Source organism: Paenibacillus sp. FSL R7-0652, from assembly GCF_038595045.1.
Lineage (GTDB): Bacteria > Bacillota > Bacilli > Paenibacillales > Paenibacillaceae > Paenibacillus.
This window is the reverse complement of the sequence record NZ_CP152001.1, coordinates 990001-1220686: the sequence shown is the minus strand read 5'-3', so window position 1 is coordinate 1220686 and position 230686 is coordinate 990001. Positions and strand designations below refer to the sequence as shown.

186 protein-coding genes, 2 rRNA genes and 1 riboswitch (2 of these 189 running past the window's edge) are annotated in these 230686 nt (G+C 46.4%); of the genes, 53 read left to right on the top strand and 135 right to left on the bottom strand.

The window, feature by feature from the left end; genetic code table 11:
- The 14 genes from MKY97_RS05410 to MKY97_RS05345 all read right to left on the bottom strand — a co-directional run.
- A protein-coding gene (locus tag MKY97_RS05410; protein WP_342554480.1) for a hypothetical protein crosses the window boundary here: on the bottom strand, positions 1 to 514 show its 5' portion. It extends 230 nt beyond the left edge of the window; the window shows 514 of its 744 coding nt (coding positions 1-514); the start codon lies at positions 512 to 514; its stop codon lies beyond the left edge, outside the window.
- A 27-nt stretch (positions 515 to 541) separates the two neighbouring features.
- The gene (locus tag MKY97_RS05405; protein ID WP_342554479.1) at positions 542 to 1291 is read right to left on the bottom strand and encodes a hypothetical protein; all 750 of its coding nucleotides are present in this window, start codon (positions 1289 to 1291) and stop codon (positions 542 to 544) included.
- A 313-nt stretch (positions 1292 to 1604) separates the two neighbouring features.
- Positions 1605 to 2369, bottom strand: a complete 765-nt coding sequence (locus MKY97_RS05400; RefSeq protein WP_342554478.1) for an amino acid ABC transporter ATP-binding protein — start codon at positions 2367 to 2369, stop codon at positions 1605 to 1607.
- 33 nt (positions 2370 to 2402) lie between these two features.
- Positions 2403 to 3062 carry an amino acid ABC transporter permease gene (locus tag MKY97_RS05395; protein WP_342554477.1) on the bottom strand — a complete coding sequence of 220 codons (660 nt, stop codon included), beginning with the start codon at positions 3060 to 3062 and terminating at the stop codon, positions 2403 to 2405.
- 111 nt (positions 3063 to 3173) lie between these two features.
- On the bottom strand, positions 3174 to 3944 hold the full coding sequence (locus MKY97_RS05390) for an amino acid ABC transporter substrate-binding protein (protein WP_342554476.1): 771 nt from the start codon (positions 3942 to 3944) through the stop codon (positions 3174 to 3176).
- Positions 3945 to 4072: 128 nt separating this feature from the next.
- Positions 4073 to 4633, bottom strand: coding sequence for a DUF4825 domain-containing protein (locus MKY97_RS05385; RefSeq protein ID WP_342554475.1), 561 nt, complete (start codon positions 4631 to 4633; stop codon positions 4073 to 4075).
- Entirely contained in the window at positions 4630 to 5325 is a 696-nt protein-coding gene (locus MKY97_RS05380; RefSeq protein WP_342554474.1) for a permease prefix domain 1-containing protein, read from the bottom strand. Before MKY97_RS05380 ends, MKY97_RS05385 begins: the two co-directional genes overlap by 4 nt.
- Entirely contained in the window at positions 5322 to 5681 is a 360-nt protein-coding gene (locus tag MKY97_RS05375) for a PadR family transcriptional regulator (RefSeq protein ID WP_342554473.1), read from the bottom strand. Before MKY97_RS05375 ends, MKY97_RS05380 begins: the two co-directional genes overlap by 4 nt.
- A 433-nt stretch (positions 5682 to 6114) precedes the next feature.
- Positions 6115 to 7620, bottom strand: a complete 1506-nt coding sequence (locus MKY97_RS05370) for an alpha-glucosidase/alpha-galactosidase (RefSeq protein WP_342554472.1) — start codon at positions 7618 to 7620, stop codon at positions 6115 to 6117.
- A gap of 189 nt (positions 7621 to 7809) precedes the next feature.
- Positions 7810 to 8574, bottom strand: a complete 765-nt coding sequence (locus tag MKY97_RS05365; protein ID WP_342554471.1) for a ChbG/HpnK family deacetylase — start codon at positions 8572 to 8574, stop codon at positions 7810 to 7812.
- 27 nt (positions 8575 to 8601) lie between these two features.
- Positions 8602 to 10470 (bottom strand): beta-glucoside-specific PTS transporter subunit IIABC, encoded by a 1869-nt coding sequence (locus tag MKY97_RS05360; RefSeq protein ID WP_342554470.1) that lies wholly within the window; start codon positions 10468 to 10470, stop codon positions 8602 to 8604.
- Positions 10471 to 10686: 216 nt separating this feature from the next.
- Positions 10687 to 11538: a PRD domain-containing protein gene (locus tag MKY97_RS05355; protein WP_342554469.1), complete on the bottom strand. Its 852-nt coding sequence runs from the start codon at positions 11536 to 11538 to the stop codon at positions 10687 to 10689.
- A gap of 260 nt (positions 11539 to 11798) precedes the next feature.
- Complete coding sequence (locus MKY97_RS05350) at positions 11799 to 12845, bottom strand: AraC family transcriptional regulator (RefSeq protein ID WP_342554468.1); 1047 nt, start codon at positions 12843 to 12845, stop codon at positions 11799 to 11801.
- An 80-nt stretch (positions 12846 to 12925) separates the two neighbouring features.
- Positions 12926 to 13543 (bottom strand): Type 1 glutamine amidotransferase-like domain-containing protein, encoded by a 618-nt coding sequence (locus MKY97_RS05345; RefSeq protein ID WP_342554467.1) that lies wholly within the window; start codon positions 13541 to 13543, stop codon positions 12926 to 12928.
- A gap of 264 nt (positions 13544 to 13807) precedes the next feature.
- Between MKY97_RS05345 and MKY97_RS05340 the strand changes: the two genes are divergently transcribed.
- Positions 13808 to 14431, top strand: a complete 624-nt coding sequence (locus tag MKY97_RS05340) for a histidine phosphatase family protein (RefSeq protein ID WP_342554466.1) — start codon at positions 13808 to 13810, stop codon at positions 14429 to 14431.
- A gap of 121 nt (positions 14432 to 14552) precedes the next feature.
- Here the strand turns inward: MKY97_RS05340 and MKY97_RS05335 are convergent, their stop codons facing one another.
- Positions 14553 to 16988 carry a rhamnogalacturonan lyase gene (locus tag MKY97_RS05335; RefSeq protein WP_342554465.1) on the bottom strand — a complete coding sequence of 812 codons (2436 nt, stop codon included), beginning with the start codon at positions 16986 to 16988 and terminating at the stop codon, positions 14553 to 14555.
- A 260-nt stretch (positions 16989 to 17248) separates the two neighbouring features.
- On the bottom strand, positions 17249 to 18232 hold the full coding sequence (locus MKY97_RS05330; protein WP_342554464.1) for a LacI family DNA-binding transcriptional regulator: 984 nt from the start codon (positions 18230 to 18232) through the stop codon (positions 17249 to 17251).
- A gap of 88 nt (positions 18233 to 18320) precedes the next feature.
- On the opposite strand from MKY97_RS05330, the gene MKY97_RS05325 reads away from it, so the two are divergent.
- Positions 18321 to 19157, top strand: coding sequence for an HAD-IIB family hydrolase (locus MKY97_RS05325; RefSeq protein ID WP_342554463.1), 837 nt, complete (start codon positions 18321 to 18323; stop codon positions 19155 to 19157).
- A 189-nt stretch (positions 19158 to 19346) separates the two neighbouring features.
- On the opposite strand, the gene MKY97_RS05320 is transcribed toward MKY97_RS05325, so the two are convergent.
- The 7 genes from MKY97_RS05320 to MKY97_RS05290 all read right to left on the bottom strand — a co-directional run bounded on the left by MKY97_RS05320 (position 19347) and on the right by MKY97_RS05290 (position 29203).
- Complete coding sequence (locus MKY97_RS05320) at positions 19347 to 21779, bottom strand: glycoside hydrolase family 6 protein (protein ID WP_342556240.1); 2433 nt, start codon at positions 21777 to 21779, stop codon at positions 19347 to 19349.
- A gap of 586 nt (positions 21780 to 22365) precedes the next feature.
- On the bottom strand, positions 22366 to 23442 hold the full coding sequence (locus MKY97_RS05315) for an efflux RND transporter periplasmic adaptor subunit (protein WP_342554462.1): 1077 nt from the start codon (positions 23440 to 23442) through the stop codon (positions 22366 to 22368).
- A gap of 80 nt (positions 23443 to 23522) precedes the next feature.
- Positions 23523 to 24890: an ABC transporter permease gene (locus MKY97_RS05310; RefSeq protein ID WP_342554461.1), complete on the bottom strand. Its 1368-nt coding sequence runs from the start codon at positions 24888 to 24890 to the stop codon at positions 23523 to 23525.
- Between the two features lie 23 nt (positions 24891 to 24913).
- On the bottom strand, positions 24914 to 25603 hold the full coding sequence (locus tag MKY97_RS05305) for an ABC transporter ATP-binding protein (protein ID WP_342554460.1): 690 nt from the start codon (positions 25601 to 25603) through the stop codon (positions 24914 to 24916).
- A gap of 269 nt (positions 25604 to 25872) precedes the next feature.
- A complete protein-coding gene (locus MKY97_RS05300; protein ID WP_342554459.1) occupies positions 25873 to 27030 on the bottom strand; it encodes a hypothetical protein in 1158 nt (385 codons plus the stop codon).
- Complete coding sequence (locus tag MKY97_RS05295; RefSeq protein ID WP_342554458.1) at positions 27027 to 28493, bottom strand: HAMP domain-containing sensor histidine kinase; 1467 nt, start codon at positions 28491 to 28493, stop codon at positions 27027 to 27029. Before MKY97_RS05295 ends, MKY97_RS05300 begins: the two co-directional genes overlap by 4 nt.
- Positions 28490 to 29203, bottom strand: coding sequence for a response regulator transcription factor (locus tag MKY97_RS05290; RefSeq protein WP_342554457.1), 714 nt, complete (start codon positions 29201 to 29203; stop codon positions 28490 to 28492). The genes MKY97_RS05295 and MKY97_RS05290 overlap by 4 nt, the downstream gene beginning before the upstream one ends.
- Before the next feature lie 210 nt (positions 29204 to 29413).
- Between MKY97_RS05290 and MKY97_RS05285 the strand changes: the two genes are divergently transcribed.
- A complete protein-coding gene (locus tag MKY97_RS05285) occupies positions 29414 to 29890 on the top strand; it encodes an RNA polymerase sigma factor (protein WP_342554456.1) in 477 nt (158 codons plus the stop codon).
- Positions 29891 to 30174: 284 nt separating this feature from the next.
- Positions 30175 to 32925 (top strand): DUF5689 domain-containing protein, encoded by a 2751-nt coding sequence (locus MKY97_RS05280; RefSeq protein ID WP_342556239.1) that lies wholly within the window; start codon positions 30175 to 30177, stop codon positions 32923 to 32925.
- A gap of 1110 nt (positions 32926 to 34035) precedes the next feature.
- Here MKY97_RS05280 and MKY97_RS05275 read toward each other — a convergent pair.
- From MKY97_RS05275 to MKY97_RS05255, 5 genes are all read right to left on the bottom strand, one after another.
- A complete protein-coding gene (locus MKY97_RS05275; RefSeq protein WP_342554455.1) occupies positions 34036 to 34296 on the bottom strand; it encodes a hypothetical protein in 261 nt (86 codons plus the stop codon).
- Between the two features lie 421 nt (positions 34297 to 34717).
- A complete protein-coding gene (gene phnE / locus MKY97_RS05270) occupies positions 34718 to 35527 on the bottom strand; it encodes a phosphonate ABC transporter, permease protein PhnE (protein ID WP_342556238.1) in 810 nt (269 codons plus the stop codon).
- Positions 35527 to 36384, bottom strand: coding sequence for a phosphonate ABC transporter, permease protein PhnE (gene phnE, locus MKY97_RS05265; RefSeq protein WP_342554454.1), 858 nt, complete (start codon positions 36382 to 36384; stop codon positions 35527 to 35529). The genes phnE (MKY97_RS05270) and phnE (MKY97_RS05265) overlap by 1 nt, the downstream gene beginning before the upstream one ends.
- Entirely contained in the window at positions 36381 to 37178 is a 798-nt protein-coding gene (phnC, locus tag MKY97_RS05260; protein WP_342554453.1) for a phosphonate ABC transporter ATP-binding protein, read from the bottom strand. Before phnC ends, phnE (MKY97_RS05265) begins: the two co-directional genes overlap by 4 nt.
- A gap of 152 nt (positions 37179 to 37330) precedes the next feature.
- On the bottom strand, positions 37331 to 38317 hold the full coding sequence (locus tag MKY97_RS05255; protein ID WP_342554452.1) for a phosphate/phosphite/phosphonate ABC transporter substrate-binding protein: 987 nt from the start codon (positions 38315 to 38317) through the stop codon (positions 37331 to 37333).
- A 276-nt stretch (positions 38318 to 38593) separates the two neighbouring features.
- Between MKY97_RS05255 and MKY97_RS05250 the strand changes: the two genes are divergently transcribed.
- Positions 38594 to 40216 (top strand): bifunctional UDP-sugar hydrolase/5'-nucleotidase, encoded by a 1623-nt coding sequence (locus MKY97_RS05250; RefSeq protein ID WP_342554451.1) that lies wholly within the window; start codon positions 38594 to 38596, stop codon positions 40214 to 40216.
- A gap of 140 nt (positions 40217 to 40356) precedes the next feature.
- On the opposite strand, the gene MKY97_RS05245 is transcribed toward MKY97_RS05250, so the two are convergent.
- The 6 genes from MKY97_RS05245 to MKY97_RS05220 all read right to left on the bottom strand — a co-directional run bounded on the left by MKY97_RS05245 (position 40357) and on the right by MKY97_RS05220 (position 48009).
- Positions 40357 to 40674: a hypothetical protein gene (locus MKY97_RS05245; protein WP_342554450.1), complete on the bottom strand. Its 318-nt coding sequence runs from the start codon at positions 40672 to 40674 to the stop codon at positions 40357 to 40359.
- A gap of 116 nt (positions 40675 to 40790) precedes the next feature.
- On the bottom strand, positions 40791 to 42152 hold the full coding sequence (locus MKY97_RS05240) for an MATE family efflux transporter (RefSeq protein ID WP_342554449.1): 1362 nt from the start codon (positions 42150 to 42152) through the stop codon (positions 40791 to 40793).
- Between the two features lie 231 nt (positions 42153 to 42383).
- Entirely contained in the window at positions 42384 to 42806 is a 423-nt protein-coding gene (locus MKY97_RS05235) for a MarR family transcriptional regulator (RefSeq protein ID WP_342554448.1), read from the bottom strand.
- A gap of 269 nt (positions 42807 to 43075) precedes the next feature.
- A complete protein-coding gene (locus MKY97_RS05230) occupies positions 43076 to 44917 on the bottom strand; it encodes an ABC transporter ATP-binding protein (RefSeq protein ID WP_342554447.1) in 1842 nt (613 codons plus the stop codon).
- Positions 44898 to 46691 (bottom strand): ABC transporter ATP-binding protein, encoded by a 1794-nt coding sequence (locus MKY97_RS05225; protein ID WP_342554446.1) that lies wholly within the window; start codon positions 46689 to 46691, stop codon positions 44898 to 44900. The genes MKY97_RS05230 and MKY97_RS05225 overlap by 20 nt, the downstream gene beginning before the upstream one ends.
- Before the next feature lie 265 nt (positions 46692 to 46956).
- Positions 46957 to 48009 carry a CotH kinase family protein gene (locus MKY97_RS05220; protein WP_342554445.1) on the bottom strand — a complete coding sequence of 351 codons (1053 nt, stop codon included), beginning with the start codon at positions 48007 to 48009 and terminating at the stop codon, positions 46957 to 46959.
- 343 nt (positions 48010 to 48352) lie between these two features.
- On the opposite strand from MKY97_RS05220, the gene MKY97_RS05215 reads away from it, so the two are divergent.
- The 4 genes from MKY97_RS05215 (at position 48353) to MKY97_RS05200 (ending at position 51256) form a co-directional block, all read left to right on the top strand.
- Positions 48353 to 49018, top strand: coding sequence for a hypothetical protein (locus MKY97_RS05215; RefSeq protein ID WP_342554444.1), 666 nt, complete (start codon positions 48353 to 48355; stop codon positions 49016 to 49018).
- Between the two features lie 65 nt (positions 49019 to 49083).
- Positions 49084 to 49221: a hypothetical protein gene (locus tag MKY97_RS05210; protein ID WP_342554443.1), complete on the top strand. Its 138-nt coding sequence runs from the start codon at positions 49084 to 49086 to the stop codon at positions 49219 to 49221.
- The gene (locus MKY97_RS05205) at positions 49222 to 50577 is read left to right on the top strand and encodes an arsenic transporter (protein WP_342554442.1); all 1356 of its coding nucleotides are present in this window, start codon (positions 49222 to 49224) and stop codon (positions 50575 to 50577) included. It begins immediately after the preceding gene.
- 13 nt (positions 50578 to 50590) lie between these two features.
- Complete coding sequence (locus MKY97_RS05200) at positions 50591 to 51256, top strand: DUF2642 domain-containing protein (RefSeq protein WP_342554441.1); 666 nt, start codon at positions 50591 to 50593, stop codon at positions 51254 to 51256.
- Between the two features lie 112 nt (positions 51257 to 51368).
- Here the strand turns inward: MKY97_RS05200 and MKY97_RS05195 are convergent, their stop codons facing one another.
- Together MKY97_RS05195 and MKY97_RS05190 are read right to left on the bottom strand one after the other, a co-directional pair.
- A complete protein-coding gene (locus MKY97_RS05195; protein WP_342554440.1) occupies positions 51369 to 52109 on the bottom strand; it encodes a nuclease-related domain-containing protein in 741 nt (246 codons plus the stop codon).
- A 242-nt stretch (positions 52110 to 52351) separates the two neighbouring features.
- A complete protein-coding gene (locus MKY97_RS05190; protein ID WP_342554439.1) occupies positions 52352 to 53245 on the bottom strand; it encodes an NAD(P)-dependent oxidoreductase in 894 nt (297 codons plus the stop codon).
- Positions 53246 to 53522: 277 nt separating this feature from the next.
- On the opposite strand from MKY97_RS05190, the gene MKY97_RS05185 reads away from it, so the two are divergent.
- The 3 genes from MKY97_RS05185 to MKY97_RS05175 are packed head-to-tail and all read left to right on the top strand — an operon-like array spanning position 53523 to position 57281.
- On the top strand, positions 53523 to 54659 hold the full coding sequence (locus MKY97_RS05185; RefSeq protein WP_342554438.1) for an endospore germination permease: 1137 nt from the start codon (positions 53523 to 53525) through the stop codon (positions 54657 to 54659).
- Positions 54616 to 56121: a spore germination protein gene (locus tag MKY97_RS05180; protein ID WP_342554437.1), complete on the top strand. Its 1506-nt coding sequence runs from the start codon at positions 54616 to 54618 to the stop codon at positions 56119 to 56121. Before MKY97_RS05185 ends, MKY97_RS05180 begins: the two co-directional genes overlap by 44 nt.
- Positions 56118 to 57281 carry a Ger(x)C family spore germination C-terminal domain-containing protein gene (locus tag MKY97_RS05175; RefSeq protein WP_342554436.1) on the top strand — a complete coding sequence of 388 codons (1164 nt, stop codon included), beginning with the start codon at positions 56118 to 56120 and terminating at the stop codon, positions 57279 to 57281. The genes MKY97_RS05180 and MKY97_RS05175 overlap by 4 nt, the downstream gene beginning before the upstream one ends.
- Positions 57282 to 57541: 260 nt before the next feature.
- Here the strand turns inward: MKY97_RS05175 and MKY97_RS05170 are convergent, their stop codons facing one another.
- From MKY97_RS05170 to MKY97_RS05160, 3 genes are all read right to left on the bottom strand, one after another.
- A complete protein-coding gene (locus tag MKY97_RS05170; RefSeq protein WP_342554435.1) occupies positions 57542 to 58045 on the bottom strand; it encodes a hypothetical protein in 504 nt (167 codons plus the stop codon).
- Between the two features lie 60 nt (positions 58046 to 58105).
- Positions 58106 to 58411 carry a hypothetical protein gene (locus MKY97_RS05165; RefSeq protein WP_342554434.1) on the bottom strand — a complete coding sequence of 102 codons (306 nt, stop codon included), beginning with the start codon at positions 58409 to 58411 and terminating at the stop codon, positions 58106 to 58108.
- Positions 58412 to 58526: 115 nt separating this feature from the next.
- Positions 58527 to 58889 (bottom strand): hypothetical protein, encoded by a 363-nt coding sequence (locus MKY97_RS05160; protein ID WP_342554433.1) that lies wholly within the window; start codon positions 58887 to 58889, stop codon positions 58527 to 58529.
- 128 nt (positions 58890 to 59017) lie between these two features.
- Between MKY97_RS05160 and MKY97_RS05155 the strand changes: the two genes are divergently transcribed.
- Positions 59018 to 59551, top strand: coding sequence for a hypothetical protein (locus tag MKY97_RS05155; protein ID WP_342554432.1), 534 nt, complete (start codon positions 59018 to 59020; stop codon positions 59549 to 59551).
- Positions 59552 to 59741: 190 nt separating this feature from the next.
- Here the strand turns inward: MKY97_RS05155 and MKY97_RS05150 are convergent, their stop codons facing one another.
- A complete protein-coding gene (locus MKY97_RS05150; RefSeq protein WP_342554431.1) occupies positions 59742 to 60026 on the bottom strand; it encodes a hypothetical protein in 285 nt (94 codons plus the stop codon).
- Positions 60027 to 60268: 242 nt separating this feature from the next.
- On the opposite strand from MKY97_RS05150, the gene MKY97_RS05145 reads away from it, so the two are divergent.
- The 3 genes from MKY97_RS05145 (at position 60269) to MKY97_RS05135 (ending at position 63438) form a co-directional block, all read left to right on the top strand.
- Positions 60269 to 61588, top strand: a complete 1320-nt coding sequence (locus MKY97_RS05145; protein WP_342554430.1) for an MFS transporter — start codon at positions 60269 to 60271, stop codon at positions 61586 to 61588.
- Positions 61589 to 61742: 154 nt separating this feature from the next.
- Positions 61743 to 62669 (top strand): DUF2268 domain-containing protein, encoded by a 927-nt coding sequence (locus MKY97_RS05140; RefSeq protein ID WP_342556237.1) that lies wholly within the window; start codon positions 61743 to 61745, stop codon positions 62667 to 62669.
- On the top strand, positions 62644 to 63438 hold the full coding sequence (locus MKY97_RS05135; RefSeq protein ID WP_342554429.1) for a MerR family transcriptional regulator: 795 nt from the start codon (positions 62644 to 62646) through the stop codon (positions 63436 to 63438). Before MKY97_RS05140 ends, MKY97_RS05135 begins: the two co-directional genes overlap by 26 nt.
- Before the next feature lie 100 nt (positions 63439 to 63538).
- On the opposite strand, the gene MKY97_RS05130 is transcribed toward MKY97_RS05135, so the two are convergent.
- The 6 genes from MKY97_RS05130 to MKY97_RS05105 all read right to left on the bottom strand — a co-directional run bounded on the left by MKY97_RS05130 (position 63539) and on the right by MKY97_RS05105 (position 67723).
- On the bottom strand, positions 63539 to 64834 hold the full coding sequence (locus MKY97_RS05130; RefSeq protein ID WP_342554428.1) for a galactokinase family protein: 1296 nt from the start codon (positions 64832 to 64834) through the stop codon (positions 63539 to 63541).
- 274 nt (positions 64835 to 65108) lie between these two features.
- Entirely contained in the window at positions 65109 to 65591 is a 483-nt protein-coding gene (locus MKY97_RS05125; RefSeq protein ID WP_342554427.1) for a copper amine oxidase N-terminal domain-containing protein, read from the bottom strand.
- A gap of 73 nt (positions 65592 to 65664) precedes the next feature.
- The gene (locus MKY97_RS05120; protein WP_342554426.1) at positions 65665 to 65919 is read right to left on the bottom strand and encodes a helix-turn-helix domain-containing protein; all 255 of its coding nucleotides are present in this window, start codon (positions 65917 to 65919) and stop codon (positions 65665 to 65667) included.
- The gene (locus tag MKY97_RS05115) at positions 65900 to 66079 is read right to left on the bottom strand and encodes a YvrJ family protein (RefSeq protein ID WP_342554425.1); all 180 of its coding nucleotides are present in this window, start codon (positions 66077 to 66079) and stop codon (positions 65900 to 65902) included. Before MKY97_RS05115 ends, MKY97_RS05120 begins: the two co-directional genes overlap by 20 nt.
- Positions 66080 to 66709 (bottom strand): sigma-70 family RNA polymerase sigma factor, encoded by a 630-nt coding sequence (locus MKY97_RS05110; protein WP_342554424.1) that lies wholly within the window; start codon positions 66707 to 66709, stop codon positions 66080 to 66082. It lies immediately after the preceding gene.
- Positions 66710 to 66952: 243 nt separating this feature from the next.
- Entirely contained in the window at positions 66953 to 67723 is a 771-nt protein-coding gene (locus MKY97_RS05105) for a hypothetical protein (RefSeq protein ID WP_342554423.1), read from the bottom strand.
- 255 nt (positions 67724 to 67978) lie between these two features.
- Between MKY97_RS05105 and MKY97_RS05100 the strand changes: the two genes are divergently transcribed.
- The 3 genes from MKY97_RS05100 to MKY97_RS05090 all read left to right on the top strand — a co-directional run bounded on the left by MKY97_RS05100 (position 67979) and on the right by MKY97_RS05090 (position 70702).
- The gene (locus MKY97_RS05100; protein WP_342554422.1) at positions 67979 to 68578 is read left to right on the top strand and encodes a sigma-70 family RNA polymerase sigma factor; all 600 of its coding nucleotides are present in this window, start codon (positions 67979 to 67981) and stop codon (positions 68576 to 68578) included.
- Positions 68526 to 69500, top strand: coding sequence for a DUF4367 domain-containing protein (locus MKY97_RS05095; protein WP_342554421.1), 975 nt, complete (start codon positions 68526 to 68528; stop codon positions 69498 to 69500). The genes MKY97_RS05100 and MKY97_RS05095 overlap by 53 nt, the downstream gene beginning before the upstream one ends.
- Before the next feature lie 356 nt (positions 69501 to 69856).
- Positions 69857 to 70702 carry a DUF4367 domain-containing protein gene (locus MKY97_RS05090; protein WP_342554420.1) on the top strand — a complete coding sequence of 282 codons (846 nt, stop codon included), beginning with the start codon at positions 69857 to 69859 and terminating at the stop codon, positions 70700 to 70702.
- 161 nt (positions 70703 to 70863) lie between these two features.
- Here MKY97_RS05090 and MKY97_RS05085 read toward each other — a convergent pair whose 3' ends face one another.
- The 5 genes from MKY97_RS05085 to MKY97_RS05065 all read right to left on the bottom strand — a co-directional run bounded on the left by MKY97_RS05085 (position 70864) and on the right by MKY97_RS05065 (position 73590).
- Entirely contained in the window at positions 70864 to 71241 is a 378-nt protein-coding gene (locus MKY97_RS05085) for a hypothetical protein (RefSeq protein WP_342554419.1), read from the bottom strand.
- A gap of 88 nt (positions 71242 to 71329) precedes the next feature.
- The gene (locus MKY97_RS05080; protein WP_342554418.1) at positions 71330 to 71692 is read right to left on the bottom strand and encodes a hypothetical protein; all 363 of its coding nucleotides are present in this window, start codon (positions 71690 to 71692) and stop codon (positions 71330 to 71332) included.
- Positions 71693 to 71854: 162 nt separating this feature from the next.
- Positions 71855 to 72493 (bottom strand): hypothetical protein, encoded by a 639-nt coding sequence (locus tag MKY97_RS05075; RefSeq protein WP_342554417.1) that lies wholly within the window; start codon positions 72491 to 72493, stop codon positions 71855 to 71857.
- A 14-nt stretch (positions 72494 to 72507) separates the two neighbouring features.
- Positions 72508 to 72822 (bottom strand): hypothetical protein, encoded by a 315-nt coding sequence (locus MKY97_RS05070; protein WP_342554416.1) that lies wholly within the window; start codon positions 72820 to 72822, stop codon positions 72508 to 72510.
- Between the two features lie 315 nt (positions 72823 to 73137).
- Positions 73138 to 73590 carry a hypothetical protein gene (locus tag MKY97_RS05065; protein ID WP_342554415.1) on the bottom strand — a complete coding sequence of 151 codons (453 nt, stop codon included), beginning with the start codon at positions 73588 to 73590 and terminating at the stop codon, positions 73138 to 73140.
- Between the two features lie 193 nt (positions 73591 to 73783).
- Here MKY97_RS05065 and MKY97_RS05060 point away from each other — a divergent pair, with 193 nt between their 5' ends.
- The 6 genes from MKY97_RS05060 to MKY97_RS05035 all read left to right on the top strand — a co-directional run bounded on the left by MKY97_RS05060 (position 73784) and on the right by MKY97_RS05035 (position 80450).
- Entirely contained in the window at positions 73784 to 74131 is a 348-nt protein-coding gene (locus tag MKY97_RS05060) for a helix-turn-helix transcriptional regulator (protein ID WP_342554414.1), read from the top strand.
- A gap of 189 nt (positions 74132 to 74320) precedes the next feature.
- A complete protein-coding gene (gene dndB / locus MKY97_RS05055; protein ID WP_342554413.1) occupies positions 74321 to 75415 on the top strand; it encodes a DNA sulfur modification protein DndB in 1095 nt (364 codons plus the stop codon).
- Positions 75408 to 76910, top strand: coding sequence for a DNA phosphorothioation system sulfurtransferase DndC (dndC, locus tag MKY97_RS05050; RefSeq protein WP_342554412.1), 1503 nt, complete (start codon positions 75408 to 75410; stop codon positions 76908 to 76910). Before dndB ends, dndC begins: the two co-directional genes overlap by 8 nt.
- Before the next feature lie 17 nt (positions 76911 to 76927).
- On the top strand, positions 76928 to 78928 hold the full coding sequence (gene dndD / locus MKY97_RS05045) for a DNA sulfur modification protein DndD (protein WP_342554411.1): 2001 nt from the start codon (positions 76928 to 76930) through the stop codon (positions 78926 to 78928).
- 2 nt (positions 78929 to 78930) lie between these two features.
- Entirely contained in the window at positions 78931 to 79299 is a 369-nt protein-coding gene (gene dndE / locus MKY97_RS05040) for a DNA sulfur modification protein DndE (RefSeq protein WP_342554410.1), read from the top strand.
- A 17-nt stretch (positions 79300 to 79316) separates the two neighbouring features.
- A complete protein-coding gene (locus tag MKY97_RS05035; RefSeq protein WP_342554409.1) occupies positions 79317 to 80450 on the top strand; it encodes an aminotransferase class V-fold PLP-dependent enzyme in 1134 nt (377 codons plus the stop codon).
- Between the two features lie 56 nt (positions 80451 to 80506).
- Here MKY97_RS05035 and MKY97_RS05030 read toward each other — a convergent pair whose 3' ends face one another.
- From MKY97_RS05030 to MKY97_RS04950, 17 genes are all read right to left on the bottom strand, one after another.
- Positions 80507 to 81820: a hypothetical protein gene (locus MKY97_RS05030; protein WP_342554408.1), complete on the bottom strand. Its 1314-nt coding sequence runs from the start codon at positions 81818 to 81820 to the stop codon at positions 80507 to 80509.
- Position 81821: 1 nt separating this feature from the next.
- Entirely contained in the window at positions 81822 to 83096 is a 1275-nt protein-coding gene (locus MKY97_RS05025; RefSeq protein ID WP_342554407.1) for a DNA sulfur modification protein DndB, read from the bottom strand.
- A gap of 67 nt (positions 83097 to 83163) precedes the next feature.
- Positions 83164 to 88389 carry a DNA phosphorothioation-dependent restriction protein DptH gene (gene dptH / locus MKY97_RS05020; RefSeq protein WP_342554406.1) on the bottom strand — a complete coding sequence of 1742 codons (5226 nt, stop codon included), beginning with the start codon at positions 88387 to 88389 and terminating at the stop codon, positions 83164 to 83166.
- Positions 88370 to 89758 (bottom strand): DNA phosphorothioation-dependent restriction protein DptG, encoded by a 1389-nt coding sequence (gene dptG / locus MKY97_RS05015; protein ID WP_342554405.1) that lies wholly within the window; start codon positions 89756 to 89758, stop codon positions 88370 to 88372. Before dptG ends, dptH begins: the two co-directional genes overlap by 20 nt.
- Before the next feature lie 4 nt (positions 89759 to 89762).
- Complete coding sequence (gene dptF / locus MKY97_RS05010) at positions 89763 to 91544, bottom strand: DNA phosphorothioation-dependent restriction protein DptF (protein WP_342554404.1); 1782 nt, start codon at positions 91542 to 91544, stop codon at positions 89763 to 89765.
- Between the two features lie 1727 nt (positions 91545 to 93271).
- Positions 93272 to 93802: a hypothetical protein gene (locus MKY97_RS05005; protein ID WP_342554403.1), complete on the bottom strand. Its 531-nt coding sequence runs from the start codon at positions 93800 to 93802 to the stop codon at positions 93272 to 93274.
- Positions 93780 to 95027, bottom strand: a complete 1248-nt coding sequence (locus MKY97_RS05000) for a hypothetical protein (protein ID WP_342554402.1) — start codon at positions 95025 to 95027, stop codon at positions 93780 to 93782. Before MKY97_RS05000 ends, MKY97_RS05005 begins: the two co-directional genes overlap by 23 nt.
- A gap of 380 nt (positions 95028 to 95407) precedes the next feature.
- Positions 95408 to 95692, bottom strand: a complete 285-nt coding sequence (locus MKY97_RS04995; RefSeq protein WP_253496935.1) for a DUF4183 domain-containing protein — start codon at positions 95690 to 95692, stop codon at positions 95408 to 95410.
- An 82-nt stretch (positions 95693 to 95774) separates the two neighbouring features.
- Complete coding sequence (locus MKY97_RS04990; protein ID WP_342554401.1) at positions 95775 to 96890, bottom strand: DUF4183 domain-containing protein; 1116 nt, start codon at positions 96888 to 96890, stop codon at positions 95775 to 95777.
- A 223-nt stretch (positions 96891 to 97113) separates the two neighbouring features.
- Complete coding sequence (locus MKY97_RS04985) at positions 97114 to 97776, bottom strand: hypothetical protein (protein ID WP_342554400.1); 663 nt, start codon at positions 97774 to 97776, stop codon at positions 97114 to 97116.
- 534 nt (positions 97777 to 98310) lie between these two features.
- Positions 98311 to 98784, bottom strand: coding sequence for a hypothetical protein (locus tag MKY97_RS04980; protein ID WP_342554399.1), 474 nt, complete (start codon positions 98782 to 98784; stop codon positions 98311 to 98313).
- Between the two features lie 6 nt (positions 98785 to 98790).
- Positions 98791 to 99960 (bottom strand): hypothetical protein, encoded by a 1170-nt coding sequence (locus MKY97_RS04975; protein WP_342554398.1) that lies wholly within the window; start codon positions 99958 to 99960, stop codon positions 98791 to 98793.
- Positions 99961 to 100338: 378 nt separating this feature from the next.
- Positions 100339 to 100740 carry an Imm7 family immunity protein gene (locus MKY97_RS04970; RefSeq protein ID WP_342554397.1) on the bottom strand — a complete coding sequence of 134 codons (402 nt, stop codon included), beginning with the start codon at positions 100738 to 100740 and terminating at the stop codon, positions 100339 to 100341.
- A 12-nt stretch (positions 100741 to 100752) separates the two neighbouring features.
- Positions 100753 to 101868: a restriction endonuclease fold toxin gene (locus tag MKY97_RS04965; protein ID WP_342554396.1), complete on the bottom strand. Its 1116-nt coding sequence runs from the start codon at positions 101866 to 101868 to the stop codon at positions 100753 to 100755.
- A gap of 174 nt (positions 101869 to 102042) precedes the next feature.
- Positions 102043 to 102432, bottom strand: a complete 390-nt coding sequence (locus MKY97_RS04960; protein WP_342554395.1) for a hypothetical protein — start codon at positions 102430 to 102432, stop codon at positions 102043 to 102045.
- 218 nt (positions 102433 to 102650) lie between these two features.
- Positions 102651 to 104138 (bottom strand): hypothetical protein, encoded by a 1488-nt coding sequence (locus tag MKY97_RS04955; protein ID WP_342554394.1) that lies wholly within the window; start codon positions 104136 to 104138, stop codon positions 102651 to 102653.
- Between the two features lie 149 nt (positions 104139 to 104287).
- Positions 104288 to 104764, bottom strand: coding sequence for a DUF4362 domain-containing protein (locus MKY97_RS04950; protein WP_342554393.1), 477 nt, complete (start codon positions 104762 to 104764; stop codon positions 104288 to 104290).
- A gap of 196 nt (positions 104765 to 104960) precedes the next feature.
- Between MKY97_RS04950 and MKY97_RS04945 the strand changes: the two genes are divergently transcribed.
- Positions 104961 to 106592 (top strand): hypothetical protein, encoded by a 1632-nt coding sequence (locus tag MKY97_RS04945; RefSeq protein ID WP_342554392.1) that lies wholly within the window; start codon positions 104961 to 104963, stop codon positions 106590 to 106592.
- 150 nt (positions 106593 to 106742) lie between these two features.
- Here MKY97_RS04945 and MKY97_RS04940 read toward each other — a convergent pair whose 3' ends face one another.
- The 13 genes from MKY97_RS04940 to MKY97_RS04880 all read right to left on the bottom strand — a co-directional run bounded on the left by MKY97_RS04940 (position 106743) and on the right by MKY97_RS04880 (position 126817).
- A complete protein-coding gene (locus MKY97_RS04940; RefSeq protein WP_342554391.1) occupies positions 106743 to 110300 on the bottom strand; it encodes a glycoside hydrolase family 2 TIM barrel-domain containing protein in 3558 nt (1185 codons plus the stop codon).
- Positions 110301 to 110602: 302 nt separating this feature from the next.
- Positions 110603 to 112483: an IucA/IucC family protein gene (locus MKY97_RS04935; protein ID WP_342554390.1), complete on the bottom strand. Its 1881-nt coding sequence runs from the start codon at positions 112481 to 112483 to the stop codon at positions 110603 to 110605.
- A complete protein-coding gene (locus tag MKY97_RS04930) occupies positions 112440 to 113768 on the bottom strand; it encodes a siderophore biosynthesis PLP-dependent protein (RefSeq protein ID WP_342554389.1) in 1329 nt (442 codons plus the stop codon). Before MKY97_RS04930 ends, MKY97_RS04935 begins: the two co-directional genes overlap by 44 nt.
- Positions 113765 to 114541, bottom strand: coding sequence for an aldolase/citrate lyase family protein (locus tag MKY97_RS04925; RefSeq protein WP_342554388.1), 777 nt, complete (start codon positions 114539 to 114541; stop codon positions 113765 to 113767). The genes MKY97_RS04930 and MKY97_RS04925 overlap by 4 nt, the downstream gene beginning before the upstream one ends.
- Entirely contained in the window at positions 114538 to 116568 is a 2031-nt protein-coding gene (locus tag MKY97_RS04920) for an IucA/IucC family protein (RefSeq protein WP_342554387.1), read from the bottom strand. The genes MKY97_RS04925 and MKY97_RS04920 overlap by 4 nt, the downstream gene beginning before the upstream one ends.
- The gene (locus MKY97_RS04915; protein WP_342556236.1) at positions 116543 to 118618 is read right to left on the bottom strand and encodes an IucA/IucC family protein; all 2076 of its coding nucleotides are present in this window, start codon (positions 118616 to 118618) and stop codon (positions 116543 to 116545) included. Before MKY97_RS04915 ends, MKY97_RS04920 begins: the two co-directional genes overlap by 26 nt.
- Positions 118575 to 120029: an MFS transporter gene (locus tag MKY97_RS04910; protein WP_342554386.1), complete on the bottom strand. Its 1455-nt coding sequence runs from the start codon at positions 120027 to 120029 to the stop codon at positions 118575 to 118577. The genes MKY97_RS04915 and MKY97_RS04910 overlap by 44 nt, the downstream gene beginning before the upstream one ends.
- Positions 120023 to 121378, bottom strand: coding sequence for a diaminobutyrate--2-oxoglutarate transaminase (locus MKY97_RS04905; RefSeq protein ID WP_342554385.1), 1356 nt, complete (start codon positions 121376 to 121378; stop codon positions 120023 to 120025). The genes MKY97_RS04910 and MKY97_RS04905 overlap by 7 nt, the downstream gene beginning before the upstream one ends.
- A gap of 111 nt (positions 121379 to 121489) precedes the next feature.
- Positions 121490 to 122512 (bottom strand): hypothetical protein, encoded by a 1023-nt coding sequence (locus MKY97_RS04900; RefSeq protein WP_342554384.1) that lies wholly within the window; start codon positions 122510 to 122512, stop codon positions 121490 to 121492.
- Between the two features lie 300 nt (positions 122513 to 122812).
- On the bottom strand, positions 122813 to 123637 hold the full coding sequence (locus tag MKY97_RS04895; protein WP_342554383.1) for an ABC transporter ATP-binding protein: 825 nt from the start codon (positions 123635 to 123637) through the stop codon (positions 122813 to 122815).
- A gap of 13 nt (positions 123638 to 123650) precedes the next feature.
- Complete coding sequence (locus MKY97_RS04890; RefSeq protein WP_342554382.1) at positions 123651 to 124694, bottom strand: iron ABC transporter permease; 1044 nt, start codon at positions 124692 to 124694, stop codon at positions 123651 to 123653.
- Entirely contained in the window at positions 124691 to 125704 is a 1014-nt protein-coding gene (locus MKY97_RS04885) for an iron ABC transporter permease (protein ID WP_342554381.1), read from the bottom strand. The genes MKY97_RS04890 and MKY97_RS04885 overlap by 4 nt, the downstream gene beginning before the upstream one ends.
- Positions 125705 to 125797: 93 nt before the next feature.
- Positions 125798 to 126817, bottom strand: a complete 1020-nt coding sequence (locus MKY97_RS04880; protein ID WP_342554380.1) for an iron-siderophore ABC transporter substrate-binding protein — start codon at positions 126815 to 126817, stop codon at positions 125798 to 125800.
- Positions 126818 to 127272: 455 nt separating this feature from the next.
- Between MKY97_RS04880 and MKY97_RS04875 the strand changes: the two genes are divergently transcribed.
- The gene (locus tag MKY97_RS04875; RefSeq protein ID WP_342554379.1) at positions 127273 to 127851 is read left to right on the top strand and encodes a hypothetical protein; all 579 of its coding nucleotides are present in this window, start codon (positions 127273 to 127275) and stop codon (positions 127849 to 127851) included.
- A gap of 210 nt (positions 127852 to 128061) precedes the next feature.
- Positions 128062 to 129834 carry an alpha-glycosidase gene (locus MKY97_RS04870; RefSeq protein ID WP_342554378.1) on the top strand — a complete coding sequence of 591 codons (1773 nt, stop codon included), beginning with the start codon at positions 128062 to 128064 and terminating at the stop codon, positions 129832 to 129834.
- Positions 129835 to 130785: 951 nt separating this feature from the next.
- Here the strand turns inward: MKY97_RS04870 and MKY97_RS04865 are convergent.
- Genes MKY97_RS04865 through MKY97_RS04855 form a run of 3 tightly spaced genes read right to left on the bottom strand, consistent with a single transcriptional unit; the run spans position 130786 to position 135022 of the window.
- Positions 130786 to 132186 (bottom strand): fatty acid--CoA ligase family protein, encoded by a 1401-nt coding sequence (locus MKY97_RS04865; protein WP_342554377.1) that lies wholly within the window; start codon positions 132184 to 132186, stop codon positions 130786 to 130788.
- Positions 132150 to 133634 (bottom strand): hypothetical protein, encoded by a 1485-nt coding sequence (locus MKY97_RS04860; RefSeq protein WP_342554376.1) that lies wholly within the window; start codon positions 133632 to 133634, stop codon positions 132150 to 132152. Before MKY97_RS04860 ends, MKY97_RS04865 begins: the two co-directional genes overlap by 37 nt.
- Complete coding sequence (locus tag MKY97_RS04855; RefSeq protein ID WP_342554375.1) at positions 133631 to 135022, bottom strand: alpha/beta hydrolase-fold protein; 1392 nt, start codon at positions 135020 to 135022, stop codon at positions 133631 to 133633. The genes MKY97_RS04860 and MKY97_RS04855 overlap by 4 nt, the downstream gene beginning before the upstream one ends.
- A 503-nt stretch (positions 135023 to 135525) precedes the next feature.
- On the opposite strand from MKY97_RS04855, the gene MKY97_RS04850 reads away from it, so the two are divergent.
- The gene (locus MKY97_RS04850) at positions 135526 to 137682 is read left to right on the top strand and encodes an alpha-amylase family glycosyl hydrolase (RefSeq protein ID WP_342554374.1); all 2157 of its coding nucleotides are present in this window, start codon (positions 135526 to 135528) and stop codon (positions 137680 to 137682) included.
- 148 nt (positions 137683 to 137830) lie between these two features.
- Here MKY97_RS04850 and MKY97_RS04845 read toward each other — a convergent pair whose 3' ends face one another.
- The 4 genes from MKY97_RS04845 to MKY97_RS04830 form a co-directional block, all read right to left on the bottom strand.
- Positions 137831 to 139117 (bottom strand): MFS transporter, encoded by a 1287-nt coding sequence (locus MKY97_RS04845; protein ID WP_342554373.1) that lies wholly within the window; start codon positions 139115 to 139117, stop codon positions 137831 to 137833.
- Positions 139118 to 139325: 208 nt separating this feature from the next.
- The gene (locus MKY97_RS04840) at positions 139326 to 140162 is read right to left on the bottom strand and encodes a sugar ABC transporter permease (protein ID WP_342554372.1); all 837 of its coding nucleotides are present in this window, start codon (positions 140160 to 140162) and stop codon (positions 139326 to 139328) included.
- Positions 140159 to 141514, bottom strand: a complete 1356-nt coding sequence (locus tag MKY97_RS04835) for a sugar ABC transporter permease (protein WP_342554371.1) — start codon at positions 141512 to 141514, stop codon at positions 140159 to 140161. The genes MKY97_RS04840 and MKY97_RS04835 overlap by 4 nt, the downstream gene beginning before the upstream one ends.
- A 68-nt stretch (positions 141515 to 141582) precedes the next feature.
- Positions 141583 to 142872, bottom strand: coding sequence for a maltose ABC transporter substrate-binding protein (locus MKY97_RS04830; protein ID WP_342554370.1), 1290 nt, complete (start codon positions 142870 to 142872; stop codon positions 141583 to 141585).
- A 450-nt stretch (positions 142873 to 143322) separates the two neighbouring features.
- On the opposite strand from MKY97_RS04830, the gene MKY97_RS04825 reads away from it, so the two are divergent.
- Positions 143323 to 144357: a LacI family DNA-binding transcriptional regulator gene (locus MKY97_RS04825; protein ID WP_342556235.1), complete on the top strand. Its 1035-nt coding sequence runs from the start codon at positions 143323 to 143325 to the stop codon at positions 144355 to 144357.
- 237 nt (positions 144358 to 144594) lie between these two features.
- Here MKY97_RS04825 and MKY97_RS04820 read toward each other — a convergent pair whose 3' ends face one another.
- A complete protein-coding gene (locus MKY97_RS04820; RefSeq protein WP_342554369.1) occupies positions 144595 to 145353 on the bottom strand; it encodes an SDR family oxidoreductase in 759 nt (252 codons plus the stop codon).
- Between the two features lie 192 nt (positions 145354 to 145545).
- Here MKY97_RS04820 and MKY97_RS04815 point away from each other — a divergent pair, with 192 nt between their 5' ends.
- From MKY97_RS04815 to MKY97_RS04800, 4 genes are all read left to right on the top strand, one after another.
- Positions 145546 to 146139: a TetR/AcrR family transcriptional regulator gene (locus tag MKY97_RS04815; RefSeq protein WP_342554368.1), complete on the top strand. Its 594-nt coding sequence runs from the start codon at positions 145546 to 145548 to the stop codon at positions 146137 to 146139.
- An 83-nt stretch (positions 146140 to 146222) separates the two neighbouring features.
- A complete protein-coding gene (locus MKY97_RS04810; RefSeq protein ID WP_342554367.1) occupies positions 146223 to 147266 on the top strand; it encodes a cupin domain-containing protein in 1044 nt (347 codons plus the stop codon).
- Between the two features lie 129 nt (positions 147267 to 147395).
- Positions 147396 to 148115, top strand: coding sequence for a YoaK family protein (locus MKY97_RS04805; protein ID WP_342554366.1), 720 nt, complete (start codon positions 147396 to 147398; stop codon positions 148113 to 148115).
- A 194-nt stretch (positions 148116 to 148309) separates the two neighbouring features.
- Complete coding sequence (locus tag MKY97_RS04800) at positions 148310 to 148924, top strand: hypothetical protein (protein WP_342554365.1); 615 nt, start codon at positions 148310 to 148312, stop codon at positions 148922 to 148924.
- A 94-nt stretch (positions 148925 to 149018) separates the two neighbouring features.
- Here MKY97_RS04800 and MKY97_RS04795 read toward each other — a convergent pair whose 3' ends face one another.
- The 4 genes from MKY97_RS04795 to MKY97_RS04780 form a co-directional block, all read right to left on the bottom strand.
- Positions 149019 to 150158: a toxic anion resistance protein gene (locus MKY97_RS04795; protein WP_342554364.1), complete on the bottom strand. Its 1140-nt coding sequence runs from the start codon at positions 150156 to 150158 to the stop codon at positions 149019 to 149021.
- A 35-nt stretch (positions 150159 to 150193) separates the two neighbouring features.
- Complete coding sequence (locus MKY97_RS04790; protein ID WP_342554363.1) at positions 150194 to 151882, bottom strand: substrate-binding and VWA domain-containing protein; 1689 nt, start codon at positions 151880 to 151882, stop codon at positions 150194 to 150196.
- Positions 151883 to 151894: 12 nt separating this feature from the next.
- Entirely contained in the window at positions 151895 to 152626 is a 732-nt protein-coding gene (locus MKY97_RS04785) for a hypothetical protein (RefSeq protein WP_342556234.1), read from the bottom strand.
- An 895-nt stretch (positions 152627 to 153521) separates the two neighbouring features.
- Entirely contained in the window at positions 153522 to 155858 is a 2337-nt protein-coding gene (locus tag MKY97_RS04780; RefSeq protein ID WP_342554362.1) for a beta-L-arabinofuranosidase domain-containing protein, read from the bottom strand.
- 205 nt (positions 155859 to 156063) lie between these two features.
- Between MKY97_RS04780 and MKY97_RS04775 the strand changes: the two genes are divergently transcribed.
- Together MKY97_RS04775 and MKY97_RS04770 are read left to right on the top strand one after the other, a co-directional pair.
- On the top strand, positions 156064 to 156831 hold the full coding sequence (locus MKY97_RS04775) for an AraC family transcriptional regulator (protein WP_342554361.1): 768 nt from the start codon (positions 156064 to 156066) through the stop codon (positions 156829 to 156831).
- 145 nt (positions 156832 to 156976) lie between these two features.
- The gene (locus tag MKY97_RS04770; protein WP_342554360.1) at positions 156977 to 157489 is read left to right on the top strand and encodes a GNAT family N-acetyltransferase; all 513 of its coding nucleotides are present in this window, start codon (positions 156977 to 156979) and stop codon (positions 157487 to 157489) included.
- Positions 157490 to 157704: 215 nt separating this feature from the next.
- On the opposite strand, the gene MKY97_RS04765 is transcribed toward MKY97_RS04770, so the two are convergent.
- The gene (locus MKY97_RS04765) at positions 157705 to 158748 is read right to left on the bottom strand and encodes a 2,3-butanediol dehydrogenase (protein WP_342554359.1); all 1044 of its coding nucleotides are present in this window, start codon (positions 158746 to 158748) and stop codon (positions 157705 to 157707) included.
- Positions 158749 to 159098: 350 nt separating this feature from the next.
- Here MKY97_RS04765 and MKY97_RS04760 point away from each other — a divergent pair, with 350 nt between their 5' ends.
- Positions 159099 to 160004: a LysR family transcriptional regulator gene (locus tag MKY97_RS04760; RefSeq protein WP_342554358.1), complete on the top strand. Its 906-nt coding sequence runs from the start codon at positions 159099 to 159101 to the stop codon at positions 160002 to 160004.
- A gap of 237 nt (positions 160005 to 160241) precedes the next feature.
- On the opposite strand, the gene MKY97_RS04755 is transcribed toward MKY97_RS04760, so the two are convergent.
- The 14 genes from MKY97_RS04755 to MKY97_RS04690 all read right to left on the bottom strand — a co-directional run bounded on the left by MKY97_RS04755 (position 160242) and on the right by MKY97_RS04690 (position 177646).
- Entirely contained in the window at positions 160242 to 161996 is a 1755-nt protein-coding gene (locus MKY97_RS04755) for a methyl-accepting chemotaxis protein (protein ID WP_342554357.1), read from the bottom strand.
- A gap of 304 nt (positions 161997 to 162300) precedes the next feature.
- A complete protein-coding gene (locus MKY97_RS04750; RefSeq protein ID WP_342554356.1) occupies positions 162301 to 162801 on the bottom strand; it encodes a hypothetical protein in 501 nt (166 codons plus the stop codon).
- A 15-nt stretch (positions 162802 to 162816) separates the two neighbouring features.
- A complete protein-coding gene (locus MKY97_RS04745; RefSeq protein ID WP_342554355.1) occupies positions 162817 to 163131 on the bottom strand; it encodes a hypothetical protein in 315 nt (104 codons plus the stop codon).
- A gap of 221 nt (positions 163132 to 163352) precedes the next feature.
- Positions 163353 to 163622: a hypothetical protein gene (locus MKY97_RS04740; protein ID WP_342554354.1), complete on the bottom strand. Its 270-nt coding sequence runs from the start codon at positions 163620 to 163622 to the stop codon at positions 163353 to 163355.
- 15 nt (positions 163623 to 163637) lie between these two features.
- Positions 163638 to 164810, bottom strand: coding sequence for a hypothetical protein (locus tag MKY97_RS04735; protein ID WP_342554353.1), 1173 nt, complete (start codon positions 164808 to 164810; stop codon positions 163638 to 163640).
- 91 nt (positions 164811 to 164901) lie between these two features.
- A complete protein-coding gene (locus MKY97_RS04730; protein WP_342554352.1) occupies positions 164902 to 165621 on the bottom strand; it encodes a YiiX/YebB-like N1pC/P60 family cysteine hydrolase in 720 nt (239 codons plus the stop codon).
- 356 nt (positions 165622 to 165977) lie between these two features.
- Positions 165978 to 167342: an amino acid permease gene (locus MKY97_RS04725; RefSeq protein ID WP_342554351.1), complete on the bottom strand. Its 1365-nt coding sequence runs from the start codon at positions 167340 to 167342 to the stop codon at positions 165978 to 165980.
- Between the two features lie 134 nt (positions 167343 to 167476).
- Positions 167477 to 167758 (bottom strand): hypothetical protein, encoded by a 282-nt coding sequence (locus MKY97_RS04720; RefSeq protein ID WP_342554350.1) that lies wholly within the window; start codon positions 167756 to 167758, stop codon positions 167477 to 167479.
- A gap of 164 nt (positions 167759 to 167922) precedes the next feature.
- Complete coding sequence (locus tag MKY97_RS04715; protein WP_342554349.1) at positions 167923 to 168381, bottom strand: GNAT family N-acetyltransferase; 459 nt, start codon at positions 168379 to 168381, stop codon at positions 167923 to 167925.
- Between the two features lie 671 nt (positions 168382 to 169052).
- Entirely contained in the window at positions 169053 to 170516 is a 1464-nt protein-coding gene (locus MKY97_RS04710; protein WP_342554348.1) for a DUF1963 domain-containing protein, read from the bottom strand.
- Between the two features lie 19 nt (positions 170517 to 170535).
- The gene (locus tag MKY97_RS04705; protein WP_342554347.1) at positions 170536 to 171717 is read right to left on the bottom strand and encodes an alanyl-tRNA editing protein; all 1182 of its coding nucleotides are present in this window, start codon (positions 171715 to 171717) and stop codon (positions 170536 to 170538) included.
- Between the two features lie 377 nt (positions 171718 to 172094).
- Positions 172095 to 174242 carry a hypothetical protein gene (locus MKY97_RS04700; RefSeq protein WP_342554346.1) on the bottom strand — a complete coding sequence of 716 codons (2148 nt, stop codon included), beginning with the start codon at positions 174240 to 174242 and terminating at the stop codon, positions 172095 to 172097.
- Between the two features lie 494 nt (positions 174243 to 174736).
- Complete coding sequence (gene dhaK, locus MKY97_RS04695) at positions 174737 to 176506, bottom strand: dihydroxyacetone kinase subunit DhaK (protein ID WP_342554345.1); 1770 nt, start codon at positions 176504 to 176506, stop codon at positions 174737 to 174739.
- Positions 176507 to 177646 carry a glycerol dehydrogenase gene (locus MKY97_RS04690; protein ID WP_090917434.1) on the bottom strand — a complete coding sequence of 380 codons (1140 nt, stop codon included), beginning with the start codon at positions 177644 to 177646 and terminating at the stop codon, positions 176507 to 176509.
- Positions 177647 to 178012: 366 nt separating this feature from the next.
- On the opposite strand from MKY97_RS04690, the gene MKY97_RS04685 reads away from it, so the two are divergent.
- Together MKY97_RS04685 and MKY97_RS04680 are read left to right on the top strand one after the other, a co-directional pair.
- Complete coding sequence (locus tag MKY97_RS04685; RefSeq protein WP_342554344.1) at positions 178013 to 179044, top strand: PocR ligand-binding domain-containing protein; 1032 nt, start codon at positions 178013 to 178015, stop codon at positions 179042 to 179044.
- A gap of 106 nt (positions 179045 to 179150) precedes the next feature.
- Positions 179151 to 180140, top strand: a complete 990-nt coding sequence (locus MKY97_RS04680) for an aldo/keto reductase family protein (RefSeq protein WP_342554343.1) — start codon at positions 179151 to 179153, stop codon at positions 180138 to 180140.
- A gap of 6 nt (positions 180141 to 180146) precedes the next feature.
- On the opposite strand, the gene MKY97_RS04675 is transcribed toward MKY97_RS04680, so the two are convergent.
- The 4 genes from MKY97_RS04675 to MKY97_RS04660 are packed head-to-tail and all read right to left on the bottom strand — an operon-like array spanning position 180147 to position 183529.
- The gene (locus tag MKY97_RS04675) at positions 180147 to 181022 is read right to left on the bottom strand and encodes a LysR family transcriptional regulator (protein WP_342554342.1); all 876 of its coding nucleotides are present in this window, start codon (positions 181020 to 181022) and stop codon (positions 180147 to 180149) included.
- Between the two features lie 28 nt (positions 181023 to 181050).
- Positions 181051 to 181524 carry an SMI1/KNR4 family protein gene (locus MKY97_RS04670; protein WP_342554341.1) on the bottom strand — a complete coding sequence of 158 codons (474 nt, stop codon included), beginning with the start codon at positions 181522 to 181524 and terminating at the stop codon, positions 181051 to 181053.
- The gene (locus MKY97_RS04665; protein ID WP_342554340.1) at positions 181521 to 182654 is read right to left on the bottom strand and encodes a beta-eliminating lyase-related protein; all 1134 of its coding nucleotides are present in this window, start codon (positions 182652 to 182654) and stop codon (positions 181521 to 181523) included. The genes MKY97_RS04670 and MKY97_RS04665 overlap by 4 nt, the downstream gene beginning before the upstream one ends.
- 14 nt (positions 182655 to 182668) lie before the next feature.
- Positions 182669 to 183529 (bottom strand): LysR family transcriptional regulator, encoded by an 861-nt coding sequence (locus tag MKY97_RS04660; RefSeq protein WP_342554339.1) that lies wholly within the window; start codon positions 183527 to 183529, stop codon positions 182669 to 182671.
- Positions 183530 to 183784: 255 nt separating this feature from the next.
- Here MKY97_RS04660 and MKY97_RS04655 point away from each other — a divergent pair, with 255 nt between their 5' ends.
- The 5 genes from MKY97_RS04655 (at position 183785) to MKY97_RS04635 (ending at position 187234) form a co-directional block, all read left to right on the top strand.
- Positions 183785 to 184777: a zinc-binding dehydrogenase gene (locus tag MKY97_RS04655; RefSeq protein WP_342556233.1), complete on the top strand. Its 993-nt coding sequence runs from the start codon at positions 183785 to 183787 to the stop codon at positions 184775 to 184777.
- Between the two features lie 264 nt (positions 184778 to 185041).
- Positions 185042 to 185260, top strand: a complete 219-nt coding sequence (locus MKY97_RS04650) for a hypothetical protein (RefSeq protein ID WP_342554338.1) — start codon at positions 185042 to 185044, stop codon at positions 185258 to 185260.
- A 25-nt stretch (positions 185261 to 185285) separates the two neighbouring features.
- On the top strand, positions 185286 to 185804 hold the full coding sequence (locus MKY97_RS04645; protein WP_342554337.1) for a HEAT repeat domain-containing protein: 519 nt from the start codon (positions 185286 to 185288) through the stop codon (positions 185802 to 185804).
- Positions 185801 to 186214 carry a hypothetical protein gene (locus MKY97_RS04640; protein ID WP_342554336.1) on the top strand — a complete coding sequence of 138 codons (414 nt, stop codon included), beginning with the start codon at positions 185801 to 185803 and terminating at the stop codon, positions 186212 to 186214. The genes MKY97_RS04645 and MKY97_RS04640 overlap by 4 nt, the downstream gene beginning before the upstream one ends.
- A gap of 231 nt (positions 186215 to 186445) precedes the next feature.
- Positions 186446 to 187234, top strand: a complete 789-nt coding sequence (locus MKY97_RS04635) for a formate/nitrite transporter family protein (protein ID WP_342554335.1) — start codon at positions 186446 to 186448, stop codon at positions 187232 to 187234.
- 227 nt (positions 187235 to 187461) lie between these two features.
- Here MKY97_RS04635 and MKY97_RS04630 read toward each other — a convergent pair whose 3' ends face one another.
- From MKY97_RS04630 to MKY97_RS04610, 5 genes are all read right to left on the bottom strand, one after another.
- A complete protein-coding gene (locus MKY97_RS04630) occupies positions 187462 to 187920 on the bottom strand; it encodes a GNAT family N-acetyltransferase (RefSeq protein WP_342556232.1) in 459 nt (152 codons plus the stop codon).
- Positions 187921 to 188163: 243 nt separating this feature from the next.
- Positions 188164 to 193140 (bottom strand): DUF4132 domain-containing protein, encoded by a 4977-nt coding sequence (locus tag MKY97_RS04625; RefSeq protein ID WP_342554334.1) that lies wholly within the window; start codon positions 193138 to 193140, stop codon positions 188164 to 188166.
- A 31-nt stretch (positions 193141 to 193171) separates the two neighbouring features.
- Positions 193172 to 193591: a hypothetical protein gene (locus MKY97_RS04620; RefSeq protein WP_342554333.1), complete on the bottom strand. Its 420-nt coding sequence runs from the start codon at positions 193589 to 193591 to the stop codon at positions 193172 to 193174.
- A 329-nt stretch (positions 193592 to 193920) separates the two neighbouring features.
- Complete coding sequence (locus tag MKY97_RS04615) at positions 193921 to 196050, bottom strand: molybdopterin oxidoreductase family protein (protein ID WP_342554332.1); 2130 nt, start codon at positions 196048 to 196050, stop codon at positions 193921 to 193923.
- A 38-nt stretch (positions 196051 to 196088) separates the two neighbouring features.
- Complete coding sequence (locus tag MKY97_RS04610; RefSeq protein ID WP_342554331.1) at positions 196089 to 198341, bottom strand: FAD-dependent oxidoreductase; 2253 nt, start codon at positions 198339 to 198341, stop codon at positions 196089 to 196091.
- 506 nt (positions 198342 to 198847) lie between these two features.
- On the opposite strand from MKY97_RS04610, the gene MKY97_RS04605 reads away from it, so the two are divergent.
- Positions 198848 to 200080: a nitrate/nitrite transporter gene (locus MKY97_RS04605; RefSeq protein ID WP_342554330.1), complete on the top strand. Its 1233-nt coding sequence runs from the start codon at positions 198848 to 198850 to the stop codon at positions 200078 to 200080.
- A gap of 89 nt (positions 200081 to 200169) precedes the next feature.
- Here the strand turns inward: MKY97_RS04605 and fabF are convergent, their stop codons facing one another.
- On the bottom strand, positions 200170 to 201408 hold the full coding sequence (gene fabF / locus MKY97_RS04600) for a beta-ketoacyl-ACP synthase II (protein ID WP_342556231.1): 1239 nt from the start codon (positions 201406 to 201408) through the stop codon (positions 200170 to 200172).
- Between the two features lie 144 nt (positions 201409 to 201552).
- Here fabF and MKY97_RS04595 point away from each other — a divergent pair, with 144 nt between their 5' ends.
- Together MKY97_RS04595 and MKY97_RS04590 are read left to right on the top strand one after the other, a co-directional pair.
- Positions 201553 to 202401 carry a helix-turn-helix transcriptional regulator gene (locus MKY97_RS04595; protein WP_342554329.1) on the top strand — a complete coding sequence of 283 codons (849 nt, stop codon included), beginning with the start codon at positions 201553 to 201555 and terminating at the stop codon, positions 202399 to 202401.
- A 76-nt stretch (positions 202402 to 202477) separates the two neighbouring features.
- Positions 202478 to 203152, top strand: coding sequence for a response regulator transcription factor (locus MKY97_RS04590; protein WP_342554328.1), 675 nt, complete (start codon positions 202478 to 202480; stop codon positions 203150 to 203152).
- Between the two features lie 32 nt (positions 203153 to 203184).
- Here MKY97_RS04590 and MKY97_RS04585 read toward each other — a convergent pair whose 3' ends face one another.
- The 5 genes from MKY97_RS04585 to MKY97_RS04565 form a co-directional block, all read right to left on the bottom strand.
- Complete coding sequence (locus MKY97_RS04585) at positions 203185 to 206409, bottom strand: response regulator (RefSeq protein ID WP_342554327.1); 3225 nt, start codon at positions 206407 to 206409, stop codon at positions 203185 to 203187.
- Positions 206410 to 206713: 304 nt separating this feature from the next.
- Complete coding sequence (locus MKY97_RS04580; protein WP_342554326.1) at positions 206714 to 207550, bottom strand: MetQ/NlpA family ABC transporter substrate-binding protein; 837 nt, start codon at positions 207548 to 207550, stop codon at positions 206714 to 206716.
- Between the two features lie 68 nt (positions 207551 to 207618).
- Positions 207619 to 208290: a methionine ABC transporter permease gene (locus tag MKY97_RS04575; protein WP_342554325.1), complete on the bottom strand. Its 672-nt coding sequence runs from the start codon at positions 208288 to 208290 to the stop codon at positions 207619 to 207621.
- Positions 208287 to 209096, bottom strand: coding sequence for an ATP-binding cassette domain-containing protein (locus MKY97_RS04570; protein ID WP_342554324.1), 810 nt, complete (start codon positions 209094 to 209096; stop codon positions 208287 to 208289). The genes MKY97_RS04575 and MKY97_RS04570 overlap by 4 nt, the downstream gene beginning before the upstream one ends.
- Before the next feature lie 133 nt (positions 209097 to 209229).
- Positions 209230 to 211668: a PQQ-binding-like beta-propeller repeat protein gene (locus MKY97_RS04565; protein ID WP_342554323.1), complete on the bottom strand. Its 2439-nt coding sequence runs from the start codon at positions 211666 to 211668 to the stop codon at positions 209230 to 209232.
- 275 nt (positions 211669 to 211943) lie between these two features.
- Between MKY97_RS04565 and MKY97_RS04560 the strand changes: the two genes are divergently transcribed.
- Positions 211944 to 212906 (top strand): copper amine oxidase N-terminal domain-containing protein, encoded by a 963-nt coding sequence (locus MKY97_RS04560; RefSeq protein WP_342554322.1) that lies wholly within the window; start codon positions 211944 to 211946, stop codon positions 212904 to 212906.
- 127 nt (positions 212907 to 213033) lie between these two features.
- Here the strand turns inward: MKY97_RS04560 and MKY97_RS04555 are convergent, their stop codons facing one another.
- From MKY97_RS04555 to MKY97_RS04530, 6 genes are all read right to left on the bottom strand, one after another.
- Complete coding sequence (locus MKY97_RS04555) at positions 213034 to 213735, bottom strand: ankyrin repeat domain-containing protein (RefSeq protein ID WP_342554321.1); 702 nt, start codon at positions 213733 to 213735, stop codon at positions 213034 to 213036.
- Between the two features lie 9 nt (positions 213736 to 213744).
- Positions 213745 to 215253 carry an S-layer homology domain-containing protein gene (locus MKY97_RS04550; RefSeq protein WP_342554320.1) on the bottom strand — a complete coding sequence of 503 codons (1509 nt, stop codon included), beginning with the start codon at positions 215251 to 215253 and terminating at the stop codon, positions 213745 to 213747.
- Positions 215254 to 215377: 124 nt separating this feature from the next.
- Complete coding sequence (locus tag MKY97_RS04545; protein WP_342554319.1) at positions 215378 to 216070, bottom strand: response regulator transcription factor; 693 nt, start codon at positions 216068 to 216070, stop codon at positions 215378 to 215380.
- Positions 216067 to 217545 carry a HAMP domain-containing sensor histidine kinase gene (locus tag MKY97_RS04540; protein WP_342554318.1) on the bottom strand — a complete coding sequence of 493 codons (1479 nt, stop codon included), beginning with the start codon at positions 217543 to 217545 and terminating at the stop codon, positions 216067 to 216069. The genes MKY97_RS04545 and MKY97_RS04540 overlap by 4 nt, the downstream gene beginning before the upstream one ends.
- 332 nt (positions 217546 to 217877) lie before the next feature.
- Complete coding sequence (locus MKY97_RS04535; protein ID WP_342556230.1) at positions 217878 to 218546, bottom strand: pectate lyase; 669 nt, start codon at positions 218544 to 218546, stop codon at positions 217878 to 217880.
- Positions 218547 to 218926: 380 nt separating this feature from the next.
- On the bottom strand, positions 218927 to 219808 hold the full coding sequence (locus MKY97_RS04530) for a radical SAM/SPASM domain-containing protein (RefSeq protein WP_342554317.1): 882 nt from the start codon (positions 219806 to 219808) through the stop codon (positions 218927 to 218929).
- A gap of 247 nt (positions 219809 to 220055) precedes the next feature.
- Positions 220056 to 220158, top strand: a riboswitch (TPP riboswitch).
- 205 nt (positions 220159 to 220363) lie between these two features.
- On the opposite strand from MKY97_RS04530, the gene thiM reads away from it, so the two are divergent.
- The 4 genes from thiM to MKY97_RS04510 all read left to right on the top strand — a co-directional run bounded on the left by thiM (position 220364) and on the right by MKY97_RS04510 (position 223494).
- Entirely contained in the window at positions 220364 to 221176 is an 813-nt protein-coding gene (gene thiM / locus MKY97_RS04525; protein ID WP_342554316.1) for a hydroxyethylthiazole kinase, read from the top strand.
- On the top strand, positions 221173 to 221985 hold the full coding sequence (thiD, locus tag MKY97_RS04520) for a bifunctional hydroxymethylpyrimidine kinase/phosphomethylpyrimidine kinase (RefSeq protein ID WP_342554315.1): 813 nt from the start codon (positions 221173 to 221175) through the stop codon (positions 221983 to 221985). Before thiM ends, thiD begins: the two co-directional genes overlap by 4 nt.
- The gene (thiE, locus tag MKY97_RS04515; protein ID WP_342554314.1) at positions 221985 to 222650 is read left to right on the top strand and encodes a thiamine phosphate synthase; all 666 of its coding nucleotides are present in this window, start codon (positions 221985 to 221987) and stop codon (positions 222648 to 222650) included. Before thiD ends, thiE begins: the two co-directional genes overlap by 1 nt.
- Positions 222651 to 223038: 388 nt before the next feature.
- Positions 223039 to 223494: a winged helix-turn-helix transcriptional regulator gene (locus MKY97_RS04510; protein WP_342554313.1), complete on the top strand. Its 456-nt coding sequence runs from the start codon at positions 223039 to 223041 to the stop codon at positions 223492 to 223494.
- A gap of 34 nt (positions 223495 to 223528) precedes the next feature.
- Here MKY97_RS04510 and MKY97_RS04505 read toward each other — a convergent pair whose 3' ends face one another.
- Positions 223529 to 224716, bottom strand: coding sequence for an MFS transporter (locus MKY97_RS04505; protein WP_342556229.1), 1188 nt, complete (start codon positions 224714 to 224716; stop codon positions 223529 to 223531).
- A gap of 338 nt (positions 224717 to 225054) precedes the next feature.
- Between MKY97_RS04505 and MKY97_RS04500 the strand changes: the two genes are divergently transcribed.
- Positions 225055 to 225804 carry a MerR family transcriptional regulator gene (locus tag MKY97_RS04500; protein ID WP_342554312.1) on the top strand — a complete coding sequence of 250 codons (750 nt, stop codon included), beginning with the start codon at positions 225055 to 225057 and terminating at the stop codon, positions 225802 to 225804.
- A 201-nt stretch (positions 225805 to 226005) separates the two neighbouring features.
- Here MKY97_RS04500 and MKY97_RS04495 read toward each other — a convergent pair whose 3' ends face one another.
- The 5 genes from MKY97_RS04495 to MKY97_RS04475 all read right to left on the bottom strand — a co-directional run.
- Positions 226006 to 226488 carry a hypothetical protein gene (locus MKY97_RS04495; protein WP_342554311.1) on the bottom strand — a complete coding sequence of 161 codons (483 nt, stop codon included), beginning with the start codon at positions 226486 to 226488 and terminating at the stop codon, positions 226006 to 226008.
- Positions 226489 to 226746: 258 nt separating this feature from the next.
- The gene (locus MKY97_RS04490; RefSeq protein WP_342554310.1) at positions 226747 to 227403 is read right to left on the bottom strand and encodes a deoxynucleoside kinase; all 657 of its coding nucleotides are present in this window, start codon (positions 227401 to 227403) and stop codon (positions 226747 to 226749) included.
- A complete protein-coding gene (locus MKY97_RS04485; protein WP_342554309.1) occupies positions 227400 to 228023 on the bottom strand; it encodes a deoxynucleoside kinase in 624 nt (207 codons plus the stop codon). Before MKY97_RS04485 ends, MKY97_RS04490 begins: the two co-directional genes overlap by 4 nt.
- 232 nt (positions 228024 to 228255) lie before the next feature.
- Positions 228256 to 228372, bottom strand: a 5S ribosomal RNA gene (rrf, locus tag MKY97_RS04480).
- 150 nt (positions 228373 to 228522) lie between these two features.
- Positions 228523 to 230686 (bottom strand): 23S ribosomal RNA (locus tag MKY97_RS04475); it runs 761 nt beyond the window's last position.

The window sequence follows — 230686 nt, the reverse complement described above, 5'->3', positions numbered from 1 at the left end:
CAGTTACTTTGTACAATGAGTCCTTAATTTCTAATCGATAATCGATTTTATTTATGTTTATATAACTAAATCCAGGGTCATCTAAATGAACAGTATAATAAATTGTTTCATAAAAAGTCATACCATTATTTGAGTCAGATTTATTACCTTTTGTTTGATGCTCTGATGCTGCTCTAATTTCAGTTTTGTACTGAACTGCTTCTTCTCCAGTTTTTTTATCAATGAGGTCATACAGTTTTTTGGTTTGTAATTCTTCTACAGACCCTATTATTTTCTCACCAGTTACATCGTTATCTATTGCTATCTCTATTTGAGATGTATGCTCAAGAAGACTTGACTCTAACTCTTTTTCATTTAATATACTCTGTTTATGAGTGTCAGCATAAATTCTTTTAATAGTATACTTTTCAGTATCAAATGAATGTTCGTTTTCCTGTGCAAAAACAGAAGTATTCCACAATGAAATGAATAATAGAACGGATAATATTATTCTTGAAAATCTCGGTTTTCTCAAAATTACTCCACCTTTCATTATTTTTTCTTACCTCGGATTCATACTAAATGAGAATTCCCACGAATTCGACCCTCTTGTAACTAAAGCAGTTGTTTTAGTTCCTAATCTAGTTATTCGATGATCAAATCGGGCAGCGACCCATCCGAAATCTCTAACCAATATCGTTCCTGAGCTATTTAAATCAACTGTAACAAATTGATTTTTGTACTTATTTTCGTTAATATCTGCCCCCCTTTGACTGATAAGCATTTTCTTTTGAGTTACTACATACTGAGGATCTTGTCTTTCAAATCTATAATCAATTTTATTAATATTTATATAATCGACAACATTTGTTGTTGCCGTATAATAAATTGTTTGAAAGAATTTTAATCCTCCAGATTTATCAATTCCATCATCACTTGCTTGATTTTCTGTTGAAGCCCTAATTTCTGCTTTGTAATGTACAGCTGCCTCACCAGTTTGTTTATCTACAAGGTCATAGAGTTTCTCAATTTCTGCATTTTCAATTAACCCAAGACTTGTTTCACCAGTTTCTGTATTAGTTAACTTAACTTCTCCCAGAGATACATGACTATTAGAGAATATGCTTGTTGCAAAATTTTTATTAGCTTCATCATTCTCTTGGAGCAGCTTAGAAGATCCTCTGACAATCTCGTATTTTTCCTCATCGTAGGTCACATCATCAAGTAGAGCTGAAGAAGACGAGCCAAAGGCAAAAGATGTAATAAAAATAATAGAAGCCATACATAGTTTTAATAATGAACTGTATTTCATAATATTCCTCCTCTTATAAATAATTCTTAAATCATATCATAAATATTTATAAAAAGTAGCAAATAATGGTTTTTATTCTAGATAACATACTTTATACCTACATAATTAGGAGGTTTCAACTATAAAATTAATTGTTAATCAATCAATTCGGCTGATTAATACCAAATTTAATTACTTCACTTTTTGTAATTATGAAGATTAAGATCGAATTCATTAATTTTTTTCACTAAAAAACGCGATGAACACACCACCCTGGGATGTATTCGTCGCGCACAGGTTAATTTTTACATATAACACATTTTTTTAAATCAATTCAACGAGACTCCCCTTGCATGTCCACCCGCTGCAAAAACGTCCGTGTACGTGCAAGCTTCGGATTGCCGAAAATCTGTTCTGGTGGCCCTTCCTCTGCAATTTCCCCGTTATCCATGAAGAAGACACGATCTGCGACATCACGGGCGAAGCCCATCTCATGCGTGACAATCATCATGGTCATGTTCTCCTGCGCTAACTGTTTAATGACACGCAGTACTTCTCCCGTCAGTTCAGGATCAAGTGCTGATGTCGGCTCATCGAACAGCAGAATGTCAGGCTGCATCATGAGTGCGCGAGCAATAGCTACACGCTGTTTCTGTCCACCAGACAGATTACCAGGGTAGACATCGGCCTTGTCCGACAACCCTACTTTGCCGAGTAGTTCCAGACTTCGCTTTCGGATGATTGCCAAGCTTTCTTTTTTCAACGTCTTTGGTGCGAGTTCTAGGTTCTCCCTTACAGTCAGATGCGGGAAGAGGTTGAAATGCTGAAACACCATCCCCATGCGATCCGTAATCTTGCGAATACCCGCGGAACCAGCGTAACGACCATTATCGACCAACGTCTGGTCCTGAATGCGAATCGTTCCGCCCGAAATATCCTCCAGATGAATCAGGCTGCGCAGCATCGTACTTTTTCCCGAACCCGAAGGCCCAATCACAGCAATCACTTCGCCTGGTTCCACGTTAAAAGATACCTGTTTCAGCACATCAAGTGTACCGAATGATTTTCTCAACTGATTTACTTCTATTATATGTGTCATATGCAGACAGTCCTTTGATTGATCAGATTTAATTTATTCAAATGAAAACCGCTTCTCCAATCCTTTAAACAACAAAGTAAGTACCAAAGTCATCAATAGGTACATGATCGCAGCGATGAAAAAAGCAATCAACTGCCCATCCCGATTTACTGCCGCTTGAGCATAATACAACAACTCATGCACAGAAACAGCATATAACAATGCCGTATCCTTAATCAGTGTAATAGACTCATTGGCTGTTGCAGGCAATACCACGCGGATCATCTGCGGAATAATGACCTTCATCATCGTTTGCCGTCTCGTTAAACCCAGCACTTTCGCTGCCTCATGCTGCCCCTTGTCTACAGAGAGCAATCCACCTCGGAAGATTTCGGCAAAATATGCCGCATAATTTAGTATAAACGCAATCGCTGCCGCAACAAACCGATCAAACACCAAATATTCGCCGATTACAGGCAGCAGTGGCAGACCGAAGCAGAAGAAGAAAATTTGCAGCAATAGCGGCGTGCCGCGCATAACATAGACGTACATATGAGCGATCCATGCAAGGGGCTTGAAACGACTTCGCATAATTAACGTTATCGCAAAACCAAACGGCACAGAGAGTATGATAGCGACCAAAAACATGAAAATCGTCATCTGAGCCCCTTCCAGCATTGGCTTCATCACGGTAAAAATATAATCCCAACTCATTATTATGTCTCCTCTAATCTGTTAACCCCGCATTCCTCTGCAGCTTCATGGGCTCCATCGTGGAATACGGGGTCATTTTGTTTTAACTCATATTTCAGGTGTCACACCAGTCTATTTCAGAACTTTATCTTCACCCAACCATTTGGTGGAGATTTTAGCTGCTGTTCCATCTGCATTAAGTTCATCCAGTGCTTTTTGCAACTGATTCAGCAGTTCTTCATTGCCTTTTTTGATCCCAATGCCATACTGCTCCGGAGCAAGGGCTTCATCCAACAGCTTGTACTTCCCCTCTTCCTTGGACATGTAATATCTCGCGACCACTTCATCAATAATGACTGCATCCAGCCGCTTCGTTTTTAAATCGGTCAGTGCAAGTACATTATCCTTAAATTCCGATGTTTTCACCTTGTCGTTCAAAGGACTTGCCGCGAGGGCGTCTGCCGCCGAGGACAGAGCCTGCAATCCTACATTTTTCCCGTTCAGTTCATCCAGCTTCGTAATTGGAGAATCGGCGAGTGTAAGTGCAACCTGACTGTTTTCCAGGTACGGCTTCGTAAAGAGCACTTTCTCTTTACGCTCATCTGTAATGGTGTACCCGTTCCAGATCATGTCGATCCGACCACTATTCAGCTCCAACTCTTTGGAAGACCAGTCGATCGGCTGGAATGATGCCTTTTTCCCCATTTTCTCAACAGCTGCACGGGCGTAATCGATGTCAAAGCCTACAATCTCATTCTGCTCATCGCGGAATCCCATCGGGGCGAATTTGTCATCGATCCCGATCACAATCGTATTCTCGTCCTTGTTAGCCGAGCTGGTACAGCCCGCCATAATGATCATACATATGCTGATAAATAATAGTAGAATCGCTCTTTTTCTCATCTTTCATACCCCTCCATGTCTATAACCAAGCCCAAACGCTTTAGTTCGTTACCACGTTATCAGAGCCTTATAATAACATAGCATGGAAGAAGAGTCGAGTATCTTGCCCATTTTCCAGTAAATCAACCCTAAGAGTTGTCAACAATTTGTGAAAATGCAGCTTGTACCTGAGCGGGTTCCACCAGTTTCTTTTGCACATCAGCATCCCAACGCTCCGGCTTTTGCAGCGCTCCAAGCTCCGTTCCCGCCCATTGCTGTGCACGGTTACGATCAAGCTCAATCTGCTTATCCTTGAATTGGTAAACTATCCGCTCCAAATTATCGATCAGCACAAAGTTCGCAACCGCATTATACACGAGGATCCGCTCCAGCTCCACGGAGTTCATCTCATCTGTATTCAGGCTGTAATTGATTTGAGCCGTGAATGTCTCTGGAAACAGCTGATAGCCGTCTAACTGCTCATGAAGAGGCAGACTTTGATTCAGATGGCTGAGATTCGAAAAATTACCCATATAGGCATTCCGGTATTTAGCCAAGGCGGTAAAATCATGGGTCAACGGACTCTTTTGCTCCGTTTCATACCGCTTCTGGTCTGCAGCAAGCTTGGGATTGATAAAACCTTCCACCACGACAAGACTAATCAATCCGATCATAAACAGGGAAATAATCAACAGATTCTTAGCTTTCATATCTCATCACCCACTTCATATTTGCTAACGTTCCGGTATGCCCGGTGTACAACCAAAGGAATCATGATACTGAGGAGCGGAACGGCAAAAGCAAACAGAAGAACAGCCAGCTGGTAAGGTCCATCCACCTGAATCGGCCGACTAAACCAGACATTGCTGCCGAATCGTAAAGCTGCCTGTGTACCCCAAATTGCTAGCACTGCAGCTGCCCACAGCCACCAGGCTCTGCGCTGCCACTGCCTTAGAAGCGGCATATGAATGCGTATCGTACTTTGCTCGTTGGAAACTTCACGCTGCCTGCTGCTCAACAAATAAAAACCATAAACAGCTCCTACAATCAAACTCACAAGCAAAAAAGTATTGTTCAGAGCAGCTCCTTCCAGCATCATTCGCATAGGAATCGTAACGATCCAGGCTGCAAGGCTGTAGATCAAAGTAGATTGCAGCAGCGCTGTCCAGTAAGGGACGCGTTTCACGCTCCGGTAGTCACTCATGAATTGTTCCATACCGTCCATATGCTGCACGGCCGTCTGAAACGCCTGTTCCTCATCCATTCCTTTCTCCAGATAATCCTCTATTCGTGCAGTAAGGTTACTGCGAATTTCTTCCTTCAATTCCTGATGTTCACGCGTATGCTGTGTACCAGCAAACAAGCTGTCCAAATGCCGGTTAATTCGTTTTTCCATTTTCATAGCTGCTCATCCCCTCGTTCACCCGACGCAATCATGCAATCGATTAATGTTTTGGCTGCATGCCAGGCTTGAACCTGCAGGTGATACACTTCATTGCCCTGGCTGGTGATCCGGTAATATTTCCGCCTTCCGCCCTGCGTCTCTTCTCCCCAATAGGACTCAACATAACCGCTCTTTTCCAGCCGTTTCAGACTGGAATACAGCGTAGGCTCTTTCAGTTCAAACTGCTCTCCGCTTTTGCGGTAGATTTCTTTAATGATGCCGTATCCGTAATTATCTTCTGGAATCAGTACACTTAATATGATGGGGTCAATATTACCTCGGATCAGATCACTATTAATTACTTGTATATCCATCGCTGTACTTCACCGACTTTCCTTCTCACATTCGTTTGTTCAATTCTGTCCTTTTACTTCCAAGTATACTATAAGACATATTACTATGTCTGTAAAGGTAATGTGTTATGTATAGTACATTGCTTCTTACTCTCTTTTACGCCTTGTTATCTATGAAAAGGAGAAAGGAGAAGACTATCCATGAACAAAACAAAAGACGAAGCAGCGCTATCGCTGTTTCGCCTTTTGTTTTCGTTCATTGTTCGTTATACGACAACGCTGTATTGCGAATCCCTGTTCAGACAGAATCATTATGCTGAACCGCCAAACATGCTAACAGGACACTGGCCGAGCTTCTTGCGAATGTCCAATAGCTGTACTGCTTTTAGCGGTAATCCAACATTTTACCTCCTCTGTCCTGCAGCTTTCTACTGTTTCTTTTTACTGTTTCTTGTTACTGCTGTATCTTCTCACGATCCTTGCCTTTGTCGGACTCACCTGCATTTTTGTTGGCGGCATCCCGATCCTGCTGCATTTCTTCCACGGTTTTCACCTTCAGACGTGCGGCACCTTCATATGCCTTGGTCGGAATAAGATTGCCCGCTGCAAGTCTTGCCTTCGCTGCCGCAATCGCCTCACCGTACTGAGGCAGCCACTGTGCTTGTGCCACCAGCATCTCGTCCACCATCTGCCAGATTTCCTTCGGATTGCAGACCGCACCAACCAGCGGGTCCATCATAAAAGCCTGCCGCAGCAGCGTGTCGTCTCCATGCACTGCCGCTTCAACCGCAAGGCGCTGTACCGAAATACTCACATTACACACCGCCGCAGGACCCAGCGGCAGATCACCCACATGAGGCATCGAGATGCCGCTGCGATCCACATAACCGGGGGCCTCGATAATGGCATCATTCGGCAGGTTGGAGATAATTCCGTTATTTACAGTGTTGAAGTGACCACGGTACACACGCCCTGTCTCCAGCCCTTCAATAATGTAAGACCCGTGCTCTTCACCACGTTTCTCCGGGATATACTGCATCGGGTCATCCTTCATCCAGTTCGGGAAATCCGTCTCAAACCAGTTCCGCCCCTCCGTGCACACACGCAGGTACCCACCTGTCTCACCGTTAATCCAGCTTCCCATATCAATCCAGTCATTGATTTCTTCAGCACGTTTGCGATACCATGGCACATATTCACTCAGATGGCCGTTAGACTCTGTACTGTAGTACCCAAACCGGCGCAGCATATCGATCCGAACCTTCTCGGTACGGCTGTACTCCGGATGCTTCTCGAAAGCTTCAAGCAAACCGCCCGTAAGGTCCCGACCTTCATGCGACGCCTGAATATACCACGTTTGATGGTTGATGCCTGCACAGATAATATCGACTTCACTCTTCTGCAGCCCGTACACTTCCGCAATCTGGTGATGTCCATGCTGCACGCCGTGACACAGACCGATCGTCCGTACACCACCGTATTGGCTGCAGGCCCATGTCAGCATCGCCATTGGATTAGAGTAGTTCAGCAACAGCACATCCGGCGCACTCTGCTCCCGAATATCTTTGCAGATCTCCAGCATCTCGGCGATCCCGCGCTGTCCATACATAATACCGCCTGCACACAGCGTGTCCCCAACACATTGATCTACCCCGTATTTAAGCGGAATGTCCACATCGGTCGCAAAAGCTTCCAGTCCTCCGACACGAATCGTACACAGCACATACTTCGCGTCTTTCAGTGCTTCTCTCCGATTGGTTGTCGGCTGAATCTGAATCTTCAATCCGTTCTCACGTATGTCCCGCTGACACAGCTCGGTCACCATGTCCAGATTATGCTGGTTAATATCGCAAAATGCGATCTCAATATTGTTGAATTCCGGTACAGTCAGCAGGTCACGCAGCAATCCCCGTGTAAATCCAATACTTCCCGCTCCGATAAATGCCACTTTAAACGACATGTACATGTCCTCCCGTAATCCGAACCTTCCGGCTTCGGTTAATGACTTGCTCCATGTGTTCATTGTAGCAATGGAGATGCAGAGAGCGTTATCAAAATCATGACCTGTTCACGGATATATTGTCAAAAATCCTAACCTTTCTTCACAGCTCTGCACTGCTCTTGCAGCACTATACGAGGCACCCCACTGTCATAGCTGGCTGTAGCTGATCAGTGTAATGCCGTGTTCCTCTATATAATCCCGCAGCGCTGGATTCAACAATAATGCGAGGTCATGTTCACGCTCATCCACCAGAGATGAGATGCTGCGCAGTTCCTCGTCCGCATACCCCGGATGTCCGGCAATTTCAACGATGCAGTCAGTATCTTTATACTCATCCAGGATGCCGCGCAACCACGGTTCCTGAAGAGAAGGTACAGCTGGATCACCACACAGCTTATCGGTAGACCGGATTCCAGCTTCTGCGATCTTCCCGCTCAGCTCGGGAGACAGGAGGTCGTCTCTTCTCATCGGAACGTTATACTCCCGAGCCAGTTCCATAACCAAATCCAGCATTTTTGTATCTTTAAGACTTACACCATGATGAGTGTCCAGATGATTTAACGTCAGCCCCGAATCCAGAAACGCCTCAATCTGCGCTTTCAGCTCAGCCCGGACTTCCCCGGCATCATAGGACAACGGTATTAGCCCCGGCTTCCGATAGAAGCGGCCTGACGCATCTACGATACTTTGTACAGCCGAAGCCTGCAGCATAGGCGCCATGAACGTCAGATTGAGATGTACACCCATAGCTGTAATTCCTGCTTCAAGAGCCATGACACTGCTTTTTTCAAAATGTTTCGAATTCACCAGCGCTGAAGTATCTGTAATCAGCCCCTGTTTCATACCATGAATAATGCCTTCGCTTACTTTCGTAGTAATGCCAAAATCGTCTGCATTAATAATCAGCTTCATCCTACTCCGCCCCTCTTCTGTGCTAACTTACGATCGAACAGACAGCAGTTTCTCCGTTACGGCAACCTTTCCTTCTGACAGCAGGGGTGTAATCGTACGGTATTGATCAGAGTTTGTCACAACAATCGGAGTTGTCAATTTGAATCCCTCGTCCTGAATACGCTGCATATCGAATTCAATCAGCACATCACCCTGTCTGATCCGGTCACCCTGCTGCACCTTCTGGGTAAAATACTGCCCTTTTAATTTCACCGTATCGATTCCGATATGCATGAGAATTTCGACACCTTCATTGGAAGTGACTGCGATTGCATGTGCACTTTTCATCGTTACAGAAACGACGCCGTCTACCGGGGACACCAATTGACCTTTGGACGGAATAACAGCAGCTCCTTGGCCCATCGATTCTGAGGAAAATACGACGTCTTCCACTTCACGAAGGGGAATAACCGTGCCTTCAAGCGGACTTCTAATCAAGCTTTCTACCGCTCCGTTCATATCGATCGCAGCTTCATTCTGTTCCTTTTCTACCGTAGAACCTTCAGTCCCCCGCTCATTGTCCTTGCTCTCATAACCGAACAGAACAACGCACAACGCTCCACCTGCAATCGCTGTTAATATACCAATAATGTAGAACAGCACCGGACTCTGGGCGGGCAGCGTAAACACATTGAGGAAGAAGTTGAACACAATCAGCTTCACCCCGAGATATCCTATAACTCCACCGCCGATGGCGCCCGCTGCGACGAGATAAATGAGTGTTTTGCGATAACGCAGAATAATACCGTACAGAATAGGTTCGGTAACCCCCGACAAAATCGCGGACAGGAATGCGGAACCACTTAATGCTTTGAGATCTTTATCCTTCGTTTTCAGGAATACACCGAGACCAATCCCCATTGAAGCCGCAACCGAGGCTGCCGCAAGTGGAACGATCAGATCTCCACCCGCACTCAAATTATTCATAATAATGGGCACCGTCGCCCAATGTAACCCAAGCAGCACCAGGAAAGACCACGTACCCCCAAGAATAATTCCAGCGATAACCGAATTACTGTTGATCAGGAAATTAACAAGATCCCCCACCCATTGGCCCACATACTGCCCGAATGGACCAATCAGCATTGCCGTCAGCGGTACCATGATGACAAGGGATAGAAAAGGCACCGCGAACAGCTGTACATTTTTGTGCATGATTTTTTTCAGGAATTTCTCCAACACCGCATATATGCTGACCGCAATGAACATCGGAAACACCGATGAAGCATAGTTCATTAACGATACAGGAATGCCGAGAAAATGGGTCGTACCTCCTGCTGCTGTCAGCGCCGTAAAATTAGGCTCCATTAATGCAGCTCCGATCGCTGCAGCCACATAAGAGTTCACATTCAAAACTTTAGCAATCGTGATCCCGAGCAGAATGGGCAGGAAATAAAAGATCGAGTTGCCCGCCGCAGCCAATATAGCATATGTTCCACTGTCTACAGCAATCCAGCCTGCTCGCTCAAGAACAATAAGCAGCGCCTTGACCAGACCGGCCCCGGCAAATACAGGGATTAGAGGCGTCAAACTGCCTGATATCAAGCCAAAGATGGCTGAACGAATTCCCTTCTTTTCTTTGGCTGCGCCCTCACCAGACCCCGCTCCATCGAATTCTCCTTCGGCAGCGATATGTTTGTATACCTCAGAAACGTCATTGCCCACAACGACCTGAAATTGACCGCCGCTCTCAACCACCTTCAATATGCCTGCTGTGTTCTCCAACGTGTTTGCATCCGCTTTACGATTATCGTTTAAGACAAATCTTAAACGGGTAGCGCAGTGAGTCAGCGATTGAATATTGTCCCTTCCTCCAACGTGGTCTACAATGCGCTCAGCCAATTTGTGATGATCCATGCTGTTCCCCCCATACTTTTGTGTAATTACTCCAATTCAGACTTCCGCTATATTAGCTGTGATAAAAATAAAAACCTGAACTGAAGCTCGTCTACTGACCTTAAGTCAATACACCAGCCTCAGTTCAGGTTTCGCCTGCCGAACAGTCACAATCCCTAGATCTATTCTCTTTCTTGTTCATTCCTCATTTGTCTGTCAGGGTTTCATCGCTGTTCTTCATTCTTCCGTCAGCTCATGCTCCCGGTGGGTGACCCGATGAATATGGATCATGAAATAAACCATTTCCTCATTCGTTGTTTTCTTTTCGTAATTAATCTTCAGGTAATTCCTAATCTTTTTGGCACATGCATACGATTCAGGGTACTTGTCCTTCACATGATCGTACAAAGAATCCCTCTCCTCGGGAATCAGCTCATCATGTAAAATCCTGTATGCAAAATACCGCAGATGTGTAAGAAAACGACTGTAATTAATCGAACTTTCATCCAGTTTAATTCCAAAATGATATTTCACGATGTTTGCCAGATCGTTAACAATCTTTGTCATCTGATAGGTTTGCTTCATATCCTGTCCACGCTGCTGCGCATTAACAAAATGAAGGGCAATGGAACCAGCCTCATCCTCCGGCAGCCTCACACCTGTTTTCTGTTCAACAATGTTCAGGGCGTTCAGAGCGACCTCGTATTCGGAAGCATAAAATTTTTTGATCTCCCACAGCAGGGCATTTTTTACGATGATGCCTTCAGGAAATCTTCTGATCGCAAAGCTGATGTGATCTGTCAGGGTAATGTAGATGTTGTCACTGAATTTAAGAGCAAGCTGCTGTTCGGCATATTCAATAATTTCATTGGACAGCTCCAGATGTTCTGTTGGAATTTCGCCAATCAGACCCATCAGTTTGTCAGACGTCGCTTTCTCGACCACAAACTTCTTCTCCACCTGAGAGAAGTCAATGTCGTCTTGGTTATGTTTGTTGTATCCTATCCCTTTTCCCATCACAATCATTTCGTCCCCGTTGTCGTCGGTCAGTAAAATCACATTGTTGTTAAATATTTTTCTAATCTTCATCTGCATCACCCCCGTCTCATCATTTTTTTGTCTCGGTACTACTCCATAAAAAAAACCTAAATTGAAGCAGCAGCATGTACAGCTCATGTCTACTACGAACAATTTAGGTATCGCCTGCCGAACAGTCACAATCCTGAATATATGATTATCATAACCTTAACTTATAAATGAATCGTTACTCTGAACACAGAATAGCATGAATACCCTTTCGATTCAACACTTACTTTCTGTCAGGCTTTATGTTAAATGAACTGCCGCTTTTATTCCAATTCCTCCGGGTACCTCCATTGTGTCCGCTCGATCGAACCTCGGAATTGAACAGGTGTCATCCCGGTGTACTTCTTGAACAACATATGAAAATACTGCCGGCTTCCCACACCAACGTAGTCCGAAATTTCGGAGATCGGGATATCGGTTTGCTGCAGCAGCATCTTCGCTTTTTCCATCCGCAGCATCGTCAGGTAATCGGTCGGAGTCCGCTGGGTGTAGTTACGGAAAAGGCGGTGCAGATAACCGGGGTGCAGATTAACCGCGGCGGCTATATGCTTCATCTGAATACTGCGATCCATATTCTGATACATGAATTCAACTGCCCGTTTCACATACACTTCTGTCTGGTCCAGCGTGCTTCGCTCCATTTCTCCCCGCAGTCTTGCCATGCGAACGAGCAGTTGAATAAATAGAGTCCGCACCAGTGTTCCCTGATCGGGAGTTGTCAGGTTTCGAGCCTCACGATGAAGCGTGCGCTCGTGCGGGGGAATAACACCCGGATTTACAGCAGCGGGAATGTCCGTTTCCTTCTGCTTCTCTCCCTTTCGCCGTTCCATCATCCCGCGCTGATCCAGTTCCAGCACCAGGCTTTTCATTGTGTAATACACCTCTTCCGGGTCAGGCAGTACGAGATAAGGAGCGGTATGGGTCAGAAAAGTATGCACTGCTTCTTCCTCCAGTGCAAGCCGTCTGATGGAAGGTTGTCCGGGTGCAGCAGGGGTAAATCCAAACTCGACATTCAGCATCCGGCACGGCACGCCGTCCTGCACCAGCAGTCGATGGGGAACGCCTGCATCCAGCAGGATAAACTGCCCTTTTTTCAACACGGCCTGTTCCGAACTTCCATCAGCCATCATCACATCTACCCGGCATATCCCTGAAATGATGTACATAATTTCCGTAGAATTATGGGTGTGATAGGACATCTGATAGTCATCCCACTGCTTGTAATAGTACGCGAAAAATTGCGGCCCCCAGTCTTCTGTTCGAAGTGGTTCTCGAAAAAGACTTCCTGAAAAGGATTCGGTTCGATTCATCCCCTCCTGACTCCTCCCTTCATGCGCAGTAATGGAAAACGGTGCCGGGATTCCCTTCCTTATAATTCAGGAAATTGACGTTAAATACCAACGATCCGGTGCTGCTCTCCATCCACAACAATAACCTGGGAGTTCGTAATCGGGACAAGAGGCAGTGCAGACTCATAGGCTGCAATGACTTGTGCCGCCGATTCGACAAACGGGAAACAGCCTACATGCGGAACAGGATAAAAATCAATGGCATGCAGTCCTTCATAACTGGATAAATCCGGTGCTGCAGCACAATCATCCATGGCCTTTACATATGCAATATCGGGGGCAAGTACAATGGAACCCGCCGACTCTCCTATATATATTTTCCCCTCCCGAATATGAGCTTGAATCCACTGTTCTGCTCCGCTTCTACGAAGTTCCTGCAGCAGAAAAAACGTATTCCCGCCTGATACGTAGATCAGATCACTTCGCTGCAGCTTGTCTGCTGTTTCTTCAACCGATGCAGTGGATACTTCCAGCTCTTCTACGATAAGCCCACGCTTCTCAAGGGCCTGTCTGCCTGCATGTACATAAGCATCGTATGGCTCATGAACAGCAGCTGTCGGGATAAAGGTCACCGTTCTCCCGGATAACTCCTCTTCCAATGTGTCTAACAAACCTGCAGTCTCTTCAAAGGAAGCGGATAAAAACAATTTTTTCATCATGATAGACCTCCGTGCTCTACTGTATTGAATTTCATCATATGAATTCATTATATACCTTACAAAACGTTTTAAATATGATTCCATTGAATCATCCGCTGGCCGCCTTTGAATAGTTGATCGATTGGAAATTATTGAATTGGGATCGGAGTCCATTTACACTGTTTATATCTAATGAAAGATGGGAAGTTCTCTCCAAGCATCTGCTGGGTCCTGATATCATTAATCGTTTCTTCCTAAAATACAGTAAGAAGGAGATTTCATACGATGAGTACAACCTTTTATCTGGTGAGGCATGGTATCAAAAAAAGGGATATCGGGGACGTACCGCTTACCCCGGAAGGCAGCCGACAAGCCGAATTAACCGCCCGGCACTTTGCAAGCGCTTCATATGATATCCACCGCATTGTAGCGAGTCCTCTTCGCAGAGCACAAGAAACCGCTCAGGCTATCGCTTCCCTCACCCAATCCGATGTAACGGAAGATGCACGCCTGCGGGAGCGCGCGAATTGGGGCGATGTTCCTGAGCAGACCTTTGAACAATTTGTTGACTTGTGGAACCAGTGTACAGCAGACCCCGAGTTCGTTCCCCCCGTCGGCGATTCGGCCAAGCAGGCAGGGACACGACTGGCGTCCTTGCTCAATGAGCTGGCGGCACAGGAGCCGCCCGGAAGTCATATTGTTTTGGCAACACACGGCGGGCTGATTACCGATTTTCTGGTGCAAACCTTCTCCGAGGAAGAGTTAAACCGTTGGCACCCTAATTTTCTGGTGATGCAGAATCGTCTTGTTCCCGAATGTTCGATCACCAAACTGATCTATCACGATGGTCAATATACGCTGGAATCTTTCGCTTCTGCGGCTCACTTAACCGAAAATAACGAAAAGTAATATCCAGCCATCAGATCAAAAAAAGCTCTGGAATGTCCCTGAGTTATCATTACACAGGATAGAATTCCAGAGCTTTTCCGGCTGCTGCGATTGTCATTTGCCTTCAATTCACCTAAGCTGCTTACTTATCCCCCTTGCCTTTTCCCGGGGTATAGAAGTTCGGCAGCGTCACCTTTGACCAATCGATATCGGATGCCATGTAGAAGGACGGGTAGGATGGCTGATTATAGCCGCTGTTCTGTCCGGCAATGCCCACGCGGTACATCGCATCATGCATCAGCGTGTACAGCTTGCGATCCGTCTTTTCGGTGCTTAGATAGATACGTATAGCAGAACTGTCGGCCGTGCGCACAAGCATCTCTTCACGCCAGTCACCGAATATATCTGCGACCAGCGAAGGTGTACCTTTGGTATGGTTATTGGTTAAGGTTCCCGCTGCGGTCAGCAGCGTGCCGCGTTTCCAATCCTTGATTGTAGGCGTAACATCGATGGCACCGTCCACAATCTGGGTGGTCATGTCTGCAGCCCAGCGAATGCTCATATTGGTTCCGGGCGCCTGATCACTTACTTTTTCACCCTGTGCTGTCCATAATCCGACAGCCCATGTCTCCAGCCCACGCCGGGTTGGGTCAACATCCCCGACCATGCCGCGACCGGTATCTTTGCCCGTATACCCGCCATAGATCACTTCTCCGGTTTTCGCATCACGCAGGGAGTATCCGTACGGTGCCCAAGGTCCACCCTCATGCACCATGAATATTTCCAGCCCCGGGCGATCCGGGTCGATGTCTGCGACATGCAGCGCATCACCGTGTCCGAGACGGGCCGTGGTCCCCGGTGCAGCACTTTCAGGCGGCATGACATCGGTGGAGCTGTACAAGACACTGCCATCATGGTCAATCGTGGCCGAACCATAGATAATCTCCTGTTTGCCGTCCCCATCCACATCAGCCACACTGAAATAGTGTGCTCCCTGCGTCGTAATGGAGCCGTACCGCGGATCTGTTCCATCTATACCATGCGGCCCGTCATTAAACGGGTTCTTCATCGGTGTCCAGCCGCTGTCTACCATCCACTCTTTTTTCAGTTTCCTGCCATCCCAATTGTAGGCAGCTATGGTGGAGCGAGTGTAATATCCACGCGCAAAAATCGCAGACGGTTTCCTGCCATCCAGATAGGCAGCTCCCGCCAGGAAACGGTCCACCCGGTTGGCCGGTTCAATGCGCGCCATCGCATAATCACCCCACATCAGGCCGTCATCATGGCGTCCCGGTTCATACGGGACGGTTTGTAATTCTTTTCCCGACTTCCCTTCAAATACGGTAATATACTCCGGCCCATCGACAATAAATCCTTCGAACTTGCGCAGTTCATTGCGAGCGCTCCGCTGCGGTGCGTACACATCCATGAAATAGTCGGCCAGACTTTCCGCATCCTGCCGGGATAACGGATAGCTGTACTTTTTCTCCATACCAAACGCTTCTTCCAGCGTCGCAGGCCAGTTTCCTTTGACTACCTCTTCGTGTTTATGCCAGTTTCGGAACATCTCGACAACATGATCATAGTACCCCTCAGCACTCAGGCGATAGTCATCCTCATTTGTAACCCCAGCTTTACGATCTTCCTTCGGCAGTGTGATGTACTTCTGTGAAGTTGGTTTTCCCTTTTTGTTGTATTTAATAATTTGTGTGCCCGGAGCAGTTTTGAACATCAGTTCGGCCTTACCGTCTCCGTCAAAATCATAAACAAGCATCTGCGTATAATGCGCACCCGAACGAATGTTAACTCCCAGATCAATCCGGTACAGCAGCTGTCCGTCCAGCGTGTAACAGTCTACGTAGGTGTTTCCGGTATAACCTTTTTGCGATACGTCCTTGGCGTTGGACGGCTCCCATTTGACAAAAAACTCGTACTGTCCATCTCCATCCACATCGCCGACACTCATGTCATTGGCGCTGTAGGTGTAAGCTTCACCTGCTGGTGTTACACCATCAGCCGGCTTTTGCAGTGGAATATCAACATACCCGTTCGCCCAAGGTTTGACGGATGCGCTGCGTTTGCTTTCTTTCCCCTTGCTGTTCACCGCAGCAACTTCATAACGAGAAGAAGTATTGCCCGTGCTGTCGACATAGTTGGTGCTGTCTGTAACTGCTGCAATCTTTATGCCATCCCGATAAACATTGAAATCCGTACCTGTTAGCCCCTTGTCACTGTACCCTGTCGCCTCGTCGCCAAGTAATCTCCAGCTTAGAAAAACGCCTTCGGACGTCGAAGCCGCCACCAGCCCTCGATCCAGCTTCTCCAGCTGTATGCCTTTCCCACGGCTGCCACCTTTGTCTTTGGCATTCATGTCTGCCTCCAAGGCACCACCTCCCTGAAATTGTGAAGTATCCGCTCCGGTGATCCCGGCGGTTCCACCAAGGACCAAAGCCAAACTGAGTGCAGATGAGAGCACTTTGGCTGCAAGGGGTAATCGTGAGCCGCTTATCCTTCTTTTTCTGGAATACTGCCCACTAATGCTCCCTGCATCTACCGGCGTAGTTGTTTTCACATTCATCCAGCTTCACGCTCCTTCAGCATAATGTTTGCGCTTACATAAATGAAAAGAGAAACCTTGATCTGCAGGCGGCTCTGGCCGTTCTTCTTTTCATCCTCTTCGATCCACACTATGCGATCTATCCTGTTCGAATGAAATGCAGAACAAACTTTACCGCCTACCCGGTACTATTATAGACATCCTTATCTCCTGACCATAGGCAAATATCCGTCTAAAATAATTAATATTCAGTGTATCTGCTCAGCTGGGAAATCACGATATTACCCTGACCCACGAATAATCAGCGAAGTTTGGTATGTACGCAGCACAGGAGCAGACCGCATGCCTTCCAGACGTTGAATCAGACATTCGGTAACATCTCTTACCATCTCCGGAATCCGGTTGGGTAATGTGGTCAGTTCCGGAGTGGTCATCAGACTTACTGGATGATTATCGAAGCCGATTACAGATACCTGCTCAGGGATCAAAACTCCGTATTTCTGCGCTGCCTTCAGCAATCCTGCAGCTGCGTAATCACTGCCTGTTATGATACCGTCCGGCCATGATGCCGCAGTGAATATACGTTCACCCCACGCATACCCATCCTGCATTGTAATCAGTCCTGAATGACACTGTGAACGTAAGCATACCTTGCCAGATTCTTGATGGGCCTGCTGGAATCCAGCCCACCTTTTCTGCTGCAGTGGCGTCTCATGATCCATTCCGAAAAGCAGCTGCTCCCGCCCTCTGGAGAGCAGGTAGGACGCTGCTTGGTACACTGCATCCTGCTCATCCAGCCGGAAGACATCCAGAAACTCTCCCTCCATAGCTTCATTGCAGATGATGCCAACGCCTGTGCCTATACATTCTTTAATCTCTTTCTCCGTGTAATTTGAATGCGCAATAATGACGGCATCCATCTCACGGCGCAGCAGGCGTTCGTAGACTTCCTTTTCCAGCGTTCGTGAGAACTCCGTTTGATAAATCACAACCCGATATGCTCTTGAACCCAAAGAACGACTGAGCTCACTAACAAGCTGACTGAAAAAAGGATGCTCCACATCCGGGACAATGACCCCGATATGACGACTTTCCTGAAGGCGAAGCTGTACTCCATGTGTGTTCCGAACATATCCAAGCTTCTGAACGGCTTCCTTCACCTTCGCCCTGCTTTCATCAGACACATGTGGATGATTGTTCAATACCCGGGATACGGTGGATTTGGACAGACCGCTTGCACGGGAGATATCAATAATGGTTGGCAACAAAAAACACCTCGTCATAAAGAATTGACCTGGGAACGTTCCCAGCTTCTAAGATACAAGTAACTAAACTTAGGAGGTATTACACCGCTTGGATACAATACACATTCCGGTTAAAACCCAGTATCTGATCCTGTTTGATTTTGACGAAACCTACTTCCCTCATGAATGTCTGCCAGAACAGCTGGAGAGGGTATATGAACTCGAACGTTATATGAATAAGCTGACCTTCAGTCATCAAGTAAAAACGGCCTGGATTACCGGCAGCAGCATGAAACAGATTCAGCTCAAAATGAAAATGGCAGGCATGACACAGCTTCCTCATTATATCGCCAGCAATCTGGGAACAGATCTATGGGAACTGTGTTCCGATGGGACATGGACCGCTATCCCTTCCTGGCAAAAGAAAATCCAACGCTCGGGCTTTTCCCGTGGAGACGTCGAGGACCTTATCGCCGAATTGAAGCATACCTACAATATTGTTCTTCATGAACAGACGCAGTTTGGCCAATCGGGATACAAAATGAACTATTACTATTATGAAGCATCCTCAGTTAAAACCCAATATGATCTGTCAGTGATCAAACACTTGGCTTCCTGCGCCGGTATTGGAATCAATATCAATCAATGCAACCCCAAGGCTGGCGATCCGGAAGATGCTTACGATGTTGATTTTATCCCGCTTGGAACGGGAAAAAAAGCTGCGCTTCAGTTTCTGATCGAGTATACTCAGGTTCCTCTATCGAATACACTCGCTTTTGGTGACAGCGGAAATGATATTGAGATGCTGCAGACGGCTGCTCACGGATATCTTCTCCAGAATGCTACAGCCGAAGCCAAAGCCTATCATAAATCTATTGCACCCTATCCCTATGCCGAAGGAATTTTGCATGTATGCCGACAACTCTTCGAAGCACAGCACCTCTAAGAAGCAGTACCTGTCAGCTGTGATCGACCTGCAAACGTTCCAGGGCAGCTCTACAACCCAAATACCGCCGCTTTCCCTGACGGGAAAGGGCGGTATTCAGGTTTGAACAGCGAATTGTTAAGCCTCGGCTGCTTAATCTTGACCTGTTCAATCATCGCTAGGAACAAGAAGTACTACAGCCAGACAGCATTACGGCTCAATTCCCCATACGAGATTGCCGTCTTGGTAGAGCGTAACTTTGTCCCAATCCGCATAAGACGTTTTGGTTGGATCATAGGAATAGTCATCACTCTCGTCAAAGTTCGACCAGTCCGTTTTGAACATGCGAAGCTGAATATCACCGGATTGTCCGCCAGCAGCAATGCTTCCGGCGCCGGAGGTGAAGCTCAGCTCAACATATCCCTCTCCGAAGGTACGTTCAATGTTAGCCGCACCAACTACAGCATAGTCAATAGCGGAATCCATTGCCGCTGTGCCTTCTTTGGTGAAGTAATAACGGAGTTTCAAGTCACTCAGTTCTACTGCAGTACTGCCCAGATTTTTGATGTTGAACAAAGGTCTGATCTGGTTATCCAATGCATTGGTATCTCCTACACGATACTGCACCACCAGATCACTTGTCGGTACGACCACACCACCTGCTGGTGTTGCAGAAGCGACAGCAGAATTTGCACTTTGTCCCGCTGCATTCACCGCACTTACCACGTAATAATAGGTTGTGCCATTCGTCAGATCAGTGTTGGTATACGACGCTGCTGTTACATTGGAAGCAATCGTTGTGAATGGACCTGCAGCAGTCAGCGCACGTTTCACGTTATAGCTGGTCGCACCTGCGGAAGCTGTCCAGGACAGGCTCACCTGTGCGTTTCCAGCGGTTGCAGTCAGAGCCGTTGGTGCCGCAGGAGCTGTTACAGCTGCCGCTGGCGTTGCCATTGCAGCTGCCGAATTGACGCTTTCGCCTGCCGCATTGCTTGCTGTCACTACATAATAGTACGTTGTGCCGTTGGTCAGACCTGTATTGGTGTATGTTGTTCCGCTGACATTCGCAGCAACCGTCACAAACGGTCCGGATGCGCTGAGCGCACGTTTCACGCTGTAACTCGTCGCACCTGCGGAAGCCGACCATGTTAAGGTCACTTGAGCATTGCCCGCGGCGGCTGTTACGGAAGCAGGTGCTGCCGGAGCTGTGTTTCCGCCCGGAGGATTGCCTCCGCTGCTCTCTGGCAGTACTGGGAAGGAGTTCTTCACCAGCTGCACAAATTGTTCATGGAACCAGTGGCCTGATACCGGCGCGTTAGGCATTGCACCTGTCAGCACTCCATCCTTCGTTGTATACGTTGGATCACACATCCGGTCGAAGCCTTTGCCTTCATTGTTCGGAATTTCAGAACTGGAGCCATCCGATTCACCTGGAGGTTTTACCCATACATAGGCATCCAGATGTGCAGGTCCTGGAGCTGCCTTTGGCGCTTCTCCGATCCCAGCTCCGCTTGCATTACACCAGTTGCCCCGGTGCTCCCGTCGATCCACACGACCGGAATTGACGTAATCATTGATGTTGCTGCCCACAGCTGCAGCGGGACGATTCTCCCCGCCCCATCCGTTACGACTTGTATCAATCAGGAAACCGGTGCTCGCCGGCCATCCTGCTTGTACAAAATCCGCATACAGCTTCGCTGTGAAATCGGTTTCGTCAAAATACGGATTCCATTCATAGAACTTCGCGGAACGAATTGGTTGTCCACCAATGTTCAAGTCAGGATTCGAAAGGTTCGGTTCAGCCAGCGGTGTTGTGTTGGCTGTATTAGTAATGAAGCCATCCGCACTGCTCAGTCCACCGAGCGTATCGCCTACCACATCGGTATAGAGCGCTACTGCTTCAGTTCGGTTGTTATCCCATCCGAGCCAGCCCGAGTGACCGATATCGAGATAGTTGTACACATTAGGAATCGCATGCAGCTTGTCCAAAGCATATTTTACCCCAGCCTCATAAATGCCTGTTGACGCCGCTTGACCACAAGCAGGTGTGCTGAGGTTGGTTACCAGGTTCGGCAGACTGTCCGGTTCAATAATGGCAATGATACGGATATCCTGATATTTCGGATCGGCGAAAATATCTGCGATCACGTCAATGTAATCCGTTTTATACGTCTGCAAAGCCGCCTGGGTTAAAGGAAGCTCTCCGTTCGACGCAAGGGCATGACAGTCCCGGCCCGGCAGGTTATAGATAACAAAGGACGCCGTAATAGGTACGCCCGGCTTCTTCTGAGCGAGCACTGCGTCCAGATGTTCCTCTACGCTCTTGCGGCCAGCATTATCTGCCCCGCCGTAGATCGCTGCAATACGGTCAATCCATACCGCTGTAGGATAGGATTTCACCGTTTCCATCTTGGCCTTCAGCGAAGCATCATTGGTAAGTGCAATAGAGGTATCCACTAGTGCAGAATAGTCCTCATTGAGATATGCCGTCGCACCGACAAAAGGATTATTCACATGCGCCTCAGCCGCCTGAGCCACGCCTGAAGACATGCCCGGGAAGATTCCTGCTGCAAGCAGCGCAGCTGCCATCATGTGTTTTACACCTTTGTGCAGTATCTTCCGGCCTCTTGATTTTGTTTTCATTGTTTTCTTCATAGTTCCACCTTTCCCTTAGATCGATTGGATTGAACTTATGTCTGCTGTTCCTCTGTGTATAAGCAGGATGCATGGCACAAAGTGCATGAGAGTGAGTAGTGTTTCGATCGCCTCCATCATCGATAAAATGAGGTTAAGCAAAATAAACGTCGGGTGTATTCGGGTAGAGATGCTTTGTGAGTGTGTGTGAGGGGTCAAATCCATGAGAGTATACCGTGGTAGTCCAGCTGATCCATATCCTGGGACGATTCGGTTGAAGAACAGAGAAGTTGGAATGCATAACCGTAAATCTCGTAAGCGCTTACCTTTTGAACTTTTAGAAAAGGCTTCAACCTTTGATGACTGCCTGTTCACCTCCTTATAGTGTGATTATACGACATGTAAATATTACTGTAAATTGAATTATATAAATTTAATTATATTTTTTTCCACATAAAAAGGAGGATTTCTCTTCTCCACCGTCCCCAAAGCGAAAAGGCCCATTACGGCATGCCTCCCCCGCAATGAACCTTTTACAAGTCAGGTCGACTATTTACCCAATTCTGGCTTTTGGCTGACATCCCCAGCCTCAACTTTATTGAATAACAACAGCATCTCCCGGCTTCAAACCGCTGATCACCTCCGTTTTATCCCCTGACTCCATTCCGGTTTTAATCGAAACCTGCTCCAACTTTCCGTTTCCTTTATCCAGCAGCACATAAGGGTCCGGCTGATCTCGCATAATGGCAAGGCTGGATACGGCAGTCACCTTGTCTTTGCGCATCGTTTCAATATCTCCCTCAAGGCTGACACCACCATACATACGGGCATCCGGCTTCAGATCAATGACAACATCGAACTGTGAAGCTTGTTTCAGATCGGTATCCGAGCTTTTTCGGGCAAATTTGGACACTTTGCTTACGGTTCCGGTAAATTTCAAGTCCTTCTGTGCACTCATTCGCACCTGTACCGGCATGCCTGCCTTAAGCCTGAACATCTCTTCTTCACCCACAATGGTCATGAATTTCATTTTGCCAGTATTCGTAATTGAGCCGATCAGCTGCCCTTCCGTAACTGCCCGTGTTTTGCTCTCTTGATCGTTCAACTGAAAAATACCTGTGGCTGCCGCATACACCACCGCCCTGCTCATCACGTCCTGTTTCTTGCGTATTTCCTGCTCTTTAAGAACCAGGGCTTTCTGGTTCAATTCATTCGCGAGACGTTTGCTCTCCCGATCTGCAAAAGCTTTTTTGCGTTCCTCCTCCGTCACACCTAACGTTTCGGTCATGCCGGCCTGATTGATGCTGATCTGATTCATCTCCACATCTAACCGGGCTTTGTCCAGATCACTCTGCATCTGACTGACCTCTGTCTGCAGTGCTGAGGTATCCAGCGTGAACAGAACATCTCCCTTTTTCACCTGCTCCCCGTTCTTGACATGCCACTGCTTGATGTTGGAAGTATACGGAGCAAATACGTCCGTCTGCTCGGTATACACCGATTTACCCTTGACCTGTATCGTTTGCGTCATTGTTTCCTGTGTCACATCAAAGGTAATCGGTGGTGGTGCTTCGACAGGCGCTTCGGGCTGGGGTTTGTATTTCTCGTACACCCAATATCCCGCACCTGCCATAAGTACAATGGTAATGATGATGCTGATCCATTTCTTCATGCGTTATATTCCCTTTCACTGATAAGTTTGAGTCTTGAAAATAGTTCCCGGATTCCGCTCGTACTTCTCTCGCCGAGCGATCACATCGATTTAATGACACTCAGCGCGTTAGTTCGGGATGCACTAATTGCTGGATAAATACCCGATACCACACCGACAAGTACGGCAAAAACAATCCCCATCGGCAGTGCCGACTGCTGAATAACCACCGTCATCGGTCCACCCGCCTGATCAGCCATCTGACTCGCGAGCAGCTGGTTCACCCCTCCAAGCGCAGCAAACGCAATGCCTACACCCGCCACGCCACCAATGAATCCCAGCATGGCTGCCTCCGCTATAAACATCTGACGGATCTGCCACAGGTTGGCACCAAGCACCTTCATAACGCCAATCTGCTTGCGCCGCTGATGAGTAGACATGATCATTGCTACAATAATAGACAGCGAAGCCAGAACCATAATGAAACCGCCAATGCCGATGGCTGCTTTCTGATACATCGCAAGCTGTCCAGCCATAGCCTCTTCCTGAAAGAGATTGCTTTGTGTGTTTAACGTCAGCTTCTTGATCTGCTCCTCAACCTGGGCGACATGCCGCTTGTTATCCACTTTCACCAAAGCCGAATTAAGACGTTTAAGCGCCGGGCTGTCCGTCTGCTGCAGTCCCAGCTCATCCTGCAGGGCACGTGCCGTATCGAGCGGCACATATACTTTTTTGTCATTCTGTGCGCTCATATCATCCATATTGGATGGTTTGACCAGTTCACCCGATACACGTATCGTGCCGCTCATCTTGGTCTTTCTGCCATTCATAAAGTCCTCATACCTAAATTGAACACGTTGCTGCATCAGTTGATCCTGTTTCATCATCATCTCATTGTACTGCTGCAGAAGATCATTGTTATAAGGATCGGAATTCAACTGCTCAAACAGCTTCTGGGTCACTTTGGCATCAATAAAACCATAGGTCGCTCCATAGTTCACTACGGCAGTTCGTCCATTTTCAGCCCCGCTGCCTTGTGAAAACTTGTATCCGAAACCGCCCAGTGTCCCCATTTCCGTTCCGATGACTTCCACATAGGAGCTGCGTCCATCGGGAAGCACCATATCCAGTGCATCCAGCTTTAACATCGGAGCTACAGCAGTGACATGCGGAAGCCGCTGTATAATTCGAATTTTCTCCATGGTCAGCGCGCCGCGTTCAAACTTGCTTTTCGTTCCTCCGCTGCCATTCCCCGTTTTGATCCCCTCGTTCGGACTAATCGTAATTTCGTCCATCTTGTAGTTATCGTTCAACGTTTTCTCGCTGTATGTCTGCACCGACTGACCCACACTCAGGGCAATAATCATCGCTGCCGATCCAATCGACAAGCCGATCATACAGAGCAATGTGACCACTTTGCGCCGGATGATCTGCCCCCAGGCCATGCGCACTACGTCCCGTATTCTCACTGTTCCTCTCCTTTTGCCTTATCTCATACGCTCTGCAGCTGGGCAGACTGTTCGACCAGTTTCCCCTGCTGCAAAGTCAGTACGACCTGCATCTGTTCCGCTACCTCGGCTTCGTGTGTCACAATGACAAAGGTTGTTTTCATCTCTCTGTTCAGCTGCTGCAGAATGGAAAGGATCTCTTCCTCGGTCTCTGTATCCAGGTTGCCCGTTGGTTCATCGGCGAAGATGACCGAAGGCTCTGTAATAAGCGAACGGGCGATACTAACCCGCTGCTGCTGACCGCCCGATAACTGGGAAGGAAAGAGATTGGACTTCTCGCCCAGTCCCACCTGCTCCAGCAGGCGCAGCGCCTTTTCTTTGCGTTTGGATGGTCTCACGCCCATAAACACCAAAGGCAGCTCTACATTTTCCCGAATAGTCAGGTTGGACAGCAGCTCATAGGATTGAAAAATAAAACCGATATGGCTCCGGCGAAACTCCGCCAGGCGATTCTCGCTGAAGCGTACAATGTCCTGACCCGCAATCCAAATCTTGCCCTGCGTTGGCTTCATTAAGCCAGCCATCAGATTCAGCAGCGTGGATTTGCCCGAACCTGAACTGCCCAGCAGAGCAACCATCTGCCCCTCTTGGATTGTCAGGTTAATATCCTGCAGCACCGGAACATCGACTTGTGCATTGCGAAAGGCATGGGATACATGTTCAACTTGAAGCATTTGCGCATGTCTTCCTTTCTTTTTCCTGATTATGTATTTCTGTCTATCACTCACTTTATTATAGGGTGCAGATGTATCGGGACAGGACGGAGTTGTATCCAACTTGTAACATGTCAGCACAAAAAGCCCTGCAGCAGAGCGTACAACGCCTGCATGCAGGGGGCTTATTTTCATCTATAATGGGGGGCTTAGGCAGTTGTGCATTCCTTACCTTACCTTACCTTGCCTTACCTTCTGTAAGTTCTGTCTCTATGCTCGTTGGAAACGCCTCACCACGCCTTGAAGCTAAAACGATACAGCTCACTCTTGCTGGTGGAGCTGCTCGCCAAGAACAGTTCCTCCTCAAACCATTTTAGTTTAATAAAATGGTTGATATTGCGGTAGATCACTGTATCAGAGGACAAGCTCTGATCGTTCAGGAAGGCGATATGAAGTTCATTCTTCTGGTTCTCTAGTGTATTCACATAGGCTATTCTGGATTCGTCCGCACTCAGGTCAAAATTCCAGAATGTGCCCTCCACCAGCAGGTTCAGCTTCTTCTTTTCTGCCTGATATCGGTAAAGCCCTTGAACCTGATCCACTTCTCCCTGAAAGATCATATCCCCGTTTTTCAACAAGTGATACTGCTGAATATCCTTCAATTGCAAATAAAGAGACACATCAGGGTTCTTCTCGATCGACACACGATAAACAGCATAGTTATCCTTGTGCATCACCAGAACATAAGCCTGCTTCAAATTCGGACTGATCTCGAAACTATCGATGACGATGTAGTTCTTGCCTGATTTATCCTCGTGTGTGTCAATGCCCACTTTCTTCATCATGGTTTCATCGGAGAACAACACCTGCTCCTGACCAGTCTTCAGATCGGTCTGAATGAAACCCCGCTCATCGTGACTTATTGAAGTGTCGTTATTGAGGAACTCCCTGAAATAGGATTGTTCTTTCCCCAATTTGGTGCGTTCACCACTTTTCATGTCATACATAAAGGCAGCGCGTTGAGCTTGTCCCGAACGGTACTGAGCATACATCAGCTTGGTTCGATCCGGGCTCAGCACAACGCCAAAATCGGTGTTGCTGCTGATCTCCTCTACCTGATTATCATCCAGATACAGCTTCAGCAGCCGCAGTCCCGAATAGGAACGTTCTGTGCTGTTGACAACGATTGTATTCCGATCTCCGATATCAAAATCATAGATTACGAAATCATTTGGAATCTTTGTCGCCGACTCAATCTGGATCGTACTGCTTGCCGGAGGAGCGAGACGGCTGTCGAACTGTGCTCCGGGCAAAATCACAGTACGCGGTTTAAGCTGGCCAATGCTGAACAGGCTGCCAATCCCGAATATGCCGCCTACAAAGGCAATGAGCAGACCGGACAGCATCAGCTTGTCGCGATGTTTGTGCCAAAAGCCGGTATGTTTCATTGATTTCTTTCCCCCGGCAGGCGGATCATCACTTGAGTCCCTTCCCGTATAATGCTTTTCATTTCCACTGTTCCTCCATGACGCTCCACAATGTTCTTTACAATCGACAAGCCCAAACCGGCGCTGCCTTTCTCGATTCGGTTCATGCCCTTATCCTGATAGAAGGGTTCAAATACATGGTTCAGCGCTTCAGCGCCAATGCCCTCTCCCTGATCTTGAATCAGGATGGCAATGGTCTGTTCTTCCCGCGTGGACTGTACTTCAATGATGGAGTTCACATCACTGTACTTGACGGAATTATCCAGCAAGTTCAGGAATACTTCCTTCAGCTTGTCCCGATCTCCCCTCACATACAGTTCTTCCTCAAGCTCATAATGAATGCCGATATTGTATTTGCCTGCCTTGATGGACATATCTTCACACGCTTCCCGAATAATATCCGAGACATCAACTCGTTCAAAGCGATAGTTTTCAATGACTGCCGAGGATACCGAAACTTCCAGAATGTCCGCAACCATCGAATTCAGCCGGCGGCTTTCCTTGATGATATAATTCATGCCTTTGTCGAAAAAATCCGGGTCGGTGAACCCGTTATCCCGCAAAATCTGCGCATAGCCCAGAATGGTCGTCAGGGGTGTTTTTAGTTCATGTGTCACATTGTCAAAAAAAACTTTGCTTCGCGCCTGGACTTGTTTCACTTCGTCCCGCTCCCGCTCAATCACATCGATCTGCTCCCGCACCCGGTCAATCATGACCGTGAAGCTTGCTGCCAGCTCGCCGATCTCATCCTTCGTAGCAATCTGAATATCGGCATTCAGACTGCCTTGGGCCACTTCGGCAGAACGTTTAGTGAGTACACGAATCGGCTGTGTAATTTTCCGGGAAATAAAAATCGAAGCAATGAAAACAAACACAAATATCGTCGCTGCAAACAGCTTGATCGTATCCTGAAAACGCATATTGCGCTGATACAGGTCGGTGTAATCCTTCTCAAGCTGCACTATACCAACAAGCTGCTGGTCACTTTGTACCGGGAAAGACAGGCTCGCCATAACCCGTCCTTGATCGACTTTTGTCGTATAGGCAATTTTAGACTGCATCGCTTCTCTCAAATCTGCTATGTCTGTGTGTTTGACAAGTTTTTCCCCGCCGGTACTCGAGCCGTATGGAGAAGCATCGGGACGATAAAGCGTAATTTTACCGCCAACCGCAGAACCGATCTGCTCCTCCAGTTCCCGACTGCCCGCCTCCAGCGAACTTTTGCTGATGCGTTTATTATGGATGAGAAAGTACTGATTCAGAGCGATATCCAGATTTTTTTTGGACTGCACCATATCCTCATGCACTTCACGGTACATATTCTCTTGAGCAACCTTGTTAGACAGAATCAGCAGTGCCGAGAAACCGATAAAAACGATAACGGAGAACAGCACAACCATCTTGAACTGGATGGTCCATTTCATGTTTGCACCTGAATATTCAGCTTGTATCCTACGCCAAATACCGTTTCAATCATCGATATGCCCTGATCTCCGCTGTCCAGTTTTTTGCGTATACGCTGCACATGAATATCCACTGTACGAGTATCCCCTGCAAAATCAAATCCCCACACCTTGTCCAGCAGTTCTGAACGTGTATGTACTTTTCGATGGTGGTTCACGAGAAATAGCAGCAGGTCATACTCCTTGTTGGTAAGTCCTGCCCGTTCTCCATCCTTCCACACTTCGCGTTCATCCTTGCGAATCTCAATATGTTTACCCAGCCTGACTACTTCGTAAGACTGGTTCTCCAGCGTCTCGCTGATAAGGTCAATGCGGCGGAAAATAGCCCGGATACGTGCCACCACTTCGCGAATATCAAAAGGTTTTGTAATGTAGTCGTCCGCACCCAACTCCATGCCAAGCACTTTATCCAGCATATCCGACTTTGCCGTAATCATGATTACGGGAATTTTTGAATTTACAGACAGCTGCCTGCACACATCAAACCCGCTCATATCCGGCAGCATCAGATCCAGCAAAATCAGATCAGGCTTGGACTCCCGCAGCAGACTGAGTCCTTCTCTACCTGAAGCTGCCTCCTTGATCTCAAACCCTTCCTTGCGAAGGGAATAGGACAAAATATCGCGAATGGACTCTTCATCCTCGATGATTAATATCTCTTTTGGTCTCATAATACATTCGTAATCTCCCTGCTCTATGAATTTCATCTGCCTATATTTTGTATCCCAATCTATCTGCTTGAACAGAGGTAATCAAGAAATGTTACAACTCCGATACAACTCTGAACCTTTTGGAAACAACCTCTCGTTATACTTGCATTACAGAACAACAAACAGACCGGAATCAAGGCTTGATCCATTTCCAAGGGGGATTCACATCTTATGAACTACTCACAGATCAATGATGCTTACACCAACTATAAATCAGAAATCACCAGGTATCTATCCCAAATCCTCAAACAGCCGCAGGATGCAGAGGATCTAACACAGGATTGTTTTATTCGTCTGATGAACGTAACAACACCAATTCCCGAAGACCGGGTCCTCTATTATCTCAAGCGTATTGCTCGCAATCTGGCCATGGACAGCTTCCGTAGACGTACCCGGACCCTGCGGCGCGACAGCCGTCTTGAAGTACAGACATACCATGTCGATACACATCCGATGGAGATTAACGAAGGCGTTAACGAAATCGTCTCCCATATTAACAATACCGAGCATCGCAAAATTCTGGAACTTCGCCTGATCCATGGATATTCCATCAAAGAAACAGCCGAAATGGTCGACCGCAGTGAGGGGATGATCAAATCCTCTGTTTTTCACGCAGTCAATCGAATCCGTGCCAAAGTCATCTCGTAGAGATGGCTTTTTCCATTCTAGACATGACTTTTTTTCATTCAAGTCCCCTCTCCACTTCTGCTGAACCTCAATAATCCAAATGACCTATTCACATAACTTAACACGACGAAATACCTAATTTTACAAATTTCGATCTAATTTTTACATTTTGTTATGACTATGTGAGATTTTCACGTGGTAGAATATGGACGAAGTTATGAATCAACTAATTTTTGGGAGGGATTTGGTTGGGTAAATTGACACGTTTGCGGGGAGTCTGGTTAAAATCACTCCTGGCATTGTCTATGGCTTTGCCGCTTCAGATCGGATTGTGGAACGGAGATGCTTCGGTTCATGCGGAAGGACCGACAGACCCGGCACCATTCATTCAAGCCAAGGTTGTTAATGAGAATGCCGGCAAAAAAGTATTGTTCGACAATTCACACGGCCAGACAGCCGGAGCGGCAGATTGGGTCATCGATGGCGGATTCTCCGATTTTGCCAATGCTTTGGCGAACGACGGCTATTATGTGAAAGAACTGCGCAAAACGTCTCCTTTTACCTATGATGATCTGAAAGAGTACAACGTATTCGTTATTGCAGAACCTCAGATTCCTTTCAAAACGTCCGAACAGGCCGCTTTGAAACAATATGTTGAATCCGGCGGCAGTATTTTCTTCATTGGAGATCATTATAACGCCGACCGTAACAAAAACCGGTGGGATGGTTCCGAGGTCATCAACGGGTATCGCCGCGGCGCATATGAAGACCCGACCAAAGGCATGAGTGCTGACGAGCGCAGCTCCGAAGCGATGCAGGATGTAACCAGCACGGACTGGTTGTCTGATAACTTTGGCGTACGTTTCCGTTATAACGCACTCGGCGACATTAACGCCAATATCATCGTGCCGGCTGATCAAGCCTTCGGCATTACCGAAGGGGTATCTGCTGTAGCGATGCATGCAGGTTCTACGCTGGCAATCACAGATCCTGAGAAAGCCAAAGGCATCGTGTACCTGCCAAAAACAAACGCCAAATGGAATAATGCTGTAGATCAGGGCGTGTACAATGGTGGCGGCATTGAAGAAGGACCTTATGTGGCTGTATCCAAACTGGGTTCAGGCAAAGCAGCCTTCATAGGTGATTCCTCCCCGGTGGAAGACGCATCCCCGAAATATTTGCGTGAAGAGACCGGCACACGTAAAACAACGTATGACGGCTTCAAAGAAGCCGATGATGCCGCACTGCTCGTCAATACGGTAAACTGGCTGGCTGAGCAGGAAAACTACACCAAGCTGTCCGAAGTGAACGGCCTTACACTGGATACGGCTACAGCGCTGCTGCCATTTGAGGAGCCTGCCGCTTCGACGGAGCCGCAAGCTGAACCTTGGGCTGCTCCTGCAGCCGGATACAAGTGGTATGACCGTTCCACGTTCAAACCAGGCTCTTACGGCGGTCCTGCATCCAGCGCTAATGCAGCGTACAGCTTCGTGAAGCAGGATACCCTGCCTAACGCGGAAGATTTCCAAATCCGCGTAGTAGTTGAGAATATGCCGCCAAACACAACGGTTACCGGCTACAGCGCCGGAATCTATCTAACAGGCGGAACACAGGTAGCCATGATTCAGAATGACAGTGGAACATGGCCAACTTCGTACGGATACAGCTCTGCATTCAGCGTAACATCAGATAGCAAAGGCCGCGCAGTTAAAGACCTGAATGTACGCATTAAACCAGGCACGAATGGTAATGCCAGCTTGCGTCTTCGCCTGAACGGCAGCAACCTGATTACCAATGCGGTAAGCATCGCCAATGTACCTGCACAGCCGCTGCCGGAAGAAGAGGGTCCGATTCCAGCAGCGATCTCTGTTGCGGAAGCACGCACCAAAGCGGTTGGCACTACAGTAACCGTTGAAGGTGTTGTGACCACCAAACCGGGTTCTTTTGGCGGACAATCCTTCTATCTTCAGGATGAAACAGCCGGAATCTATGTTTTCCAGCACACGAGCGGATTCGATGTAGGTGACAAAGTGAAAGTGACTGCACCAACAACGATCTACAATAGTGAGTTCGAGTTAACCGACGTGGTTGCGATTGAGAAAACAGGAACAGCTGCTGTTCCTGCTCCGACTCTCGTTACTGCGATTAATGATGCCAACCAAGGGCAGCTCGTCCAGTTGAAAAACGTAACGATCCAAAACATCATCAGCGCCACGCCTGCCGGTTCATTTGAATTTGATGCGACAGCTTCTGACGGGACAAGCACACATGTGCGTGTGGATACACGTACTGGTGTAAGTGAAACGACTTTCCCTTATACGGCTGGTGACAAGATTGATATCACAGGCATTTCAGCTATTTTCAAAGACGTATTTCAATTGAAACCGAGAAGCTCGAATGACATTGAAGCTGCGGAAGAACAAGGTGGAGGCGAAGGACCTTCCACTCCAGCTGAAGGAGCGCCGGGCAAACCGGTACTTTCTTCCGATAACGGATATGCGAGCGGCTTGTCCGACGGTTCATACAACGTTAGCATGAATCTGTGGTGGGGCGAAAACGCAGCCGAGTACAAGCTCTACGAGAACGGTGTGCTGGTGGATACGCAAAAATTAACGGCTGCTTCACCTGCTGCACAGTTTGCTAAAACGGCGATTACAGGTAAAGCCAACGGGACTTACACCTATGTTGCTGAGCTGATCAACGATAAAGGTACAACCCGCAGTGACGAGCTGACGGTTCGGATCGCGCATGCAGCTCCCGGTAAAGCCGTATTGTCTCAGAACAACTGGGATGGTGATGGCGAATATACGGTTACCATGAACCTCTGGTGGGGTACCAATGCATCCGAATACCGTCTCTATGAAAATGATGTACTCATTGATACCCAAACGTTGAATGCTGCATCACCGTCTGCTCAAACGGCCAAGACGGATCTAAGCGGTCGTGCGAACGGAACGTATACGTACCGTGCCGAGTTGATCAACGCCGCAGGTATGACCAGTACCGAAACGGTTACTGTTCAGGTGAACAAAGCAGTTTTGCCTTTGGCAAGCTAGTTTAGAAATAACAGCAAGATGACGAGTAGAATAGGAGCAGTATTAGACAGTATGAGGATTAGGTATAGGGATGGGAATGTACGCAGAGACGTCAGCAGTAATGAACCAAGCAGCAAATCCAGTAACAAGTTTAGTAATGAGTAAAGTAACAAAGACTGTTACCAATAGTGACAAATAAACTAAAGAAACGATACGAAGACATTAAGGTAGATCGTAAGGTAAACAGTAAAAAAAAGCATCAACAAAAACCGTAACGTAAAAAAACGAAACTACACAGTCCGTGAAAAAGGCAGTGTTGGTTTCGTTTTTTTCGTTACACATCTAATGCTGGTGCTGCAAATTTTATGATAGTTTTACGAATTCAGCGCTAGCGTCGCGAAATCAGTGAGAGTGCTGCGAGTTCAGCGCTTGTATCACATAATCAGTGATACACATCTTTATAATCTTTTCGCAACCGCTTGAAGAATCGTTTAGTATTTATTTGCAAACGTCAACAGACGCTGAGTCATTGAGAAGAAGCGAATCACCATCTAAACAGGCTCCCTCCGCGCTAACGATTCTGAAAGACCTTATTTGCTCGTTTTTGCCACATTTCAAATCCTAACGATCTTCAGCGACGCAATTTGGTTGTTTTTCAGCTCCTGGAGGGTGAAAATGGGCTAAATGCAGCAAATAGCGTCACTACGAATCGTTAGAATATTAAAGAGAGCTTTTTGGGCTAAATAAGGCTCCTGGAGATCGTTAGCGGTCACCTAGGTATTAAAATAGACCACACCCTCCTCCTCCTCAAAGGCTAGCTCACCAACTAGTTTCATACTCCCCTCATCCTCAAACACTGACTCATCTGGTACTCCGCACCCGCAATCCATCTACTCTGACATTCTAGCTGGGAGCACAATTAGACTTCGAACCATACTTTAGCTCACCCTAACTCACCTTAACTCACCTTACTTTTTGCAATTTTCTTCGTTACTTCACTTCACTTAACCTCACGTCACACACCTTGCCTTTTTTACTAACCGATTGCTTCGATCTGTCTATAAAGTTACTCCTTACGTTTCACTGCTAAACGCGCTGCACAGGATTCTCTTTCATCCGAGTATTAAAAAGTCATTTCAGGCGCAGTTTCTCATCACTTTGCCTTACAAATAGGATGCTGTTCCATACTGCACAATAAGCAGCTAAAGCCATCACACCAATGACAAAAAACAGGTTCATCTGCGTGAACGAATAGCTGCTCCCGGTAAAAACAATGAGAACGGCACTAATTCCGATGTTCTCTCGATTATATTTTTGAAACTTCTGAAAGATCATTCTGTAGAGCAGTAAAAGTGCCATAAACATGATCCATATCAAATAAAATATCCCCATATGCCGGGCCACCTTCTCTCAAACAACTTGGGTCTTTAAAACCTAAAACCTTATAATCAACAGCTCCATATGTACGTTTCAACCAGCTCTATGCTAAAATCATCTGACCTCGCCATTCTGACCTTTTTTCTCATCTTTCCCCTCCTCTATCAAAAATGTATAACTCTACCGTATCATAATTTCAATGTACTTCTAAACTATAATTCCGAAAAAGTTTTTAAATAAATCGTTATTTTACAAATGAGCAGAGCTGTTCGAGTCGTGCGCACTCATATCCTCTCCCATAATTAAATGACATCATCAAAGAAGCAGCTCCATGCCGATGCATGGGCTGCTTCTCATCATAGACTGCGGAATGAACCTGCTCAATCAGCCTTCTTCTTACTTTGAATTTCGGATGCCAGAATAGCTGCATGTTCTACTAAACCAGCTTCTTACGAATATATCCCGAGATCAGGTCAATGATGGTGATCATCACAATAATGCCGAGCAGGATGATGCCGACACGCGGCCAGTTACGTGTGCTGAGCGCAAAGATCAGCGGAGTTCCGATCCCGCCTGCACCGATTACACCGAGGATGGTGGCAGAACGCACATTGATCTCAAACCGATACAGCGTATAGTTCAGAAATCCCGGGATGACCTGCGGCAGAATGGCGAACCAGAGCTGCTGCATACGCGTTGCTCCGGAAGCCAGCAAAGCTTCAGACGGGCCGTAGTCCATATTTTCAACCTCATCTGAGTACAGTTTACCGAGCATCCCGATCGAGTGCAGTCCAAGGGCTAACACCCCGGCGAATGATCCGGGACCTACGGCCTTGATGAACAATAGAGCCATAATAATCTCGGGAAATGTACGGATAAAACTCAGCATCATTTTTCCCGCACCCGAGATCGCCCGATGACCGCTCATATTCCGTGCGGACCAGAAGGCAAACGGGATACACAGCACAGCGGAGATCACGGTGCCAAGTACAGAGATCGCGAGCGTATCCAGCAATCCTCGCAGCAGATCCTCTCCTTCAGGCAAATAGACAAAATTCCAATCGGGCGAGAAAATGCCCGCGATAATGGCTTTCATAATCTGCCCGGCTGTTTCCTTGAAACCGGTAAACGGCACGCCCGCAAGAGCCCACGCATAGACCAGAATTAACAGCAGCATGATAAGCCAGCGCAGCGGATTTTTCCGCGGCTTGGATCTTGGCCGAATACGGCTCACTTCATTATTCATCATAACAATTTCTCCCGCAGCTTAGTGCTCACATAGTCGATAATCAGAACGATAGCTAGTGTGAAAATAATAATGGTATTCGTCTTGTCGTACTCCAGGAATCCGAGCGTCGCTTCATAATAAAGCCCAATCCCGCCCGCACCGACCAAGCCAAGAATAGCCGCGGCACGTACATTAATCTCGAAGGCATACAGCACATAGGACGTGAACTGAGCAGCGAGTTGAGGAACGACACCGTACACGATGAGCTGGATCCGGTTCATACCCACAGCAGTCATCGCTTCAAGCGGCCCTTTGTCAATCGTCTCCAGTGTTTCATACGTGAGCTTGGCGATCAGACCCAGCGAGAATACAGCCAGCGCGAGGATACCCGGAACCGGGCCCAAACCAAATACAGCGACGAACAAAGCGGCCAGCAGCAGGTCCGGGATCGTACGAATCAGATTCAGCAGCAAACGGGCCGGATAATAGATCCAGCGGCTTGGCGCCAGATTCCCCGCACAGAGGATCGAGATGGGAATTGCAAAAATCGCACCGATGGTTGTTCCCAGCAGTGCCATACGGATCGTTTCCAGCATCCCCTGCACGATATTGTCAAAATAACTCCAGCGCGGCGGAAACATCTCCTTCAGCAGCTTCCACATCTCCGGAAATCCCGTGAACAGCTCTGTAACCCCGGCACCTGTCTGCTTCGCACTTGCCCACAAGAGCAGCAAGATGATGACCAGCGTCAGCAGATGTTTTGTTTTCCCCGGTGGTTTGGGGCGATTCACAATCTGTCCTAGGCGGGACCCAGGTTCCTTACCTGCACCTGCGCGCCCTTCATGTTCAAGTGAAACGTTGGTTTGTCCCTTCATACCAGCACTTCTCCCTGCTCATGCACGGTCTGCTTGTCCAACAATTCATCGGCGAGGATCGGTCTGCCATAAATTTCAGCAAAGCGCTCATCCGTTGCTTCTTCCACCGGACCGTCAAAAACGACTTCCCCTGCACGCAAACCGACAATACGTGTTGCATACTCTCTCGCCAGATCAATAAAATGCAGGTTAACAATCGTTGTAATCCCGAGATCCTGATTGATCCGTTTCAGGTCATCCATGACCTGTTTCGTCGTCAGCGGATCAAGGGATGCAACCGGTTCATCGGCCAAAATAATTTTTGCTTCCTGAGCCAGCACACGAGCAATGGCCACACGCTGCTGCTGTCCGCCAGACAATTGATCTGCACGGGAATACGCTTTCTCGGAAATATTCACCCGATCCAAAGCGTCAAAGGCCAGTTCAACATCTTCTTTTGGAAAACGTCCCAAAATGGTACGAAGTGTAGAATGATACCCTACCCGACCAGCCAGTACATTACGCAGCACGCTGGATCGTTTCACCAGATTGAAGCTTTGGAAGATCATGCCGATATCCCGCCGGATCATGCGCAGGCGCTTGCCCTGCGCCTTGGTGATGGAGCTTCCGTTGATCAGAATTTCACCTTCACTGATATCATGCAGCCGGTTAATGGATCGCAGCAGCGTGGATTTGCCTGCACCAGACAACCCGACCACGGCGATAAATTCTCCCTGCTTCAATTCCAAATTTATGTTGTTCAGGCCTTTCGTGCCGTTTGCATACGTTTTGGTCACATTGTGAAGCTCAATCATCCCGTTACTCCTTCTTTCATCCATAATATTTATATCGTTTCCGTTGTTCCCAGCAGAAACTTGTAATAACGGCACAAGCCAGAACAGCGTCAATTACGCTGAACTGGCCTGTTCACTGTGCAAAAGTCACGAATGGCTTGTTGGATCGAAAACTACTCGGTTTTCACTTTCTCGTTATACTGGCGCACGATATCAAACTTGCTGTCATCGGACTCCACATAACCTTCGTGCGTGTAGATTTCTTTGATGATCTGGTGACCTTCTGTATCTTTGCCGATATCGATGAAGGCTTGTTTGATCTTCGCTGTCCAATCTGCGTTCATGTCGGTACGAACGGCGATCGTATCGTTAGGAATAGGCTCAGTGAAAGCAAGAACACGTGTGTCTTTGAATACATTCGGGTAGTCTTTGGACACCGTGTTACGGGCATCCTGGAAAATCGCTGCTGCATCTACATCCCCGTTCAACACGGCAAGAACAGCTTGGTCATGGCCTTTAACGGTTACAGGCTGTACGTCTTTCAAAGGATCAATGCCGCGATCCAGCAGCAGGGCTGCCGGCCATACATAACCAGCGGAAGACGTCACGTTCTGGTACGCCATTTTTTTGCCTTTCAGATCCTCAACCGACTGGATCGGGGAGTCTTTTTTCACAATAATCATGGATTTATACGAATCGGCCAGCTGCTCTGTCGGAGCACCCGTCTCATCATTAACGCCATAACGCTGTGCCTGCAGAATAACTTGTGCTGCCCCTTTTTCCTTCGCTAGCACATAAGCCGTTGGAGGCAGGAAACCTACATCTACTTTTTTGGAAGCCATAGCCTCAATGATCGTGTTGTAATCTGTCGATACGCTGACTTTCACCGGGATACCCAGCTTGTCTCCAAGCAATTTTTCCAGCGGTTTAGCCTTCGCTTCAAGGGTGTCTGCATTCTGGGAAGGAACGAATTGCACCGTCAGTTCCGTAGGTACATAACCTTCAGCGGTCTTGTCTTTCTCTGCCGTTTCGGTTGATGTGCCGGACGCGCTTGAATTGGCTTCCGCGCCGTTTGACGAATTGGATGCAGCGTTAGACCCACATGCACTCAGGAACAGTACCAAAATCAACAATGGTAAAAATAAAGCAGACTTCTTCAATCGAACACCCTCCAAAAGTTTTTCTGATTTTCATTACTTGTCTACTATAATTGGCAAATATTTGCGTGATGTGAAACGGAATTTGGAGTTTTGTAAAGTTTCCTGTCAGGCTGTCAGCGGGACATTCTTCTGTTAAAATAGGCTCATTATGGTCGATCATCAAGGACGAAACACGTATAAAATAAGGCCTGCTGCCTGTCGTTCAGGCTGTTTCTCTTTGCTGTATCTGCTGTTTGAACCATATATCTAAACTTATATATTAGAGGAGATTGTAAAATGACACGCATTCCCCCTACAGCCAGCCTGGATATTCTGTTCACCAGTGACCTTCACGGGGCGATTCGCCCGATCCATTACAATACCAACGCATATCGTCATACCGGTCTTGCCCTGCTGGCTTCTCTGATTCGCCGGGAACGCGACCGCTCGCCTGAACTGCTGCTCATCGATAACGGAGACCTGCTTCAAGGGGCTCCTCTGGCTTCTTATGCAGCCTCCCACACACCTAAAACCCAGATTCATCCTTTCATTAATGTGTTAAACGAGCTGGGTTACGATGCCGCAGTACCGGGCAATCATGAGTTCAACTACGGGCAGGAAATGCTGCGCCGAGCGATGGCAGACTCCTCGTTTCCATGGCTTTCTGCCAATATTGTTGAAGAATCTGCAATTGCCCCTAATGGGAAGGATATTCCTGCTTTTGGACATCCATATGTCATCAAGATACTCTCTTCGGGAGTTAAGATCGCACTTCTCGGTGCCACCACACATTATATCCCTAACTGGGAGCATCCGAAAAATATTGAAGGGCTGCACTTCCTGGACGCACTGGAAACCATTCGTACGTGGGTGAAGTATATTCGTGAATATGAACAGCCCGACGTACTGGTGGTCAGTTATCATGGAGGTTTTGAATGTGATCTGGAGACAGGTGAACCTGCAGAGCGCTTAACCGGGGAAAATCAGGCATACGCCATCTGCCGGGAGATCGAAGGGATCGACATGCTCCTGACGGGTCATCAGCACCGCCAGTTAACAACCGAAATCCATGGGGTAACAGTCATTCAGCCCGGATTTAATGGCAGCGGAGCAGGTCATGTATCTGTACAGCTTCAGCAGTCTCCAGACGGCAGGTGGGAAGTTACGGGCAAAACAGCACGGCTGCTGCTGCTGGAAGAGCATCCTGATCTACAACCTGATCCGGTCGTTATGAAGCTGACGGATGATCTGGAAGCGATGGCACAGACATGGCTGGATCAGCCCATCGGCGAAGCAGCTGCGAATGAGGATTTATCGATATCCAGTGCCGCACAGCTCCGGCTTGAAGCACACCCCTTTATTGATTTTGTACATCAGGTACAGCTGGAGGCGACAGGGGCTCAGCTTTCCAACACCGCTATGCTTAGCGAAGAAGCCCGAGGATTCGGTAATCAAATTACGGTACGCGACGTGTTATCCAACTTCATCTACCCCAACACGCTGACTGTGCTTGAACTTAGGGGACGGGATATTCGGGAGGCTTTGGAGCAGACTGCACGTTATTTCGAACTGGACACTTCCGGGAAGGTGATCGTAAACCCGGCATATTTGCAGCCCAAACCGCAGCACTATAACTATGACATGTGGGCTGGCATCGAATACGAGCTGGATATTTCCAAGCCTGCAGGCAGCCGTGTCGTGAAGCTGGAGCGTGGAGGCAAACCGCTGGAGATGGATGGCACGTATTCTGTGGTGATGAACAGCTATCGTGCGGCAGGCGGAGGAGATTATGCAATGTATCCGGGGAAAAAAGTACTGCATGAAGGTGCCGCAGATATGGCTGCACTGGTGGAGGATTATATTCGCAGACATCAGCCTCTTGAGGTCAGATCCAATCATAATTGGAAAGTGATCTGCTGAAATTTGGCGGAGAGTAACGTAGGCAGTTATGAAGAAAGGACAGAACCGTAGTTTACCAGGTTCTGTCCTTTCTTACTTGCATAAGCAATTTAATTAACGAGGGCTAAGCCTATGTTTAGACGGGTTAGAGCAGCATGTGTTTACTGAAACATCGTATCCGAGATCAAGACCACAATGAGAAAAGCAGCTGCCCAGACCAGCATCAGATTCGCTGTTGCTGTTGCCCATTTGCTTTTGCCAGCATGATAGAATACCCAGCATATCAGTGAGAATAACACACCAAAGGGATATGTGGCCATCAGGATGGCTGCTGTGGTATCCAAGAATGGATGTGTACCGGACTCCCGAAAGGCATACAAGTACAAGCTCATCATCAGCACGAAGGGATAGGCAAACAGGGTTAGACCGTAAATAATATTGAGTAATATAAGTCGATATGCCAGTTTAGGATTTTTCAATTGAGATACAGCCCTCCTTGTGAACTCCGAGCTCATACCAGTATATCACTTGTTCACACCAAGTCATGGTATACTTTTCCATTTTACGATTAATATTTATCCCTATACATCTTCTTTCAAACAGCGGCCCGTTCCTGCAGCCTATCAATCCGTTTGTAATGATAAGCGAACAGGATGAGGCCCAGCACACTCGTAATGACCTCCGTTACTGTCATAGACCAGATGATGCCTGTAAGACCGAAGGATTGGTGGAAAATGATAATGACCGGGATAAACAGCGTGCCCTGACACACAGCCATGATATTCGTTGGAATCCCTTCCCCTACTGCTTTGAAGATGCCGGTAAACAGTCCTGTTAATCCGGTGAACAGAGCAGAGATCAGCATTGCCACCAGAATCGAACCTCCGGCCTCCAGTACTGCGGCATCCGTAGAGAATAACCGGATTATAGATTCTTTGAATACATAAACGACACCTATAAAAAGAACAGCAATTCCGATGATATACAGCGCGGCCTGCTTATATGCAGCTTTCAAACGGTCGAACTTCTGACTCGCGAAACTGTGTGCGACCAGCGGAATAATCCCCATAAAGATTCCCATCGTAATAAACTCGGGAAGCTGTACAATCCGTAAAGCAATGCCAAATCCAGCTACAATGCCATCTCCATAGATCATTGCGTAGTGGTTGAGCAGCAGCGTAGATACGATAAGAAAAGAGGTCTGCAGCAGTTCAGATACACCGATCTTGAATACTTCCATTTGATCTTTAACTTGAAGTTTCCAATGTCCCAGAAATCCTCTTAAATTCTCGCTGCGGCGGGATAAAAACCAAACATAATAGGCTGCGGAACAAGCATTCGCTAATACAATGGATAAGGCGGCTCCAATCACATGCCAGTTCAATATCAGAATAAACAGGACATCCAGAACGATGCTGGCTGCAATGCTGATGAACATGCCTATCATGGATTCTTTTGAAGCACCCTCCGACCGAACCAGCTGCTCCAGTGTGAAATTGAGAATAACGATAGCTCCGCCTGCCAGAAGTGTAATGGCATATTGACTTGTGTACTCATACACAGCTTGATCTGCACCTAGTCCATGGACAATGGGAGAGGTAAACAGCCAGGCAATCAGCGCAATCAGCAGTCCAATACCCACGCTGGAATAAAAGGAATACCCTGCGACCCGCTTCGCTTTTTCCTTCTCTCCCATCGCTGCCAGTCTTGTAATGAATGTGCCCCCGCCCACGCCGAACATATTGCCAACAGCCATTAATACCGTAAAGATCGGCAATCCGAGGGTAATTGCGCTAAACATGCCCGTATCATGCACCAGACCGATAAAGAACGCGTTGATAAGGTTATATAACGTTCCCGCAGACATGCCAAGCATCATCGGGATGGACAGATGCATAATCGACTTGTGTACAGGCGCTTTGTCCAGATAATAAGAGTTTGAATGTTTTTCTTTCATTAGTAACTCTCCACCTTTCTTAACTCTTTAACAATTAGAATTCTAAGTATTAATTCAAAAAAACGTACCACATCAATATCTTTTCACTTCAGCGTATAAAAAAACTACAGATCACAGGGCATCTCCTTACATCCACAACAGATTAGTAGAATGTTAATAGTTTGAATTCTAAGCTTTTGGTTGTGAGCAGTTCACCTGCTCTGTTCGTACCTTGATCATCTTTGACCGAACTTATAAATTCTGATTAACCTTAGTCAGCAAACGCATTAATAGTGCCTGTTCTTCATCCGTCAAACTTTTCACAATCTCACTCTCTACGGCAGCAAACATCCGCTCAACGTCATGGATCACCTGCTCGCCCTTGGGCAGTACGTACAGATTTTTCTGCCGTTCATTATCAGCAGGAATTTTACGAACGATATAACCGTTCTTCTCCAGTCCTTTTAACATACTTGTAATCGTTGCATCTCTGCGGTTAAATACGTCAGCTAATTTCTTCTGGATTAATCCTTCGTCCTGATGTTCATAGATATAGCCAATAACTCTTCCCTGCTGCGCATTTAATCCCAGTTCGTTGACCTGATCATCAGCTTTGCGTTTGATCTTCATACCAATGGTTTGAAACAAGTCCGAATACGGTGTGTTTTTACGCATGCATCTTCCCCCTGTTCTTCTTATGTTTACGTTTAAAATATCACATCCCAATCGGGTTCAATCCCTAAATATTAGATATCTAAGTGTTTACGAACTAAATATACAGCGCCATTTCCTCTCTGTCAAGCAGCACCGCTCTCTTTTTCTTTCCTGCACAATAAAAAAAGGATTGAAGCCCCTTTCGGTCTTCAATCCTTCTGTTGTTAAACTCCCCGTTCTGTCTGCGCTTCAGTCCTGCATCGGGAGAACAAGCAGCGCTCTCGGGCCGCCTATTGCGCCTTCTTCCGCAGCTGGCTGTGATACAGCTCACTATAAAATCCACCCTGCTGAAGCAGCTCCTCATGTGATCCCTGCTCCAGCAATCGTCCGTCCTTCAGCACCAGAATCCGGTCTGCTTGACGGATCGTGTTCAGCCTGTGAGCAATGACAAAACTGGTGCGGCCCTGCATCAGACGCTCCAGCCCTTCCTGAATTTTGATCTCGGTCACGGTATCAATGCTGCTGGTTGCCTCGTCCAGTACCAGAATGGACGGATCAGCAAGAATAGCGCGGGCGATGGCAAGCAGCTGCTTTTGCCCCTGGCTAATACCGCTTCCATCGGCCTGAAGCACCCGATCATAACCATTCTTCATCCGCATAATAAAGGAGTGCGCATTCGCCAGCTTGGAGGCAGCTTCCACCTCTTCATCGGTTGCATCCAGGCGCCCGAATCGGATATTTTCCCGAATCGTTCCCTGAAACAAAAATGAGTCCTGCAGTACAAATGCCATATGAGAGCGTAAACTTTCACGCCGAATGGTCGTCATATCGTGTCCGTCAACCGTAATTGTGCCGCTGGTTGGATCATAGAAACGGGATAGAAGCTGGATCAGCGTTGTTTTCCCTGCCCCTGTTGGGCCGACCAGCGCGATCATCTCGCCCGGCTTCGCTTCAAAGCTGATACCGCGCAGAATATCACGCCCTTCATCATATCCGAATGACACCTGATCAAACCGGACACTGCCCTCCATGTTATCCAAGGCTGTGGCCGCCCCTTCATCCTTCGTTTCCTCATCCTCATCCAGCACTTCGAACACCCGCTCCGCCCCTGCAATCGCAGACAGCAGCGTGTTCCACTGATTCGCCAGATCATTTAACGGGCGTGTGAATTGACGCGCATATTCTACAAAGATAATAATGACCCCTACCGTTACGGAGCCTTGAATTGCCAATATCCCCCCAATCCCCGCTACTATGGCAAAGCTCAGGTTATTGAGTCCATTCATCAGTTTTGGAATAAAACCGGATATCGTCTGTGCCCAGAATGCGGAGATCCGGATGCGCATATTCCGTTCCTCAAAACCGCGAACGACGCGTTCTTCCTGTGAGAAGGCTTTAATAATGCGCTGCCCGGATAACGTTTCCTCGATATACCCGTTGAGTTCCCCAAGATTGCGCTGCCGCTCTTTGAAAAGCGGACCTGTTCTGCGCGTAATCCAGCGCATACCGAGAGCCATAAGCGGCACAACGATGAAGGTGAGCAGTGTCAGCAGCGGGCTGAGCCACAGCATCACACCTAATGTGCCGACCAGCGTTAGCACACTTGAAAAAATCTGAATGGCCGAGCTGTTCAGCGTGCTGCTGACATTCTCGATATCATTGGTAACCCGGCTCATAATCTCGCCCTGCTGACGTCTGCCAAAGAACGGAATCGGCAGTTTATGCAGATGAGCAAACAGATCAAAGCGCATACGGAATACCGTCTCCTGAGCAATCTCGATCATCCATATATTCTGCAGCCAGGATGTAAGGGAAAAGAGTATATACACCGCTGCCAGACCCAGAAGAAACCAGGTCCAACTGGAGCTGTTCGCCTCACCAGCGATGAATTGGTCAACTGCTGCGCCGACCATATAAGGTCCGAGCAGAGCCAAAGCGGAGCTGGCAAACACCATCAGCAGTACAAGCGAAAGCTTGACCTTGCGGCGAGAGAGGTAACCCCAGATGCGTCCAAGTGTGCCCGACCAGTTTTTGGCTCGCGCCTTCGGTTTGCGCTGGCCTCCTGAACGGAGTGACTCCGAATCAAGTGCAGGCCGAGGCTGGCGGAACGGCTCAATGAGTGCTTTGAACATACTGTGCGCCCTCCCCGTATTGTGATTCATGAATTCGGCGGTACAGCTCCGACGATTCCATCAAGTCTTCGTGTTTACCCTGCCCGATCAGCCGTCCGTCATCCAGCAGCAGAATGAGATCTGCCGAGGTGGTCGAACTGATCTTCTGCGTAATAATAAACGTGGTACATGAAAGCTCCTCCAGTGCGTTCAGCAGTCGCCCTTCGGTAGCTACATCCAGTGCGCTTGTGCTGTCATCAAGTATAAGAATGCTTGGGCGGCGCACCAAAGCTCTCGCAATGGATAAACGCTGTTTTTGGCCACCCGACAGGTTGACTCCACGCTGACCAAGCTGTGTATCGTATCCATTCGGCAGCTGCTCAATAGTCTCATGAATCTGAGCCCGCTTTGCGGCTTCCACAATCTCTTCCATTGTGGCATCTTCTCGTCCCCAAGCAATATTGTCTCGTACAGAACCAGTGAACAGAACAACTTCTTGCGGAACATAACCGATGGACTTGCGAAGCGTCGGAAGATCCAGCTCTGACGCATCCACAGCATCAATACGAATTTCACCCTGTTCTTCCGTATACAGTCGTGGAATCAGCTGTACCAGAGAGGATTTCCCTGATCCAGTTGCCCCCATAATGGCAATTCGCTCCCCTGCTTTGGCTGAGAACGAGATGTCTTCCAGTACTTGGATCTCACTATTCGGATAACTGAAGCCCACTCCGCGGAACTCAACTGCTCCTTGTACAGTGCGCGGCTCTTGGCTATTTCGTGCAGAGCCGTCGCTGTCCGAATAACGAAAAGAGTTTGTGGAACCCGTACGCTCCGTCTCTGACGTATCCTCCGTTTCAAACACTTCATTCAGACGCTGTGCTGAAGCGCTCGCCCGTGAAAATGTTACCAAAATCCAGGAAAGCATCGATAACGCTCCAATCGTACGCAGCAGATAATTAATGACCGCGACAACTTCACCAACGGTAGCCGAATTCGAAACAATATCCTTGCGTCCAAACCATAACACGGCGATGATACAGCCATTCATCATCAGCAGCATGAACGGCATCGTTGTCTCCGTGAGACGCAGCGCGGAGATTGTGCCTTTCATCAGCTTGCCGCTGTATCCGGCAAATCGTTCAATCTCGTGGCCCATCCGCACGAACACACGGATCAGCCGAATGCCTGTCAGATTCTCCTGGATGATGCTGTTCACGGCATCCAGTCTGCGCTGCACATTGCGGAACAGCAGCGCTGCCTTTTTAATCATCCAGATGACAACCACGAGCAGCACCGGCACCATGACAACGAGCAGCAGGCCCAGTCTCGGATTCACCACTATAGCCATAATCATACTTCCGATTACTACGAGCGGAACACGGGTCATGAAACGCAGACTCATGAAGATCGTATCCTGCACCTGAGTCACATCCCCGGTTAAGCGGGTGATTAGCGATGATGTGGCAAATCGGTTGAACACCGCATAGGAAAACGTTTGCATCTTGTCATACAGCTTCTCTCTTAGGTCATACCCAAACCCCAGACTGGCATGGGAGGCAAAAAATGAGCTTGCAATCCCGGCGGCAAACGCGATGACCGCACTGCCAACCAATACACCACCCCACATCCAAACGACGCCCAAGTCTCCCTGCTGGATGCCGCTATCAATGATTTTGGAGATCAGATACGGCTGCGCCAGCTCCACCGTTAATTCAATCAGCATCATGACTAACGCTGCAATGGCGGCGACCCGGTACTTTTTCAAGTGAACAAACAGCTTGAGCATTCCCATTCCTCCGGCCCGGAGCACGTTACATGGCGATACTGCATCATATTTACACCATAAGCTCCGTTATTCTCTTTCTTTAAAGCTATGTAAAATTTCACGTAACCCATACGACTATTATATCGCATTTTCCAGCTGTACATCGTTACGTTCTTCTCATTTTTAGTATTAACCTTAATTTTTAACCTGAAATCGACTGCACATTATAACATGCTGACTATAAACCAAACAAAATACCCAAGTCAGCGCTGCCCGCTGCCTGGGTATCTTTTTAGAGCTGATTCAACGCAGTGCCCACATGCTCCCGGCGATCCTTCACATACGTACGAATCTTCTCGGGTTCATTCAGAAAGACGTTCATCGGCCATTTCATGTAAGGGTCATTCTTCACATCTTCCTTGATCTCATCGTGCAGACGGTATACCAGCGGCATGACCTTCTTCTCCGTAAATGCATTCTCCAGAAGCTGATGCATCAGCTTCTTATACTGCCCACGATACACACGGAATGCCAGCAGCCTGCCCGTCAGTTTGTTGTATCCCTGAATGCGAACCAAATTCGGATTGACCTTTACACCGTAACAATTTCTTCCCCAAGTCCCTTCGTAGTCCCAAGGCAGAATGCCGTATTTTCGATTCCTGGCTTGTTCATACCATGTATAGTTCTGATGAAATCCGTCAAAGTTGCCTGTCAGCACAGCCCCGCTTAACCAGCGCATATAGTTGTCAATATCCACTCTCGATTGCAAAAAACGAAACAAATCCATTTTCGACTTGGCATTTAATTGTTGTATAAATCTGCGCAGCCTTCTGCGATCCTCCATACTGCCCCGAATCAGGCTGTATCCCGACAGCACGTTTGTTCCCGATTCAGATGAACTGGAGGAGTTTGCAAAGTCGGCACGGTCGTTGACGGCATAGAAAATACTCCGGACCGGCATTCTCCTTTGACGAAAAAAAGAGGACTTCACCCCTTCGATTCGTAAATACACCCCTTCAAGCTGGCCATTGAGATATAGTACACAGTGGCGCGAAGCAGGGGCTGGTACACGAATCGATTCAAAAAATTGGAACGAAAGGGCGTTCCGCAGCAGTGACGGGTCATCGTATTCTGCATTGAAGTGGTACGTGCGGCTGGATGTACGAACCTCGAATGATTTTTTGACATAAGCACGTGTATGTCCTCCCCGGTACCGAATTCGAATGGGAAGCTGCTTACCATCTATATGCATCGTTCCATTTACAAACGTTTCTGACCATATATTCGATGTTAACTGCTGGTATTCGTTCGCAGAGACATGGATGTGGTAGACAGGTAGAGTCATTTCCATCCGCCTTTCGATCACTTGTGGTATTAGCCCGTAGACTGTTACACCATCCTATGCACATACATATCAGGACGGAAGGGCGATTGTACAGCCTATTTTAGGAACCATATGCAAATTCATATGTAAAATTAGCTGATAAAACGTAACAGCAATCTATAAATTACCATTTCTTTCATAGATTCCTGCCAATTTACTATATAAATAGTGTTCTGCTGGTTCCTCCGATGTTACGTACACATATGATTAAACTACAGACAGACTCCAATGACGAGTGGAAGGGATTCATATAACAACCGTCATCGGCCTATCTGAACTTATATCAGGGAAGGGGCAATATACAATGTCTATGAACGGTCATGGATTGAGAGGTTTAGTCGGAAGAGAAGTCAAGGTCAATCGTGGAGGACCCGATTCGGTACAAGGTACGCTGATGGATGTGCGCTGGGACTATATGGCAGTGAGCTGCAAAGAAGGTATCGTGTATGTAAATGAATCTCATGTCAAAAGCATTACGGACACAGGCCGTTCCGGCGGAGTTAGAGGACCCATGGGGAATCCGATTCCTTCCAACACATTCCTTGGAGTTATGCAGGCACTTCGCTTCCGCCAAGTACAGATCAACCGTGGAGGCCCGGAAAAAGTGGAAGGTATCCTGGCCGATGCCAACCAAAGCCAATTAATTCTGACTTTAAAAAATCAGGAGATCATTCGTATTCCGCTGCAGCACGTAAAATCTGTCTCTCTGGTTCGCGGAAGCAGCAATAATAACAGTAACAACACAAGCCAAGGAAACAAAACACAAAATACGCAATCCGGCGGCAATCGTTCCCAAGGGAACCGCAGTACGGGCAGCCAAGCTTGCGGAAACAAATCTCAAGGGAACAAAAATCAGGGGAATAAATCCAACAACAAGTCACGGGGAAACCAGTCTCACGGAAATAAGTCTGGTGGCAGCAGATCACGTGGAAATCAATCTCGTGGAAACAAATCTGGTGGCAAACGTTAATTCAGCAAGGTAGTTCAACGATAATGAGGAGTTAATTTACTGCCAGTTTAAAGGGGGGAATGATCATGCTGATCTTTATCGCAATCGTCTTGACAGGTGTGCCTTTGTACTGGATCGTTATGCCGGGAAGGCCCGCCCCGACTCACGAACATCTGATTCCATCTTCACAAGGACTTCTCCCCCTGGGAGGTGAATCACAGTAAATGCCAGATTACCAGTTGTGGTTAACCTTCGGGGTATTCATCATCACGGTTATTTTCCTCATGTGGCGGCCGGGCGGATTAAATGAATCTATACCCACTTCGCTTGGTGCGCTGCTTCTTGTTATAACCGGTGTGAGCAGTCTAACTCATATCCTGGGTATTTTCGAAATTGTATCTGGTGCAGCAATCACGATTCTCTCTACCATTGTTATGTCCATCATTCTGGATAGTATCGGCTTTTTTCGCTGGATTGCTGTCAATATGATTGAAAAGGCACGCGGCTCCGGCTTCCGATTATTCTGGCTCATTCTATTACTCTGTTTTCTCATGACCATCTTCTTTAACAACGACGGCAGCATTCTGATCACTACCCCCATTATCATTCGAATTTGTGTCATGCTGCGTCTGAAAATGCATCAGCAGCTGCCCTACCTCATCTCCGGTGCACTCATCGCTACAGCTTCCAGTGCCCCCATCGGACTAAGCAACCTTGCTAACCTGATCGCCTTGAAGATGGTGGGATTAAATCTGAACACCTATACTCAGATGATGTTTATACCATCCATGCTCGGGATTACCGCCATGACTCTCCTGCTGCTCTACTATTTTCGCAAAAGTATACCCAGAACTATTCACCATTTTCCGATAACTATGCAAAACGCATCCGGTTCAGGTTATCATCCGCTTCAGACGACTGAATCCGACAACTCCAAAAATAATGTAGACTGGTGGTTGTTCCGTGTCTGTATCGGAATTGTAGTGTTCATCCGGGCAGGTTATTTTCTGGCGGAACAATTCGGTATACACATGGAGATCGTCGCCATCACCGGTGTGGTTCTCATGCTTGCTGTACGATGGTACCGTACACGCTCCGGACTGAAGGACGTCGTCACGCAGACGCCATGGCATATTCTTCTCTTTGCCTTCAGTATCTATATTATCGTGGATAGTCTTCACCGAGCCGGAATGACAACATGGATTACTGAATTCACAGGTCCCATTGCAGCGAATGGAAATGCCAGTCTTATTGCTGTATCCGGTTTACTGCTGACGGTGCTGTCTAATTTGTTCAATAATCTTCCCTCGGTCATGATCGGAACATTTGCTGTTACTGACCTTCATTTGAGTGATGCCCAGCTGCATCTGGCGTACCTTGCCAATATATTAGGCAGTGACATTGGAGCATTACTGACCCCTATAGGCACACTAGCTACCTTAATTTGGATGTATATATTACGGACTCACCATATTCGAGTTTCATGGAAACAGTATATGAAGGTGACCTTCATTGTGATACCCATCAGTTTAATAATCAGCCTGTTTTCCTTATATATTTGGGTGGCTGTACTGTTTTGAGAGGAGGTATACTGTGAAACTTGCAGCGATGTTAGGTAAAAACATTGAATTTGAGCTATCCGGCTGTAGGCTGCTTATCCAGGGTGAGGTCATAGATGCAGGTGAAGATATCATGGTCGTGTATGGTAATCAACGCTACATTTATGTGCCGCTCCATCACCTTCAAACGATGCGTTTTATGAAATCAGAAGAAAATTCAAATCATATGGACATGCCCGCACCAGATCCTGAAATGGATCATGACAATATCTCTTATCGAAAAGTGCTCATGAATGCTCGCGGAAAATTTAGTGAAATCTCCATCGGTGGACGAACGCTGCACGGCTATATTACCAGCATCATGAACGATTATTTCATTTTCTATTCTCCTTTGCACCAATCCGTCTATGTGTCTATCCATCACTTGAAATACATTATCCCTTCTCCTGCCAACAGCAGACCTTATGCAATGGATTATCAGCATTTCCCGATACAGCCCTCTTCGATCTCGCTGTCTCGCACCCTCGATCAACAGCTGCAAAAAATGACAGGAGAACTTGTCATCCTGAACCTGGGTTACAAACCCGAACAGACAGGATTGCTGAAAAGTATAAGCAATAGAATGCTTGAAGTCATTGATGCCGAGGGTTCCGCACGCTTCATGCATACCAGCCATGTTCAAACCCTTCATCTACCTTGATGGGAATTAGAATACCAACAGGGATATTCCGGAGATTGGCATTATGCCCCGGAATATCCCTGTTATATATTTGCTGAATCCGAAATCGAGACTCCTGTCATCTGACTGCTGATTACTTGATCCCTTTCGCCTTCGCCATGTGCTCGGCCCGAATCAGATGATCCGTTGAATTCGCTGTGTTCAGTATGTTCCAGATCGCCTGAATATCCTGCTCTGGGTACAAAGTTTCAGGGAGCTCTGTCTCCAGCCGTTCTGTCTTGCGCTGAATCGTCTCCACCAATTCATGATCGTAGATTACCATTTCATCGGAATTGACATACCTTACGGCTGGATCAACGCTGATCCGGCAGCGATTCGTGAATGTCACCATGGAGACAAGTCTCACACGCTTGTACTCTCCAAGATGTGCTTGAATGGCTTCAACATGAGCACGGTGCTGCATCAGCGGATTGTACATTTTGACACGACTGCTGCTCACCGACCAATTCGCTTCCCGGCGGCCGCCGCGAATCTCTCCGGTTGTCAGGTTCCGGGTTTCGATGACAAAGATTGCCCGCGGCCCAATGACCACATGATCAATCTGTGAATACCCCGAACGCGACTTCGGGTTGGTAACCAGAAGATCATTCAACACTTTATATTCACTGGGCAGACCAAGAAGAAGCTCGGAGGTCGTAGGTTCTTGCGGCACACTGATCCAATCCATATCCGACTTTTTCTTCTTGCGCCGACTGCGTACAAGACGTGGAGGAACAGCAGCTGCGGTTGACAGAGCTGAAGCTGTAACAGCATCGGTAAGTGGGCTCACAAGCTCTGGCTGCGTCTTGAACAGAGAACGAATTTTTTTGAACATGGGCAGACTCCATTCGATTTAGAGTGGCACATCCATTATGTAAACTTCTATTTCTTATGTCGGATTAAGTCGAACGAAAGTAAAGATGTTTTCCCTAAATTCATTTATTACTTAAAAGTGCACGATATGATATACCCAAATCTGTGACTTTAGACACAGGTATATGTTGAAAATATAAAAAAAAGGCAGCATTCCCTTTTCCCTAAGCAAAAGAGTCCGCTGCCGTCTTCACATGTTGGCTTCTAGGCCTGGAGATAATACGTGTACAGCACTTGTGTACCTTTCTCATCCAAGCCGTTCTTCGATATTTCCTGATAGAGCGATTCCGCCAGAGCCAGTCCCGGTGTTTTCATGCCCATCGCTTGAGCAGACTCCAGTGCAATCCCCATGTCCTTGATAAAATGTTTCACATAGAATCCAGGCTCATAGTCGCCTGCGATCATACGCGGACCGAGGTTGCTGAGGGACCAGCTTCCGGCCGCGCCCGTCGCAATACTTTTCAGCACATTCTCCGCGTCCAGTCCCGACGTCTTGGCATAGGCGAGTGCTTCGCATACGCCGAGCATGCCAGAGGCGATCGCAATCTGGTTGCACATCTTGGTGTGCTGTCCGGCGCCCGCCTTGCCCTGCAGCACAATATTGGTGCCCATCTGCTCAAAGAGCGGACGCACTGCTTCAAAAGCTTCTGCGTCACCACCCACCATAATGGACAGCCTGCCGTCCCGTGCGCCGATATCACCGCCGGATACAGGCGCGTCCAGTGCATGCAGCCCTTTGGCGTTCGCGGCTTCGGCAATACGTGCAGCCAGCAGCGGGCTGGATGTGGTCATATCAATCAGATATGAACCCGGTCTGGCATGGGCAATCAGCCCTCCTTCTCCGAGGTATATCTCTTCCACATCTTTCGGATAACCTACCATCGTAATGACGACATCACACGCTGCAGCCAGTGCGGCAGGCGTTTGATGCCAAACAGCTCCCTCATTGACCAGGGCTTCGGCCTTGGCGGCAGTACGCGTGTATACATGGAGCGGATATCCCGCACGCTGAATATGACCCGCCATACTTTTGCCCATAACGCCTGTTCCGATAAACCCTACTCTAATCTCTTGAGGTGATTTTGTTGATTGTGTCATCGCAAGTTTCCTCCCTGTTCCTTGAGTAGTCCAAATGCTGCAGAAGCTTGTCTGCAGTTCAGTTAGTATCCAGCATAAGCTAAACCAATCGTAAAACAATGAGTATCCAGCAAGATGAGCTAAGCCCGAGTCTGGCTCTTATACCGTATATGTTATAGCTTTCTTTCCACTACGTCCATCTCGGGCTGCTTTTTCTGTGAAAAAAATTGAAAAACGAATCATTATCTCATAGACTGTACAACCTAACGCAAACAGTTTGAAACGGAAGGGGATTGACATGAGTCAGGATAAAGGACAGATTACCATCTGGTTATCCATCTCCATCATTTTGCTCAGTGCCGGACTTGTCTGCCATGTCTTGTCGGTCCCGGCAATTCTGGATGCGGCCGGAAGGGATGGATGGCTCTCTGTTCTCGCAGCTGCACCACTGTTCCTGCTGTTCCTGGGGATGATGTACATCATTATCCGGCGGATCCGTGGACAGCGGTTGACCGATTGGATTGCCCGTGAGTTTGGCGTGGTGCCTTCGTGGATCTTTCGCATTACTGCGGCCTTATTATTGTTCTCGCTAGGCACACACACCTTATATGAAACCACGAACTGGACGGTATCCACTTACCTGCCCTTTACCCCAACCTATGTGCTGGCTGGTGGAGGCGCTTTGGTTGCTGCATGGTCCGCAGCCAAAGGCATCCGCTCGATTGCGATGACTTCCAGCATCCTGCTGCCTTTGGTGATTCTGCTTGGTTACTTTGTCATGTCTGCCAATATGAAATACAAGGACTACAGCGAGCTTTTCCCCATCATGGAACACGGCTGGACTCCTGTTATACGAGGTATGGTTTACTCCCTAGCGGGACTCATGGAGATCTGGGTGCTGATGCTCTTTCAACATGATATCAAAGGCAAGCTGCGCTGGTGGCATGTGCTGCTGCTTGGCCTCTTTATGATCAGTATGGCCATGGGGCCTACAATGGGAGCTATTGTCGAATTCGGACCGGATGAAGCTGCAAAACAGCGAAATAGTCCCTATGAACAGTGGAAGCTCGTCAATATCGGCAAGCTCTTTCAGCACGTTGATTTTCTTTCGATTTACCAGTGGCTCAGCGGCTCTTTTGCCCGTGTTGCCATCTCTATGTATCTGATTGTTGATCTGCTGGATATCCGCAGACCCAAAAAACGCTATACTGCCATTGTCTGTCTCACACTGATTATGTGTGCCCTGGCCATCCAGTGGTGGCGGATTGATTATGTCGATTATTATGTCGATCACATCCAATTTCCAGCCATGCTCTACTACGTGGCAGCAATCACCATTATTTTGACACTAGCCGCTCTGATTCATAAAAAGGACAAGGAGGCCCCTGCTCATGGCACAGCCGCCGCGAACAACACCAATCCGTCCGGAGACTGAACCGTTCCGTATCGATCAGCATTATTTGACGACCTATTTTGCAGGATCCGATGACGTCATCATCGACAACCACTGGCTGGGTGACGGTCAGATGAAACTGGTTGTCGCTTACTGCAGCGGCATGGTCGATACTCAGATTATTCATGACATCATCCTGCCTGAGATGAAACGCACTTACGAAATCACACGTTTCATTCGCGTATCTGACATTGAAAAAAATATTAATCTGCAGTGGAACATCGTTGACCTTCACGATCCGCAGTACGGAACGGAACTTGTATCCCTTCGTGTTTTTGAAGGACACCTGCTTCTGTGTCTTCCTTCCCTGCAGGTTATGTGGAGCATTGATATTTCCAACATGCCTGCACGAACACCGGAAGAATCTACCACAGAAGTGTCAATCCGCGGAGCGAGGGATGGTTTTATTGAACCTCTTGCAGTGAATGTCGCTTTGATTCGGAGCAGACTGCGTACCGCCGAACTTGCCTGCAGCATCGAACTTATCGGATCGCGGTCAGCAACCAAAGTCGCTTTGATGTACATGAAGAACATCGCCAACCCGGAATTAATCAAGGATGTAAAACACCGTCTCAGCGCAATTCAGACCGAACGACTCATGACAGCAAATGAACTGGAGGAGCTGCTGTCGCCCGCCAAAATCACCCTGTTTCCACTTACTCATTACACCGGGAGACCGGATTTCGCAGCGGAATGCCTGCTGAATGGCCGCTTTGTTCTGATCGTGGACGGTAATCCCAGCGTAGTGATCGGACCCGTGAATCTGTTTTTGCTGCTCAAATCACCAGAGGATGCCAACTTTCCTTTTCTCCCAGTAAATATGGGACGGATGCTTCGGTTCATCGGTTTGTTCGTGACGATATTTTTGCCCGGTTTCTATATCGCCCTGACTTCTTTTCATATGGATCAAATTCCGTTTCCGCTTGTCGCTACGATATCCGTCGGTCGTATGGGACTGCCCATGGAATCTGGCATCGAGATGTTTCTCATCATGCTGCTGATGGAGCTGTTCCGGGAGGCAGGCGTGCGCCTGCCCAGTGCAATCGGACAGACGCTGACCGTGGTTGGCGGCCTGATCATTGGAGATGCTTCCATCCGGGCCGGTATGGTTTCTCCGCTTATGATTGTGGTCATTGCGGTCACAGTTGTGGCCGGTGCGACTATTGTCAATCAAGTCATGACCAGCTCTATTCTCATTTTGCGCTTTCTATGCTTTATCTTGGGGGCATCACTTGGGATCTACGGATTCATCTTGTCGATGATCCTGTTTTTAATCTACCTGACTGATCTCAAATCGTTCGGCATCCCATATCTGACTCCCGTAACACCGCTCAATATCAGACAAGCCATTACCTCCCTGTTCAAAGTCCCGACAGGCATCAGGAAACGCAGACCCGTCTACCTTGAAACGCAGAAACCGCGCAAGGACGGCAAAGGCCGATGAGCCGCATGCTGCGCCGCTGTCTGCTGGGTATATTGAGTCTGTCACTCTGTCTCATGAGCACGGGATGCTGGAGCGCATACGAGATTCAGCAGGTAGACTATGCGAAAGCAATCGGTATTGAATTTAAAGACGGGATGTACCACGTCTATGTACAGACTCTTGACTTTTCGAGTATCGCCAAAAGCGACAATTCTAGTAAAACGGCTGAATCTCCTCCAATCTGGGTTGGACACGCACAGGGAAAAACGATGAGTCTCGCCATGAACGAATTATGGCGGGCTTCCCAGCTTCACATCGCCTGGGGACATGTTACAGCGATTGTAATGGCAGAAAGTGTGCTGAACAATCGGCACATTAAGGATGTATTCGATATGCTCGGGCGATTTCCAGAAGCGCGGTACACAACCTGGGTATACGGTACACGGGAGCCTTTGCTGGATATTTTGAGCACCGCATCAATCTATAACATGTCTCCACTGGACAGTATCCTGCATAATCCGATGCCCAGCTATTTGGAGAATTCGTTATTTGCCCCTGTACTCAGCTTCGAACTGATTGCCAAGCATAATGATCCGGCAACGACAACATACTTGCCTGCCATTGCTTTGAACAAGGAGCTTTGGCTGCAGAACAAGAAGGAGCATGAATTGTTTATTATTGAAGGCGCCTATTTCGAGAGGATGGGAGAACGATTTCGGTTTCTGCCGCGAAGCGAACTGCCCGGATATCACTGGCTGATCAAAGGAATGCGCCGAGCTCCGCTGCTGATCCAGAAAGGTGATGTGATCTATGGAGCACTCAGCGTTGGCCTGCCTACGATCAAGATTGAACCCATTATTCGCGGGGAACAGGTCACCTTCCGAATCGATGCTAAATATCTGACCGCGCTGTATGAATATCTCATCCCCATGACATACGACGAGATGACCCGGGTAAGTGAAGCCGCACTTAAGGAACAGATCATGGAAACCTATCGGAATGGCTTGAAACAGGGAGTGGATGTATATGGACTGCAGGAAAAACTGTATCGCAAAAACCCCAAGCTGTGGCATAAGTTATCCGGTAACGGGGAGAATTTGATTCTCACGGAGGATTCGATTGAAACGTTAAACATTCACCTTACGGTCCCTTATACAGGGAAATACAAAAGGAAAGTGTAACTAGAGAAGCCCTCCTGCTGATGACGAGACATGTGCAGCAGAAGGGCTATTCAGCCGCTATATCTTTCAATGCAGACTAGGGCGTGTCTTGAAACCTACTGAAGTGCATCTTTTACCCCCTTTCCGCCCCCTGCTGCGTCACTTCCCCTTGACGTGCCCCGGCACGCCTGCGGGAAACTTCCTTGCTTGGAACGAAAATTCGGCAAAATCTGCTTCTTCAGCGTTTTCAGACACGCCCTAGTGAATAATATATTTCACCATCACGACTTAGAGCGTGAATGCTGCACCTGTTCCAGCACCCAGCCTACGATTACAGAAAACGATACGCCAAACAGCAAAATGGGAAAGTTATAGTACAGTGTATTAGTATATTGATTCAGCCAGCCAAAGCGGTATACCGCTGATTCCGGATCATGTGTATAACCGTTAAGCTGCACACGCAAGTCCTCAAAAAAATGGATCTCCCAGAAGACGGACAGCACACATAATGCCAAGGCTGCAGTACAGATCACTGCATTGCCCCATCTCCCCCAGTACTCACGTTGATCACACATCCACCATTTGGTCAGATATGCAGTCCAGTAACATAAAATCAGAAAGGTAATCAGCGCCGGAACCAAAGCCAGAATGCCCAGATTACCATTACCGGATACCCCTTTACCCGCCTCATGCTGAATCGTCATTCCATGGACTGCGAAGACCATAAATATATTCCATAATAAAAAGATAAGATAGCGTTTATTAATCCGTTTAATTATCTTCATCTGTCCCCTCCCGTCTCTCCTGGTTCAGAGAGGAATAGACTACGCTGCCTGCCAAATGATTTATTGTAAAAAAGGTACTTTTGAAATATCCGTTCCCAGGTAATCAACCGCGATCCAGGCAAGGATCCATAACAAGGGCAGCTGCATGATCCAGTAAGGAAAGATATACCTCTTGATATAATAAGAGTACCAGCCTGATAGCAAGGCTGCAATAACAGCGATGGGATACGACATGAGAAGTTCCCCCATCAAACGACCTGCGACTTCAAACTCTGGAGGGGTCGGTGCAGCAAGGGACATTCCCATGGCAAATGCGATGAATGGCCACATTAGTAAGGTTAATCCGTAGATCAGCGTGAACATCATAATGTATATAAAACTTCTCTCTTTACTTCTGTTTATGGATTCATCAGGCAAATCATAGTCCCCAATTCGTCATAGTAATTTTTTTTATAAAACAACTGTGCTTCTTTTCTCCAGCTCACTTCCCATAATAATGCATTACTCTTATTCGTGTAATGAGAATCAGCAGTTGCGGGATACACACAAAGATGATATACATCAGCACGATCAACCACAGATGGGCGATAAAATTTTCTGCGCCGAAGGAAGGTTTGGGACGTTCGATAAAGTACCACCACGCCGGAATGGCGGCGACCCACGTCATTGTTGTTGAAGCCAGCATGTCTTTCACATCACTCCACAAGAAACAAAACAAGGCGGCAAAAAATACAGGAAAAATCCATGAATCCAAAATAGGTCCCCAGGTTTGGAACATGAAAATGATCGCAGGATACATAAGTATAATCGCCCAGCGCCAGTATGGATTTTTATAAATCGTCATGTTTCCTCCCTTTTCCAATCATTTTATTAATTATATAAAAAGTTGTTTAGAAAGCTGCCTGAGATAGGCATGTTTTGGGAAGTATTAGCTCATACTACCTTCAGGAAAATACGGAAGGAGTGGACTGCATGAATTTAAAACGCACAGCAGTCATTGGTACCATCCTCGCTTGCACCTCCTTAATATGGGGATGCGGCAATGGTAACAATAATACAAACCATTCGGCAGTGAGTGAGTCTCGCCAGACGGAACAGGCCCAAAGCTGGGGAGACCCCAAACGTCTGGAAGCCTCTCATCTTGAAGCTCTCGAACGCATGGAGAAAGATCACATTCATCGCATGGTTTCCCTGAGCGCAAGTACCGATGGAGACCAGGTCATGACGACACTGGAACGTTCAAGCCAAAAACTTGAAGAGATGAGACCTCTCGCCGAGATGCTTCAATATGAAGGCCACCCTACGCTGCTTCAGCGTATTCAAGATATGTCAGGAGATATCGAAGGCTCCAAAAACGCTCTTACCCAGATGAAAAGCACGATAAAGACGGGAAAAATCAAAATTCAATCCGCGAAGACGGACGCTCTTCAGCATATCAACAGTTTTCGCGACTACCATGAATATGTAGAAGGTCAAGCCGTCAAGATCATGAGTCAAGATCAATAAAAAGTAAAGCCGGGCTTGTACCCCTCTCATGGCCAAAACAAACAGTTAGACTCGGAGATTTACATCTGCCGGTTCTAACTTTTTTTTATTTCTTATGCCTAGATAACAACATGAATGATAAAGGAATATTATTACAAATATAGGATGATGAAGGATATGTTGCCCTGATCGCTTTTGCTCTCACCTTGCCTTACTCCACCCAAAGGGATACCCAGATAAATGCACAGAAAAATACAACAGGCGCAAGTGCTCCAGTGGCGATCCATATCCAGAGTTTCCCCGGTTTAGCACTGCTCCATGAGTTCCTGATCGGGTTCAAACACTCTCTACACCACTTGGCAAACTTCAACTGACGGATCATACGGCTCATCACCCGCTCCCGCTCTTTCCCTTCGGGTACGTCCTCTAAAATACCGCGCAGTTCCTTATATAAACGAGCCTCTTCCTGACGGATCTTTACATGCGGCGTGCTCATGTCAATCCTCCTCATAATTAGAATGCTTAATTCCTTATCGTGGCTAATACCTCAATTAAATATAACACGGCAAAATGCAAAAAGTTTGATCTTAAGAAAATGGAGATCATATATCGATTAGGCTTACAAAATCAGGATTGAAATCCATTTTACAATAACATACATTGGTATTATAGCAAATTCACAGCCCTATCCTGCCTCATAAAAAGAAATCGACCTGCATCTACGAAACGGAGGAAGTAATGAAGATTGAATCCAACGCTGCGAAACATAATTACGCCAAGCTGTTCGGCGCATTTTCTCTTACTTTTCTAGGAGATGGATTAACTCTGGCCGCTGTACCTTGGCTTGTCTCTACTCTTACAGCAGATACGTTATATGCATCCCTTACGATGACCGCTTTACGGCTGCCCTGGCTCATTTTCAGCCTTCCGGTAGGAGTGCTTATTGACCGGTATTCACGCAAACATATGCTGGTTGGAGCCAGTTTTACCCGCATGATGTTTTTATTGATGTTAACGATATGTATCTGGGGAGGCTGGATCAGCATACCGCTGCTTGCCTTATTTATGTTCGGTATCGGTCTGAGCCGGGTTGTCTTTGACAGCACGGTACAGACCATTATTCCTCAGATGGTGGAAGAGAAAAAGCTGGAAAAGGCCAATGGCCAATTCACAGCAGGACAGCTGATCACCAGCGATATATTGGGCGTAGCCCTCGGAGGATTTATTATTACGATGCATATCGTCTATCCTTTTGCCATCGACACGGTAACGGCTGTCATCTCCCTGCTCTTATTAATGGGTATACGCGGCAGCTTCCGGCCTGCGAACTCGAAAGCTTCCCAGGCTCAGGAAAAAGCAGCGGAAGCTTCTAAGCAAACAACCGAAGATGAGTCAGAGCACCAAGCTCGTCCAATGAAAAACTGGAGACGTGAGATGTGGTCGGGCATCCAATATGTGTTTCAAGACCGTTTTCTACGGGGTCTGGCCATTTTGTCGGTTACGATTACACTGATGTTTTCGATGATTCTGGTGACTCAGATTTTCTTTGTACGCGAGGTGCTGAAACTTGAAGCTTATGCCTTCGGCATCCTGATCTCGATTGCAACGATCGGCAGCATACTCGGCAGTCAGGCTGTGGCTTACATGCGGAAACGCTGGAGTTCCAAGCAGCTCATTCTGTTATCCATTCTGTCGATGGGGCTGATGTATGGAGCAGTGGGTCTAACCTCCAATGCTTACATTGTCGGCGGTCTATACTTCTGTGCGGCCTTTTTCATCGTTGTTTACAACGTGACCCGTTCATCCATCCTGCAGCGCTCCGTCCCTAATGAACTGCTTGGGCGTGTAGGCAGCGTGTTTCGATTTCTGTCCTTTGGCATCAGTGCCATCGGCACCTTGCTGGGTGGATTACTCGTTCGGATGAGCGAAACATTTTTTGATCGTCTCTTCTCTCTGCAGCTGCCCTATCTGCTACTCAGTGCCGTTTACATCGCGGCCTGCTTCCTGTTTGCATCCAAAATGCGCAATGTGCCTGAAAAACAGCATCCATCGATATAAGTATGAGGTTCGCCCTGTAACCCCTCAGATAAAACCAACCCATCCGGAACCCACAGCGGTTTCGGATTTTTATTACGCAGACATCCTTGACTGTCACGTAACGTTATCCCGGATAATGTGCTTAATCAAGTACAAAGGAGCAGATTAAATGTCTATAAAAATAACGGCGTTACGTTCAAATCAGGTCTACCGCAGCATCATACGAGCTGAACCGGCGGAAAAAGTGGAATTGTACCGTCAGGAGATGCTTCGTCCTTTTATGGGAAAATGGAATACACAGCACATCCCTTTCCACGCTCAGGAACCTGGCGGATTCGATGTGCTCACCATGAACAACTGGATGAATATCGCCCCTGAGGCGATCACATCTGACATAAACGAATCTTTGACGGCCATCTCTTCCGAGGCATTCTGGAAGCAGTGTCATGAGGCGGTTGAGGCAAGTCTGGGTGCATTTATGAAGGATGGCATCCCCCTTAACGTGTCCAATTATTTATACACCATTTTATTAGGCAATCCGGAGAGCCCGATGCTCGCAATGAATGAACGTATTAGCGGAGATGGCGGCATCCCCGGTTATATTATTGCGACTCTCGTCCCAAACGCGTATACTCTACCTCGCATTCCATCCGTGCTTGCTCATGAGTGCAATCATAATGTGAGATACCAGCATATCCAGTGGAATCAGGCAATTACGCTTGGAGAGATGATTGTCAGCGAAGGTCTTGCAGAGAATTTTGCCGCTTTCCTGTACGGGGAGGAGCTGCTTGGGCCATGGGTTACCAAGACAGATATGAACATGTTAAACACCATTATTAAACCGAAGATCAAAGATCAGTTACATGTGACCGGATTTGATCAGATTCATCCGTATCTTTACGGCGACGAGCTTGCAAGTCTGCAGCACTTTACACCTGTGGGCATGCCGTATGCGGCTGGATACGCCTGCGGGTATCACTTGATTCGATATTATCTGAACAAAACGGGCCAGCCGATTACGGAAGCCACCATTACACCGGCAAGTGCAATCCTTGCTGAGATCGAGGACTTTTGGCATGAAGAAACGATATTTCACCATTAAAGAAATCATGCAGATTACGGGAGTTACCAAGCGCACCCTGCATTATTATGATCAGACCAACCTGCTCAAACCGAGTAAAGTCGAAGCGAGCGGTTATCGGCTATATGATCAGGAAGCCATCGGCAGGCTGCAGACCATTCTGCTGTTCAAAGAAATGAATTTCTCACTGCAGGATATTGCGTCCGCGCTGAAACGATCCATCGATGAACAAAGGGAAATGCTGCGGACACATCGGGCTGCACTAGTTGAACGCAAAGTAAAGCTTGAAGCCACCATACGTCAACTCGACAATTATGTGGATGGGACAGATATTACTCAATTGGAGCTGTTCAGCGACTCGCCTATTCAGTCCATCCAAACACAGTATGAATCCGAAGCGAAGCTGATCTATGGAGAAACACAGAGGTTTCAGGAATATGAAGCCAATACAGCCAAACTTTCTGCAGTAGAAAAAGAACAAGCGTATCAGCAATTTGGTGCAGATCTGGAAAAAGTATTTCAAAAGCTGGCAGCACATCAAAGCTTCCCTCCTGATGCGAAAGAAGTACAAGAGGTTGTTCAGCAGTGGGCAAGTGCTCTCTCCCGCTTCATGACCTGTGATGCCGAGATACTGCGCTGCATTGCAGCGGTTTATACGACGGATTCACGGTACATCACTTATTTCCGCCAATTTGGCGATGAGAGTTTTTTACATTTTCTGGTTGAGTCCATCACAGCATTTTCAGCAGCACCCAATGATACCCTGGACCTGCCGGAATTCCAGAAGTAAATAAACAGCTGTGTGTATTTCTGGGTCAAATGAATTAAAAATGAGCAAAAAGGCGGTCAAGAAGGAATTCCCTCTTAACCGCCTTTAGCTGTATTTACTTTTATGCCTGTTTCAGAACGGCATTCAAGCAGATTGAACCGTGCTGACGCACGTTAACGACAATAACTGGAGTATCCAGCATACCGCGCATCCAGTTCATATATTCATCTGCTTTTTCATTGGGTACAATGGCCAGAATAACTCCTGCAAATCCACCACCATGTACACGACATGCGCCATCGCCAAGATTGCTCAGGTAGTTCTCCGTCAATGCGAGTGCCACAGAAATTTCCTGCTCACGAACTGCCCCGCTTTGATACACGTTCTGCAGCCATTTCCAAGACGAGTTACCGGATGCAGTGATCAAGGACAAGAAGTCATTAAAACGTCCTTCGCGCAGCGCAGACACCTGTCCGTCCACGCGTTTATTTTCTTCCAGGAAGTGCAGTGCACGCAGTACCGCCCGGTCTCCAGCATCCTCACGAATCGCAGGCAGCTTCGCATAGATGTTCTCCTCTGTAATTTCGCGAACATATTCAGCACCCAGTGCCTTCGCAACGGCTCTCATCTCGTTTGGAACAGCCGCATAATCTTCTGTCAGATCGGCATGGTTGCCGCCTGTATTCACGATGACCAAGGAATATCCGTTCTCTTGGAAATTCCATTCCACAGGTTCAATCACAGGTTCAGCCGCATTGGCAAAATCGATCGAGATCAGGCCGCCATACGCACAAGCCATCTGATCCAGAAGGCCGGATGGTTTGTTCCAGTAATGATTCTCGGCATACTGTCCAATCTTCGCCAGCGTAACCACATCCAGCTTGGCATCATTGTAGAAGTGATTCAGGATCGTGCAGATCAGCATTTCGAAGGAAGCAGAAGAACTTACACCGGAAGCAGCAAATACGTTGCTGGAGATATCTGCCTTGAATCCGCCGATCTGATATCCCATCTCTACAAATCCCGCAGCCATACCACGAATCAATCCGGTTGTACCGTCATCATTGTTGTTTGGTTTTAAATCTGCCAGATCGATAACGTACTTTTTATCATATCCCTCGGAGTAAAACGTAATTACGGAATCGTCTGTCGCCGCTGCCACTGCAATCGTATCCAGTGTAATGCTGCCGGCCAGGACTTTACCATGGTTATGGTCCGTATGATTGCCGCCAATCTCGCTGCGTCCCGGAGAACTGAACAAATGCACCTGCTCCTGCTCACCAAAATGCTCACGGAATGAAGCATCCAGTTTCACGTATCGTGCGCCCTGTTCCTCGGCATGCTGTGGTCCATACATTTGCGCAAGCAAAGCCTGTCCCTGTTTCGACTGAATGAGTTCTGTTACCTGTGTGGTCATCTCTATTCCTCCCATTTCATATGCAAGCGGGTTGTAACCGCTATCTCTTATATCGTCTAAAATCCCGGTTCGGGATTAGCCATCCCCATTATCTCAGCTTCCGGGCCGAAAAGGTAGGGCAGAATTGAAATTTTGTAAGCGTTTTTTGAAACATGTGTCTATTTGGAAAAATAAGTGATCCCTAACTCCCTAAAAAAGAAAAAACCTTCTAGACAGACTGCTGCTCCATTAAACAGGGACGTCTTCAAAGGTCTGGCTTGGAGCAGCATCATGCTTATTGAATGCTGGACATTTGCGCGGATATGGAAATATTCCCTTCTTTTATAACAACCTCATTGAAGAAAGGTTCAAAGAAGGCAGTAGGCACATACATTATGCCTTTCCTAGATTGAACGGGTACAGGCAGCTCTACATCCTGGTTCAGATTGATGACTTTTAACTTGCCCGTAAACTTGGCCTGTGTACTGCCCTGCTTCAATAAAACAGACTGTATGCGATCTTCAACACGCACGGCCTTCTCCGCTGCGATCCAGCTCACCTCATACCCAAGCGATTCAGCTGTCGCTCGCAAAGGTACCATAACCGTGCCTTTATGCTCAAAAGGCATCTGCTCTGCGGTATTAACCTGAACTGCTCTTCCATTTACAGTTAACGTGTACTCTTGAGCTCCGGCTGCGCTAACTTTCGTGGATGTGTACAAAGCTCCGGCTGCCGTTACAACGCATAATGCAGCGATGAAGATCATTATCTTTTTCATAGAAGCCCTTCCTTTCTTGTTTCGCAGCATGGTTTAAGCTTTAGACGTTAAATGCGGTCCATTTGTTTCATATCTATCTATTATTATCCATTATTTGTCTGCAAAACTCTGCATATGTAGGAACATTGTCTAAATTATAGTTTTTAATTTTTATCATTAGTCCCTCTACAATGCTCTGAGACAAATCATCACGTTCTTGTGGACGAACCTGATATCTCAACCGCTGAATTATTGGCTCGAATGCATCAATGATCTGCTGCATACTTTCTTGATCCCCATTCTGTGCTTTCCGAACTGCTTCATAAAAATCAATACTGTCTTTGTTCATCTTTAATCACCACGTTGAAACCTTCTGTTAACTTGCCCAACTTAACGAACAACTCGTCCAGCTTTTTCTCAAAACGGATAAATAAATACAATGTCATCATAACCGGACTTCCGACTTGACTAAGTCTAGCTCGAAAAGCTTCAGTTAGGCTGCTCTCCATCTACGACCCCTCCCCTACTAACATCGTTCTCATCTTTTTCAAAGCGTTACCCCTTGTCTTGGCTACAGCCTGCTGGCTGACCTGAAGCTCCGCTGCAATTTCATGATCATGGTAACCTTGCCCATAATATAACGTTGTTACATGCTTTTGTTTATCTGTTAATTTCTCATAGGCGGACTCCAACCGATCATCTGTCAATTGTTCCTTCAGAGGCAGCACGCTGCTGTTCGAATGGGCAGAATCAAGGGAAGTCTGATAAGTACTCCTTGCTTCACCGATAGACATACTCGACTCATCAGAGGATGGCTTATCATAGATCAGTACATTTCGGGCAGCATAACGCTGATTACGCCGCATCTGATCAATGCTCATAAACTGCAGCAAAGAAGTGACATAGGCAACAAAACGAATGTGAAAATAAAACGTGCGGAAAGACTCATTGAGTGCTCTTTCCTTGTCGTACTCTCCATTGATGAAACCCAGCAGCAATTGCCGATTACTCTCCTGTTTGAAAAAATTGATGATAACCGGATCACGAAACAAATCGGGGTGTTTCTCCCGGTAATCCTCAAATGTTAATTGCACTCGATCGATCACATAATCATACGTCGCTTTCTCCAGGGTACTCATCTTGTGCCCCTCCTTTTTCTCTTGTTATATGAGAAAGCGTCGTTTGTGTTAGAAAAAACAACCCAAACAGGAACATTTGTTCTTATTTATTATACTACATTTATTTCCATTGCGTACATTTGTTTTAAACAAGAGAAACGTTTTTTTGAATTAGAATAGCAAAAAGACATCAACACTTGGCTGATGTCTCATCTCATCTACTAAAGAACGTCCACATTGTCTCTGATACATTAACCTTAGCTTTTACTCAAAGCTTTGTGACCCTGCTCCAGAATATTTATTCAGTCGCTTGGATGCATCGATCTTGATCGTTATTTTCTTGGTATTTCGATCTTCAGATGAAAACCATCTTTCTAAAGCAGTGTATTCATTCGTTTCTAATGCCGCAGTTTCAATAATGAAATGGTTATTATCTTTCCAATAATACGAAATGATCGGCCAGGTTGGTGTTAGCATAAACTGCTCTTCGAGTTTGGAAGAAGAGGATCCTATCCATTGAAATGATTGTAGATCAATTGCTGCAGCAAGTTGTTTATAGACTTGTGAACCTTCACTGTATGCGTAACGAATCAATACCTTTGTATGATCAGGAGAAAGTTTATAATCTTGAAATATGCCAGCGGGCAAATTCAAACTTTTATTTTTTTTCCCGTCTGATTTCACCAAAATGGTTGAACAGTCTTTATTTCCGCAATTATACTTCAACAAATTAATCTTTTCCGCGATGGAAGGTACGTCCAAGGTTACGAATTGAGTGCGATCAATCTCCGATTGGATATCTTCTTCATGAAGTAAATAATTCTTGTATTCAGGAATATCCTCAAGAGGCAGTTTTAATGTCTTACCCTCACTGTAAAGTTCGATTTCACTAGGCAGAGCAGATAAATCTGTCTTCCCCTGTCCAAGTGCTGCGTTATGAATTGTCTGGCCCGAAGCATCATGTAATTCGTACCAGACTATACTTCCTGATCCAAAGATCAGCAGGATTAATACGAGGGTTAAATATTTTCTCATAATGTATTTCCTCACTTCAGGTTGTTATACAGCCTGCTTAATATCGTAAAATGCCCACCCATTAGTTGGATTATTTTTCAAGTTATATGCATTATATCTTGATTATCCGTTATATGTTGTTTCAGTTTGGTATCAAAATGGGATGTAAGAGAAGCAGTATTGTAACAAAAAAGATCATTCCTTAACTTTTCCTTATCCCACCTGTCACATTTCTCCCCTCTCGTTCCGTCATACTATATGTGAGGGGGGAATCACTTGGAAGAACCAATTCATCAGATCATCACGGATGTGCTGCAGGGGGATAAAGATAGATATGCCCTGATTGTCATCCGCTGTGAGAAATTCATTTTCAATTACTGTTATCACATGCTGGGGGACTACGGAGAGGCGGAGGACTGCAGCCAAGAGGTATTTCTGAAAGCCTATCGCGGACTGCACACCTATCAGCCTGACCGGCCTTTTGAAGCCTGGCTGTATCGCATTGCCTATAATCATTCCATTGATATGCTTCGCAAGCGCAAGGTCACGAGATTACTGCCTTTTCTGTACAAAAATGACCGGGAGAACAATCATGTCGATCAAGCGATTGATCACAAATATTATAATCCGGCTGTCCTACACGCCCTTGCCGCGCTGTCCGCAGAAGAACGAAGTCTGCTGATTCTGCGCTGTGTCGAGGACAAAAGTTACAACGATATCAGCCTTATTCTTAACCAGAATGCCGCCTACCTTCGTAAAAAATTTCAACGAGCTGCTGCTAAATTCAGAAAGAACTACGTCAGTCAAGAGGAGGAAAAGCCAAATGAGTCACAACGATCCCGGACAAGACCTGAAAGCACTATTTCAAAAGGTTGAACCGCTTGACCAGACCCTGCAAAAGCGGATCATGCACAAGATTAACCAGGAATTTGTCCCAAAAGAACGGTTCTTCGTTAAACATCGTGTCGGTGTGCTTCTCCTCGTTGGGCTGCTGCTGACCGTATCCACCGGATTTGCGGCAATAAAGTATCAGTCGTTATTTAACGACAATGGGGATGTGCTTTTCGAGGAAAAACCGCTGTCTGCTGATCATATATATGAGCTTGATGCAGAAGAGCAGGAACGTATTCATCGCATGAATGAAATCTGGGTGAATGAGATTGAACCGGGGCAAGCCGCACTGATCTATGTCGTACCGAATAATCCACATCATCAGTTTGATATCAAGTCAAACCCGTTCATGATCGATAGCTTTGAGGAATTAAACCAGATGGTTCATGTCCCGGGCATACCACTGTATCAAGAGCTCTCGGGAGCTTCACGTACCTATGCTTTCCAGAAAGCCAGCGTGTATATGGAATATGAGCAGGATCTATATGAGCTTTCGGATGAGAAAAAGGATGCCTTGGTCCGCAAGCTGCGCCTTCAAGCTGAAACTGCCGGGAAAGATTATGCGCTCATGCCGGTTGCATTCACCGATGAATTCCAGCTATCTTCCATCACTTATACCAACGGTAAAAATGAGATTTCACTAAGCGTGATGAACAGCAAGGATACCGGACCACTGATCGCTTCTTATGACGATAATCTGAATACCACCAGCCGTAAAATCAAGATACACGGACAGGACGTGATTGCGAGAACATACGGGGGGGATGTTACAGAATTAATGTGGGTGTATCAGGAGCCTGAAACCAAGTATGCATACCACTACACGCTCGGTGTTCGTGAAGGTGTCATTCCTCCGGAAGAATTAATCCATATTGCCGAGACTCTTATTCCAGCATCCAGGAATTAATTTTCTTCATCCACGTTATATGAAAAATAAGGCTTATCCACTTCAATCCTTTGAAGCGTGATAAGCCTTTCTTCTATTCTTTTTCAATTTAAATAAAACCATAAATTACAATATTTATTTATTGAATTGTCACATCTCCAGCACAACGTTCCGTTATACCAAGTGTAAGAAGGGGGGAAGGACAAGATGTTATCTGATCCTGAGTTAGGAGGGAAAGACCATTGGAGCACTTGGACCCTGGGCACGACCTGAAATCCCGATTTCAAAGAGTCGAACCCGTAGATACTGCACTGCATCACCGAGTAATGAGCCAAATTTATCTTGAAGTAGAGCCAAAACCAAAGGAGAGATTTTTCGTGAAATACAAAGTCAGTTTACTGCTTGCTCTAGGTTTATTGTTGACCGCGTCAACCGGATTTGCTGCCGTGAAATACCAGTCTCTGACCAACGGTAGCGGAGATGTGCTTTTTCAAGAAAAACCAATGACCCACACCGTCTCTGAACGTACCGAAGACGATGACAAAAGAATCCGTCTCATGAATAACATCTGGGTGGATCAGATTAAACCAGGTGAAGCAGCGATCATCTACATCGTGCCTAATAATCCGAATCAGGAACTCTACCTGAAAGCAAATTCTCATATTATTAAAAGTTTCACCACCCTGCAAAAGATGGTTAAAGTTCCGGGCCAACCTCTAGCTAAAGAGATTGCTGGCAAAGGAAAAGAAAACTATACGTTCAAAAAGGCAAAGGTGCACATGGAACACGGTATGGACCTCAACAAGCTCTCGGAGACGGAAAAACAAGACATCGCCGCCAAGCTTCTTCTGGAAGCTCAGGCTTCAGGAAAAGACTACGCCTTGATGCCTGTTCCTTTTACAGACGAGTTCTGGCTCACCACCCTGACTTACACCAGCGGTAAAAAGGAAGTTGCTCTGGACATTCTGAACAGTCAGGACACCGGTACAGTCACTGCCTCGTATCAAGAAAGCCTGGAAGTCACTAGTCATAAGATTAAAATTAACGGGCGGGATGTCATCCAGCGGAAGTATGGCGGCGAGTCATCAGAGTTCATATGGGTATATGAAGATCCTAAAACCAAGTATGCTTATCATTACATGCTGAGAGACGCTAAAGGTAACATTTCTGATGAAGAGCTGCTTCGCATTGCTAAAACGCTGGTTCCGGCTGCGAAGAAGTAGAGATTGATTTACTCGAAATGCACTTAAAGAAAGCTTATCTGCTTCGCCAAGACGAAGTTAGATAAGCTTTTCTTTGTTAGTCTTATGTTTATTACCTATCCGCGCACACAGTCCATAACTCCTCTAATAGAAGTTGAGGCGGGCCTTTGATTTAAACTTATTTATTTGTTAAATACGATATTCTGCTGTTCACTCTCAACAATCTTATTCTCATATATCTGCCAGCACAGATGATAATCTCCATCATGATCATCGATTAAAAAATATCCTGTTACATCTCGAATGTTAGCCATCTCAGAAAGCTGTTTCCTCATAAAATCAAGATGATACTCTCTGACATCTGCCCCATAAAATACATAAGCTGTCCAATTAATTTGCTTCTCCGGGAATGTCCAGCCCAACTGATACAGCGCTAATTTATCTTCATCTAGTAAACCTTCATTAGAACTCGCTGTGAAGTCATCCCTTATCTTTTTCACCTCGTTAACTGTGTGCTCATCACACTCCAGCCAACCTCTAACAGATACATACTTTCCCATGTCCAAAACTCCTTTGGTCAGTATAAATGCAGTGAAAATCATAGCGTCCAGAATGAATCTAGGTGACAAACGAATCTCCCCCTACTCACTAATTCGGTATGGTAGGTGGATAGAGTTGTTTATGCTCCAGCTCAAACCATTGCTCAATATGGTTGCATAATAGAGGAATATCTTGAATTGCCAGTTCACAGATGTCCTCATACGACGCTTGAAGCACATCCCGCAGCTCCATATTAACCTGATATGTCTCGGCTTGTTTCGCATAATATACATCAGCAGGTTCAACAACATAATTTTGATGTCTGGTTACAGGACTTACATGAATTATCCATTTCAAGTTACCTTTGAACTCCTCAATACATGGCTTTAATTGTTCGTAAACCTGATCGGCATCGTGAAATCTGAAATAAAAACCAGCAGGACGCTCATATATCCGATTGGGTTTGTACATCTCTGTCCTACTCCATGCGTAAGATCCTAATTTGGCCAATGTATAAGCCATAAGTTCCTGTGGCAGTAACTCTTCTTTGTTCTTTAGATAAATACTCTTTGACATCCTCTCCACCAACCTCTAGCAGATTCCCACTTCCCCTATATCTACTTTCCATTTATTTTACGAAGCAAAGTAACTACTCACAATTTGGGTTAGTTTATCATTTCCAAGCTCAATATTGGTTAAGTAGTCTATAAAAAATGCGTGGATATATTCTTCTTTGAATAAACTCAAATACTCGAATGCAGTTATTAACAAATCATCCTCTGAATAGATCTGCTCTACCAGCCTTGTTTTGGCAAACTGAATTACTTGGTATATGAACGTGTCACACTTCGCGCGTATTAACATATTAAAAACAAAGTCAATCTCATCTTCGTTGTTACTCTCCAGAATATTTTTAATTTCGAATGCTTCTAATTCTGCGAGATAATATCTGGCCTTAACTTCTCTAAAAGCGCGTAGAGCCTTTGGATCATCACTATAAAACTCTTCCCAAAATGGGGTATAAGCGAACTCTCCGGGAACTCTGGCAGATGATTGATTAGACTTGTTTAAGACCGTCCAGTCACCATATAGTTTATCTGAAACTACATCAAATAACATCGAATCATACGGAACAACCTGCTTCGCATCATTTTCAATTCTATAGTACGTATTTCCTGAAGCCGTAGATTCTATTTCATAAACGATGTAGCTTCGATCCAATGATAAATTGGTTTGTAATGTTACTGTATCTTTAAGCTGAACTCTCATCATCTCACTCCAATCCGTTATTCTTCTATGGATTGAATCGCGTACTCGATATCTTGCTTCATATCCAGGTCGGGATATTTCTTTTGCAGCTCTAGAAGACAATGTATAAATGCTCGACTCTGAAATTCGGCAGACAAATCCTCAAATATCTCACATAACCAATACAATTCCGTTTCCTTACTTCTTTGCTCTAAAAATGCTATCGCACTTTCCTCATTGCTCTTTAGCAAATTCACCAAGTCATGCCATATTAACTGAATTGCTGGATCATCAGGATGTAAGTTCTCCCTCTTCTGTACTAACGAATTTACTTCTCTAACGAAATCTGCCATGTTGCACTCTCCTTAATGGTTGCCTAGAGTTATTGGAGCAATTGTTCAGATATTGACTTGACCATCGTTGTTGATTACCCTCATATGCATGTAGTAGTTGCTATGGTCTATTCAATTTCACTCCCTGGAATTTTCAATAAAGTAAACAAGATTTTAACATGTTAGAAGAAGCATTTCATATATGGTCAGCCCAATATTCTAATTTTATTCCCCAAAAAAATTATCTTTAAGTACATTTAGCGAACCCTTTTCAAAAGAAACCTAGTCATCCTAAACGTACATTGGATCTCTAGATTATGCTAGCTCTGATGTTTCTTAATTTGATCGGTTTTCTAACTCTTTCAATATTTCTTCTGTTCGTTGAAGTAGCTTCTTAATGTAATTTGGTTTTATTGTCTGCCCTTGATCAAACTTCTCTAAGGAAGATATATGTTGAATCGTACCAATAAACAAAGCAATATCGAGCCCGGTCTCAGTATCCGTATGCACTAAAGGCAAAATCTCATTCATGGTGAGCTCCTTCGGTGGATGTACTGCATGATACTTTTGGATATATAATGCCTTGACCCTGCAAGCTAGTGCCCAATCGCAGAGGATGAGACAAGCTTGGAATTGATTGTGACTATGCATAATGTTGGCAAGTTTGATGTGATGATTAGAAAGTTTCTGATATTCAATTGCCTCAGTCTTTAAGAGAGATGAACTATCATTCAGGCCAATAGCAGATTCTTCATTCTGCCGATTCGTGTAGGAGTAAACGTGATTCATATCAATCAACTCCTCAATATATTAGTTTAGAAATCACAATACATTGAACACCCTGTTATGATTTTTTGTTATTTTGGACAAGATATAACTGAAATATTACTACATAGTAGTTTTTATTACAAATAACTTATTTTCTATTGGTTAAATAACCATGGTTCTTTCTCTACACTTCTAATTAAAGAGAGGTGTTCATATGTCTGAACTTTTGGAACTGGTGGGCGCGAGGATCAGAGATCTAAGAAAGTCTAAAGGTCTTTCTCAAGAGGTATTAGCTGAAAATGCGGGATTTAATCCGAGTTACATTGGTTTTATCGAAAGAGCAGAACGAAACATATCATTGAAAAATCTAGAGAAGATTGCTGCTGCCCTAGATGTCGGCGTATACGAACTATTTACATATGTTAAAGAGCGTGAAGAGCTTTCACAATATGATGAAAATATTGTTAAGATTATTTCTCTTCTAAGAACCCACGAACCTAAGCACACTCTGATGGTGCTTAATGTCATTACGGAAATCTTCGATACTTACGATAAAAACTAAAATAACGAGGTACATCGATCTAAGAAGATCGAATGTACCTCGTTATTTCATTATGTCTTCATCTTTTATTCACGTAATTACGTACTATATTTACTTTATTATGTAATTTAGACATTGAACATTCGTTCGTATTACGATAAAATCAATATACATTCTACGTTATTACGTACGTAAAATAGGAGGATGCCTATGAATTTTAGTTATAGTTTTCCAGCAATTCGCGGGATTCAAGCTGGAAGAGATTTCTATACAGTAATGTGTCCATTGAAGTTAATACCCAGGATATTCCTTTTTGATGAGGAGGAAATTCCGGCCGACCACCGTGCACAACGCTTAATGAATAAATCAAGAATTCCGGATATTACAAACTATATTCTTGAGAATCCTAAAGATTATATTTTCTCTTCGTTAACTGCATCAGTAAACGGCGAGCTAATTTTCCAGTCACAATCGGAAGAGTTTAAGGATCTTGGTTATTTAAATATTTCTTTAGATGCTCAATTTCTCATTAATGACGGTCAACATAGACGAGCAGCTATTGAAGAAGCTCTCAAAATCTCACCTGAACTTGGTGATGAGACAATTTCTGTAGTTTTCTTTCACGATCTCGGACTGGTGCGCTCCCAGCAAATGTTTTCGGATCTGAACCGTCATGCGGTAAACACTACGTCTTCGATCGGAATTTTATATGATCATCGAGATCAACTATCCTTGATTACCAAAAGTCTAATTAATGAAATCCCATTGTTAGAACGTTATACAGATCGTGAAAAAGTTTCTTTGTCTAAAAATTCTCCAAAATTATTTGCACTGAATCACATATTTAATACAATATGTAGGCTTTTAGGAAAACGTAAAGGTGAGTTGATTTCGGAACCGGAGAAGAAATTCGTATCCGATTTTTGGGCTCTTCTTTGTGTTTCTATTAATGAATGGCAAGATGTATTTAATAAACGAACCTCTCCAAGAGATCTTCGTATTGGCTCCGTTGTCGCTCATGGTGTATTTCTAGAAGCTGTTGGTATAGTCGGTCACTATCTTTATCGTTATCATGCAGATGAATGGGATTCATATGTTAAAAAGTTCTCAAAAATTGACTGGAGTCGAGATAATAAAACGGATTGGCTAGGGCGAGCTTACGGACAAACTGGACGTATCAATAAGACTAATGAGACCATTCAATTGACTGCTAATCTTATAAAAATCAAACTTGGTCTCCCCCTCACAGAAGCCGAGCAGAAAATTGAAAATAAAATAAAAGAAGGTATATCTGCTGATGTTTAATATATTTGATACAGGAACAAAGTTTATAGAAGCCAAAGAGCTTGTTAAAGAAGTCTATTTATCTGATGAGCGGCCGTGGGTCGTCGGATTCAGTGGAGGAAAAGATTCCACAGCAGTTGTACAGCTGGTTTTCCAAGCCTTGACCGAATTGGAACCTTCTCTTCTGAAGAAAAAGGTATACGTAATTTCATCCGATACGCAAGTAGAAACACCACTAATTATTGACAAAATCACTAGAACTCTTGGACGCATACAAAACAAAGCACTTGCAATAGGTTTGCCTATCGAAACTCACAAAGTACGTCCAAAAGTTGAACAAACATTTTGGGCCTCTATTATTGGAAAAGGGTACCCTACTCCTCGTCAAAAATTCAGATGGTGCACAGATCGCTTGAAAATCGAACCTGCAAACCGTTTTATTTTGGATAAGGTAGATCAGTTTGGTGAAGTCGTTATGCTACTAGGAGTTCGCGATTCAGAAAGTTCTACAAGAGCAGGAGTAATGCAATCTCATACTATAGAAGGATCAAATTTAATGCGTCATTCTACTCTTCGTAATGCATTTGTTTTTGCACCGATCCGCTCCTACAATCTAGATGATGTATGGGAATTTTTATTGCAACATGAATCGCCCTGGGGCGATGATAATAATGAGTTACTTCAACTCTATCAAGATTCAAGTAGTGAATGCCCTCTCATCGTAGATAAAGAGGTAAAAGAAAGTGCAGGATCTTGCGGCAATAGCCGTTTCGGTTGTTGGACTTGTACAGTTGTTAGTGAAGATAAGGCTTTAAGTGGGTTTATTAACAATGGCGTGGACTGGTTACGACCTTTATATGATTTCAGAAACTTCCTAGTTCAAATCAGAGAGGATCGTACCAAAAGACAAAAACATCGTATGAATGGCGAAGTCTATTTAACGAACAATTTAGGCGGTATAGATCCTGAAGATCTGAGTAATCCAAGAATCTACAAATCTGAAATCAAACATTTCATTGAAGAAAACAATATCGATCTTGCCTCAGTTGAAGAATTGGATGTTTTAATTTTTGATGATTCAAATCCAGATGCTCCTCCAAAACGCTTTGGTGTTGGTCCGTTTACAATGAAAGCACGTGAAGAAATCCTGAGAAAGCTATTGCAAACTCAGGAAGAAATACGCCGCTTGCATGATCCTAATGTCGAACTGATTACATTTGAAGAACTTAAGGCGATTCGTAAATACTGGCATGATGACTTACAGTGGGAAGATCGACTTCCACTAATTGTTGAAGAAGAAACAGGCATTTCCTACGACTGGCATCAAAATGATCGTCCTGTTTTCAAAGAAGATCAGGTTACTGATCTTGAATCTCTCTGTCAAGAAGAAGGGGTCAATCTTAATTTGCTTAAAGAGTTAATATCTGTTGAAAAAGAATATTCAGGTGTAAAGGTTAGAAGAGGTTTATTCCAGGCATTTGATAAAACACTCAGACAAGATTTCTTACATTTATAAAGGTGGATTAAAAATCAATGCACATTCAAAAACTGGCTCTTCGAAATATAGGAGCTTACCATGGAGAGCTTAATAAATTTGATTTTCGTACAACAACTAACCGTAATGTAATTCTACTTGGCGGTAAAAATGGCGCTGGTAAAACAACAATATTAGAATCTTTAAGAATCGTTTTATTTGGTTCAATGGCATATGGTTTTGTAACAGAAAATGAACCCTACTATCGTAAAATTAGAACATTGCTCAATCGTAAAGCAATTAATGAAAATGTAAATGATGAATTTCAGATTACTCTCGATTACAGTTCAACTGAGGATTTCGAATTGCATGAATATTCATTAGTAAGAAGCTGGCGAATAAAGAATGATCGTATTCGTGAGAGTTTTTCAGTAAAAAGAGACAATCAATTTTTAACAGCACAACAGACTTCTGATTTTCAGAGTCGTTTAAGGGAAGAAATGCCTCCAAAATTGTTCGAACTTTGTCTTTTTGATGGTGAAGAGATATCACGGATCGTTTCAGAAGAAAAAATTCCAGAATACTTGAAAGAGTCAGGTAAAATTCTTTTCAATCTTGATCTCTTTGTGAATCTTGAAAAAGATCTGAACACATATCGAATGCAATATGCTCAGCAAAATGCTAATGCAGCGGAAGAAGTTGCTCAGTATGAGAAACTTGAGAATGAAATTAGGCAGCTCCAAGAGACCATTGAAGAAAAGCAGCTACTTTCAATTTCATATGAAGATGAGATCAACAATCTGAATCATGTAATTAAACAAGATAAAAAAGATTTTGAGACTCACGGAGGCTTATTACAAGAAAAAAGACAAGAAATTGTTTCACGGATCAATGTGATTGAAAACAAACGCAAAGCAAATTCAGAACATGTTCGCCATTTCGTTTCTTCCCTTCTTCCCTTTTTTATAGCAAGAAAACAGCTCCAACAAGTGGATCATCAGTTAAATGCAGAAAAACAATATGAGTCATATGAGTATGCTGCGAATACGCTTAAACAAGACAAACTAACTTCACTTCTGACTAGTACTCTTGGACAAACTAAAGAAATTGAAAGTTCCGAAATGAAGTCCATTTTTGAAGGTATCCTGGATTTAATCAAACCGAATCAAACGGAATTAATACATCGTGCATCTTTTGAGCAACGTAGCGAGATTCATAATTTGAATAAACAACTTGAATCTCTTAATATTACAGATTACATTAACCGCTTTGATGAGAATGCTCTGCTATTAAAAGAATCTCAAGAACTAAGGACTAAATTGGAAACCAATGATCAGGCCAGTGAGTTTAAGGAACTTCTTGAACGTATCGAGCAAAAAACAAAACTATCTGAACAACACAAGATATTAATTGAACAGCTTGGATCGGAAATTAATAATCTTACAGAAGCCTTGCACACTAAGCTGTCTCAAAAAGATAAAGTAGAAGAAAAAATTAGAGAATATCATAAATCAGAAAAGTCATATGAAATGACTGAGAAATTACTGACAGTTAGTCAACGTTTCAGAGAACGGCAATGGCGTAAAAAACTTGATGATGTAGCTAATGAAACAGTACGTATGATTGACGTACTCTTCCGAAAGAAAGGTTTAATAAAAAGAATTCACATCGACCACACTTCTTTCGAATTAAAGCTGTACAACTTAATGAATCAAGAAATTTCAAAAGAGCGCTTATCTGCTGGAGAAAAAGAAATGCTCATGCTCACTGTCATATTGGCAATGTTTCGAGTATCCGGTTGGAAGCTGCCTTTTGTATTTGATACACTCATGGGGAGATTGGATCAAGACCACAAAAAATCACTTATTCAACATTTTATTCCTCGTTGTGGAGAACAAGTCCTTATGTTTACAACGGACTCTGAAATAACTTCAGAGCAGTTTCCTTTGATTGAAGAAATTACGGCACGTTGTTACACCTTAGAATATGATGCCTCTAAAGAAAGTGCAGTTATCATGAAAGACCGCTACTTTGATATTATTAGAGAGGCGGTAAAATAATTATGAATTTCACTTTAAAAACATCAAAATACGCTAAAGAAATTCTTACGCAGCTTCATGCCTCTACTGGAATCACACCTAATATCCTGATCCGGTATGCTGTTGCTTTATCCCTAAGAAACACTACTGAGATTGTGCCTATTACAAAGGATTTTACAGATGGTTTAGTGTTGAATCGAAGTACTGTTACTGGTGAATATGACTATGCCTTCCGTGCGATGATTACTCAGGCTGCAGGCTGCGATTTGACAGATGAGGAGTTTTTCCCCGCTTATTTTAATGCTCATTTGGAACGTGGTATACGAATGTTGGCTTCAGAGTATAAAACGGCAGGAAATTATGAGAAATTCATTCGTAATTTGTTATCTTAACGAAAGTAGTGATCCTAATGCTATATCTCGACAATAGCGCTACAACAAAGATCCATCCTGAGGTTTTGGAAGCAATGCTCCCTTATCTCCAAGAGGAGTTTGGTAATCCCTCCAGCAAGTTTTACTCCTTGGCGGAGAATGCTAAAAAAGCGGTGGCTACTGCAAGAGAACAAGTTGGTCAACTTTTAGGGTGTGACCCAGACGAGGTTGTATTCACAAGTGGGGCTACTGAAAGTAACAATATGATTATTAAGGGTGTAGCTGATTATTATAGTCATAAAAACAATTCTTCTAAATATTTGTTAACCTCTGCTACTGAGCATCCTTCTGTACTTGAAACAGTAGAGTTTCTCGGTGAACGTGGTTACCAAACGAAATTCCTTGAAGTGGATAGTTTTGCAAGAGTTAATGTTCAGAATGTTACTGAAACTGTTACCAAGATCAAACCTTTGCTTACTTCATTTATGTGGGGAAATAATGAGATTGGGTCGTTAAATCCGATTAGCGCACTTTCCGAATTTTTCGAAGCGAGTAATTTTTTCTTCCATACTGATGCGACTCAGGTCATAGGTAAAGTACCTGTTAATTTGCGGAAGCATAGTGGAATTCGTTTCCTTTCTATGTCAGCACATAAAATAGGCGGCCCCAAAGGAATAGGAGCCGCCATCATACGGAAACAGTCGAAAGAGATTTTCACTCGTCTTACCCCTCTTTTACACGGGGGGGGACAGGAGAATAACTATCGAAGTGGAACTCTTGCTGTTCACAACATTGTTGGACTAGGCAAAGCTGCTGAACTTTCTTCACTTAGTCTAGAAAAAAACATCAAGCGTCTGACTCAATTGGAGAATTATCTAGTTGATATATTAAAGACTAATCTTGGAGACAAAATTATTTTCAATAGTGATGATCACGACAAAATTCCGGGATTAATTAGTCTTCAATTCATAGGTGTGAACAATGAGTTGTTGCTGAAAAAACTCTCTGGTCTCATTGCGCTCTCTTCAGGTTCTGCTTGCAGTTCTAGTAAGCCAAGTCATGTTCTAATCGCCGCGGGGAAAACATTGGAAGAGGTTCGTCAGACGATTAGAATTACTTTGAGTGCTGATATAAGCGAAGCTGAGTTGGACTTGTTTAGTAAGATAAATTGAATTTAATTCTGGTCACGATTTAGATAAAACTGAAACTTCATCTGACTCGTGGCCTGTCAGTTTTGTTTAAAAATTTTATTCAAAAGTTGGTCAACATCATTTTTCATCGTAAACATCGCGCCTTCTAACTTCTTCAGTTCATATTTCTCATCAAATTCACTTAATAACCCTTCTAATTCTATGAGATTACTATCTAACTTTGATAACAACTCTTCATTACAAAAAAGTTTATTACCGTATTCCTCTATTTTATTTAGAATAAAAGGATTCATCCTAAGATGGTCCAAATTCAGGTTATAATTAAATCCAGCAAATCTCGATAATATTCCAATAATTTCAAAAAACTCTACATAAGTTGCCTCATGAACTTCTAATATATGCTGAGTTCCTTTACTGTTAAACTCCAGCTTCATTCTACAGAATGAAGTTCCTAAACTTGGAAAATGGGCAATTGAGAGCTTTAACTTCTCTCTACCCAACACGAACTCTTTTCCTGAATTTAATAAACTTAACAGGGTTATTTCTGTTCTAATTTTCTTTAATACCGAAGAGGCTAACTCCTCATACTTTATAAGATCACTTTTTGTCATTAAGCAATGATTGTGTGCCCAAGGGTTTCTAAAATTATACAATTCCCCCCATTCTTTTGCTAAATCTGAAGTGATATGTTTATATAATTCTGAAACTTTTAGTTCTGTTTTTTTAGAGTGTGTATGTTCTTTAATTTTACTCAATTCAACTAACATAAGTTCTAAGTCATCCCTTGTGCCGCCTACAGTAGTATTCGAGGTCAATAAATCTTCAATTATATTCAATCTGTCGGAAATGCTAGAGCTAGAAAATCGTATCCTTTCTTCCACAAAATTTTTCAGATGGACAAAATCTAAATTATCCAGTGGATTATCAATTAATTCTAAGATGTTGTCTCGATTAATCGTTCTTTTCTTTTCATTATCTTTATTGTGAAAATAATCTTTAAACCAGTTTGCCCCTTTTTCCTTTAAGAAAATAATTTCTATTAAAGTACGAAACTCACGTTCTAATACATATACACTCTCTGAAATTTTTCTCATGTAATCAATAGTTTGATTATCATAAATGATTGAAATATAATCACAAACTGGTTTAATTTTCTCTAAATATCTTTTTTTATTTGTATCAAACTTTCTTTCTTTATTATCTATAGGGTACATTGTGATAAATATTATCTTACCCTCCTTATTAAGTAGAACTTCAAGTTCTTCATGAAAATTTCCTGTCTCAAATATATCGTGTAATGTTTTCTCACTATAACCTGGTTTGCACGAAACAATCAGACTTGTCTGAAATTCTCTATATCCCGTTAGGAAACTATTCTTAGTCTTTGACATATCACAATTCCTTTCTTCTCAAGCTTAAAATTTCATCCATTATTGTTTGTTTAGTAGCTGCAATTTCTTTTACTGCGCTAACATTATACTCAAGGAACTCTTCTTTATTTGATATTATTTTAGTAATATACTCCTCGAAAATTTGTCCGTCGGTTGCATGTCCTGTTGTAGATAACGTTAAAAGTTTCCTCTCATCATAAAATGCTTCAAATATTTTTTCCAAAATCTGTTGTATGATGATATTATTGATTATCTGCTCTGTATATGATTGAAGAAGGCTATTAAAATAAAGATAGTTCCTTAATGATTTATATACATCTTTTCGGACATTCTCCATCCCTGTATACCTAATTGGCATCTTATTAATCATTTCATTTAATGAATCTGTAATAACCTGTTTTATCTGATCTATAAGGATTTCTTTATCTTCTGCTTTTGCTTGTAATTCTTCCTGTCGCTCTCTTATCCTAATGGATAAATTTTCAATCAATGCTCTTAAAGTGATTTTTTTCCTGAAAAAACCTTGCTCTTCTTGACCAAGAGTATCAATTAATTCAAAGTAACGGAGCCAGTATCCTTCGATTATTCCATAGTATTCTGTCTCTTGATAAATTAGGTCCCTCTCACAATCAAACCAATCTTTTATTAACGGATATATGATAAGATTTAACTCTCGAATGCAGTCGGTCATATGTAAATAAACTATCTTCTCCCTAGACTGCTTATCATTCCATTCTATGCTATTAAGAAACATTTTATTATTTGAGATGAATTTTAAACCCAACAGATTTTCTAATTTGGGAGCAAATCGTTCTGAGACATTACTCTCTACATTTTTAGGAGTTTCATTAATCATGTAGAACAGGTCTCTATGCTGATAATCTTCTAATCCTTCAACAATAAAAATTGGAAGTTCCATTCTATTTAGTAAATCTCTTTGCTCACTTCCAGATTCATTCATAAGTGAAATGATGGCTTTTATCCTATGTTGTCCATCAATAACAGTAAAACATCCACGCTTCACTTCCAGAACATTTTGATCTTTATATGAGATTTCAGCTTTGCTATTAAGTATAGTAGGTGGAAAAAATGTAGCTGGTATATCATTTAAAATATACTGTTTTATTTTATCCACTCGTCTTTCATCTATCTTTCTATTCATTGAAATATCTGATCGAATATCTACTATACTTTCAAGTTCCTTGTATCTAACTTTACCTATATAACACATATGATCATTCCATTTATAAGGCACAACATCTAGCTTTACTCCCATGTAACTCCCTCTTTTCATACTCTTTTTTGGGTTATGCTTAGATAGCATAACCCAGTATTATTAATTATTATAATTCCCAAAAAGCCATATCTCGCATCCAAATGGGTTGACTCGAACCAGCCTTCACAATGCTATAATGCTTTTGTAACGATTTAATTCTGCTCATGATATTATCTTCTTCTGATTTACTCTGCGTGCTGAAAACCATTCTAATCTCCTTGGCAGACATTTCAGACACATTATGCACAATCCAAGTCAAGATGTAATTAGCGTAATCGTTATCTGATGTTGAGAAATGACTTAGAAACTGTGTAGATAAAATCGTACCTACACCATACTCTCTTCCTTCTTTTAAAATCTTCTTGATCGAAGTGAAGTCTTTACTGAGGAAATTATCCGCCTCATCAACCAAGATCATTCGCGTAATTTCACGATAAGCTCCATTAATTGCACTGTGTCCAAACATCTGCATTTGGTTGTAGAAGACATCGAGTGTAATGGATACTACGAGGTTTTGAATACTCTCACTGTATCCAGACAAATTAATTACTGTGATTCCATCAATCATATCGAACAACGAAATGGTTTTAGAGGAATCTGTTTCAAACACTTCAGTTTCATATAACTCTTTAAGTGCAGCATATAGAGAATCAATTTTGGAATTTTCTTTCCCAGCATAAAGTTCATATATATCACTCATCGTTGGAGCAGGTAAGTTCCAGGTAGACGAGTCCCCCTTCAAAATCCCTTTATTAGCGTATGCCTCCATCATTAAATCTTTCAACGTAATCGCTTGAACTTGTCCAAGATTGAAAGACCTTACAATTGTGTCTGTTAGAGAGTTACTTGTATGAAGAGGCAGCAACGGTTTAATAGGCTCTGCCATGTACAAAGACAAGGGATTGAATGGTAAATGGAATAGATTATATACCTTCGCATTTGTTTTCTCAGTAAAATCAGGCTTTATATAATCGCCTTTATAGTCAAAAATCAAAATACCTATAGGAGTCCCTTTCACGTTGTCATAGCTATTACGACTTAACTGCGTAATCAATGATTTCGTGAATTGAGTTTTGCCTGTTCCCATCGTCCCAATAATTCCTGTATTAGTGTGCATAATTTTATCCGTTGAAGTAGGGAACCATTTCACTTCTTCTTTAGAAGTTGCATTATGTCCAAACAAGACTTCTAGTGGTTTTGTCGGTGCTTGTAAATCTACAGTTCTCTGAGATTTTATATCATTTATTTCTATATCTATTGAATTTTCATCAGATTTAAGCATAGTTGCTGCTACTTCATCCATCCCCACTTCATAATGCTCATTATTATCAGCAACAAGTAATGTCGATTCCTCACTATCTTGTGCTATTTCAAAACGTTTAGAAGGATCATATAAATTGCTCAGCAATTGCTCAGGAGACAAATCCCCTTGTTCGCTCTGTATATATTCCTTCATCTCTTCAACACTTTTGAGTATGAATTCATATCCACTTTGTTCAGGGTAGTCATAAATCATTACATCATCATTCATTTTGATATCAGTGAACACAACATCCTTCTTAAATGAAATGACTGCACCTTGACCAATATACTGATTCAACGTATTTACAATTGTGTATTTATCATTGAGAAGACGCTCGCGAACACTATTTTCTGTAATTTGACTCCATGATTGTTCAGGCCACACCGAATAAAGCTTCATTTTCTCCGCACTTGCAATTGCTAATTGCATAAAGAAATTACGATATAATACAGCTTGGAAACTCTTTTCACCACCAGTTAAAAACTCCATTAATAACTGCTTGGTTTCTTTTACTTGTTTTACCGCTTTCTCTTGCACGTTAGCACTGTTATGTCCTATCTTAACCTCAATAGGGTAAAAGTGAACAAACATCTCCTGATCAGAAGGTTCAATCCCAATTAATAACAGATCATCACTGTATGAACCAAATTTCCCTAGTTTTTTAGCAGAAAACAAACCTTCAGATTGTCTTAATCCAGTCCCACCTGAGATTCTAAGAATTTCTTCCATTGAGATAGGAATCCATATAATATTGCTGTGTGAATAAGCAGCAAGGGATAGTTTTACTGCTGAAAGAATACTAATCTTTTCCTTTGGAAAATAGTTCTTCTGAGCCAACAATCGAAGCAACCAATTCCCATTAATAGCATTGAAAAAATTAATGATTGGAGGTAACACATAATCGTCTACATACAACCTCTGATGACCAAGGAATTCTTTAATTAAGCGTTGATATTGTTTTGATCGTCTGGTCACCGTGATCGCATCAAACCCACTCGAGGATGTATATTGATCACTGTAATGAATAACAAGTAGCTCTTTTTGAGCATCACTGTTCTTGAAGAAACTCAGATCTACTTTAGGCTCAATAAAAGTAACCCAATGGGCTGAATCGTAGACTTGATCTAATTGCTGCTTATGATCAGCAGAGATTGCAGTAACAATATTTATATCCTCTTGATAATTATCAAGAGTTCGGGCAACCCTCAGCAATGAATTCAACTTCGGTACCATTTTCAATAGCGGAGCTTCTTGTATTGGATAATATCTCGTTCCGAATCCCGTTTTATAATCTTCGTTGATGAATACAGAAGGAACACCTGAAACAAGACCGAATAATGAAACTCCAGTAATAATTTCCGCAGCATTGCTAGTAGCAATCTGTTCAATTTTATTCATCTGATAGAAAGTAACGTGACTGTACTCGTAATGATTAGTGTCCGAACTTTTAGAATAAAACTTCACTTTATCTCGGAAAACATTTAATAATTCTTCAGCATGATATCCATCCAATTCCAATCGAAGATTGAACTGTTTGGCAATCTCTTCTGCATCTGTATATTGTGACATCTCCTCAAATACATTGTTGATACCTTTTTCAGCATAGATGTGAATTTCAATAGGTAGAAGATTCCCTTTTTCCAAATTATCTTTAAGTTGCTTCTTGTAGTATTCAAAAAGACCTTGAAGAATTTCCTGACAGTCCCCCATATTAATCGTATTAATTTTGAGGGGAGCACGACGATCTAATTCAAAAAGATAACCGAAATGGCCAGTAAACTCTTCGATTTTTTCTTGAACCAATTTACTTACAAATGTTTTGGATGACTCGAATCTTGGTAAACTTTGATCCAAGTAAGAAGCCCACTCATATGAATCCATCATTTCAATTGCCTTGTATAGTTTCGAATTGAAATTAACATAAGGCAATAAATTCGTAGGTCTCATGGAATGCAGCAATTCATCATTTATTAACTCATCACCCACCACTTCATTTAATTGTAATTGGTACGCCAAATGAAGAGGATGTAATGGTGTAAGCAGCCACTCTGGATTTATATGACTTTTCTGAATAGTTCCAATTAAAACAAGGTCTCTTTGGATCTGGTTTAATGACTGGCCGTTTTGCAATTGTTCAAGCTCCTGTAAATACACATCTATATAGTTACGGGCTAGTGCAGTATAATCTGCATCAAAATAAGCTAAACTCGGGAGTAAACCGTTAGTCCTGAAGTATCGTAATAAATCGCAGTATGCCTCTTTTAACGGTTCAGAAACTGAGATCGATTGAGGAACAATCTCTCCTAAGCTATCTTCTAGAAAAAACAAATGATTGGTTTCTAAAAGTTTTCGTTCCCTCTCTAAATTACGCTTGAATTCTCCTTGAGCATAAGTCTCCCTCGTTCCTTGTACAATCTTCATCTTCTCATTCTCTATGCGATAAATGAAGTGTTCCTGCTTTTCACGCTTTAGCTTCCACACACTAAAACCACCAATGGGAACAGGACGTTCAACTAAATCCTGCACAGCAAATGGAATACCTGTGTGAGGAAGTTGAATATTAAAATAAATCATTTCTTCATCACTATTATTTTCATCATTACGAGATACTTCTAATTCTTGATCCTCAGTAATGTCAAATGTGCTATGAGATTCTGTTAAATTAACTTTGGTGATTTCTGATGCGTCTTTATTGAAAAACCAACGTTCCGCATCTGAATTAATTAAAAGATACGAACTTTTGGATTTTGATAACGTAATGGCATAGGCCGTTTGTATCGACTGAAGAAACTTGGGCTGAGTCTCAACCACTGTAATTCTAAATTCATAAGCTGGAGATACCTCTGTTTTGTATTTCACACCATAAAATGTAGTTTGTCCAACTTCATGCTTTAAACGTACGCGAATCTTTTTACCTGCTTGTTCCGCCAGTATTGAATGTTTAATTTTAGTTTCATTGATATACTGATTTTTGATAAAATCATTAAATGTAAATTCTAAGGTGATATCTTCTTCTTGATCAGGATTGAACACGATAATGTTTCGTTTACGTTGCTTACTCTTGGTTTCGCCATCGGCTCTCTCCCAATACTCTAATCCTTCCAAAGTCAATTTCTTACCAGCCTCTACATACTCTAGACCTTTTCCTTCTAATTTCTTTTGATTAGATCTTCGTACTGAACCAAAATCAACATCCTGCCACGTCTCAGACTCCGATAAAATCTTAACCCCTTGATCATCAAAGTGCCGCTCCAGACTGACCTCAGCAGCCCCATATTGATGGGCTATTTCAACGTCACTATAAAGTGAATGATTTTCCTTTAGTCTTTCTTTAATTTCCTTAGGAGTTCTAGGCGTATTAAAAAGTTCGGCATCATAAAAAAGTCCAAAGTTTTTATATTCATGCTTTTCTAACTTCTCATTGTTCAGCACAGTAAGTATATTTTCGTAGTCAAATAAGTTTACTCTCTCATGAAGTCCCTGTTGAGCTTTCATGGACTCTATCGAGAAATTAAGAATTTGTTTCTCTTCAGAGGATAGGTTTGATTGCTTCATCATTTCATGCAAATCTTTTTCAATTGAATCAATATGAAAAGGCATACCTTCTTTTGCAAACGAAGTCATTCCCTGAACCAAACTATCTAAGTTTGAATTGTGGATTAAAAGCATAGCCAGATCTTCAAAAGGTTCTTCATGTGTGCCAACTTTATTCCGTAATGTTGTAAGAAAGTCGGGAGTTGTATCCTCAATATTTGATGCGATTAATACCTTGGTTTGATCATAATCTAAAGTCTGAGATTGATAGAATCCATCCTCCGTGGGCATTAAGAACGGACTAACTCGATTCATACCCTTAATTTGATTTACTAGATTTACTACTTGTTCTTCACGTTCAAATTGAATATGATATTTTTCTCCTGACTGAATATTAACCTCGTTCAAAAAACGTTCCACGAGTTGAGCAAGATAACTATAAAAATGCTTTGACATAAATAGCATCCCCACTATCACTTTTTTTCTCTAGCAAATTCAACTTCTCGAAATACTCAATGATTGAAATCTGAGTATCTCTATCATAGATAATCCCTCTTACTTCGAATTGTTCAAATAGCTTCTTCAATCTGATCTTATGCTCATCTTTAATGATAACTTTAGTGAGGAATAATAAATAATCTGTATCCAGAATTAACATTTTTCCAGATCTCCCCCTAGATTTGAGGAATGTTCTCTGACAAAAATGTGTAAACCACATCTTATATTCGTTATACGGTTTGGACCGAAATGAATTATTGAACTGGTATTCAATCATTTGAAATAATATAGATAATTTATTTAACACAGGTAGGTCATACGTTTCGGGATTTAAGCTCATTTGACTCCACTTCACATCAGATAGACCCTCACGATATTGCTCTATCACCTTGTCTACAGCTTTTTCGATTGCAAGAATTTCTTCATTTGTTCCTGTACGAAGTACTTCAGCAATTTCTTGATAAGAAAGTACCTCCTCTACTCCCTCCACTGAAATATTAAGCATTTTAAGAAAATTTACATGTGTAAACATTCGATTAATCGATCTTTCAATGTTTTTCCATCCGTATTCGTAACTAACTCTGGTTTTCGATAATCTTTCTTCTTCTTCGAATGTAAAATAAATAGGCACTATACTCTTCTCGTATTTGGCAAACAAAGTTTCATTTCTACGTGTCATTTGAGTAATATAGAAAAAATAATAGTAAGATAAAAGTTTCTCAAATTGTTGAGTAAACAAATCCTGTTTCGTAGAAAGCCATTCAAAATCAACAGCAAATAATTCCGATATTTCTGGTAATAGCACCGCATACTTAGGGGGTTGTAACTCCTCACTTTTCAACTCTGGTAAAGCTTTGAATATTAACGAACTCATCAAATCATCCGTCTGATGTTCTTCATTACTAATTTCCCATGCAGCTTTTCCATTCCATAAAACCGCAAAGAGAAACTCAGCCAACTTTCTGTTCTCGTTCTCAACAGTATTGATGTAATAAAGCGTCTGAGGATGGAATAAGAATAGTTGGTTGTTTTCGTCAATGAATAAAGTTCTAATCATCTGCTTGAATTCGTTTTTTTGATTTATATCTTTGAAATCAATAGATTTTAATACGGCTTCAACTAGTTGTTCTGGATTCGCTTCTGAGGACATTTTTTTTTGCCCCAACAGACGCAAAAACTCGCCTACAACTTCCTTAAGGTTAAATTGCATATCTTTAAATTTTGTATTGTAAGGTAAGAGTTCAACAGAAATTTTAGGATTATGCCTGATGGAAGAATCGAATTTGAACTTGTCAATAATGGTTTCTAAATCCAACTTATACTCCATGTTTTCACATCTCCGCATATGAATATTGGTCGAATAAATCATCGTAAGTCAGTCTATAACGCTGAGACTTACCGAACTTCTTACTTTCAAAAATAAGCTCATTCTTGTCGTTCCCTTTACTACTCAACTGATCTATGAATTCAACAAACTTGATATATTGGAATTTGTCCTTTTTATTCGGTCGATAACCGTTTTTGATTCGAATTAATAAAGAATATAATGAGAAATCGATGTCTATTTCAACGGGTGCTCCACCCTTAGGTCTGAAGGCAATCGTTAACATCGGCAAAAACTTCATTAAGACATCTTCTGCTCTAGCCTCTACTCGTTCAAGCGCAGGTTCAATCTCAAGTTTTTGCAAAGCATAATAGTGCGTCTGCGGTTGTCCAATCTGAACATAAATAAGTCCGCCGTGGCCTTCACCATTCCATTTATAGATCGCATCACGAACGTCCTCTCTGTAAAGCTTGGATAACATACTCCATGATCTTCTATTCCAATGAAACAAGTAATTCATATATTGATCATAGTCCTGATCTTTGAACGAATCGTGTTGTTCCCTGGGAACCAAATAGTATAAATATACAAATAACTTAACTAACTCATTTCTGAAAGAAACGCTCTTTTTGTCCTCATCTTTCCATGGAGAATGCGGAACAAGAGATTTCGCAAAATATGGTGCTCTATTTACATCAATATATTGACTAAATAAATATGCCCCGTCCTTTCTAGACTTAAAATCAATTAGGTGCTGGTCAAGCAACTCTGTGCGATATTGCGTAGGATTTATATGATTTATAGCTTGATGTATAGCAGATGCATCCTCACGATCAAATAATTGGAAAGGCAGTAAACATGTCGTGTAAGATTGAAAATCTTGATTTATGATTAATTCCATCAATTTCTCATGCTCCATGTTATCCATTGAAGAAGGAACTATTATATTGTAGATAAAATCAAGCAGTGCCCGAGTAGAAATAATAAGTTTTTCTTTTACCATCGCTTGAATCAATAAATCAATGATTTTGTCCTGAATATCATCATATTGTAACATCTCATAATTTTGAAGAATTGGATTTTTTAAAGCTAGTTCGGGATAATTATCTTTTTCTCTGAGATAAGCCTTGTAGAAAGGGTTTTGTTCTGTATTCTGAGTAATTCTTTGTAGAATTCCCTTAATGTAACTAGAGCGAGGACCATGTTCTGTTAGCTCATACATGTGATAATCACTGAAATTCACATATTTGAAAATGTGATCATCCTGAGACACTTCCTCTGTAATCACAGACTCCATAATTCTCTTTGCATGTACAAATTCTCTGAGCCGAGTGAACTCCCCCCCTTCCTCTGCATCAATAAAGTTATTAAGAGCACCTAGATTGATGGCTAAGACAATGGTTATATTTGAACCCTTTCCAATTTCATGATCTGAAAATGGCTTTAATATCTCAGCCAACGTTTCAATTGAAGTTTTCCGAGGAGAAAAACTCTCTGTTGCATCATTATGTAAATAAAATCGTTCTGGATCTGCTAAAAAATCATACTTATCTTTTAAGTAAGATAAAATATGTGATTTACCATCGCCCACTCCGCCACATACCAATATTAACTGTGGTTCTTTTGTTTGTTTAGCTTCTAAAATATAGTTTTCAAGTTCTTTTTCAACTGGCCTCTGAACATGCATATATTGTTTAAATTCGCTGAATCCTTCAAGATTCTCTACAGCTTCCTTCGAAGACTGTTTACAGCGCTTAAGAACATCAATGAATTGAGTATTTGTAGACATGCCCCATCCTCCAAAACACTTAATATATTTCACAACAAAAAAAGACACAGTTCTCCTATTGGAACCATGTCTGTCATCATACGCTGTTTACTGTGTAATAGACCATGCTTTGGTCCCGCATACATAAAGTTAAAAACCAAATAATTTATTACGTGCAATAATGCGAAGTACTAATCTACAATAAATGACTATTTATAGGATAAATATACCACACTTATGGTTCTTAAGGTACAAAATTAAGATTTATAGGTATTATTTCCAAACTGCAATTATGTCTATGAATGTAACCTAGAACGAAATAGCCTGCTAACATAACAGGTTCCTAATACCGCTTTATCAAGTAATACACTTATTTGCCACCGCTATCATCTTTGCAGGCATCTCTTCCCGCAGTCGCGTAAAAAGCTCATCGTTTTGTTTCCCCCCATGACTCACGTAATACGGCTGCTTGTCTGCGATGATTAATATATCGCTAAGCAGTATCGGTGCGCTCCGATCCCCTACTCTCTCTATGAGCCGAAGGCGGAGCATTTAATCGATATATTACAGTGGATATCTAGTGGACAAGTGTACGGGAACGAATTGCTTTTATCCACAAATCGCAGATGAGCCAGATTGTATTTGAAAACATCCACAAGCTCGGCCCGGAATGCTGCTCAAGACAGGACGCGTACCCCCTTCTTGGGAGCTGATTAGCCTCGACTTCTCTCCGGGTACCAAATACTGAAGTGTATTACCTAATACCTGATGGGTATATGAAAACACTATGCAGGCATTTAAAACTGGAAGTAAGATTATCAGTTGAATCTGAGACTTGAATGGGTGAAAACACCAGTTAACAGAGAAATAGATGTTTTTGCATAGTGGCATTGACCTCGGTTAGTACAAACAGGTACTCAAGATAACCTGATCTTTACTGAAAAATATAATTATGTGACAGCCGGACAACCCATCAAAGAAACTAATATTATTCCCATTAGCAAAAAGACAGATAGTGGCGGAAGCTTTGAAGCTTTTCAGCTGGTTCAAAGTTTCTTTGCAAACTCCCTTGCTGCATATAGAGGATATTCAAATCACCAATTATATTAAACCACCGACGATTTAACTGCTGGTACTCCTGTATTCTGATCTTTAATTTAGGGGATAGAGTATGATTAATTTGGTCTAACGGATGAATGTCATCTGCATTCATTGAAGCGTACGTGGCCATATGTCATCTAGTCCCAAATAGTTGATGAATCGTGGTGCAGGTTTCACGAAGCCAACTGGTTTCCTGACTGAAACTGATATTCATCAAATTAACTTATCAATAATCTGCGACATATCACCGAGGTTATAATGAAGCTGCCTTGCCTGCTCTTCGTCCGCAACCCTCTCGTTTATGATTTTTCCACTCTCTAATATTTGGTTAAAATACGATCATTAGTGTTGATTGTATTTTTCATATCAACGATATCTTGACGAATATTCATAGTCAGGTACAGTTCGTATATCCTTTTCTCTTTATACAAAATGTAAGTTAGAACGAGCAAGATCACAGCATCCGATATGCAGATTCGTTTTTTAAGGATCATGGTATAGTGTTTTCCTTAAAATTTATAGTAAGAAGCACCCCTACGTTTACGTTTGTAGAAGTGCCTTCAGTTTTTGTTTTTCATAGTTTTAGTTGTGAAATTTCATCTTTATATAGCTATAAGAATCGTGAATTCCAATTAAATTTCAAACATTTATAATTCACTGATATTGCAAGGATCGGTGGTTAAAAATCTATCATACCATCCGCTTAATGGTATATACTCTACTTTTTGTATCTCTAGTTCTTGTGGCCTAAGAACAAAAAATCCGCCTCTTTCCAATATTCTGATTAATGGTTCATATACATTTAAATACTCAGTATATTTTTGTTCTTTTTCAACAAATATCGATAATTGTATATAAAACTCAAAGATTTTTTTTAAATACTGGTAATCAGAAACAAATTCCAAAACCCTTGGATTGCAATACATCGAGATAGGAAATTCATTCTCAGTATCACCAAGTAATTTGGCTATGTTAGTAAACATCGGCGGTTGTGGTCTCAGACCCTCATTTTTATAAAATAAAGCCAGCCTTCTTAAAAATTCACACCCTAAATCTGCATCTTCATTAGAAACAATAGTACCGACTTTTTCCCAATTAATTTCGTTTATTCTACATACCGTATCATCTAGGTACATTTCTTTTTCACCTCTAAATTTAATAGTCAAGTTCCTTGTCAATGTTCTTCTCATATTCCTTATACTTATCATAACCCGGGAAATCACGTGTTGGTTGTTTATCAGTTAAATTCGCCTTATCATGTGCATTTTTCTCAGGTTGTATATCATACCCTCTTCCATTCCAAGTGGATGGGTCTCTTAAAGGCATACCTCCTTCCATTAATTCTTTTTCTTTTAATTCATGATTCGCAAGCTCTCTAAACCAAGTTTTCTGTTTGTCATTGAGTTCTCCCTTTTGAGCCAACTGCCATGCATGTGCAACATCAGGATCTGCTTGGAAATATAAATTTTCATAAGGCTTACCACCTACAGATAAATCCTTTGTATCTAAAAACAAATGCATCTTCATGTTCAAGATCTGTTCGTCTGCCAATCCCGTGTTCTTAGCTACTGTGCTAATATCTTCAACCCCTGATTTTCGTATATCAATATACTTCCTCTCAAGAAATGCTTGAAATCCATCTTCTGGTACGATGATATGCTTTTTCATTTCAGAAGGATCTGTTATATAACTTGATTTACCAGTCCCCTCTTTCCCACTCCCCTTCTCCGGCTCCTTCTTACCTTCCCCTGACCCACTTGATCCACCCGATCCGTGATGATCTTTCGAATGCAAAGCCTTGCCAAAGAGAAAATACGAAAGTGCTTGGCCTACTACCGCTCCTTTATAGTACCCTGACTCATCCTCACTCAGCTGTTTTTTCTGCTCGTTTACAAACTGCTCGATGTCGGATCTTGCTGTACCTGTGCCCCATGCGGTGTCCCAGGCAAATCCTATTCCGCGTCCAACGTCGACGAATTTACCAACCGTCAGATCATAGGCCAGAGTGCCCAATGTACTGAATGGATTATAGATGAATGCCTCTATGGTCTCGCCAATGCCTGTAACCGTATCGCCGATGGCTTTATCAATCAATCCCGTAGCAAAATTGGGCTCCAGTTTATCCGGGATTTGCAGCATTCCACCGCCTGAATTGTCTGCTGTTTTGAATGCGCTTAATGTCCCCGTTATCTTATTCTGAAATTTATCCAACAGCCCAAGTGCAGAGGGGAACACACTCTCTTTGATATTCATAAAATCCCAAAAAAACTTCTCGCTGGTCACACCCGACCATTCGGATTGTAACAAATACATCGTCTTGTCCAATTCATAGACAATTTTGCCGAGCTGCTGTTTACTCTGCTGTAGCAGACGGGCGTTTTTTTCCAGTTCATCCGGGTGCACCTGAATCCGTGTCATGCCATCTCACCGCCAACCTGATCATAGTCGTTATCCCTAAATTTTAACAAACCCAATTTCACATTGGAATTGAACAGAAGAAGCATTTTTCGCTTCATTCATTCGGTATTTAGGTAACTACTTCAGTCAGCCAAGCTTGCACATGTGCGCATACTATACTCTACTTGCTTCAAGAATAAACTATAAACTCCTTATCAGAAAATAGAGCCTTAGTATCGTTATCGCCCATTAAATGTTTCTCACACGGATCACTCAATAATAGAATAACTTTTCAATTGCAAGTTGAATTATTATAGGCAAAAAAACGGCTCCTATCACAGATAGAAGCCGTACAATGCTTTTTTTTTAATCGTTTCACCCAATCCTTATGACACTACAAATTGTACAACAATGGGAGTGCCATCATTTAATGCATCTCCACCGGGGATTGTAAGTGTAGTGGTGGTAACCGAGGATGTGTCTGCTGTCTGCATAAGGCCATTAATGTAGAGATTATAGTAATTGAACGTGCCTGGAAAAGCTGTTGCGGCCGTACCTGCATCGTCTGTAAAAGCTGTCGCAGCAATGGCAAACGTTGCTCCGGTTCCTGTTCCATCACCAATAGTCGCAGCAAATCTCAAACTGTTCTGAAATGGTGTAACAAGCGGCATGTTTCTCACCTCCTACCTGACGTAGTATATGTAGTAGATTTGAGAGTAGTGAAGGCAGAGGTAAGAGGTAATATAACCATTTTCAATTGTTAAGGATCACCGCCGTTAATTGAACAATTTCAATAATGACAGGTGTTTCAGCAAACAGGACACCGCTTTGAGATGGAATGAATAAACCATCCGCAGTTAACACATACGAATTGCCAGGCTGTACGATCCCATTTATATAAAGATTGTAGTAACTGGTCATGCCTATTCCTGCAAATTGGGGTATGCTTCCACCCTCATCGTTAACAAATTCACCAGCAGAAACCGTAATCGAGTTCGATAAATCCAAATCAGTGTCAGGGAAATAAAAGTAGCGGTCTGACGTAGGAATGATCTGAATCCCGGGGATACTGCCCGGCGGGCCTTGCTCACCCGGAGGCCCTGCTGGCCCCTGCACTCCGGGGGGTCCCTGCTCGCCAGGCACACCTTGAGGGCCAACCGGACCTTGAACTCCCGGACTTCCTGACTCACCTTGTTCACCCGGAGGCCCTGTTGGCCCCGGCACTCCGGGAGGTCCCTGCTCACCAGGCACACCTTGAGGACCAATCGGACCTTGAACTCCGGGACTTCCTGACTCACCTTGTTCACCCCGAGGGCCAGCAGGCCCTTGCACTCCGGGAGGTCCCTGCTCACCAGGCACACCTTGAGGGCCAACCGGTCCTTGGGCTCCCGGACTTCCCTGCTCGCCAGGTACACCCTGAGGGCCAATCAAGCCCTGGGCCCCTGAACTCCCCGGTTCACCGCGTTCGCCGCGAGGACCAGCGATACCTTGTATTCCTGAACTGCCTGCTTCACCCTGTTCACCCCGAGGTCCTGCCAGACCTTGGGGTCCTTGTTGTATGATCAGCCCCTGCGCTGCAGGCAGACTAACTGTTTTTGCTTCCTCGATTTTAGCTGGGCCAGATTCAAAACCAAGCTCAGGACAAGTCGGATGAACACCGCTTCTTCTAGGGAAGGTAGTAATTTTGCGGCTGCGGCATGCTTTCTTTTGTCTCACGCGCTGCTTGGAAGCTCTTCGCTTTCCTCCCAAAGCTTTACGTATCGCATACCGTTTCTTACGTTTTCTCGGGTTATTGTTACAGCGTTTCGTGGAGGAATGTCTCCTTCTTAATGAGTGAAGAGTCGTTTTTGCTTTGTTCGTATGCTTCAAAGTCGCCACTCTCCTTAGGCCAGCAAACACAGTATATATGCCCTATACTATGTCTTTTGCACATGTGGAGAGTGTGCGAATAACTATGACCACCGCCCAATAAAAAAACTACAGCTTCTGCTGCAGTCCCCCTCTTACCTGCTTTACTTCGTCAGTTACCGATATCCCTGCATATCTCGCATCGATCCTCTCGTTCCGTTTCATATCCATATCCTTATTTTCTTCAATTATACCTGGGATTCAGCGCATCTCTCCAAATGTCATCCTCTACAAAATCAACTTTTTTCTCCTTAAAATAAGCACGTGTCGCCTGCTCCATATCATTTAAGATTCGAGGCCAGTCCTTCTCTTCGATCACTGTCGATTCAAAATCTCCGACGATATTCAACCACCGCTGATTTAACTGCTGGTACTCCTGTATTCTGGCTTTTAGTTCAGCGGATACCGTACGATTGGTATGATCCACCGGATCAAACGTCATATGCATTCGGTGAAGTGTACGTGGCCATATGTTCTCTAATCCTAAATCGTTTATGAATAGTGGTGCGGGTTTCACGAGCCAACTGCTTTCCTGACTAAAACTGAGATTCATCAAGCTATACTTATCAATAATCTGTGACATAGCTCTGAGGTTATAATGAAGCTGCCTTGCCTGCTCCCCGTCCTCTACCGTCTCATTTATGATTTTGTCATTCTCCAATATACGATTGAAAATAACGTCATTATTGATAATTGCACTTTTCAGATCAACGATATCTTGACGGATATTCGAGGTTAGATATTGTTCATACATTCTTTTTTCTTTGTAGAAACTGTAAGTCAGAAGAAGCAGCATCACAAATGCAAGGCAGCAGCCGATCAAGACAAGTCGCTTCTTTAAGATCAAGGCAAGATGTCCCCCTTTCTTTTATAGTCAGAGGCACCTCTACGTTTACAATCCTGGATCAAGTATATATCTTTTCTTTGATTTATTTTGTTCATCTAAACGCATAGAGGGTTTCACAATTAGGGAATCAAATGGCTCATTGCACACACTAAAGCTGATCGTTCATAAACAACCTTTTATGACATTTCGCTGCTCAGCAATTCTCAACAACTTTATTTTATGTTAAACGTAAGATACCTGATCTCATCTTCATCTTCAGTATTCAATAAGGTTTCTTCGTCTACCTCGGATCGTGTGCCTTCTGCAGATAGAAAGTTGTTATGTGTATCAAGTCCAACCGTAAGGTGAAAACAATACATATTCGCTCTTTGCGCCGCACTCTTCAAGTTCTCTAGAGTCTGCTCTGACTGAGCTGATGTACTTACACTCCTTTACCTTAAAGCAAATTTGGTATCCGTCACCGATAATACTCGGTGCTCCTCATTTACCAGACATTCTGGACTGAGTCTCCACAGATTGGTTCATATTTACACCTTAGTTTGACAACTCCTTTTCAATGTAAGGACGTTCAAGTAGATTAAGCAGACTTGTGGTTAAATATTTCCTCTGATACTGGTCTAAAACGTCATTGACCATCAGCTGACCATTCTCCATTCTAAGTAATTGAGCTGAACCATCTTCCAGAAATAATAGATTTCCATCAATATGATTGATAAGCCTTCCCATAATTTTAAACAACAGCTCTAGTCCTTGATAAAACGTATTACCGAACAATTGAATCCTGATGCAGATGTTAACATCTAAGTTGTAATGACTTCTAACAAAAGCAATATCAGAAATATCTTCAATTTCAAGAGCTAATGAAAATAGCTCAGTTCCAATAACTATTTCTTTATCGTTACAACTCACTGATGCCTTACTATTCGTATACTCACTCGTAAATCTTTCCAGCATCTCACCCAGTAAATTAATATCTACGTTTGATAGTAAAAATAATTCATAATCCATGGACTTCTATCCTCCAAATAATCGTTCAATTTGTCCATCCTTTACAATCAATAGTTCTTTTAAGTTCTTCAAGTCACCGTTTGGATTTGCTTTTCTTGAAATCCCTTGATAAATTTCAGTGACTTTGTCAGAAGGGAACTGATCTAAATTTAGAACTATTCTTTCTGCTTGTGTTTTAGTCTTTTTAGTTATGTTTCTAACAAGATTATCTACATTTGTTTCTACTGTTGGTGCATAACAATCAAATACTTCACCTTCAATTAAGAAATCTGGGTTTGACGACTTGATTATTCCGTATCCATTACCCCCGTTTACTTCATCCAGCATTTCAATGTCATATCCTCGATCTGCCATTAGATCAGCTGTTTCACTCTCTTTTTTAATACCGTGCGACTCACCTTTTGTATAGTTCCCTTTAGGTTTACTCCCCTTTGGCAAAGATGGTTCGGTTAATTTAATCTTTGCTGTTTCCCCTTTCCCCTCTTTCCCACTCCCCTTCTCCGGCTCCTTCTTACCATCTCCTGACCCATTTGATCCACCCGATCCATGATTATCCTTCGAATGCAAAGCCTTGCCAAAAAGAAAATAAGAGAGGGCTTGGCCTACTACTGCCCCTTTATAGTACCCTGACTCGTCCTCACTCAGCTGTTTTTTCTGCTCGTTTACAAACTGCTCGATGTCGGACCTTGCTGTTCCTGTGCCCCATGCGGTGTCCCAGGCAAATCCTATTCCGCGTCCAACGTCGATGATTTTACCAACCGTCAAATTATAGCCCAGGCTGCCCAATGTACTGAATGGATTATAGAGGAATGCCTCTATTGTCTCGCCAATGCCTGTAACCGTATCGCCGATGGCTTTATCAATCAATCCCGCAGCAAAATTGGGCTCCAGCTTATCCGGGATTTGCAGCATTTCCCCTTCTGAATGGTCAGCTGTTTTGAATGCGCTTAATGTCTGCTTTATCTTATTCTGAAATATATCCAGCAGCCCAAGTGTAGAGGGGAATACATGCTCTTTAATATTCATAAAATCCCAAAAAAACTTCTCGCTGGTCACACCCGTCCATTCGGATTGTAACAAATACATCGTCTTGTCCAATTCATAGACAATTTTGCCGAGCTGCTGTTTACTCTGCTGCAGCAGACGGGCGTTTTTTTCCAGCTCATCCGGGTGCACCTGAATCCGTGTCATGCCATCTCACCGCCAACCTGATCATAGTCATTATCCCTAAATTTTAACAAATAAAATTCACATTGGAATTGAACAGAAGAAGCATTTTTCGCTTCATTCATTCGGTATTTAGGTAACTACTTCAGGCAGCCAAGCTTGCACATGTACGCATACTATACTCTATTTGTTTCAAGAATAAACTATAGATTAAAACTAAATACGTACTCTAACCAGATACCATCCAGCTGCATTGAATAAAAGAAAAACAGGTAAGAAAGGTGGTATCTCACCATAATCAACCTGTTTTTGAATCGGATTTATCATTTAGTTTTTTCCACCGAAAAGAAGATAAACATTTAATTATTTTCTAAAATGAGTTTAATACTAAAATTCGGAATCATCGGTTACAACGGGTATTAATGGAGACAAAAATGGGTCATGTTTTTCTTCGACATTACCTCTTTTAAGAACATATACATTAAACTCATTAAAATGTATTGGGTGTTCATCATTGTACACATAGAGCATACCATATGATCCAGGGGCTTGGATTCCTACATTCTTCATTATTTCCACCGGATGAAATTTGGATGAAGGCTCATGATTCCATAGTCCGCTCATCCAAAGATGGTATTGTCCATTGATCACCTTTATGTCTAAAACATCTACATTCGGCTGTAAATCCTTAATATACTTTTCAACTGTTTCAAAAATAACTTCTTCTTCATAACACGTCTCATCACCAGTACTTGCTAAAACAACTGCCCAACCATGGTATTGATACATACTTTCACCTCTTTAATTCTTATTGAATGGTGAGATATCAATTATAATCTCAACGTTGTATCTCTTCTCATATTCTCTTAATTGTCTAATTACTTTATCAGCTGGAGCTGTCTCAAAATGAAAGTATGCCTTTCTACCTGTTTCCACAGCAGCCTCAATAGTGGCCTTTGCCTGTTCCCTAAATTGAGAGCTTAGATTATTCATTGACGTTTTAGTCTGACCGATGTATTGGTCAGAAACTGTATCAAATTCTCGATTTTTGGGGTCATTATTAAATATCATACGCGACTGTCCACCAAGTTTTTCTGCAAGCAAATCGGCTCCAGCATCTTCTTTAGACGCCTGCTTTAGTCCACCTGAATACTGCGTATAGACACCTGAACCCGTAACTAATCTTGAAGCAACGTCACCCGCCCCCTCTTTCCCACTCCCCTTCTCCGGCTCCTTCTTACCATCTCCTGACCCATTTGATCCACCCGATCCATGATGATCCTTCGAATGCAAAGCCTTGCCAAAAAGAAAATAGGAGAGGGCTTGGCCTACTACCGCTCCTTTATAGTACCCTGACTCGTCCTCACTCAGCTGTTTTTTCTGCTCGTTTACAAACTGCTCGATGTCGGATCTTGCTGTTCCTGTGCCCCATGCGGTATCCCAGGCAAATCCTATTCCGCGTCCAACGTCGATGATTTTGCCAACCGTCAGATCATAGCCCAGGCTGCCCAATGTACTGAATGGATTATAGATGAATGCCTCTATGGTCTCGCCAATGCCTGTAACCGTATCGCCGATGGCTTTATCAATCAATCCCGCAGCAAAATTGGGCTCCAGCTTATCCGGGATTTGCATCATTTCCCCTTCTGAATGGTCTGCTTTTTTGAATGCGCTTAATGTCCCCGTTATCTTATTCTGAAATTTATCCAACAGCCCAAGTGCAGAGGGGAACACACTCTCTTTGATATTCATAAAATCCCAAAAAAACTTCTCGCTCGTCACACCCGACCATTCCGATTGTAACAAATACATCGTCTTGTCCAATTCATAGACAATCTTGCCGAGCTGCTGTTTACTCTGCTGCAGCAGACGGGCGTTTTTTTCCAGCTCATCCGGGTGCACCTGAATCCGTGTCATGCCGTCTCACCGCCAACCTGATCATAGTCGTTATACCTAAATTTTAACAAATAAAATTCACATTGGAATTGAACAGAAGAAGCATTTTTCGCTTCATCTAATCGGTATTTAGGTAACTACTTCAGGCAGCCAAGCTTGCACATGTGCGCATATTACATCCAATAGATATAGCTTCTAATTCTTCTGTTTTTGTTTAAAATACTGCATGATCTCTTCGGGCCGCTGCGTCTCTAAAGTGATCTGACCGTTCTCAAACAGGATCATGTACGGATACGTGTGCAGATCAAAAATGTCCTCATAATCAAATGGATGTTTGTCTCTAACATTATAAAAGTTAACGTTGGTAATAGGTCCCTCGGCTCTCCAATGGTTGTTGTTCACTTCATTCAGCTGCGTTTGTAAATCCACGATAAACGGCCGTTCTGCTGTCTGATCGGTAAATACAGCCAACGAAGCACCACTGCTCTCATGTTGAGTCAGCTGCTCAATTGCTTTCTCTCTATTGTGCTGCCCGCATCCTGTGATTACGAGAATAAACGTACATAACAGTACTAACTTCTTCATTAATAGGAACCTCCACAATATGGTACAATACCTCACTAGGCATATCCTGATTTTTATTTTCTATGATTCTCCACAATCTTCTATCTGAAAGGAGCATCCGTCTTGAACAAAAAAGGAATCATTATCATTATGGCTATCCTGCTTGGCATGATCATTTTTGCACTTCCAATTATTCTCTATCTCACTGTCGCCATGAGTACATGAATTGCTGCATACCTTCAATCTCCGCCGCCGCCCGAGTCCCCGCCACCGCTTGAATCTCCACTATCTGATCCGTGATGGTGGCTGCCTGAACTATCGTAATCGTGTGAATGCTTGCGGTCGCTTCCACTATAACTATCCGTATAGACCGGAGAGCCCCCGCTTCCTCCCGATCCCGGGAAAACCGTTCCAAAAATATAATTGTAACGATCGTACGGAAACTCTGCCGCAGACATTGCCCGGTATATCCCTCTCAGGTGCAGAGCAAGCACCAATAAAGGGGTCTGCTTCAGCGCTGTTGATCCAGGCAAACTGTCTGCCCTCGCGGGCTCACGATCTGCCAGACGTCTAAGCTCGGGATCAGGGTGCTGCTGAAGCACGGACCAATCCGTCTTACGCACACATCGTGAGCCGATTCCCAGCACCAGCGCAGTTTGAATGATCTGCTCCAGTGTCTCTGCCGAATCACTCAGCCTTCCGGCTGGAATGCCTTTTTTATAGCGTCTGCGCCAGCGAAGCATAGAGGCTTCCCAATCTTTGAAAGATGGAGCGACTTCCCTTGCAGGCAGCAGGAGCCTGACAAACAGTGACATAAAAATGATCGTGTAGAGCCATGAAGTGTACTCGGAATTACCAGAGATCGCCAAGCTTAAGCTGATGATTAGTCCAACACAGGCGATTTGGTAGAGCAGGCGTACATGAATTTTGCGAATAACAAATAACCAGATTACTGCCGTAACGGTCAAACCGATTACTCCCGGTACTGAGACACGTTCTGCAAAGCATACGATACCTGTCAGCAGCATCATCATAGGGAACATTACATATACAAGCCACCTCAGAAGCAGCGGCGTTCGAATCAACGGCTCCCAGCTTCTCGTCTCTACTACTCGTTCTTTCCACGACTGTATGTCTTCGAGCTGCTTCTTTTCCTTGGCACGGTAGTATTTCATATCTTCTGGCCGTTCACTTTCCTCTGAGCTGGGTCCAGCCAAAGCATCCAGCCTGAGCCGTTGTTTACCGAAACCGTATTGGGAGAACAACCACTGCATGAAGTGCTGCTCATCCGGCGATCCGGCAGCACCCGCAGATTGAACGCTGTACTCCAGCGTTGTGTTCGGTGCAGAGGAAGCATTCGACTGTCCTCGGTCCTTCCGATAACGCCCTTTGGATTTCACAATTCGCATCGACAAAATGCCTTGACGAGTCAGATGGAACAGGGACGCCTGGGTATCCTTCAGCTTCAGCTGTCCCTTACTGCGCAGATAAGCCAGTAACAAAGGATCTGCCTGCTCTACTTCTTCGTCTGTATAAGGTCCCTTCACCAAGCGAACCCACACCCGGAGCAGCAGTTGAATCACAACTATACCGAGAAGCACCCACATCACCAGCTCTTCCAGCTGTTTCAGCCACTCCTCCTGCAAGATTGGAGCCTGCTGTCTCTGGATAAGGAATGAAGGATAAATCTGAGATGCAGCATGCCATTCGGTTAGTACATTTCTCATATGTTGACCCCTTTCTTCGTTGTTCGTCAAGCTTCAAAAAATGCGATATACCTACCTTATACAAACCTGTTCACGGGATAAAAGAACCCATGAGGAGCATGCGCCTTTGTAACGCATCATGCTCCTCATTCATAACAACACTCACTCCCCTAGCTGCTGGGGATGGAGAATATATTTTCTTTTTCGCAGCCAGTCAGGATATAGAATGCGCGCCAAGGTTTATCTTTCGTTGTGCCGATCCCTTTACAGGTATTCGTCGTTTCTACCTCGCTGGAGCCATACATATCTCTTGAGTTGTCGTACGTGGTCTGAATCACCCTGCCGTCATAGATCAGCTCATGAATAATCGGTCCACCCTCGATGGTATATGTCGTTACACGAACTTGATCCGGTTGATGTCTTTTCACATTTTTCATGAAATTCTTCCATGTATCGCGATTTCGCATTTCACCCAACAGAACGACGACATCTCCACTGTCTTCGGCCTGCTCCGGGTTGTGCGGCTCGATCACAGCCGGAAAAGGACTGCTGTTCTCACCCGATTCAGCGATTTGCTGCGGAGTATTCGAACTACAGCCTGCCATGAGTACAGCCGCCAGACACAACATAGGTATGTATTTATTCAAAGAAATCACCTCAATATGTACAACGTAAAGATTACTGGATAGGTTACGTTTTACCAAGAGATTACCCGCTTATGAATGATTGACCTTGAAATTTTTTTATGGACTTTCCTGCCTTCTGTGTAACCTTCGTCCCTTTTCCTGCGTTTATTTAACAGTACTTCCATATTTCCTATCACTTCAAAAAAGAGGCGATTTCATGTATTCAAATGTCCCGGCCAATCATGTAACAACAGAAAAAAGTTCCTCCTCTTCATATCCCCAGCCAATGAACACGCCAAAGAGCAAATCGTTCCGCCGTCTTACCAAGGCAGTAGTATCTGCTGGAGCTGTATCCTGTCTGCTGTTAAGCCTGCTGTCTTCGGTGACCAGTACGGATGCATCAGCTGCAGCCGTTGAAGGGCAGCCTTTCACAGGGAATGCTTCGGACCGCCCGGTCTCGGCACCCGCTGTATCTCCTGTATCCTCCAATACAGAGCAAAAGCTTCATTATACAGCTGTAGAAGGAGGTTACTATTACACTGTGGCGTTAAGAAGTGACGGATCGGTGTGGTCCTGGGGTCGTAATCTGTTAGGGGAACTCGGGATCAGTGAAACGATACGGTATCGTCACACATTTAGTCCCGTACGTATTCCGCATCTATCTGACGTTACAGCCATCTCCACCTCCGGCGGGGGTTACAGTGCAGCGGTTCAAGCGGATGGATCGGTCTGGCACTGGGGAGCTGGCAGAACTCCACGCGCGGTCCCCGGGATTACCAATGCCGCTGGTGTTACCGCAGGATCTTCTACAAGTCTGGTTCTGCTGCGAGATGGGACCGTTCAATCCTGGCATAATCCAACTGACAAGTTACCGGGTACTTCAAGCCATGAGGCTGAACGGGAGCCTGTACTCCACCCGATTCGTGGATTGAATCATGTTGTTCAAACTGCGCTTGCAGGTATGGATGGGTACGCATTGAAGAAGGACGGCTCGGTGTGGACGTGGAAGGAAGCAGATAAAACAAACGCCGGTCCATCCAAGCCAAAACAGATCAAAGGACTGACCCGTATCTCATACATCACCGATCAAAGCGGAGATCTGCTGGTGCTCGACGCTAAAGGAAAAGTGTGGAGAGTAGATTCAAAAGGGAAACGAACTCCCTATCATCATGAACTCACCGTGAAAAAGATGGATGCCAGCTCGAATTACGTCCTTCTGGTGACTGCAAAAGGTGAGGTATACAGCTATGGGAACACCGTAACGGGCAAACAAGGGAAAATAAAGCAGTTATCGGACATTACGGATGTCTCAGCCGGTTACTACCACAGTCTTGCACGTTCCTCCAATGGAACCGTCTGGGGATGGGGCGGAGACAAATATCAGGAGGCAGGTGCACCGGCAACGTCTTCGGGAGGTATGGTGTACACTCCTGTCCAGGCCAAACTGGGTACAGATCTGATTGTAAATGGCAAACTGCTCCCTTCCATGTATCCTGCTGTTGAAACATCGGCCGCACTCCAGCTTCCCATCAAGGTCATTGCGACAGCACTTGGAGCACAATTTCAAGTGCATACGACGGAAGGACAACAAAGCCACTATACGTTAACCTATAATGATCGGATCATCACAGTCAGACCAAACGAATCCCAGTATACGGTAAGCAGCAGGAATCAGAATAAACTTAAGGAAGCGCAGGTTATAACGTTGAGCGAGCCTATAGGCAATTATTCGGGAGCGGTCACAGCGCCTTATGAAATGTTCCGAGGACTCGGCTTGAATGTAACCTGGGATCGCAGCAGGGCTGCATTGAACATGGATGACACGAAGCAGGCTGCATCAGCACATTAATTACACCTGAAGAACATCTGGGACATTCCGGAAGCTTAACCTAACCAGAACAAAAGAAAAATCCTCTTCAAATCACAGCGGTTCTGAATAAACAACTGTGATTGGAGGAGGATTTGTTTAACTCATTTTGATTTGTGCTGCAGCTGTATATTATTTCTCGAACCGGAACCAGTCAAAATCAAACTGACTGCCTGGCAGGAAGATAAAAGTCACTTTTTGCTCCCCGCATACGCGCTCCAGTTCAAATGTACGTTCCTCATATCCTGCGGATTGGGTGAACTCCACGAGCTGATTATGCTGTCCGTCCGCACCCGAGAAGCGGATATGAATGGTGTTTTTATCAATCGGCGAAGCCCCGCAGATCACCAGCTTTGACGCGCCTTCACTCGCAAAATCCATCTGCTCGAACTCCAGGGATACGTTGTTCCCGATGCCTTCCACGCGATCTTCTTTTACCGTGAACGAATCCCCATACAGATGATCACAGGAGGCTGCCGTATTTTGTTCAAAGGCCCGACTTTGGCGTTCAAACGAAAAACCTTTAATATGAATCTTCTGTTTCACTACAAAGCAGATTGACGTAATGCCCTTCAGACGTTTGGATAGACGATACGTCTCCTCCTGATACACATTCCATATGGATTCCTTGTCATACACGACATCAGCCACCATGGTACTTCCCTCTTCATCCGGCATGCCCTCCCAGATCTGAATGAAGTATTCTTCAGTCGACAGGGCGAAAATCGGGATCGTAATCGTATCCGAACCGTACGGTCCGAAGTCGATGCTGCGGAAACCCACATGAGTCTCGCCATCCCGGCTCGTGGCTGCACCTCGCTCATTGCCATTGCCGACGTCACCTTTGCTGTAATCATACAGGCCGCCAGTGATAAATGAGTACGGGTCTTTATAGGCTGTCCCTAGACCTTCCGCTTTAAATTCCAGCTGGGAGATCAGTTTGATTTTGTCTGTACCATTTTTGCTGGCAGCACGCAAACGGAACGTCCCGTCGCCCATGGCAGCTATTTTTACGATATGCTGATGTTCGTTTATGCTCCGTGCACCTGTGCCCTCTCCCGGAAGGGCATCTACAGCCTGCACTTTGGCGATGTTCGACACGATGCCGGCATCATTTACTGCAGACCATTCGATATCCCGGTAAGAGGTATTCTCCGGATACAGTTTGGCTGTAACGATCAGTTCCGGGGTGGACGGATCGAGCAGCTGGCCTGATTCACTGATGATCTCGATTTTCCGCAAAGGAATCTCCTGAGCGCTGCCTGTCAGCACCGGACGCTCCTCATTTTTCATAAAGACCGGTTGTTGGTGGTTTCGGACAGGAGCGGCATCCGTTTGAACACGGCTCCCTCTTCCTTCCCGATTCACACTTGCTGTTATGGATTCTCGCCCCTCATCCGCGGCCTTAGATTCAAATGAAGCTGTCTCTCCCTGCAATCCTGCTGAGGTCACCTCAATCTGAATGGTCCCCGCTTCCTGCGTAGAACCAATAATCGCCATCAGTTTGCCGCTGAACAGTCTGCGGCTGAGCCCTTTATATGGGTCATAGTCCGTGCTGTCCCCGTTATCCAGACCCAACAGACGCCCGGCACCCGACACCTTCACCTGCACTCGGTTGTTTGCATTCTGCACCGGATTTCCCGCATCATCTTCCACTGTAATTTCTACAAAAGTGAGATCTTTACCGTCCGCCCGCAGCTGCTGCCGATCCGGCTGTAAACGAATCCTGCTCGCGTCGGTAAAGGAACGCTGGACATCGGTGGCAATAACCGTACCGTGCTCATCATAAGCGATCGCTTTCAGCTCGCCCTCTTCGAACGGCACTTTCCACCAGCCCGACAGCTGTGTTCCATGAGCATGATCAATTTCGTACGTTCCGATGCTCCTGCCATTCAGCTGCAGCTCAATCTTGGGTGCATTGCTGCATACACGCACATCAATAATCTGACCCGGGCTGAAGTCCCAGTAAGGGAATAGGTGCACCATCGGGCTTTTCTTATAATCCGTCCATGCCGCCTGGTAGATATAATAGGAGTCTTTGGGGAACGTGGCCGTGTCCAGCTGTCCAAAATACGAGTTTTTCGTATGATACGGTGTCGGCTCCCCGATATAATCAAATCCGGTCCAAAGGAATTGTCCCAGGGAATACGGATGATCGCGTTCAGCCAAAATGCAGTATTCCGGCGACTTGGCTCCCCAACTCGTTGTACTGTTCCCCAGTGCCGAGCACTGCTCATCATCGTCGTCGAGTACAGGCTGTTCATACGGGAAATGATAGATGCCCCGGCTCTGAACAACGGAGGACGTTTCGCTGCCATAGATAATCCAGTCCGGATGCTCTGCGTGGTGCTGGTCATAATATTTCTCGGCATAGTTATATCCGGCCAGCTTCACAATATCTGCGCATTTCTGGGCATTCTCCCAAGGCATGTAGTTGGAACCGATGGTTACGCGTGCATTGCCTTTCGGATCAAATTGCTGCACGTACTCCATCAGCATTCGAGTCACTTCCTGTCCGCGCTCGTCCGCATGGGTATCATAGATTTCATTCCCGATACTCCACATAACCAGGCTGACATGATTTCGGTCCCGCCTCACCCAGCTGCGAACATCCCGATATGCCCACTCAGAGAAAAATCGTGCATAGTCGTACGGTGTTTTGGCTCGTTCCCACATATCAAACGCCTCGGACACCACCAGCATGCCCATCTCATCGGCAAGTTCCATGAACTCTTTCGCTGGCATGTTGTGCGCCGTCCGAATGGCATTAACGCCCATCTCCTTCAGCAAAACAAATCTTCTTCTAAGCGCCGCCACGTTAAAAGCGGACCCTAACGCCCCGAGATCATGGTGTTCGCAGACACCGTTCATTTTCATTTTGACCCCGTTCAGATGGAAGCCTTCAGCGGCATCCAGTCTGACATGTTTAAAGCCGATTCGTTGTGATACAGACTCAATCACCTGTTCCCGCTGATGATCCGTGATCAGCCGCAGTTCCGTTACGAGATCATATAACTGTGGTGTATCCGGGCTCCACAATTCGGGATTCTGCATTTGCAGCTGCTGACTGTTGATGAAAACATCGTTAGGTGCATTTGCCTGAACCTCCGCCTGAGACGAAGCCGCAACTTGGCCCTTATACAGCACTGTATGCACCAATTGTGCACGCTGATGCTGTTCCAGATGCAGCTCCGTATCTACCTCTACCTGCCAGCCATCCGCCTGCTGCTGTACGGATACGTAGATGCCATCCGAGACAATGTGGCTGCGGTCCCGCGTTTTCAACCACACATTACGATAGATGCCCGCGCCGGAATACCATCTGCTGTTCGGGCTTTGATGCACGACTTTGACCAGAATTTCATTATCGCCTTCCACCAAAGCATTCGTAATTTCATGCTCAAACGCAGCATATCCATACTTCCACTCGCCAACAAACTGCCCATTCACATATACGGACGAATCCATATATACCCCGTCAAAACACAAAAGTACCTGCTGCTCATTTTTCGTATATGGATACGTCCTGCGGTACCAACCTATGCTGTTCTCGTATAGATCAAGTGTATTGTAGACCAGCCAGTCGTGGGGAAGCTCAACCGGTTCAAAACTCAGATCTCCCGGCTCCGTAACACCGAGTCCGCTTTTGGCAAACTGCCATCCGTCATTAAAAAGTCTCTTCTCATTCATGTCGTCTCTCACTCTCTTCTGGTTGAATATTCATTGTATTGAACAGTCCCATTTTCCCTGTATACCGAAAACCTTTTCGAAATAAACCAAAAATGATCTATTACAGCAGTAACAATACACCGATTATACCATTTGTCTCTCTTTTGTAACGTCATTTCACACAATTAATTAAGCAATAAAGTGAACGTTTTCATTAACACTGCTAATCTCTACTCGCAGTATCCTAATAACACCCGACACAGACCAAACGTCAAATAAAGGCAGCCCGACACTCGGGCCACCTTCTCATTTATACACTCCACCTATCCCTTATAAAAAGGGTTCCCCCCTTGGCCTTTGCCCGACGGCATCGCACCAGGCACACCATCCGCCTCAAGCAGCGGACGGACAACCAACTTCACAGGCCATGTCTCGCTCTCGAAAATGACGCGAGCAAGCGCGGCCTTGTCCGCCTCGGGAAGCTGCACCTGCTGCAGCGCTTCCCGCCAGGCCTGCTCCGTGATCGCCCAGAACTTCGTTTCCGGGATGCCGTACACTTCGCTCAAGGACTCCATGACCGCAGCCAGATTCACCTGCGTCCCGAGAGACTGCACATAAAAGATCAGCTTCTCGATCGTTTCGTTATACAAGCTGTTTGAATAACCCGGCCGAATGTGATACGCCGGATCGGCAATTCCGTGCTGGTCCAGATACGGCTGATGCAGACGGACCGAATCATGATCCCGGAATAACAATCCTTTTACCTGATTATTCTGTAAGACAAGGCAGCAGTTCTGACCATGAATCTCTGGTACAACACCTACCTTGAACAGCCGCATGACGATATCATAGAAGGCGGCAGTCATCTGGCTGTAGAACTCCAGCACGTCTTCGGCACCTATACCTCTACCTATGATTTGACTTAACAGATGATGACCGTTTAGATTCACACCCAATGCAGCCATCGGAATGACTTTATAAGCATCATCCAGCAGTTCTGCGGGATAGACACGAATCTGTGCCGCCAGATGCCGCGGGTGATCATCATACAGTCCCATCGCCTCGGGCATATAACCCCACCAGTTCCGCTCTTCACACAGATATACCTTGTCTTTCAACGACTCGTCACAAGCCACCGCGTGCCTTAACATATGCTCGCCTGCAAGTCCGTTGAGCAGCTTAACCACTGGAAGATAACGCGCCGCACCCAGCGACAGCACACTGACAGGCAGCTTGAGCATCAGAGCTGATTCGGCGTTTTGAGCCATCGACCGCAGGGAAGAGGTGGCGAAGACATCTCCAATCTGTACATCCAGCACAACGATGGTACCTTCTACGATTTCTTTGGTGAACCGGGGCAGGAGCACATGCTCCAGCTGCCACGGATGAACGGGCATCGGCAAATATGCATCCATGGATAAACCTCTGCGAAGATACTCATGCTGCATCTCTTCACGCTGCGAATCGTACAATACATCCATGATACCCAATCCGTCTTCGCAGCCCTGCTGCACCATATCCCGCTTGATCGCCACCCAGCGCAGCCGAATCGCCTTCCCGAACTCGGCTGCGTACTGAGTGACATCACTCGCGCTAAACCCTATTTTCGCTTTGGAAGATGGATGAAACGGCCGATCCCGGAGTGCGGCAATACGTTCACTGTGGACAAACCATTCATATGCAGACTTCGGAGTATGGGTGGATAACTGCTCTACTTGATCCCATCCGAGCGCATACTGCTGCACAGCGATATCCAGACCTGCCAGAAAATCCGCTGCTCCTGGCTGTGCATAGGCATGCTCGGATAGCGCGTGCTGCAGCACCGCGCGCCCCACTTCTGCCGGAGTAAGAAGCCGCGCCCGGATGCCATCCGGCTTCATCTCATAGATTGGTGATCCGTGTACCCACTGAATCGCCTGCCTTACGCCTTTTTCCACCAGGCACAATACACCTTCGATATGCAGTCTGTAACGGGATACTGCAGCAGCAGGCTGATCCTTCGTCGAATCCGATCCGCTGCTGTCCCCTTCTGCTTCGTATCCTTTATACAGCTGCCGAAGCAGTGCCGGGGACGCAGCTAAATCCACAAACGAATCATCGTTCAGCGGAAGCAGCTGCTCCGCCAGCAGGCTGTTCATCAGATCGGACATCACCCGTTGTTCAGCGGCCTGCCGACTGGAATACTGCATGAGTAGTGTTGACATGTTCATCTTCCTCCGTCACATAGTGGAATGCCGGATGCGGATGTCCCAGAAAATCATGATGCGAAATCGTCCAGGAGTACGCACCGGATTTTACAAACACAATGATATCGCCCACTCGTAACAGCTCGACTGCTGCATCTGAATGCATGCGATCCTTTGGTGTACATAACTCACCTGCCATGTGGACTCGTTCTTCCCTTATTTCGGGCCTACCGAATGCATGCTTCCATCGATCCGTGTGCACAATCTGAAATGGATGATTATGCCCCCAGGATGCAGGCAGGCGATGATGATGGGTACCTCCTCGCAAAATGGCAAACATCTGTCCGTGCGAGCGTTTGATGTCCGTCACCTCGGCTGCATAGTACCCGTGATCTGCCACTAACAAGCGGCCTGATTCGAAGAACAGCTCTCCCCCGCTTGAAGCTAAACGCTGCCTTCGCTCGCTCTGGTGCAGAAGGGCCGTGAACAAAGGCCAGTCGAACCCTGGACTGCCGTCGTACGTTACACCGAATCCGCCGCCCGCATTTACAACTTCAATATGCAGGTTATACTGCTGCTGCCAGTGCTCTACTTTTTGCAAATACAGGTCGATCATCTCGGCATGCAGCCTGGCATCCATATTGTTGGACAAGGAATGGAAATGGAATCCGCACAGTTTAACTGCGCCCGTGCCTTCAAGGCGAATCAGTTCAATCGCTTCCTCCACATCCTGCTCATCGATACCAAACGGACTTGGCCCCCCGCCCATCACAATCTTCGTATGAGGCAGCGTACTGCTGCGCAGGTTGATGCGAAGCAGCACACGAACCTCTGGCAGCTGTACTTCTCCTTCTCCTTCTCCCCCTTGCTCTGACTCTCTTCCGAGCTCTATTCCTTGTTCCTGCACTCGCTCTTTCGCAATCAGCAGGATGCGCCGCAGCTCCAGCAAGCTCTCCACATGAATAAAGCTCACCCCGTGTTCTACTGCCAGCCTCAGCTCGCTTTCTTTCTTGCCCGGGCCGCCAAACAGAATCGGAACCTCGCGGTTTACCGCCCGAACTTTGAGCAGTTCGCCAATGGAAGCTACCTCAAAGCCCTTCACCAATGGAAGCAGCGCTTCAATGATTCGCGGATCGGGGTTTGCTTTGATCGCATAGAATAACTTCGTATTTGCCGGCATCGTGTGCAGCATGCCGCGCACCTGCTCCCGAATACCAGCCAGGTCATAGAGATATGCGCAGACCGGTTCGTCCGTTTTTTCACAACATAGTGCATGCAGCGCCTGCTGTATACTCGGTTTCATGCTGATCCACCTGCACTTCCGTAGTCATTCCGCTTCTGGGCGTAAGCTCGAAATGCCGTATTGCGGTCATCTCCAAGCACGTAAATGTGTACGCCCCGCTCACGCCATAACGTCATGTCTTCTATTCCTCTCGTTACCGTGGCATAGGGTACCCCTACCTGCTGCGCAGTCTCATGCAGTGCTTTCAGCGCTTCCCTTACATCCGGGTGATCCGTCTGCCAAGGCACACCGAGTGATTGCGACAAATCTGCCGCCCCTTCCAGCACAAAGCTCACCTGTGGATGAGACAAAATCTCCGAGCTCTGCCGCACACCCTTCATACTTTCGATCATCGGCACAATCATCACCTGCGCATTCGCTTCCTCGATGTAATCTGTCAGCGGAAACTTCCCGAATACTCCTGGACGCCCGCTGTTTAGACTGCGCATCCCCAGCGGATGATAAAACGCATGATGTGCGGCTTCCTTCACTTGAGCCAGCGTTTCCACATGCGGAATGACGATCCCCTGTGCCCCGCAGTCCAGCACTTTCAGAATCTCGGCCCGCTCCACCTTCGAAATTCGTACCAGAGGTGTAAGCTCTGCCAGTTCGGCAGTCCGAATCAACTCTTCTACGGATTCCATAGACGTCGCAGCATGTTCCAGATCAATAATGACAAAGTCATATCCCGCATGACCGATCATCTCGAGGATGACAGGATGCGGTATGGAGACGAATAGGCCAAATACGTCCTGTTTTCGCGCAATCTTGTCTTTAAGTGTGTTAACTCTCATTGCATGCCTGCTCTCTGTTCAAGCATGTCCTTAGCCAGCTTGAGCGGATTGCTTGTCCTGCGGAAATGCAGCTCGCTGTCGCCATACAGCCTGCGCTTCGTCATCTCTTCGATCAGCGCATCGGCTGCCAGAAGATCATACATCTTAAACCGCTCTGCATACTCGGGATGCTGCCGCTGATAGTCCAGAATCACACCTGTACACAGCTGCCAGAATCGTTCCTCCGATAGGCCGAATCTCTCCAGCGCCAGTGCAGTATCCGTCATACAGATGAAAAAAAATGCATCATACGTATAGTCGCGAACCTCCGATACATCCTCCGCGTAGATGAACGAATACCGATTGAATTTACGGTGAGTTTCCGGTTCAGGATGCAGCTTCGGTGCCCGTTCCGGGTGCATAAGCCGATCCGGGACATAACGGACGCCATCGTGCAGGTCCTTGATGATGATCCGTTTCGGCAGATGATCCTCCAGCACCAGAATGATATTCTGCGCATGGGATTCAAGCGCAATCCCGTGTGCATACAGCAGATGAATAATCGGCAGGGTGAGCGTACGAACTAGTGCCTCTCCCCACTTCTGTACACCATGCTGCTGGATAGCCTCCTGTATAAAGGGAATCCCGTTTCGCTGCACCAGCATGAGTGCGTTCAGCGGCCAGGCCGTTTCACCTTCGTTCAGGTGAACGGACACATTTTCGCGCCAGATCGCACCTAGAGTCCCATAGGCACGCCCGTACTGGGTTACAGGTAGTTGTTCGTAACGGAACGAACAGCCCATAATTTCTTTTAAAATGGCAAACTGCTCCTGCTGCAGCAGCTCATCTTCCTGTACCAGCTGAGCCAGCCAATCGCTGATCAGGGGTGCATTTTGCGTGGTATGCTGGGCAAGTATTCGCGTGCTTGACGTGTTCGTAATACTTAATGCCAGTTTGATATAAGGTGCCTGTGAATCGTTCCGGTTGGAGAGCGAGCGAATCGACTGCTGCGCACGATATGTATAGGCCGAGGCACCGAGATAGACGATGTCCCCATCCATCAGCTGCTTGGCGAATATCGACTCCACTGCATGCTCCCACTGCCATGGATGAACCGGCATCAACACATAAGAACTGCTATCCCATGAGCCGCCCTCTTCCTCCAGATCATACGATTTATCGCTCTCCGTCACGGTATCTGTATCCAGTGCTAACGCCTGCTCAACGCAAGCACTCTCTGAATGATGCTGCTGAAGTGAATGCAAAACCTGACGGAACTGCTGCAGATCCTCCTCGGTCAGCTGCTGTTCCAACAGGGTAGAAGAGTCATATCCGCGGGATACAGCCGTTTGGGCCAGTTCTTTTCTCACCGCAATCCAGATGAGCGGCACGTCTGCATTAAACTCGGGACCGTAGGCCCGGTTGTCTCTGAGTGAAAACCCCAGCCTTGACTTGTAGCTCGGATGGTATAGATGACCGTCGGTCATGTGACTTTCGAGTGCATCATAATACCGATCCTGAAGCGGAATGCTCTGAGGCAGCGCTGCACAGCACTGGCTGTCCTTTGCCATCGTTTCCTGCAGCTCCTGAATGAAGGCCGACACATGTGCACCCTGCAGGCGGTTGAGTACCGTTTCCTCCAGAAACCGGTCCAGATCGGTGCAGACGCTGCCTTCCCGTTTAATGGAGCCTTTTCTCACCTTCACCCGGCCAAACGAAAACTTGCGCTCCGCTTCACAGGAGTACACCACAGGTTCGCCCGATGCTGTAACTCCGCTGGTGCACCATTTCCCGCCACTGACCTGATTGTCCAGAATGCCCTCATACCACATTGCCTCCAGCGTCTGCCGCATAATTCGCTCCTGAACTTCCACATATACCGGGTCCGTGCGGTCACTCTGGTTCTTGTTTACTTTAGCTGCTGAAGTTGTTCTGGTTGCTGTATGATCTGCTGCTTGTGCCGCTGAATCCCCTGTAGTGGCTGTGTGATCTGCTGCTTCTGCTGCCTTCTTCCCGTCTGACTCAGTTCCGAATTCCACGAATCTCACCCGCTTCACTCCCTAAACATTTCATGACGTTACTTACCGGCACGTAAGCCGGAGTCTGACTAATGCCCGTAAGACAGCTCACCAGATTTTGTTTGGCCAGAAAAGCGTCTGCGGTCAGCAAATGCTCCACATAAACGTTACCGGTTCGTGTCAGTTCTGCCTCCAGCACCTCACGTACCAGCATCCAGAAATACTCCTCCGGCACATCCAGATCCCGGGCCAGCACATGGATTAATGAACCCAGATGGTTCACGATAAAATAATACGATGTCCGCGCCCATGCTTGCTCACGTGCATAAAACAGAAGCCCGGACGGTTCCCTTTTTGGACCCGGATTTGAATGCAGACCATGCCATTCATACTGATCCTGTAATTCATACTGATCCTGCAGTTGGTCCAAACCACCGTTTCCCTTATGCTTTTGCTCGGATATTGGTCCAAGTTTCTGGTCGGCCTGCCGCCCTGTTCCCGAGCTTCGAACCGCTCTCTGTTCCACAGACAGTTCATTGATTAATTCCCGGTCGACACTGACCCCTTCCAGATCGCGCACGATAAAAGCCACCGGCATGCCCTGCTCCAGCGTCACCAATGTATTCTGCAAATGGGCTTCAAAATGAATGCCTTTTTCCCCGGCCGCCCGTACAAGCGGCAGCAGCGAGCAGGCCAAGTATTGTGACAACCACTGCTCGACCTTGTCACGATTGGCAGCATTATGTTTGGCAGTGCCAGCAGAATGTACTGCCCTCCACTGCCCATCAGCTGCACTCTGGATATATTCATGATTGGCGTATTCAAGTTCGCTCGGTTCATGTCGGGCAGGTTGTTTAGATTCCGTTTTGCCGTAAGTGACGTGATCCCGTCTATCTCCGAGCATAATCGCTAACCGGGACGGTGCTCCGTGCCATGGCGACTCGACCAGACTGGACAATACGTATGTATTGGCAGGATCAAATTCGATTGGACGAAAGGCCACGGTGAACAGACTTGTCAGCTTTTCATCTTCAAACCTACATGTCGCTGCTCCTGTCTCATACGCGATGTGGGTCTGCGGCTCGGCATCAAAACATGCCTGCTGCCGTACATATCTGGACGCATCCAGGGTTCGCCGCATCTGCTCGGCACTGTTCGTCCGGATCATATTGGTAATCTGCATATTCAGCGACAGCTTAATGCTGCAGTTCCAGGCTGGAACATACACTGTACGTACAGAAGAGGTCGGGTAGGCCAGCGGGCCTGCAGTGCCCAGCAGCAGCAGCTTCTCTTCACGGATATAGGACTGCACCTCATCCAGATGCAGGATGTGTGCATACTGCCATGGATGAACGGGCAGCAGCTCGTACAAACCCAGTTTTCCTTTTGACACAGGCCATTCCTGGCTTGCCAGAAGCTGTTTCAGGTCTATTTTATCCGCATGCTCTACCCATTCCGCTGCATACACATCCTGTCTCACGGCGATATAACAGAGCTGGAACGAGGTTCGCAGTTCCGGACTGTACCGCTGCACATCCTGTGCGGTGAAACCTTTGGAGTTTTTCGGAAACGGGTGAAACGGATGACCATACAGCACAGATTGTTCGGATGTGGTGTAGTCCTGCGCCCCGAAGCCGGATGCCTGTTCGATGTACATCGTCAGGTTGGCTGCGCTGTTTTCAACCTTTTCCATAAAATCGGTGAGTCGATCTGTGGCTTGTTTTGCTTTCGTTCCGATGTCATGTTCCTCTTCAACTGCTTCACGCTGTACATTGTCTGGACTGCCGTCTCCAATCATCTCACATGAAATCCAGCGCACCAGATCACGGTAATGCACGGTTTGTCCGTTACTGTTCATACTGAGATATTCATGCTCACCCATAGCGGAGTAATAGGACAGCAATCCCATCACACGAACACCGCTGGTTGGGAATGTGATCGAATACGTCAGCGTTTCCGGGTTAAGCTGCATATAATCTGCTCTTTCCGGCCCTAGTTCACGGATATAACAGTTCAGCAGCAGCTTGCAGGAATGTTCATCGGCCCGCTGCTCCGCCTTGGACCGGAGTTTGTTTTCCATTTTGAACAATGAAGCCAACCTTCTTTCGGGTTATAAGTAAAACCAGAGGTAATGTCAGCAGAATGGCACAGCCCAGACCTGTGCAGATCTCTTGGAGTGCTGCCCATTTGGCCATTTCAACCGTTCTGCCAGTTCCGGCAAGATCCTGCCAGCGCATGTCGTAATACAGCGTCATACCCATGACTGCAAACGAGGAAGCGAGTCGTTCAATCATGGTGGACAGTACCGAACCCTCATGCATATCATCATCAGGCAGCGCCTGCAGCCCAATAGCAGAGATGCTCATACCGGATAGCCCTACGCCAATGCCCCGGCATACCATCAGCACTCCGATGATCCAGATGGACGCCCCCATAGGCAGCCATGCAAACGACAGGATGGATACCGACACCAGCAGCGTCCCCCAGATGATGAATCGCAGCGAACGGCCGCGATCCAGCAGCTTGCCCCCGATCCACATGAACAGGCTGGTTGAGACTGAGAGTGGTATGAACAGTGCACCGGAAAGCGCTGGTGACAGCTGAAACACTTCCTGAAAAAGCAGCGGCAGTGCGAAAATCACCCCAAACATCACGCAGTCCTGAAGGGTTGAGATCAGAACCGTAAGCGGAAAAACCCCCTTGCTGCGCAGCAGCGTATATCGGATCAGCGGCTCCTCACGTCCATTCTCCACGTGTATGAAACGCATAAGCAGCAGCACCCCAAGTGCAATCAGTGTCCATGGTATCCACGGAGCTGCTGCCGGACTGGCATATATCTGTACGCCCAAACTGAGCGCACCCACGGCACTAACAAGCCGAAACACACTGGACGGATGCCACGTTTTCCTACGAGCTGGCGTGTAAGCTTGAATCACTTTGCCGCACCCGATGAATGAAAAAACAGCCAAGGGCACATTGATCCAGAACAGCATCTCCAGCCGCCCATACTGAATGATGAACCCGCCCAGCGTGGGTCCGGCAGCAGGAGCCAGCATCAGCAGCAGACCCCACGCTCCCGTAATGCGTCCTCTAACCTCCGGGCCGTAGACATCAAACAGCAGCACAAGAGATAACGGGATCATCAGACCAGCGGCTGCTCCATGCATGAATCGCACAAGCAGCAGCATTTCAATCGAAGCATGAAACACGGCCCCTATCACAGAAAATACGCCATAGATGCAGATGCCCAGCATATATGTCCGTTTGCGCCCCAGCCGGTCTACAATCAGCGAAGCCAGCGGCATCGTTAATGTCATAGCAAGCATGTATACAGCGATGATCCAGCCGCCCGCTGTAGTGGAAATATCATAATATTGGATGAAATAAGGCAGCAGCAGGTTAAACGCGCTATTGGTAAGCACAAGTGTGAAAGCACCCAGCAGAATGGCAAGTAAAACCGTATGCCGCCGAAGCAGCGATAGACCTAACATGCTGCTGTCGTTAACGCAGCCGCTTCCGATAGCGATTGTTCAAAGATCGCCAGCACCTCGTCTGCTTCCTTCTCTGTAATATTTAGCGGTGGCAGAAAACGTACAACTGCTGAATGGCGTCCCCCAAGCTCCACAATCAGCCCGTTACGGAAACACTGCTGCTGAATGACAGACGCCAGTTCGCCATGCTGCAGATAGTGTCCGAGTCGATCCCTGCCTCCTGACGGGTTCACCACTTCAACCCCAATCATCAACCCACGTCCGCGAACATCGCCAATCTCGGCAAAACGTTCTTTCAGCCCGTTCAATCGTGTCATGAACTGCTCACCGCGCAGATGCACGTTGTGCAGCACATCATGCTCGCGGATGTAGCGAATCGTGGCGAGACCCGCAGCCATAGCCAGCTGATTGCCGCGGAATGTACCTGTATGTGCTCCCGGCTTCCACTGGTCCAGCTCTTCCTTGTAAATCACTACAGACATAGGCAGGCTGCCTCCTACAGCTTTGGAACAAATAATGACATCCGGCACTATACCGGCATGTTCGAACGAAAACATACATCCCGTCCGTCCAATCCCCGTCTGCACTTCGTCAATAATAAGCGGAATACCGCGTTCAGCCGTGATACGCCGCAGCTCCTGCAGCCAGTGAATATCTGCCGGGATGGCTCCTCCCTCGCCCTGAACCGTTTCCACAATCACACCGCATGGCGCAGCTATGCCGCTCTCACAATCATCGAGCAGGTTCTCGATGTACTGTGAACTTAAACGGGCAGTCATGCCTTCTCCAACTCCGAACGGACAGCGATATTCATACGGAAAAGGCAGGAAATGCACATCTGGCAGGAGGCTCTGCAGCTGTTCCTTTTTACTCAGATTGCCGCTCATGGACATCGTCGCCTGGGTTGAACCGTGATATCCGCCTTGAAAAGCCAGGATGGATTTCCCTCCTGTCGCATGCTTCACCAGCTTGATCGCTGCTTCCACCGCATCTGCCCCCGTTGGACCGCAGAACTGAATTCTGGATGTATCCCGCATCTCTTCAGGCAGCATCGAAAACAGCTCCTGCATAAACGAAAGCTTCAGCGGTGTGGCCAAATCCAGTGTATGTAATGGAATCTGCTGATCCAGCACATTACGAATGGCGCTGACGACCGTCTCATGGTTATGCCCCAGTGCCAATGTTCCTGCACCTGCCAGACAGTCGTAGAACTCACGGCCTTCCGTATCCGTAAGTTTGATGCCTTGGGCCTTACTGATGACGAGCGGAAAATGCCGGGGGTAAGCTCGTGCATTGGACTCCTTCTCCTGCTGCAGCTTCAGGTATTCCGTCTGTACCTCTACTGACATAACTGTCTAACGCCCCTTATCATCGATTCAGGCATAGAACTGCCTGTACACTCGTTATTTGAATGTTCCATTCTCCGATGCAGCATGTGCCATGTACGCTCCGACCAACCGCTAACCCTGACATAGATATTCCAGATACTGCCGCACAACATCCCTGGTTGTCCCGCCATGAGGATAAACGTGGTGAGTCAGATCTGGCAGTGCGTTGACTTCCAGAATGCCTCCTTGTGCCGCTGTAATCGGTACTCGAATATCCTTACAGCGAACGTCCACACCTGCAACATCGATCTGAAGTGTCCTGGCGGCCTGAATCAACATGCGGGCATTGTCAGCATGAATGTCATCTGTGCAATCCCTGTAAAACTCGCTAATCTTCCCGGCTGCTGAATTCTGCAGGTCATACAGCTCAATCTCTATCCCCGCAGGCGGCACATCATTTAAGCCAGTACCTTGTTTGCGCAGCGTTTCCTGCAGACGCATATCATTGGCATCAATTTCGGGAAAAGCTTCATACACCCCTATGGCCGTTTGCTCTATTCGGCTGTAGTTCAGCCTCTCAATGAGTTGAATTACAGACGAGCTGCCGTCGCCAATAATATATACGGGGCGGTATTCATTGACCGCCGCTACCTGATCATCAATAATCAGCACCCGATAGTCGGTCCCGATTACATACCGCTGCAGCAGTATGCTGCTGCCGTACTTGGCCGCGAGGTGAATTGCAGTTTCCAACTCGGCACTGGTTCGTACATCGAGCGTAACCCCCCGGCTGCTGCTGGCATCAAGCGGTTTGACCACGATCGAGTGATGCTGCTTAAGAAAAGCTTCAGCTTCCTTCCCTATGCCATCGACTACAACATGTGAAGGGACCGGCATGCCCCGCTCCTCCAAAAGCAGATTGCACACCTGCTTGTTTTTGGCGAGCAGTCCGGCAATCAGCGGCAGCCGGTGGGTCCTTGTTTTATTAATGATGATCTGCTTATGTTCCAGGGACAGCTTCAGAAAATCCTCACATCCATCTACAAGCGGCTCGCAAGCAATGCCCATTTCTCTTGCTTTATTCAGAATCAGCCGATTCTGCAAATTTTCAATACCCTTCGGAAATATGGAACCTTCTGGACCGTGTAATCTCATATCCAACCTTCCTATCGGTTAATTTATTGATAATGATTATCAATATCATACAAAACCTATTTTAGGGTACCTGTTTGTCTTATGTCAATATAAAACTTTAAAGGAAAAAAAAGTTTTAATCGAGGGGTGTTTTATTGGGCACATGAGTAGAGAAAAAAAGGGCATAACAAACGGGCAAGCAGCGCCATTTGCACTCTTCTGCTTGCCTGTTCAGTTATAAATCATGGGGGAAAGTGCAGTAGGTGTAGGACGTAAATGAGCTCCGGTATCCAGCAGCACGTGTGTATGAATCTCCGTTCCTCAGGCCAACTGTGTATATCGCTTCTGTTCCTCGTTCAGCTTCCTGCCTCTTCCATGCGGGATACAGGTTGGCGTGCCAAATAGCGGGTCTACAGCGATATCACATTCCATCTGAAAAACGCTGCGCACGAGGTCACGAGTAATAATGTCCTCTGGTTTACCTTCTGCATAGATCGACCTGTTATGTACGGCCACAATATGATGTGCGTAGCGGCAGGCCAGATTCAGGTCGTGAAGTACCATCACGATGGTACGGCCTTCCTGTTCATTCAACTCAAACAGCAGATCCAGAATATCAATCTGATGTGTCATATCCAGATAGGTTGTAGGCTCGTCCAGCAGCAGCGTTTCTGTCCCCTGCGCCAGCGTCATGGCAATCCACGCACGCTGACGCTGACCGCCGGACAGAGCATCCACGGGCCGATCAGCCAGTGCAGTCAGATGGGTGGATTCCAGAGCCATCTTAACCATGCGCTCATCCTCACGTGACCACTGTTTAAGCCATGTCTGGTGAGGGTAACGTCCCTGACGAACCAGCTGGTTTACCGTTAGGCCCTCCGGCGCGGTTGGGCCCTGCGGCAGAATGGACATGCGTCTTGAGATTTCTTTGGTAGGCAGCTTGGCAATCTCCTCACCATCCAGCAGCACGGTTCCCGAGCTGGGCTTCAACAGTCTTGCCATCGTCCGAAGCAGTGTCGATTTACCGCAGCCATTGCTGCCAATCAGGACCGTAATCTCTCCTTTGGGGATGGTCAAATTCAGGTTTTCTATAATGGGATCGGCTCCATAGGAGATGGTAAGCTCCTTTGCTTCCAGAATACTCACGACGTTCTCCTCCTTAATAGTGGTTTCGATTTTTGAACAGCAGATACAGGAAAAACGGTGCACCTATCCCCGCGGTAAAAACGCCGGCAGGCACATCGAGCGGTAGAAATGCGGTGCGGGCAGCAAGATCAGCAGCACATACCAGCAGCGCACCAACGAATCCGGACACCAGCAGCAGACTGCCAAACATCCGTCCTACCAGCTTTCTTGCGATATGCGGTGCAATCAGACCGACAAAACCAATCGTGCCGGCTGCTGACACCGCAGTTCCGGCCAGCAGCACACTGCATAACAGGAGAACTGTTCGATGCCGCTGCACTGTAACGCCGAGGCCGGCAGCAAGATCATCTCCAAATTCCTGTGCATTCAGGCTGCGCGCAAACCAAAGAGCTATAGGTACAACAATCACAATGACGGGTAGTATGGTCTGAATGTCTGTCCAGGCTGCTCCATAGATGCTGCCTGTCAGCCAGATATAAGCCTGACTTGCCGTATAGAACGGGCTTAGAATCAGCATAAAGGTCGTGCCAGCCCCCGTTACAGCCGATACACCTATTCCGATCAGCACAAGCCGGATCGGACTGATTCCTTTTTTCCATGCAAGAATATAAATGATGAATGCCGTTACCATCGCCCCAAGAACAGCAAACAGCGGCAGCAGCTTGATACTCACGGTTCCGCCCAGCAGGGTTACAAACCCTACAGCAGCTGCTGCAGCACCACCAGTTATACCGATGACATCTGGTGAAGCAAGCGGATTACGAATAATCCCCTGCAGCAGTGCACCCGACATTCCCAGTGCAGCACCTACCAGCAGTGAGAGCAGTACACGCGGCAGCCGCAGTGTCAGCACGACAAAGTCATGCTCCCCTGCGTTCAGTCCAAAGATCGTTCGAACCACATCCAGTGGGGAGATAAAGTCACTGCCTAGACTTGTACCGATCACTCCGGCTGCCAGGAACAGAATGATGCATATGGAGATGACAGTCACAGACCTGCGCTCCACCTGCATGGAGACAGTATCTTTTTTATTCCGATACACCAGCGGTTTCCTCATATCTTTGTCACCCCCTTGCGAGCGATATATATGAAGAAGGGGCCGCCAATCAAAGCGGTCATTACACCAAGCGGAACTTCCTGCGGCATAATCACCAACCTTGCCACCACATCGGCTGACATCAACAGGATTGCTCCACCTAAGAAGCAGTAAGGTATAAGCCAGCGATAGTCATTGCCGACAAAAATACGCATGATATGGGGTACAATGAGCCCCACCAGACCGATGGAACCAGCTACTGCGACAGAACCGCCAGCAAGAAGTACCGTTACGACCCCCATCATCACTTTGACCAGAAGCACATTCTGTCCCATACCTCTGGCAATGTCATCCCCTGTTAATAACAGATTGATTGGCCGGCCCATGAACAGCGCCACCAGCGCAGCTGCAGCCATGTATGGCAGCACCGGATACAGCATCTCCAATGTCCGTCCGCTTACCGAGCCGGCGAGCCAGAACAATACATCCTGCAGTCCTGTACCGTCGAGCACCAGAATCGCCTGTGTAAAGGAGGCAAACAAAGCAGAAATCGCAGTGCCCGCAAGTACAATTTTAATCGGCGTCAATCCGTCACGGCCCAGAGAGCCCAGCATATACACAACGGCTGCAGCAATCGCCGCTCCCGCAAATCCAAACCACATCATCGTTGTCAGGGACGAAACGGATAATACCACGACCGCAATAACAATAAAAAATATGGCACCGGAATTAATTCCGAACACACTTGGGGATGCCAGTGGGTTACGCGTCAGTGCCTGCATTAGTCCACCTGCTGCAGCCAGACTTGCACCTACAACGGCTGCAATAATGGTGCGCGGCAGTCGTTCCGTCAAAAGCACGACATGTTCTACCGAAGTTTCATCATAGGACCGATACGCATCCCACAGCATGTGAAACGTAATAGGTGTGCGTCCTAAAATCATGCTGGCAGCTGCGGCGGTAATCATAAGAACCACCAGTCCAAGCAGCCCGTATAGTTTGGCACTTGCCTTGTTAAAAAGGGGAAACATACACTCACTCTTTCATCGATAAAGTGAAACAGGACCTGCCTGCCCATACACTTCGCTAACGAATGTTCTGGTGCATGACAGATCCTGCTCCTATTATTTAGTCAGGTTAAACTGTTTGTATAGATCGTCCAGCATCATGTTAGCCGATGTGTATCCGCCCGCCATGTTCCAGGCCACTTCATCGACCTGAACGAGTTGGTTATTTTTCACGGCGTCTAGGTTTTTCCACAGAGGACTGCTTGTCCAATCTTTATAGTTTTTCTCGATTGCAGCTGCATCCGTACCTGAATTGAAGTTGAAGATCATGTCTGCATTCATATCCGGAATAGCTTCTTTGGATGTCAGTTCAACGCCCCATGTATCTGCATCATGTCCTGCCGGTCTTGTAAAACCAAGCTCCTTCAGGATTTTACCTGCATAACCCATGTAGAAAATGCGAACCTGATCCGCTCTGAAGTTTGTAATTGTCGCTTCGATCGGCAGACGGTCACCCATCTTCTCTTTGAAATCCGCTACGCGCGTCTCCCAATTCGCGAGCATTTTGCCCGACTCCTCTGTTTTGTTCATCGCCTCACCAACCAGCTTTAACGTTTCTTTCCAGTCAAACAGTGTCTCGGTGACTACCGTTGGGGCGATCTGGGACAGCTGACTATAGATTTCTTCGTGTCTGATTTTGGTTGCGATAATGAGATCAGGCTTAAGCTTGTTGATCTCTTCCAGGTTAGGCTGGGATTCCTGTCCCACTTGAGGTACGCCGTCCAGATCTTTACGCAAATATTCATAGACCGGCTGCTGTACCCAGGATTCGACGACACCTACCGGTTTTACGCCAAGAGCTGCGACCACATCATTCGCACCTTGGAATAAGGTTACGATTCTCTGCGGCGCTCCCGTGATTTCCGTTTCTCCCATGGCATGTTTGATTACCCGAGTTTCATCTGCTGCTTTGGCAGTTGAATCCCCTTCCGTGCCGCCCTCAGTACTCTTGGCGCTTGCTGCAGGACTTGCTGTATTTGTCGTGCCTGAGCTTCCTCCCGAAGCACAGCCAGCCAGCAGCGAAATCATCAGGATCAGCGCTGCATAAATATATAACTTTTTGTTCAATCGGAACATGGAACAAGTCTCCCCTTTTCTTGTAAATGATATTGAATCTCATTATCAATTGTATTGTAATCGAGTTGGGTATTTTATACAAGCATTTATTTAGAGGAAAATTCATCTTTTTGAAGCAGCTGATCTCACTCAAAAACAGCTATGCCAAGCGTGTTTAGGATGAATCCATATCATATAAATAAATACCATTTCGTTTCCCACAACTACGTATGTGGAGGAGTTACTTTACTTTCTATTGTTGAGGGAGCCTCCCGTATCCATCTCCGTTGTTCAAAGTTTCATATGCATATAAACGTATAATTATTCGCACTATAGAATATCTGTTTATCCATATGGTCCTCTTAAAACTTGTACCGAAATAATATTACTAAATTATTCCTGTATCTTAACGTCCTCTTATGTTAGATTATCCCTTGGAATAAAATCACATATATAGAGACAGGGGACAGGATAACATGAGAAAAAATTGGGTTCTATCTATTTTAATGAGTATCATTTTGCTTGGCGGAACACTGCTCCCGGCAGGAGCTTATGTTTCAGCAGCCGACAGCACTACAACGACGACTTCAGATGAGTCTGTTACAGAAGATAACAGCACAAGCGAAGAAGCAGCGCTTTCTGCGGATGAACAAGATTTCCTTGATTATCTGGAAGCAATCGAAGCTCTGGCCGTTTATGAAAGCAAGGCGTTGGATGCCGCCGGAGGCAACAATTATATTACTTCCTCCAATCGCAAATCATTCTTTTTGAGATTGAACAACACGGTTATCCCGAATTACACCAAATATGTTTCCATGCTGAAGCAAGTCAAGCCAGCGAATCCCGAGCTGAAAAAAATCCATGACAAATTGATTAAAGGCAGCTATGCCCAGCTGGAAGGATATCAGTTGTTTAAACAATCTGTATCGAAAACCAAAATCAATAAAACGTTCTTGAAACAAGGCAACGACAAAATTGCAGCCGGAATCAAGAATATCAAGAAGTATCAGGAAGAAATCAGTGTTTATGCTGAAAAACTCGGATACGAATTGTAATTGGTGCTGTATATAAGCAGCAAAATTGATATTTAAGGAAAAAAAGTATTTTCTTTCGCCAAAATACTTCGTATAATATCGATATAATCAAAAGGCTATGCTGCCGAAAGGTACAACCTCGTGAACTTGAGAGGTTGTACCTTTTTTGCGTTTTCACGGCACTAATTGGCCTTATCCTGTATCTATTAATCAAGCCAAGGAGTGATTACCATGATTTTGGAAGCCATCTATCATCGTCCCAAACTGAACTGGTCCTATGCTTACAATCGCACAACCATGCATCTCCGCTTGCGTTCCAAACGAGGGGATTTGGACGCCGTCATCGCGATCACAGGAGACAAATATGCCTGGGATCGAACCATCACACACATTCCGATGCGTATTTTCGCCAGAGATGAAATGTTTGACTATTGGGAAGCGGAGACGTCTCCGCCCTATCGCAGACTGCGCTACAGCTTCCAGCTTATTCAAGGGGAAGAATCTGTCTGGATGACCGAGCGCGGATTCGTGCAGGCGCTGCCGGAACACCCGCTGGAAATGTTTGATTTTCCATTCATGAATCCCGTGGATATTTTTGAACCGCCGGCTTGGGTGAAGGACGCCGTATTCTATCAGATCTTCCCCGAACGTTTTGCGAATGGTGACCCCTCTTTGACTCCAGCTGGTGCCGAGCCGTGGGGCGGTGTGCCGACACCGGTGAATTTCTTCGGCGGCGATCTGCAGGGTGTGATGAACCATCTCGACCATCTCAGTGAACTGGGTATCACAGCCATCTACTTCTGTCCGCTGTTCGAAGCAACAACCAATCATAAATACAATACAGCCGATTATTTGAAGATTGACCCTCAGTTTGGTACGAACGAACAGTTGAAATTACTTGTGGATGCGTGCCATGCTCGTGGTATACGGGTCGTGCTGGATGCTGTATTTAATCACTCTGGAAGAGAGTTTCCTCCGTTTGTCGATGTGATGAAGAACGGGGCTGCTTCCCCTTATGCTGACTGGTTTTATATCAAGGATTGGCCGCCGCGTGTCGAGGATGGAATTCCAACGTACGAAACGTTTGCCTTTGAACCACTCATGCCAAAGCTCAACACAGAACATCCCGATGTAAAAGCCTATCTGCTGGAAGTCGCCCGTTTCTGGATTGAGGAGATGGATATTGACGGCTGGCGTCTCGACGTAGCCAATGAGGTGGATCACCAGTTCTGGCGTGAATTCAGGCAGACGGTGAAAGCGATCAAGCCCGATGCCTATCTGCTCGGAGAGATCTGGCATGATTCTTTGATGTGGCTGCAGGGAGACCAGTTCGATGCGGTCATGAACTATCCGTTTACCAACTCGGTGCTGGATTATACTGTACATGGCAAACTGGATGGTCTGGGCTTCGCCAACGAGATCGGCAAACTGCTGGCGTCCTATTCTCAGCCTGTCACCGAAGCTGCATTCAACCTGCTGGGCAGCCACGACACCCCGCGCTTGCTGACTTTATGTGATGGCGATGTGCGTAAAATGAAATTGGCTGTTATGCTTCTGTTCTCCTACCCGGGTGCGCCGTGCATCTACTACGGGGATGAGATCGGGCTGGATGGCGGATACGATCCGGGCTGCCGGAAATGCATGGAATGGGATGTGACCAAGCAGAACCGCGAACTGCTTCATTTCTTCACCCGCACTATTGAGTTACGCAAGCAGCATCCTGCGCTGCGCAGTGCGGATCTCAAGATTGTTTATGCCAAAGCTGGCGATCCATGCCTTGCTGTAGAGCGCGTGGATTCGGAGACGGGTGAGCGTGTACTGCTGGTGCTTAATGCGAGTGATGAGCCCTGTTCGCTTGAACTGGCGTGGGGAGATCGCGGCATCTGGCGGGACCTGTTCACCTCCGCCCCTGTTGAAGCTGGGCTGAACAAGTTGACCCTGAACCTTGCAGCCTATGGTTTTTCCCTGCTGCAGCTTGAGGTTAAACAGCCAGCAGAAGCTTGATTTTTTCAGAAAATGAGTCTCTGGCTTGCAGCATTCATTTTGCCTTTGTTCAATAAGGCGGCCTTCCAGCTAATATGTGTTCGTCCCATTCTGCGGCATCTTTGTAAGGTGGAACTTGATATGTTTGACATTGATGGGTTAAATCTTGAGAGGTTTGAGCTTGATGGGGTGATTTCGATGGCGGTACCTTGATGGTATTGTTTTGATTGTGCTTGATTGCTTTTTCTTGAATAATGTATCTTGATCACCATTGCCCTATCTTGATTGCAATAGCCTTGTTACATCTCTTAGGTGCAGTAACTTAGTTACATCTCTTGAGTGCAGCAGCTTGGTTAATCTCGTGCCGCATTCATCTTGTGCGCGCAGTGTAACGAGTTTGGTGCATCATGATGCTCAGCCGTGCGGTCAGGTTTTGGTTAGAGCAGCTTATTGAATCTGAAAGGGCTAAACGTAGATCACGTTCAGCCCTTTTTACCTAGAGAAAAATTTCGTTAGAACAATGCCATGTATTGTGGCCCCTGTTCCAACCACGCTCCTAACTCTAACGATCACAGATGACCTTATTTCCTCCCATCCAGCACTGTTGGGATTCTAACGATCCCGAGAAACCTTATTTCACCGAATAACTTTAACATTGGTGCTTTTCTCAGTGAAATCTGCCAATTAACGTTCCTGGTGATCGTTAGAATTTGAAAAGCCATCTTTTGCTCCAAATAAGGTGTCTGGAGATCGTTAGAATTGGAGCGCGTGTTTGGACTCAACTCCCACCTACATTAACCCGAAAAAACGCAAATCCATTGGGATTATGCGTTCGGGAGATTAACGTCACTGTTTTTTTCAAATTATGCTCTTTGAATGGTCTCTGAGCGGTGATTAAATCAAGAGTGAACCAAACATATTGCTCAGTATGCCGGGACTGAGAATTTGCCTATGAAGCTGCTGTACTATCCTTTAATCCGGTGAGGATATCGGCTTTCTAACCTTTTTCATTCGCGGGCTGACCAATGCTTCCTCTGTAATGACGATCTTCTGCGGAATCTTATATGCAGGCAGTTTGTCCCGGCAGTAGGCCCAGATGGCCCGGCGCAGCTCTGCCAACGGACAGGCGGACGCCAATCGAACGACTGCCTTCACCTGCTGACCTGTAATCCCGCTTGCTTCGCCGGTTACTACTGCCGCTTCGATGCAGTCCATTTCCTCAAGCACACTCTCCACTTCAGCGGGATACACCTTCCAGCCGCCCACATTAATGATTTCGGAACGGCGACCCAATATACGGATGTATCCCTGCTCTACTAAGGCCTCATCCCCCGTTCGCAGCCATCCGTCCTCTGTGAACGGGGAAGGTGCATTCAAATAACCCATCATCGCCGTTTCCGTGTAAATCTGCAGTTCGCCATCCACAACCCGACATTTCACTCCTTCATCCTGAATCGAAAACAATAAAGATCCGGGCTCTTTGGAGCGTGTTGGCAAAATACCCAGTTCGGACATGCCATAAGCTTGGATCGTTCTGATTTTCGGAAACCGCTGGACCCAGGCATCCAGAACAGAATCGGGCATCACTTCCGAACCATAGGAGACCACCTCAAGACTGGAAAGGTCGTAAACTTCGTCACACTGCGACAGCAGCAGCAAATTCATAAAAGTTGGGGAGACCGGCAGTGCCTGTACACGATGCCTTTCAATCGTTCGGCATACTTCCTCCGGGCTGCGATTCTCCAGAATGCACAGACAGCCCCCGCTGGATAAGGATTGAAACATCGTGTTCAATCCACCGATATGATCAAACATCATAAAGGGGATCGTTCTCAAAGGACGTACCTGCCGTTGAAAAGATTGCAGAAGCCGCTCCGCCCGATGAACGGTCGCCTTACTCACCCCGGTAGAACCTGAAGAGAAAAGAACCAGCCCGCCACCCCCTTCCTGCTCAAGCTTAGTTAGAATAGGAGGTACCGTGCCTTTTTCCCGTCGATCATATGTCTGCCTTATTACCAACCGACCTGCTTCTCCCTCCAGACGCACAGCCGCATGTGCCAGCCGCACGTACTCCTGACGTTTAGCTTCGACCAAGTTCCGATCCATCGGGAGCACAATGCATTCTTCCCCGAGCAGCCCGAGCAGTGCCGATGCTGCATACGGGGAATAGTCTTCTTCCAGCGTTACAATCTGCCCGGAAAGTCCCTCTGTCCTGATCCAGTTCCTCATATGATGAACTTGACTCAGCAGCCAGTCGAAGCTGTACTCCTGATCCTGCCAGATCAATGCAGGCTGCTGTCCATAGGTTGCAAACCGCTCCAGCATAAAGTCTATGGTCACCTCGCAGCCTCCCCGTGTCCACCGATGGCCCATGAATCCGAACCACCTGCACGGTTCGTTGAAACAGCCGCATTATCCTCGAAACCATCCACGGTCCACTGCTTTGCAAGATAATCCACCAGCGAACCTACCGTCTGATATGGACTTTCGTGCAGGGAAGCAGCTGCAATCTCGGCTAGAGCACTTCCCGCACCTGTACCCCAATGCTCTTCCATACTTTGCTCCACCACAGCCAGCAAAGACACCAGTTCCAGTGAATTCAGTCGTCCATCCCGCCCATAAAGCGGAGCGTTTCCGCCCTCATCCAGTGGAATGAATGTGTTATGAAATGCATTCAATTCCTGACAGCTGTCCAGTACGATGCGCAGCAGGGCTGACCTGTGATCCTGCTCGGCGACCGTTTGGGTTTGCCGCGGATAGATGGATGCTTGAGGCAGTGCTTGTCTGAAGGATTCATACCAACGCCATTCATCTGCGGCCAGCTCTTGTACTACTCCTGACAGCTGTACTTGCCATCCTTCGCGCTGCTTCATCTGTCCTACCTGAAGCAGGTTATTTGCCTTTTCCCAGCGATGAATAATGCTCTCATATTCCCTGGCATACTGATCGAGCGGCGCGCCCAAACATTGAGCGGATTCCTTGAGCAGATCCCGGAAATAATATCGGCTCCACCGCATATCAAAAACCAGGCTCGAAATCCGTGTTTTGCTCGCTGCATCTCCTCTTATATTTGCTTCCAGCGCCTCTATCACATTCGCAGATACGGCATGTCCAAAATGAAAACGCCGCTCCCCCTCCGTGATTGTTCTGCCTGTCAGAAATTCATGCACCTGGGTAGTCAGTGCTTGAGCCAGCATCTCCCGGTACCCCTGCGAATCCAGCAGGACGTTTGCCTGAATGTCCGTCATTCCGTAGGTTCGCAGCATCTCCCTCTGTTTAACACCCGTAAGTTCAGGTATTGCCGGATGTCCCTTCCAAAATTCATGAAAAGCAGCATGTTCTACCTTGCCCTTAAACTTGTAAAACACAGGGTCGTAGACATACATATGCTCTTCATCCATGCCATACACGGCAAGCCAATGATCCACCAGATAATGTCGTGAGCCTTCTTTGACATGTTTGTTAATATACTCGGGATTATGGTAATCGTCGCAATAAGGCAGATGATAGCTGGTGCCTGTCGCCAAAAAAAGTCTGCCCGCTTCAAGATGCCGCCGTATCTGTGCTTTTCCTTCCTCGAAGCTGCTCAGTTCCCGCTCGTCATTCATCTTCCAGACCGGTTCTTCATAATCCAGCTTGTGAAAATAAGTCCTGACCAAGCCGTTATCTTCGCAAGACGGCAGCGTATATAAACGGCTGGCAGCCAGCATGGCAAGACTCGACATGGAGCCCTGCCGCTGCAGCACTTCATGAATCAGAGGAAAGCTGCATGGATAATAATAGGGGATGTCCAGTATTGGATCGAAGGATTGGATTATCATTTGGGGGAGCCTCCTATTTTTGCTTTGGCAGACGTACTGCCCCAAGCCTGGATATTATAGTGGAGAGACATGCTTTCGGCTGCACGAAAAACTCGATTGGCTATGGGATTGCCATCCCGATCGGTCTCGAACTGCCGGAATCCACGCGTAAAACGGAAGGAAAAACCGCTGTCCCTCGGAATACGGTAACAGCCCTCGTAGTGACCATCGCCTGTATGCATGAGCTTCATGCCCATCCCACCGTAGATGGATTCTTCCCGCTGCTCCGTTGACGCGAATGATGACGCGAATTCGGCCTGCATACAGACTTGTACAACGGGGGTAAGTTCAGGGATGACCCTGTAACTCCGTGCAGCCGTCAGTGCACCGAATTGCATTGTGATCACTGCACTCCCTGCGGCATGGGGAATCAGCATACCATCTGCAAGTACCTGAAGAACTTCAGGATGACTTGAAACATACGCTCCGCTCAGCAATGTCAGACTCAGACCATGATCATAACGGAGTCTGGCCTGAACCCTTACCTGCATCCCTCCTTTCAGCCCGATGACATCTCTGCCATACAGCTCCAGTGAAACAGGCTGACCTGCCTGGCCAAACATATACAACAGGGGCAGATACACACGTGCTCCCCAATCCGCTTCCTGGTGGCAGGCGCCCGGCTGTTCGAAGTAAGCCAGCTTTTTCACATCCGCCCCCCGATGCAGCATCTCCTGCACGACCCTCCTCACCTGTTCAGGCAGAAACAATCCTTCGGTGTCTCCGATATCCACCCACATCTGCACATCTGGAATGGTATCCGGCAGACGGTACATGTCTTTCTCCCGCAGTCCATTGGATGCTTGTTCATCCAGCTGCGCATCCACAAAGTATGGAGACATCATGATCAGCTTGCCAAACACATCCGGATGACGCATTCCGATATGCAGGGTGCATAATGCAGCCGCTGAGGAACCAAGTAATCCCGTGTTATCTCTGTCCCTCTGTGTCCGGTACTGCCGATCAATCATCGGTTTAAGCTCGTGGACAATAAAATGCTCATATTCAATTCCTGAGCCTCCTATGCCGAGTGCTTCCTGCTCAGCGTCAACGTAGTGGTAGAATTCATTGCGAGTAACCGGACGAACGTGTGCAATGGCAACGATGATGATCGGTTCAATCCGGCCAGCAGAGATAAGTTCATCCGCTGCCAGATCAAGCTGCCACGTTTCGTTCCCGGGGCTGGATGGGCCAAAAGCCCGCTGTCCTGCATGAACGTACAGCACCGGGTAATACCGGTCTATCTGCTCCGCGTAACCTGCCGGAAGATATACGTAGATGCTGCGCCTGCTGCCAAGCTGCGATGCCTGAATGTTTTCCAGACATTCTATAACTGAACCTGTACTCATGGCCATCAACCCCTTTCTTTTCCTTTTCCCTCAGGACAAACTAAATAAGCAAGCCTGAAGAATCCTGCTGCAGGACGCAGGTGACAACAAACAACCCCGCCTCAGAAGAGACGGGGTTGTTCCGGATAGGTCGCCGATCTTGCAAGCTGATCCGGAATGCATAGCCCTTAATTTGGTTGATTCTGCGAATAGTTTAAATCGAGCGGGATACTTTTGTAAATATAAAAATAGAAAAAAAATGCTCATAAAAAAGTTATTGACATAAAACCCAATTTTTCTTACGATAGCGATGTGATCATAACTCGAGGGCTATGCTTTTAAACCCCAGCGGTTTAGGACAACCCCGGTAACTCCCCAAGGAGATACCGGGGTTGCCTGCGTTTACGCCTGAAAGGAGGAATCAAATCATTTTAGTAGAGAAAACCGCACTATTGTAAGCGCTGCAATTCAAAGCCAATTGGTTGTTTATCAAAAACTACTACAATCACGAAGGGTGGATTACCATGTTTCAAATGGCCAAACGCGCAATCCTCAGCACCACACTGACCCTCGGTTTGCTTGCCGGCAGCGCCCTGCCGTTCCTGCCAGCTTCTGCTGTCTATGCCGATCCAGACACCGCTGTAACCAACAAGCAGAGCTTCAGTACAGATGTGATCTACCAAGTGTTTACGGATCGCTTTTTGGACGGCAATCCCTCCAACAACCCTACCGGAGCCGCATATGATGCCACATGCAGCAATTTGAAGCTGTACTGCGGCGGAGATTGGCAGGGGTTAATCAATAAAATCGATGATAACTATTTCAGTGATCTGGGTGTCACAGCTCTGTGGATCTCCCAGCCTGTCGAAAATATCTTTGCAACGATCAACTACAGCGGGGTAACCAATACCGCCTATCACGGCTACTGGGCTCGGGATTTCAAAAAGACAAATCCATACTTCGGTTCGATGGCCGATTTCCAAAATCTGATTACGACGGCTCATGCCAAAGGCATCAAAATTGTCATTGACTTTGCGCCAAACCACACCTCTCCTGCGATGGAAACTGACACGTCTTTTGCCGAGAATGGCAGATTATACGATAATGGTACACTGGTAGGCGGATACACCAATGATACCAACGGTTATTTCCATCACAATGGCGGCTCCGACTTCTCTTCCCTGGAGAACGGCATCTACAAAAACCTGTATGACCTCGCAGATTTCAACCACAATAATGCGACCATCGACAAGTATTTCAAAGATGCGATTAAACTGTGGCTCGATATGGGCGTTGACGGCATTCGGGTGGATGCGGTGAAGCATATGCCTCTCGGTTGGCAGAAGAGCTGGATGTCTTCCATCTACGCACACAAACCGGTATTCACTTTCGGTGAATGGTTCCTGGGATCAGCTGCGTCAGATGCAGATAACACGGACTTTGCTAACAAATCTGGTATGAGTCTGCTCGACTTCCGCTTTAATTCTGCGGTTCGCAATGTGTTCCGTGATAACACATCCAATATGTACGCTCTGGATTCCATGATTAACAGTACAGCTGCGGACTACAACCAAGTGAACGATCAGGTGACGTTCATCGACAACCATGATATGGATCGCTTCAAGACAAGTGCAGTTAACAACCGCCGCCTGGAGCAGGCTTTGGCCTTCACATTGACTTCACGTGGTGTGCCTGCCATCTACTACGGTACAGAACAGTATCTGACGGGGAATGGCGATCCGGATAATCGGGCCAAAATGCCTTCGTTCTCCAAATCTACAACAGCGTTTAACGTCATCAGCAAGCTCGCTCCTCTGCGCAAATCCAATCCGGCCATTGCCTACGGTTCCACGCAGCAGCGTTGGATTAACAATGATGTATACGTTTATGAGCGCAAATTCGGCAAGAGTGCAGCCGTTATCGCTGTAAACCGCAGCCTGTCAACGCCAGTGAATATTACAGGGCTGAGCACGTCCCTGCCTACAGGCTCATACACGGATGTGCTTGGTGGTGTGCTGAACGGAAATAACATCACGTCCACGAACGGCAGCATTAACAACTTCACCCTTGCTGCGGGCGCAGTGGCAGTATGGGAGTCCACAGCAGCCGAAACGACACCAACCATCGGTCATGTTGGTCCGGTTATGGGGAAACCCGGTAATGTTGTAACCATTGACGGCCGTGGATTCGGTTCGACGAAAGGCACAGTGTACTTCGGTACCACGGCGGTTACCGGAGCAGCAATTACATCTTGGGAAGATACACAAATTAAAGTAACTGTTCCTTCCGTGGCTGCCGGCAATTATGCTGTCAAAGTCGCCGCGAACGGAGTAAACAGCAGCGCTTACAACAACTTCACCATCCTGACCGGCGATCAGGTTACCGTTCGCTTTGTTGTGAACAATGCATCCACCACGCTTGGACAGAACCTCTATCTGACAGGCAATGTGGCTGAACTGGGTAATTGGAGCACAGGTTCAACCGCCATTGGACCCGCATTCAATCAGGTCATTCATCAATACCCGACCTGGTACTATGATGTCAGCGTACCGGCAGGCAAACAGCTGGAGTTCAAGTTTTTCAAGAAAAACGGATCAACGATTACATGGGAAGGCGGTTCCAACCACACATTCACCGCTCCAGCGAGCGGAACAGCCACCGTTACGGTAAACTGGCAGTAAGAGCTTTATATCATTGAATATACAAGCTAACCCGGAATACGCAAATACAGCGTATGTTCCGGGTTTTGCTATGTAATCGGATTTGTGACAGAGGATGTTTCGTCAGCTCCTTGTTGAAAGGAATTCCTATCTTCTTTGGTATGGATATCTACGTATAGGTTCGAATGGACTTCAAGGTTGTCATTGCAATGATCCCCGTGGCAAGCAGCAGTAAACCTACGCCTTCCAATACGGCCGCAGCTCCCCAGTGATCGGCAAAGATCGAGACCACTGTCAGGCCCAGGATCGGCGCTGTACTCGTAATGGTTCCAACGACACCGTAAACGCTGCCCTGCATCTCATCGGGTACGGCTGTACGCAGCATAATCTGGGTCAGCATCGTGCAGCAGGCAAACATGGCTCCTCCGCCCATAATAAGAGGAAGCGCCATGAGAGGCGAGGATACATTGGCCAAGAGCACATAGACAGGCCCTAACACAAGCAGGCCAATAAAGACCCAGCGCCCGCGATGTTTCAATCTTTTTCCCGAAGCAATCAATACTCCTGATCCGATCATGTACCCCAGAGGAATACACGTCTCGATCAAACCAAATTGAACCGGATCTGCCTTCCATACGTTAACGGCCATCACCTGTATGAGCATCATGGCGGCCATGAAAAACAGGAGCAGCAGCGGATTGAGCAGCACAATCGAACGAATGAGCGGACTGCGATAGATGTAAGCAAACGAACTGCGCCACTCCTGTGCAAAAGATTTCGGTTCACTGCTGGCACGGATTACCTGTGGAAACTGCCCTGCCCGCAGCACACAGACTGCAGACAATAGGAAAGCTGCACCTGTAATCAGGATAGCGACAAAACCACCAAACGCTGCTACAGCGACCCCGGCAGCAGCCAAACCGCTGATACGAGCCAGGTTGTCCACCAGATGAATGGTGCCCGTGGCCTGCTGTATGTGTTCTCTGCCCACGATGCTCGCAGCGGAAGCATGAAACGCCGGAGCCTGAAACAGACTGGAAAACATCGATAGAGAGAGCAATAACAGCAAAACCGGAAAAGGTGCATGCCAGCTGAACAGGCTAACCGCAATCAGCAGAGCCAGCACACCGCGAAACACGTCCGAAGCCAGCATCAGCTTCCTCCGATCGAGCCGGTCAGCCACCGTACCGGCCACTGATCCAAATAAAAAGCTGACCGCCATATTGCAGACCTGCACAGCAGCCATGCTCTTGGCGCTGCCTGTCGTCTGCAGCACCCACAGACTGATGGCAATGCTGTTAAAACAGTCGCCAAAAACGGATATGCCATACCCGTACAGGATTCTGCGGAACGTCTTGTTACGCCATAGGGTCTGTGGAGCTTCACTGCTGTGCAAAACAGCTTGTCCCCTTGGGTAGGCAGCAGCCTCAGGTTCACTGGAAGGGTTCATGCCCATACATCACGTTCCTCCTTTTTCTTCATTAGAAGCCCTGACCCTACAAGCAAAGCAGACACTTCCGATGCGCTGCCAAGTCGACGAAGACATGACGTTACGGAAGTGCCTGGTTGAAGTGCCGCATGTGCGGCTTATCGAGCGCATACTGCGACTGTCTATGCTGTTGACAGCAAGCATGAATTTACGCTAATCCTGCCTAGAAATGATGTTAGCCTTTGGACGCCCCTGTCGTCAGACCCTGAACGAGGAAACGCTGCAGGAACACAAACAGCAGGGTAATCGGGATAGCGATCAGTACAGCTCCCGCAGCAAACATCGTAAAGTTACTGTCCTGATACCGGTTTACGAGATCCCACATGCCCACGGCCAGGGTCCAGTTCTCCTTGGTACGCAGTACCAGTCGGGCAAAGATAAAATCCATCCATGCCCCTGTGAAACTGGTCAGTGCGACGTAGGTAAGCATCGGTTTGGATAACGGTAAAATGATGCTGGTAAACACACGCAGATGGCTTGCACCATCGATGCGCGCTGCTTCATCCAGACTGCGCGGGATGGTGTCGAAGAAACCCTTGACGATGAATCCGCCCAGTACTGCCCCTGAGGAATAGACCAGAATAAGCGCAGCGTGCGTGTCGAGCAGTTTGATTTGCAGCAAAATAATATAGATGGCAATCATGCTCATGAAGCTTGGAAACATGCCCAGAATAAGCATGGTGGACAGAATCGTTTTACGTCCCCGAAAACGGAACCTGGACAGCGCGTACATGCCCAGCGTCACCATTAATGTAGAGAAAATCATCGTGAAGAAGGCGATCTTCAGCGTATTCATATACCATCTGCCGTACATAAAGGACGGATTGTTAAACAGCTCTCCATAGTGAGAAAGAGTGAAACTTTCCGGCCATAAGCGCTCACTGAACAATGCCGCGCCAGGACGCAGGGACGACAGAAAAATCCACAAAACCGGATAGACGGATACAAGGGCAATGATCAGCAAAAGCACATAACTGAGGATCAAACGAATCGGATTGCTGCGTTTCTTCATTGGATCATGTCCTCCTCCTTGAATGATTTGGAGCGGCGGAAATTCCAGATGGAGAAGGTAGCGATAATCAGGAAGATGATAATACCTACCGCAGAAGCCATGTTGAATTTATTATTGTCGAGTGTGAGTTTGTAGAGCCAGGTCACCAGCAAATCCGTTGCCCCTGCATACTGATAGTCTCCGCGAAGCGGGTTACCGTTCGTTAACAGGAAAATGACGTTGAAGTTGTTGAAGTTTCCGGCAAACTGCATGATCAGCACCGGTGTCGTGGCAAATAAAATGAACGGCATCGTAATAATTTTGAACTTCTGGAACGCGGAAGCACCGTCTACTTCAGCTGCCTCATACAGATCACGGGGAATAGCGGTAAGCACACCCAATATGAGCACCATGCTGACCGGAATACCGATCCACATGTTGACGACAATGACAGTAACTTTGGCCCAGAACGGGTCCGTCAGCCAAGGCAGCCCTTCCAGTCCGAACGCTCGCATATACGTATTGATCGGCCCAAACTGACCGTTGAACAGGTTGCGCATCAGCAGCAGCGAGATTATCTGCGGAATGGCATAAGGCAAAATAAAAATGGTGCGCCATAACTTTTTGAAACGGATGCCTTTCTGTTCAATTAACAAAGCTACAAGCACTCCGCCAAAGTACGTCGTTACTGTCGCCAAGACTGCCCAGATGACTGTCCAAGTGAGCACCCCGTAGAACGTCTGGCTCCAGGATTTGAGCTGGATTAGGTCCGTAAATGTTTTGAACCCTACCCAGTCCACCAATTTGGCTGGTGGAATATGATCCGGTGCAGAGTAGTTCGTAAACGCAATCGTAACGGTGAACAGAATCGGCATGATCGTAAAAAAAAGAATGCCGAGTGCCGGGATGGACAAGAACAGATACGGAAAATTTTTGTCCATCACATTGCGCATCGTTGCCGCGGCACCCAGCGTCGGTTTCCCCTGCTCTCTTGCAAGTCCGGTCATATACGCATCCCGGATGTTCAGGATGTAAACGAGCACAAACACAAAAAAGACCAGCAGCACGATAATTCCGTCAAGCAGCAAAAAGATGGAATGGTCGCCCTTTTGAAGCACCGTTGAACCATTCACTTTCACAAAACGCTGTGTATTCTCCCCCAGTGTCCATATTCCCCATACCGCTTGGGACAGCCTTGGAAGCAGGTACGCAAGTCCTGCTCCCTCCAGCAGCAGCAGCACAATGCCTTTAATCCACTGCCGATTGTATAACTGTCCGAGACCCTGCAGTATGATGGAGCATATGGCTGCTGTCATCCGGTGCTGCTTTTCCCTATTGGGCTGGGCAGACACCGGGACATGCTGTTGCCGCATATGCTCCCTCCTCTCCGTTTGGTATCATTCATCGTTCTCCGTTCATTCGTGTCATCGCTGTTTCGTCATTATTGTGTGGTTGCCAAACTCTCCTTGATCTGTTTCACAGCATTGTCGAGTGAGGCCTTCACATCCTTGCCGCTATCCCAAATATCGGTAATGGCTGACGAAATCGGCCCCCATACACTGTCCATGGCTGGAAGGGAAGGCATCGGTGTCGAGTTGTTGAATTGTTCAAGGAAGGCTTTGTTGATCGGATCTTCCTGTACTTTGGCGTCAGCCGCCACATTTTTGTTTGCTGGAAGCGTACCGTTCATGTCAAAGTTCTCCATCTGGGCTTCTTCGTTCGAGAGGAACGCGGCCAGCAGCTTGGAGGCATTCGGGTACTGGGTAAATGCATTGACATAATAAGCTTTTACACCCGAGAAGGAGGTCATTGGCTTGCCATCAATAGCTGGAAGTGGAGCAACTCCGAAATCAATACCGGCACTGCGATAGTCGGCAATGGTCCAAGGGCCGTTAATATCCATCGCCAGCTTGCCGCTGGAGAACAGTCCTTTTTTGATATCATAGTTCACATCGCCCATCTTAAGCGGCAGCACTTCAGCCTTCAGCTTTTGCAGGAATTCTCCGCCTTTCTGCGCTCCTTCGTTGTTCAAACCGAGATCACCGCTGTCCATCCCATTGTCCCCAAAGATATATCCGCCCTGGGATGCCAGGAAGGCGTAGTTATAGTAGAACTGCTGTAATTCCCACATCAGCGCATACTGATTGGATTTGGCATTGTTGAACGTCTTGGCAAAATCGATAATTTCATCGAAGTTTTTCGGTGCTTCCGGGTACAAGGCTTTATTGTAAAAAAGGGCATATGTTTCGACGCTGTACGGATATCCGTATAAAACGTCTTTGAACGTCACCGCTTTCAGCGCATTTTCGCTGGTATTGGCTGTAGTTTCAGCTTCGAAGATATCATTAGGCAAAATAAGTCCTGCTTCCGAGGCGCTGCCAATCTTGTCATGCGGGAACACAACGACATCCGCAGCAAGCCCGGCAGGACCATCTGTTGTTAATTTGGTCACCTGATCTGTAGGCGGCAGTTCCTCCATTTTGACCGTGACACCATATTTTTCTTCGAATTTTTTAACTCGCTGCTCGATAAAGCTGCTCTGGTTTTTGTCTTCCCATATCACCAGTGATGCGCCTTCCTCCGGCTGTAGATTCTCTGCGGTCAGCTGAACCGTATCCTCCGGATTATCACTTGACGCTGCCGGAGATGGAGTGCCGCCTCCCCCAGTGGAGCATGCAGCCAATGTAAACGCCATTCCGATGGACAATACTGCGCCTTGCCATTTTCTCATGTAAAATGTCCCCTTTCCCTCTGCGTGATGCATCCCATTGTTCGCGCTTTTCGCCCTTTAAAAGGTGTAGATTGTCAGGAGCTTGTATTCCATGTGAACTGTTGTACAAACGTTTGCTCAAAATGGAGGACAAGATCACTTCGATATCCAGTATGTAGGGAGAATAAAGTTAAAAATATGTAATTCCAAAGATGTAAGCGCTGTAATATCTTCCACATCATACAACACTAAACTTTCTTTGTACAAACGTTTGCACAAGCTGTATTCTTTCAAAATTAACCATATCCTGAATTCAGATAACAGTATTTTCCTGTTTCCTTGATCTAACTCTTTCTTCCTTTATTTTACTCCGCTTGCATTCTGGGTCATTTCGTAAACAATTGATTTATGACACCCTTTGCATTACCATAGGAGAATGTTGAAATGATTGAATCAGAAGGGGTTTTTTACATGATTACGATCAAGGATATAGCCAAATTGGCGGGTGTTTCCCCTTCTACAGTGTCACGGGTGATTTCGGATCATCCTAGAATTAGTATGGAAACATCTCTTAAGGTTAAACAAATTATGAAAGAGCTTAATTATCATCCTAATATGATGGCAAAGAGCCTTGTATCTAAAACAACGCAAACGCTTGGCATTATGCTGCCGCGTCCTGCGGAGGAGCTTTTCCAAAATTATTTCTTCGGTGAGCTGCTGCGCGGCATTATCACTCATGCCACTCGTAACAACTATGAACTGCTGCTGTCCACCGAAACGTCCTCCGATGATGAATTACAGGCGATTTCCCGTCTTGTGCATGGTCGCAGGGTCGACGGCATTCTGCTGCTCGGTTCCAAACGCGATGATCCCATCATCTCTTTTTTGGAAGAGGAGAAATTTCCCTTTGTGCTGATTGGCCGGAGTGAAACCCACCCGAATGCACCGATGGTCGATAACGATAACGTGCAGACCGCGTATGATGCAACGCAGCATCTGATTGCTCAAGGTCACACACGTATCGGATTTGTGAGCGGCCCGCCGGACATTACGTTATCGCATGATCGCATGCGTGGATATCGGAAGGCTCTTGATGAATCGGGGCTAACGGCTAATAACGACTGGATTGTGGAGGGGGAATTTCTGCAGGAAAGCGGCTTCCGGGCTATGTCCCTGTTCATGTCGCTGCCCGACAGACCTACCGCCATTGTCGTTATCGATGATAATGTTGCTTTCGGTGTGCTGAGAGCGCTTGCCGAGCTTGGATACCAAGTGCCTGAGGACATCAGCGTGGTCAGTTTTAACAATATCGCTTTGTCCGAACTTGCTTCGCCTCCGCTCAGTTCCATTGATATCGGGACATATCAGCTCGGGTATACCGCCGTTCAGGTTCTGCTAAAAATACTCAGCAGCGAGCCTCTTGCTCAGAACCCGGTGATTATCCCACACCGCCTGATCGTACGTGAATCCTCACTGTATTCGAAGGCAAAGCCCTTCCTGAGTTAAGCGCTCTACCTCATTTTTTGTATTATGCAAACGTTTGTCTAACCGTCCTTTTTTCTTCAGGACTTGAATGCTGCAGAAGACAATTCTAAGGCGCATGCCGAGATGCTGAAGAATGGTCATAACATGAAGAACGAGAATGACAAAGAAGCCGTAATCATACGGCTTCTTTGGTTATCGTATATTTACGAGTCATGAATCGTTGTCCCACCTGTCGGTTTAATCAGAACAAGAAGCAGATTAGTAAGAACTCCAGCCTGCGTCAGCCGTAATTACGGTACCATTTACAAAACTGGATTCGTCCGATCCGAGGAATAAAGCCACTTTGGCAATCTCTTCACTCGTTCCGACCCGTGGGTTGATGGCCATTCCCTGCTGCTGTCGTCCCGCTCCGAATGGGTTAATGCCCGTCATGGATGCACCGATATTCGTTGCAACCGCTCCCGGTGCAATGGCATTGCAGCGAATACCCTGCTCGGCGTACATGTATCCTGTATTTTTGGTGAAGCCCACCACAGCATGTTTTGATGCCGTATATGCGCCTCCAGCCCGTCCACCATGCAGGCCACCCGCTGAAGCAATATTTACGATCACCCCCTGCTGTTTTTCCAGAAAAATCGGCAGCACTTTGCGTGTTGTGCGCATCACACTTGTTGTGTTCACGGCAAATACCTTCTCCCACCGCTCATCCGTAATATCCGCTGCCGGCTCCATCCCGTCCATAATGCCCGCATTGTTCACCAGAATATCTACTGTTCCGTATCGGCTTACCGCTTGATCAATAAGCTGCTGTACATCTTCCTCTTTCGCAACATTAGCCAGAATAACGAAGGCTTCCCCACCGTCTGCCTCTATTTCTTGAACGACAGCCTGAGCAGCTTCTTCGTTAATATCGGAAACAACGACCCTTGCTCCTTCCTGCGCATACAATGCGGCAATGGCCTTTCCCATTCCCGAGCCTGCACCTGTGACAATAGCCACTTTATTTTGAAGTTTCATATCGTTACGCCTCCTCTGATGTATTCGTTTACACAAAGATACCAAACAAATGTTCATTATCTCTTATCCTTAGTATAATAAGTCATAGCTTTTCGATACAATCAGTAAAACCTTGTCCCATTGTACGTTAAACAACAGGCTGTCACCTGTTTGTACGTTATCTTTTATAAATATCATCAGGGAGGAATTCCAATGCCCGAAACATCAGACGCAATAGATCGAAGAATCCGAAAATCCAAAGCTGCGTTGAAGGAGGCTCTCCTTCATTTGATGCAGCAACGTAATTTCAAGGAAATCTCCATCTCGGATATTGTGCAGCAGGCTGACCTGAATCGGGGAACCTTTTACAGACATTATCAATATAAGGAAGACTTGTTCAACGAAATCCTGCATGATGTTACCCAGGATCTGGTAACTTCATTCCGTAAACCTTATGAGGGGATGAAGGAATTTCAGGTGGGACGGATGCCCTCTTCCGCCATTACCATCTTCGAACATGTGCATCAGCATGCCCAATTCTATACACTCGTGGTGCAGTCCGAAGCATCATCCAGCTTTCAGCGTATGATCTGTGATGTACTGCGTGATTTGTCTTTACAGGATCTGAATCATATTTTCCCGCCCCATATTAACCACGAACTGCTTGCAAGCTATCAGTCTCATGCCATATTCGGCATGATCATGGAGTGGATCAGACAGGATTTCAAGCACAGTCCTGCTTACATGGCGGAAGAGTTGTTCAAAATTATTCATTTTACGCCCGCACACGATTTAAAAAATGAATAATTTCTCAGAATATGGGTATAATATTATAGTTATATTCAATTATTTACACATTGTCTACTGAATTCAAATTTGAAGCAGGAGGTATGATGATGAAATCTTTCAAGTATCGTCTTGAGCAAAAAGAACCCCGTACCGGTCCCGGCGGCATTACTCGCGGAGCCTCGGTTCATGACTTCCCCGCATCCATCGGCATTGCGGGAGTATCCATGCGCCTGGAACCAGGCGGCATGCGCGAACTGCACTGGCATGCGAACGCGGCCGAGTGGGCGTACGTCATCAGCGGTTCCTGCCGCACAACCGTCATTCATCCCGATGGTCATGCGTATACCGATACCTTCGAACCCGGAGATGTATGGTATTTCCCGCGTGGATATGGTCACTCCATTCAGGGGCTTGGACCGGAGGAATGCCACTTCATTTTGATTTTTGACAATGGAGATTTCTCAGAAGACCACACGTTCAGCATCACCGACTTCCTGACTCAGACACCAGACGCCATTGTTGCCCAGAACCTTGGTATCTCCCTCGAGCAGGCAGCCAAGCTCAATCAGGGCGAAGCCTATTTTGCCAAAGGTCCGGTACCCGATGACAGCTCCTCCTCAGCAACTTATCGCCGTAATTCTGAGCTGACCACCCCACACCGTTATCCGTTACACGCCAAACAGCCGCGCCGGGCACCAGGCGGGGGTACACAGCGGACGGTAACCGTCGAAGACTTCCCGATCTCCACCACGATGGCGGGATCTCTGATCGAGCTTCAGCCGGGCGCTCTGCGAGAACTGCACTGGCACCCCAATGCGGATGAGTGGCAGTACTATATCAGCGGCAGCGCCGAAATGACCGTCTTTCTCGCCGAAGGGCAGGCCGTAACCGAGCAGTTTGAAGCTGGAGACATTGGTTACGCTCCGATGGGTGCAGGGCATTACATCAAAAATACCGGTGATGATGTCTGCCGTGTACTCATTGGATTCAACAGTGGACATTATGAAGCCATTGATCTTAGTGAATGGATCGCAGGCAATCCGGTAGATGTGCTCTCCACGAATCTGGGCATCTCCCGTGAGGAAGCTGAACAACTCCCTGACGATACGTTGTTTATTGCACCGGATCAGAACAAGGGAAAATAACAAAGAAAGCTATAAGTTAACGCTGCAAGGTTCATTCCCGGCGATTAGCTTATTTAAGGGAATGTCAGCTTAAACTCAAGCGAGATTAAGCGAACCCGATAGTTACCCGAAAATGGAGGACAGATGCCTATGCATTCCGTACATGACTCGTCTTCCCCGAAAGTTAACAACGAGAGTATCGGACACACGGTAGAACGTTTGGAGCCGGGATTTTCCCGGCTTTTGTTATCTTCCGTTCTTGTACTGCTCGCCGGTTTCATCGATTCCATTGGATATTTGGGGCTGGGTAAAGTGTATTTATCCTTCATGAGCGGCAACAGCACCAAGCTGGGCATCGCTCTTTTTGAGGCAGATTATGCGTTATGGGCAGCGACCGGGACTGTCGTTCTTTTATTTATTGCAGGAGCATTTGTCGGCACTTTCATTACAGAGTCATGGTGGAAATGGCATCTGACCCTTATTTTGATCGTGGAGTGTGTATTGTTTCTTTTCGCAATCATGTTGTCAATCCTGTTCCACACGCAATACATCATATTCCCGATCGCCATGGCGATGGGCATGCAAAATACGATGCACCAGATGGTTGCCCATGCAGATGTAGGCAAAGGTTTTGTTTCAGGTACGCTTTTTGGTATCGGTCAGGCCTTGGCCAAAGCTGCACGCGGCAAAGCTCCGGCTTCCGAGTGGGCCGTGCTTGCACTGTCTTGGTTTATATTTGTCATTGGCGCGGCGCTGGGCGCCTGGATGCTCGTTAATAGCGGTCTGCTCCTATCCCTCATTACAGCGCTGTTGTTTCTTGTCCTGATTATCCCCTATGTCATTTATATGCAGCGTCTAAAAAACGGTTGACCCGAAATCGCGGGCCAACCGTTTTTCACCTTTAGTTCTAGCAAACCTTACTCGGCTTCATATATACTATATGAGGAAGGATTAGCCATGACTCTGACAAATTTCCTAGTGATCTAGGATCTGTCTATTGGTTGGCAGGATTTACCATGTGACATTACGTGCAGAAAACAGGATAAAAGGAGGTGACATTTCACGTGAAAAGATCAAGTATTATATCATTAATGACCAGTTTCATTTTACTTGGCGGGGTACTTCTCTTTCCTGCTCCTCAAGCCAATGCTGCCGTAGAAGAATTCTCTACATATTGGGTTCAGGACGAGTTTGCGGACGAATATCAGTCTGAAGTAGATTTAATAGACGATGCAGAAGAGCCTGAGGCAGTAGATGAGTTTATTCAGGAAAAAGCGGAATTAAAAAAATATCTGGATCAGATTTTTGCTATCGAGCCCTATGAGTCTAGAGCTCTTGATTCCTTGAGTAGTGTTGGTAACACCGTATCTTCAGCGAATCGAAAATCGATGTTTCTGAAGCTGACGAATACGGTAATTCCGAATTATACCAAATTCGTCTCCAAAGCAAAACTGATCCAATCCAACAACCCAGAAATCAAAAAAATTCATACCTCCTTCATCAAAGGAACTTATATGCAGCTTGAAGGTTACACCCTTTACAAGCAAGCTGTTTCCAAAAACAAAGTGAACTACACGATCCTTCAACAAGGTAATGCTAAAGTTCAAGCTGCCGATGTTATTCTTGACCAAGTTACTGACTCATTGTTAGCGTATGCTGACAAAATTGGGTACGAGTAATCCCTGTATGCAATCACTGCAAAAAAAAGCAACCATCCTTAACTAGTCATTAGGGAATGGTTGCTTTTTCTAGTCATTCTCATTGATTGATTGATTACAGACCAAGCTTCTGCCCTTTCTCCAATCGCTGAATCTGCTGTTCTCCGGTCTCCGCCAATTCACGGAACTGACCGATGGTTTCGCGCATTCTTGGCAGGGCTTCCTGTTTATAGACCGAAATGGAGTCGAGCGCGGACAGCACATCCGTAAAGGCCTGCTTCATCGTATCCACCGAGATGCTTGCCTCGTACGCCTGCTTCTGGATCGCGGTCCCCTGATCCTTCAGCATTTTGGATGTACCGGCGATTAGATCGTTGGTGGTACGGTTAAGCAGTTCAATCTTCTGCAATACAATCTTCTGATTGTACAGCGCACTGGCAACGGTGACCGCAATTTTCAGTGCGGAGATCGTCACATTTTTCGCCCGATCCACGCCGCGAATCAACTCTTTGTTGTTCCGGATAACCACTTCGATCGCCATAATCCCCTGCTGGTTTACAACCAGCATCTGCTGCAGATCCATTACCCGCTGACGGAGTGGGAAGAGCACTTCTTCGGTAATAAAACGCACTTTCTCGGGGTCTTCGTTACGAACCTTGGCTGCCTCAATCTGCGCATCGATCGATTCATCCATCAGCATGCCAAGCTGAATCTCCTTCTGAAGCCGCTTGGTCAGTTCGCGCAGGCTCTGCTGCTCGATCTCAAGCGTGGTATTGTCATTACGGAGCGTTGCACGTCCCTTGTCGAGTGAAACGACAATATCGGCGATAACGGCGTCAGCTTTCTGGTACTTGAGAAAATACGCGCGCAGCGGGTTGAACAGCTTGCCCAGAAAGCCTGTTTTGGCGAAATCGACCACGCTCGGGTCGAGATCCTTCAGCTGCATGTGCAGTTCGGTCAGGCCTTTGGCGACCTGGCCGCCCTCGTCTCCCGTCTTGGACAGATGTCCGACGGAGACTTGAAGCAGTGCGTTTTTCTCGGAAGAGGATCGCATCGTGTTCATGCCAAAGCCGTCAATCGACTGCAAAATCTCCTTGCGTTTCTCCAGGGATTCCAGGTCCAGGTTCATAATCATATCCACATTGGAATTCGCTACCTGCTGCAGCTCCGCCACCTCGGCGGGCACCGGTTTGATCTCTTCTTCAATCACCTTCTGAATTTCCTTCTGGCTCGGTATCTCCATTGTAAAGGACATCCGCAGTTCCCCCTTTTAGTTACATCGGCTTAGGCTTACATCTGTACGTTAAACAGGTTTCCGATTTTGTAGACGACATCGTCAGTGTCCGCGTTAATGCTCGCAGCTTCGTTAATGCTGGAGATGCTCTCCAGTGCTTTGATGTCTGCATTGTAGCCGATGGTATAGATCGGTACTTTGTATGTCTCAACCAGACCCCGGATATCCTTCAGCGTATGACCTTCGTTCGTCTCCCCGTCACTCAGGACAAAGATCAGCGGTTTCACGTTAGGGTTCGCGGTCATATAGTCCTCCAGCATCTTCATCGCGACAACGATGCCATCAAAAGTCGCTGTGCCCCCTCCAGCCTGAAGGCTGTCTACCGTTCCTACAAACATGGACTGCTGATTCGTATCATACTTTGCAATCGGGAGATTGACGGTAACTCCGCTGGAGTATGAGACCAGTCCAATGCTGTTTTCCGTACCCAGATATTTCTGGCCTTTGCGCAGTGATTCCTTAAGTCGGTTCAGCGGCTCCCCGTCCATGCTTCCAGATACATCCGTGACAAATACAGCTGCAATCGGTTTGCTTCCGTTTTTCTTCTCTTTCCAGACTTTCTGTGCAGACAGCAGTGTACCGCCGTCCACGGAAGCCAGTTCAGATTTGTAATCCTGCAGGCCGTTAAAGCCGAAGTCCTCTGCTTTTTTCTGATACTGATCCTGCGTGACAAAGTCGGCAAACTTCTGGACGATCTCCTGCTTGTTCTGCGGCAGTTGACCGAGTTCATACAGCGGGCTGTCATGTCTTGCACCAAAAGGAGTGAAGACGTATCCGCTTTTGAGATCTGCTGTATTAACATATGTCTGGTACTCCAGAACGAAGGCGTCGAGTCTACCCGACTTGGCTGCTTCCCGCATCTGAATGGTAGTAGATGCTGTGAATGGCACGTTTGCCTGGAATTTTTCGAAGCCTTGAATGGCTTTCTCGCCGAGTGGATTGGCACCGTCATATGTGTTTAGTGCAGTGACGAGGAAATTGAGTCCCGTCGAACTGGCAAATGGATCCGTATACCCCATCGAAAGTTCATTGTTTGCAATGGCTTCGGTTACCGTTTTGACGTTCACAGAGCCGTAGGTGTCCACTAAAGCATCATATTTAGCTTTGGAGATAACGATTCCTGGCACATTGCCAACCAGCCGCTTGGTAACCAGCTTGGTCTTCACCCCGCTCGCCTCCACCATTGCGCCCCACAGCTCATTGGACGGTGTGAAGGCATCAGGAACATATTTGCCGGACTTAATGTAATCCGCAGCAGTACCGGAAGCAATATTGCGGATTTTGACCGAGATCGGTTTGCCGCCAGCCGTGATGTTCGCTTGGTTAAATGCCTCTGCTGTCTCGGTTAACCATCCATCCACTCCGCTGCCTGACTTCTCGGGGGAGGAGAAAATTTCAACATAATCATTCGTTGTGTTCTCCACTGTAATGGGGAACTTTGAAATATCTGGCAGCGATTCTGCAACATCCACCGGATCGAGATCAATCTGTCCTTTGACCGGCTCTGCCGTGGCTGGTGCGATGTCAGCGTACAATTTGCCAAGTTCCTTACCTGCATTTTCGGTCGTGACTTGTGTAGACGTTTTGCCAAAGTTCGATGTCAGTGTGATCCCGGCATAGACTAGGCCAAACACCAGTACCAGCATGATGATCGATATGAACAAAAACTTTCCCTTCTTCGCCATACGTACAACCCCTCACTGTCTGTATAATTTGGTATGTTTGATCAACTGATCAATCTCCTGCATACAAGGCATCTGTTCAATATCTCCGGCTTCAAAGCTGTCCAGCCGTGAAATTTCCAGCAGCAGCTGATCCAGCTTAAGCAAAATCTCTTCATTCGTGTGAAGCGAGTCTTTCACATAAGTCAGGTAATCGTTGTATACTTTTGTCTTTTCCTGAAAAAGCTTCTGCGGCAGATTCACCGATTTGGATTTCATCATGCTGGCATAATCGGCTTCATCAAAGACATTGAGCCGGTTCAGGATGCTGCGAATATTCAGATATAACAGCTTCTCCACCTCTTCGGTGACCGAAGCAAATTTCTTAAAGCTCAGCTCACCAGGATCAAAACGCTGATGAAGCACATTCATCAGGGTTTCCTTTTTCTTTTTCATCCGGTTCAGTTGGGACAGCCCCAGCGTAATGTCTTCTTCAAGGATTCTGATGCGTCTGTAAAAAGATAAGGCTTCTACATAATCTTCATGTGTTTCGATCTGTTTCACAGGTAAAACGACCGGCTGCTTGAACAATAGAGTGTAACTGCCATAGAAGAGTGCGAGTGCGCTGCCGAACAGCAATGTTACGGAAAGGGCTGTCTGGAAAGCACTCTCTCCAAATCCGAGTCCCGCAAAGCCTGGGGAGAAGGCCAGAACGTCCACAGCCACAATGCCGAGGATGAGTGCAAAAAATTGTATGTACCTGGTCATGGGCAATCATCCGACCTCCTTTCATGTTAGATAGTAGAACTTCCTGTCGTTTATTCCCTGTCATCCTTATTGCTATTGTACATGATGTGAGCGCTCCCAGGTGGATAGGATTGGAAATTGCGGTGTGAATATTGGGCCTTCATGCAGGCTGGAATATCAAGGATTAGATAATTGGCCCTTATGATCGATTAAAGATCGGACTGTAAACAGTGATACAATAATATACGTGGCTCGGGCTTATCCCATTATCTTTTTAATGGACAACACAGAACGGCTGGCTGTGTAGGCTGCAGGTTCATTTAGTATAGTTACGGGTTTTATCGCCATCCCCGTGGTACATCGGGAGTGCGGAATAAATACAGTTATTGGGTAATACGTGGAAATTCGAGCTGCGTGTCATTTTTTATATACGCCTTGTCTTCGCGAATCCGGAGCTTGCTGCGTGTTTTTCTGAGTCATGACCAAAAAGACAAAAACGGCGAACTCCACCGTTTTCGTCTCTTGTCATTATTGCATATATCATTCTATTTGCATGCTGGCACACGGTCTTGATCACACCATGTGCATCCGAATAAATCAGGCTAACGATGCCAGATGATGCTATTTGGTACTTTTCAGCTCATCTAACCATGTAACGATTCCAAGAAACGCTATTCCAACATTGGAAGCATATATTCGTCCATTTTGGCCTGTTTCGGCTGTAATAGCGTCGATGGGAATCGTTAGATTTCGGAACAGGCCTAATTTGCCCAAATAAGCTCTGTACGAATCGTTAGAATTTCAAGCAGCGTATTGAAACCAATCCAAGCCTTTCAACATCATTCCATTCACATCAACTCGTAACATGACCCGAACTTTAGCTAACTAAAACTCCTCAGGCTTATACTACTCCTCTTTACACCTGACTACCGAAGACATCCAGAAACTCCGGCCTGCTGCGTGTCGTGCGAACTTCGGTTACTTTCCCGGCGCATCCGCTGTCTCCACTGGCTTGAAAGGTCACTTTCACACTCTCTTTACCTCTGGTGATTACCTCAGGAATGTCATAGACAGCATAAAATACCTCGCCAATTTTATTCATATGAATGCGCTGCTCTCCGATAACAGTATCTTCCACCAAAATGCTGAACTGCCTTTCATACCGAACTCCTTCTCGCTCAAAATGCAGGTAATCCCCGCCCCAATAGGCTGCGCACAAATAATTCGAGGCACCCGGGTCCACAGCCAAACGATAGCTGAACGCTGCTTCTTTCACACCGTACGCCTCCCGCCACATATAGAGCCTGCTGCGGCCATCTGTACCAGAACCGTTGTACTTCTCTCCACGGCAGCTGCTTTCCAACTGATGCCCGATTTCATCCTGCTGACCATCTGGCTGCACGCTGTCGATTGTGATGTCATTCAGTGCCTTCTCCAACACATCGCCCTCATCATTTAACGACCAATACACCGTATAGAACTCATGGTGCACGTCATAGAACGGGATCAGCTTCACAGCTTCCCCGGTGGACGTGACTTCCTCGCTAAGTTCAAATGTAAGTGTCTCTTTATCAACAACCCTGATCCACTCGTTCACATCCTCTTCCTCCGTGCGAATGACGGGGACAGGAGCTGTCTTCGGATTCAGCGCGGTTTCGTCAATAATGGTATCTTCGGGAAGCCCTTCGCTTCCGAGCGCACCAGCAAGCACAATCGGGCCGTAAAGAAAAGCTGCCTTGTGAGCATCATCACGGGCTGTATATTTACGCAGTGCCATCGGCAGCGTAATCGTAATGACATCGCCCGCTGTCCAAGTGCGGTCGATGGACAGGTAACCGGGTTCCAGCTGTGTATACGACTGGCCCGATTTCCCGTTAACTACTGCTGTCATCGGCTCCTGGAGCCAGGACGGCACACGTAATTTGAGACAAGCCGAAGTGCTGCCTTCGGTGATCGTCAGGGTCCCTTTTTCCGAATAAGGGAAGTCGGTTTCCAGTTTCAATGTCAGCCCCTGCGAAACCCAATCCAGCTCCGAGGCGATGAACAGGTTAACATACAGATCACGTCCATCCTCATAGTAGATCGCCTCGGCATATTTGCCGGGGTTCTCCATGCCTGATCCGGTGCAGCACCACCAAGCGGTATCACGTGTGCCGTAAATTTTGTAATGACCCTGCAGGGTGGAGGCAAAGTACGTTTTATTGCCCGTATCCGGGTCCTGTGTGCCGAGAATATGGTTATAGACAGCGTTCTCATAATAGTCCATATAACCACTGTCCGGATTCCAGGCAAACAGCTGCTTCGTCAGATGCATCATGTTGTGGGTACAGCAGCTCTCTCCGGTTTTGATGCCAAGACTTTCCATACCCTTTGCCTCGTAATGCTCGGATATGCTCGTCGCGCCAAACACATATGAACGATGCTTCACCGTCGTATCCCAGAAAAATTGCGCTGCTGTCCGATACTTCGTCTGTACCGGGTCTTGATTATAGATTTCGGCTGCGCCGATGACTTTGGGAATCTGGGTGTTGGCATGCCTTCCCTGCAGTTCATCCCTCTCCTGCTCCAACGGCTCCAGAATGAGTTCATGTGTGAACTGCCCGGCTGCTTTCAGATATGCTGCGTTTCCTGTAATTCCGTACAGCTGGGCAAACACTTCGTTCATCCCGCCATGCTCACACAGCAGCATCGTCTGAATCTGCTCCTCGGTCATGGAGTTCAGTCCCTCCACTGCCCAATCCGCAAAACGTATAACCACGCCCAGTGCCTGCTCATTGCCCGTCATTTGATAAGCGTCAATCAGACCGCGATAGATTTTATGCACGCTGTACCACGGAACCCAATATTCACCGATGTTGAATCCGCCGATATGTTCTGCACGAAAAGCAATACGGAAAGCCTCCTCAGGCAAACCTCCGATATATCCGCTGCCCGTCGTCTGTTGAATTGCCGCCAGTTCACTCACAGCATAATCAAGCGTTTGCTTTAATGCGGAATTGCCCGTCGCCTGATATGTTACCGCGAGAGCCGACATGTAATGTCCTAGGGAATGTCCGCTAATCGAGCGCGCCTCCCAGCCTGCATAACGTTCCTTGCGAGGTGTTAACCCGTGAGCTTCATAACACGGCGCCAGAAAACGGTCAATTTCCAGAGATACCAAGTAGCGTTCTCCGGTATGCTGCGACGTTTGAAATGGGCCTTCCAGCAAATCAACGTGTGCGGGACCCAGAAATCCTTTTCTTGTATCGATCATGCCGCTCGCTCCTTTGACATATGTAATAACTTCAAATGATTTTTTCGGTAGGACTGGATGCAGCAGAAAAGGATAAAATCCGTGCTGTACTCCGGCCAGAACTTATCTCTACCATCTAGCTTTTCCCTTGAATGTCCTCATATTATCAAATAAACTACAGTTACAGCAGACTCAGAATCCAAGAAAAGGTGGATAAATCCGTTCTATGTCAAAACTAGTGGAGCACTATTTATGCGGAAAATTTATATCAGAGGGTAACTGGAGTCACATGCGGCGCAGCATGCCGGTTCACGAGATGATTTTGATGCTGGAGGGTGAGATGTATATTGCCGAGGATCAGGAACAATACGTTGTTCGTGCCCATGATCTGCTGTTTCTACAGGCCGGGCGGACTCACTATGGTTACCAAATAAGCGATGCACCTGTCAGCTTTTATTGGGTACATTACGGGTCGGCGCAGGGCACATTTTGCAATTTTCCAACGCATGCATCCATTCAGGTTCCTTCCATGGCCAATCAGCTGTTTAAGCAGCTGCTGCATGTGTCCTCCTTCTCGTCCGATGAGGCAGATGCTGCTGCATTACTGCTCTTCAAGGAACTGGAACGCAATCTGCGAACGGACTACCGTCCTCATAATGCTGTCGTGGATCACATCTGTAAATGGGTCGATATCCATCTGCATACCCACATTACAGTGAGCGAGATCGCGGAGAATTTTAATTTTAACAAGGACTATATTTCCAAAATGGTAAAGCGGGAAAAAGGGATCGGGCTCAAAACGTATATCCTCAACGAACGCATGCGCCGTGCCAAACGACTGCTGCTGAATACCAACGCCAGTGTGAAGGAGATTTCAGCCCAATGCGGCTTTAGTGACTACAAGCTGTTTCTGCGCACATTCAAGCAGCACGAGGGAAGCACGCCAACCGAATATCGTAATCATCTATACAGTACTCAGCTTAATCGTTTATGAGAATGGACATGATAGCCTTAGTCAAAGATATAGAAATGTTGAAATCCCTTATAAAATATTCCGATACATTGGCTCCAATTGCCCGTGATATAATGCAAAGAAACATCATATCCCACTTCACGCATAAGAGAAGGAGAATTAAAATATGACCACGGCCGCCATTACGATTCATCCCGCTGACCCAGCTGACTATGCCGAGATTGTTGACATTCTGGTTGCCAGTTACGCTGAGTATCAGACATCGTTCGAACAATCTGATCGCTGGGAAGCCTATCTGAAAGATATCCGGGATTCCTTGGATAATCCGCACTTAACCGAATTATGGATCGCCAAGATTGAAGATCGGATTGTCGGCACTGTTCAGTTGTTCGAAACTGCACATCATGCTTACCCGAACTTTGAGCTGCCAATTGATTATCCATTTATCCGCCTGCTGGGTGTTGATCCTGAATGGAGAGGACACGGCATTGCGCGTGAGCTGCTTCAGCGTTGTGTACAATCTGCGAAAGAGATGGGGAAAAACACAGTATATCTGTACACCGGCGGTCAGATGCTGAATGCCATTCGGCTGTATGAGCGATTCGGGTTTATCGAAGACCCCGAGTTCAGTTCCGTGAATGGCGGAGGCAATGCCATCTGTTATCGGTATGATTTCTGACAAACGGCTGGGATCGGAGCTGCTGTTTGTTATCCACAGGATACAGCTCTTTCGGGCTGGTCCTGGCATCCCAAGATTTGACGTATGAATCAGAATAAGGGCTGTCCCGATGCCATCTTATAGATGACATGATGGGAACAGCCCTTCGACATTTTACGTTTACCGTTTACAGTTATAACTTGTTGGCGTCAGTTGTTAACATCCGAAAACTGATCCTAGCCGCCAATTTCAATCAAAATTTTCGCGTGACTCTTATCGCTCATCAGCAGTTCCAAGCCATCCTGTACAACATCCTGCAGTTTGATTTTTTTCGTAATAACCTGCTTCACATCCAGTGCTCCTTCAGCAATCAGAGCGATCACTTCAGGGAAAATGTGTCGGTAAGCCAAGGTAGCCGTCAGATTGGCCTCTTTCACCAGCATGTCGAAGAAATTCACCTGCAGCGGATTTGGAATTGCCGCGATTACTACGACTTCCCCGCCCTTTTTAATTACTGAAACAGCACTATCCATTGTCGGCTGCACACCAGCTGCTTCATACGCCACATCAATCCCGCCAGATTGCTCCGTAATGACCTGAGTTGCATCCACCTTGCTGCTGTTCACCGGAATTGCGCCAAGTTTAGCCGCCAGTTCCAGACGATCCTCGAATACATCGACAGCATACACCTCAGATGCTCCGGCTGCTTTGGCTGACAGGATTGTTAACAGGCCGATTGGACCTGCTCCGTATACAGCCACCTTGTTCCCCACCTGCAGCTTACTGTGACGTACAGCATGAAAAGCAACCGCAGTCGGTTCAACGAGTGCCCCTTCTTCAAAGGAAACATTGTCTGGTATTGGGTGTACCATGTAAGATTCAACTACTACGTATTCAGCAAAACCACCATCACCGTTTAACCCTACAAAACCAAACTGTGTACACTGATTATATCTGCCTTGGATACAGTACTCGCAGGTTCCGCAGTGGTAAAGCGGTTCTACCACGACTCGATCACCGATGTTGATACCGCTTACACCATTACCTATACCACTAACCGTACCTGCAAATTCATGCCCCAGCGTCAATGGTGCTTTTTGACCTGAAAGCGGGTGATTTTCTCCCTCTTGAATACCTACGCCATGGTGATAAGCGTGCAGGTCACTGCCACAGATCCCGGCGTACTCAACTTTGATCTGAACCTGTCCTGACTGAGCAACCGGCACTTCGCGATCTTCCACACGTACGTCTTTGTGTCCATACCATACTGCTGCCTTCATTCTGTCATCCCCTTTTTAAATTAGTCGAACTAAGATGTTCACACTGAGCACTCCGATGACAAAATAACCTTTCACGGTTACCCTCCAATTTTTTTGGTTCCATTCTGCAAAGGTAAAAATCAGATGATAAATGCGGAGCGTATGCTTCCGATGCCAGCCTGCTCTCAGAAAGCTGGCAGCTTCGATCTTTCAGGTTTTCTGTCCTCTTCGTTACTGTGTAAATAAAAGTTCAACTAATAATGAACTAGTATCCTGCTTGTCTATATATTATATCGCTATTCGTTCATTATTCATATTTATAGATATTTATGTTAACATTACTTTTACTAATGTTGAACGGGGATGAACCCATGAATCTGGAACAGCTCGAATACGTTGTTGAAATCGCAAAAACCCAATCTTTCTCCGCTGCATCAGAGCAGCTTCACGTCACTCAATCTGCTATTAGCCAATCCGTTCACCGTTTGGAAAAAGAGCTGGGCCTGGTTCTATTCGTGCGTTCCAGACAGGGCACCCATCCCACACCGGAAGGCAGACAATTTATCGCCAAAGCGCTGGACATCCTGCAGCGAATCGATGAATTGAAAGCTTTGAATGAAGCCGCCTCTACGCTGACAGGTGATCTGCATGTTGCTACTTTTCCAAGTGTCATGCATTATCTGGTGCAGTCAGCTGCCGACATGAAGCGGGACCATCCGCAGCTGAGACTGTCCATTGAAGAGAAAGGTTCCATGGAAGTCATTGAAGACATTCGTATGAACAAGACACATCTGGGCTTTATCGCCATTTACGCGAAACAACTGCGCGAATTGGATGGACTGCATTTTACACCAATGTATTCAAGCAAGCTTGTTGTATGCACCCATCAGCTGTCCGAACTGGCCAAACACACACGTGTCACCCCTGAGCAGCTAAAAGAACATAAACTCGCGTTATATCGGGACGGTTTTATTGAGGATTTCCTGCAAGAGTTCACCTATGAATATGGGCATCTGTCCATCTTATTCAAGACCAATAATTCGGAAGCCATCAGCACGGTGTTGAAAAATAACATCGCCGCAACCATCGGGCATGACTTCTCCTTTCACCAGCACCCGCTTTGGAAAGAAGGATTGATTAAGATGGTCGAGATTACCGAGATCCAGCAGCCCAAAATGCAGATCGGCTTCGTGCAGACAGAATCCAGAGAGGCTGCGGCTGCGGCAGAACAATTTGCCCGACGCTTCAAACAAGCGATTGAACTGGGCCATCTGTGATCTGTTATCCCGTGATCTGATATCTTCGCCGCAAGGTGCTATCTGCTCTCATCAAAAAGTGCTCCTCCACTTGGGCGGAGCACTTTTGCTTATTAACTCTGATGTTATATCTTTTTGTCTTTATATATCTACCGTTGATCTCGTTACATTTCCTGTATCATGTTTCTTTTCAAATCTTTCTATCTGCTTGTCTTCTATTCGTAGTCATTAAGGGGTTTACTTTTCCTATAACTAAATTTATACCTTCACTTTTTCTACGGCTTCGCTCATCTCATTCGTCTGCTGTTCCAGCATCGTAGATGTTTCCGCGACCTTACGGAACATCACGGATTGATCCTGCATCAGACGGTAAATCTCATCCGAATGATCGGACACGCCTGCAGAAATCTGTGAAATGGTGTTGACGGAAGCTGCCGCTTCTTCCGAGCCCGCTGTAATTTCCTCAGCCGCAGCAGAAACCTCTTGAATACGCTGGGTTACCAGTTGAAATGCATCTACAACCTGTGAGAACGTCAGCTCTGCCTCGGCTGTATATATTACGCCTTGACCGATCTCCTGAGCGGTATCAACCATACGGGTACCAATCTGCTGTGATTCCTGTTCAATGCGAAGCAGCAGATCCGAGATTCGTTCCATCGATGAACTGGAAGCTTCGGCAAGTTTTCTCACTTCTTCCGCAACCACGGCAAATCCTCTGCCATGCTCACCCGCATGGGCCGCCTCGATCGAAGCATTAAGTGCCAGCAGTTTGGTCTGACTTGCAAAGTCACGCACCGTATGCAGTGCACCGCTGATTTCAGCAGAATAGTTGTTCAGCACCTGCACCATCGTGGTAACCTCCCCAGATACCTCAGAGATGTTTTCCATTTGTTTCTTCATCACGGTCATGCGCTGCTGCCCCGATTCCGCCGCAGTAAGAGCTGCTGCTGCCGCATCTGACACTACATTGGAGGATTCAGATATATCATTGATGCCTTTTGCAATCTCTTCCATCGCATGGGCGCTGTCACTGGCACTTTGCTTCTGGGTATGCGCACCTTGTCTAATCTCCTCCACAGCACGATCCACAGTTCGGCTCATAGCAAGCATCTCATCCGTGCTTCGATTAAACGCCTTGGTGGATTCGGATAACAATTCGGTTGTTGAGGCCACTCCACCAACCATATCACTTACGATTTTATTCAGGTTACCAGACATATGTATCATCGCTTCATATGTTGTTCCAATCTCATCTTTACTCCGCAAACGGTATGCTGTCAAAGTACGATTAGCTTCGGCAAGCTCGCCTTGTGCCATCTTTTCTACACTTGATTTAAGTGGATGAAGCGGACGCAATCCTCTAACGATAAACCACATCACTACAGCTATACCGACAAGTGCTGCGATAAGCAGGATCACATACAGCGGAAGACTTGATTTCAATATATCAGTCTCAATACCTCCGATGACAGCTATCCCTGTATCAATTCCAATCACACCTGCCAGACCACCGCTGCTGTCCAGAATCGGTGCATAGGACGAAATATAGTCGCCATACTCCGGATTATTAATGATCGGCGAACTTGCTGTTTCCCCCTGCAGCAGCTTCTGAACCGCATTGGCTGGAATGTCGGTCACTTCGTTGATCGCTGAAGCTTTATCCGCATCCTTCATCCCGTCCACCATTATAAGCGGGCTTCCTTTTTCGTCAATTTTGACGAAATATACATACATGGCACCAATACGCACACGAAAATCATCCAGTTCATCCCGAATGCGGAGATACTCCTCATTCTCCTTGGGATCCTTGGCAAATCCCAGATAGGATGCTGTATCCAGCTGCTTTACATAACTTTCGGCAATCTGGATATTGTAACTCGCGATAGCCCGCTGTGCAGCAAGCTTCACATTAGCGATCTGCGTCAGCATGCTTCCCACCGCTATAATCGTAATGACCAGTGTTACCACAGCCGCAATTCGCATCACCAGGCGTTTTCTGAAAAAACCGATCATTCGCTCCCTCTTCCTCCCCACAAACCCAAGCCTTTTTGACTAGGTCATACCCAAAAAACATGCGCTTGAAGCACTAAGTTATGGGAAAATAGTATACGAATATGTCGAATTAGGCAAGAAAATATTGGATTTACATAAAAACGCTATCATTGTAGTGTTAGTTTTGGTATTGGTGGCTTTATAAGGCTTATGAAACGAAGTGTTTCAGAGAGTTTTAGGCAAAGAAAACCTCCAACATGGTAGTTGGAGGTTTTCTTTAAGATTCTATTATCTTTATCGGATTACTTTGGGGTCGTTTCTGTAATCAAACAGTAAACTCCCCTAACTGATCTATTTCAAGGGAGTTCATGTTCACAAAATTTTCATACCAGTCTTCTAAAGGGATATGTGATCCATTCACAATATCCAAAGCATTTATTCTAAGAACAAACATCCCCTTCCTTTCAAGAATTTTAATCAAAGGTTCATATACATTCAAATGCCTATATGTTTCTGGGCGTTCTTCAGCATACTTAGCAAGATGTAAATAATATTGAATAATATTCTTCACATATATATTTTCTCCTAAAAACTCAACAACTTCTGAATTGAAATAATCCGATACCTCCACTTCTTCAGTATCACCTAGTAATTTTGCTATGTCAGCAACTAAAGGTTTTATCGGTCTGATCCCCTCTTCTTTGAAAAAACAGGCCAATCTTCGCAGGAATTCACACGCCAAGTCAGCCTCCACTTTAGAAGCAATACTGCCCACCAAGCTCCAATCAATATTATTTATCCTCGCAACTGCTTGTTTAAGATACATGCTCTCACCTCATATTTAATAATCAATCCCATCATCCATATGTTTAATATAATCTGAACCAGAATCATAGCCTGGGAAGGATGCTGTTGGATTGGGATCTGTTATATTTGCCTTATCGTGTGCATTTTTCAAAGGATCCGGATCAAATCTTTTTGTGTCATTATTCCATGTAGACGGATCTCTTAAGGGCATACCGCCATCCATATATTGCTTTTCTTTAAGCTCATGATTGGCTAGTTTTTTGAACCATTCTATTTCCTTTTCAGTTAGTGCGGTCTTTTGAGCCTTCTGCCATGCGTGTGCAATATCAGCGTCTGCCTGAAAGTACAACTCCTATCATCCCGATAACCGGCTTTCCATCTTCCGAAATCGAATCAAAGACCAGATCGTCAGCAGTGCAAGTACGCCGAGGCAGAAGCTGATGCTGAATCGATTCCCTTCTCAAACACAAACATCAGAGCAATGGCACCTTAAGCAGCTAACACCGATTTATTTATGTACAGACTTAAAACAGCCATATCTCAGGCTGTCTTCTTTGTAGTATTTATATTTTATTTTTTTAGAAAACCTAGAAACTTGTAAACAATTAATGTAATGATACTGTAACCTATTCCATATATTATCCATGCTCCAATATTGGCTTTGAATGTAGCTGCATTGACAGCTATAAATAACAAGGGTAACAAAAAAGAAATACACATGCCTAGGACAAGGTTTAATTTACCAAAATGCGCCATCGTCCCTATAAGAATCACAATAATAGGACAGATTATAAAAACAGGTATCATTGGATTAAGCCCACTATAAAACCAATAAATCACGTGCACACCTCCTATTCAATTCAAACTAAAAAATTTTATTATTTCTTTGTCGGACCGATAATTCAATGTTATTTTGACTTCTTCATCTCCTGTTTCCAGATTGTACGCCCTTATTTCTCTGTTCCTTTTGGATGGAACTTCCTTAACAAAATCATACAATATATATATTTTGTTTCCAATGATTTTTATGCCTGATATATTGCCTCTGTCTGATTCCCTCTTTTTCACAAAATTTTTATCTTGATCTAAATGAACTGTTTTGCTCTTGTCACTTAATCCATTATATTCAATAAAACTAGAGTCACTTGAGATTATATATAGCTTATCTTCATGCACTTGTGTGTCATAAACCTCAAAATCTTGGTTTGAAATGGATAATTCCTGCTCAAGTTTTCCACTATCAGGATTAATAATCTGCATAATAGGTCGATGTTGAGTATCTTTTGTGTTTCCGTCCAAGATAAGTATTAATTTATTTTGATATACTTGTAGGGGAGATCCATTGTTTAGCCCAGTCGGAAAGTAGCCTTCGAACTGCTTAAGGTGGTTGTCTATAGGTATTGTTTTAATTGCTTTATTTTCCAATAAATCTATTACATATATTCCTAGTTTATTATTATTCCCATTAAAAGATAAAACATATGCCTTGTTATTTTGTTCAACAACCGATTGAATATATCCTGACAATTCTATGTTCCTACTTTTAGAACCATCAAAATATACCAGCTCACTCATATATTCATTGGGTGAATACTCGGGATTAATTCCAACATTCATGGAATAAAACATATACTTCTCGCTACTACGTGAAAAAGCTGATCCTATATTTCGATCCTTTTCATATTTTTCAGGCCCAAAAAGCAGGTTAACTTCTCCATCCTCATTCAAAATATAATGACGATTTTTACGTTCTGACATTAAATAATAATTATCCTTGAATTCTGAAAAGTAATATATGGCTTGACCCTCTTTGAATCTTTGTTCGTTTAGTATATTTCCACGATTATCATACTTCACCACTTCGAATCCTTCGTCCATCGCATTGGAGTATACAACTGCAAATTCGATGCCCGTATTAGTATTTGTCGATGTTATTTTTTGAAAGGGTGTGTACAACAGTATGGAAATAGCTATCGCAAACAGACTAATGATTGTAGTTAGAATTAATTTTTTGTTTTTTATGTTCACTTCTCCATCGTTCCCTCCCTTTATAAAAGAAAATCAGGAGTGAAGAAAAAGCCCCTTCTTCCTCACTCTGATTTCCCGAAATATCAATTATTTAGTTGCTGTAGTAGATCAATGTATTGCCTGATTTAGCTATTTCCATAGGAGTTACAATAGGATCAATCGTTATATAATCCACATCTATCCCTTGTGTTTTCCATGCTTTCCATACCAATTGAGAACAATAAAATTTATCCTCAGTCCACGGGTTAACAAAGTTCCAGTTATACGGCTTTCCAATTTGTTGTGCAGCGTAATTTGCTGCTTTATTATACTGACTTGCAGTTGCTCCTTTAACGTTCATTGCATACACATTGGAACGATTCCCCCAATCGTTTACATGATACTGCACTCCATCATCAGGGAAAGATTCAACGGTTCGAGTATTAGCTATTGCAACAATAGCAGCATGTCCTGGATAACCAAAATCTATGCCCCAAGAACTAGCGTTATACGCGACTAAAATGTCACCGTATGTACCTAATACAGAGGATGCCAAAGATTTTTCCTTATTTGGAATGTTCGAGAGTAACTTCTGATCATTCAGAGCTTTCCTCTCTAAACCACCCTCACTTAAAAATTTGAGATCTTCAGCATTTTTCCGTTGTAATGTCTGAATGTCCTTATCCGTCATTCCTGCTTCCTTCATTTTCTGATAGACATTCATATCAGTTTTAATAGAAACTTCTTGACTTGCGCTCACATGGCTTGAAGGAAAAATAAGAACACTCAGTGCCAGACTCATAGAAAGAGCTAAACTAACGATCTTTTTCATTTTTAATTCCTCCCAAATTGTAATTAAAAAAAGAAAAAACGACCTTGATTACATCTTTTAAATGAATTGAAAATAATAACTTTAAACACTAATCACCTCATTAATGGATATATTTGGTCTTTAAATCCTATATTATCCTTTTTTTCTTCATAGGGTCAAGCATTTTATACAAACGAATATCGGACAACTGTTGTTTCAAGATATTATTTATGTAATAAGGCCATACCTATATCCTACTCACATCCTTGTTAATAAAAAAATCCCGGCGCAAGCACCGAGATCTTTATCCAAAATATATGATCGTTATATCTGTTTTTGTAATAGGCTCTGTTTTACACTGGATTTATCCAGGTTTCCTATCGTCCCGACAACCGGCTTTCCATCTTCCGAAATCGAATCAAAGACCAGATCGTCAGCAGTGCAAGTACGCCGAGACAAATGCTTATGCTGAATCGATTCCCTTCATCAAACACAAACATCAGAGCAATGATGCTGAGTATCATAACAACCGTTCCGGTAATGTAAGGGAACCCCCATACCTTGAAGGTAGGCTGAACCGGATATTTTTTACGCAATTTGAGCTGTGACGCAGCGATGCAGATCCAGACCAGAATAACGACAAAGCCAGGAACAGCAAGCAGCACTCTAAACAGCTGATCTTGTGCAAACAGTCCTAGCATAGAACCAGCCAGCAGAACAACTGTACACACCAGCAAGGTGTTAATCGGACTGCCATTGCGATTGGTCTTGGCAAGTGCTTTTGGAGCTTCCCCGCCGACAGCCATGGAATGCATCATGCGGGATGCTCCGTAGATACCCGAGTTCGCTGCAGACAGCACCGCCGTCACCAGAATAAAGTTCATAATATGTGCAGCCCCCGGCAGGCCAGTTGACGCCAACACCTGTACAAACGGACTGCTTTCCGGTCCAATCTCGTTCCACGGAATCAGACCACAGATAATCAGAATGGGCAGCGTGAAGAACAAGATGATTCTGAGCATAAAATTGCCCACGATCTTAGGCATCACTTTCTCCGCATTTTCCGTCTCTGTCAGCGTCAAACCAATCAGCTCTGACCCACCATACGAGAACATGACTACGAGCAGTGCTGAGAAAATCGACGTCCAGCCATTCGGGAAAAACCCGCCAGCTTGTGTATAGTTCTGCAGATAAGGTGTGTTATCGCTTGGAATGAGGCCAAAGATCAGCCCCGCCCCAAGAACGATAAAAATAATGATCATTGCAATTTTGATCCCGGCCAGCCAGAACTCAAATTCCCCGAACACACCAACGCTGAGCAGATTCACCAATATTATAAATGCCGCGCACGCCAGACTGAGCATCCACAGCGGTACATCTGCAAACCAATACTGCAGGAAGCTGCCTGCAGCAATCACCTCAATGACACACACCGATAACCACAGGAAGCAGTACATCCATCCCATAATAAATGAAACTCGGCTGCCAAATGCCTCTTGTACAAAATCTTTCATGTTTCTATTCTTGTATACCGTAGCCATCTCTGCCATCGCAGCCATGACCACAAGTAACAGCAGCCCCGCGAAAATGTACGTCACAATAACACCCGGGCCTGCCAGACCGATCGTGCCCGCACTGCCTTTAAAAATACCTGTCCCAATGACACCACCCATCGCCATAAAAGTGATGTGTCTGGGTTTTAATTTTTTCTGTAATGATTCTTCCGTCTGAGTCTGAGCCAATTGAAATCCTCCTGAGGTACAAAACGTCTGTAATCCTGTCTATTTTTGAACAATATAATGTCCAGTATACCCTATCAAAGGCGAATCAGCCCACCTATTCTGTGCGGCCAATTCATCCCAAACATAGGATATGCCTATGATTTATACCCTTTAAACGTACAAAGTAATCGGTAAGCCGCCCAAGTGATCAGACCATACATGATCCCATACATCAGCCACGCACCCAGATTAGCGGTAAACGTCATCCAGTCAGTGGTTATATACAGCAAAGGTAACAGAAAGGATACGCCCAAAGCGATTGTCCGGCTGCACCATGCTGCGGTATACCAGCAGACTCCTATCAGTACGGCAATTAAGGGGCACAGCACAAAAACAATGAATAATGGGTTCATTTCCTCAAACCACCAGTAGACCATCACCTTCACCCTCCATTTCATTGATGCGTCACAGCGTTCAAAGCCCAAATTTTAGTTTACCACTTTTTGCGCGGCATGGACTGTATCAAATGTTTCATTTTAAACGGAATAAAACCAGTCTCCATGTTATAGAGACTGGTTTCTTTACAGATTCATCCATGATTTCATCCAATTACTTTGGTCATAAATGCACTGTTCGGATCTAAAATATAATCAGCAAACGGCTCGCAATATTCGAACCCAAAATCCTCATAAAGTTTCCGTGCCGGGATAAATGAATCCATGGAGCCCGTCTCCAGACTGATTCGTTGATATCCGCGAGCGACCGCTTCGTCGATAATATGAGCCAGAATTCCACGGGCTACTCCTTTGCGCAAGTGAGCCGAAGCCGTACGCATTGACTTCAGTTCAGCATGTTCTGCGTTTAGTTCCTTGATCGCTCCGCAGCCGAGCAGTTCCTCTCCGTCCCATGCACACCAGAATGTAATCTCTGGCTTTTTCAGTCCATCCAGATTCAAAGCATGTATACTCTCGGGCGGCGAATCCGCCGCCATACCCAATAAATGTTCGGCGATTAACGCCTTTACCTGGTTACCACTCAGATCATCCACTCTAATTTCCATCGTTCCCACTCCTGCCGACATTTTGTAAATGACACATCACTACGAATTGAATCAATGATTTCATCTTACAACGATGTCAGGTTTTATGACAACAATAGTTTGGTTTAGTGAAAGGAGTTGGCATAGTCCAATACAGAAGGGTTTATTTTATCCTACCAAGGTTTAATTTCGCTGTTGAAGTTATCTGCCTAAGCTTTACATGCACGCTTACGATTACCGTCATCAAACGTCCGCTCTCTCTGCTGCTATCCGCAAAGAACAAGCCTTTAGAAGTATTCAACACCATGTTATATGAAAGTTCTCGTGCTCTACTTTAACTCACAGTGTATCTTGGCAACCAACTGGATATGCATCGGCTTGGTATTCGCGCTCGCCCCCGCTTCACTTCACTTTACTCCACTGCAGATTTCTACGACTATCAATGAAAACTATCACCACCGCTAACGATCCGTAGGGAGCTTATTTGGGCAAAATACGGCCTAAAAAAACCTAACGATCCTCAGCGACGCTATTTCATCGAAATCAGGTGTTTTCAAGCGAAAAGAACCCTTTGACAACGAAATAACGTCTCTACGGATCGTTAGAATTCTAAAACAGTCTGAATCGCTCAAATAAGGATTCCTGTGATCGTTAGAGTGGAAAACGGCCAGAAACAGCTTACGCCTTAAACCTCAAGACTGCTGATACGATACTGCCGTCATCTGGCATGGCTCACAAGCAAACATGTAATATACACCTTCACCATGCTCCTGAATTAATTCGCCATCCAGCTGACCGAGCGCCTTCATCGTAGTAGAGCAGGCAGGACATTCTGGATAGTCTGCATCCTGCACCCATCCGGGGTGCCCGCCAACCTGAGACAGCGAAGGTTCCATGGCCCATTCACTGCCATGAAAAGGTCGGCGTGGTTCAGGCGCAATGCAGAATGAACGGCGCTGTACCTGCTTCTGCTTCTGCTTTTGCTCCTGCACCGACTCCTGTTCCTTTCCCTGCTGCCATCCCTGTTCCTGCTCTCCTTCTTCTATCCCGATCTGTGCCAGTGACTCTCCTTCTTCTGCTCCTGCGTAATCCAATGTACGAGACACTAATCCCGAAATATCCAACTTCATCTCTTCTATATCTAACTCATCGAATCCATCAGGCTTCACATTATGCTTGCTCCAGACTGGATTGCCTGTGGAATCCATCTCCATGTAGACCACGCCATAACAGCTGCATATCAGACAGGTCTGCACATCAAGTTGTGGAGAATTCCAGTGGACAGACTGAAGCGATGGATGCTTCACATGTAAATTCATTAAGCTGACGATTGGATTGCTGCACCACGGGCAATGATAGAAACTTGGTGCGAGCAAAGAAACTAGATCACCAGCAAGGCTGTCGCTCTCACTTCTCGCTGCATTACTCTCCCCTGCTTCATACAATGAATAACTCGGGGTCATAAATAACTCTCTTCGCTGCCCTTCTTCGGTTAACTCCCAACCCGCCTGCAGGGCGTAACCATCAGGTGCGGCATACAGCTTGTCAGCCCACTCTGGTGGAGACTGCTTCCACTGCCAGAACTGCTGCACAACAACATCGTCGCCAATGAAGGCCAGCATGATCAAGATAAGGTTGCGATTTCCCTCATCGGTGTTCACCTGCTGCAGCAGATGATCTCGCGTCTCACCAGAGGCGCTTTTGAACAAAACAGCCGGATAAACGATCTCCCGATTCAGAAGCTCCGGAATCTCCGCAGTCAGGGGCAGATCATGGTAACACACGAGATATACCAAAATATCTTTGCCGGTATCCTCATCATCTGATCGGATCAGCTCCATCGCATATTGTTTCATCTCCTGCTGCTGCCCTGCTGAAAGAGATAGATATACCTGTTCCATGGAATATTTATACGGTACATATCGAACAAGTTCATCATATGTGCGAGATTCATGCATGATTTTCAAAATCTGCACCTCATCCGTAATCCCTTCATACAGATTCACATCCCGCCGATTTGCCTCAATGTACCGCTGGTGGGCTTCACGCTCCATTTCCTGCTTGCAGGGCATGCAGTACCCGCCCGTTTTGGCAGCGGTCGCTGGTAAAATCTTATGGTCGCACCCTTCGCTTATACATGGGATACGTTCTGACATGCTTCAGCCTCCTCCAAATTTAGGAATGGTGTCCAAGCTGTTCCTTCGTGAATTCATAAAATGCCAGCGCATCCTCACTGCTCGCGAAACCCGCCTGAGCTAATTTCTCACTGCCGCCTCCCTTACCCTGGTAAGCCCCCAGATTGCCTTTGAAAAACGGCCCGCATGCCCATTCCGGCGGCTGTCCGTTCTGTGCCAGCACAACCTTCGCTTCCGAGATGCTGGCAAACAGTACCAAACCTTCATGCTCTGCGGTAAGTTTGGTGGCAAGACTTTGCATATCCTTGAGAGATTTATCCTCGAAAATCTGGGCAATGACCAGCCCTTCCCTTGCCGCAAGCAGTTCCTGTGCATAGTAAGAATCGTTGGTCGATTTTACTGCATTCAGCTCGCTTTGCAGCAGCTTTTGCTCCTGCTCCATTTTCTCAATGCGCTCCAGCAGCTCGTCCCGACTTGTCTTTAATTTTGCCGTAATCCCGTTCAGTACTTGTTGTGCAGCTGTAAATTCGTTCAAAGCTCTCATTCCGCATTTGAAATATATTCGAGTACCGCCCTTCACCTTCTCCGTTCTCAGCAGCTTAATGATGCCAATCTCGCCTGTTGCCGCCACATGCGTGCCGCCACAAGCATTGTACTCGACACCCTCGATCTCCACGATGCGAATGTCCTCCGTCACCGTCGGCTGCTTCACCAAAGGCAAACGTGCGGCTTCTTCGGCGGTAACCCATGAAGCGCGAACCGGAGCATTGCGAACAATCTGCCGATTCACCTCCTGCTCAATCGCAGCCAGCTGTTCCGCGCTGAGAGTCTCTGCAGCCACATCAATCGTTGCGTAGTCTGTGCCCAAGTGAAAGCTGAGCGTCATGGCATCCGTCAGCTTCAATGTAATTGCCGATAACAAATGCTGGCCCGTATGCTGCTGCATGTGGTCGAATCTTCGCTCCCAATCCAGTTCACAGTCCACTTCATCCTGCTCCGGTGAACGCTCCAGCTTATGCCATATTTCTCCGTCCTCCAGGTTCACATCCAGAACAGCAATGCCGCCAATCTGTCCCAGATCACACGGCTGTCCGCCTCCATGAGGATAAAATGCCGTCTCGACCAGCGTAACGTATACGCCATCTTCTTTCGTCACTCGATTTGTAATATGTGTATGCCACTGGCGTGTATACGCAGCGTCATAGTAAATTTTTTGAGTCATTAGATGTTTCGTTCCCTTCTCGTTCAAGTAAGTTACTTCTACTCTCAGATTACACTATTTCCCACAGCTAACGCCAATTTCGGTTAACTCTAATCACGTGTAGTCTCACAAAAAAGACCGCTCTGTAGGCCAAGCCCACAGAGCGGTCTATATTTTATCCAACGTTTAATTTGAAAACGTTGGATATGAACGTTCTCATAGATTACACCGAAACGGAGATGGAAGACTAATGCTGGAGAAGCGGAGCGTCCGCCTTTATCACCCGATTTTCCCCATAGGAAAAGTTCAATAAAATCGGGGGATAACAGCGATCGAAAGCATAGTCGCCATCGGAGTGGTCAAGTGTAATCTAAAGGCACACCATATCTTTTTTCACACTAAACCAAGTTCCAGAAGAGAACTGTATTTGCCACCGTCACCATCGTAAACAGCAGCGTATTCACAAATGCCGCGAGCCATACATTGTTCGTTTTCTCAAACAATTTGCGTGCGTATACCGCAGCGATGATCAGACATGGCACCAGCGCGAACAACAGGATGCCGTTCAGTGCTTGAGTTGGATACAGCGCCACACCTGTCATAAAGTCTTTGCCATACTGTGCCAGCATCCACAATACCAGTCCGCCAACATTCAGTACAATCGCAAGGAACATACCGCCGCGTTTGCCGCGTGTATTGGCGTTCAGCGCAATGGCACTCACAAAGTAATAGATTAGGAACAGTGGTGCATAACGCAGTGCAGTAACGAAATGTGCCTGTTCAAACGTACGTACTGCAAATGTCCAGATGCGGAAGTCCGTTCCGAAGATTGCCTGTACTGCGAACAGCAGTGCATACCCGATTACAATCGCGAGTACAGCTGTTACGAGGCTGGCAATGATGGTTCCGATATTCAAGCTAATCCCGTAATCGCTGAAACGGGTACCTGCATCCTTTTTGGAGAAATAGTGGAATGCAAAGGTCACCAGCATCATAATTAACGCCGATACCAACGCCCAGTATACGATCTGGTTCGTCGTTGGTTCATTGAAGTATGTGCCTGTAACGACAATTTTGCTCGCATAGTTAAACACAATCCACATGGCAAGAGATACAATGGCGAGCAGCACGCTTCCTACGCCGATATTTTTCATCCGGCGGCTTGCCGCATAATCATTCTTTTTGCTTCCAGCCAAGACAAATCCAATGACTGCAGCAAGCACACTTACAATCAACAGAATCAGAGCAATGATACGCAGTACATTCAATCCGTCTGCCGATTTATCCATCAGCGTTGGGAAAAGAATGGCCGGAATCAGCGTGCTGAACGCAATCGCAAGCCAGTACATTGTTTTTTGTCTGCCGCTTACGGCAGCGGATACCGTTGCAATCTCACTGCTAACCGCTTTACGCAGCAATGGCAGTCTGAGCAGCAGCGTAATCAGAGGCACAATCATCAGGAAGAAGCCGATCAAAGATACAAAGTTAAAGGCTTCCTTCGCCCACCAGATCTGATTTCCCGATCCCAGATTCACATTGGTCTGGTTCGGTGACGTTACCCCATTGAAAGCATGAGCATAAAAGTCGATCAGATGTCCCGTTGTCGTTGGCGAAAAATGGTTCCACGGGTGAGTCTGATTCGGTGTAAACATGATGTGCTCGCCCGTTTGCGAAGGGCGTACTACTTTGCCATCCACCAACAGGTCTCCGGACTGTACTTCTGTAAACTTGTCCGTTTCCGCTCTTGGCGCATCTGCTGCCAGTCCGAGGAATGCTTTACCCGAAGTCGTTGCGGCAAAATCTTTGCGCATCACGGTACCTTTGATTTCTTTTTCAGCGGCTGTTTTCTCTTCGTCGGATTTGTTAAAGAAAAACTCGTCATACTTACCCGCAATCATCCCTACTGTTCGGCTTCCAAAAGCCGCCTGCAGCTGGTCTTGCGGAGCCACGGCTGCCGCATACGAATAGTCTGCGCCTACAGAGATTCCGGTATAGATCATGCGGTGCCCTGTTTGCAATGACGTCATCTCATCCATGTACATGGAGAGCAGTGTCGAGAATCCCCCCATGGAGTGACCGCTAACCGCAACATACGCGTTACCCTTGTCATCCTTTTTCGTGTATTCCTGATCATAGATATATTTAGCTGCATCGAATTGAGAATAAATCCAGAATGTGCCAAACATATCTTTCACCGGAATTGGTGCATTCCAGCGGGAATCCCCGTGATCGTACATATCGAGCGCCAGCACAATGTAACCACGTCTGGACATCTCAATGGCAGGTGCATCCTGCATTTCTTTCGTGTTCAAATAACCATGTGTTGTAATAATAACCGGTCTTTTGTCATCGGCACCCGCGCCTTTTGGCATGTACAGCAGACCCGATAACGTTCCGTGGTCGGCCTGGAATTTGATCTCTTTAACCTTGACGGAATAGAACGATGTGTTAAACATACCGGCAAACAAGCTGCCGAAAATGACCAGCGCGAGTGATAAAACCAGCAACCCCTGCGGTTTTTTCAAGAATGATGTGACTGTTCTCATAGTTGGCTCCTTTAAGTAATATAAAATGCGATATAATTTGAACTAAAGATGTTTACACATGCACTTCGATGACAGAATAACCTTCCGATCGCTGTTATCCCCGGATTTTTTGATTCCCTTTTAAAAAGGGAAAATCCGGTGATAAAGGCGAACGCTTCGCTTCTTCAGGTTTTTTCTATCCTCTCCGTTATTGTGTAATTTAATAGTTCAAATTATATAGATAAATAGATATCACTATGCATACGCTCCCGTTCATAATAATGAGCGAAACAGCATGTCATAATGCAGCTAACAATACAAGCCAACAATAAAACTAAATTAAACTATTCAAATTAGATGTAAATGAGTACATGTAAATATTGACTCAATATGGCCTAAAAAAAGCACACATAACGACGCCGGACTCCGGCGCCGTCACCTGTGTCTGTTCATAACTTATCATCTTATCTATTCTATATCGTCATCCGAGCTTATTTTAATTAATGAAGTATCTTCTACTTCAAAGACTCGGACAGCTCAGTGAAAATAACACCCAGTGCATACGCACCAGCATCCGGATATCCCAGGCTGCGGTCACCGACCGTACCTGCGCGTCCCATACGTGCTACGATATCTTCGGTTTTCTTCGCACCATCAACCGCTGCCGCTGCACCTTTGGCAAATGCGGATTTGAAGCCGTCTCCAGATTCCGCGCTTTGCGTCCAGGCATCTGCGCATGGAACGAGTGCATCGATCAGCGTTTTGTCACCCACAACTGCACCGCGTCCGAAGGAACGTTCACCTGTTGCTTGAATGCCTTGAACCGCTGCCTGCATTATTTCAGCAAACTCAGCAACATTCAACTGTTGTTTCTCACCTGCCGCTTTGCCCGCTGCACGGAATGCCGAACCCCAGATTGGGCCGGATGCTCCGCCGCAATACTCCATGATGACGAGAGAACATGCATCGAGGAATGAACCGATATCTTTTTTCTCTTCGTTAACGATGTGGTTCCACTCACGCTTCAATTGACGGAAGCCTTTGGCTACACTCATTCCGAAATCGCCGTCACCGGCATGGGAATCCAGTTCACAGAACGGTACTTCGTTCTTGATGATGATCTCGCCCATTTTATCGATCAGGTAAACCATGTTATCCAGTGAGAACTGATTGTTTTCAACAACAGCTGCTGACGCATCCGTCTGCACTTCATAAGATACTGGAGCATCCTCAGTCACAACCGCTTCCAGCGCTTCGGAGTAAGCAACTTGCGCCACTGGAGGGCCAGACACTTTAAATGCAGGTGTGTCGCTTTCCTTAAACAGCAAGGTTTTCAATTCCTCATCCAGCTTCAGAATGGTAACTGATGCACCTGCCATGTCGATACTGGTCATGTAGTTGCCTACAAATGTCGTTGCTACGTTAAGACCTGCATGTCCTGCAAGCTCACGCTGCACCGAGTTGTTGAGCAAGTACAGCTCTTGCAGAGGTGTCGCACCAAAACCGTTCACAAGCACAGCGATCTCGGCGGACGCATTTTGATCCAGCTTCATATCTTTGAGCAATGCGGAAACCATACGTCCTGCAAGCTCATCTGCAGAGACGATTTTCTCCCGGCGAATACCAGGCTCACCGTGAATACCAACGCCAAACTCCATCTCGTCTTCCGCAATTTCGAAGGTTGGTGTTCCTTTGGCAGGAACCGTACAAGAAGTGAAACCAAAGCCGATACTGCGCACGTTCTGCGCCGCTTTCTCGGCAGCAGCCTTCACTTCTTCCAGGCTGCGTCCTTCTTCTGCTGCGGCACCGGCAATTTTGTGAACCAGAACAGTTCCAGCTACACCGCGGCGTCCTACCGTGTACAAGCTGTCCTGCACAGCGATGTCATCTTCCACACGTACATACTGCACGTGGATGCCATCTTCTTCAGCCAGATGTGCTGCGTTTTTGAAGTTCATCATGTCGCCGCTGTAGTTTTTGATGATAAGCAGTGTACCTTTGCTGCTTGCCGTTGCTTTGATCGCTTGATAAACCTGGATTTGGGAAGGGGATGCAAATACATCTCCGCACACAGCCGCATCCAGCATACCTTTACCGACATAACCTGCATGTGCTGGCTCGTGACCGCTGCCGCCGCCGCTGATCAGGCTGACTTTGTCAGTTTGAATCTCTCTGCGTTTGATCACTTTATATTTTTTTAGGAATTCCAGCTCCGGGTGCGCGAGCGCAATCCCGTTGCACATTTCCATGACAACATGTTCAGCTTGGTTGATGATTTTTTTCATTTATTTTGCCTCCTGGCGAGCTTTGTACTCCCGTCCGATTCGGTCAGCTGCTGCAATCGCTGCGGCTACTTCAGGAACTGTAATCGGGAATGGCATCGCGTGGATGGATTCCTCTGGAATGCACGCAATCTCTGCTACTTTCAACAATTCTTCTTGTGTAATGGTTTCTACGCCGATATCTGCAAGACTTACAGGCAATCCTACGGAAAGACAGAAGTCCATCACTTGGTGCAGTTCTTCGGTTGGTGCATTTTCAAGGACGAGCTGTGCAATCGTACCGAAGGATACTTTTTCACCGTGGAAATAGTGGTGTGTACCTTCCAGAACCGTCAGACCATTGTGAATCGCGTGAGCTGCAGCCAGACCGCCGCTTTCGAATCCAAGACCGGACAACAGAATGTTCGTCTCCACGATGTTTTCCAGGGCTTGAGTTACCACGTTGCTGTCACTCGCTACTTTTGCTTTGGCACCGTCCGTAAGCAGCATTTCGTAACACAATTTAGCAAGCGCCAGCGCAGCATTGGTTCCTACAGCAGATGGTGTGTACCCTTCACGGGAACCCATCGGCAGACTTGCATTCACACGGGAATAGGATTTCGCTGTTGCTCTTGCCTCGAAGTAAGTAGACAATGCATCTCCCATACCGGATACGAGGAAACGTGTTGGTGCATTCGCGATAACGGTTGTATCTACGAGCACCACGCTTGGGCTTTGCTTGAAGTATGCATAATCGTCAAAAGAACCTTCCGGTGTGTACAATACTGCCGAGTGGCTCGTCGGTGCGTCTGTCGCTGCAATTGTCGGGCAGATGATCAGTGCATCGCCTTCAGCAACACATTTCGCGGCATCAATGGCTTTACCGCCACCGAGACCGATCGTGCATGTGCAGCCTTTTTCTTTCGCGATTTCTTGCAAACGAGCAACTTCCTCACGTGAACATTCGCCTCTAAAACCGCTTTCAACAAACGTGATATTGAATTTTTCTGCTGTTGCATCCAGCTTGGCTTTGACACGCTGTACATCATCCGGGTGTGCAATCAACAATGCAGAATCTCCGAAGGATTTTACGAAATAACCCAGGTTCAACAATTCGTCTTCGCCTTGCACGTATTTGGTTGGGCTGATAAATGCTTTTCTCATAATATGATATGCCTCCTAAAAGTAGATTTAATAGAATGTTTTGCGCGGCAGCACTCGTCCCTCTTAACTGAAATTCAAAGGTGAAGCGGCCTTGCTCCGTGTTACATCAAATTTTAACTGTTGCAATTGACCTAAATATAACGCAGAAACAAGAGGTTTACAGTGGACTTTGATAACAAATTATTATAATTTGCAATCGTAATTTTTTGCTTTTTCGCATAATCGTGGTATGTTATTGTCATGAGATGGTTGAATTTTGACCTCCTATTTTCCATTACCCGTCCTGTTCACGTCTTAATATGTACAACTTTTAACTTTTTAACGACTCTCCGATCGATGAATTCGGTCTGCCACGGAGGTTTTCACATGATTAAAGAATATCTGCACATCAATAAAATACTGGACCTGGATAAGTGGAAGCGCCTTCAAGATTCCCTTGCCACCGTAACCAAACTTGCCATTCTTACCGTCGATTATAAAGGCATACCCGTCACCAGCCACAGCAGCTGTCAAGCATTCTGCCAGAATGTTCGCAAAGACCCCGAGCTTCTTCCCTATTGTCAAAAATGTGATTCACGCGGCGGTCTGGAGGCTGTTCGCCTTAACGAACCTTACGTTTATCTCTGTCATTTCAATATCATTGATATTGCGATTCCGATTACGATTGATGGAAAATACATTGGTGCTGTGATGGCTGGACAAGTCAAACTCGCCGATCCCGAGAAAGGGAATGACCTGGAGCAGATTGTGACGTCCAAAAACGTACCGATGCATGATGCGAAAATGAAGGAGCTGCAGGCAGACTACGACCAATTACCCGTCATGACGTACGAGGAGATTGTGAAGATTTCCAATATGTTATCCCTGCTCTGCAACTATATTGTCGAGGAAGCGCTGAACAAAAACTTGCTGGTGGAGATGTTCGAAAAAGCTTCCGGCAATCAGGAGTCCGTCAACTTGTCCACCATCCTGCCGGGGTATTCGATCCGCAACATCGAGTCGATTAAAAAGGAAATGACCAACGCCATTGCGGATGCTTATCTCAAAAACAGTCCCAGTGACACGGAGAGTCTCAATCCGGTACTCCAGCCTGCTTTTGAATATATCCATAGTCATAAGAGCGAACAAGTATCGCTAAAACAAGCAGCCGATCTGTGCCATTTGAGTCCAAGCTACTTCAGCAGATTATTTGCCAAGGAGACGGGTGAGAATTTCACTACCTATCTCGCCAAGCTCAAAATCAAGTGGGCCAAGCAGTTGCTGGAAGTCACGGACATGCCTGTTTCACAGATCAGCGATGAGTTGGGATTTAATGAAGCGGGGTATTTTATTAAAATATTTAAAAAGTTCGAGGAAATCACGCCTGCCCTCTATCGTAAATATATTCAGGAGAGCTGATTAACCTGTGATATGTTTTTCATATCAATCATGTGCTTAATAGATATTTCACCTGATCATCTGCACTTGCTACAATGAAGTCCAGATGAGTAAGGAGGCATGACAAATGGAATATCGCAAATTGGGAAACAGCGGTTTAACCGTCAGTGAGATTTCGCTGGGCAACTGGATTACACATGGATCACAAGTTGACGATCCAACAGCACAAGCTTGTGTCCAAGCTGCATTGGAGGCAGGTATTACGACATTTGATACGGCAGACGTATATTCGAATACCAAGGCGGAAACTGTGTTGGGAGAGGCTCTCAAGGGAGTACCAAGAGAGAGTATTGAACTATGCACCAAAGTCTGTCATCCAACCGGTCCAGGTCACAATAACAGAGGACTTTCCCGCAAACATATTATGGAAGCCTGCAGTGCTTCATTACAACGATTGCAAACAGATTATATCGATGTCTATTACGCTCACCGCTATGATCCACACACTCCACTGGAAGAGACATTCCTTGCGTTTGCTGATCTTGTTCGTCAAGGCAAGGTTCATTATATCGGGGTTAGCGAATGGACAGCTGCTCAGATTGAGCAGGGCTCCGCACTAGCTAAAGAGTTGCGTGTACCTTTCATCGCGAGTCAGCCGCAGTATTCGATGTTATGGCGTGTAATTGAGCAAGAAGTTGTGCCAGCAAGCGTACAAGCAGGTCTGGGACAGATTACATGGTCTCCACTCGCTCAAGGCATACTATCGGGTAAATACCTTCCGTATTCAGCAGTGCCGCCCGGATCACGGGCAGCAGCCAAAGCAGGGAAACCATTCTTCAACAAGCTTGCCGGTCATTGGCTGCACGATGATGTGCTGACTGCTGTACAACAGCTTCTTCCTCTAGCGAAGGAACTAGGTCTGACTCTTCCTCAACTCGCCGTTGCCTGGGTTCTTCATCATCCTTATGTCAGCTCAGTGATTATTGGGGCATCCGGGCCAGAACAAGTACTGGAAAATGTAAAAGCTTCCGGTGTGAAACTGGATCAGGATATCCTCACTCGAATTGATGAAATATTAGGGAAATGGATTGAGAGGAATCCTGTCCTGACGGGTTAATGTAGATTAGTCGCTCCTGTCCATGTGTATAAAACGGGTGATCACACCCTGATTCATGTCCGTCCGCCATGCCATGTATAAGGGTACGGAGGGCGGTTTTTCTATTAAAGGTAAAAATACCACACCTCTGCGCTGAAACACCTCCACCGAAGAAGGAACTATGGAGATTCCCATGCCTGCAGCAACGAGGTTCACAATCGTATACATCTGGATTGCTTCCTGCTTAATTCGCGGTTCTACTCCATGCTCCCTGCAGTACTCCCGAACGAGACGATGAAACGGTGAACCCAGATGGCTAGGGAACAATATAAAATCCTCTTCCGCCAAGTCAGTAATCGACACTTGAATCTGCTCTGCCAAAGGGTGATCGTCTGGAACCACCGCCATTAACGTTTCTTCCTGGAAGACCTGGAAGGATACATTTGGCGTATGCTCCTGATATCGTAAAAATCCAATATGGATTTGTCCATCCTGCAGTGCCTGCAGCTGTTCAGAAGATGTCATCTCACGTAGTGTAATTTCGATCTGTGGGTACGCTGCTCGAAATCTCCTTAACACATCGACCATCATACTGCCTGAAGCCGAATCCACAAAAGCTACCGTTATATGACCAACGATGCCTTGGTCAACCTTCTGTGTGAGATGGATAGATCGTTCAAGCTGAGCCAAAATTAGTCTTGCCTGATCCAGAAACACAGCTCCCGCAGGTGTCAGCCTAACCATCTTTTTCGTACGTTCCAACAGCTTTACGCCAAGTTCTTCTTCCAGATTTTGAATCTGTTGACTCAGAGGCGGTTGAGTCATGTTTAATCTTTCGGCCGCACGGTGGAAATGAAGTTCCTCTGCCACGGCGATAAAGTAGCGTAACTTTCGAATATCCATTACACCTGATACACCTCCCCTCTCCCCGTTACTTCATCTGCTCCTCCACCCAGATTGCAGACTCTGCATGCATCGTCATGAGTGCACAAAAATCAGACTCGATCTCTACTAAAGGAATATCCTCGCCGCTGTCATGAATGAGCATCATCACTTTGCCAGAGGATTCATCCAAAACGGCCATGCTGCCCTCACCGAATCCGCCGATTGGAAATAGCTTCAGCCCGTCAGGCAGGTCGTATTCCTTCTCGTACTCTCGATAGGCATCCAGAAACTCGGGATACGCCCAGTCCAGCTCTTTGACTGAATACAAAGCGGGGTCACCAAAGTTGCACGCCCCGAATTCTAGCAGCAGCGCACGGTATGCCGAAGGCAGCTTCACTTGGTACTTTTGCTCGAAACTCTCGATGTCCTGCTCGGTATCAGGTTTACTGCCACTCCCCATCGTTGTACCATATGCCTGCACCAACAAATCCCGAATCGGGTCTAGTTCTACGGATTTCATCTGTTTTGCAACTCCCCGTCCAGCCAGGTCAGCGCGGCCTGCAGCTTGTCCTGCGGCACCAGATCATAACGATCCCCTGTCGACATTTCGAATGAGCAGCTGCTGCCTCCGGTTTTGTTCAGATACGATGTAATCGCGATATCAAACTGCTGCGCCATCTGCACAAGCAGCGGTTCAACTTCGGAAGCGGCAAGTGCGAAGTAAATGTGAAACATATTGGAGACGGGAATTTCAGGGATCGTGTGAATCCCGCGGCATGCATTGAACAATGCGGCCAGTTCTTTGGCCTGCTCGTAATAATGCCCCATTTTGCCGACACGTTCGTTGTAATAATACCGGGAGCTGAGAATATAGGGATATAGTCCAATCAGATCCCCGCCATGCCGCCGTTTCCACACCTTGGATTCCTGCATGAAGTCCGGTTCTCCAGCAAGAATAGCTCCCGCAATTCCGCCAATCCCTTTGTAAAAAGAGATGTATACACTATCAAACAAACCACAAATCTCCGCAGGTGTTTTCTCATAATAAGGTGTGATCTCAAACAGCCGCGCTCCATCCAGATGCAGCTTGATCCCGTGCTCACGGCAGTACGCCGAAATCGCCTCCAGTTCCTCATAAGCCGGCAGTTGCCCGCCTATCTCACGCTGCGGTAACTCAAGTAACAAACAGGCGTATTTCTCCTTCATTCCTCTCACATCGCCCAGTGTAATCAAACGATCCGCTTCGCCCAGCAAAATGCTTTCGATCTGATGCAGCTCCTTTAGCCCATCTTCTTCATGAATCTCCAGGTGAGACAGTGGATGATACGCAACTCGCTTGATACCTGCCCGGTCACACCAGATACGAAGTGCAATCTGCTGCGCCATCGTGCCGCTTGGAAAAAAAACCGCCGATTCCTTCCCTAGCACATCTGCCATTTCCTGTTGGAACTCATCAATAATTGAACCGTGACCGTAGTGGTCACTGAATGTTTCTCCATCTACCTGTTCCAGCGCCTCCTGCAGCACTTTCACTTTGCGGCTGCCGTGCCCGCCTACAATATACGCTGCCTGACCGAATGCATCAGCAAGCGTTAATTTGTTATTTGGATCTACATCATGTTCCTTTTCAGAGCCTGTACGTTTAACCAAAATCAACCTCTCCTTTACTGTTCGGGTACCGTCATAATCTCCACTAGAGCCTGAAGCGCGTTTGAACTATGTTCACCACGAGCGTACACAAATCCTACCTCCAGACGAGAATACGGATCAGGGAGTGATACGATTTCGACCTCACCTCTAGAGGCTGCTTGAACTACCGAAGAGCGGGGAAGCAAGGATACGCCTAACCCGGCAGTAACCCCATCGATAATCGTGGCCAGTGTTCCATATTCCATGACGTTCAACGAATGAACCCCTTGAGTTTTTAAAAAATCCTCGGCCTGGGCTCGGTGGCTGCATCCAACCTCAAAAAATAACATTGGCCTGCTGAGCAGCACAGACATGTCATGCTCACCCGGTTTAACAATGAGCACCAGTTCATCGCTGTACATTTTTATATAATTCAGCTTCGCATGATGAACCGGACCATACACCAAAGCGCCATGTAATTCATGTTCAATAACCTTCTGATTCAGCTCATGCGTACCACCTGTGACAAGGGAATAATGTACCTTCGGATAACATGCGCAGTACTCCGCCAGAAGTGGTGTCAGGAAACGAGAAGCTGCGGTCTCGATCGAACCCAAACGAAGATTTCCCGCCGGTGGACTTCCATCTTGTGCTGCCTGCTCTGCTTCATTTAATAATTCCAATATTCGATCTGCATATCCCAGCAGGTTCTCCCCTGCTGGAGTGAGCAGCATCCCCCGATTGGAGCGATGAAACAGCGATACCTGCAGCTGTGCTTCCAACTGCCTGATCCGTGTGGTCACATTAGACTGTACATAATTCAGTGCAATTGCCGCTTTACTGATACTGCCTTCACGGGCAACCGCCTGGAATATTTTCAAATCACCTGCATCCATTCATTCTTCACCTGCTTATCGTTATATGAGCGTATTAATACATATCCAAATCTCATGTAAGCACCAAAATGCTCTATTATTCTTATCTATCATTAATAATGATACTCACCTTCGTTTTTGTTTATTTTACGTGTTTCTATCTCGACTGTACAATGACTCCATAACGAGCAGCCTGAGTGCTTCTCAAGGAATACTCCGATGACAGAGTAACCTATATTATACAGGGAGGTAACATCCATGAACGTATCCAAAACGATGAGTGCAATTATACATTCAGGTCACAGCGGCCTTGAAGGTCTTCAATATTCAACCTGTGCAGTCCCTGAAGCAGAACCCGGACATGTCCTTGTAAAGCTCCACTCTGCCGGACTTAACCATCGCGATCTCTTCATAATGTCAGATCGCACGCCTCAAGACACTCCGCTCATTCCCGGATCGGACGGCGCTGGCATTGTCGTAGAAGTTGGCGAAGGGGTACAGCATCTCTCCGTAGGTGACCAGGTAATTATTCACCCTACTCTCGGTTGGGAACATACCGCAGACGTGCCTGTCGTTCCAGGAATTGTTGGTGGCCCGTCGGATGGAACACTGGCACAATATACTGCACTGCCTGCAGGCAATGTCCTGCCCAAGCCCGCTCATCTCTCCTGGATTGAAGCTGGTGTACTGTCTCTTTCTGCGCTGACGGCTTATCGGGCATTATTTACTCGAGGTGGACTGAAATCAGGTGAGCATATTCTCATTCCTGGCATTGGAGGCGGCGTCGCTACGTATGCCCTGCTTATGGCTGCAGCTGCAGGAGCGAAGGTAACCGTAACATCCAGAAGCGAGGCGAAACGAGCCGAGGCACTGCGGCTGGGAGCCGATCAAGCTTTGGACAGTCATGCCGACTGGAGCAATATCAAGTCTGACCTCGATCCAGTGGATATCGTTCTGGACAGCATCGGACAAGCAATGTTCTCCAAATATGAAAGTGTCATTAGACCTGGTGGGCGAATTGTCATGTTTGGAGCAAGCTCTGGTGACGACCTGCATCTGCCGATTCGCTCGATCTTTTTTCCACAGATCAGCCTGATTGGAACTTCTATGGGCAGCCGTGAAGAGTTTGTTCAGATGCTGGAGTGGGTAGAGAAATATCAGATCCATCCTGTTGTGGACAGCATCTATTCCCTGCAAAATACTTCACAGGCATTTGAACGCATAGAAAAAGGCGAGCAGTTTGGCAATATTGCCATTCAGATAGACTAAGCTCGCAATAATGACATATGTTCTTTAAATTCTCAGCATATCAAGTTAATTTCCTTAAATACTTAAAGTAAAGAATAAAAAGTGACCTTGTGACCATGATCTTTCCCCTTATCAATGATAGACTTATGCTTGGACATCGTCATCGGATAAGGGGAATTTGTCTTTGACACGTTTTATTAAACGGCATCTGAAACGCGCTATTATTATACTGATCGTAATCATGCTGTTGGCATTCATTCAATTAATTATTCAGGAGGTATGATCATGCCAAATCATGAACATCTCATCGTGTTAGTTCGCAAAATTATGAATGCGGAAGGAACGGAAGAAGAGTTGGATGACATGTTAACAGAGGTGCAGCAGGCGCTGCCATATGCAGAGGTCAGTAATCTGATATTTTGGGATGAACGTGAATTAACCCCGGAGCAGGTTGTGGAGGAGGCTCTTCAAGCTCGCCCGATTCAACTCCCGCCCCAATCTTAAACTCATTCAGGAGGTGAAGGATATTATGTCTGCTGAAGAAATGCACAACCGTCTTATAGCTCTTGATTTGAACACAGCCGCTTCAGAAGATAAGCAGGAAGCACTCCGCCAGATCATCGAATTACATGATCCAGAACTCACTGCACAAGTCCTTGCTCTTGGTATGAATACACAGGAGGAAGATTTAGTACGTATTGAAGCTTGGCGAGCCCTCGGTATGGCGGAAACTTCTCCACTTTTGAATAATATCCGTGAAGCGGCAGGACAGCTGGTACGTAACTCGGAAGAGGACGAGGATGTGCAGATTTATGCTTTACAGGCGTTAGCCCTGCTCCCTGTAACCGATGCTGAAATTCAGCTCGCTCAGGAGGTTATTGAATCGGATGCCTACATCCTGGTTCAAAGTGCTGCTTTCGCTATTGTAAGAGCAAACAAACATATCCCGCAAGCTGTACTTGCGCTGGAATCACTTCAAACCCATCCCGAGTTCGGCGCTTCGGCAGCAAGGGAGCTTCAATCTAGATCAGGACGTGATGATCAATGAATTCAAGTAATGAACAGCAATCACAAGAGCAAGATGATGAACATTTAACAGAGGAAACCACTCAGGCGGTGTACCTTACTCAAGGCGAGATTCATGCCATTCAGAAGGCACTTCTTTTTCTCAAATTTGAATGTGAAGAGACCGAGTCTCTGCTGTACGCAGGCAGTCCTTTATTAAACAGTGTGCTGAGCAAAATGAGAGAAATCGATGTCCACGGCGAATTCGCCAAAACATTTCACTCGCGCCCTAACCCCCGTGCGGAAGCCGTTATGCGTGAGAAGCTGGAGCGCTCCTATGCCGAAGAGCATGTTCCGCATGAACGGACAGAAGCGCAGCTGGATGAAATTTGGCAGAGCTGCATGTTTCCTTTTCCCGTAAACCCATACAAACAAAAGTCTGATCCCGAATAGGTAAAGTCCTTCCCTCGCGGAAGGACACTTCACAACATTACTCTTTTTCCATGTAAAAAATCCCCCGTTGAATTTTCTAAAGATCATTCGTTACAGCACATATCCGCCCCGGATATTCCTTAATAACTCCTAATGCAAAGTTTAAATTCTTTCATTTCGTTAAGCTATTTAAACAAATTACAGGTATAATGTAGAAAACTTGGATGATTCATGACATACAGGAGGAGAATTATGGAAACGGAAGGTTTGCGGGGTGTGGAGCAGCTTGCTCTAAAGAAACATAAAATTTATAAACAAAGCCTGATTCGGTATCTGGCACGCTCCATGCTGGCCAGCATGTTCATCGGCTTCGGCGTAATTGTGGCATTTAAGACGGGCAATTTCTTCTATATGGAAGATTCCCCGTTTACATACCCTATGGCAGCCATTACGTTCGGTGCGGCAATTATTTTGATTGCCTATGGCGGTGGTGACTTATTTACAGGCAACACATTCTATTACACCTATGCGGCACTGCGCAAGAAACTGCGCTGGTTTGAAGTCGTCAAGCTGTGGGTTGCGAGCTACAGCGGGAATCTGATGGGTGCGGCGGTATTTGCCCTGCTGATCTACCTGACGGGACTGTTCGACTCAGCACAGGTGAATGGTTTTCTGCTGAGTGTGGTCGAGCACAAAATGGAAGCTCCTGCGATGCAGCTCTTTTTCCGCGGTATCCTCTGTAACTGGCTCGTGTGCCTAGCGTTCTTTGTGCCGATGTTCATGAAGGAGAACGGCGCCAAAATGTTTGCGATGATGCTCTTTGTATTCTGCTTTTTCATCTCGGGATATGAGCACAGCATCGCGAACATGTGTACATTCGCGATTGCGCTGGTGTTAAATCACCCGGGCACAATCTCTTTTGGCGGCGTAATTCACAACCTGGTACCGGTGACACTTGGCAATCTGGTGGGCGGCGTGCTGCTGATGGGCTTTATGTATTATGCAGTGAACAAACCCTTTCTGGACGAAGAGACACATTAAGATTTTCGAAAAAAACTCCCCTCTCTGCCCGGTCGAATGACTGCCGTTCATCGGTAAGAGAAACCCAAAACCCCAGGTGGAATCTCTTGATTAGAGATTCCACCTGGGGTTTTCCTTTTACCTGTCTTCATGCTGTAGATAACAGTCATTTTTCAGGTAATCCTGTCATCAGCGTTTCCGTGTGATCATCATGGTTCTCTAGTTACAGCCAGATGATTCAACCTTATTCAAGCCTTAGCCTTCTTCATTTCCAGATGCAGCAGCGGGAAAGGATTGCCTGAGCTGTCCAGTTCAGAACGTCCCGTCTGAACAAAACCCAATTTTGAATAAAACCGGGCTGCATCTTCATTCTGTTCATTTACATCTACCCGAAGCTCCGTGCCCTTCATTTTCATCGTTTGAAAGACTAGAAATTTACCAACGCCCTGCCCCTGAAAATACTCATCTACAAACAGCATCTCAATAAAAGTATTGTCCAAGCCGATGAAACCGATGGGCTCCTGCTCGGTATCCAGCGCCTCCCAGACCTCCACCTGCTGCTGCTCCAAAGCTTCACTGACCATTTTTTTATAAAACAGGATATGATGCTCCTCCAGAAATGTATGTGTCGCCCGAACAGCGCGCTCCCAGATGGCTACCAGCTTGGCGTGATCCTGCTCCCGGTAAGGTACCATTAACATGTCTATTCCCTCTCCTTTGTCCAAAAGCATTATGCAGGTGCATCATTCCGAACTGCTCTAGTTCTCCAAAATGATGTATACCCGTTAATCCTGCGTATATTTTACCATGTCCTCCTTGCCCGGGCATCTCCAGACCAGCTGCAGCGTCACAGCTGCTCCTACGATCATGCAGCCTGTCTGCTGCAAGAAAAGAGCACAGCCCCCGCAGACCGCCCTATACGAGGCGATCTGTAGGCTGTGCACTTCATGTTATGTGTGCTGCAGCTGTGCGAGAATCTGCGGATCTTTAATCTTCTTATCTTCAGCCAGCAGTACAATCTTGGACAAAATCTCGGCCGTTCTTGGGTCTTCATCCAGAAACGGCAGGAAGATCCGACCACGATGCTGGCTTTGTACAGGCACAATGTACAATGCACCGGATGCCTGTTTGAAGACATTGCCGCTGCCCAAATGAACTGCATATTCACCCAGTTCACCGTCGATTCGTGCATAATTCCCGTCCAGACGAACATTGTTTATCTTGAGCAGGCGCAGAGATTCATTCACAATGACATGACGCATCTCAATCGTTGTCAGGCTGGCCTCCGGATCAACTCCGCCAACATGGGCGATGCTGACAACCAGATCAATATCACGCATGACTTCAGAGAAGAATACGGATGGTACATCCTTCAGCTCCACAGGCTTATAGGTGCGGCGATCATAAAATTGAACTGTCTCCAGCGTAGGTGCTTCTGTATCGGCAGGAGAGAACCAATCAGCCATCGCATAGAGGTTAGCGATCAGATTGTACTCATAACTTACCTTTTGCAGACCCTCCTCATAACTTACGGTCCACTGACGTCCTTTCAACAGGCTTACCGTTTTATTCGGCTGAATCTGATATCCCGCATATCGGCGAGATACTGTGCCTTGAGCAAGCTCATCTTCATTAGGCAGGTACAGTTCGCGGAAAACCTGCTTAAACGGCTGACGCTCCTGACGATTGAACAGATCGCGCTGGAACTCGCTCCACCTGCCGCTCTGATACAGATGCAGCGGATGTGCAATCAACAGCGGATCCTCTTCCTTCAAGGCATGAATCATTTCTTCGGCCCCTGGAGCAAGCAGCCCACCAGAGGCGGCATCGAATCGTCCCAGCTGTTCACCCGACTTGAAAATCAACGTCCTGAGCAGCGGCCGAATAACGGGATTGTTCATCAGACTTGCAATCTCCTGACGCGTAAAGGCCGTGCCTGCGACCATGGAGCGTTCCAATTCCAGCCTAGCCCGCCGATACTGATCCACAAGATCGGATTTCAACTCTTTCAATGCTGCAATATAACCATCTTTTTTGAAGCGAGCCGGTACAGATTTCAGCACTTTGCCTTTGCTGACAACAATCAGATCGGACTGCCCTTCCTCATTAATGACGAGTTGAGCCGTCGTATCGTCATCCAGTGCATGCGGTTCGAAATAAGCTTTCATCTCATCCAGCTTACGTGCCTCCATATCCCACATGAGACGTGTCACATCAGCATAACCTGCGTTCCGTGCAAGGTTACCCAGTGCAATCTGGGACGCCAGTCCTTCGCTGGCACGGCGCTGCGCCCCATACTGCTTGCTCTGCAGCTGGAACTTCTGGATAAAATCATAACGCTCCCTTAGATCCTGATCCCGTTCCCCCGCCAGCGGAATCAGACTGTAGGTCAACAAGTGATCCTTGTTGCGCTTATCGGCAACCGAATCATGCATGTCTTTCAGACTGAGCTTGCCAAGTGCAGCATCTGCGAATAATTGAGATCTTCGATGATTGGACCCACCGGAGATATATTTGGCACAATCGTACAGCAGGTTGAAGCGTTCTTCCCCAACCGCAGCATAAGCCTCTTCAAACCAGGCGATATCGAAGGCCCCGTCATTAAAATCCTGCGGCGTAATGGGTGAATAGTGGGCGACAATGGTTTCCTTCTCTGCACTGAACTGTTCATTGATGTGAGCATGGAAGTACCATGCAGCACTGCGGAGCCCTTCCCAGTTCAGATACTTCGCCACAAGTTCCATCCATTGCGGTGCATACATCGCGGCCTCCAGCAGCTTTTTCTCCTTAACCGGATATTTCTGCAGCAGCACCGCCAGCAGCTGTTCATCCTCCCCGGCACGTGGATGACAATGCTTAATGAGATAGCTGAACGTTTCTTTACGGGTCGTGCTTCCTTCACTATAGCTGTAGATATAACCACGAACAAAAGTATCCTGATCCATGGCAGAGACCAGATGTACCCAATGCTCCATGCCCTCGATTCGTTCCAACTTCATGGCCAGGGGACTAACTTCAGTGGACAGCTCTCCCCGAGTGAGCTCGATCTCCAGAATTCGGTTTACGACCGTATCTCGCAGGTGAATCAGCTTGGGATCATCTTTAATCCGCTCCGTACGAGCTGATGTCATATCACGGATAAATAGATAACGCTGCTGTCCAGCCATCAATTGACGGCAGATCTCCTGCTCATCAATCAGTTCTAACTGATATGCTCGCAGGAAATCATCGAGTGACAGGGGAGACATCGGATAATACGGCTCGGCCAGATGAGAGAATTGATATGCTGTCTGGAAATATCGCTTGAAGCTCGCATCGTCATATACGGTATTCCTAACGATATATTTCCATGGATCTGTCAGAATCTGAAGCATACCCAATTCCTTCTCCATTTGCTCTGCAGGCATACTTGAAATTATCGAAGCCCAAGCCTTTTCTGCACGCTCGAAGATTTCAGCTGCATCACAATCCAGGAACGCAGCCGAGATCAGTCCATGAACCTGATCCTTATATGGAAGTGTACCGATCATCTCATGCAGCTTCAGTACATCGTTTAATGCATAGGTCTCTTCGGCAAATATTTTGCGCCAACCCTCCAGTAAAGGGATTTTTCTTAATTCATCATAATCATACTGCTCTCGATAAAGAGAGTAATGTTCATCCAGTTTGCTGTTCAGCCTGCCTAACTGGAGTTCGACATACAGCTGCAGCAGTTCGATGCTGCTAAGTCCGCTCTGCTTAAAAAATTCTTTCCACACTTCAGCGAGTGGAAACTGATCCAGCTGTTTTATTTTTGCCCGCTCTGCATAAGGAACCTTGGAGCGAAGGTTGGTTCCAACGAGTAAAGTATCTTTATATCCTGCATAATACTCCACCACATATTCATGCTCCCTGTGCTCATGAACCAATTCATTTAACTCTTTGAGGAATGTACTGATCCTATCCAGAGTTACATCAAAAATATCCTTCGGTTTGCAGCCGGAAAGATTACGTTCTTCATCCAACAGCGGCTGTCGATCGTTTGGATCAAATAAACCATATCCATTGGAGGCTGTGTAACGACTTCCTTCATCCAGCAGTTTGGCGAGCAGCTTCTGTTCCTTGGCTGTAGGCTTCTCCAGTTCTTCTGCAAACGGCTTGAGCTGTTCCAACTGTTCTGCCCGTTCTGCATCCGTTTTGATCTCCGTTAACAGTTCAAGTGCACCCAGACGCTGCAGCTCGATCTTGGACTTCAGCAAACGCTGAACCGAATCCTTCAACTTTTCAACCGGCTGCAGCAGCAGAACTTGAATCACCTTTTGCCGGAGCGATCCTGTTTTCAGTTTTAACAGTACTTCCATCTGCTGCATCTCATCTGCGGTTAACATTAACTTCTTCACTTTTTTCAGTGCACTTTCACGATTGCTCATGCTTTTATCAGATAAACTCTCAAAAATAAACTGGCGCTGTATCTCATGATCCGGCTCCTGTACAAATTGAGACAAGAGCTCGCCGCGCATCTCTGAACTTAATCGATCTTTGAGAGCGATAATTTCACCAATCCATTCGGCATCCATATCATAAGCGGCCAAATACAACATTTTTTTGATGACATCATCAAGATCGATTCGATAATGGACAAAATCCAGCACTCCAGAAGGCCCACTTGAACCGCCCTTTGGAATGAAATGCAGCATCTGTTTGAATTGATCAAAATCATGGCGGCGTGCCTGTTTATCTTCAAGCACATCCCAGCGAGGAACATAGACACTGCGCTGATGCTCTCCCTCTTCAAAACTCCAATTATGCACATACTCTGCCGTATAATTTTTCACAACCCAGTGCATCAGTTCCGGGTGCTGCACATCCAAATGATTGCGCGCCACAGCAAGACGAAGCCCCAGATACTGACTATTCGCGAGAACGTACTGGGCCGCGATCTTTTGATACAATTCTCCCTCATCCATGATCTGTGCAGCCTTATGCTGCAAATCACGTTCTTCAATGACTGCCGCTGCCCATAGGCTGATATACAATTTATTGGCATTTTTTTCCTGAAGCCATGCCTCACGAATCTCTTCATTTACAAGAGCCTCATAGGCTTGTTCGAGTAATTGTGCTGCCACGCGCTGGTTGGCCGCCTCAATGCCGATCCCTGTCCATACCCCCAGCGCTCTTACGACAGAACTGAACCGAATCAGATTGTTGTCCAGAATTATTTTTAGTATGTACATATACGCTTCAAGTGTGCCTTCGTCCATCCGTTCCACAATGCTCTGGCGAAGTCCTTCCTGCAGCCGTGCTGCAACAAGCAGCTCCCCCACCATCTGATAGGCGTCTGCCTGTTCGCTCATAAAGATTCCTTTAATCATCTCACCAGTTAGTAAGGCAGCCTGGTTATCGCCATAGATAATGTCGTGCAGTGCCTGTTTGACTTCAGCGTTCGAATGATCCAGTTCATAGGCAATACAGTCTGGTATTACCGTACGAAATTCATGCTGATGAAGCATGTTTGGCTCGCGAAGGGTCAAATACTCCGTCAGATTAAACCCTCTAGCCTCCATGCGAAACAAACCGAGCAGCTTGCGCAGCACGTGAATGACATGTTGTCTGGGATCGGATGTCCGGAATGGTCTGCGTTCATAGCTTGTACTATATGGATAGAGCGTCGCCCCCTCAGCAATATAGCGGAATTTAGCAGCAAAACTCTCAGAGGTCAGATGTTCGAGCACCTCAAGGATTGGCTGGAATAACGACTGCTGCGTCTCCATTGCAAGGTTGGTAAGCTGTTTTTCTGTATTTAAATAGTCTCCTTCATCCCCACGCAAGTATGTTGACTCTGCCAGCGTTACCATGTATTTCGCTATTTCCAGCTTCGTGCCTGTAAGCGTATCTGCTTTTTCCCGCAATCCCTCAACGTACACTTCTGCCTGCTCTTCCTGATTCATCCCATTCTCCTCCTTGTTATTCTGCTTCTGCCTACCACAGACGCCCGGCCAGCATCGTAAAGCGGATAAATGTCACATTGGCATCATTCTCTATGCTCAGCGGCTCATCCAGTTGATCCAGCTCTTTATCATTCAGAAATACTCTGTACAGCCCGTCTTCATATGCAAGGATCGCAGCTCCCTTCGCCTCGCTAAGATCGGGAATGCCCTCCCCATGTACCGCGCCAAAGCCCACTTTACCCGCAGCACCCTGCGCATCGATGTCTTCCGGCATAAGATAGACAAGCATCTCTGCTGCATCCTTTCTCTCCCGATAAGCCTCGACCTGCAGTTCAACCATATTCTCAATGAGCAGCCGAAGTGTGCGGGTTGTTTCCGGAAGTTCCAATATTTGTTTGGCGAGAGCCGGCCTGCGTTTGCCCAGACTTTTCACCGTAATCCATACTTTCAATACACTGCGCCTCCTCTCATCCCTTTGTCAGATAACCAATTTATCCCAAATACCTGCAATCTTCTACAAACATGAGTTAATACCCGAATAATCATCCTATTAAAACAAACAAAATACGTACATATGTACCCCTAATGAACATCATAACCAAAATACCAGTCTCTTTCATGGGCCCATTTTCATATTTACCTCGAACCTGCGAACTAATGAGAAACTTGCACATAAAACGCAAAAAAACCGCTCCATCCCGCATAAATCAGGAGATGGGCGGTCTCATATCCTCTAACAGTTCAATGCATGCCGTTTATTACGCGAGTTAAAACAGCTTGTTATACCAGCCGCATAGGTTTAATGGCTGCCGCAGTCGTCTTAAAACCGGGCATCCGGCAGTGGGGGTCCAGTTCCGGTCTCGTTGCCCGGTTCACATTCTGCATACCACCCCAGTGCATCGGTACAAACAGCGTATCCTCCCTTATCGATTCTCTGACTCGCGAGCGTACAGCGAAACTGCCGTAGGCCGACTGAATCTCTACCCACTCACCGTCACGAATACGATGACGCGCTGCCGTCGACGGGTGAAGCTCAACAAAGTTCTCCAGTTCGCGAGCCGCCAGTGCCGGACTTCGCCTTGTCTGCACACCGGTCAGGTAATGAGGAAGAATTCGGCCATTCGTCAAGATTAGGGGAAAAGCTTCCGAGTTGTTATCCCATCCTTCACTTGAACCCAAGGTAAACACGGCTTTTCCGTCAGCATGGGCGAATCGATCATAAAATAACAGCCCTTCTCCCTGGTCATCTATGGAAGGACAAGGCCAGAATACCCCCTGCTCGTTACGCAGACGTTCATAGGTGATTCCATAATAGTCCGCTGTTCCGCCGCGACTTGCAATTCGCAATTCATCGAATATATCCTCAGCTTTCGTGTATTGGAACAGCGAACCTTTGCCCAGCTGCGCAGCAATCCGGCATAAAATGTCCCAATCATCCAGCGTTTCACCCGGTGCAGCCCTTCCCTTTTCCCGCAGCAGTACTCGCCCCTCCAGATTCGTGAGTGTACCTTCATTCTCCATATAGGCTGTTACGGGCAGCACAAGATCAGCCATTCTCGCTGTCTCGGATAGAAACATATCGGCAACAACCAGGAAATCAAGCCTGCGCAGCCCTTCCTCCACCAAGCGTACATTAGGATTCGAAACCACCGGATTGGAGCCCACAACGAGCAGAGCACGGATGTCCTGATCATGGATTTTTTCCATCATCTCATAAGCTGATACACCTTTGCCTGGCAAAAGAGCAGGATCTACATCCCAAACAGACGCAATATATGCACGATCCTGCTCATTCTCAATAGAACGGTAACCCGGCAGCTGATCTGACTTCTGCCCATGCTCCCTTCCCCCCTGTCCGTTACCCTGCCCGGTAACAGCCCCATATCCACAACCGGCTCTGCCAATCTTGCCAGTTGCCAGTACCAGATTCAGGAAATGACGAACAGCCATATGTCCGTCCGTTTGCTGCTCTACCCCGCGTGCCGTCATAATCATGCCGGTCTGTGCTTCACCGTAGGCCATCGCCGCCTGACGGATCTTCTCCAGTTCAACTCCGCATGCTGCTGCGGCCTGTTCCAGCTTCAGCTCTTTCATCTCCTGTACCAGCTGCTCATATCCGGTTGTTCGCTCTTGAACAAATCGGGAATCTGTCAATCCGGCATCCATGATGACCTTCAGCATTGTATCAGCCAGCAGTGAATCCATACCAGGCTTTACCTGAAGGTGCAGATCAGCAATGGCTGCGGTCGCCGTCCTTCGCGGATCAATCACAATAATAAACGTCCCATTATCCTTGGCCTCATTAAAGTAAGGCAAAAGTGTTGGCTGACATTCGGCTATATTTGTTCCTGCCAGAATAATGCAGCCGGCTTTGGGAATATCGGACAGTGGAAAGGTTAAACCGCGGTCCATTCCAAACACTTTGCTTCCGGCGGAAGCTGCTGCTGACATGCAGAAGCGGCCGTTATAGTCGATGTATTTACTTCCTAGAGCCACTCGTGTGAATTTGCCAAGCAAATATGCGGTTTCATTGGTCAACGAGCCGCCGCCATATACTCCGACAGTATGGGGACCGTAGGTATGCTGAAGCTGCCGCAGACGATCAGCAATCGTCTGAATCGCCTCCTCCCATGTACAGGGCTCCAGTTCTCCCTGGCGGCGGATGAGCGGATACATCAGACGCTCGGAACTGAATACCTGCTGGTGAGCGTTCATGCCCTTCACACACAGGCGGCCCTGTGAAGCCTTATTGGGTACGCCCTGAACCCTGTACTCTGCTGGTCTCTGACCTGCAGCAGGAGCGGCAAGCTCTTCGACTGACATCCTGCACTGCACGCTGCAGTAAGGACATTGGGTTTCTTTTACATATAACCTTGATGCAGCTTGTTCCGTATTCACTGCTTCCATCATGATCCACTCCTGCCTTCCCGGGTTATATATTTAAGTCTTTATGCTTCTACCTGAACACTGGGTACTTCGATGGATATCCGTTCCGCCTGTGCAGCATCAACGCCGCGTTCCTGTTCACGAATGAATCCGAGTTCGTGCTGCAGGCGTGTATCCAAAAGCGTTTCCCGAATCAGCATGATGCCAAGTCGTTCCGTCCACATCCATAACGGTTCATCAAACCAAGCCGTCTGCCGATACCACTGCAGACAGGCTGACGAGAGATCAGCGGCCTGCTGCGCTGAATCAGCTGTGCCCAGCAGCAGACCTTCTTTCACCGGATGTCCTGCATGGCCTCCAGCATAAATCTCCCATCCAGCCGGGGAAGCCAACAGACCTATGTCTGCCACCAGCGCACTCACCGGAGAACGAATACCCGAGGCAATACCTATGTTGACTTGGGACGGCATCACTGCATTTTTCCACATGATGCGAAGCTGAGTCTCTAGATCACCTGCAGCAGTGCTGGAAGCCAATGATGAAATGTGGTGATCCGAATAGAGGTGTATCCCCTGATGATGTTCCAGTCCTGTTTTCAATTCTTTTTCAACGGAGTACGGTATGAGTCTTGAGATATGAGCATAATAGCGAACTGCAGGAAGGCATACGGAGCAGCCAAGTTCGGACTGCCATTTCAGCTGCTTCAGAAGCGAAGTGAATTGTTTTTCGCCAACGGGGGCGACCCCAGACTCTAAATTCGGGCTTCTGGTTTTGTCCGGATCTGCTGTCACCATAACATCCAATCGACGTTTAAGCTCTTCATGACCCATGTCGGTGCAGCGGCATACAGGCATTACGGTAGACTTTTTTTCCGCAGCATCTGCATCTGCACTTATATCTGCACCTCCATCACGCTTCACGCGTTGAGCGTGTTTCAGCAGGGCAGCCACCATGGGTTTGCATCCACCGCATGAACCTGAAGCTTTGGTTTGCTGTTTCACTTGTTCGACAGTCTCCAGCCCCCGCTCCTGAATGGCCTTCAGAATCGCTGCTTTGGTTACATTGCTGCAGGCACATACCGTATCCTGACTTGGAAGCGCAGCTGCGGCTGTCTCTGCTGGGTCTGGGACATCTTCCCGGGGAGCAAGCTCGGCTATATCTGCTCCGCGCCGCACAAGACCAAGCAGAGCCGTGCCTTCAACCGTGTTTCCAAACAGTATGGCACCTCTAATCCTGCCAGCCTGCATCAGCACTTTTTTGTACGTGCCTTGAATGCCATCCAAATGCTGAACTGCCGTCTGCAGCAGGTCGCCGCTGATCTCCCCTGCCGAGAAGACATCCACACCCGACACTTTCAGCTGTGAATACGGGACAGAACCTGCATACCCGGGAATCTCCTGTCCGCATAACGTACGCGCCAGCACCTTCCCCTGCTCATACAGCGGTGCTACCAGACCATAACTGATGCCCCGATGCTCTGCACATTCTCCAACGGCATATATATCCGGCACACTGGTACGCATATAATCGTCGACTACAACAGCACGTTGTGTGGCGATGCCGCTTCTCCTGGCCAAATCCACATTCGGCCGAATCCCGACAGCGACAATAACCACCTGTGCCTCAAGCTTCGAACCATCTGTGAACAGAAGTCCCTGCGCTTGTGAACGTCCGGTGATTTTCTGCGTGTTTTTATTTAAAAGAAAGGACATGCCCTGAGCTTCAAGCTCAGCCTGAAGCATCGATGCAGCCTCGTAATCCAGCTGCCGGTTCATAATATAAGGCGCATTATGAACCACCACCGCTTCCATACCCAGATGCAGCAGTCCCCGTGCAGCTTCCAGCCCAAGCAGTCCGCCGCCGATGACAGCTGCTTTACGATATTCTTTGGAGTACTTGGCCATACGAGTGCAGTCATCGATCGTCCGGAAGGACATGACACGTTCCTTATCCATCCCAGGGATCGGCGGAATAAACGGGGAAGAACCTGTTGCGAGAATCAATATGTCGTACGTTTCCCGTTTGCCAGATTCCGTTTCAATGAATTTGTCACGAGGCTCGATCCGATGCACGGTTTCCCCCGTACAAAGCCTTATTTTACGTTCCGCATACCAGGTCCAGTCATTCATAATGATATCCTGTATGGAATGCTCACCTTGGAGAACTTTGGATAACATAATGCGATTGTAGTTAGGCCGGGGTTCTGTTCCGTAGATCACAATCTCATACGCATTCGGCTCCAGGTTAATAATCTCTTCCACACATTTCACTCCTGCCATGCCGTTGCCGACTACGACCAATTTCTTTCTGCTCATGGGCACTCCCCCTATCGCTTTTACATCTGCAAATAAAACAGAACTGCCTATCTCTGATCGACCCGGAACCATTCCTTCTCCCGATTTAAAACACAATAACCCCTTTTTCCGATTTAAAGCACAATAACCCCTTTTCCATTAAGGGAAAAGGGGCACCATTGCCTCCGAGCTCTACACGCCATTGTGCAGATTTTTATTAAATTAAGATTAATTGAATCCAAAGTACATGTCAACTAATTTGACACCAAAAAGCAATATTCATGCGAAAAAATAATTATTTTAAAATTTAATGTTATTTTTATTGACATTATCTTTTTCCCTTTTTATAATTTGAATCAAAATCACAGCGATGTGATCATCTCAGGAGCGGGACACAAAGACGTGTACCGCCTGTCGGCAGCGGGGCCGCAAATCGTTCTGGATCAGGACGACTTGCGGCCTTTTTCTGCCTGAATGAACACGTAGAGACATAATAAAGAACCTACTTGGATGAGGAGCGATGAGGAATGGTAGAGAGCAAAAGTTTTTGGAAAAGCGGGCATAAGCCCACGCTGTTCGGAGCATTTATGTATTTTGACATCAGTTTTATGATCTGGGGGATGCTCGGTCCGCTTGCTGTAATTATTGCCATGGATTATCCGATGACCCCATTGGAAAAAGCAAATTTGGTCGCCCTGCCCATTCTCGGGGGTTCCATTCTGCGGCTTGTGCTTGGTTTCATGTCCGACTATATCGGTCCCAAATTAACCGCACAGATTGGCATGTTATTGACACTTGTTCCATTGCTGCTGGGCTGGTTATGGGTTGATTCCCTCAGTCAGCTCTATGTCGTGGCTCTTCTGCTTGGCGTAGCGGGTGCTTCATTTGCAGCGGCACTACCGCTTGCAGGCCAGTGGTATCCAAAAGAACACCAAGGTCTTGCCATGGGTATAGCCGGGGCAGGTAACAGCGGAACGGTACTCGCCACCTTATTCGCTAACCGTCTTGCCACTCACTTTGGCAGTTGGGAGGTCGTTTTTGGACTCGCAATCATTCCGATTATAATCGTCTTTATCCTATTTTCCCTCTTTGCCAAGAATAGTCCGAATCGTCCAGAGCCCAAAAAGCTGTCTCAATACAGTTCGCTGCTTAAACAAAAAGATGCATGGGTCTTCTGTGCATTCTACTGTGTCACTTTCGGAGGTTTCGTTGGCCTCTGTAACTATCTGACCATTTTCTTTAATACCCAATACGGCCTTTCTGCAGTGCATGCCGCCGACATTACGACGTTCTGTGTGATTGCAGGCAGTTTCTTCCGGCCTGTTGGCGGTTTTCTGGCTGATAAAATGGGTGGAACCCGAATGCTGACTTTTCTATACTCAGGCGCCTGCATCATGCTTCTCGGCGTATCCTTCCTGCCCCCTCTTCCTGTAGTGATCGTCATGCTGTTCCTGGGTATGATGTGCCTTGGGGCTGGAAACGGATCTGTATTTCAATTAGTTCCGCAGCGTTTCGGAAGCGAGATCGGTCTGATGACAGGCATCGTCGGTGCCGCCGGCGGATTGGGCGGCTACGCCCTGCCGCTCATTCTGGGCCAGCTGTACAGCACATATCAATCTTACACGCCAGGCTTTATTATTCTTAGTCTCATTGCTGCCGCATCCTTGTGCCTTGTACTCTTTATGCAATCCCGCTGGCGTGTAAGCTGGCTGAACAGAGGGAGCACAGGCATAGCCGATTCAACCTCGCTGACGTCCTGATTCTCTACCTGCACAAACAAACAGCAGCGCAGCCAGATAGGCAGTGCTGCTGTTTGTTCTAATACAACCTACTATTCAACCCTTTCTGCTCATGCCGAGTACTTCTGAAGAATAATAACTGCATTATGCCCACCAAATCCAAAGGAATTGGATATACCAATCTGTAAATCCGCTTCTCTCGCTGTATTCGGGACGTAATCCAGATCACATTCAGGGTCCTGCTGCTCCTGATTAATCGTAGGCGGGATAATACCATGCCTCAGCGTTTGGACTAGAGATATTGCCTCAGCTCCTCCTGCGGCACCGAGCATATGTCCGGTCATCGATTTGTTCGCTGTAATTGGAATACGATAGGCACTCTCTCCAAAAAGCTGTTTGATCGCTCTGGTCTCAGAGAGATCACCTGCCTCTGTACTGGTCGCATGGGCGTTAATGACATCAATATCTCCGGGCTGCAGCTGTGCGTCTCGCAGTGCTGCCTTCATGGCCAGATAAGCTCCCCTTCCTTCCGGGTGAGTCGCTACCATATGATACGCATCCGAAGAAGCTCCGTATCCGGTAACTTCAGCGAGAATATTCGCGCCTCTTGCCAGTGCATGAGACAGGGATTCCACAACCAGAATACCAGCTCCCTCTGCCATGACAAACCCGTCTCTGCCTGCGTCAAACGGCCGGCTTGCGGCTGTAAAAGCTTCATTTCTAGTCGATAATGCCGTAGCATTGCTGAAGCTGGCGAGGGATATCTCTGTCACCGCTGCTTCCGTTCCTCCAGCAAAAATGACATCTGCTCCTCCGTGACGAATCAGCCGGTAGGCTTCGCCAATGGCTGTGTTGCCAATGGAACAAGCCGTAACCGGGGAGAGCGTAGGCCCCCAGCATCCAAACCTCATACTGACTGCGGCTGCCGCCATATTGGATATCATCATGGGTACAAGCGTCGGGCTAACTCGCGATGCTCCCCGTTCCGATAAAATGCTGCCCTGATCCATCAAAGTTTGAATCCCGCCGATGCCCGAGCCGATATATACACCGATCCGCTCCCGGTCTAGTGACTCCAGCACAAGACCTGAATCTGCTAACGCCTGATCTGCAGCCGCAGCAGCAAACTGCACAAAGCGATCCATACGCCTTGCCTCCTTACGACCAAATCGAGCTTCACCATCAAAATCAAGAACCATACCAGCGATTCTCGTTTTATACAGCGCACTGTCCAGATGTTGAATCGGGGTGATTCCCGATTTCCCTTCCTTCAATGCGTTCCAGAATGTATCCACATCATTGCCGAGCGGAGAAATCACACCCATCCCTGTAATCACGACACGTTCCATACTCATATTATTTTCCTCCTTGAACGATCTTCACTTGTGAAATAAAGCTTATGTATTCATAGTGCCATTTCTATATATCCTATTACAAGTTGTCATTTATCATAGTATAATGACTACCATGATAAACAGATTGAAGGTGATCCTATGAGTGAAACGAATCGATTGCAAGCCCTGTCTGCTTTTTTAAAAACACAGCGCTCCAAGCTCTCTCCGGAATCGGTTGGCTTGCCTGCCAGCGGCAGGCGAAGAACTCCCGGACTGAGAAGAGAGGAAGTAGCACAGCTCGCGGGTGTGAGCACAACCTGGTATACCTGGTTGGAACAAGGGCGGAGCATCCAGGTTTCACATTCCGTACTGGACAGCATTGCTTCTGCACTCAGACTCACTGCGGATGAACGCAAATATTTATTTTCGCTGGCTGTGGAGCATTATTCAGATCTGCCTGTACCGGAACCGGAAACACTGCAGCTTCATCCGTCATTGCAAAAAATTTTGCAAGAACTGCGGTATTGTCCCACCATCATTTCAGATCGACGCTGTTTTATCGTAGGCTGGAACGAAGCTGCCGCACAAGTTTTTATGAACTTTGAACAGATTCCTTTCGAGCAGCGCAACATGATCAGTCTGCTGTTTGACCGAAAAGAGCTGCGCAGACTTGCAGTGAACTGGGAGGACTTTGTCAGCGGATTTTTATCTATTTTTCGCGGCTATTATGGTCGTTATGTCGACGATGAATGGTATAATCTATTTTTGGATGATATGATGAGCCGCCACTCCGATTTTCAGTCCTTGTGGAAACAAAGCAGCGTAAGCAGTGCTCCTGATGTTTGGATCGAGTTCAGACATTCCAAAGCAGGTAAAATGTTATTTGACCTGACTTCATTACAAGTTCAAGGCAATTCCGATCTGCGATGCAGCATCTATACACCAGCACCTGAAACGGCAACGGAGCGAAAATTAATGCAGCTGCTTGAACGCAAAAATGAATCCTGAACAGCTTGCTCATGACCACGGGAAAAGGTAGGGATTAGCCCGTAAATTTTATAACGTGGATTCAGAAAGGAACACCATGACCAAAGTGCTTATTATAGAGGATGATAATATGCTGGGGGACACCCTATCCTTGTATTTACAAGGTGAAGGATACGATGTATTTCGTGTGGATACTATCGGCGCGGCACTTTTGCAGCTGGACACCAGGCCAAATATCATTTTAATTGACCTGATGTTACCTGATTCGGGAGAGAAGAATCCATGTGCCTTCATGCGTGAACATACCTCCATACCGATGATTGTCATCTCTTCGTTAACCGAAGTGTCTGAGCGTATCCGTTCATTAACCGATGGTGCGGACGACTTTGTATGCAAACCTTTCAGTATGCAGGAGCTGAAGGCACGAATCGAGGCTGTTTTACGCCGATATGCGATATTGAACAGCTCTTCATTGAATGATAAGGAAACAGGGCTGACCCTTGATCTCGCACGCCGAACAATCCTGTTGAATAATCGCAAAGTCGAAATGACCTTTTCCGAATTCGAAATTATGAAGCTGTTTGTACATAATCCGGACAAGGTATTCAGCCGTTACGCGCTCATCGAATCCATCCGTGGAATTGATGCTTACATTAATGATCGAACAATTGATGTACATATCACGAAACTGCGCAGGAAAATTGAAGACAACCCCAAAAACCCCCAATTTATTCAAACGATCTGGGGGGTCGGATATAAATTCACACCTTAAACATGACCAAGGCTGCTGTATATACACCATGTTTACCATGGCAGTGACTCTGTAATGTGATTAATTTCCTGCTGTACCTGCTGCAGGATCGAGGACAGTTCCTCTTCGGAGCTTGAATTGGATAATAAAAGTGATTCCAGGTGCCGCACCGACTGCAGCAGATTTACAGCATGCAGATGGGCTGCAGCTCCTTTGAGAGAATGCGTACTGCGTAAAGCATCATGCTTCTGTTCCTGTCTTAAATATGCCTGTATTTTCCGTTCATATTCGCTGTATTCCAGAGAAAACTTGGTCAGCGCAAATTGTAAAACATGCAGTTTGTCACCCATCTGCTGCAGCGCCTTATCTGTATCAACCCCCTTGATCTCATGCATGCCCTTCAGATCAATCCAGGCTGCCAGTGTGTCTTTAATCTGCTTCTCATCAATCGGTTTAGTGAGAACAGCATTCATACCTGCCTCTAAATAGTCTTTATGGTCCCTTTTTGAGCTGTTTGCTGTAAGTGCAATGATGGGCATGGAATGATACTCTCTCATCTGACGAATATGTTTAACAGCCTCCAGTCCGTTCATTTCCGGCATGTATAGATCCATCAAAATCAGCTTCCACCGCTGCACATGCAGTTTCTGCAGCAGCTCTTTTCCATTATTCACGATCGTTACTTCAAACCCCAGCGGCTGCAGCATGGCCCGAATAGCAATCTGGTTAATCTCATGATCTTCTGCCACTAGAATCGATCCCTGATTCTTCCGTTCTAAGAATTCATCCTTATATTGAGTTTGGTTCAGTTCCTGCACTTCTTCTTCCTGCAGTGTCAACAGCGCCTCAAATAGACCGATACGGGTGATCGGTTTGAATATTACAGCCTTCGGTCCGCTGTAGTGCAGTCTACTTGCAGGAGCACTGCTGCTGGATGCACGGGAATATGCTAATACCTGAATCCGGGTATCCTGCATCCTGGTAGTGAAACGACACCAGTTCAGCACCGAGTCTATCTCTTCTGTATCCATATCCAGCATGATCAGGAGAGAAGACGATCCATCCCCATCCGGATCTATCCTGCAGCTGTCTACCACCCCTTGGAAAGAGGTATAGGTTTCAGACCTGAGACCGAATGAGCGGAGCATCTGCTGCAAATTTTCGGCCGCCCTTCTGTCATTCTCCACAATGATTACATCATTCACAGCGTATAACAAAGGGTACGTTGGAAGAAAGGAAATATCCTCTATTTCTGTCAGTTCATATTTCAGATCAAAGGTGAACATGCTGTATTCACCAAGTACACTCTCGACTTGCAGACTGCCTCCTAACGAGGTGATCAAAAGATAACAAATGACCAATCCTAATCCTGATCCCCCGTACGTGCGATAGGTCGATGGTTCAGCTTGACCGAAAGGGACAAATAAACGTTCCATCTGTTCGGGTGAGATACCAATACCGGTATCTTCTACCTCAAAGCGGATTTCGACACGCTTTTCCTCAAATGCAAGTACTTCTGCATGAAATATGACATACCCTTGGTCCGTAAATTTTATTGCATTGTTAAGCAGATTAATAAGTACCTGTTCCAGTCGGAACGGATCACCAACTACCGTTAAAGGCAGATCGGAATCTGTCTGAAAAATAATCTCGATGTCTTTGTTCCCGGTCGTTGTACTGATCTGATCAGCCACCCGTTTAAATACATCCTCCAGAGAAAAGGGGACATTCTCCATATTAAACATGCCTGCTTCAATTTTCGAAAAATCCAGGATATCTTTCACTAAGGTCAGTAAGGACTCGGAGGACGCCGTGATTTTGCTTACATAATCCTGCTGCTGCGTAGTAAGATTCGTCCGCTGCAGCAGGGAGCTGAAACTGGTGATACTGTTTAGTGGTGTACGCATTTCATGACTCATCAAGGCCAGGAACTCGCTCTTCGCCTGACTTGCTTTATCCGCTTTCACCCGTCTGTACTGATCCGTAGTATCCTGAAAAACAGCTTTAATCTGCTCACTGGACCCGGATGTCTTGATCGGGTATAGATGAACGCGAACGTGCAGTTCGTCACTCTCTCCGATCCGTAAGATGGACTCCGTTTCCTGCGTGGTTTTGGATAACAGTGCTTGATCAAAGGCCTGGAACCAGCACTCCGATTTGTCCATCACGAGCAGGTCTACAAGCTCACGCCCAATAACCTGCTGCCTGTCCGCCTGGAGAACATCCAGAAACTTCTGGTTAATCGAGACGATACGCCCGGCGCTGTCCAGTCCTGCTACCCAGTTGGCGGACAATCGCTCCAGCATTCGGTAACGCTCCTCACTTTCCTGAATCCTTCGTCTTACAGCTCGGTGTTCTGTAATATCAAGTCCATACCCGATCACATACTTCACCACGCCGTCCTCCAGAAAAGGAGCCAGCTTGACCAATGCATAATTCCCTTTATGCTCTATCTCAAAAAAAAAGAATTCGCCTCTCCATGCCCGGTTAAATTGTGTCTTCAAAAACTGAATTTTGTCTGGAGGCAGCGCGTTAATGGTTCCCAGTTGGAAGCTCTGTTCCAGACTTCGCATGTCCATACCCAGATGAGACAGCATCTCTCCTTCAAGCAGCAGAAACTCGAATTTGCCGTTATGCTTTCGGAGTTTAAACGTAAATCCGGGCTGCCTGCGCAGCATTTCCAGCACCTCCTGCTTTCTTTGAAACGCCAGCTGTTTGTAATGATGGTTCTGGTTGAGGAAGTACATAAATAATACAAGCAGTACCATGCACATGCTTTGAAGCAGCAGGGTAATACCATGGCTGAAAAGTGACGATGATGGATGGGTTATCGACATCGTGAACTGATAAACTACGAGCAGCAGCAGTGAACCAGACAGCCACTGGTAAACAAAATGGTGAATATACTTGAAATTCAGGAATGCAGCCAAAACAAACATCAATTCACACAAGGCATATTCCAAGTTTTCAATCGAGGGCCAGAATCCCAGGTTGATCCGAAAAGCCCACTGTCCTGCATAGGTAATGAATGCTGTTCCTCCTCCCCCATAGTAGGCGGCAAGGAGGTAAACAACGGATCTGAAGTTCAGCAGCGTGCCATCATCCAATACAATCGAGAAATAGTATAATGCTGTTCCCAGCATGCTCATAGCAATTCCGATAATGATCCGAGTGGTGAAAGAAGGTTTCTTTCGATTGCTTGATTGATTTAGATAGTGATGGACCAGAAAGACAATGATTAATATTAATGTAAAATTTAAAACAAGATCGCGCAGCAAATTTCACCATCCAGGTTACGACTTCAAGGTTCATTAACTTACGAAAAATAGAACAGGTTAGCATTACCTCTCTGTATAATCAATCATATTACGCGAAACTCCCTTATTCAATTGTGGATATGGATATGCAATTCTCCCGTCTTCCTTCATCTCTTCTAACATTTACCGAGCGCTATATATCCCAAAAATTTACACATAAAACCAGAGTAAAAATCGACAAGACTATGTCAGTTCCTATATAAAAAATATGCCGCAAAGAAAAAGACCCGAGCACCACTGCTCGGGTCTGCAATAATCTATCAACTTAAAATGCGGGGATGGCAATATCGGCATAGTTTTTCTCAAAAAAAGCTTTCACTTCAGGACCTGCCATGCGTTTAGCCAGCTTTTGGATTGCTTCAGAATCTTTATTATCCTCACGAGCTACCATCGTGATCGCAAAATGGGAATCATCCTTTTCAGTCAGCAAAGCATCCTTCTTCGGTGTGAGACCCAGTGGGCTGGCATAGGCCGGAGTCATGGCAACCAGGTCTGCATCATCCATCATGCGGGCAAGCATCAGCAGATCCACTTCTTTGAACTTAAAGTTCTTTTGGTTTTCGGTAATGTCTGCTTGCGTAGCATTAAAGCCTACGCCCTCTTTAAGTTTGATCAGACCGTTTTGTTCCAGCATGACCAGGGAACGTCCGATGTTCGACGGATCATTGGCAATGGCAATGACCGCACCTTCGGGCAGCTCATCCATGGACTTGTACTTCTTGGAGTAACCACCATAGATTGCATTGTAGATGGGCTGTACAGGGACCAGATTGGCATTGTTCGCCTCATTATACTGCTTCATATACGGGACGTGCTGGAAGAAGTTAGCATCCACTTCCTTGTTCGCCAGTGCTGTGTTTGGCTGCACGTTATCGGACAGCACCACAACCTCCAGATTGATGCCATCCTCTTTAAGAAGTGGTTTAACGATATCCAGCACATCCGTCATTGGCGGAATTAGTGTGGCTACTTTCAAAGTGACTTCCTGTCCGGCTTGTGTTTCCTGTTTGGTACCTTCAGCAGCTGGTGTTTCTTCTTTTTTCCCACAGGCAGATACAACCAGCATAACTGCAAGCAGCATGAGCATTAATTTTGCTTTCATTAAATGTTTACCCCTTATCTGTAATAATCTGTTGTTGTTTTTAGCAGTTCATAACCGCCTGCCGTGCATCAGGATCTGCGATCCAGCCAGCGAGACAGCCGACTGCCCGTAAATTGAATCAGCTGTACGAAAATAATCATGATGATAATCGTAAATATCATAATCTCCGTTTCGAAGCGCTGATAACCGTAACGAATGGCAAAATCACCAACACCGCCGCCACCAACAATACCCATTACGGTGGAATAGGAAATAAAGCTGATCGCTGCCGTAGTTAGTCCCAGTACAAGACCTGAACGGGCCTCCACATACAGGAACTTAACGACCAACTGCAGCGTGGAAGCTCCCATAGACGAAGCCGCTTCAATTACGCCTTTTGGCACGTCCAGCAGAGCCTGTTCAACCAGCCTGGCATAATAGGCAATAGCAATGACTGATAGAGGCACCGTCGCTGCTAACGTACCGATCGATGTTCCCACAATCATACGAGTGAAGGGGATCATGAATACAACCAGCAGCAGGAACGGAAAGGAACGAATGATATTGACAAGGCTGCTCAGTACCGTAAACAAAGCCCTATTCTGATATCGCTGCCCCCGGCGGAACAGGTAGAGCAGTGTACCAAGCGGCAGACCGACCAAAACAGCTGCTGCGATGGAGATGCCCACCATTACAAATGTCTCTCCGATGGCCTGCCAGATTTCGTGCTGATATTTCAGCACTGATTCAGGTAACATCATCGGCTGCCCTCCTGTTCCACGATACGATGTGCAGCCGAGCCCATTTCTTCCAATGAATCACCTGCAAGCAGTGAAGTCAGCAGATCGGGCTGCGGTGCAGGAATACTTCTGACCTCTGCTTTGGAAAGTGTGCGCACAATCTGACCATCCTTCATCATTGAAATACGATGACATAATCGCCGAGCCGCTTCCATCTCATGGGTAACAACTACAATCGTCACTCCCATCGTCTCGTTTACATGGCGCAGCACATCCAATATTCCACCTGTTGTCTGCGGATCAAGCGAAGATGTAGGCTCGTCACATAGCAGTACGGCTGGATGACTGGCAAGCGCTCTGGCGATAGCGACACGCTGCTTCTGTCCTCCGCTCAGCTGAGCCGGATACTGGTCCGCCTTATCTTCCAGCCCCACGAATCGAAGTACTTCCAACCCTCGCTCTCTCCGCTGTGAACGTGACTTCCCCACCAGTTCCAGCGGCATACTCACATTGCCCAGAACCGTCCGGTTGCTGACCAGGTTGAAGTGCTGGAAGATCATGCCGATAGATCGGCGTGCCTCACGCAGTTTCCGCTCATTCATCCCGGACAGATGCTGGCCATTAACAATAACTTCTCCAGCATCAGGATGCTCCAAACCGTTAAGCATGCGCAGCAGGGTAGACTTTCCCGCTCCACTGGAGCCAATGATACCGTGAATCTCACCTTGTTCCACTTCGAGTGAGACAGACCGCAAGGCCTCAAATCCCTGATCAGCACGGGAACCGCGCTCGTTGAACCGCTTGCTTACACCATATAATGAAATCATGGAGATTCCCTCCCGTGTTGGATCATGTATGGTTCTGTCCAGAACACATGAAGAAAGCCCGCACAGCCGAGAACCGGAGCGCGAGCAATCCTGTTTATTTATAATAAAACAACATGAGGGCCCAGACAAGCTTTTACGGAGATATATCTCCTTCCATCAGATTGGCTGGAAGAACACGGAAACGTCCATTGGCTGATCCGACGTATACTTCACTGCCAGCCCGGTTGATCATGCCATTTTTCGCCTCCCGATCCCGATGTTCCGGCGTGCCCATGACAACATCCTGTACACGTCCCAGCAGCGTACCATCCTTTTTATTCATCACAAGTAAATTTTCATGCATCGGCAGCAGCAGTCGTTCTCCAATCACAAGATAACTGCCCTGATTCAAAGCATATCGGTTCCTTCCAATGGATTCCTTGGCAATCCAGCGTGTCTCCCCCGTGCGATAATCAATGGCTGCAGGATATCCATTCATGATTACATACAGGCGATCTCCCTCAATCAATCCCCGTTCAATCTTTGCATCCAGCTTCCAGCGAACTTTTCCTGATTCCGGATCGTATAAGGCAGTTGTATAATCTTCGTAATCGCCGTAAAGATCCCCTTTTTTATGCTCACGAATCAGCATCATGCCATCCTGCAGCAGCTCAGGCTGCTGACCTCCACGGGCCGGAAATCGAGAGAGTTTCCTGCCAGAAGACAGATCCAGCAGCACCCATTGGTCGTTCAGCAGCATCCAGCGCTGCAGCGGGACCGAAGCGAACGGATCAGAACGATAGATTCCATCGAAATAAGGATTATTTTCGATATAATCAAACACTGATTTTTCCGAATCAACCTGCCACATCGTTCTTCCTGTCAGCGGATCTGCTGCAGTGAGCTTGTTCTGCTCCCAATACATAACATAAGGCTCATCCGCACTTTGGTTCATCAATTGATATCCTGTCGTTAATTTCCTGCTCCATAACGGTTTACCGTTTGAACTATTCAACACATGGATTCGTCCGTTACTGGAATTTTTAGCAGCGAAGGTATCCACAATAACTACATTTTGGGCCGCTTTAATGCCTTTTAATTCAACAATGTCACCAGCGGAATCCGTAGGTTTGGTACGCTGCTTATTCGAACTGTTCGGTGGGTTCTCCTTTGCAGGCTTGTATTCCCATATCACCTTCCCATTCTTCAGGTTCATATGCCGCACACGATCCACATACTGCTTACGTTCCGTATCATAACTGGTGTACAACGTAACCGCATCACGTTTGTAATTTAGAAAGGCTTGGGCAGGGCCATATCCGGCATGTACCCTCCACAGCATTTTTCCAGTCTGCCGATCGAGAGCGTAATAGGCATCCTCATAGTGCATGCCGCTGAATCCACCATCATCCCCTTTCATGAGAAGGACATCATCTGTGCCCGCTTGCAGAAAGGTGTAGTTCAGATTCCCTTGATTCACCCATTTCGGTTTCCAGGACAGCGTTGGCGGCATGGACTTACCGGTTACTTGAGCAGTGTAAGAAAATACATTAAATCGACTGCTGCTCCAATAGGGGATTTCGTTGTTACTTTGGTCAGATGGCACATTCCAGCGAACTTCAGTCAACTTGTTATTTTTATTAAACGTTAACAATACATGCGCATCCTGACGCTCATACCTCCAGGTCTGGCCGATTCGCATCGGATAACCGGTATCATTCAAGTTTCGGGATTGTTCCTTCCAATCCGGCTCACCTAACCACTTTACTGACTGCTTCGTGGTTGTCGTCTGATTTAGTCTGGCATCTGTCAGGTGCCGAATGAAAGATATAGACAAAGGTTGTTCTTTGGTGAACCATCCATCGCTTATAAGCTTTTGGTCCGTGATATCTTTTTTCTTGATCCACAGCAGCACATGCTGGTAGCTTGTTTCTTCCTTATTCCAGATGCGCGGGGCTATGGATACTCCATACCATTCTTTCCATTCCGCCACAAGGAGGGCCTGATTCGTCAGCACTTGGTTGGCTTGCCAGGTTACAGCACTGTCGGGGGTCAAGTGCAGCTTGCTTCCAGTTCGAACTTCGAAAGTACGAAGATCGGTCTCCGTCATGCTTCCGCTCTGTTTGAGCGCATACCAGCCAGGGAGCCAGTAACGGTCTTTTTCCCTCGTCTTGAGCTGTATCCAATCTCCCTGAACATCTGTTAATGTATATGTTTCACTTGGTATCGTACGATATGTAATCTTCATCTGATCCGCAGCAGTGCGGCTATCCTTTCGTCCGCTGAACAGCGGCAGTCCATCTGCCAGATTCACCTTCTCCCCTTTCTTGTACGGTATCTTGATGGAAGTATTCTTCGCTGTAAGCGGTGTTAGAGAAGACAACAGCATTGAGTGATTATACATTGTGTTGGAGATTTGCAGTTGAGCAGCTTTCACGTCCGGCGTCGGTAATGCCGACTTCTGAGCCTGTCCGCCCCATGCATTCGTTTGAGGTTCCGGCATCATGCATCCTGTGAGCAGTACGAGTACAATTCCGGTTAAGGCAGCGCTTGCAATATACCCCACGATTTTCCGATCAGTCACCTTCTTCACACGTATCCATCCCCCAATAGAAGTTATTTCCATATAAGACGCTCTGCGCTGCAAAAAGTTACCTGTTTTCCACATGAGTTTTGGAAAATCACACCTTTTCGCTCTATTCTATGCCGGGTGAGACAGCATCAGTATCTCCTCTACTGCATCAGCATCTTACACTCTGCTTCGAAGTTTAATATACAAGATTTGGGTTAATATCTTATGGATGTTCCATTAATATGCAACTTTTGGGATAATCCGCCCGTCTAATGAACTGAAAGGAGAATGATACTATGAAAAAAACACCCGAATCCACCGGCACACGTTGGAAGCAAAAGAAATGGAAAGTGATGCTTGCCGCCTCGATTTTGACTGCAGGAGCGGCACCTGCCCTGTACACCCCATCGGTGGCTGAAGCAGCAGCTGTAACCAAACCAGCAGCTTACATTAACAATATGCCTGCTGAATATGATGTGGTCATCCGCCAGGGTGTCACATACATTGCACTGACTGAACTGCAATTTCTCGGAGATTACACCTTCGGTTACGATAATAAGACCAAACAAATCAGCATTAAGGCAGGCAGTGACAAATACGTGCTTACACCCAACAGCAAAACGATGACAAAGAATGGACAAAAGGCCTCCCTGTCTTCGGCTCCAATTCTGGTCAAAGGAAAAGCAATGCTGCCTCTACGAGCCATCGGAGAAACGTTTGGCGCACAAGTACGCTGGAATCAGGCTGCCAAGGAAGCCTATATCTACAATACAAATGCTTCCGTCGTTAAAGACTACAATGGTTCCGATCTGACGGCTGAACGTGAAGCAGCTCTGCAGCTGCCTCGATTCTCGGATCTCGGTCAACCGCGCCTGCAGGTGAAAGAGCCGCTTGGCCCGGTTGATGCATCAACCGTTTATATTTTTGAACAAGGCAAAAAAGACCGCTTCTTCACAATCCAGGATAGCGATCTGGTCAGCTACTATACCATTACAAACGGAAGTGCTGTGCTGAAATGGCAGGCAAATCTGGGCAAAGAGGCCGGAACGGTTGGTGATCTGTTCTTTATCGAAACTAAGTCCACCGCCGAAGTAGGAACGCGGCCTTCTGCTGCAGGTAAAACACTCGTATCCTTCAAGTATTCCCTCATGCTGGAGGAAACAGCCTATGACCTGATGAACAAGTCGGGCTCTGTTAAAAGCGGCTCTGCTGCTCCGGCGAAAGGAAAAATCATTGTTGAGGTGCCTGGGGAGAAATAAGCCAATAAAGAAAAACGGGATGAAGCAGTGTAAACTGCCTCATCCCGTTTTTCTATGCATGAATTATGATTTTGGTATATCCATTCGTTCAATAAACGAACGGGTGGCATCCCCATCAATCACACTGCTATTTGGCTCCAGCCCGGACCAAGATCTGTTCTATTTCCTTAAAGCCTTTATTCTTCGCATGACTGAGCGGAGATACGCCATCGCCATCAGCCAAGTTGACATCAGCTCCATGGCTGATTAACAGTTCAATCGTCTTCTGCTGCCGTTCATTACCGTCGTTTAGAATGATTGCTTCCAGCAGTGCTGTCCATCCTAATTTATTGACATGGTTCACATCTACCGAGGTATTCGTCAGCAGCTCTTGAACTACGTCAACATATCCGTGCTCCGAAGCCGGTATCAGTGCCGTGCCCCCGTAACGGTTCGTAATGGAAGGATCTGCTCCGGCTTGAATGGTCATTCTTAGAATATCCAGATATCCTTCAGCACCTGCATACAAAAACGGACTGTTTAACATGTTATCCTGCAGATTAACATCCGCACCCGCTTCAATCAGCTTTTGGGCAGATGCTGCATCATGATTGTATGTCGCAATCATCAGAGCTGTTCTTCCGCTCTGATCCTGAGCCTGAACATCGGCTCCTTCCTGAAGGAGCTTTACCAAACCTTCGGTATCTTTTGCCTCCGCTGCGCTTAATAACTGCTGATTCAATGAAGCCATCTTGTTCTCCTCCCTAGAGTTACCTTTTTCGTCAAGCGTACAGCCTTGAACGAACAGCACACTGCTGATCAGAATAATCAGCATCAAGGATTTGTTCATGTGTCCTCCTTACTGATTTACCACAGTTACCGATGAAGCGACACTCCAATCACCAACTGGATTCAGCGTATAGATTGTACCCGGAATCATCTTACCTTCCTGCGTAATCTCGAATATTCCAGCTGCGCCTTTTCTACTTGAATATTTATATACAGCTGTCAGGACATGTCCGTCAGGTGCTGTCAGAGTTACACTTCGTCCTGAGAATAATTCATCTCCCGGGTCCTGGGCAAGCGTAACTTCAATTGCGGTATCATCTGCAGCCTTGGCACTTTCAATATTTAACGCTTCGATTGTCTTCGCAGTGAACGAAGCATTCTGGATATTGGCCCAATCGGAAGTCACGGTATAGGATACCCCTGGTTTCAGAACCTGCCCTTCAGGCAGTCGGAATTTAGGCTCTTGTCTGCCATCTGTGGATTGGGTAAATGGAACATATTTCGCAATGATCGGCTCTCCATTCTCAGGTGTAATCGTAACCTGTCTCGCCTGCATGGAAGAGATGACCTGATATGTTGTGCCGTCCGCCTGCTCCCGATCGTTCAGTACAAAAGCATTCGCCCCCCGGCCAGCACTGTATGCAGCAATGACATAACCGTAATCTACAACTCCATTCCCCTTCAAAGCTTCAATCTCAAAGGTATCATTCGTCACTTGACGCACCTCAGTCATGTTTACTTTGACGTCACTGCCTGTAAAGGAACCTGCATCTTGACCTTTATATGTAAGGCTGTATGCTTCCCCAGCCTGCTGCACAGATGTTGGCACAATATATGTGGATGCAGATCCCGTTTTCAGTCGAGGCATATTGGTCAAGGTCAGTCCTCCGCTGAATACAAAATCCGTTTTGGATTTAGCAAAAACTTCATCTGCTGCCGTAAGCGGCTTGTCGAACGTAACGATCAGCGTCATGTTATTCAGCGCTCTCACACTCTCAACTCCTGCCTGCTCTGAAGGAATAGCTTGATAAGCCTTTTGCAGCAGCACCGCTGTTTCTCCTCGTGTCACAGAACCAGTGTCCTCGAAAAATGAACTCATCCAATGATGTACGGACTTTACATCCCTTTTCAAAGCTTTAGATACGACCTCTTCCAGCTCCGCATCGGTCACCAGACGCTGAGGTTGGAATTGACCATCAACGGCCTGCATTACACCCAACTCTACAAGTTTGGCGGCATAAGGCGCGTACCAAGCATCAGGGTTGACATCTGTTATCAATGCACCTTCACCTGTCTGATTTCCCAAATCAAATGTTCTGTACACCAACGAAGCTAATTCTGCACGAGTGATGGTCCGATGTTCACCCATGGATTGATCGCTGTATCCGTTCATGATGCCCAGACGGTTCAGTTCCTTAACGGCAGCCTGCACCTGCTGATCGGTAAGCTGTGCTGCGGCAGCGGAAATAGAAGTGGTGAAGCCGGATGCCTGAGCTTGATGTGTTGTAAATGGGAATGCTGCTGTGCCCAATGCGGTTATCGTTAATAATGCTGCGAGTTTACGAGCTGTAAATTTCATGAAAAGTTCTTCCCCTCTATAGATAGTTGCTGCTTGCTTCTATCTACAGCGTAGAGGATAAAAAGAAACTGCAGAGGACAAATATATTAACAAATTATAAACTGCGGCTAATCTTTCTCTAAACTTATATCGTAAAACGGTAGCCCGCACCCCAGACCGTTTCAATATACTCCGGATGTTTAGGATCGCTTTCCAGTTTCCCCCGCAGTTTACGGATATGTACGGTAACGGTTGCGATATCCCCATTGGATTCCATGCCCCAGATTCGTTCAAACAGATCCGATTTGCTGAACACACGGTTCGGATGACTCGCCAAGAATACAAGCAGGTCAAACTCTTTAGTGGTGATCTGCACCTCTTCTCCATTCAGGAAAACGCGGCGTGATCCTTTATCCACGTGCAGCCCGCGAATGTGGATTTCATCTTTTTCAGCGGGTTTGCTCTTGCCAAGCAGTCGATCGTAACGTGTCAAATGAGCCTTGGCTCTTGCAACCAGCTCGCTTGGGCTGAACGGTTTGGTAATAAAATCATCGACCCCCAGATTAAATGTTCGAATTTTGTCGATCTCCTCTTTCTTTGCGGAAACAACGAGAATCGGCACCTCCTTCTCCTCGCGAATGAGCCTGCATAGTTCAAACCCATCCATACCCGGGAGCATGAGATCCACAATGATAAGGCGATAATCCTCATGCAGAGCACGGCGCAGGCCTTCATCACCGTTATGGCATAATTCCACCGAAAATCCGTGGAGTTCGAAATAGTCCCGCTCCAGTTCGGCAATCGTTATTTCATCCTCAATGATCAGAATATCGGTCATAACTGTTCCCCCCTCTCGCCCGGCAGCCGTTTTAATTGGATGTGGATGCTTGTGCCTTCACCAAGCTTGCTGTCTGCCCAGATCAGGCCGCCATGTCCATCTATAATCTGACGCACGATGGCCAGTCCAAGCCCGCTTCCGCCTGTAGACGAACTGCGCGATTGTTCGGCACGGTAGAATCGCTCAAAGATGTGCGGCAGCGCCTCTGCTGATATTCCTTCTCCATTATCCTTGAAAATAATCGTATTCCAGTCCCCATCTGCTTCCAAAATAATAGTGAATTGCTTATCGTCATTGTGCATATATTTCAGTGCATTATCTACAATGTTCACCACGGTGCGTTTTAATTTATCCAGATCGACCGCAGACACAACCGGACCCGAGGCCCGGTTATGCCAATGCAGCTGCACTCCTTTATCCTCCAGATCATATCGCAGCTCCTCGATGCTGTCTTCCAGAAATTCCACCAGATCCACCGGATTAAATACAAACGGTTCTTGGTTCAAATCCAGCTTGGAGTATAGAAACAGTTCATCCACCAGCTTATCCATACTGACCGCCTTGGCATGAATGATATTGACGTAAGTCTCCATTTTCTCTGGTGTATTTGCTACCCCGTCGCGAATCCCCTCAATGTATCCTTTGATGTTGGTGATCGGGGTGCGCAGATCATGCGAAATGTTGGAAATCAGCTCTCTGCGGCTGGCCTCATCCTGCTGTCTCAGCTCATTGGAACGCTGTAACTGTTTCCGCATGCTCTCAAAAGCTTCGCTAAGCTGCCCAACCTCGTCATTAGAGGCAGGCTGCAGCTCGAAGGACAAATTGCCGTTCTTAATCTGATCGGCCGAGCTTCGCAGCTGATGCAGCGGTTGAATGAAGCTGCGTGTAATCCAGCGGAACAGAAGCAGGTTAGCGATAACAAGCACACCAATTAACAGAAGAGACATGACGGGCAGCAGTTTGCGAGTCAGCTCGGCAAATGGACTTCTCTCCCGAATGACAAAAATACTACCGCGTTTCCCATCTGAATATTGGAAATCAAACTTGGCATAGGCGTAGAAGCGCTCACTGATATTGAATGTGCTTCGGATCTGATTGTTGTTCAGGTCATAGGCAGGCAGTGCCTGCCTCAGCCCCGGTTGATGGAAAGTCCGCGATTCAAAGATCGGACTGTTCTCACGCCTGACGTAGAGCCCCGATTTCTCGGCTCGAAGCTTCATATCGAATTCCCGGAGCAGTACCTTGTTCTGCAGCTCGTCCGGCTTATTTTTAGCCATAAACTTCATCTCTTGAAAGATTGCCTCTCCCTGCTCCGTGAGTGGATTGATCTGATAATGGACTTTATAAATATCGCGAAAACTTTGCAGATCTCCTGTAGCCGCAATGGTATAGAGACTGGCAGTAAGCAGAATGAACATGAGACTGATCACAAGCATGCCTGTGAAAGAAAGCAGCATTTTGATTCGAATTGACATAGTATCCCCTCTTAACATGCGATTGGTAGAGTTAGTGCACATGTTATCACAAGATGGTTCCCATTGCCCATATGCAAATCAAGATGGCTGATCGACTGTCTGCTGTGAGGATAACATGAAGATATAAAAAACAGGATGAAGCAGTATTTCTCTGCTCACCCTGTTTGATTTGCTGCATGCTCAGCAATAAAAACATGTGTAGTGAAAAGCATAAACGGTTAGTTTATTGGGTAGATAGGTCCAGTATGGGATATTTCACTGCATCTGTATCGCATCAGCGCAGCTCCTTGGTTACAGCATCTGGTTTGTTTGATCTCTTCGCATGGTGCAGTTTAATACTGCGTATTACCGGACTGGCTCGTTTTACCTGAAGCAAAACCCTTGAATAGTGTCGGTACTTTGGAATAACGGGTATTGGTGATTTTTCCTTGAGATACAGGGCTGTCCGTACGCATAATAGCATCTTTCACATTGGAAATATTGGAGTTATCCAGCGTCATGTTGACTGCAAAGGTTGTGCCTCCATTTTGCCGAACCAGCTTGCCGATATCATCGGCACGGAAGTTTTTGATGTTAATGGTGCCTGCTGCATTGATCTGAAACACTTTATCGTATGCCTTGTATGCGGCACCACCTGTAATGTTCACTGTTCCTGATGATTTTAGTGTTAACGCATCCTCGCCTACATCCTGCCATACCACATTTGAGATGTTACAGCTGCCATAACAATGCACACCATCTGCTGCTGGCGCACCGAGGATGACATTTTTCAGGGTAGCGCCTGCTTCGAGCCGGAAGACCGGCTTTTGATTTTCTGCCTGAGAACCATCACCCAGTGTAGACGGGTTGGCTACAAAGGTTTTTCCCTGTCCATCATACGTTGTGCCCTTAGGTACAACAATCGTTGAATTTACAACCGTTGGCGCAGCCGCCGCAGGCATAACACCAAATATGGAAGCTACCAGACCAGCGGACAACAACAGCGTTAACATCTTTTTCATCATCAACATCCTCCCTATAATTTAAATGGATTTGTCTGCAAGCCGCAGGCTTGTCTCACGGAACCGCAGCAGTAAGCACTGCCCGGAACCTGTCTTAATCCTACATAAAAAGGAAGATTACAGGAATAATCCCTGGATCACATTTACATTCCCCGGCATAAAAACGGATCGAACTGTATTTATCATCATATTCCATTCCGATGATATGTACCGATATTAACTTGGTATATGCTGTTTTTTACCGTCCTAATTACCATCAAGTTCATCAAAAAAGACTCTATCGTCTGCTTGCAGACAGTAGAGTCTTGGAGTATCTTATTCCTTTTTCGGCAGATCAGTCCTGATCTCGTGTAATCCATCCTGCTATTCTAACCCTTGTCTCAGGCTCCGGCTCCGAACCGCTGACGGTACCCACACTTGCGGCATAATTCCTCTACAGCCTCACGTTTAGAGAAACCGTACACCAGATTGTTCGCACGCTCTCCATCCACAATTTCCGAGAAAGACTTCTCATGGATGTTACCCAGGTTAATAACACCCTCTCCATCCAGACAGCAGGGAACGACGGTTCCGTCCACCAGCACAGCGGCCTGACTGCGCAGTGCATGGCAGAAGCCCCTGCCATCATCTTCAGGTGCATCCAGACTTGGCCACTGGAATTCATGATCCTGATTCAGGTACACATTCGGCGCGATTTTTATGCCGCTGCCTGGAACGACTTTTTCCTCAATCCGGAAGTCCAGATTGAATTCACGCTCCAGCACCTCCAGCGTCTCTCGGTTTCGATTCCTCTGTGCATTCGTAAAGTTGTCCTGTGTCAGATTCCATAATCGAAACGAGACAATGACATTATGTTTCACGGCTTCACGTACAAAAGTCAAAATGTTACGCAGATATCCGTCACGGTCGGTAGAGCCTTCATGACCGTCGAAGCTGTGCAGGGAGAAATTCATCTGTCTCAGTGCAGGTTTACCTATCAATTTATGCTGTGTTTTCGGCAGCAGTGTACCGTTCGTTGTAATGTTTACTTTGAATCCTTTGGCATGGGCGGAGTCCAGCAGCACGTCAATTTTGGGATGCAGTAGCGGTTCCCCTTTGACGTGCAGGTAGATGTGTTTGGTGTGCGGTTTGATCTGATCCAATATATTATTAAAGACTTCAGGGTCGATAAATCCTTTGGCACGCTTCGTTTGTGGACAAAAGCTGCATGCCAGATTACAGATGCTCGTAATTTCAATGTATACTTTCTTGAACGTTTTCAACTCAGGGTCCCCATTCTGCCGGGAGGAACACATGTCCTGCCCTCATTCGTAATACGGCCGTATGGGCCAATCTCCATTATATCGGGTTAATGAACGAAGGTAAATCCGAATAACGAATCAAGATAAACCAAATTATTCAGAAACATCTTCTTTTTTTGCGCAGCTTTCAACGTATTCACAGTCAGCCAGCCCTCTTTACATTATGGCAGGATGTGATATAGACTGGGGACATAACTCCATATTTTGCACAATACACTAGGGGAGTCTTACGGCTGAGACGAATCGTTATATTCGGACCCTTTGAACCTGATCTGGATTATACCAGCGGAGGGAAGTGAGCAGCCTTTATGAATAGTGGATTCTCCCTAGTTGTTAAGGGGAACCATCACCATAGTTACAACTGGAAGCCCTGCTCATTTCTCCGGAAATGGGTGGGGCTTTTTTTATATTCCATCGCAAAGGAACCGGACGATTATCTTCTCTATTCCCAACGTGCAAATGGATGTCACATGATTCACCATCATCAGATCATTTTAGATCAAGGAGGAAATTGCGATGTCATATCTTCAACGTGTACGTACACTCAATCCTTTGATTCATAACATTACCAACCTTGTGGTTGCTCCTTTTACTGCAAATGGTCTGCTTGCCCTTGGTGCCTCTCCGTTCATGGCTTATGCTCATGAAGAAGCCGCTGATGCTGCCCGTATGGCTGGAGCAGTCGTTCTGAACATTGGCACATTGGATGATAGAGTTGTTCAGTCGATCCTGCTGGCCGGGAAGTCTGCCAATGCACATCATGTACCTGTTGTACTTGATCCGGTTGGTGCGGGAGCAACCGCTTATCGCACCGATACGGTGCAGAAGCTGGTTCGTGAGCTTCGTCTCACTGTGCTGCGCGGTAATGCTGCCGAGGTGGCCCATGTCATTGGGATGCCGTGGAATATCAAAGGTGTGGATGCCGGAACTGGCGAGGGTGACCGGATTGACATTGCGGAGCGCGCTGCACAGCGTCTGGACTGCATTGTTGTCATTACAGGTCAGTACGATGTTATTACGGACGGGTATCAAACATTTCTGACCAGCAACGGACATGCTTTACTCACCCAAGTGACAGGCGCAGGCTGCCTTCTAAGCTCGGTGATTGGTGCTTTCGCTGCCGCTGCCGCACCAGGAGATGATTTACTGCACAGTGTGACCGAGGCAGCTGCCTTTTATGGTGTTTCCGCTGAACGGGCTGCAGCTCGAACAGCTCATCAGGGTCCTGGCAGCTTCCAGATGGAATTTCTAAATCAATTAGCACAGGTGACACCTGAACTACTCTCGGAGCACGCGCAGATTCGCCAGATTCGGGGAGGTGTACGATGAACATTACGCAGGCATTAACGATTGCAGGTTCTGATAACGGTGGCGGTGCCGGAATTCAGGCTGATCTCAAAACCTTCCAGGAGCTTGGTGTATACGGAATGACGGTGATTACTGCGATCGCTGCACAGAACACTATGGGTGTGCAGGGCGTATTTCCCATCAGTTATGAAGGCATAGCCCAGCAGCTCGATTCAACGGGAGAAGACTTTCAGCCGCGTGCGGTCAAGACAGGCATGCTGTATAGTGCCGAGATTATTCGTCTTGTCGCGGCAAAATGGCAGCAGTTCGGCTGGACCAATCTGGTGATCGATCCGGTGATGGTAGCTAAAGGCGGTGCACCTCTCCTCCAGCAGGAGGCGGTGCAGGCACTTGTTGAGGAGCTGATGCCCCATGCCCTGCTCACAACACCTAACATCCCGGAAGCTGAACTGCTTACGGGTATGAACATAACCAATCTGAACGAACGCGAAGAAGCTGCAAAACAATTGGTACAGATGGGCACAACGTATGCCCTGATCAAAGGAGGACATGAGACTGGTAGCGGAACGGTAGTGGATGTTCTGTACGACGGGCAGTCCTTTCATTACCTGGAGAACCTGCGTGTAATGACACGTCATACGCACGGAACCGGCTGCACCTTCTCTGCTGCCATTACGGCCGAACTGGCCAAGGGTTCTTCTGTTCTGGCTGCCGTTACAACCGCGCGAGCCTTCATTCAGGCAGCCATTGAAGATGAGCTGGGATTCGGGGCCGGGCACGGACCGACGAATCACTTCGCGTACCAGCGCAGACAGCGAGGTGCATGCTGATGCGTAGATGGGATACGGAAGCGGTACGCCGTGCGCTGCAGTTGTATTTGGTGATGGGCAGCGTCAATACGACGCGTGACCCGGTGGAGGTGCTGCGCCAGGCGATCGCTGGCGGCATCACGCTGTTCCAGTTCCGCGAGAAGGGAACTGGCGCCCTGACAGGCGAAGCCCGAACAGCGCTTGCGCTGCGGCTTCGCGAGGTGTGCAGCCAGCACGGGATACCGTTCATCGTGAACGATGATGTGGAGCTGGCTGTGGCTGTAGAGGCCGACGGTGTACACGTCGGTCAGGACGATGCGGACGCGGCGCTGGTGCGCGCCCGCATTGGCGAAGGGCGGATGCTTGGCGTATCCGCCCACTCCGCCCTTGAAGCCCGCCTTGCCGTGCAGGCGGGCGCAGACTATCTTGGCGTCGGGCCAATGTACCCGACGCGCTCCAAAGCGGATGCCCACGCTGTGCTGGGCCCCGCCGGGATGGCGGAACTGCGCGCCGCAGGCATCGCGGTTCCGGTGGTTGGTATCGGCGGCATTACGCCCGATACCGCGGCCGCCGTGATGGCGGCTGGAGCCGACGGCGTCGCCGTCATCTCCGCCATCGCGGGAGCGGCCGATGTGCACGCAGCGGCTGCACAGCTCGCCGCGATCCTGCGCAGGGAGCAGGCATAGCCGTGCTCCCTGCCCGAGAATGCAAAGGCTGCAGCCACTCGGTCTGCAGCCTTTGCATTCTTGTTTTATTCTTCTCCTCCTTTGCCTTGTTCTGCAAACTACACATCCTCCTGCATCATTTTTCATCCTTATCCTTCCGCAAACAGTTCATCCTGCAGCGCACCATATCTCCTTCTGTATCCTTTAAATCCTTTCACCTTTCTCACCTTCTTCCCACCTTGCATCACGCACATATCTATTTCATCCCCCTCCCCTCCATCCCAAGCATATTTAATATATAAATCATTTCTGTTATAAAGCTTCACATTTACAAAACATTATCTTTTAATTACTATGAATATAAAAGTCTCTTCACGAAATAACCTATATAATAAAAGGGAGTGAGTTTATGGATCAGATCGATAGAAACATCCTGTTCCATATGGAAAATCAAGCCAGATTGTCCATGACCGAATTAGGAAAATTGGTGGGACTTTCACAGCCAGCCGTCACAGAACGTGTAAAACGACTGGAGGAAAGCGGTGTTATTGAAGGGTATCGCACCGTCCTTAATCCGCAAAAATTAGGAAAACAAAGTACATCCTATCTACTATTTCGAACTAGAGAATGCACTGCTTTCCTTGATTTCTGCCGTGTTTCGCCCGAAGTTGTAGAATGTTATCGCGTCAGTGGAGAACATAATTATTTATTGAAAATCATGACAGATTCTATCGCAGACTTAGAGGCATTTGGAAACCAATGTGACAAATATGGAACCTATACTACACTTATCGCAATGTCCTCGCCTATTGCATGTAAAAACCTAATGGAAGAACCCCAGTTCCTGATCTCAAAGGATTCCTAACCGTCCATCTTTTCTAATTTAGATATCTACATTTTTAAGGTGAACTAGGAAATCCGTGTTTTTTAGAGCTCAACGTAATAAGAAGAGCAATAAACAACAATAGCACCAATGAACCTGGCAGGAATCTAGCTCCGATCCAATGAAGCAGGATAGCACCAATCATACCTCCCGCACCGATCCCTAGATTCCATGCTGTTACCAACATCGATTGGGCGATATCGGCACTGCGACCTCCTGCATGTGCAATAGCTGTTTGGAGTAACGTTGCTGCTCCGCCAAAGGTCAATCCCCATGCAGTCACTCCTATAATGATAACAGCCGGCTGATTGCTCCAGATTCCTATCGCCGCTGAGGCAAAAGCAAATATTGCAATACTTAATAGAACCAGTATCCTTAAGTAACGATCAATCAGCAGCCCAATAATCCAAATGCCCATCACTGAAGTTACGCCAAATAGGAGTAAAATCAGATCAACTCTATGGGCCAGTGCTGTATTTGCCAGAAAAGGAGAAATATAAGTATACAAAATATTATGAGCCAGCACCCAGGCCAGCACCACAAGTAAAATAGGCCGGATTCCAGGAAGAAACAGGATTTTATGCAGTGAGAGTTGATTCTGCTTGACCTCGCCTTCATAATCTGGAACTTTCCAGAACACCCATAAGATAAGCGCAAGCGTCAATATAGATATTGTTCCAAAGATTAAACGCCAGCCTACATACGTCCCAAAAAAAGTGCCGATCGGAACACCAAGCGCTAATGCCAAAGGTGTACCTGCCATAGCAACGGCTATGGCTTTTCCTTTTAATGACTCGGGCACCATCCGACGTGCATATCCAGCGGTCATTCCCCACAGCACACCCGCTGCTATTCCTGCACAAAAACGCGCGATTAACGTTATAACATATACCGAAGATACAGCAGTCACCGTGTTAAACAGGAGAAAGCCTATAATACATAACAGCAAAAGAGGTCTACGTCTCCACCCGCGAGTTGCCACAGTCAGTGGAATTGCCGCTGCCAGAGAGCCCGCAGCATACAACGTAACAAGTTGTCCGGCTTTTGCCTGCGTTATGCCAAGACCAATGGCAATCTGAGGGAGTAGTCCAGCAGGCAGGCTTTCAGTAAGTATGCAGATAAATCCTGCCATAGCTAACGCCAGTAGAGCCGCCCATGGAAGGCTTTGTTTTTGGGCATATGTATCATCTTTAATGGAATACATCTCGTTTGAAATCACAATGAAAGCCCCTTTATTCTGTATTTTGGATAGCCCGAATGTTCACTTGCTATCTTTAATAAGCTTACAGAAATGAGCAGGGATTTTGCATACAGTATTAAAGGTACTTGAGCTTGTTAACGAAGAAAAACCTTATTTTTTGCAAGCTTTGCTTTGAATTCCTATGACCCTCTTTTTTGCACCCATGAATGGACAGCGTGTCCGTCCCATGAACGAAAAATAGTCATTCAACTTGGCAGCCTTCCTCCTTCCTCACATAATTAACATGTTGACTCTCACGTAACGTGACAATGTACAATTCATGTTGTAAGGAGGTTTCACTCATGGCCATGAAAGTAAAAGAAGTTTCCGAGCTTGCCTCGATCAGTGTGCGCACACTGCATCACTATGACGAGATTGGGCTGCTCGTCCCGGACGAGTTCACTGCTGCCGGATATCGAATGTATTCCGATGCCAACCTGGAACGATTACAGCAGATTTTATTTTTCAAAGAACTCGGCTTCTCCCTAAAAGAAATCAAAAACATTATAGACGATCCCGCCTTTGATGCGGAGGAAGCACTGCAGATGCACAAGCTCATTTTGCTGGAAAAACGTCAGCGTCTTGATCAAATGATAGCCACCATCGATAAAACCGTATTACACCTGAGAGGAGAAATTAAAATGACTGCCAAAGAACAATTTCGGGGCTTTGATTTTAGTCAAAATCCGTATGAACAGGAAGCTCGTCAGCGCTGGGGCGACCAAGCTGTCAATGAAGCAAACAACCATTTGCAGCATCAGCCTGCAGATAAACAAAAAGAACTGGCTGAGCAGATGAATAACATCTTCAGACGGCTGGCAGCTATTCGCCATACTGCACCTGAATCAGCCGAAGCACAGGCCGAGATTAAACAATGGTACATGGTTCTGAATCAAATCGGAAGCTACTCTCCAGAAGCCTTCGAAGTACTTGGCCAGATGTATGTAGATGATGAACGCTTTACACGAAATATGGATCAGTTTGGTGAAGGACTAGCACAATTCATGTGCAGTGCCATGTCCGTATTTGCCAACTCAAACAAGCAGCAGTAACAAAAAGGACGTAACGCCTGAGGGGCATTACGTCCTTTCTCTATTCCCACTCCCGGCCGCAATGTGAACTATCCTTGTGCCGATGTCCACTCCGAGAACTCCGTAGTTTGATCTTTTCTTACTTTGTTCATCCTGGCTGTACGCTGCTTCGCTGCCCTGCTCCATAACGAAATCACATAACTTACAACCTTTTATCTAACCTTACGCTCTCGGTGCTTGATCCGAGGCAGAAGCTTCTGACGCCATGCTTGTTTTCGCCATCCGGCCTGGAATTTGCCAAGCCGATACAATCGCGAGTGCGATGAACAACCAATCTGTTGGCTCGCTGAAATATTCCTTAATCGTTTCCGTAAACGCACTAATCATTTCTCCATCAAACACCAATGTCAGTATACTCACATCCGTAAACAACTCCGATGTAAAATAAACCACTGTCAAGTATTTACCGAGCAAAATGCCCACCAGTGCGAACACAACAGCAAAAATTTTATGCATTGTTGCGATTTGTTTGTTCGAGAACAACACGACAGCGTACCCGCAAAGCACACCAACCAGTATGGCAATAAGTCCAACCTCATACTCCGTCATGGCTGCAACCGCAGCCCATACCACACCTCCCAGTATGGCAGCAATCAATCCACCGATGATTGGCATCCCGATTTTAATTCCTTGTTTTTCTTCCACGATGTCTTTCCCTCCTGAGTCATGCTTATACTATATTTCCAGAATTCACCTTTCCTATAAAACCACAAAATGCTTCAAATTTCAACAACTTTCTGAGCTTTTATACTCATATAAATACATATTTATACAAAACATCATCACCTGGACTCTTCATCTTAGAATTATTTTTATAAAAAAACACCTCTCTTACAGCTTGAATCGCTGTAAAAGAGATGTCTATTTCCTCTGAGCTTAATCTTTCAGATGATCTATCCAATATTATAGCTGAGCCTCTTTGGAAGGCTGTATGACAGCTGCAATCTGCTTTAGAATGGCATCGACCGATGCCGGATCATGTACATCATATTCATCAATGTTCAGACGCAGCACAGGGCATGCAGTAAACTGGTTAATCCACACGGAATAGCGCTCATGCATGTGCTCCCAATACGAGCGATCTGTCTGAATCTCCATCTCACGTCCGCGTTCCGTAATCCGATTCAGAATCGATGGCAGACTGCCTTCCAGATAGATCAGAACATCCGGGTGTGGAAAATAAGGCGTCATCACCATCGCTTCGAACAAGCTGCTGTATGTCTCAAAATCGGTAGCCGACATTGTACCCTGATCGGCATGCATCTGTGCAAAAATCCCTGTATCCTCATAAATTGAGCGATCCTGTACGAAACCGCCGCCCATCTCAAAAATCTTTTTCTGCTCCTTAAAACGCTCAGCGAGGAAGTAAATTTGCAGATGAAAGCTCCAGCGCTCAAAATCGTGATAGAACTTTTCCAAGTACGGATTATGATCAACCTGCTCCAGTGAAGTTTTAAAATTCAAACGATCGGCAAGCGCTGCTGTCAGAGTAGATTTCCCCACTCCCACTGTCCCTGCTACTGTGATTAACGCATTCGCCGGAATGCCATAGTTATTCATATGATAAGCTCCTTTACCTGATTAACAATCTGCCTGAAGTGTTCAGGATGTTCCACAAAGTCCAGCTGCTCTGCATCAATTTTAAGAATAATCGGTGGATTTGCCTCATTTGCCAGGTAATCCATACCTGTTTTATAGTCAGCAATCAACTGTTCCATATATGCGGGGTCCATATCCTGCTCAAAGGAACGCCCACGTTTATTAATCCGGTACATCAACGTATCCAACTCAGCTTCGATGTAAAGTACCAGATTAGGTTTTGGCAGGTCATCTGTTAACAAATGATAGATCTGGCGGTATTTATCCCGCTTCGTTCCTTTTAAAGTGCGTTCAGCAAATATCATATTTTTATAGATATGATAATCCGAAATGACCGGGCTGTTCTGTTCAATAAAGTGTGCGCCTGTGTCTTCCAGCTGCTTAAACCGGTTGCACAGAAAAAACATTTCGAGTTGGAAACTCCACTCGTCGATATCCTGATAAAAGGAGGCCAGAAATGGGTTCTCCTCGACAATTTCTTTAACCAGTGGAAGGTTCAATTCCTGGGAAAGCATCGTAGCCAACGTTGTTTTCCCCGCTCCGATCGGACCTTCAACGGCAATAAACGGGGCTGATTTCATTGTGTTCCTGTTCCTCCTCGTATATATGCGTGTTCCGTTTCTATATAGACCTCACCTATTGTATCACAGCTTGGAGCATTGGAAGGGCAATATTCTATGTATATAAAAAGTCAAATCGACATGATTAGCCAAACGTTCTTCATGTAATGAATGGAACGGCATATTGCTCAGCTTATCATTATCATCTAAACAAAAATACACACTTGATATGATCAAGTGTGTCTTTGATTTTGCTTGGCGGCGTCCTACTCTCCCAGGACCCTGCGGTCCAAGTACCATCGGCGCTAGAGGGCTTAACGGTCGTGTTCGGGATGGGTACGTGTGGAACCCCTCCGCCATCGCCACCAAACGCGATTGGATCGAAGTTGTACTTCTTTCCATTCAGTTGAAACTGAAAACCAACCACACCTTAAGGGATGTACCGATTTTCATGTCATTCAGAGTGTTGTTCTCTGAAAACTAGATTCGAAACGAAACTCACGCGACTCAAAACCTGCTATTGGATAAGCCCTCGACCGATTAGTACTGGTCAGCTCCATGCATTGCTGCACTTCCACCCCCAGCCTATCTACCTCGTCGTCTTCAAGGGGTCTTACATACTGGGAAATCTCATCTTGAGGGGGGCTTCACGCTTAGATGCTTTCAGCGCTTATCCCGTCCGTACATAGCTACCCAGCGGTGCTCCTGGCGGAACAACTGGTACACCAGCGGTACGTCCATCCCGGTCCTCTCGTACTAAGGACAGCTCCTCTCAAATTTCCTACGCCCACGACAGATAGGGACCGAACTGTCTCACGACGTTCTGAACCCAGCTCGCGTACCGCTTTAATGGGCGAACAGCCCAACCCTTGGGACCTACTTCAGCCCCAGGATGCGATGAGCCGACATCGAGGTGCCAAACCTCCCCGTCGATGTGGACTCTTGGGGGAGATAAGCCTGTTATCCCCAGGGTAGCTTTTATCCGTTGAGCGATGGCCCTTCCATGCGGTACCACCGGATCACTAAGCCCGACTTTCGTCCCTGCTCGACTTGTAGGTCTCGCAGTCAAGCTCCCTTATGCCTTTGCACTCTTCGAATGATTTCCAACCATTCTGAGGGAACCTTTGGGCGCCTCCGTTACTCTTTAGGAGGCGACCGCCCCAGTCAAACTGCCCACCTGACACTGTCCCCGTACCCGCTAAGGGCACCAGGTTAGAACCTAGATACGATCAGGGTGGTATCCCAACGGTGCCTCCACACAAGCTGGCGCTCATGCTTCAAAGGCTCCCACCTATCCTGTACAGATCGTACCCAAATTCAATATCAAGCTGCAGTAAAGCTCCATGGGGTCTTTCCGTCTTGTCGCGGGTAACCTGCATCTTCACAGGTATTAAAATTTCACCGGATCTCTCGTTGAGACAGCGCCCAAGTCGTTACGCCATTCGTGCGGGTCAGAATTTACCTGACAAGGAATTTCGCTACCTTAGGACCGTTATAGTTACGGCCGCCGTTTACTGGGGCTTCGGTTCACAGCTTCGGATTGCTCCTAACCACTCCCCTTAACCTTCCAGCACCGGGCAGGCGTCAGCCCGTATACTTCGCCTTACGGCTTCGCACAGACCTGTGTTTTTGCTAAACAGTCGCTTGGGCCTTTTCACTGCGGCCCCCTCGTGCTATTCACACTACCGGGGCACCCCTTCTCCCGAAGTTACGGGGTCATTTTGCCGAGTTCCTTAACGAGAGTTCTTCCGCGCGCCTTAGAATTCTCTTCTCGCCTACCTGTGTCGGTTTGCGGTACGGGCACCTTCATCTGGCTAGAGGCTTTTCTTGGCAGTGTGAGATCATGACCTTCGCTACTGTAATTTTCACTCCCCATCACAGCTCAGCCTTCCGATGTGCGGATTTGCCTACACATCAGCCTTACTGCTTGGACAGACATCCATCAGTCTGCGTCACTACCCTACTGCGTCCCCCCATCGCTCGTAACGATTTACGGTGGTACAGGAATTTCGACCTGTTGTCCTTCGACTACGCCTTTCGGCCTCGCCTTAGGTCCCGACTTACCCTGAGCGGACGAGCCTTCCTCAGGAACCCTTAGGCTTTCGGCGGATCAGATTCTCACTGATCTTTTCGTTACTCATACCGGCATTCTCACTTGTATAATGTCCAGCGCTCCTTACGGTACACCTTCAACCCTTATACAACGCTCCCCTACCCCTGATGCAAGCATCAAGCCATAGCTTCGGTGGTGTGTTTAGCCCCGTTACATTTTCGGCGCAGAGTCACTCGACCAGTGAGCTATTACGCACTCTTTCAATGATGGCTGCTTCTAAGCCAACATCCTGGTTGTCTGTGCAACTCCACATCCTTTCCCACTTAACACACACTTGGGGACCTTAGCTGATGGTCTGGGCTGTTTCCCTTTTGACAATGGATCTTAGCACTCACTGTCTGACTCCCGGAAGTAAGTCTATGGCATTCGGAGTTTGACTGAGCTTGGTAACCCTTGCGGGCCCCGCACCCAATCAGTGCTCTACCTCCACGACTCTGTTTTCCGAGGCTAGCCCTAAAGCTATTTCGGGGAGAACCAGCTATCTCCGAGTTCGATTGGAATTTCTCCGCTACCCCCACCTCATCCCCGCATTTTTCAACATGCGTGGGTTCGGGCCTCCAGTGCGTGTTAC

Bases quoted from the DNA above. Each gene is read 5' to 3' on its own strand.
- MKY97_RS04795 (WP_342554364.1), bottom strand. From the start codon at position 150,158: ATGTCCTTTACAATGGAGATACCGAGCCAGAAGGAAATTCAGAAGGTG.
- MKY97_RS04900 (WP_342554384.1), bottom strand. From the start codon at position 122,512: ATGAGATTACACGGTCCAGAAGGTTCCATATTTCCGAAGGGTATTGAA.
- MKY97_RS05150 (WP_342554431.1), bottom strand. From the start codon at position 60,026: ATGAGCACGCCGCATGTAAAGATCCGTCAGGAAGAGGCTCGTTTATAT.
- MKY97_RS04685 (WP_342554344.1), top strand. From the start codon at position 178,013: ATGATTAAAGAATATCTGCACATCAATAAAATACTGGACCTGGATAAG.
- MKY97_RS04890 (WP_342554382.1), bottom strand. From the start codon at position 124,694: ATGAGGAAACCGCTGGTGTATCGGAATAAAAAAGATACTGTCTCCATG.
- MKY97_RS04625 (WP_342554334.1), bottom strand. From the start codon at position 193,140: ATGAATCAGGAAGAGCAGGCAGAAGTGTACGTTGAGGGATTGCGGGAA.
- MKY97_RS04775 (WP_342554361.1), top strand. From the start codon at position 156,064: ATGTCAAAACTAGTGGAGCACTATTTATGCGGAAAATTTATATCAGAG.
- MKY97_RS04790 (WP_342554363.1), bottom strand. From the start codon at position 151,882: ATGGCGAAGAAGGGAAAGTTTTTGTTCATATCGATCATCATGCTGGTA.
- MKY97_RS04760 (WP_342554358.1), top strand. From the start codon at position 159,099: ATGAATCTGGAACAGCTCGAATACGTTGTTGAAATCGCAAAAACCCAA.
- dptF (WP_342554404.1), bottom strand. From the start codon at position 91,544: ATGTCTACAAATACTCAATTCATTGATGTTCTTAAGCGCTGTAAACAG.
- MKY97_RS04860 (WP_342554376.1), bottom strand. From the start codon at position 133,634: ATGATAATCCAATCCTTCGATCCAATACTGGACATCCCCTATTATTAT.
- MKY97_RS04995 (WP_253496935.1), bottom strand. From the start codon at position 95,692: ATGCCGCTTGTTACACCATTTCAGAACAGTTTGAGATTTGCTGCGACT.
- MKY97_RS04885 (WP_342554381.1), bottom strand. From the start codon at position 125,704: ATGTTTCCCCTTTTTAACAAGGCAAGTGCCAAACTATACGGGCTGCTT.
- MKY97_RS04955 (WP_342554394.1), bottom strand. From the start codon at position 104,138: ATGAGAAATGTACTAACCGAATGGCATGCTGCATCTCAGATTTATCCT.
- MKY97_RS04615 (WP_342554332.1), bottom strand. From the start codon at position 196,050: ATGATGGAAGCAGTGAATACGGAACAAGCTGCATCAAGGTTATATGTA.
- MKY97_RS05065 (WP_342554415.1), bottom strand. From the start codon at position 73,590: ATGAATCACGTTTACTCCTACACGAATCGGCAGAATGAAGAATCTGCT.
- MKY97_RS05235 (WP_342554448.1), bottom strand. From the start codon at position 42,806: ATGCGTAAAAACACACCGTATTCGGACTTGTTTCAAACCATTGGTATG.
- MKY97_RS04825 (WP_342556235.1), top strand. From the start codon at position 143,323: ATGATTACGATCAAGGATATAGCCAAATTGGCGGGTGTTTCCCCTTCT.
- dndC (WP_342554412.1), top strand. From the start codon at position 75,408: ATGTTTAATATATTTGATACAGGAACAAAGTTTATAGAAGCCAAAGAG.
- MKY97_RS04935 (WP_342554390.1), bottom strand. From the start codon at position 112,483: ATGTCAACACTACTCATGCAGTATTCCAGTCGGCAGGCCGCTGAACAA.
- MKY97_RS04485 (WP_342554309.1), bottom strand. From the start codon at position 228,023: ATGAAATCAGCCCCGTTTATTGCCGTTGAAGGTCCGATCGGAGCGGGG.
- MKY97_RS04505 (WP_342556229.1), bottom strand. From the start codon at position 224,716: ATGTATTCCATTAAAGATGATACATATGCCCAAAAACAAAGCCTTCCA.
- MKY97_RS05285 (WP_342554456.1), top strand. From the start codon at position 29,414: ATGAACTACTCACAGATCAATGATGCTTACACCAACTATAAATCAGAA.
- MKY97_RS04570 (WP_342554324.1), bottom strand. From the start codon at position 209,096: ATGATTTCATTATATGGTGTAAGCAAGCGGTTCAACGAGCGCGGTTCC.
- MKY97_RS04710 (WP_342554348.1), bottom strand. From the start codon at position 170,516: ATGTCAGAACGTATCCCATGTATAAGCGAAGGGTGCGACCATAAGATT.
- MKY97_RS04640 (WP_342554336.1), top strand. From the start codon at position 185,801: ATGAATTCAAGTAATGAACAGCAATCACAAGAGCAAGATGATGAACAT.
- MKY97_RS04770 (WP_342554360.1), top strand. From the start codon at position 156,977: ATGACCACGGCCGCCATTACGATTCATCCCGCTGACCCAGCTGACTAT.
- MKY97_RS05300 (WP_342554459.1), bottom strand. From the start codon at position 27,030: ATGAAACATACCGGCTTTTGGCACAAACATCGCGACAAGCTGATGCTG.
- MKY97_RS05230 (WP_342554447.1), bottom strand. From the start codon at position 44,917: ATGTTCAAAGCACTCATTGAGCCGTTCCGCCAGCCTCGGCCTGCACTT.
- MKY97_RS04960 (WP_342554395.1), bottom strand. From the start codon at position 102,432: ATGAAGAAGTTAGTACTGTTATGTACGTTTATTCTCGTAATCACAGGA.
- MKY97_RS04690 (WP_090917434.1), bottom strand. From the start codon at position 177,646: ATGAGAAAAGCATTTATCAGCCCAACCAAATACGTGCAAGGCGAAGAC.
- MKY97_RS05275 (WP_342554455.1), bottom strand. From the start codon at position 34,296: ATGGGGATATTTTATTTGATATGGATCATGTTTATGGCACTTTTACTG.
- MKY97_RS05395 (WP_342554477.1), bottom strand. From the start codon at position 3,062: ATGAGTTGGGATTATATTTTTACCGTGATGAAGCCAATGCTGGAAGGG.
- fabF (WP_342556231.1), bottom strand. From the start codon at position 201,408: ATGGAACGTGTCGTGATTACAGGGATGGGTGTGATTTCTCCGCTCGGC.
- MKY97_RS04980 (WP_342554399.1), bottom strand. From the start codon at position 98,784: ATGGATTATGAATTATTTTTACTATCAAACGTAGATATTAATTTACTG.
- MKY97_RS04605 (WP_342554330.1), top strand. From the start codon at position 198,848: ATGGTAGAGAGCAAAAGTTTTTGGAAAAGCGGGCATAAGCCCACGCTG.
- MKY97_RS04805 (WP_342554366.1), top strand. From the start codon at position 147,396: ATGCATTCCGTACATGACTCGTCTTCCCCGAAAGTTAACAACGAGAGT.
- MKY97_RS04670 (WP_342554341.1), bottom strand. From the start codon at position 181,524: ATGAAATCCGTAGAACTAGACCCGATTCGGGATTTGTTGGTGCAGGCA.
- MKY97_RS04535 (WP_342556230.1), bottom strand. From the start codon at position 218,546: ATGAAAAAGATGTTAACGCTGTTGTTGTCCGCTGGTCTGGTAGCTTCC.
- MKY97_RS04940 (WP_342554391.1), bottom strand. From the start codon at position 110,300: ATGAATGAGAAGAGACTTTTTAATGACGGATGGCAGTTTGCCAAAAGC.
- MKY97_RS04945 (WP_342554392.1), top strand. From the start codon at position 104,961: ATGTATTCAAATGTCCCGGCCAATCATGTAACAACAGAAAAAAGTTCC.
- MKY97_RS04915 (WP_342556236.1), bottom strand. From the start codon at position 118,618: ATGGAAAACAAACTCCGGTCCAAGGCGGAGCAGCGGGCCGATGAACAT.
- MKY97_RS05085 (WP_342554419.1), bottom strand. From the start codon at position 71,241: ATGGGAAAGTATGTATCTGTTAGAGGTTGGCTGGAGTGTGATGAGCAC.
- MKY97_RS04490 (WP_342554310.1), bottom strand. From the start codon at position 227,403: ATGAATAACTATGGCATTCCGGCGAATGCGTTAATCACAGTAGCAGGG.
- MKY97_RS05155 (WP_342554432.1), top strand. From the start codon at position 59,018: ATGAATTTAAAACGCACAGCAGTCATTGGTACCATCCTCGCTTGCACC.
- MKY97_RS04680 (WP_342554343.1), top strand. From the start codon at position 179,151: ATGGAATATCGCAAATTGGGAAACAGCGGTTTAACCGTCAGTGAGATT.
- MKY97_RS05375 (WP_342554473.1), bottom strand. From the start codon at position 5,681: ATGGATATACAAGTAATTAATAGTGATCTGATCCGAGGTAATATTGAC.
- MKY97_RS05170 (WP_342554435.1), bottom strand. From the start codon at position 58,045: ATGAAGATAATTAAACGGATTAATAAACGCTATCTTATCTTTTTATTA.
- MKY97_RS05130 (WP_342554428.1), bottom strand. From the start codon at position 64,834: ATGACCACACAGGTAACAGAACTCATTCAGTCGAAACAGGGACAGGCT.
- MKY97_RS05185 (WP_342554438.1), top strand. From the start codon at position 53,523: ATGAGTCAGGATAAAGGACAGATTACCATCTGGTTATCCATCTCCATC.
- MKY97_RS05035 (WP_342554409.1), top strand. From the start codon at position 79,317: ATGCTATATCTCGACAATAGCGCTACAACAAAGATCCATCCTGAGGTT.
- MKY97_RS05135 (WP_342554429.1), top strand. From the start codon at position 62,644: ATGAAGAAACGATATTTCACCATTAAAGAAATCATGCAGATTACGGGA.
- MKY97_RS04835 (WP_342554371.1), bottom strand. From the start codon at position 141,514: ATGCGGCAACAGCATGTCCCGGTGTCTGCCCAGCCCAATAGGGAAAAG.
- dndD (WP_342554411.1), top strand. From the start codon at position 76,928: ATGCACATTCAAAAACTGGCTCTTCGAAATATAGGAGCTTACCATGGA.
- MKY97_RS04780 (WP_342554362.1), bottom strand. From the start codon at position 155,858: ATGATCGATACAAGAAAAGGATTTCTGGGTCCCGCACACGTTGATTTG.
- MKY97_RS05180 (WP_342554437.1), top strand. From the start codon at position 54,616: ATGGCACAGCCGCCGCGAACAACACCAATCCGTCCGGAGACTGAACCG.
- MKY97_RS04965 (WP_342554396.1), bottom strand. From the start codon at position 101,868: ATGACACGGATTCAGGTGCACCCGGATGAGCTGGAAAAAAACGCCCGT.
- MKY97_RS05315 (WP_342554462.1), bottom strand. From the start codon at position 23,442: ATGAAGAAATGGATCAGCATCATCATTACCATTGTACTTATGGCAGGT.
- MKY97_RS05145 (WP_342554430.1), top strand. From the start codon at position 60,269: ATGAAGATTGAATCCAACGCTGCGAAACATAATTACGCCAAGCTGTTC.
- MKY97_RS05345 (WP_342554467.1), bottom strand. From the start codon at position 13,543: ATGATGAAAAAATTGTTTTTATCCGCTTCCTTTGAAGAGACTGCAGGT.
- MKY97_RS04875 (WP_342554379.1), top strand. From the start codon at position 127,273: ATGAGAAAAAATTGGGTTCTATCTATTTTAATGAGTATCATTTTGCTT.
- MKY97_RS04720 (WP_342554350.1), bottom strand. From the start codon at position 167,758: ATGGTCTACTGGTGGTTTGAGGAAATGAACCCATTATTCATTGTTTTT.
- MKY97_RS04700 (WP_342554346.1), bottom strand. From the start codon at position 174,242: ATGAGAACAGTCACATCATTCTTGAAAAAACCGCAGGGGTTGCTGGTT.
- MKY97_RS04550 (WP_342554320.1), bottom strand. From the start codon at position 215,253: ATGAAATTTACAGCTCGTAAACTCGCAGCATTATTAACGATAACCGCA.
- MKY97_RS04540 (WP_342554318.1), bottom strand. From the start codon at position 217,545: ATGTCAATTCGAATCAAAATGCTGCTTTCTTTCACAGGCATGCTTGTG.
- thiE (WP_342554314.1), top strand. From the start codon at position 221,985: ATGCGTAGATGGGATACGGAAGCGGTACGCCGTGCGCTGCAGTTGTAT.
- MKY97_RS05225 (WP_342554446.1), bottom strand. From the start codon at position 46,691: ATGGGAATGCTCAAGCTGTTTGTTCACTTGAAAAAGTACCGGGTCGCC.
- MKY97_RS04845 (WP_342554373.1), bottom strand. From the start codon at position 139,117: ATGGGCATGAACCCTTCCAGTGAACCTGAGGCTGCTGCCTACCCAAGG.
- MKY97_RS05280 (WP_342556239.1), top strand. From the start codon at position 30,175: ATGGCTTTGCCGCTTCAGATCGGATTGTGGAACGGAGATGCTTCGGTT.
- MKY97_RS04705 (WP_342554347.1), bottom strand. From the start codon at position 171,717: ATGACTCAAAAAATTTACTATGACGCTGCGTATACACGCCAGTGGCAT.
- MKY97_RS04865 (WP_342554377.1), bottom strand. From the start codon at position 132,186: ATGGGCCATCGGTGGACACGGGGAGGCTGCGAGGTGACCATAGACTTT.
- MKY97_RS05205 (WP_342554442.1), top strand. From the start codon at position 49,222: ATGCCAGATTACCAGTTGTGGTTAACCTTCGGGGTATTCATCATCACG.
- MKY97_RS05355 (WP_342554469.1), bottom strand. From the start codon at position 11,538: ATGAAGATTAGAAAAATATTTAACAACAATGTGATTTTACTGACCGAC.
- MKY97_RS04820 (WP_342554369.1), bottom strand. From the start codon at position 145,353: ATGAAACTTCAAAATAAAGTGGCTATTGTCACAGGTGCAGGCTCGGGA.
- MKY97_RS05210 (WP_342554443.1), top strand. From the start codon at position 49,084: ATGCTGATCTTTATCGCAATCGTCTTGACAGGTGTGCCTTTGTACTGG.
- MKY97_RS05340 (WP_342554466.1), top strand. From the start codon at position 13,808: ATGAGTACAACCTTTTATCTGGTGAGGCATGGTATCAAAAAAAGGGAT.
- MKY97_RS05105 (WP_342554423.1), bottom strand. From the start codon at position 67,723: ATGAGAAAATATTTAACCCTCGTATTAATCCTGCTGATCTTTGGATCA.
- MKY97_RS04880 (WP_342554380.1), bottom strand. From the start codon at position 126,817: ATGTTCCGATTGAACAAAAAGTTATATATTTATGCAGCGCTGATCCTG.
- MKY97_RS04850 (WP_342554374.1), top strand. From the start codon at position 135,526: ATGTTTCAAATGGCCAAACGCGCAATCCTCAGCACCACACTGACCCTC.
- MKY97_RS04715 (WP_342554349.1), bottom strand. From the start codon at position 168,381: ATGGAAATTAGAGTGGATGATCTGAGTGGTAACCAGGTAAAGGCGTTA.
- MKY97_RS04750 (WP_342554356.1), bottom strand. From the start codon at position 162,801: ATGTATCTTAAACAAGCAGTTGCGAGGATAAATAATATTGATTGGAGC.
- MKY97_RS04510 (WP_342554313.1), top strand. From the start codon at position 223,039: ATGGATCAGATCGATAGAAACATCCTGTTCCATATGGAAAATCAAGCC.
- MKY97_RS04830 (WP_342554370.1), bottom strand. From the start codon at position 142,872: ATGAGAAAATGGCAAGGCGCAGTATTGTCCATCGGAATGGCGTTTACA.
- MKY97_RS05240 (WP_342554449.1), bottom strand. From the start codon at position 42,152: ATGAAAGAAAAACATTCAAACTCTTATTATCTGGACAAAGCGCCTGTA.
- phnE (WP_342556238.1), bottom strand. From the start codon at position 35,527: ATGAATAATGAAGTGAGCCGTATTCGGCCAAGATCCAAGCCGCGGAAA.
- thiM (WP_342554316.1), top strand. From the start codon at position 220,364: ATGTCATATCTTCAACGTGTACGTACACTCAATCCTTTGATTCATAAC.
- MKY97_RS04660 (WP_342554339.1), bottom strand. From the start codon at position 183,529: ATGGATGCAGGTGATTTGAAAATATTCCAGGCGGTTGCCCGTGAAGGC.
- MKY97_RS04655 (WP_342556233.1), top strand. From the start codon at position 183,785: ATGAGTGCAATTATACATTCAGGTCACAGCGGCCTTGAAGGTCTTCAA.
- MKY97_RS04755 (WP_342554357.1), bottom strand. From the start codon at position 161,996: ATGATCGGTTTTTTCAGAAAACGCCTGGTGATGCGAATTGCGGCTGTG.
- MKY97_RS05405 (WP_342554479.1), bottom strand. From the start codon at position 1,291: ATGAAATACAGTTCATTATTAAAACTATGTATGGCTTCTATTATTTTT.
- MKY97_RS04610 (WP_342554331.1), bottom strand. From the start codon at position 198,341: ATGAGCAGAAAGAAATTGGTCGTAGTCGGCAACGGCATGGCAGGAGTG.
- MKY97_RS04590 (WP_342554328.1), top strand. From the start codon at position 202,478: ATGACCAAAGTGCTTATTATAGAGGATGATAATATGCTGGGGGACACC.
- MKY97_RS04560 (WP_342554322.1), top strand. From the start codon at position 211,944: ATGAAAAAAACACCCGAATCCACCGGCACACGTTGGAAGCAAAAGAAA.
- MKY97_RS04870 (WP_342554378.1), top strand. From the start codon at position 128,062: ATGATTTTGGAAGCCATCTATCATCGTCCCAAACTGAACTGGTCCTAT.
- MKY97_RS05390 (WP_342554476.1), bottom strand. From the start codon at position 3,944: ATGAGAAAAAGAGCGATTCTACTATTATTTATCAGCATATGTATGATC.
- dhaK (WP_342554345.1), bottom strand. From the start codon at position 176,506: ATGAAAAAAATCATCAACCAAGCTGAACATGTTGTCATGGAAATGTGC.
- MKY97_RS04575 (WP_342554325.1), bottom strand. From the start codon at position 208,290: ATGATGTTACCTGAATCAGTGCTGAAATATCAGCACGAAATCTGGCAG.
- MKY97_RS04970 (WP_342554397.1), bottom strand. From the start codon at position 100,740: ATGTATCAATACCATGGTTGGGCAGTTGTTTTAGCAAGTACTGGTGAT.
- MKY97_RS04855 (WP_342554375.1), bottom strand. From the start codon at position 135,022: ATGAGTACAGGTTCAGTTATAGAATGTCTGGAAAACATTCAGGCATCG.
- MKY97_RS04905 (WP_342554385.1), bottom strand. From the start codon at position 121,378: ATGTCAGTAGAGGTACAGACGGAATACCTGAAGCTGCAGCAGGAGAAG.
- MKY97_RS05160 (WP_342554433.1), bottom strand. From the start codon at position 58,889: ATGACGATTTATAAAAATCCATACTGGCGCTGGGCGATTATACTTATG.
- MKY97_RS05400 (WP_342554478.1), bottom strand. From the start codon at position 2,369: ATGACACATATAATAGAAGTAAATCAGTTGAGAAAATCATTCGGTACA.
- MKY97_RS04595 (WP_342554329.1), top strand. From the start codon at position 201,553: ATGAGTGAAACGAATCGATTGCAAGCCCTGTCTGCTTTTTTAAAAACA.
- MKY97_RS05360 (WP_342554470.1), bottom strand. From the start codon at position 10,470: ATGGATCATCACAAATTGGCTGAGCGCATTGTAGACCACGTTGGAGGA.
- MKY97_RS05125 (WP_342554427.1), bottom strand. From the start codon at position 65,591: ATGAAAAAGATAATGATCTTCATCGCTGCATTATGCGTTGTAACGGCA.
- MKY97_RS05175 (WP_342554436.1), top strand. From the start codon at position 56,118: ATGAGCCGCATGCTGCGCCGCTGTCTGCTGGGTATATTGAGTCTGTCA.
- MKY97_RS04810 (WP_342554367.1), top strand. From the start codon at position 146,223: ATGATGATGAAATCTTTCAAGTATCGTCTTGAGCAAAAAGAACCCCGT.
- MKY97_RS05335 (WP_342554465.1), bottom strand. From the start codon at position 16,988: ATGAATGTGAAAACAACTACGCCGGTAGATGCAGGGAGCATTAGTGGG.
- MKY97_RS04785 (WP_342556234.1), bottom strand. From the start codon at position 152,626: ATGACCAGGTACATACAATTTTTTGCACTCATCCTCGGCATTGTGGCT.
- MKY97_RS05295 (WP_342554458.1), bottom strand. From the start codon at position 28,493: ATGAAATGGACCATCCAGTTCAAGATGGTTGTGCTGTTCTCCGTTATC.
- MKY97_RS04635 (WP_342554335.1), top strand. From the start codon at position 186,446: ATGGAAACGGAAGGTTTGCGGGGTGTGGAGCAGCTTGCTCTAAAGAAA.
- dptG (WP_342554405.1), bottom strand. From the start codon at position 89,758: ATGGAGTATAAGTTGGATTTAGAAACCATTATTGACAAGTTCAAATTC.
- MKY97_RS05025 (WP_342554407.1), bottom strand. From the start codon at position 83,096: ATGGGAGTAAAGCTAGATGTTGTGCCTTATAAATGGAATGATCATATG.
- MKY97_RS05030 (WP_342554408.1), bottom strand. From the start codon at position 81,820: ATGTCAAAGACTAAGAATAGTTTCCTAACGGGATATAGAGAATTTCAG.
- MKY97_RS04555 (WP_342554321.1), bottom strand. From the start codon at position 213,735: ATGAACAAATCCTTGATGCTGATTATTCTGATCAGCAGTGTGCTGTTC.
- MKY97_RS05290 (WP_342554457.1), bottom strand. From the start codon at position 29,203: ATGAGACCAAAAGAGATATTAATCATCGAGGATGAAGAGTCCATTCGC.
- MKY97_RS05380 (WP_342554474.1), bottom strand. From the start codon at position 5,325: ATGAAAATGGAAAAACGAATTAACCGGCATTTGGACAGCTTGTTTGCT.
- MKY97_RS04730 (WP_342554352.1), bottom strand. From the start codon at position 165,621: ATGAAAAAGATCGTTAGTTTAGCTCTTTCTATGAGTCTGGCACTGAGT.
- MKY97_RS05190 (WP_342554439.1), bottom strand. From the start codon at position 53,245: ATGACACAATCAACAAAATCACCTCAAGAGATTAGAGTAGGGTTTATC.
- MKY97_RS04545 (WP_342554319.1), bottom strand. From the start codon at position 216,070: ATGACCGATATTCTGATCATTGAGGATGAAATAACGATTGCCGAACTG.
- phnE (WP_342554454.1), bottom strand. From the start codon at position 36,384: ATGAAGGGACAAACCAACGTTTCACTTGAACATGAAGGGCGCGCAGGT.
- MKY97_RS05305 (WP_342554460.1), bottom strand. From the start codon at position 25,603: ATGCTTCAAGTTGAACATGTATCCCATGCCTTTCGCAATGCACAAGTC.
- MKY97_RS04930 (WP_342554389.1), bottom strand. From the start codon at position 113,768: ATGAAACCGAGTATACAGCAGGCGCTGCATGCACTATGTTGTGAAAAA.
- MKY97_RS04910 (WP_342554386.1), bottom strand. From the start codon at position 120,029: ATGTTAGGTCTATCGCTGCTTCGGCGGCATACGGTTTTACTTGCCATT.
- thiD (WP_342554315.1), top strand. From the start codon at position 221,173: ATGAACATTACGCAGGCATTAACGATTGCAGGTTCTGATAACGGTGGC.
- dptH (WP_342554406.1), bottom strand. From the start codon at position 88,389: ATGTCAAAGCATTTTTATAGTTATCTTGCTCAACTCGTGGAACGTTTT.
- MKY97_RS05070 (WP_342554416.1), bottom strand. From the start codon at position 72,822: ATGGCAGATTTCGTTAGAGAAGTAAATTCGTTAGTACAGAAGAGGGAG.
- MKY97_RS05165 (WP_342554434.1), bottom strand. From the start codon at position 58,411: ATGATGTTCACGCTGATCTACGGATTAACCTTACTAATGTGGCCATTC.
- MKY97_RS05115 (WP_342554425.1), bottom strand. From the start codon at position 66,079: ATGGAGAGCAGCCTAACTGAAGCTTTTCGAGCTAGACTTAGTCAAGTC.
- MKY97_RS05250 (WP_342554451.1), top strand. From the start codon at position 38,594: ATGACACGCATTCCCCCTACAGCCAGCCTGGATATTCTGTTCACCAGT.
- MKY97_RS05320 (WP_342556240.1), bottom strand. From the start codon at position 21,779: ATGAAAACAAAATCAAGAGGCCGGAAGATACTGCACAAAGGTGTAAAA.
- MKY97_RS04815 (WP_342554368.1), top strand. From the start codon at position 145,546: ATGCCCGAAACATCAGACGCAATAGATCGAAGAATCCGAAAATCCAAA.
- MKY97_RS04840 (WP_342554372.1), bottom strand. From the start codon at position 140,162: ATGAAGAAACGCAGCAATCCGATTCGTTTGATCCTCAGTTATGTGCTT.
- MKY97_RS05195 (WP_342554440.1), bottom strand. From the start codon at position 52,109: ATGTTCAAAAAAATTCGTTCTCTGTTCAAGACGCAGCCAGAGCTTGTG.
- dndE (WP_342554410.1), top strand. From the start codon at position 78,931: ATGAATTTCACTTTAAAAACATCAAAATACGCTAAAGAAATTCTTACG.
- MKY97_RS05385 (WP_342554475.1), bottom strand. From the start codon at position 4,633: ATGAAAGCTAAGAATCTGTTGATTATTTCCCTGTTTATGATCGGATTG.
- MKY97_RS04925 (WP_342554388.1), bottom strand. From the start codon at position 114,541: ATGAGAGTTAACACACTTAAAGACAAGATTGCGCGAAAACAGGACGTA.
- MKY97_RS05365 (WP_342554471.1), bottom strand. From the start codon at position 8,574: ATGAAGCTGATTATTAATGCAGACGATTTTGGCATTACTACGAAAGTA.
- MKY97_RS05220 (WP_342554445.1), bottom strand. From the start codon at position 48,009: ATGACTCTACCTGTCTACCACATCCATGTCTCTGCGAACGAATACCAG.
- MKY97_RS05080 (WP_342554418.1), bottom strand. From the start codon at position 71,692: ATGTACAAACCCAATCGGATATATGAGCGTCCTGCTGGTTTTTATTTC.
- MKY97_RS05110 (WP_342554424.1), bottom strand. From the start codon at position 66,709: ATGAGTACCCTGGAGAAAGCGACGTATGATTATGTGATCGATCGAGTG.
- dndB (WP_342554413.1), top strand. From the start codon at position 74,321: ATGAATTTTAGTTATAGTTTTCCAGCAATTCGCGGGATTCAAGCTGGA.
- MKY97_RS04765 (WP_342554359.1), bottom strand. From the start codon at position 158,748: ATGAAGGCAGCAGTATGGTATGGACACAAAGACGTACGTGTGGAAGAT.
- MKY97_RS05350 (WP_342554468.1), bottom strand. From the start codon at position 12,845: ATGAATCGAACCGAATCCTTTTCAGGAAGTCTTTTTCGAGAACCACTT.
- MKY97_RS04500 (WP_342554312.1), top strand. From the start codon at position 225,055: ATGGCCATGAAAGTAAAAGAAGTTTCCGAGCTTGCCTCGATCAGTGTG.
- MKY97_RS05120 (WP_342554426.1), bottom strand. From the start codon at position 65,919: ATGAACAAAGACAGTATTGATTTTTATGAAGCAGTTCGGAAAGCACAG.
- MKY97_RS04580 (WP_342554326.1), bottom strand. From the start codon at position 207,550: ATGAAAGCAAAATTAATGCTCATGCTGCTTGCAGTTATGCTGGTTGTA.
- phnC (WP_342554453.1), bottom strand. From the start codon at position 37,178: ATGATTGAGCTTCACAATGTGACCAAAACGTATGCAAACGGCACGAAA.
- MKY97_RS04650 (WP_342554338.1), top strand. From the start codon at position 185,042: ATGCCAAATCATGAACATCTCATCGTGTTAGTTCGCAAAATTATGAAT.
- MKY97_RS05370 (WP_342554472.1), bottom strand. From the start codon at position 7,620: ATGTCGTTTAAAGTGGCATTTATCGGAGCGGGAAGTATTGGATTTACA.
- MKY97_RS04645 (WP_342554337.1), top strand. From the start codon at position 185,286: ATGTCTGCTGAAGAAATGCACAACCGTCTTATAGCTCTTGATTTGAAC.
- MKY97_RS05095 (WP_342554421.1), top strand. From the start codon at position 68,526: ATGAGTCACAACGATCCCGGACAAGACCTGAAAGCACTATTTCAAAAG.
- MKY97_RS05075 (WP_342554417.1), bottom strand. From the start codon at position 72,493: ATGATGAGAGTTCAGCTTAAAGATACAGTAACATTACAAACCAATTTA.
- MKY97_RS04675 (WP_342554342.1), bottom strand. From the start codon at position 181,022: ATGGATATTCGAAAGTTACGCTACTTTATCGCCGTGGCAGAGGAACTT.
- MKY97_RS05060 (WP_342554414.1), top strand. From the start codon at position 73,784: ATGTCTGAACTTTTGGAACTGGTGGGCGCGAGGATCAGAGATCTAAGA.
- MKY97_RS05215 (WP_342554444.1), top strand. From the start codon at position 48,353: ATGTCTATGAACGGTCATGGATTGAGAGGTTTAGTCGGAAGAGAAGTC.